The sequence below is a fragment of the Bacillus paramobilis genome, assembly GCF_038096195.1.
In the GTDB taxonomy this organism is placed as follows: Bacteria; Bacillota; Bacilli; order Bacillales; family Bacillaceae_G; genus Bacillus_A; species Bacillus_A mobilis.
Window position 1 is genome coordinate 3,940,175 of the sequence record NZ_CP151108.1, and the last position, 230,686, is coordinate 4,170,860.

229 protein-coding genes, 1 tRNA gene, 9 pseudogenes, 1 riboswitch and 3 other annotated features (1 of these 243 only partly in view) are annotated in these 230,686 nt (G+C 36.0%); of the genes and pseudogenes, 80 read left to right on the plus strand and 159 right to left on the minus strand.

Features of this window, described 5'->3' with window-relative positions; all coding sequences use genetic code 11:
- The first annotated feature begins 65 nt into the window (after nucleotides 1–65).
- The gene (kinB, locus tag AABL52_RS20175) at nucleotides 66–1,274 is read left to right on the plus strand and encodes a sporulation sensor histidine kinase KinB (protein WP_002070958.1); all 1,209 of its coding nucleotides are present in this window, start codon (nucleotides 66–68) and stop codon (nucleotides 1,272–1,274) included.
- A gap of 11 nt (nucleotides 1,275–1,285) precedes the next feature.
- Here kinB and AABL52_RS20180 read toward each other — a convergent pair whose 3' ends face one another.
- The 4 genes from AABL52_RS20180 to AABL52_RS20195 form a co-directional block, all read right to left on the minus strand.
- A complete protein-coding gene (locus AABL52_RS20180) occupies nucleotides 1,286–1,402 on the minus strand; it encodes a DUF6254 family protein (protein ID WP_000066280.1) in 117 nt (38 codons plus the stop codon).
- A gap of 100 nt (nucleotides 1,403–1,502) precedes the next feature.
- Entirely contained in the window at nucleotides 1,503–2,036 is a 534-nt protein-coding gene (locus AABL52_RS20185; RefSeq protein WP_000941963.1) for a DinB family protein, read from the minus strand.
- Nucleotides 2,037–2,174: 138 nt separating this feature from the next.
- On the minus strand, nucleotides 2,175–3,869 hold the full coding sequence (locus AABL52_RS20190; RefSeq protein WP_341518269.1) for a M3 family oligoendopeptidase: 1,695 nt from the start codon (nucleotides 3,867–3,869) through the stop codon (nucleotides 2,175–2,177).
- Nucleotides 3,870–4,029: 160 nt separating this feature from the next.
- Nucleotides 4,030–4,476 carry a MarR family winged helix-turn-helix transcriptional regulator gene (locus AABL52_RS20195; protein ID WP_341518270.1) on the minus strand — a complete coding sequence of 149 codons (447 nt, stop codon included), beginning with the start codon at nucleotides 4,474–4,476 and terminating at the stop codon, nucleotides 4,030–4,032.
- Between the two features lie 194 nt (nucleotides 4,477–4,670).
- On the opposite strand from AABL52_RS20195, the gene AABL52_RS20200 reads away from it, so the two are divergent.
- The gene (locus AABL52_RS20200) at nucleotides 4,671–6,167 is read left to right on the plus strand and encodes a DUF3149 domain-containing protein (protein ID WP_341518271.1); all 1,497 of its coding nucleotides are present in this window, start codon (nucleotides 4,671–4,673) and stop codon (nucleotides 6,165–6,167) included.
- Nucleotides 6,168–6,196: 29 nt separating this feature from the next.
- Here AABL52_RS20200 and AABL52_RS20205 read toward each other — a convergent pair whose 3' ends face one another.
- Complete coding sequence (locus AABL52_RS20205) at nucleotides 6,197–6,478, minus strand: aspartyl-phosphate phosphatase Spo0E family protein (RefSeq protein WP_000495532.1); 282 nt, start codon at nucleotides 6,476–6,478, stop codon at nucleotides 6,197–6,199.
- A gap of 397 nt (nucleotides 6,479–6,875) precedes the next feature.
- Here AABL52_RS20205 and AABL52_RS20210 point away from each other — a divergent pair, with 397 nt between their 5' ends.
- Nucleotides 6,876–7,646 carry a divergent polysaccharide deacetylase family protein gene (locus AABL52_RS20210; RefSeq protein WP_001234115.1) on the plus strand — a complete coding sequence of 257 codons (771 nt, stop codon included), beginning with the start codon at nucleotides 6,876–6,878 and terminating at the stop codon, nucleotides 7,644–7,646.
- Between the two features lie 67 nt (nucleotides 7,647–7,713).
- On the opposite strand, the gene cbpA is transcribed toward AABL52_RS20210, so the two are convergent.
- The 11 genes from cbpA to AABL52_RS20265 all read right to left on the minus strand — a co-directional run bounded on the left by cbpA (nucleotide 7,714) and on the right by AABL52_RS20265 (nucleotide 20,223).
- The gene (gene cbpA / locus AABL52_RS20215) at nucleotides 7,714–8,337 is read right to left on the minus strand and encodes a cyclic di-AMP binding protein CbpA (RefSeq protein WP_341518272.1); all 624 of its coding nucleotides are present in this window, start codon (nucleotides 8,335–8,337) and stop codon (nucleotides 7,714–7,716) included.
- A 125-nt stretch (nucleotides 8,338–8,462) separates the two neighbouring features.
- A complete protein-coding gene (locus tag AABL52_RS20220) occupies nucleotides 8,463–9,092 on the minus strand; it encodes a class II aldolase/adducin family protein (protein WP_097845404.1) in 630 nt (209 codons plus the stop codon).
- A gap of 248 nt (nucleotides 9,093–9,340) precedes the next feature.
- Nucleotides 9,341–11,623, minus strand: coding sequence for an NEAT domain-containing leucine-rich repeat protein (locus tag AABL52_RS20225; RefSeq protein WP_341518273.1), 2,283 nt, complete (start codon nucleotides 11,621–11,623; stop codon nucleotides 9,341–9,343).
- Nucleotides 11,624–12,052: 429 nt separating this feature from the next.
- Nucleotides 12,053–12,835, minus strand: a complete 783-nt coding sequence (locus AABL52_RS20230; protein WP_341518274.1) for a DeoR/GlpR family DNA-binding transcription regulator — start codon at nucleotides 12,833–12,835, stop codon at nucleotides 12,053–12,055.
- 40 nt (nucleotides 12,836–12,875) lie between these two features.
- The gene (locus AABL52_RS20235) at nucleotides 12,876–14,060 is read right to left on the minus strand and encodes a saccharopine dehydrogenase family protein (RefSeq protein ID WP_000862147.1); all 1,185 of its coding nucleotides are present in this window, start codon (nucleotides 14,058–14,060) and stop codon (nucleotides 12,876–12,878) included.
- Nucleotides 14,057–15,154 carry a 2-aminoethylphosphonate--pyruvate transaminase gene (gene phnW / locus AABL52_RS20240; protein ID WP_098258837.1) on the minus strand — a complete coding sequence of 366 codons (1,098 nt, stop codon included), beginning with the start codon at nucleotides 15,152–15,154 and terminating at the stop codon, nucleotides 14,057–14,059. Before phnW ends, AABL52_RS20235 begins: the two co-directional genes overlap by 4 nt.
- 15 nt (nucleotides 15,155–15,169) lie before the next feature.
- Nucleotides 15,170–15,964 (minus strand): phosphonoacetaldehyde hydrolase, encoded by a 795-nt coding sequence (gene phnX, locus AABL52_RS20245; RefSeq protein ID WP_341518275.1) that lies wholly within the window; start codon nucleotides 15,962–15,964, stop codon nucleotides 15,170–15,172.
- 21 nt (nucleotides 15,965–15,985) lie between these two features.
- On the minus strand, nucleotides 15,986–17,743 hold the full coding sequence (locus tag AABL52_RS20250; protein WP_341518276.1) for a putative 2-aminoethylphosphonate ABC transporter permease subunit: 1,758 nt from the start codon (nucleotides 17,741–17,743) through the stop codon (nucleotides 15,986–15,988).
- Nucleotides 17,744–18,745 (minus strand): putative 2-aminoethylphosphonate ABC transporter ATP-binding protein, encoded by a 1,002-nt coding sequence (locus AABL52_RS20255; protein ID WP_000006173.1) that lies wholly within the window; start codon nucleotides 18,743–18,745, stop codon nucleotides 17,744–17,746. It lies immediately after the preceding gene.
- Nucleotides 18,746–18,765: 20 nt separating this feature from the next.
- Nucleotides 18,766–19,842: a putative 2-aminoethylphosphonate ABC transporter substrate-binding protein gene (locus AABL52_RS20260; RefSeq protein ID WP_000750910.1), complete on the minus strand. Its 1,077-nt coding sequence runs from the start codon at nucleotides 19,840–19,842 to the stop codon at nucleotides 18,766–18,768.
- A 228-nt stretch (nucleotides 19,843–20,070) separates the two neighbouring features.
- Nucleotides 20,071–20,223 carry a hypothetical protein gene (locus tag AABL52_RS20265; RefSeq protein WP_000240799.1) on the minus strand — a complete coding sequence of 51 codons (153 nt, stop codon included), beginning with the start codon at nucleotides 20,221–20,223 and terminating at the stop codon, nucleotides 20,071–20,073.
- A gap of 147 nt (nucleotides 20,224–20,370) precedes the next feature.
- Here AABL52_RS20265 and AABL52_RS20270 point away from each other — a divergent pair, with 147 nt between their 5' ends.
- Nucleotides 20,371–20,706 carry a DUF3905 domain-containing protein gene (locus AABL52_RS20270; protein ID WP_002070938.1) on the plus strand — a complete coding sequence of 112 codons (336 nt, stop codon included), beginning with the start codon at nucleotides 20,371–20,373 and terminating at the stop codon, nucleotides 20,704–20,706.
- A gap of 38 nt (nucleotides 20,707–20,744) precedes the next feature.
- Here AABL52_RS20270 and AABL52_RS20275 read toward each other — a convergent pair whose 3' ends face one another.
- From AABL52_RS20275 to phaR, 5 genes are all read right to left on the minus strand, one after another.
- Nucleotides 20,745–22,094, minus strand: coding sequence for a TrkH family potassium uptake protein (locus tag AABL52_RS20275; RefSeq protein WP_001204690.1), 1,350 nt, complete (start codon nucleotides 22,092–22,094; stop codon nucleotides 20,745–20,747).
- 23 nt (nucleotides 22,095–22,117) lie between these two features.
- Nucleotides 22,118–23,311 (minus strand): NAD(P)/FAD-dependent oxidoreductase, encoded by a 1,194-nt coding sequence (locus tag AABL52_RS20280; protein WP_341518277.1) that lies wholly within the window; start codon nucleotides 23,309–23,311, stop codon nucleotides 22,118–22,120.
- Between the two features lie 94 nt (nucleotides 23,312–23,405).
- Nucleotides 23,406–24,491: a class III poly(R)-hydroxyalkanoic acid synthase subunit PhaC gene (phaC, locus tag AABL52_RS20285; RefSeq protein WP_000206842.1), complete on the minus strand. Its 1,086-nt coding sequence runs from the start codon at nucleotides 24,489–24,491 to the stop codon at nucleotides 23,406–23,408.
- A gap of 83 nt (nucleotides 24,492–24,574) precedes the next feature.
- A complete protein-coding gene (locus tag AABL52_RS20290; protein WP_000250414.1) occupies nucleotides 24,575–25,318 on the minus strand; it encodes an acetoacetyl-CoA reductase in 744 nt (247 codons plus the stop codon).
- Between the two features lie 152 nt (nucleotides 25,319–25,470).
- Entirely contained in the window at nucleotides 25,471–25,953 is a 483-nt protein-coding gene (gene phaR, locus AABL52_RS20295; RefSeq protein ID WP_000566960.1) for a polyhydroxyalkanoic acid synthase subunit PhaR, read from the minus strand.
- A gap of 198 nt (nucleotides 25,954–26,151) precedes the next feature.
- Between phaR and phaQ the strand changes: the two genes are divergently transcribed.
- From phaQ to AABL52_RS20330, 7 genes are all read left to right on the plus strand, one after another.
- Complete coding sequence (phaQ, locus tag AABL52_RS20300; RefSeq protein WP_000903018.1) at nucleotides 26,152–26,604, plus strand: poly-beta-hydroxybutyrate-responsive repressor; 453 nt, start codon at nucleotides 26,152–26,154, stop codon at nucleotides 26,602–26,604.
- Nucleotides 26,605–26,646: 42 nt separating this feature from the next.
- Nucleotides 26,647–27,171 (plus strand): polyhydroxyalkanoic acid inclusion protein PhaP, encoded by a 525-nt coding sequence (gene phaP, locus AABL52_RS20305; RefSeq protein WP_000448585.1) that lies wholly within the window; start codon nucleotides 26,647–26,649, stop codon nucleotides 27,169–27,171.
- Nucleotides 27,172–27,272: 101 nt separating this feature from the next.
- Nucleotides 27,273–27,716: a MaoC family dehydratase gene (locus AABL52_RS20310; RefSeq protein WP_001067917.1), complete on the plus strand. Its 444-nt coding sequence runs from the start codon at nucleotides 27,273–27,275 to the stop codon at nucleotides 27,714–27,716.
- A 147-nt stretch (nucleotides 27,717–27,863) separates the two neighbouring features.
- Nucleotides 27,864–28,049, plus strand: coding sequence for an alpha/beta-type small acid-soluble spore protein (locus tag AABL52_RS20315; protein ID WP_000241212.1), 186 nt, complete (start codon nucleotides 27,864–27,866; stop codon nucleotides 28,047–28,049).
- Nucleotides 28,050–28,163: 114 nt separating this feature from the next.
- The gene (locus tag AABL52_RS20320) at nucleotides 28,164–29,483 is read left to right on the plus strand and encodes a TrkH family potassium uptake protein (RefSeq protein WP_000822324.1); all 1,320 of its coding nucleotides are present in this window, start codon (nucleotides 28,164–28,166) and stop codon (nucleotides 29,481–29,483) included.
- 38 nt (nucleotides 29,484–29,521) lie between these two features.
- A riboswitch (yybP-ykoY riboswitch) is annotated at nucleotides 29,522–29,687 on the plus strand.
- A gap of 90 nt (nucleotides 29,688–29,777) precedes the next feature.
- Nucleotides 29,778–30,572 (plus strand): TerC family protein, encoded by a 795-nt coding sequence (locus AABL52_RS20325; protein ID WP_000383310.1) that lies wholly within the window; start codon nucleotides 29,778–29,780, stop codon nucleotides 30,570–30,572.
- Nucleotides 30,573–30,775: 203 nt separating this feature from the next.
- Complete coding sequence (locus AABL52_RS20330) at nucleotides 30,776–31,627, plus strand: formate/nitrite transporter family protein (protein ID WP_341518278.1); 852 nt, start codon at nucleotides 30,776–30,778, stop codon at nucleotides 31,625–31,627.
- Nucleotides 31,628–31,654: 27 nt separating this feature from the next.
- On the opposite strand, the gene AABL52_RS20335 is transcribed toward AABL52_RS20330, so the two are convergent.
- The 9 genes from AABL52_RS20335 to AABL52_RS20375 form a co-directional block, all read right to left on the minus strand.
- The gene (locus AABL52_RS20335; protein ID WP_341518279.1) at nucleotides 31,655–31,966 is read right to left on the minus strand and encodes a cyclic-phosphate processing receiver domain-containing protein; all 312 of its coding nucleotides are present in this window, start codon (nucleotides 31,964–31,966) and stop codon (nucleotides 31,655–31,657) included.
- Between the two features lie 14 nt (nucleotides 31,967–31,980).
- Nucleotides 31,981–32,703 carry a prepilin peptidase gene (locus AABL52_RS20340; protein ID WP_098258833.1) on the minus strand — a complete coding sequence of 241 codons (723 nt, stop codon included), beginning with the start codon at nucleotides 32,701–32,703 and terminating at the stop codon, nucleotides 31,981–31,983.
- A 112-nt stretch (nucleotides 32,704–32,815) separates the two neighbouring features.
- The gene (locus tag AABL52_RS20345) at nucleotides 32,816–33,526 is read right to left on the minus strand and encodes a LutC/YkgG family protein (protein WP_000147206.1); all 711 of its coding nucleotides are present in this window, start codon (nucleotides 33,524–33,526) and stop codon (nucleotides 32,816–32,818) included.
- Complete coding sequence (locus tag AABL52_RS20350; RefSeq protein WP_000061923.1) at nucleotides 33,526–34,947, minus strand: LutB/LldF family L-lactate oxidation iron-sulfur protein; 1,422 nt, start codon at nucleotides 34,945–34,947, stop codon at nucleotides 33,526–33,528. The genes AABL52_RS20345 and AABL52_RS20350 overlap by 1 nt, the downstream gene beginning before the upstream one ends.
- 16 nt (nucleotides 34,948–34,963) lie before the next feature.
- Nucleotides 34,964–35,683: a (Fe-S)-binding protein gene (locus AABL52_RS20355; RefSeq protein WP_000869141.1), complete on the minus strand. Its 720-nt coding sequence runs from the start codon at nucleotides 35,681–35,683 to the stop codon at nucleotides 34,964–34,966.
- Between the two features lie 168 nt (nucleotides 35,684–35,851).
- Nucleotides 35,852–36,508 (minus strand): FadR/GntR family transcriptional regulator, encoded by a 657-nt coding sequence (locus tag AABL52_RS20360; protein WP_000594432.1) that lies wholly within the window; start codon nucleotides 36,506–36,508, stop codon nucleotides 35,852–35,854.
- A 261-nt stretch (nucleotides 36,509–36,769) separates the two neighbouring features.
- Nucleotides 36,770–38,170, minus strand: a complete 1,401-nt coding sequence (locus AABL52_RS20365) for a sensor histidine kinase (RefSeq protein WP_000494824.1) — start codon at nucleotides 38,168–38,170, stop codon at nucleotides 36,770–36,772.
- Between the two features lie 3 nt (nucleotides 38,171–38,173).
- Complete coding sequence (locus tag AABL52_RS20370; RefSeq protein ID WP_000049884.1) at nucleotides 38,174–38,845, minus strand: response regulator transcription factor; 672 nt, start codon at nucleotides 38,843–38,845, stop codon at nucleotides 38,174–38,176.
- The gene (locus tag AABL52_RS20375; protein WP_097845392.1) at nucleotides 38,838–39,812 is read right to left on the minus strand and encodes a YncE family protein; all 975 of its coding nucleotides are present in this window, start codon (nucleotides 39,810–39,812) and stop codon (nucleotides 38,838–38,840) included. The genes AABL52_RS20370 and AABL52_RS20375 overlap by 8 nt, the downstream gene beginning before the upstream one ends.
- 136 nt (nucleotides 39,813–39,948) lie before the next feature.
- Between AABL52_RS20375 and AABL52_RS20380 the strand changes: the two genes are divergently transcribed.
- From AABL52_RS20380 to AABL52_RS20395, 4 genes are all read left to right on the plus strand, one after another.
- Nucleotides 39,949–41,064 carry a CdaR family transcriptional regulator gene (locus tag AABL52_RS20380; protein ID WP_097845391.1) on the plus strand — a complete coding sequence of 372 codons (1,116 nt, stop codon included), beginning with the start codon at nucleotides 39,949–39,951 and terminating at the stop codon, nucleotides 41,062–41,064.
- 117 nt (nucleotides 41,065–41,181) lie between these two features.
- Nucleotides 41,182–42,594 carry a glycolate oxidase subunit GlcD gene (gene glcD / locus AABL52_RS20385; protein WP_341518280.1) on the plus strand — a complete coding sequence of 471 codons (1,413 nt, stop codon included), beginning with the start codon at nucleotides 41,182–41,184 and terminating at the stop codon, nucleotides 42,592–42,594.
- On the plus strand, nucleotides 42,591–43,919 hold the full coding sequence (locus AABL52_RS20390; RefSeq protein WP_097845389.1) for a (Fe-S)-binding protein: 1,329 nt from the start codon (nucleotides 42,591–42,593) through the stop codon (nucleotides 43,917–43,919). The genes glcD and AABL52_RS20390 overlap by 4 nt, the downstream gene beginning before the upstream one ends.
- Before the next feature lie 465 nt (nucleotides 43,920–44,384).
- Nucleotides 44,385–45,212: a CAP domain-containing protein gene (locus tag AABL52_RS20395; RefSeq protein WP_341518281.1), complete on the plus strand. Its 828-nt coding sequence runs from the start codon at nucleotides 44,385–44,387 to the stop codon at nucleotides 45,210–45,212.
- A gap of 41 nt (nucleotides 45,213–45,253) precedes the next feature.
- Here the strand turns inward: AABL52_RS20395 and AABL52_RS20400 are convergent, their stop codons facing one another.
- From AABL52_RS20400 to inhA1, 11 genes are all read right to left on the minus strand, one after another.
- The gene (locus AABL52_RS20400; RefSeq protein ID WP_000598991.1) at nucleotides 45,254–45,859 is read right to left on the minus strand and encodes a DUF1648 domain-containing protein; all 606 of its coding nucleotides are present in this window, start codon (nucleotides 45,857–45,859) and stop codon (nucleotides 45,254–45,256) included.
- A 91-nt stretch (nucleotides 45,860–45,950) separates the two neighbouring features.
- On the minus strand, nucleotides 45,951–46,874 hold the full coding sequence (locus AABL52_RS20405) for an RluA family pseudouridine synthase (RefSeq protein ID WP_000449647.1): 924 nt from the start codon (nucleotides 46,872–46,874) through the stop codon (nucleotides 45,951–45,953).
- A 98-nt stretch (nucleotides 46,875–46,972) separates the two neighbouring features.
- Nucleotides 46,973–47,389, minus strand: coding sequence for a hypothetical protein (locus AABL52_RS20410; RefSeq protein WP_000490295.1), 417 nt, complete (start codon nucleotides 47,387–47,389; stop codon nucleotides 46,973–46,975).
- A gap of 101 nt (nucleotides 47,390–47,490) precedes the next feature.
- On the minus strand, nucleotides 47,491–49,683 hold the full coding sequence (locus AABL52_RS20415) for an MMPL family transporter (RefSeq protein ID WP_341518282.1): 2,193 nt from the start codon (nucleotides 49,681–49,683) through the stop codon (nucleotides 47,491–47,493).
- Between the two features lie 110 nt (nucleotides 49,684–49,793).
- Nucleotides 49,794–50,441: a phosphatase PAP2 family protein gene (locus tag AABL52_RS20420; protein WP_097845385.1), complete on the minus strand. Its 648-nt coding sequence runs from the start codon at nucleotides 50,439–50,441 to the stop codon at nucleotides 49,794–49,796.
- 59 nt (nucleotides 50,442–50,500) lie between these two features.
- Complete coding sequence (gene potD, locus AABL52_RS20425; protein WP_000772504.1) at nucleotides 50,501–51,550, minus strand: spermidine/putrescine ABC transporter substrate-binding protein PotD; 1,050 nt, start codon at nucleotides 51,548–51,550, stop codon at nucleotides 50,501–50,503.
- Nucleotides 51,551–51,588: 38 nt separating this feature from the next.
- Nucleotides 51,589–52,389, minus strand: coding sequence for a spermidine/putrescine ABC transporter permease PotC (gene potC / locus AABL52_RS20430; protein WP_000714201.1), 801 nt, complete (start codon nucleotides 52,387–52,389; stop codon nucleotides 51,589–51,591).
- Nucleotides 52,390–52,395: 6 nt separating this feature from the next.
- The gene (gene potB / locus AABL52_RS20435) at nucleotides 52,396–53,244 is read right to left on the minus strand and encodes a spermidine/putrescine ABC transporter permease PotB (RefSeq protein ID WP_000715496.1); all 849 of its coding nucleotides are present in this window, start codon (nucleotides 53,242–53,244) and stop codon (nucleotides 52,396–52,398) included.
- The gene (potA, locus tag AABL52_RS20440; protein WP_000720323.1) at nucleotides 53,241–54,224 is read right to left on the minus strand and encodes a spermidine/putrescine ABC transporter ATP-binding protein PotA; all 984 of its coding nucleotides are present in this window, start codon (nucleotides 54,222–54,224) and stop codon (nucleotides 53,241–53,243) included. The genes potB and potA overlap by 4 nt, the downstream gene beginning before the upstream one ends.
- A 236-nt stretch (nucleotides 54,225–54,460) precedes the next feature.
- Nucleotides 54,461–55,828, minus strand: coding sequence for an aldehyde dehydrogenase (locus AABL52_RS20445; protein WP_341518283.1), 1,368 nt, complete (start codon nucleotides 55,826–55,828; stop codon nucleotides 54,461–54,463).
- A 171-nt stretch (nucleotides 55,829–55,999) separates the two neighbouring features.
- Nucleotides 56,000–58,387: a M6 family metalloprotease immune inhibitor InhA1 gene (gene inhA1, locus AABL52_RS20450; RefSeq protein WP_341518284.1), complete on the minus strand. Its 2,388-nt coding sequence runs from the start codon at nucleotides 58,385–58,387 to the stop codon at nucleotides 56,000–56,002.
- A gap of 342 nt (nucleotides 58,388–58,729) precedes the next feature.
- Here inhA1 and AABL52_RS20455 point away from each other — a divergent pair, with 342 nt between their 5' ends.
- Nucleotides 58,730–58,864 (plus strand): anti-repressor SinI family protein, encoded by a 135-nt coding sequence (locus tag AABL52_RS20455; protein WP_000276217.1) that lies wholly within the window; start codon nucleotides 58,730–58,732, stop codon nucleotides 58,862–58,864.
- 79 nt (nucleotides 58,865–58,943) lie between these two features.
- Nucleotides 58,944–59,267, plus strand: a complete 324-nt coding sequence (locus AABL52_RS20460) for a helix-turn-helix domain-containing protein (RefSeq protein WP_000578881.1) — start codon at nucleotides 58,944–58,946, stop codon at nucleotides 59,265–59,267.
- A gap of 76 nt (nucleotides 59,268–59,343) precedes the next feature.
- Here the strand turns inward: AABL52_RS20460 and calY are convergent, their stop codons facing one another.
- The 6 genes from calY to AABL52_RS20490 form a co-directional block, all read right to left on the minus strand.
- The gene (gene calY / locus AABL52_RS20465) at nucleotides 59,344–59,937 is read right to left on the minus strand and encodes a biofilm matrix protein CalY (protein WP_000053727.1); all 594 of its coding nucleotides are present in this window, start codon (nucleotides 59,935–59,937) and stop codon (nucleotides 59,344–59,346) included.
- 407 nt (nucleotides 59,938–60,344) lie between these two features.
- Nucleotides 60,345–61,085, minus strand: a complete 741-nt coding sequence (locus tag AABL52_RS20470) for a DUF4047 domain-containing protein (protein ID WP_341518285.1) — start codon at nucleotides 61,083–61,085, stop codon at nucleotides 60,345–60,347.
- A 156-nt stretch (nucleotides 61,086–61,241) separates the two neighbouring features.
- Nucleotides 61,242–61,832, minus strand: a complete 591-nt coding sequence (locus AABL52_RS20475; protein ID WP_340420985.1) for a TasA family protein — start codon at nucleotides 61,830–61,832, stop codon at nucleotides 61,242–61,244.
- 62 nt (nucleotides 61,833–61,894) lie between these two features.
- Nucleotides 61,895–62,464: a signal peptidase I SipW gene (gene sipW, locus AABL52_RS20480; RefSeq protein WP_341518286.1), complete on the minus strand. Its 570-nt coding sequence runs from the start codon at nucleotides 62,462–62,464 to the stop codon at nucleotides 61,895–61,897.
- Nucleotides 62,465–62,656: 192 nt separating this feature from the next.
- Nucleotides 62,657–63,943, minus strand: a complete 1,287-nt coding sequence (locus AABL52_RS20485; protein ID WP_341518287.1) for a D-alanyl-D-alanine carboxypeptidase family protein — start codon at nucleotides 63,941–63,943, stop codon at nucleotides 62,657–62,659.
- A gap of 155 nt (nucleotides 63,944–64,098) precedes the next feature.
- Nucleotides 64,099–64,326 (minus strand): hypothetical protein, encoded by a 228-nt coding sequence (locus AABL52_RS20490; protein ID WP_000251865.1) that lies wholly within the window; start codon nucleotides 64,324–64,326, stop codon nucleotides 64,099–64,101.
- A 285-nt stretch (nucleotides 64,327–64,611) separates the two neighbouring features.
- Between AABL52_RS20490 and AABL52_RS20495 the strand changes: the two genes are divergently transcribed.
- Both AABL52_RS20495 and AABL52_RS20500 read left to right on the plus strand, forming a co-directional pair.
- Nucleotides 64,612–64,836, plus strand: coding sequence for a hypothetical protein (locus AABL52_RS20495; protein ID WP_000090219.1), 225 nt, complete (start codon nucleotides 64,612–64,614; stop codon nucleotides 64,834–64,836).
- Nucleotides 64,837–65,025: 189 nt separating this feature from the next.
- A tRNA-Val gene (locus tag AABL52_RS20500) sits at nucleotides 65,026–65,098 on the plus strand.
- A gap of 98 nt (nucleotides 65,099–65,196) precedes the next feature.
- Here AABL52_RS20500 and AABL52_RS20505 read toward each other — a convergent pair.
- The 4 genes and pseudogenes from AABL52_RS20505 to AABL52_RS20520 form a co-directional block, all read right to left on the minus strand.
- Nucleotides 65,197–65,478: pseudogene (locus tag AABL52_RS20505) on the minus strand (site-specific integrase); the annotation flags it as partial.
- 823 nt (nucleotides 65,479–66,301) lie between these two features.
- Complete coding sequence (locus tag AABL52_RS20510; RefSeq protein ID WP_341518288.1) at nucleotides 66,302–68,377, minus strand: cold shock domain-containing protein; 2,076 nt, start codon at nucleotides 68,375–68,377, stop codon at nucleotides 66,302–66,304.
- Between the two features lie 181 nt (nucleotides 68,378–68,558).
- Nucleotides 68,559–71,045, minus strand: a complete 2,487-nt coding sequence (locus tag AABL52_RS20515) for a UvrD-helicase domain-containing protein (protein WP_341518289.1) — start codon at nucleotides 71,043–71,045, stop codon at nucleotides 68,559–68,561.
- Nucleotides 71,046–71,047: 2 nt separating this feature from the next.
- On the minus strand, nucleotides 71,048–71,494 hold the full coding sequence (locus tag AABL52_RS20520) for a tetratricopeptide repeat protein (protein ID WP_341518290.1): 447 nt from the start codon (nucleotides 71,492–71,494) through the stop codon (nucleotides 71,048–71,050).
- Between the two features lie 424 nt (nucleotides 71,495–71,918).
- Here AABL52_RS20520 and AABL52_RS20525 point away from each other — a divergent pair, with 424 nt between their 5' ends.
- Entirely contained in the window at nucleotides 71,919–72,065 is a 147-nt protein-coding gene (locus tag AABL52_RS20525) for a hypothetical protein (RefSeq protein ID WP_341518291.1), read from the plus strand.
- 203 nt (nucleotides 72,066–72,268) lie between these two features.
- On the opposite strand, the gene AABL52_RS20530 is transcribed toward AABL52_RS20525, so the two are convergent.
- From AABL52_RS20530 to AABL52_RS20555, 6 genes and pseudogenes are all read right to left on the minus strand, one after another.
- The gene (locus AABL52_RS20530) at nucleotides 72,269–72,814 is read right to left on the minus strand and encodes a hypothetical protein (protein WP_341518292.1); all 546 of its coding nucleotides are present in this window, start codon (nucleotides 72,812–72,814) and stop codon (nucleotides 72,269–72,271) included.
- Between the two features lie 81 nt (nucleotides 72,815–72,895).
- Nucleotides 72,896–73,166: pseudogene (locus AABL52_RS20535) on the minus strand (hypothetical protein).
- A gap of 18 nt (nucleotides 73,167–73,184) precedes the next feature.
- Complete coding sequence (locus AABL52_RS20540) at nucleotides 73,185–73,544, minus strand: hypothetical protein (protein WP_341518293.1); 360 nt, start codon at nucleotides 73,542–73,544, stop codon at nucleotides 73,185–73,187.
- Between the two features lie 122 nt (nucleotides 73,545–73,666).
- Nucleotides 73,667–73,849 (minus strand): DUF3976 domain-containing protein, encoded by a 183-nt coding sequence (locus AABL52_RS20545; protein ID WP_001178300.1) that lies wholly within the window; start codon nucleotides 73,847–73,849, stop codon nucleotides 73,667–73,669.
- A 28-nt stretch (nucleotides 73,850–73,877) separates the two neighbouring features.
- Entirely contained in the window at nucleotides 73,878–74,255 is a 378-nt protein-coding gene (locus AABL52_RS20550; RefSeq protein ID WP_097845375.1) for a permease, read from the minus strand.
- Between the two features lie 2 nt (nucleotides 74,256–74,257).
- Nucleotides 74,258–74,467: a helix-turn-helix transcriptional regulator gene (locus tag AABL52_RS20555; RefSeq protein ID WP_000428510.1), complete on the minus strand. Its 210-nt coding sequence runs from the start codon at nucleotides 74,465–74,467 to the stop codon at nucleotides 74,258–74,260.
- Nucleotides 74,468–75,292: 825 nt separating this feature from the next.
- On the opposite strand from AABL52_RS20555, the gene odhA reads away from it, so the two are divergent.
- The 6 genes from odhA (at nucleotide 75,293) to AABL52_RS20585 (ending at nucleotide 85,784) form a co-directional block, all read left to right on the plus strand.
- Nucleotides 75,293–78,160, plus strand: a complete 2,868-nt coding sequence (gene odhA, locus AABL52_RS20560) for a 2-oxoglutarate dehydrogenase E1 component (RefSeq protein ID WP_000197139.1) — start codon at nucleotides 75,293–75,295, stop codon at nucleotides 78,158–78,160.
- 134 nt (nucleotides 78,161–78,294) lie between these two features.
- Nucleotides 78,295–79,554, plus strand: a complete 1,260-nt coding sequence (gene odhB / locus AABL52_RS20565; RefSeq protein WP_000569904.1) for a 2-oxoglutarate dehydrogenase complex dihydrolipoyllysine-residue succinyltransferase — start codon at nucleotides 78,295–78,297, stop codon at nucleotides 79,552–79,554.
- A gap of 124 nt (nucleotides 79,555–79,678) precedes the next feature.
- On the plus strand, nucleotides 79,679–81,598 hold the full coding sequence (locus tag AABL52_RS20570) for a putative thiazole-containing bacteriocin maturation protein (RefSeq protein WP_341518294.1): 1,920 nt from the start codon (nucleotides 79,679–79,681) through the stop codon (nucleotides 81,596–81,598).
- Entirely contained in the window at nucleotides 81,595–83,544 is a 1,950-nt protein-coding gene (locus AABL52_RS20575; RefSeq protein ID WP_341518295.1) for a TOMM precursor leader peptide-binding protein, read from the plus strand. The genes AABL52_RS20570 and AABL52_RS20575 overlap by 4 nt, the downstream gene beginning before the upstream one ends.
- Before the next feature lie 16 nt (nucleotides 83,545–83,560).
- Nucleotides 83,561–85,102, plus strand: a complete 1,542-nt coding sequence (locus AABL52_RS20580) for a SagB family peptide dehydrogenase (protein WP_341518296.1) — start codon at nucleotides 83,561–83,563, stop codon at nucleotides 85,100–85,102.
- Between the two features lie 91 nt (nucleotides 85,103–85,193).
- Entirely contained in the window at nucleotides 85,194–85,784 is a 591-nt protein-coding gene (locus AABL52_RS20585; protein ID WP_098258232.1) for a class I SAM-dependent methyltransferase, read from the plus strand.
- Nucleotides 85,785–85,815: 31 nt separating this feature from the next.
- On the opposite strand, the gene AABL52_RS20590 is transcribed toward AABL52_RS20585, so the two are convergent.
- From AABL52_RS20590 to AABL52_RS20600, 3 genes are all read right to left on the minus strand, one after another.
- Nucleotides 85,816–86,226: a DUF3908 family protein gene (locus AABL52_RS20590; protein WP_000996801.1), complete on the minus strand. Its 411-nt coding sequence runs from the start codon at nucleotides 86,224–86,226 to the stop codon at nucleotides 85,816–85,818.
- A gap of 247 nt (nucleotides 86,227–86,473) precedes the next feature.
- Nucleotides 86,474–86,962: a GNAT family N-acetyltransferase gene (locus AABL52_RS20595; RefSeq protein ID WP_000498308.1), complete on the minus strand. Its 489-nt coding sequence runs from the start codon at nucleotides 86,960–86,962 to the stop codon at nucleotides 86,474–86,476.
- 100 nt (nucleotides 86,963–87,062) lie between these two features.
- Complete coding sequence (locus tag AABL52_RS20600) at nucleotides 87,063–88,397, minus strand: CoA-disulfide reductase (RefSeq protein WP_341518297.1); 1,335 nt, start codon at nucleotides 88,395–88,397, stop codon at nucleotides 87,063–87,065.
- A 199-nt stretch (nucleotides 88,398–88,596) separates the two neighbouring features.
- Between AABL52_RS20600 and AABL52_RS20605 the strand changes: the two genes are divergently transcribed.
- Entirely contained in the window at nucleotides 88,597–89,025 is a 429-nt protein-coding gene (locus tag AABL52_RS20605) for a hypothetical protein (RefSeq protein ID WP_063260280.1), read from the plus strand.
- 128 nt (nucleotides 89,026–89,153) lie between these two features.
- Here the strand turns inward: AABL52_RS20605 and AABL52_RS20610 are convergent, their stop codons facing one another.
- Nucleotides 89,154–89,939, minus strand: a complete 786-nt coding sequence (locus AABL52_RS20610) for a zinc ribbon domain-containing protein (protein WP_341518298.1) — start codon at nucleotides 89,937–89,939, stop codon at nucleotides 89,154–89,156.
- A gap of 196 nt (nucleotides 89,940–90,135) precedes the next feature.
- Between AABL52_RS20610 and AABL52_RS20615 the strand changes: the two genes are divergently transcribed.
- On the plus strand, nucleotides 90,136–90,969 hold the full coding sequence (locus AABL52_RS20615) for a hypothetical protein (protein ID WP_046958289.1): 834 nt from the start codon (nucleotides 90,136–90,138) through the stop codon (nucleotides 90,967–90,969).
- Between the two features lie 14 nt (nucleotides 90,970–90,983).
- Here AABL52_RS20615 and AABL52_RS20620 read toward each other — a convergent pair whose 3' ends face one another.
- From AABL52_RS20620 to trpE, 10 genes are all read right to left on the minus strand, one after another.
- Nucleotides 90,984–91,667: a YukJ family protein gene (locus AABL52_RS20620; protein ID WP_341518299.1), complete on the minus strand. Its 684-nt coding sequence runs from the start codon at nucleotides 91,665–91,667 to the stop codon at nucleotides 90,984–90,986.
- Between the two features lie 90 nt (nucleotides 91,668–91,757).
- Nucleotides 91,758–93,257 (minus strand): L-lactate permease, encoded by a 1,500-nt coding sequence (locus tag AABL52_RS20625; protein ID WP_341518300.1) that lies wholly within the window; start codon nucleotides 93,255–93,257, stop codon nucleotides 91,758–91,760.
- Between the two features lie 109 nt (nucleotides 93,258–93,366).
- Nucleotides 93,367–93,726 carry a DUF4029 domain-containing protein gene (locus AABL52_RS20630; protein ID WP_341518301.1) on the minus strand — a complete coding sequence of 120 codons (360 nt, stop codon included), beginning with the start codon at nucleotides 93,724–93,726 and terminating at the stop codon, nucleotides 93,367–93,369.
- A gap of 74 nt (nucleotides 93,727–93,800) precedes the next feature.
- Complete coding sequence (gene trpA, locus AABL52_RS20635) at nucleotides 93,801–94,577, minus strand: tryptophan synthase subunit alpha (protein ID WP_000537829.1); 777 nt, start codon at nucleotides 94,575–94,577, stop codon at nucleotides 93,801–93,803.
- Between the two features lie 3 nt (nucleotides 94,578–94,580).
- Nucleotides 94,581–95,774 carry a tryptophan synthase subunit beta gene (gene trpB, locus AABL52_RS20640; protein WP_048561488.1) on the minus strand — a complete coding sequence of 398 codons (1,194 nt, stop codon included), beginning with the start codon at nucleotides 95,772–95,774 and terminating at the stop codon, nucleotides 94,581–94,583.
- Entirely contained in the window at nucleotides 95,771–96,385 is a 615-nt protein-coding gene (locus tag AABL52_RS20645; RefSeq protein ID WP_341518302.1) for a phosphoribosylanthranilate isomerase, read from the minus strand. Before AABL52_RS20645 ends, trpB begins: the two co-directional genes overlap by 4 nt.
- Nucleotides 96,382–97,143 (minus strand): indole-3-glycerol phosphate synthase TrpC, encoded by a 762-nt coding sequence (gene trpC / locus AABL52_RS20650; RefSeq protein ID WP_000536682.1) that lies wholly within the window; start codon nucleotides 97,141–97,143, stop codon nucleotides 96,382–96,384. Before trpC ends, AABL52_RS20645 begins: the two co-directional genes overlap by 4 nt.
- Nucleotide 97,144: 1 nt before the next feature.
- Nucleotides 97,145–98,170, minus strand: a complete 1,026-nt coding sequence (gene trpD, locus AABL52_RS20655; protein WP_001067379.1) for an anthranilate phosphoribosyltransferase — start codon at nucleotides 98,168–98,170, stop codon at nucleotides 97,145–97,147.
- Nucleotides 98,167–98,754 carry an aminodeoxychorismate/anthranilate synthase component II gene (locus tag AABL52_RS20660; RefSeq protein ID WP_341518303.1) on the minus strand — a complete coding sequence of 196 codons (588 nt, stop codon included), beginning with the start codon at nucleotides 98,752–98,754 and terminating at the stop codon, nucleotides 98,167–98,169. The genes trpD and AABL52_RS20660 overlap by 4 nt, the downstream gene beginning before the upstream one ends.
- Complete coding sequence (trpE, locus tag AABL52_RS20665; protein ID WP_341518304.1) at nucleotides 98,751–100,169, minus strand: anthranilate synthase component I; 1,419 nt, start codon at nucleotides 100,167–100,169, stop codon at nucleotides 98,751–98,753. Before trpE ends, AABL52_RS20660 begins: the two co-directional genes overlap by 4 nt.
- A 52-nt stretch (nucleotides 100,170–100,221) precedes the next feature.
- Nucleotides 100,222–100,466: a binding site (T-box leader), on the minus strand.
- Nucleotides 100,467–100,508: 42 nt separating this feature from the next.
- Nucleotides 100,509–100,746, minus strand: a binding site (T-box leader).
- Nucleotides 100,747–101,052: 306 nt separating this feature from the next.
- Here trpE and putP point away from each other — a divergent pair.
- Together putP and AABL52_RS20675 are read left to right on the plus strand one after the other, a co-directional pair.
- Nucleotides 101,053–102,531: a sodium/proline symporter PutP gene (gene putP / locus AABL52_RS20670; protein WP_340421004.1), complete on the plus strand. Its 1,479-nt coding sequence runs from the start codon at nucleotides 101,053–101,055 to the stop codon at nucleotides 102,529–102,531.
- A gap of 163 nt (nucleotides 102,532–102,694) precedes the next feature.
- Entirely contained in the window at nucleotides 102,695–103,093 is a 399-nt protein-coding gene (locus AABL52_RS20675) for an Ig-like domain-containing protein (protein WP_097845361.1), read from the plus strand.
- Between the two features lie 24 nt (nucleotides 103,094–103,117).
- Here AABL52_RS20675 and AABL52_RS20680 read toward each other — a convergent pair.
- Both AABL52_RS20680 and AABL52_RS20685 read right to left on the minus strand, forming a co-directional pair.
- A pseudogene (locus tag AABL52_RS20680) lies at nucleotides 103,118–103,297 on the minus strand (PH domain-containing protein); the annotation flags it as partial.
- Between the two features lie 151 nt (nucleotides 103,298–103,448).
- Nucleotides 103,449–103,664: pseudogene (locus tag AABL52_RS20685) on the minus strand (PH domain-containing protein); the annotation flags it as partial.
- 87 nt (nucleotides 103,665–103,751) lie between these two features.
- Between AABL52_RS20685 and AABL52_RS20690 the strand changes: the two are divergent.
- Nucleotides 103,752–104,423 carry a DUF4386 domain-containing protein gene (locus AABL52_RS20690; protein ID WP_341518305.1) on the plus strand — a complete coding sequence of 224 codons (672 nt, stop codon included), beginning with the start codon at nucleotides 103,752–103,754 and terminating at the stop codon, nucleotides 104,421–104,423.
- On the opposite strand, the gene AABL52_RS20695 is transcribed toward AABL52_RS20690, so the two are convergent.
- Complete coding sequence (locus AABL52_RS20695; protein WP_341518306.1) at nucleotides 104,413–104,988, minus strand: Crp/Fnr family transcriptional regulator; 576 nt, start codon at nucleotides 104,986–104,988, stop codon at nucleotides 104,413–104,415. The two genes, AABL52_RS20690 and AABL52_RS20695, sit on opposite strands and share 11 nt — an antisense overlap.
- A 77-nt stretch (nucleotides 104,989–105,065) precedes the next feature.
- Nucleotides 105,066–105,977 (minus strand): DMT family transporter, encoded by a 912-nt coding sequence (locus AABL52_RS20700; RefSeq protein WP_097845358.1) that lies wholly within the window; start codon nucleotides 105,975–105,977, stop codon nucleotides 105,066–105,068.
- A gap of 202 nt (nucleotides 105,978–106,179) precedes the next feature.
- On the opposite strand from AABL52_RS20700, the gene AABL52_RS20705 reads away from it, so the two are divergent.
- The 6 genes from AABL52_RS20705 to exsF all read left to right on the plus strand — a co-directional run bounded on the left by AABL52_RS20705 (nucleotide 106,180) and on the right by exsF (nucleotide 111,398).
- Nucleotides 106,180–106,911: an alpha/beta hydrolase gene (locus AABL52_RS20705; RefSeq protein ID WP_098237566.1), complete on the plus strand. Its 732-nt coding sequence runs from the start codon at nucleotides 106,180–106,182 to the stop codon at nucleotides 106,909–106,911.
- Between the two features lie 93 nt (nucleotides 106,912–107,004).
- Nucleotides 107,005–107,523 carry a YjcG family protein gene (locus AABL52_RS20710; protein WP_000765867.1) on the plus strand — a complete coding sequence of 173 codons (519 nt, stop codon included), beginning with the start codon at nucleotides 107,005–107,007 and terminating at the stop codon, nucleotides 107,521–107,523.
- 1 nt (nucleotide 107,524) lies between these two features.
- Nucleotides 107,525–107,947, plus strand: coding sequence for a GNAT family N-acetyltransferase (locus AABL52_RS20715; protein ID WP_341518307.1), 423 nt, complete (start codon nucleotides 107,525–107,527; stop codon nucleotides 107,945–107,947).
- A gap of 99 nt (nucleotides 107,948–108,046) precedes the next feature.
- On the plus strand, nucleotides 108,047–110,113 hold the full coding sequence (locus AABL52_RS20720; RefSeq protein WP_000191180.1) for an ATP-dependent helicase: 2,067 nt from the start codon (nucleotides 108,047–108,049) through the stop codon (nucleotides 110,111–110,113).
- A 143-nt stretch (nucleotides 110,114–110,256) separates the two neighbouring features.
- Entirely contained in the window at nucleotides 110,257–110,727 is a 471-nt protein-coding gene (gene cotY, locus AABL52_RS20725) for a spore coat protein CotY (protein ID WP_001277702.1), read from the plus strand.
- A gap of 167 nt (nucleotides 110,728–110,894) precedes the next feature.
- Nucleotides 110,895–111,398, plus strand: coding sequence for an exosporium protein ExsF (gene exsF, locus AABL52_RS20730; protein WP_000492946.1), 504 nt, complete (start codon nucleotides 110,895–110,897; stop codon nucleotides 111,396–111,398).
- A gap of 76 nt (nucleotides 111,399–111,474) precedes the next feature.
- On the opposite strand, the gene AABL52_RS20735 is transcribed toward exsF, so the two are convergent.
- Nucleotides 111,475–111,660 (minus strand): hypothetical protein, encoded by a 186-nt coding sequence (locus AABL52_RS20735; RefSeq protein ID WP_033656000.1) that lies wholly within the window; start codon nucleotides 111,658–111,660, stop codon nucleotides 111,475–111,477.
- A 101-nt stretch (nucleotides 111,661–111,761) separates the two neighbouring features.
- Entirely contained in the window at nucleotides 111,762–112,121 is a 360-nt protein-coding gene (locus AABL52_RS20740) for a DUF1360 domain-containing protein (RefSeq protein WP_000899662.1), read from the minus strand.
- Nucleotides 112,122–112,246: 125 nt separating this feature from the next.
- On the opposite strand from AABL52_RS20740, the gene exsY reads away from it, so the two are divergent.
- A complete protein-coding gene (gene exsY / locus AABL52_RS20745) occupies nucleotides 112,247–112,705 on the plus strand; it encodes an exosporium assembly protein ExsY (protein WP_001277729.1) in 459 nt (152 codons plus the stop codon).
- 60 nt (nucleotides 112,706–112,765) lie between these two features.
- Here exsY and AABL52_RS20750 read toward each other — a convergent pair whose 3' ends face one another.
- From AABL52_RS20750 to AABL52_RS20795, 10 genes are all read right to left on the minus strand, one after another.
- Nucleotides 112,766–113,311 (minus strand): CotO family spore coat protein, encoded by a 546-nt coding sequence (locus tag AABL52_RS20750; RefSeq protein WP_341518308.1) that lies wholly within the window; start codon nucleotides 113,309–113,311, stop codon nucleotides 112,766–112,768.
- Nucleotides 113,312–113,452: 141 nt separating this feature from the next.
- Nucleotides 113,453–114,223 carry an enoyl-ACP reductase FabI gene (fabI, locus tag AABL52_RS20755; protein WP_000421885.1) on the minus strand — a complete coding sequence of 257 codons (771 nt, stop codon included), beginning with the start codon at nucleotides 114,221–114,223 and terminating at the stop codon, nucleotides 113,453–113,455.
- A gap of 109 nt (nucleotides 114,224–114,332) precedes the next feature.
- Entirely contained in the window at nucleotides 114,333–115,187 is an 855-nt protein-coding gene (gene rfbD / locus AABL52_RS20760; RefSeq protein ID WP_341518309.1) for a dTDP-4-dehydrorhamnose reductase, read from the minus strand.
- A gap of 11 nt (nucleotides 115,188–115,198) precedes the next feature.
- On the minus strand, nucleotides 115,199–116,167 hold the full coding sequence (rfbB, locus tag AABL52_RS20765; protein WP_097845353.1) for a dTDP-glucose 4,6-dehydratase: 969 nt from the start codon (nucleotides 116,165–116,167) through the stop codon (nucleotides 115,199–115,201).
- A gap of 15 nt (nucleotides 116,168–116,182) precedes the next feature.
- Complete coding sequence (gene rfbC / locus AABL52_RS20770) at nucleotides 116,183–116,728, minus strand: dTDP-4-dehydrorhamnose 3,5-epimerase (protein WP_000864169.1); 546 nt, start codon at nucleotides 116,726–116,728, stop codon at nucleotides 116,183–116,185.
- 8 nt (nucleotides 116,729–116,736) lie between these two features.
- A complete protein-coding gene (locus AABL52_RS20775) occupies nucleotides 116,737–117,474 on the minus strand; it encodes a sugar phosphate nucleotidyltransferase (protein WP_000676163.1) in 738 nt (245 codons plus the stop codon).
- 14 nt (nucleotides 117,475–117,488) lie between these two features.
- Nucleotides 117,489–118,169 (minus strand): glycosyltransferase family protein, encoded by a 681-nt coding sequence (locus tag AABL52_RS20780; RefSeq protein ID WP_341518310.1) that lies wholly within the window; start codon nucleotides 118,167–118,169, stop codon nucleotides 117,489–117,491.
- A 12-nt stretch (nucleotides 118,170–118,181) separates the two neighbouring features.
- Nucleotides 118,182–118,868 (minus strand): glycosyltransferase family protein, encoded by a 687-nt coding sequence (locus AABL52_RS20785; protein ID WP_341518311.1) that lies wholly within the window; start codon nucleotides 118,866–118,868, stop codon nucleotides 118,182–118,184.
- On the minus strand, nucleotides 118,865–119,554 hold the full coding sequence (locus AABL52_RS20790) for a class I SAM-dependent methyltransferase (protein ID WP_341518312.1): 690 nt from the start codon (nucleotides 119,552–119,554) through the stop codon (nucleotides 118,865–118,867). The genes AABL52_RS20785 and AABL52_RS20790 overlap by 4 nt, the downstream gene beginning before the upstream one ends.
- 133 nt (nucleotides 119,555–119,687) lie before the next feature.
- Nucleotides 119,688–120,788: a glycosyltransferase family 2 protein gene (locus AABL52_RS20795; RefSeq protein WP_341518313.1), complete on the minus strand. Its 1,101-nt coding sequence runs from the start codon at nucleotides 120,786–120,788 to the stop codon at nucleotides 119,688–119,690.
- Nucleotides 120,789–120,953: 165 nt separating this feature from the next.
- On the opposite strand from AABL52_RS20795, the gene AABL52_RS20800 reads away from it, so the two are divergent.
- The 7 genes from AABL52_RS20800 (at nucleotide 120,954) to AABL52_RS20830 (ending at nucleotide 128,257) form a co-directional block, all read left to right on the plus strand.
- Nucleotides 120,954–121,823: a BclA C-terminal domain-containing protein gene (locus tag AABL52_RS20800; protein ID WP_341518314.1), complete on the plus strand. Its 870-nt coding sequence runs from the start codon at nucleotides 120,954–120,956 to the stop codon at nucleotides 121,821–121,823.
- A 122-nt stretch (nucleotides 121,824–121,945) separates the two neighbouring features.
- Nucleotides 121,946–122,791: a TylF/MycF family methyltransferase gene (locus AABL52_RS20805; RefSeq protein WP_341518315.1), complete on the plus strand. Its 846-nt coding sequence runs from the start codon at nucleotides 121,946–121,948 to the stop codon at nucleotides 122,789–122,791.
- A gap of 127 nt (nucleotides 122,792–122,918) precedes the next feature.
- Nucleotides 122,919–123,677: a class I SAM-dependent methyltransferase gene (locus AABL52_RS20810; RefSeq protein WP_341518316.1), complete on the plus strand. Its 759-nt coding sequence runs from the start codon at nucleotides 122,919–122,921 to the stop codon at nucleotides 123,675–123,677.
- Between the two features lie 6 nt (nucleotides 123,678–123,683).
- Nucleotides 123,684–124,619 (plus strand): glycosyltransferase family 2 protein, encoded by a 936-nt coding sequence (locus tag AABL52_RS20815; protein ID WP_341518317.1) that lies wholly within the window; start codon nucleotides 123,684–123,686, stop codon nucleotides 124,617–124,619.
- A gap of 146 nt (nucleotides 124,620–124,765) precedes the next feature.
- A complete protein-coding gene (locus AABL52_RS20820) occupies nucleotides 124,766–125,926 on the plus strand; it encodes an FtsW/RodA/SpoVE family cell cycle protein (protein WP_000654716.1) in 1,161 nt (386 codons plus the stop codon).
- Nucleotides 125,927–125,999: 73 nt separating this feature from the next.
- Nucleotides 126,000–126,740: a bis(5'-nucleosyl)-tetraphosphatase PrpE gene (prpE, locus tag AABL52_RS20825; RefSeq protein WP_000872689.1), complete on the plus strand. Its 741-nt coding sequence runs from the start codon at nucleotides 126,000–126,002 to the stop codon at nucleotides 126,738–126,740.
- 128 nt (nucleotides 126,741–126,868) lie between these two features.
- Nucleotides 126,869–128,257, plus strand: coding sequence for a peptidase G2 autoproteolytic cleavage domain-containing protein (locus AABL52_RS20830; RefSeq protein ID WP_340421015.1), 1,389 nt, complete (start codon nucleotides 126,869–126,871; stop codon nucleotides 128,255–128,257).
- Between the two features lie 48 nt (nucleotides 128,258–128,305).
- On the opposite strand, the gene AABL52_RS20835 is transcribed toward AABL52_RS20830, so the two are convergent.
- Genes AABL52_RS20835 through AABL52_RS20850 form a run of 4 tightly spaced genes read right to left on the minus strand, consistent with a single transcriptional unit; the run spans nucleotide 128,306 to nucleotide 131,071 of the window.
- Nucleotides 128,306–129,199 (minus strand): RluA family pseudouridine synthase, encoded by an 894-nt coding sequence (locus AABL52_RS20835; RefSeq protein ID WP_341518318.1) that lies wholly within the window; start codon nucleotides 129,197–129,199, stop codon nucleotides 128,306–128,308.
- A gap of 15 nt (nucleotides 129,200–129,214) precedes the next feature.
- Complete coding sequence (locus AABL52_RS20840; protein WP_000673186.1) at nucleotides 129,215–130,012, minus strand: NAD kinase; 798 nt, start codon at nucleotides 130,010–130,012, stop codon at nucleotides 129,215–129,217.
- An 18-nt stretch (nucleotides 130,013–130,030) separates the two neighbouring features.
- Complete coding sequence (locus tag AABL52_RS20845) at nucleotides 130,031–130,669, minus strand: GTP pyrophosphokinase (protein WP_001081480.1); 639 nt, start codon at nucleotides 130,667–130,669, stop codon at nucleotides 130,031–130,033.
- Between the two features lie 30 nt (nucleotides 130,670–130,699).
- Nucleotides 130,700–131,071 (minus strand): hypothetical protein, encoded by a 372-nt coding sequence (locus AABL52_RS20850; protein WP_001179996.1) that lies wholly within the window; start codon nucleotides 131,069–131,071, stop codon nucleotides 130,700–130,702.
- A gap of 146 nt (nucleotides 131,072–131,217) precedes the next feature.
- Between AABL52_RS20850 and AABL52_RS20855 the strand changes: the two genes are divergently transcribed.
- The 4 genes from AABL52_RS20855 (at nucleotide 131,218) to AABL52_RS20870 (ending at nucleotide 133,671) form a co-directional block, all read left to right on the plus strand.
- A complete protein-coding gene (locus AABL52_RS20855; RefSeq protein ID WP_341518319.1) occupies nucleotides 131,218–131,796 on the plus strand; it encodes a CYTH domain-containing protein in 579 nt (192 codons plus the stop codon).
- Between the two features lie 180 nt (nucleotides 131,797–131,976).
- Entirely contained in the window at nucleotides 131,977–132,375 is a 399-nt protein-coding gene (locus tag AABL52_RS20860; RefSeq protein WP_000043382.1) for a hypothetical protein, read from the plus strand.
- On the plus strand, nucleotides 132,375–133,268 hold the full coding sequence (locus AABL52_RS20865) for a ClpXP adapter SpxH family protein (protein WP_000360655.1): 894 nt from the start codon (nucleotides 132,375–132,377) through the stop codon (nucleotides 133,266–133,268). The genes AABL52_RS20860 and AABL52_RS20865 overlap by 1 nt, the downstream gene beginning before the upstream one ends.
- A 229-nt stretch (nucleotides 133,269–133,497) precedes the next feature.
- The gene (locus tag AABL52_RS20870; protein ID WP_341518320.1) at nucleotides 133,498–133,671 is read left to right on the plus strand and encodes a hypothetical protein; all 174 of its coding nucleotides are present in this window, start codon (nucleotides 133,498–133,500) and stop codon (nucleotides 133,669–133,671) included.
- A gap of 126 nt (nucleotides 133,672–133,797) precedes the next feature.
- Here the strand turns inward: AABL52_RS20870 and pepF are convergent, their stop codons facing one another.
- The 4 genes from pepF to mecA form a co-directional block, all read right to left on the minus strand.
- Entirely contained in the window at nucleotides 133,798–135,624 is a 1,827-nt protein-coding gene (gene pepF, locus AABL52_RS20875; RefSeq protein WP_061678734.1) for an oligoendopeptidase F, read from the minus strand.
- A 50-nt stretch (nucleotides 135,625–135,674) separates the two neighbouring features.
- On the minus strand, nucleotides 135,675–136,919 hold the full coding sequence (locus tag AABL52_RS20880) for a competence protein CoiA (protein ID WP_097845340.1): 1,245 nt from the start codon (nucleotides 136,917–136,919) through the stop codon (nucleotides 135,675–135,677).
- An 80-nt stretch (nucleotides 136,920–136,999) separates the two neighbouring features.
- On the minus strand, nucleotides 137,000–138,544 hold the full coding sequence (locus tag AABL52_RS20885; RefSeq protein WP_000799208.1) for a cardiolipin synthase: 1,545 nt from the start codon (nucleotides 138,542–138,544) through the stop codon (nucleotides 137,000–137,002).
- Nucleotides 138,545–138,616: 72 nt separating this feature from the next.
- Nucleotides 138,617–139,300 carry an adaptor protein MecA gene (gene mecA, locus AABL52_RS20890; protein WP_000350718.1) on the minus strand — a complete coding sequence of 228 codons (684 nt, stop codon included), beginning with the start codon at nucleotides 139,298–139,300 and terminating at the stop codon, nucleotides 138,617–138,619.
- A gap of 340 nt (nucleotides 139,301–139,640) precedes the next feature.
- Between mecA and AABL52_RS20895 the strand changes: the two genes are divergently transcribed.
- Nucleotides 139,641–140,315 carry a TerC family protein gene (locus AABL52_RS20895; protein ID WP_341518321.1) on the plus strand — a complete coding sequence of 225 codons (675 nt, stop codon included), beginning with the start codon at nucleotides 139,641–139,643 and terminating at the stop codon, nucleotides 140,313–140,315.
- Nucleotides 140,316–140,364: 49 nt separating this feature from the next.
- Here AABL52_RS20895 and spx read toward each other — a convergent pair whose 3' ends face one another.
- Nucleotides 140,365–140,760: a transcriptional regulator Spx gene (gene spx, locus AABL52_RS20900; RefSeq protein WP_000258267.1), complete on the minus strand. Its 396-nt coding sequence runs from the start codon at nucleotides 140,758–140,760 to the stop codon at nucleotides 140,365–140,367.
- A gap of 592 nt (nucleotides 140,761–141,352) precedes the next feature.
- Here spx and AABL52_RS20905 point away from each other — a divergent pair.
- The gene (locus tag AABL52_RS20905; RefSeq protein WP_000559978.1) at nucleotides 141,353–141,556 is read left to right on the plus strand and encodes a hypothetical protein; all 204 of its coding nucleotides are present in this window, start codon (nucleotides 141,353–141,355) and stop codon (nucleotides 141,554–141,556) included.
- A 28-nt stretch (nucleotides 141,557–141,584) separates the two neighbouring features.
- On the opposite strand, the gene AABL52_RS20910 is transcribed toward AABL52_RS20905, so the two are convergent.
- On the minus strand, nucleotides 141,585–143,231 hold the full coding sequence (locus AABL52_RS20910) for a peptide ABC transporter substrate-binding protein (RefSeq protein WP_341518322.1): 1,647 nt from the start codon (nucleotides 143,229–143,231) through the stop codon (nucleotides 141,585–141,587).
- 352 nt (nucleotides 143,232–143,583) lie between these two features.
- On the opposite strand from AABL52_RS20910, the gene AABL52_RS20915 reads away from it, so the two are divergent.
- Nucleotides 143,584–145,029 (plus strand): MATE family efflux transporter, encoded by a 1,446-nt coding sequence (locus AABL52_RS20915; protein ID WP_341518323.1) that lies wholly within the window; start codon nucleotides 143,584–143,586, stop codon nucleotides 145,027–145,029.
- A 131-nt stretch (nucleotides 145,030–145,160) separates the two neighbouring features.
- Here AABL52_RS20915 and AABL52_RS20920 read toward each other — a convergent pair whose 3' ends face one another.
- From AABL52_RS20920 to AABL52_RS20940, 5 genes are all read right to left on the minus strand, one after another.
- On the minus strand, nucleotides 145,161–146,096 hold the full coding sequence (locus AABL52_RS20920; protein ID WP_000166353.1) for an ABC transporter ATP-binding protein: 936 nt from the start codon (nucleotides 146,094–146,096) through the stop codon (nucleotides 145,161–145,163).
- Nucleotides 146,089–147,132, minus strand: coding sequence for an ABC transporter ATP-binding protein (locus tag AABL52_RS20925; protein WP_000854346.1), 1,044 nt, complete (start codon nucleotides 147,130–147,132; stop codon nucleotides 146,089–146,091). The genes AABL52_RS20920 and AABL52_RS20925 overlap by 8 nt, the downstream gene beginning before the upstream one ends.
- An 18-nt stretch (nucleotides 147,133–147,150) precedes the next feature.
- Nucleotides 147,151–148,167, minus strand: a complete 1,017-nt coding sequence (gene opp3C / locus AABL52_RS20930; protein WP_000974095.1) for an oligopeptide ABC transporter permease — start codon at nucleotides 148,165–148,167, stop codon at nucleotides 147,151–147,153.
- A complete protein-coding gene (gene opp3b, locus AABL52_RS20935) occupies nucleotides 148,164–149,093 on the minus strand; it encodes an oligopeptide ABC transporter permease (protein WP_000534165.1) in 930 nt (309 codons plus the stop codon). The genes opp3C and opp3b overlap by 4 nt, the downstream gene beginning before the upstream one ends.
- Before the next feature lie 127 nt (nucleotides 149,094–149,220).
- Nucleotides 149,221–150,852, minus strand: coding sequence for a peptide ABC transporter substrate-binding protein (locus tag AABL52_RS20940; RefSeq protein ID WP_341518324.1), 1,632 nt, complete (start codon nucleotides 150,850–150,852; stop codon nucleotides 149,221–149,223).
- A 319-nt stretch (nucleotides 150,853–151,171) separates the two neighbouring features.
- Here AABL52_RS20940 and AABL52_RS20945 point away from each other — a divergent pair, with 319 nt between their 5' ends.
- On the plus strand, nucleotides 151,172–151,552 hold the full coding sequence (locus tag AABL52_RS20945; RefSeq protein ID WP_341518325.1) for a DUF3899 domain-containing protein: 381 nt from the start codon (nucleotides 151,172–151,174) through the stop codon (nucleotides 151,550–151,552).
- 104 nt (nucleotides 151,553–151,656) lie between these two features.
- Nucleotides 151,657–151,873, plus strand: a binding site (T-box leader).
- A 75-nt stretch (nucleotides 151,874–151,948) separates the two neighbouring features.
- Nucleotides 151,949–152,938 carry a tryptophan--tRNA ligase gene (trpS, locus tag AABL52_RS20950; protein WP_061678727.1) on the plus strand — a complete coding sequence of 330 codons (990 nt, stop codon included), beginning with the start codon at nucleotides 151,949–151,951 and terminating at the stop codon, nucleotides 152,936–152,938.
- 305 nt (nucleotides 152,939–153,243) lie between these two features.
- Here the strand turns inward: trpS and AABL52_RS20955 are convergent, their stop codons facing one another.
- The 7 genes from AABL52_RS20955 to AABL52_RS20985 all read right to left on the minus strand — a co-directional run bounded on the left by AABL52_RS20955 (nucleotide 153,244) and on the right by AABL52_RS20985 (nucleotide 159,457).
- Entirely contained in the window at nucleotides 153,244–153,990 is a 747-nt protein-coding gene (locus tag AABL52_RS20955; protein ID WP_000966126.1) for a YjbA family protein, read from the minus strand.
- Nucleotides 153,991–154,134: 144 nt separating this feature from the next.
- Entirely contained in the window at nucleotides 154,135–154,923 is a 789-nt protein-coding gene (locus tag AABL52_RS20960) for a DUF2268 domain-containing protein (RefSeq protein WP_097845337.1), read from the minus strand.
- A gap of 106 nt (nucleotides 154,924–155,029) precedes the next feature.
- Nucleotides 155,030–156,268 (minus strand): beta-ketoacyl-ACP synthase II, encoded by a 1,239-nt coding sequence (gene fabF / locus AABL52_RS20965; protein WP_000412643.1) that lies wholly within the window; start codon nucleotides 156,266–156,268, stop codon nucleotides 155,030–155,032.
- A 31-nt stretch (nucleotides 156,269–156,299) separates the two neighbouring features.
- Nucleotides 156,300–157,232, minus strand: coding sequence for a beta-ketoacyl-ACP synthase III (gene fabH, locus AABL52_RS20970; RefSeq protein WP_001100534.1), 933 nt, complete (start codon nucleotides 157,230–157,232; stop codon nucleotides 156,300–156,302).
- 358 nt (nucleotides 157,233–157,590) lie between these two features.
- Nucleotides 157,591–157,767 (minus strand): ComZ family protein, encoded by a 177-nt coding sequence (locus tag AABL52_RS20975; RefSeq protein WP_009879752.1) that lies wholly within the window; start codon nucleotides 157,765–157,767, stop codon nucleotides 157,591–157,593.
- A gap of 53 nt (nucleotides 157,768–157,820) precedes the next feature.
- Entirely contained in the window at nucleotides 157,821–158,693 is an 873-nt protein-coding gene (locus tag AABL52_RS20980; protein ID WP_144564422.1) for an NAD-dependent epimerase/dehydratase family protein, read from the minus strand.
- Between the two features lie 29 nt (nucleotides 158,694–158,722).
- Nucleotides 158,723–159,457, minus strand: a complete 735-nt coding sequence (locus AABL52_RS20985) for a hydrolase (protein WP_048545174.1) — start codon at nucleotides 159,455–159,457, stop codon at nucleotides 158,723–158,725.
- Between the two features lie 156 nt (nucleotides 159,458–159,613).
- Between AABL52_RS20985 and AABL52_RS20990 the strand changes: the two genes are divergently transcribed.
- A complete protein-coding gene (locus AABL52_RS20990; protein WP_001211113.1) occupies nucleotides 159,614–159,796 on the plus strand; it encodes a YjzD family protein in 183 nt (60 codons plus the stop codon).
- Between the two features lie 38 nt (nucleotides 159,797–159,834).
- On the opposite strand, the gene clpB is transcribed toward AABL52_RS20990, so the two are convergent.
- Both clpB and AABL52_RS21000 read right to left on the minus strand, forming a co-directional pair.
- Nucleotides 159,835–162,435: an ATP-dependent chaperone ClpB gene (clpB, locus tag AABL52_RS20995; protein ID WP_097845336.1), complete on the minus strand. Its 2,601-nt coding sequence runs from the start codon at nucleotides 162,433–162,435 to the stop codon at nucleotides 159,835–159,837.
- Between the two features lie 211 nt (nucleotides 162,436–162,646).
- A complete protein-coding gene (locus tag AABL52_RS21000; protein WP_000531421.1) occupies nucleotides 162,647–162,826 on the minus strand; it encodes a YjzC family protein in 180 nt (59 codons plus the stop codon).
- 492 nt (nucleotides 162,827–163,318) lie between these two features.
- Here AABL52_RS21000 and AABL52_RS21005 point away from each other — a divergent pair, with 492 nt between their 5' ends.
- From AABL52_RS21005 to AABL52_RS21015, 3 genes are all read left to right on the plus strand, one after another.
- Entirely contained in the window at nucleotides 163,319–164,128 is an 810-nt protein-coding gene (locus tag AABL52_RS21005) for a Cof-type HAD-IIB family hydrolase (protein ID WP_001041228.1), read from the plus strand.
- 104 nt (nucleotides 164,129–164,232) lie between these two features.
- Entirely contained in the window at nucleotides 164,233–164,373 is a 141-nt protein-coding gene (locus tag AABL52_RS21010) for a hypothetical protein (protein ID WP_000516816.1), read from the plus strand.
- Nucleotides 164,374–164,571: a DUF3813 domain-containing protein gene (locus AABL52_RS21015; protein ID WP_000527404.1), complete on the plus strand. Its 198-nt coding sequence runs from the start codon at nucleotides 164,374–164,376 to the stop codon at nucleotides 164,569–164,571.
- A 25-nt stretch (nucleotides 164,572–164,596) separates the two neighbouring features.
- On the opposite strand, the gene AABL52_RS21020 is transcribed toward AABL52_RS21015, so the two are convergent.
- Nucleotides 164,597–165,454 carry a YitT family protein gene (locus AABL52_RS21020; RefSeq protein ID WP_270342851.1) on the minus strand — a complete coding sequence of 286 codons (858 nt, stop codon included), beginning with the start codon at nucleotides 165,452–165,454 and terminating at the stop codon, nucleotides 164,597–164,599.
- A 100-nt stretch (nucleotides 165,455–165,554) separates the two neighbouring features.
- Here AABL52_RS21020 and AABL52_RS21025 point away from each other — a divergent pair, with 100 nt between their 5' ends.
- Nucleotides 165,555–165,686 carry a DUF3941 domain-containing protein gene (locus tag AABL52_RS21025; protein ID WP_001120851.1) on the plus strand — a complete coding sequence of 44 codons (132 nt, stop codon included), beginning with the start codon at nucleotides 165,555–165,557 and terminating at the stop codon, nucleotides 165,684–165,686.
- A gap of 131 nt (nucleotides 165,687–165,817) precedes the next feature.
- Nucleotides 165,818–166,675, plus strand: a complete 858-nt coding sequence (gene prsA / locus AABL52_RS21030) for a peptidylprolyl isomerase PrsA (protein WP_341518326.1) — start codon at nucleotides 165,818–165,820, stop codon at nucleotides 166,673–166,675.
- Between the two features lie 53 nt (nucleotides 166,676–166,728).
- Here the strand turns inward: prsA and AABL52_RS21035 are convergent, their stop codons facing one another.
- Nucleotides 166,729–167,583, minus strand: coding sequence for a CvfB family protein (locus AABL52_RS21035; RefSeq protein WP_000281274.1), 855 nt, complete (start codon nucleotides 167,581–167,583; stop codon nucleotides 166,729–166,731).
- 359 nt (nucleotides 167,584–167,942) lie between these two features.
- Here AABL52_RS21035 and AABL52_RS21040 point away from each other — a divergent pair, with 359 nt between their 5' ends.
- Nucleotides 167,943–168,434, plus strand: coding sequence for a YajQ family cyclic di-GMP-binding protein (locus AABL52_RS21040; protein WP_001040146.1), 492 nt, complete (start codon nucleotides 167,943–167,945; stop codon nucleotides 168,432–168,434).
- 550 nt (nucleotides 168,435–168,984) lie between these two features.
- Here the strand turns inward: AABL52_RS21040 and AABL52_RS21045 are convergent.
- From AABL52_RS21045 to AABL52_RS21055, 3 genes are all read right to left on the minus strand, one after another.
- On the minus strand, nucleotides 168,985–169,887 hold the full coding sequence (locus AABL52_RS21045; protein ID WP_341518327.1) for a helix-turn-helix domain-containing protein: 903 nt from the start codon (nucleotides 169,885–169,887) through the stop codon (nucleotides 168,985–168,987).
- A 319-nt stretch (nucleotides 169,888–170,206) separates the two neighbouring features.
- Nucleotides 170,207–170,434 (minus strand): hypothetical protein, encoded by a 228-nt coding sequence (locus AABL52_RS21050; RefSeq protein WP_341518328.1) that lies wholly within the window; start codon nucleotides 170,432–170,434, stop codon nucleotides 170,207–170,209.
- A 51-nt stretch (nucleotides 170,435–170,485) separates the two neighbouring features.
- On the minus strand, nucleotides 170,486–171,787 hold the full coding sequence (locus tag AABL52_RS21055; protein ID WP_341518329.1) for an alpha-amylase family glycosyl hydrolase: 1,302 nt from the start codon (nucleotides 171,785–171,787) through the stop codon (nucleotides 170,486–170,488).
- 213 nt (nucleotides 171,788–172,000) lie between these two features.
- On the opposite strand from AABL52_RS21055, the gene AABL52_RS21060 reads away from it, so the two are divergent.
- Nucleotides 172,001–173,233 carry an ammonium transporter gene (locus tag AABL52_RS21060; RefSeq protein WP_341518330.1) on the plus strand — a complete coding sequence of 411 codons (1,233 nt, stop codon included), beginning with the start codon at nucleotides 172,001–172,003 and terminating at the stop codon, nucleotides 173,231–173,233.
- Nucleotides 173,234–173,395: 162 nt separating this feature from the next.
- On the opposite strand, the gene AABL52_RS21065 is transcribed toward AABL52_RS21060, so the two are convergent.
- The 4 genes and pseudogenes from AABL52_RS21065 to asnB all read right to left on the minus strand — a co-directional run bounded on the left by AABL52_RS21065 (nucleotide 173,396) and on the right by asnB (nucleotide 178,491).
- Entirely contained in the window at nucleotides 173,396–173,701 is a 306-nt protein-coding gene (locus AABL52_RS21065) for a hypothetical protein (RefSeq protein WP_000382767.1), read from the minus strand.
- 118 nt (nucleotides 173,702–173,819) lie between these two features.
- Complete coding sequence (gene katB, locus AABL52_RS21070) at nucleotides 173,820–175,286, minus strand: catalase KatB (RefSeq protein WP_001069175.1); 1,467 nt, start codon at nucleotides 175,284–175,286, stop codon at nucleotides 173,820–173,822.
- Between the two features lie 59 nt (nucleotides 175,287–175,345).
- Nucleotides 175,346–176,304: pseudogene (gene hemH, locus AABL52_RS21075) on the minus strand (ferrochelatase).
- Nucleotides 176,305–176,643: 339 nt separating this feature from the next.
- A complete protein-coding gene (gene asnB / locus AABL52_RS21080) occupies nucleotides 176,644–178,491 on the minus strand; it encodes an asparagine synthase (glutamine-hydrolyzing) (RefSeq protein ID WP_097845330.1) in 1,848 nt (615 codons plus the stop codon).
- A 239-nt stretch (nucleotides 178,492–178,730) separates the two neighbouring features.
- Between asnB and AABL52_RS21085 the strand changes: the two genes are divergently transcribed.
- Nucleotides 178,731–179,285, plus strand: coding sequence for a DUF2777 domain-containing protein (locus AABL52_RS21085; protein WP_000616067.1), 555 nt, complete (start codon nucleotides 178,731–178,733; stop codon nucleotides 179,283–179,285).
- Nucleotides 179,286–179,339: 54 nt separating this feature from the next.
- On the opposite strand, the gene AABL52_RS21090 is transcribed toward AABL52_RS21085, so the two are convergent.
- Complete coding sequence (locus AABL52_RS21090) at nucleotides 179,340–179,708, minus strand: YisL family protein (protein ID WP_341518331.1); 369 nt, start codon at nucleotides 179,706–179,708, stop codon at nucleotides 179,340–179,342.
- A gap of 150 nt (nucleotides 179,709–179,858) precedes the next feature.
- Here AABL52_RS21090 and rocD point away from each other — a divergent pair, with 150 nt between their 5' ends.
- Together rocD and AABL52_RS21100 are read left to right on the plus strand one after the other, a co-directional pair.
- Complete coding sequence (rocD, locus tag AABL52_RS21095; protein ID WP_000616654.1) at nucleotides 179,859–181,049, plus strand: ornithine aminotransferase; 1,191 nt, start codon at nucleotides 179,859–179,861, stop codon at nucleotides 181,047–181,049.
- A 109-nt stretch (nucleotides 181,050–181,158) separates the two neighbouring features.
- Nucleotides 181,159–181,443 carry a hypothetical protein gene (locus AABL52_RS21100; protein WP_076535967.1) on the plus strand — a complete coding sequence of 95 codons (285 nt, stop codon included), beginning with the start codon at nucleotides 181,159–181,161 and terminating at the stop codon, nucleotides 181,441–181,443.
- A gap of 33 nt (nucleotides 181,444–181,476) precedes the next feature.
- On the opposite strand, the gene AABL52_RS21105 is transcribed toward AABL52_RS21100, so the two are convergent.
- The gene (locus AABL52_RS21105; protein ID WP_176546283.1) at nucleotides 181,477–182,376 is read right to left on the minus strand and encodes a fumarylacetoacetate hydrolase family protein; all 900 of its coding nucleotides are present in this window, start codon (nucleotides 182,374–182,376) and stop codon (nucleotides 181,477–181,479) included.
- 246 nt (nucleotides 182,377–182,622) lie between these two features.
- Here AABL52_RS21105 and AABL52_RS21110 point away from each other — a divergent pair, with 246 nt between their 5' ends.
- The 7 genes from AABL52_RS21110 (at nucleotide 182,623) to gerPF (ending at nucleotide 184,885) form a co-directional block, all read left to right on the plus strand.
- A complete protein-coding gene (locus AABL52_RS21110) occupies nucleotides 182,623–182,802 on the plus strand; it encodes an aspartyl-phosphate phosphatase Spo0E family protein (protein WP_000462840.1) in 180 nt (59 codons plus the stop codon).
- A 96-nt stretch (nucleotides 182,803–182,898) separates the two neighbouring features.
- Nucleotides 182,899–183,120: a spore germination protein GerPA gene (gene gerPA, locus AABL52_RS21115; protein ID WP_001111187.1), complete on the plus strand. Its 222-nt coding sequence runs from the start codon at nucleotides 182,899–182,901 to the stop codon at nucleotides 183,118–183,120.
- A gap of 14 nt (nucleotides 183,121–183,134) precedes the next feature.
- Nucleotides 183,135–183,341: a spore germination protein GerPB gene (gene gerPB, locus AABL52_RS21120; RefSeq protein ID WP_001012513.1), complete on the plus strand. Its 207-nt coding sequence runs from the start codon at nucleotides 183,135–183,137 to the stop codon at nucleotides 183,339–183,341.
- A 68-nt stretch (nucleotides 183,342–183,409) separates the two neighbouring features.
- Nucleotides 183,410–184,024 (plus strand): spore germination protein GerPC, encoded by a 615-nt coding sequence (gene gerPC / locus AABL52_RS21125; protein WP_071721606.1) that lies wholly within the window; start codon nucleotides 183,410–183,412, stop codon nucleotides 184,022–184,024.
- Nucleotides 184,025–184,030: 6 nt separating this feature from the next.
- Complete coding sequence (gerPD, locus tag AABL52_RS21130) at nucleotides 184,031–184,225, plus strand: spore germination protein GerPD (RefSeq protein WP_001052807.1); 195 nt, start codon at nucleotides 184,031–184,033, stop codon at nucleotides 184,223–184,225.
- A gap of 15 nt (nucleotides 184,226–184,240) precedes the next feature.
- Nucleotides 184,241–184,627 (plus strand): spore germination protein GerPE, encoded by a 387-nt coding sequence (locus tag AABL52_RS21135; protein WP_088095504.1) that lies wholly within the window; start codon nucleotides 184,241–184,243, stop codon nucleotides 184,625–184,627.
- 42 nt (nucleotides 184,628–184,669) lie between these two features.
- A complete protein-coding gene (gerPF, locus tag AABL52_RS21140) occupies nucleotides 184,670–184,885 on the plus strand; it encodes a spore germination protein GerPF (protein ID WP_001141566.1) in 216 nt (71 codons plus the stop codon).
- Nucleotides 184,886–184,933: 48 nt separating this feature from the next.
- On the opposite strand, the gene AABL52_RS21145 is transcribed toward gerPF, so the two are convergent.
- The 6 genes from AABL52_RS21145 to AABL52_RS21170 all read right to left on the minus strand — a co-directional run bounded on the left by AABL52_RS21145 (nucleotide 184,934) and on the right by AABL52_RS21170 (nucleotide 194,771).
- Nucleotides 184,934–185,221, minus strand: coding sequence for an RNA polymerase alpha subunit C-terminal domain-containing protein (locus tag AABL52_RS21145; RefSeq protein ID WP_341518332.1), 288 nt, complete (start codon nucleotides 185,219–185,221; stop codon nucleotides 184,934–184,936).
- Nucleotides 185,222–185,233: 12 nt separating this feature from the next.
- Nucleotides 185,234–188,959 (minus strand): helicase-exonuclease AddAB subunit AddA, encoded by a 3,726-nt coding sequence (addA, locus tag AABL52_RS21150; RefSeq protein ID WP_341518333.1) that lies wholly within the window; start codon nucleotides 188,957–188,959, stop codon nucleotides 185,234–185,236.
- Nucleotides 188,956–192,471 (minus strand): helicase-exonuclease AddAB subunit AddB, encoded by a 3,516-nt coding sequence (gene addB, locus AABL52_RS21155; RefSeq protein WP_341518334.1) that lies wholly within the window; start codon nucleotides 192,469–192,471, stop codon nucleotides 188,956–188,958. The genes addA and addB overlap by 4 nt, the downstream gene beginning before the upstream one ends.
- 116 nt (nucleotides 192,472–192,587) lie before the next feature.
- Nucleotides 192,588–193,151, minus strand: coding sequence for a signal peptidase I (gene lepB / locus AABL52_RS21160; protein ID WP_048545235.1), 564 nt, complete (start codon nucleotides 193,149–193,151; stop codon nucleotides 192,588–192,590).
- Between the two features lie 56 nt (nucleotides 193,152–193,207).
- Nucleotides 193,208–193,801: a TVP38/TMEM64 family protein gene (locus AABL52_RS21165; protein ID WP_000347517.1), complete on the minus strand. Its 594-nt coding sequence runs from the start codon at nucleotides 193,799–193,801 to the stop codon at nucleotides 193,208–193,210.
- Nucleotides 193,802–194,189: 388 nt separating this feature from the next.
- On the minus strand, nucleotides 194,190–194,771 hold the full coding sequence (locus AABL52_RS21170) for a competence protein ComK (RefSeq protein WP_097845323.1): 582 nt from the start codon (nucleotides 194,769–194,771) through the stop codon (nucleotides 194,190–194,192).
- Between the two features lie 283 nt (nucleotides 194,772–195,054).
- On the opposite strand from AABL52_RS21170, the gene AABL52_RS21175 reads away from it, so the two are divergent.
- Nucleotides 195,055–195,240 (plus strand): hypothetical protein, encoded by a 186-nt coding sequence (locus AABL52_RS21175; RefSeq protein WP_000391436.1) that lies wholly within the window; start codon nucleotides 195,055–195,057, stop codon nucleotides 195,238–195,240.
- 231 nt (nucleotides 195,241–195,471) lie between these two features.
- Here AABL52_RS21175 and cspA read toward each other — a convergent pair whose 3' ends face one another.
- Nucleotides 195,472–195,675 carry an RNA chaperone/antiterminator CspA gene (gene cspA, locus AABL52_RS21180; RefSeq protein WP_000301521.1) on the minus strand — a complete coding sequence of 68 codons (204 nt, stop codon included), beginning with the start codon at nucleotides 195,673–195,675 and terminating at the stop codon, nucleotides 195,472–195,474.
- A gap of 370 nt (nucleotides 195,676–196,045) precedes the next feature.
- Here cspA and AABL52_RS21185 point away from each other — a divergent pair, with 370 nt between their 5' ends.
- Nucleotides 196,046–196,837 (plus strand): phosphotransferase, encoded by a 792-nt coding sequence (locus tag AABL52_RS21185; protein ID WP_341518335.1) that lies wholly within the window; start codon nucleotides 196,046–196,048, stop codon nucleotides 196,835–196,837.
- A gap of 91 nt (nucleotides 196,838–196,928) precedes the next feature.
- Here the strand turns inward: AABL52_RS21185 and aceA are convergent, their stop codons facing one another.
- From aceA to AABL52_RS21245, 13 genes and pseudogenes are all read right to left on the minus strand, one after another.
- Nucleotides 196,929–198,206: an isocitrate lyase gene (aceA, locus tag AABL52_RS21190; RefSeq protein WP_098237588.1), complete on the minus strand. Its 1,278-nt coding sequence runs from the start codon at nucleotides 198,204–198,206 to the stop codon at nucleotides 196,929–196,931.
- Between the two features lie 22 nt (nucleotides 198,207–198,228).
- On the minus strand, nucleotides 198,229–199,818 hold the full coding sequence (aceB, locus tag AABL52_RS21195; RefSeq protein WP_341518336.1) for a malate synthase A: 1,590 nt from the start codon (nucleotides 199,816–199,818) through the stop codon (nucleotides 198,229–198,231).
- Between the two features lie 189 nt (nucleotides 199,819–200,007).
- A complete protein-coding gene (locus AABL52_RS21200; protein ID WP_000731026.1) occupies nucleotides 200,008–200,664 on the minus strand; it encodes an S-layer homology domain-containing protein in 657 nt (218 codons plus the stop codon).
- Nucleotides 200,665–201,003: 339 nt separating this feature from the next.
- A complete protein-coding gene (locus tag AABL52_RS21205) occupies nucleotides 201,004–201,663 on the minus strand; it encodes an S-layer homology domain-containing protein (protein WP_341518337.1) in 660 nt (219 codons plus the stop codon).
- Between the two features lie 452 nt (nucleotides 201,664–202,115).
- Nucleotides 202,116–202,772 carry an S-layer homology domain-containing protein gene (locus tag AABL52_RS21210; RefSeq protein ID WP_341518338.1) on the minus strand — a complete coding sequence of 219 codons (657 nt, stop codon included), beginning with the start codon at nucleotides 202,770–202,772 and terminating at the stop codon, nucleotides 202,116–202,118.
- A gap of 88 nt (nucleotides 202,773–202,860) precedes the next feature.
- On the minus strand, nucleotides 202,861–203,769 hold the full coding sequence (locus AABL52_RS21215; RefSeq protein WP_097845316.1) for a DMT family transporter: 909 nt from the start codon (nucleotides 203,767–203,769) through the stop codon (nucleotides 202,861–202,863).
- A gap of 212 nt (nucleotides 203,770–203,981) precedes the next feature.
- Entirely contained in the window at nucleotides 203,982–204,935 is a 954-nt protein-coding gene (locus AABL52_RS27155) for a methyl-accepting chemotaxis protein (RefSeq protein ID WP_423250483.1), read from the minus strand.
- 42 nt (nucleotides 204,936–204,977) lie between these two features.
- A pseudogene (locus AABL52_RS27160) lies at nucleotides 204,978–205,709 on the minus strand (MCP four helix bundle domain-containing protein); the annotation flags it as partial.
- A gap of 133 nt (nucleotides 205,710–205,842) precedes the next feature.
- Complete coding sequence (locus AABL52_RS21225; protein ID WP_341518340.1) at nucleotides 205,843–207,111, minus strand: M48 family metallopeptidase; 1,269 nt, start codon at nucleotides 207,109–207,111, stop codon at nucleotides 205,843–205,845.
- Between the two features lie 133 nt (nucleotides 207,112–207,244).
- Nucleotides 207,245–207,433, minus strand: coding sequence for a hypothetical protein (locus AABL52_RS21230; protein ID WP_341518341.1), 189 nt, complete (start codon nucleotides 207,431–207,433; stop codon nucleotides 207,245–207,247).
- Nucleotides 207,434–207,444: 11 nt separating this feature from the next.
- On the minus strand, nucleotides 207,445–207,744 hold the full coding sequence (locus AABL52_RS21235) for a hypothetical protein (protein WP_001006046.1): 300 nt from the start codon (nucleotides 207,742–207,744) through the stop codon (nucleotides 207,445–207,447).
- Between the two features lie 31 nt (nucleotides 207,745–207,775).
- The gene (locus AABL52_RS21240; RefSeq protein WP_000750874.1) at nucleotides 207,776–208,132 is read right to left on the minus strand and encodes a hypothetical protein; all 357 of its coding nucleotides are present in this window, start codon (nucleotides 208,130–208,132) and stop codon (nucleotides 207,776–207,778) included.
- Nucleotide 208,133: 1 nt separating this feature from the next.
- Nucleotides 208,134–208,988 carry a CPBP family intramembrane glutamic endopeptidase gene (locus AABL52_RS21245; protein WP_002070792.1) on the minus strand — a complete coding sequence of 285 codons (855 nt, stop codon included), beginning with the start codon at nucleotides 208,986–208,988 and terminating at the stop codon, nucleotides 208,134–208,136.
- Nucleotides 208,989–209,123: 135 nt separating this feature from the next.
- Between AABL52_RS21245 and AABL52_RS21250 the strand changes: the two genes are divergently transcribed.
- Together AABL52_RS21250 and AABL52_RS21255 are read left to right on the plus strand one after the other, a co-directional pair.
- Nucleotides 209,124–209,828 carry a response regulator transcription factor gene (locus AABL52_RS21250; RefSeq protein WP_000272682.1) on the plus strand — a complete coding sequence of 235 codons (705 nt, stop codon included), beginning with the start codon at nucleotides 209,124–209,126 and terminating at the stop codon, nucleotides 209,826–209,828.
- Between the two features lie 9 nt (nucleotides 209,829–209,837).
- Nucleotides 209,838–211,580 carry a sensor histidine kinase gene (locus AABL52_RS21255; RefSeq protein ID WP_341518342.1) on the plus strand — a complete coding sequence of 581 codons (1,743 nt, stop codon included), beginning with the start codon at nucleotides 209,838–209,840 and terminating at the stop codon, nucleotides 211,578–211,580.
- Between the two features lie 177 nt (nucleotides 211,581–211,757).
- Here the strand turns inward: AABL52_RS21255 and AABL52_RS21260 are convergent, their stop codons facing one another.
- Nucleotides 211,758–212,660, minus strand: a complete 903-nt coding sequence (locus AABL52_RS21260) for an AraC family transcriptional regulator (RefSeq protein ID WP_000446834.1) — start codon at nucleotides 212,658–212,660, stop codon at nucleotides 211,758–211,760.
- Nucleotides 212,661–212,797: 137 nt separating this feature from the next.
- Here AABL52_RS21260 and AABL52_RS21265 point away from each other — a divergent pair, with 137 nt between their 5' ends.
- Nucleotides 212,798–213,283: an RNA polymerase sigma factor gene (locus AABL52_RS21265; RefSeq protein WP_098258465.1), complete on the plus strand. Its 486-nt coding sequence runs from the start codon at nucleotides 212,798–212,800 to the stop codon at nucleotides 213,281–213,283.
- 5 nt (nucleotides 213,284–213,288) lie between these two features.
- Complete coding sequence (locus tag AABL52_RS21270) at nucleotides 213,289–214,407, plus strand: anti-sigma factor (RefSeq protein ID WP_341518343.1); 1,119 nt, start codon at nucleotides 213,289–213,291, stop codon at nucleotides 214,405–214,407.
- A 40-nt stretch (nucleotides 214,408–214,447) separates the two neighbouring features.
- Here the strand turns inward: AABL52_RS21270 and AABL52_RS21275 are convergent, their stop codons facing one another.
- Nucleotides 214,448–215,827, minus strand: a complete 1,380-nt coding sequence (locus AABL52_RS21275; RefSeq protein ID WP_341518344.1) for an MFS transporter — start codon at nucleotides 215,825–215,827, stop codon at nucleotides 214,448–214,450.
- Nucleotides 215,828–215,962: 135 nt separating this feature from the next.
- On the opposite strand from AABL52_RS21275, the gene AABL52_RS21280 reads away from it, so the two are divergent.
- Nucleotides 215,963–216,295, plus strand: coding sequence for a winged helix-turn-helix transcriptional regulator (locus tag AABL52_RS21280; RefSeq protein ID WP_341518345.1), 333 nt, complete (start codon nucleotides 215,963–215,965; stop codon nucleotides 216,293–216,295).
- Between the two features lie 39 nt (nucleotides 216,296–216,334).
- On the opposite strand, the gene AABL52_RS21285 is transcribed toward AABL52_RS21280, so the two are convergent.
- Nucleotides 216,335–217,312, minus strand: coding sequence for an HD domain-containing protein (locus AABL52_RS21285; RefSeq protein WP_341518346.1), 978 nt, complete (start codon nucleotides 217,310–217,312; stop codon nucleotides 216,335–216,337).
- Between the two features lie 334 nt (nucleotides 217,313–217,646).
- Between AABL52_RS21285 and AABL52_RS21290 the strand changes: the two genes are divergently transcribed.
- The gene (locus AABL52_RS21290; protein WP_341518347.1) at nucleotides 217,647–218,000 is read left to right on the plus strand and encodes a DUF5412 family protein; all 354 of its coding nucleotides are present in this window, start codon (nucleotides 217,647–217,649) and stop codon (nucleotides 217,998–218,000) included.
- 48 nt (nucleotides 218,001–218,048) lie between these two features.
- Here the strand turns inward: AABL52_RS21290 and AABL52_RS21295 are convergent, their stop codons facing one another.
- The 14 genes and pseudogenes from AABL52_RS21295 to AABL52_RS21360 form a co-directional block, all read right to left on the minus strand.
- Complete coding sequence (locus AABL52_RS21295; RefSeq protein ID WP_341518348.1) at nucleotides 218,049–219,155, minus strand: metallophosphoesterase; 1,107 nt, start codon at nucleotides 219,153–219,155, stop codon at nucleotides 218,049–218,051.
- A gap of 380 nt (nucleotides 219,156–219,535) precedes the next feature.
- On the minus strand, nucleotides 219,536–220,387 hold the full coding sequence (locus tag AABL52_RS21300) for a hypothetical protein (protein WP_341518349.1): 852 nt from the start codon (nucleotides 220,385–220,387) through the stop codon (nucleotides 219,536–219,538).
- Between the two features lie 95 nt (nucleotides 220,388–220,482).
- Nucleotides 220,483–220,932: pseudogene (locus AABL52_RS21305) on the minus strand (SMI1/KNR4 family protein); the annotation flags it as partial.
- A gap of 64 nt (nucleotides 220,933–220,996) precedes the next feature.
- A pseudogene (locus AABL52_RS21310) lies at nucleotides 220,997–221,851 on the minus strand (hypothetical protein).
- Between the two features lie 180 nt (nucleotides 221,852–222,031).
- A pseudogene (locus AABL52_RS21315) lies at nucleotides 222,032–222,412 on the minus strand (hypothetical protein); the annotation flags it as partial.
- A gap of 41 nt (nucleotides 222,413–222,453) precedes the next feature.
- Nucleotides 222,454–222,699, minus strand: coding sequence for a hypothetical protein (locus tag AABL52_RS21320; RefSeq protein WP_341518350.1), 246 nt, complete (start codon nucleotides 222,697–222,699; stop codon nucleotides 222,454–222,456).
- Between the two features lie 386 nt (nucleotides 222,700–223,085).
- A complete protein-coding gene (locus AABL52_RS21325; RefSeq protein ID WP_341518351.1) occupies nucleotides 223,086–224,159 on the minus strand; it encodes a sulfate/molybdate ABC transporter ATP-binding protein in 1,074 nt (357 codons plus the stop codon).
- 14 nt (nucleotides 224,160–224,173) lie between these two features.
- Nucleotides 224,174–225,028, minus strand: coding sequence for a sulfate ABC transporter permease subunit CysW (gene cysW / locus AABL52_RS21330; protein ID WP_097845306.1), 855 nt, complete (start codon nucleotides 225,026–225,028; stop codon nucleotides 224,174–224,176).
- Nucleotides 225,029–225,039: 11 nt separating this feature from the next.
- On the minus strand, nucleotides 225,040–225,867 hold the full coding sequence (cysT, locus tag AABL52_RS21335; protein WP_341518352.1) for a sulfate ABC transporter permease subunit CysT: 828 nt from the start codon (nucleotides 225,865–225,867) through the stop codon (nucleotides 225,040–225,042).
- A gap of 34 nt (nucleotides 225,868–225,901) precedes the next feature.
- Nucleotides 225,902–226,957 carry a sulfate ABC transporter substrate-binding protein gene (locus AABL52_RS21340; protein ID WP_341518353.1) on the minus strand — a complete coding sequence of 352 codons (1,056 nt, stop codon included), beginning with the start codon at nucleotides 226,955–226,957 and terminating at the stop codon, nucleotides 225,902–225,904.
- A gap of 222 nt (nucleotides 226,958–227,179) precedes the next feature.
- The gene (locus AABL52_RS21345; RefSeq protein ID WP_341518354.1) at nucleotides 227,180–228,205 is read right to left on the minus strand and encodes an S-layer homology domain-containing protein; all 1,026 of its coding nucleotides are present in this window, start codon (nucleotides 228,203–228,205) and stop codon (nucleotides 227,180–227,182) included.
- Nucleotides 228,206–228,289: 84 nt separating this feature from the next.
- Nucleotides 228,290–228,541, minus strand: coding sequence for a hypothetical protein (locus AABL52_RS21350; RefSeq protein WP_000435468.1), 252 nt, complete (start codon nucleotides 228,539–228,541; stop codon nucleotides 228,290–228,292).
- Nucleotides 228,542–228,653: 112 nt separating this feature from the next.
- A complete protein-coding gene (locus AABL52_RS21355; RefSeq protein ID WP_001055155.1) occupies nucleotides 228,654–230,186 on the minus strand; it encodes a fatty acid--CoA ligase family protein in 1,533 nt (510 codons plus the stop codon).
- Between the two features lie 146 nt (nucleotides 230,187–230,332).
- Nucleotides 230,333–230,686: the 3' portion of a hypothetical protein gene (locus AABL52_RS21360; protein WP_341518355.1), read on the minus strand. The gene runs 90 nt beyond the window's last position; the window shows 354 of its 444 coding nt (coding positions 91–444); its start codon lies off the right edge, out of view; it ends in the stop codon at nucleotides 230,333–230,335.

Genomic DNA, 230,686 nt, shown 5'->3' on the forward strand with positions numbered 1-230,686 from the left:
GAGGCACCCCACTGAAACCCTTTATTATTTATCTCTTTTTAAATATATTATTCATCCTTGTTACCATGCTCGTATACCATTTATTTTGGAATCAAAAAGGGAAACGTTCTCCTAAATTAAATTCAGCTATATTTATTGCATTATGTTGCCTCGCTACCATACTATGTATTACTTTCGGAGCAAAAACAAATTATGGATTTCAATTTGATATGCGCCATATCGTATTAATTGTCGGTACATTAACAGGAGGTCCTATTGCCGGTGGATCTATATTAATTGTATTAAATATATACCGCTTCTTATTAGGAGGAATAGGTGTTTTTCCATCGCTTATCGGTTCTATCCTTCTATTTATTGTCCTACTATTTACATACAAAGTTTTCAATCGAACTTCTAATCGTATAAAAATAACACTTGCTATTATCTACAGTCTCACATACGGCTTTAGTTGGATACCATTCTTTCTTTCAAAAGTTACAAATAAGTCTGATTATATACCACATATTATTGTGTATGAGTTATGTACGATACTTGGTACAATCCTTATTTTATATTTACTACATATATTACAAACTCAAGTTCGTCTACAAAACGAACTTATGAATGCTGAAAAATTTCATTTAATTGGTGAAATGGCAGCTTCTATCTCTCATGAAATTCGCAATCCATTAACTTCAACGAAAGGGTTTTTGCAACTTTTACAATCAGATACATGCACTGAACAGGAGAGAAAATTATATATCGATATAGCCATCAACGGAATCGAACAAGCAAATCACGTTCTTACAGATTATTTAACCTTTGCAAAACCAAGTATTGAAAAAGAACAAACATTACAGTTAGAAGAAGAACTACTACACGCATTAGCGTTAATTACACCGCTTGCTAATTTAGCAAATGTGCGTACTCATTATATAAAGCAAAGCACTTCTTTTTTTATCGCGGGAGAAAAACAAAAACTAAATCAATGCTTGTTAAATATTTTAAAAAACTGCATTGAGGCCATGCCAAAAGGCGGTGATCTTTATTTCACATTAGTTCCTGATCATAAGCGTATTCAGTTATATATAAAAGATACAGGAGTTGGTATGGATCAAGAACAAGTAAAACGCCTTGGATCCCCTTTCTACTCAACGAAAGAAAAAGGGACTGGTCTTGGAATGATGGTCGTATTCAGTGTTGTGCAAGCTATGAATGGAAAAATTGATATTATAAGCGAAAAAGGGACTGGTACAACCTTCTTATTAACTTTTCCACTCATACAAAAAACGTGATGAAATAATCATCACGTTTTTTCTGTTCCTTCAACTAATTCAGCAAAGGCTTTCACTTTTCCATGTGGTTTTTGATTTTCTTTACGTGCTTTCCAAGCGCGCTCTTCTTCTTTCTTTTTGTTGGACATACTTTTCAACTCCTTCTTTTCTTTCTCCATGTAGTATTCCAAAATAAGAAAGAAAACTATGCACGTATCAAAAAAGAAGTGGTCTCCCACTTCCTTCTAATTACCGCTGTAAAATTGCGTGTTTCGCCTCTTTTAACTGCGTAAGATGTCTTTGTTCATGCAAATCAAGAAATTGAACCCACTGATACAAATTCAGATCATTAAAAACCGGATGCTTTAATCCATTTTCAAATAGATCTTTTTCATCTATCACACTATGAAGCGCATGTAATAGTTCTTGTCGTGAATGTTCTAGTAATTGAATTCCTTGCTGTTTTTTCATTAACGTTTCTGTTGGTTGCATTTGCTGAGGAGCTTCTCGTTTATGTGTGCGATCAAGCGTAAGTTGGAGATCTTTAAATGGAGTCGTATTTCTTTCATTTTTTTGTAAAGCATATACAAGGGCAGACGTAACTGATTGTTCAATTAAGTGCAAGTGATGCAAAATTTGAATAATACTCCATTTATCACGGCGTGGCTTTACATTCACTTCTGTATCATTTAACATTTCAATTTCTGATAATAGCGTGCTTCGAGTAGACTGTAATGAGTTCACCAAACTTTCTAAACTCACATCCATATTAGATTGAAGCATACTTCTTTCCCCCCTTTTTGTTGGTGAAAAAAGGTGCTCCTTATTAGAAACACCTTTTAGTATTCTGAATTTTCTTTTATTATCTCATCATTTTCTCGTTATGTCGATGTTAAACATGTGAAAAAAAGCGCATGTTTTTTACAATTTTGTGTCGTCAATCGCATGTAGCCATGCTTCTATTTCTGTAATGACACTTTTCACACAACCTTCAGCAAATGGTGATGTTAAATTTGCAACTTCTACTAATTCCAAGAATGATTTACTTCCACCTTGTTGGCACAGATTTACATAATCTTCCCACGCCTCTTGTCTATTATCTCTTGCACGTTTCCAAAATTGCAACGCACAAATTTGTGCTAACGTGTAGTCGATATAGTAGAACGGCGAGCTATAAATATGCCCTTGACGTTGCCAGAATCCACCACGCTCTAAATAATCATTATCTTCATAATCACGATGCGGCAAATACTTTTTCTCTATATTACGCCATGCTGTCTTGCGCTCTTCTGGTGATGCTTCTGGATTTTCATATACATAATGTTGATATTCATCAACAGATACACCATACGGTAAAAACAGAAGCGCTGAACTTAAGTGAGAGAAATAATATTTATCTGCATCTTCTTCAAAGAATGACTTCATCCATGGCCATGTAAAGAATTCCATACTCATAGAATGAATTTCACATGCTTCATACGTTGGCCAATTGTATTCTGGAATTTCAAACTTACGGCTTTCATATACTTGGAAAGCATGACCAGCTTCATGTGTTAATACATCAATGTCGCCAGATGTTCCGTTGAAGTTTGAGAAAATAAATGGAGCTTTATAATTCTCAATATATGTACAATATCCGCCACCAGCTTTTCCTTTTTTCGCAACTAAATCTAATAAATCATTATCTAGCATGAAATTGAAAAATTCATCCGTTTCAGCCGATAACTCTTTATACATCGTTTTCCCATGATTAACAATCCAATCCGCATCTCCTTTTGGAGTTGGATTACCAGTAGCAAACTCAAAGTTTTCGTCGTAATACGCTAACTTCTCTACACCGATACGTGCTTGTTGTCGTTTTCTTAATTCCGTTGTAACTGGAACGATATAATCAAGTACTTGCTGACGATAATTGGCCACCATTTCCGCATTATAATCTGTACGGTACATTCTTGCATATCCAAGTTCAACAAAGTTTTTGAAACCTAAAGATTTGGCGATTTTCGTTCTCACTTTAACAAGCTCGTCATAAATACGATCTAACTCTTCCTCATTCTCAGCTAAAAATCCGTAATATGCTTCACTTGCTACTTTACGTTCACTTCTTTCTTTCCCTTGCATAAATGGAATAAGCTGTGATAACGTTCTTTCTTCTCCTGCAAAGTCAATTTTTGCAGATGCTAATAACTGTGTATATTGTGAAGACAATTTATTCTCTAATTGTAAATCTTTCACGACTTCATCAGAATATGTTCTCAAATCACACTCCGCTAAAGCAAATAATTGCTTTCCATAATACGCTTCTAATTCTTCACGGAATGGAGAATGTATTAACGCATTATAATACTTTGTACCATATCCTTGTACAACTGGAGAGAATTCATCAAAGAAATCCTGCTCTTCCTTATAAAAAACATCTGTCGTATCAACAGAATGACGAATGTAACAAAGATTCCCCATTGTACCGAAGTCGTTGCGAATTTCGTTAATTGAATTGATGACTTGTTTTTGTTCTTCTACAGTTTTGGCGTTATCAAACTTCTCTAAAGCAACAGTAAACTTCTCTTTTAATTCTTCAATATTTGGCCGTTTATATTCATAGTCTTTAAATGACATGAACGAGCCTCCTCTCCATTATATGTATCCTTACTATAATTCAATGCTTACTTACAAATCTCCTCTTATTCTTCAACAAAATACGGCAGCTATTGTCATAATTACATGTAAACAAAAAAGCCTTGGATTTCGTTATCCAAAGCTCCTTTGGAACATACTATTACTTTTCATACTTTCCAATCTTTTTTAATAGATCAAGTAATTCATCCTTTTCCTCTTTCGTTAACATTTCAAAAGACTGATGTATAACTTGTTCATGCCCTGGAAAAATAGAAGCAATAAAGTTATCTCCAGACTCAGTTAATTGTGCATAAATAACACGTCTGTCATTCGGGCACGGAATTCTTTTTACTAGTCCCTTTTTCTCTAGCTTATCTACAACATATGTAATGCTGCCACTAGCTATTAAAATACGCTCACCAATTTGCTGAAGTGGTTGACCACCTTTATGATATAGCAGTTCTAATACAGCAAATTCAGTTGGATTTAACCCGTTACTTTGTATAGATTTATTTGTAATATCCATAACAGAACGATGTACACGAGATAATGCAATAAATACTTTTAGAGATTGAGAAATATCTTCTCGTTCATTATTTGATGTCATACAACTTTCAACCCTTCACTTAAATTCTCAGTAATAAAAAGAAAAAACAGCTTAGTGCTTCATGTAAATTCCGAATGAGTATTCACTCATTCATTTCCTCTCCCCAAATATATTATGAATGATTCTTGAATAAAAACATGACAATTTTAACATAGTTTATATATAATGATAATAAAAAAGAAGGAGTACCAAATTTGAAATTCAAATTCCACAGCATAGTTTTATATATATTGCTTGTTATCCTACCAACGATAGGGATTGGTGCTACATTTTATTCATATCATTCATATAAAATGAAGCAGGAAAATAAACTATCTGCTCACACGGTTCTCTTTTTATATAGAGACTATTTAGATCATCACCTTGGTGAAGCGATTTCCGCATTAGAAATGCTCTCAAAGGTCGTAGGAACCGAGACTGGAAATATAAATGGTGTGAAACAAATTGTACATGATACAGATGGAAACGATGCACGTTTTTCTGGTCTATATTACGCTACACCAGAAGGCATCATTACAATCGCATCCGAAGGCGACCGACCACCTGTTGATGTCTCAGATCGTAAATATATTCAAGACGCGTTACAGACGAAGAAAACAACTGTATCATCAGTCATTACAGATCGTGTTCTTGGACATCAAGCTATTATGATTGCTTCTCCCATTTTCAATAAACAGAAGGAGCTATCAGGCTTATTGTTAGCAAGTTTACGCTTTGACTACATTTCAGCATCTTTAAATGCCATTAAGCCACAATACCACTTTGAAGTAACTGATAAATATGATGTAGTTTTTCTAACCGATGACAATAACGAAACAAGTGATGCACATTCTAATATGCTTACTACCCCACTCCAAAGATTAAATTGGAAGGTCTCTGTTTCTCCATTGCCTATCCATCAAAAAACCTTATACCAGTGGGTTGCAATAGAGTGTATAGCTACTTTATTTTTAATGTCTATTTTATTTTTACTTGCTCAATATATGTTGTTAAAACGGCAAACAAAACTGGAAAGACAACAAAATGAACTACAAAAAATTGAATTGGTTGGCACTTTTGCAGCTAGTACAGCCCACGAAATCCGTAATCCCCTTACCGGAATTAAAGGACTTGTCGCTCTATTAAAAGAGAAATATAAAGATGAACAAGACCAGTTCTATTTTTCCGTCATCGAACAAGAAATAGAACGGATTAATGAAATTGTAAGCGAATTTCTTATTCTTGGAAAGCCAACTGCAATCATTGAACAAACATATGATGTGAGAAACATTCTAAATGAGGTAGCATTAATTATTCAATCTGAGGCGAATCTACATAACATTGTATTCCATTTACATTTACCAGACCATCCTGTTCATATCCGTTGCTCAAAAGACCATATGAAACAAGTGGTTTTAAACATTACAAAAAATGCAATTGAAGCCATGACTTCTGGTGACACACTAACTATTTCTGTAACAAACAATGAAACACACGCACAATTGCAAATTATAGATACTGGAAAAGGGATTCCAAAACATATTCAAAAACACCTCTTTCATCCGTTCTTTACTAATAAAGATACTGGAACAGGTCTTGGACTTGTCATATGTAAACGAATTGTAGAGATGTACAATGGGCATATTTTTATCGACAGTATAGAACACGAAGGAACGACAGTTCATATCGAAATTCCGTTACACCTAGTATAATTATCCTTCTCTCAAAAGGGTAATTATACTTATTTCATAAAACCCGCCACAAGCATTCGCCAAAAATTACTCGATTTCCCTTCATACCCAATTTGAAAAATAGGTACCTTTATAATTGATAACCATTTTGGTGTTTGTTTTTCTTTATAACACTGGTACTGTAAAATCAGCTTGTCCAATTCTTGACTCACTTGAATCGTCTCCATACTATTTAACCCACTCGTTAAACCTAATTGAATCATTTCTTCACGTTTCATATGAATATCACGTGAAAGCTTTTCTAGTGTGTACTTCCTTTTTACAGTAAACATTCATATCCCCCTTATTATACTTCCATGCTCTCAGCTTCACTTCTCCATCGGCCTTTTAACTACTTAATCATATTTGAATTTGAAGAATCAGAAATTTTAACATTTTCTCCCTGTAATTTACAAATCTTTACCCTCACTTTGAGAATTATTACAAATTATTCTATCTTTGTAAATACATTCGCAATAATAGACATTTTTTTCATCTTCTTTTTTTACAAATACCAATTAAATAGCGTGTTCTCTATTTTCCATATACTTTTCTTCGACATTTTTTGTTTAATTTATATAAAAACGCAAAACATAATGATGATTGATAAAGTCAAATTTAATCATTGAGGATCTTGTTCATTCCTCACTGCTCGCAAATAGCGGGATAAAATAGAAAGGAACTATTTATATGCGCAAATATACGATTGCATTGCTTATATTTACTATGTTCTTACCATCCTTCTTGTTTCCTGTTCAAGCAAAGGCACATACAAACAAAGTCGCTATTGTCATTGATGACTTTGGCAATAATATGAAGGGGACTGATAAAATGTTATCACTTCCTATTCCACTGACTGTTGCCGTTATGCCTTTTCTCCCTTCCACAAAGGAAGATGCGATAGCGGCTCATAAGAAAGGGCACGAAGTTATTATACATATGCCAATGGAACCTATTAAAGGTAAAAAAGAATGGCTTGGACCAAAAGCAATTACAACTGATTTAAGCGACGAAGAAATAAATAACCGACTCGAACAAGCGATTCAAGAAGTACCACATGCAATTGGGATGAACAATCATATGGGATCAAAAGTGACCGCGGACGAAAGAATTGTAAGGCTTATACTTGCAGCTTGTAAAAAACACGGTTTATTTTATTTAGATAGCAAAACAAATCCTAAGAGTGTCGTTCCAAAAATCGGGAAAGAATTAGGAGTGCCTATTATTGAAAACCAATTATTTTTTGATGATGTGTATACAGCCGCACATATTTCAAAACAAGCTCAATTACTCATTAAAAAAATTCAAGAAAAACCGATTATGGTAGCTATCGGACACGTTGGGCCTCCAGGTGAAATTACATCACGTGTTATAGAAACTTCGATTCCTAACATTCGCGAACATGCAGATTTTATTTTTTTATCTGATTTAGCACTATCTCCACCTCCTGTTTCAAAATAAGATTCATTACTCACACTAAAAAAGGTACCAATCTGCATATAGCAAATTGGTACCTTTCCTTTCCACCTTAAATATAATCTACATGGCTCACCCTGAATCCTTTTTTCTCTATTTTTTCAATTAATTGCTTCAATCTTTTTTCATTTAACTCATCTGCTATATTTACGATAACGCGGCGAATATATTGATCACCGTTATCTAGCGTAAATAGTCCACCGATATTAAAAGATTTCAACAATGTCCCAAGTTCTTTAATCGTTCCTTTACAATCTTGTGTCGCAATTGTTAATATATAACCACCCGTCCGCATACCAAATGAATCTTCAATAACATCAAATATATTGGAATGCGTTAAGATACCGACAAATTCATTATAGTCATTTAGCACAGCTAAAAATGGAAGTCGACGAATAACATAAAATGCTCTAAAAAAAGAATCCTTTTCAAAAATAAATGCAGAGGAATCTTCCAGCATATGTTCCGTGCTTACTTTCTCTAATCCACTATTACACTTTTTTTCTAAAAGATCTACTTTATAAATAATCCCCATGAATTTCTTTTCATCTTCTGCTAACACAGGGATTGCTCGAAATCCCGTTTCATTCATAATGTGTAAAGCCTCTTCACCTGAATGGTTCATTTTGCAAAATGTTACTTGCTGTTTTGGCAGAAAATGATATTTAACTCGCAAAATATGTTCCTCCTTACATGTCAACATGTAATCTATATATAATAAGGAGACCTATATTTTATGAGTAAAATTATTTTTAAAACGCTTTCATTTTTTTATTGACTTGTAACGACATCACAAACATTTTATATAACAGAGCTCTTTGCACCTTTTATCATTAACAACTTTACATGGTAATTCATTAAATATTCTATACCCTCTAACCATTTTTTCGCTTCTTCTGGAGTTTTCCCCCACACGATCATGCCATAATTATGAACAAGAACTACTCCTCCACCTTCAATAAAATTCGGTACATTATTTTCTAATAAATCAGCGAATTTTTTCTCATCTTCTACAATCGGAATTGACATTTCTGTTATACCTTCTTTTCCAAAAACACGTTCCACGCTACGTTTATCGAATGTTACTTCCCCTTCTTCTCCATATAACTCTGATATTAAATGGCTATCTACAGTCTGCACTTGTAAAATACATTCTGCACTACTTTTTTTATAAATATCTGCATGCATAAACGATTCTGCAGCTGGTTTTTCTTCATTTTCAAATACTGGCTCACACATACAATTAACAACAATAAAGTCTTCTTCTGAAAATAACCCTTTATCTCTTCCCTCAACGTTTACCAAAAAAGTTAACGGCTCTTTTGACGTACAGAGTGATAAACTAATTTTTGTACCATAAAACCAATCACGAAGTGCCAATTCAGATTTCACATCTTTTAATTCATTCCATTTTTTTAGAAAAAATAACATTTCGTCACCCCCGGCATAATATTTATATAATGTTCGAATCCTTTCTATGTAAAAGGAATATTTTTTGATTATTCTAAAAATTTAATTGAATTATCACATGAGAACGCCTTTTTGTCAATATAGTTTCATACCTCTTCTTTAAAATGGGCTATTCATATGTCTATACTCCTATCTATTCTCTATTTCATTTTATACATAAAAAATACGTTATTCTTTTTCAATCAAAGAATAACGTATTTTCTCATCTTTTATTTCGTTATTGCGTTATATAAAAACTGTGCATATTGTTCACGTGTTACGAGATCATCACCTAAAAAGTTTCCGTTTCCATCACCTTTTGATATATTATTATCCGCTAACGTTTTCACATAACCTTCTGCCCAATGACCAGTTGGTACATCTTTAAAGTTCACTTTATTATTTCCATCTTCTTTTAACTGAAATAATTTATGCAATACTACAGACATTTCATATCGAGTTAATACTCCATCTGGACGAAACTCCCCAGTACCATCGCCTTGCATAATGCCAGCTTGCGCAACTGTAGCAATATCTTGCTCAAACATATGCCCTTTCGTATCTGTAAATCTCTCTTTCTGCTCTCCTTTATGTTCTAATTTCAAGTACCTTTGTACTAAAGACGCAACTTGTCCACGAGTAATACTATCCCCAAATCCAAATTGTCCATTTCCATATCCCTTGAAAATATTTTCTTTCGCTAAATAATTAATTGCTTCTTCTGACCAATGTCCTTTTGGTACATCTTTAAATTCCACTACTTCTACTTTTTCATCTTCTTTAGAAGTGTTATCCCCTTTACTTTCTACCACATTTTGAATGACAGATCCCGTAAAGAAGATTCCTGTATCCGCAAATGGATCTTTCACACCAAATTCATATACTTTCTCACCTGGTGTGCTCCACTTAACTGCATCGTTACTATACGTACCACCTTCGCTCTTCAAACGAATTTTTGTAGAGATTTTACCATCTTTTTCGTATACAGGTACTTTTACTTCTTTATTTACTTCTGTACCCTCTAAAAATACTTTTTGGTTTTGAACATTGATATAAGCTGTTTTACTTAGTTCTATAACTGGTCGAACATCACGGATTTCATTTGCAACAAAACTTAGAAAGACTAACTTTTTCAAATTGCTAACTGGTGTTAAGTCTGAAATATAATTTGCTTCTAAATCAAGCTTTTGTAAGTTTACTAGACTAGATAATGGCGTAATATCTTTTAACTCATTGTTAGGTAAATCTAATTCTGTAAGCTGAGTCATTTTAACAAGTGGTGTCACATCTTCAATTTGATTTTTCCCGATAAATAATTTATTTAATTGATTCATTTGATCAATACCCGATAAATCTTTAACCTTATTACGCGTTAATACTAAGTCTTTTAAAGGTAATGAATATAACGGTTTAATATCTTCAATTTGATTACCTGCTAAAGTTAAGTATGTTACATTTTTCAACGCGCTTAATGGAGCAACATTCGTAATTTTATTATTTGCTAAATTCAAGTAACCTAGTTGTTCCATTTTCGCTAATGCTGTTACATCTTCTATTTGGTTTCCTGATAGATATAAACTTTTTACATTTTTCATTTCAACTAATGGTGCAACGTTTGTAATTTTATTATTACTTAAATCAAGAGATTCTAAATTATCCATCTTAACAAGTGGCGTTACATCTGAAAATTCATTACCTCGCAAAGCTAAATGATTTAATTGCTTTAAGTTCGCAAAGAACGACGGATCTGTTATCTTCGCATTCGCAACTGTTAAAGATTTTAAATTGGGCATATATTTTAATGCACTATAATCAAGAATCTCATTCGTATTTAAAAACAAGTCCTTTACTTGTAATAACTCTTCTTTCGTAATCGGTGTATTTAAATCTTTTCTATTAAATACTTTTTTATTAACAAGCTCTCTTAATTTATTATCTGTTATCATATTTTGACTATCAACTGGATAATCCGTTTCCGTATTGCCTGAATTGGAGTTATCATCTGGTTTCTCTGTTTCTTTGTCACCTACAGTTGGATCTTTAATTTCAAATTGAACTTGATATTTGTGATCATATCCGATGGCCGGAATAAGTATATGCATTTGCATATTATGCTTCTTCTCAAATTCGCCAATTTCAAATTGGACTACTTTCGTTCCATTTTTCCTCTTATCTTCTGATAAAACTTTCACATCTTGAAATACACCAGGTTGGTTTTTATCCTCTATTCTAAGATATTGAAAATAATCGCTATCTTGTATTGTTACAGTAACAATTTTTTTCCCATCTTCAATTGCTACTTTAGGATTTTTTATATACTGAGAAACCATAGATGGCTCATCTTTTTGATCCTTATATATTTTAATCTCAGTATCGTATGTACGTTCACTAGCTGCTGCCACCGACTGGTTTGCTTCAGCTTTTAGTGCTGCTAACGCTGGAGTAGAGTATGTAGCAAATGGAATTGCTAATGTTGTGGCTACTACTAGCGCCTTAATATAACTTTTTTTCAAAATAATATCCCCTATCATATATAATTTTTACAATTGATAATGTTTATCAATTACCTACAAATAAATGATAATGAATCTCATTATCATTGTCAATGATAATATTACATTAAGTTTATATTTTCATAGATAAAAAATAAAAAGCCCTTTATTCAAAGGGCCTTTTTTCCTATCGTATGAAGAATTTCACTTTTTTCTTTTTCATTAATAAAACCAATTTTTTGTAAAATATTTGCATACAATACAAGTTTATTATATATCCGTTCTGACATGCTTCTCCCTTCTTTCCTTCGACCAACTTTTTTTGTATTGGTAAATTATATGAAAGAGATGAGAAAATGTGTCCACTTTTTGCATAAATCCAAATCTTTTATCCCGCTATTTGCGGACAGTAAAACTCCCACCTCATAATCAGGTGGGAGTTCAATTTAGTTAGCAAATTGTCCATTGAATATTATGCCTTTTGACTTCCTCTTCAAAACTATAAGGCATTTGCTTATCACAAATTACATGTTGAATACGCGAAAATGCTGCTATTCGGTAATTTCCTTTTACCCCTATTTTTGTATGATCACATAAAATATATGTTTTCTCCGCTAATTTCATCATCGCTTCTGACAGTTTTGCCTTTTCTAATTCAAAACTAGAAACCCCAAAACCGGGTAACAATCCATCAATCGAAACGAATGCTTTATGAAAATGAAATTGCTGGATTACTTGCTGTGAAATAGATCCTGACACACGTGAGTGCTTTGGAGATACTTTTCCGCCAATAAATAAAACTTCACCGTGAAACATCTTTTTATTAATAGAAGAAATTAATTGTGTCGCTACTGGAAATGAACTTGTTACAATCGTTAAATTTTTACGATGGACAAGATATGGAACCATTTGAAGTGGTGTACTTCCGTCATCAATCGCAATCACATCTCCATCTTCCACAAACGTTGCTGCTTTATACCCAATTCTCTTCTTCTCTTCTATATGTAGCATCTCTCGTTCTAACATCGGTGCCTCTATTCCAGCTCCTGGAAGCTGGACGGCACCACCATACACTTTCTTCAACTTCTTTTCACGATCCAATTCTTCTAAATAACGGCGAATCGTCTCTGTTGATACAGCAAATTCTCTCGCTAACTCTGAAACTTTTACTTTCCCTTTAAACTCTACCTTCTCAAGAATGGTTCGCTTTCTTTCTTCACCTACTACAGACATAGCCTCACCCCATTGATTTCTACCTCATAAACTACCTTACTTATACAAAGTTATAACTTTCTTTTTCAGTAAAAACTTCTTCATGAATATGAATACCACGCTTTACTAGTTCATCAAAAATAATTTGTGGCTTTACAAAAGCTTCCTCAGGTGTCACAACCCCGACTTTATTTACATTCCCATTTGCGATTAACTCTGTAGCAATCCCAAATGGAATACCGACGTTTCTTGTATAAGCTCTTAATTTTTCCCATCCTACAACAGATCCATCAGATAACGGGTGTGTATGATATAATATGTGCCTTTGTTTCTCATTATTTTTCATACCTATTACTTCTACATGAAGTGCATAACCGTAAATTTCTGTTTCTTGTCCCTCTTTCGATTGCAATAAATACTTCGAAATACAATCCATAATGCCTATTTCTTCCCCATTTATTTCAACTTGATCATTACGCAATATACCGTAATCATATAACGCACGTACGAGTTGCATATTTTGCTTTGGCCAAGTCCCTCTCGTCTCTATCAGTTTGACGCCTTTATTTTTCAGTGCTTTTGCTAACGTAATCGTTTCAGAATGCGGGATTATATACTGCGTTGCCTTACCATAAGGCGCCGGTAATTCAATTTCTCTCGGACGCGCAAACGGAGGTACTTGCTTAAACTCACCATCTTCATACACTGTACGTGATGGTAAATGTGGATCATATTCATATGTCGTTGTTTCTGTAATTGATGCAGAAAAAGCAATCGGACGATACGAACCGTGACTGACACGAACTGATTCTACAGTATCTAGCTGATTTGCTGCATGCATTGCCATCATTTGCGTTACACCTGGCGTCATACCAAAACCAGGTAAACATGTTTTTCCGTTTTGAACAAATATAGAATGCGAGTCATTTTCTTCACCAAATCCATTCAAATTCACACCGTGACAGCCTGCTTCTGCAATACATCGAGTTGACAAACCATTTAGCTTTATCGTCGTGCCATCCATTACAATGTCATAGCCCTTCATTTTTGCAACCGTATCCTCATGATTTGTTACATCTACTTTCACAAAATCAACACGAGGATCGTTGAGCCATTCTACTACTTTCAGGCCCTCTTCTTCATTAAAATCAGCTACTGTAATCGTCTCAAAAGATGAAAATTGCACTAAATCTAAAATTGCTTCACGACAAATTTTACCTGCACCACCTAAGCAGAATACTTTCAACCTATAACAACTCCTTTAGCAATACTATCAACTAAGCGATTGATATCTGCCTCATGTACATCACCGATATTTCCAATACGGAATGTATCTACTTTTGAAATTTTACCTGGGTAAATAACAAAGCCATCACGCTTTAATTCATTGTATAATTGCCCAAAATCAAACCACTCTTCTGGATAAATGAAGGATGTAATAATAGGCGACTGATATTTTTCATCTACTAGTGACTTAAATCCGATTTCTCTCATTCTATTCACTAATAGTTTTTGATTGTTATAATATCGATTGTAACGAGCTTTTACTCCGCCCTCTTTTTCTAATTCAAGTAGTGCTTGATAAAAAGCGTGTACAACATGTGTAGGTGACGTAAAACGCCATTTACCATTTTGATTTTCCATCGTCTCCCACTGATCATATAAATCTAATGATAATGAACGTGCCTGCCCTTTGCATTTTAACAATTCATCGCGCTTTGCAATAACAAAGCCAAACCCAGGAACCCCTTGAATACATTTATTCGCACTACTAACTAGAAAGTCAATTTGCAACTCAGCGATATCTATTTCAATACCACCAAAACTACTCATTGCATCAACTAGTGTTACTTTTCCATATTGCTTCCCTAATTTACATACATCTACAATTGGATTGATAATACCTGTTGTTGTTTCACAATGAACAACTGCAATATGTGTAATCCCTTTATCTTGTTGTAATATCTTTTCTACTTCTGCAATATTAGTAGGCTCCCATTCTTCCGTTTGACTAACCACCACATCTATATGTAACATCTCTGCCATTTGTACAATTCGCTTACCGTACGCACCATTTGTACAAACAAGTAACTTTCCATTTTTAGGAATAACGGAACCAATTACTGCTTCAACTGAAAACGTACCGCTTCCTTGCATGAGAACCGTCGTATATTTCTCTTCTTCCTTCGTTGCTAACGATACAAGTTTAGCTCTTACATCTTGCACCATCGTGTTATATTCAGCATCCCACGTACACCAATCGTATAACATAACTTCTTTTACCGTTTTTGTTGTCGTTAATGGTCCTGGTGTTAATAATAAGTAGTGATTTTCAGTCATGATCCTATTCCCCTTTTATGAAATAATAAGTTCTTGTTTCTCAATATGTTCCATTACGCTTTCGAGTTCCTGCATCGTTTCTATCGTAAAGTGCGCCCCATTTTCAACGAAACAATTGCGAACTACTTCTATTTTTTCACGAAGTTCTACCGAATCCATATTCTCCACTTCCTCTTCCGTTAAACCGAGCTCGCTACTGCCCAGAATTACACCAACTGTCCACATTCCAGCATTTCTTCCCTCTTTCATATCCGATACCGTGTCTCCAACTTTTATCATATGATTCATTGGATATACATCAAGTTCCATCGCATTTTTATAACACATCCACGGATATGGACGACCCGCTGGAACATCATCTGGCGTTACAAGAAAATCAGGTTTATACCCTTGTAGCGCTGCTTCTCTTGCTACAATATCCATCATTTCACTCGTATAACCAGTCGTTGAACCAATTTTAATTCCTCTTTCACGTAAAGAAGCAATCACTTCTTTTACTCCATTAATCGGCGACGCATAGCGCGGTAAAATAGCGAAGAGAATCTCTTCAAATTCTTCATACATCTCCTGAATATCTGCTTCTTTTGGTAATTGTCCGAAAACACGATTCCACTCATTCGCAATACGAGGCATCTCTGTTAATGCCCTAACATGATCAATTTTCAATAACCCCATTGGCTTACGAGCTTCTTCTGCAGTAATTTCAACACCGCGTTTATGGAAAATCTCCATAAATACTTCCAGTGGTGCAAAACATCCATAATCAACTGTCGTACCCGCCCAATCAAAAATAACTGCTTCTATTTTCATTCAATCCATCACCCTTCTTATTTATCTTTTTTGCCATTGTGAAGTTCGGTTACGAAGTGCTTTCGTTCCCCATTCATATACAACTCTTACTACAATATTTGTAACAACAATAAGTACACTCATTGCAGCTGCTGGTGCTACATTTCCTGCATCATCCATATTTACAATTGATACGGCAGCTAGTTTAAAATCAGCTGCGTATAGGAATACGACTGCCGAAACAGTTACCATTGAATTTACGAAGTAGTACATTACCATTTCTAAAATCGCCGGTAAACACATCGGTACTGTTACTCGAAAGAATGTTTTATAAAACGGAATTCCCATCGACTGTGAAACAAGTTCAAACTCTCGATCTAATTTCTTTAAAGCTGTCGTTGCCGTAACAAATGTTACAGAATAAAAATGAATGATATTGACTAGTACTAGCACAACGATTGTTCCGTATAGAGAATGAAACGGATTCGTTACGGAAAGTCCAAAGATTTGTATGGTTGGTTGACTAAAGAAGAAGACATACCCTAATCCAAGTACTAAACCTGGTATCGCTAAAGGGACGATAGAGAAAAAGTAACCTGCTTTTCGGAAAAATTGTAGCTGATCTATTTTCTCAATTGCATAAGCGAACATAAATGTTAAAACAGCCCCAATAACCGCTGTGATTGCTGAAACAATTACGCTATTTTTAAACGCTTCAAGTCCATCTCCTGTTAAACTAGAAAAGTTAAAATGCTCAAATGTAAAGCTCATATTATATGGCCATACTTTCACACTTGCCGCAATACCAACTGCCACAAATAATAGAATGATCATAAGCGTTACTAAACTACAATATACGAATGAAATAACATCTCGTTTCTTATTATTTATTATTCTGTAAGGTACTGATTTGGAAGATAAGAGATTCGCCTGCTTTCTTTGCGTAATGCGATCAATTGCAAATGCAAATATAGCAGGGATTAATAAAATCATTCCGACAGTTGCACCCATCGGCATATTTTGTTGTCCAATTACTTGCTTATATACATCAGTAGCAAGTACATTATATTGTCCACCAACAATTTTTGGTGCCCCAAAATCAGTGAAACTAAGTGTAAACACAACGAACATCGCACTAATTAATCCGTACTTTACACTAGGTAAAGTAACAGTGAAAAATTGCTTTGTTTTACTCGCTCCTAACATATTAGAAGCTTCATATAAACGATAATCAGAGCCTTGAAAAGCAATTAATAATATAAGAAATGCTTGCGGAAATGTATACATGACCTCAGCCATCACAATTCCTACTGGTCCATATAAAGGGATTTGTATCCCTTCAAACAAGCCAAACATTCCTTTCGTTACTAACCCTTGATTACCAAATAAATATGTCAGTGCGATACCGTGCATCATCGTTGGTGCGAATAGTGGTAACAACGCGACATATTGAAATACACGCTTACCAAACACATTCGTACGAGCAATCGCATAAGCGTAAGCGAAAGCGAGTGTCACTGCAATAATTGTTGTCGCGCCCGAAATCCATATCGTATTTTGTAATGATTGAACTAGCGTTGGTGTTGTGAAATATTTACTGAAATTCGCAACACCAACGAAAGCTCCATCTTTATCGTAAAAAGCTTGTGTAAACAATTGTAATAGGGGTAATACAAGCATGATCAAAAAAGCAAGAAGCATACCAATAATTAATAGTCTTTGTATCCACTCTTCTTTACCAATACGTCTCTTAATCTTTTTTTTCGTACTTTCTACCCTGAAATTTTCTAACATCTCCATCTATACAATGACCTTCTTTCCATATGACAACATATGATTTTCTGAGAAAGAGATTTGAATCGGCTTTCCTTTTCTAATAGCGGTTTTTTCAACCTCTGATGCCAATATATCCACTACAATTTTCTCATTATAAAGATGTGTTTTCTCTTCTACGACTCGCACTTCTGTCCGATATACAGATCCACGAAATTCCATACTTTCCACAACCGTTTTAATACCATCATTTTGTACAATTGTTACATGTTCAGGACGAATTGCATGTTCTTCATTATTTTTCGAAAAGAAATTAATAGAACCAATAAAATCTGCCACAAACGGATTGGCTGGTCTTTGATAAATCTCCTCTGGTGTTCCAATCTGCATAATTTCCGCATGATTCATTACAACAATTTTATCAGCCATCGTTAATGCCTCTTCTTGATCATGCGTGACCATAATAGTTGTTACTCCTACTTTTTCTTGCAAATCACGCATTTCTCTACGTAACTTTTCACGTACTTTTGCATCTAAAGCAGATAACGGCTCATCCAGTAACAAAATATCCGGAGATAGAGCGAGCGCACGTGCAAGTGCCACTCGCTGCTGTTGTCCACCAGACATTTGAGCAGGATATTTATCTTTTACATTCAGTAAATCAACTAGTTCTAACGCCTCTAGCGCTTTCTCTTTTACTTCTGCTTTTCCATATTTTTTTGTCTTTAAGCCGTATTCAATATTTTCAAGTGCTGTTAAATTCGGAAATAATGCATACGATTGAAACACCATTCCGAAGTTCCTCTTTCCAGGAGGTAATGCTGTAATATCTCTTCCATCCACAGCTATACTACCTGTTGTTGCCTCTTCTAACCCTGCTAAAATTCGAAGCAATGTCGTTTTCCCACAGCCACTTGGGCCTAATAAACATACAAACTCATTTTTTTTCACAGTAAAAGAAATATCTTTTAACGCTGTAAATGCATCAAACTGTTTTTGAATGTGTTGAATTGATAAATATTCGCTCATTTTTTCTCTCTCCCACTCACTTACTTTTTCGGTTCTGCTTTTTGGCCAAACTCTTTTTCCCATTTTTCTAAAATTTTGTCGCGATTTTCTGCTGCCCACTTAAAGTCATTCTTTTTGTATAACTTTTCTGTTACATCTTTAGGGAATCCATCTGGAAGTTTATAATCATTTTTAATTGTCGCAAATCCATTTTTCTCGAAGTATAACTTCATTACATCATCAGTAATCGCCCAATCTAAAAATGCTTGCGCTAATTTTTCATTTTTTGCATTATCTTTTTTAATAAGTGCGTTCGCTTCTACTTCCCATCCTAATCCTTCTTTCGGCAATACAACTTCAACTGGTGCACCTTTTTGTTTCTCTTTCAAAGCACTATAAACCATTGATACGCCCACTGGATATTCACCTGCGCCTGCTAATTTCGCTGGTTTTGATCCTGAATGAGTATAAGTTGCCATATTATCATGAAGTTTCTTCATGTAATCCCAGCCTTTATCTTCACCCATAATTTGTAACCATGCAGAAACTGTTAAAAATCCTGTCCCAGAAGAAGCCGGATGTGGCATAACAAGCGTTCCTTTATATTCTGGTTTCGTTAAGTCTTCATATGATTCTGGCATCGGTAAATTTTTCTTCTTTAATTCTTCTTTATTTATAGCAATCCCCGTCATAAATGCCGTATTACCTACCCATTTTTCTGGTTGCTTATCATCTTTAAATTGTGGAAGAACACGATCTGCTCCTTTTGGAGAGTATCCTTTTAACATATCTTTTTTATCTAAAGCTAATAGACTAGACGCTGCTGTTCCCCATACAACATCTGCTTGTGTATTTTTTCCTTCAGCTAGCAATTTCGCTGTAATAACTCCAGTTGAATCACGAACAATATTCAGTTTTACATCTGGATACTTCTGTTTAAAAGAATCAAGATAAATTGGTACAAGTTCTTCTTCAATCGCTGTGTAAACTGTTAATGATCCAGATAACTTATCATCTTTCACTTTTGCCCCAGCACTTTCTTCTTTCTTTGCACCACACCCCATTAATAACGAAAATACCATTCCAGTTGCTACAGCTTTAAAGATTGTTTTTTTCACTGTCTCTCTCTCCTTTTACAAATCTTATGTACAATTCAAATATAAACAACTAGTGTAAAAGCAGTATTAAACCAACATTAATCTTTTGTTTGTTGTTTGTTTTTGTGTAATACGTTGCTACTTCTATGTTTTTTCGCATTTTTCTGCTAATAATGAACTCTAAATTTACAAATAATTAAAAAAACCTTTATAATCCCACAAAAAAATGAGGCGTTTGTAAAAAACGCCTCATTTTTGTTTACCTTTTTTTGAATTACGATTTGCATACTTCGCGCTATTTTCTCCTTCATACTCTAATGCAAATTCTGCATCTGGTAAGCTTTCTTTCGGAGTTTTATTATTGTTGATTGCCGCATTTTGTTTTACTTTTCTTTTTACCAATACATTCACCTGCTCTCAAAGATTCACTTTCTACTCTAGTTTGAAGCAAGCTGAAATAATTATTACTGGCAAGTGTTAACAAGTACATAAGAGCCGCTAGATGGAAATACTACCTATGAAGAAAGCATTATAAAAGGAGCGATTATTTTGAAGAAAAAAGATAAAATTCAGTCACCAATTTTAGATGAAACGCTCCCGCATCAAATGAATTTTCCATCTTTTAAAGGAACAGGAAAGAAGATGCAACAACCTTTCATAAATCAATATGACGTCGTAATCGGAGACAGTAAATATGATTCCGAGAATAGTCCACTTCACAATTGGACTGATGAAGTAGACCCTGCCATTATGGCTGGAGAAGAATGGATTCATCCTACAAATGATATTGGGTGGATTTCAGAAGAAAATCAAGAGTTGCTAAAAAAAGAAGTGGATAATAAGAATGACGCTTTTATGCATCCGCAATTTGGCATTAACGACTAAAAAACCATTCTACCTAACATAGGTAGAATGGTTTCATATTATCCAATAATAATTCGCTCTTTCGGGTATTTATAGCGAGGTGGCTGTTCTCTTCCACCACTAGCTAATATGAATGTTAAAATACCGACACGCCCGATAAACATAAGTACAATGAGCACAAGTTTACCAACCGTTGTTAAATCTGGCGTAATACCTGTCGATAGTCCTGTCGTTCCGAAAGCAGAACACACTTCAACAATCAAACTCATAAGCGGTACATTTTCCGTAATAGATAAAATAAAGAGTGCCGTGGCACATAATAAAATCCCCATCGTCATAACGACAGATGCTTTTAGCACGTCTTCTTCATGTAACTGACGTTTGAAGACTCTGACCGTTCTCCCGCCTCTTGCAAAAGTGTATAACGATAATATACTAACAGCAAATGTTGTTGTACGTATTCCGCCCCCAACCGAACTTGGAGATGCCCCTATAAACATTAATATACTCATAAATAAAAGCGTCGGTTGTGACAATTCACGTATATCCATTGTAGCCAGTCCACCACTTCGCGTCGTCACAGATTGGAATAATGTATAGAAAACTGTTTCATGCCATGACTTTCCTGCTAAAAAATGATTTCGTTCTAGTAAAAAAATCATAATTGTTCCAACGATAACGAGCGCAAAAAATGTTGTTGTCGTCAATTTTGTAAATAACGAAAAACGAAATAGTTGCTGTCTCCTTTTACTAAGGAATTGCTTTACTTCCATTAACACTGGGAAACCGATTGCTCCTAAAATAATAAGTAACATATGAATCATTTGCACAATGTAATCTTTTTTATACGGAATTAGCGATTGTCCTGTTAAATCAAATCCGCCGTTCGTAGTTGCACTAACAGCCGCAAAGAAACCATGAAAATAAGCTTCTTGCCAAGTTGGAAAGTAAAGTAAGAATCTTGTACCTAATAATATTGCTCCAATAAGTTCTATCGAAATAATTACAATTAAAATAGAACGCATCAATTCTACAAGGCCTGATAAATTCCCTTGATTATGGTCTGCCATAATGAGTCTTCTTCTCTGCAAACCGATCTTTTTCCCCGTTATAATCCAAACGAATGTACCAAGCGCCATAATTCCTAAGCCGCCTAATTGTAAAATAAGGGCTAACATAATAATTCCTGCTGTAGTAAATGTATCTGAAATCGTAACAACAGACAATCCCGTAACACTTACCGCACTAACAGATGTAAAGAGGGCATCGATAAATGTCCATTTCACACCAGCCTTCGTAACAAACGGGAAACTAAGCAATATCACCGATACAACTACTGCTAATAAATAAAACAAAACAATGAGTTGTACAGGACGTAATTTTTGTAAAAACTTTTTTATATCTCTCATTCCATCACTTCGCTACCTTTTTTCTATCGATTAAATAAAGAAAAATCTTCACTTTCTTTATTTGTAAATAACTGCTCAAATAATTTGGCAAATACCATTCCATACACAGTTCCATTACCTCCATATGGTAATGCGTAAAACAAATTATGTATCTTTTTGTCTTCTTTTAAAATAGGGAGACCATCATGACTACCACCAAATGCTGCCGCCCAATAGTACTCTGCCTGTATATTCTTATACTGAGGGAACATCTCTTTTACAATGTTAATAAGGATGTCACGCTTATGCAATAATTTCGTATCACCAATTGTTTGAATTTGCATCGCTTCATCTAATCCGCCTACAATAATGCGATTTTGATATGTTCGAAAATATAGGTAAGGCCGGGCTGTTTCCCAAATTAATGATCGTTCGTGCCAGCCTTCAAATGAATCTACCTTATTTGTCACAACTGCATAAGATGTTTCCACTGTTGTATTTTTTTCTTTCTTTCCGAAAAGTGATTCATAACCTGTCGCCATAATAATATTATTTGCTATAATTTGATTTCCTGTTTTCGTGTAACAAATTAAATCATTTTGGCGTTTTTTTATATGTATGGCCTCTGTATGCTCAAGTATAGTAGCTCCCATTTGATTTGCTTTATGCAAAAGGCTATGCGCTAATAAATACGGATTCACCTCGGCATCACCATGCGTATATAACGCTGCTTGTTTTGTGAATGAATACTTCTTCTTCATATGTGAATCGGTAAAATATTCAACCGGGAATCCATAATGGCGTAACGTATTATATTCTTCTTGTAAAAACGATACATCCTCATTTCTACTTGCATAATACAAACTACTTCGCGGAATAAACTGGGGATCAATATCGAGAGTCGGTACAACTTGTTCCATTGTTCGTAACGCTTCGTAACAAAGCTTATATGCTCGTACCCCTTTTTTTTCACCAAATGTATGGATCAGTGAGGTTAACGATTTATCATGAAGAAATTGGAGTAAACCTGTATTAGCAGCTGTGCTACCACATGCGATTGCTCGTTTTTCAATGAGCGTAACACGCATTCCAATTTTCGCTAACGAATACGCTATATGAGCACCTGCTTCTCCGCTTCCGACTATAAGCACATCACATATCATATCATTTTCTAATGATGGATAACAAGGTATAGAAACGCCTGTATTCCAAAACAACTTACCAGTCATAAGGTTCATAATTATACTCCTAAAATATAAATTTCTCCTTTCTATGTTTTGTTATTTCCCATAAAAAAATCCAACTAACATACGCTAGTTGGATTTTTTATTTTTAATTAGAGCGCTCCTCCAGCCAATTTCCAACTGTCGGATATGTTTGTTTTACCGCTGTTCCACCGTAAACGATCGACATATGTCCCGTTGGTAAACATACATATTGTTTATCTGTGCTAGAAATATGATCTAGCAACGCTTCTACTTGGCATGGCAGTGCGATATGATCACGTTTCGCAGAAATATTTAAGACATTCGCCTTAATATTTGCAAGGTCTACCTTTTGTCCGCGAATAACGAGTTCACCTTTCACTAATTTATTATTTTGATAAAAATCGCGAATCCATTGTCTATACGATTCACCTGGGAATGGTATACCGTCACCAACCCACTTTTGAACTAATTTCCAGCTTTCGACGAAGCGCTCATTTTCAGAACGATCGAGTAAAGCGACATATGGACCTACAAAGTTTGTGATTGGTTTTAACATCTTATTTCCGAAATCAATCATTTCTGGTGGAATATTTCCGAATGTATCAACCGCTTTATCTAAATTGAAATATTTCTCATCTAATAAAGGACCGTATAATCCTGTTTCAGAGAAATCAAAAGGACTTGTCATAAAGATTAAGTTGCGAATTGGCATGTGTGGATGAAGTGCTGCATAAATAGAAGTTAGCGTTCCACCCATGCAGTAACCAAGTAAAGAAATCTCGTCCGATTTCGCAGTACGCATTACTTTTTTCACTGCTTTTGCAATATAGTCGAACACGAAATCATCAAATTTCAAATGACTATCTTCTAAACCAAATGTGCCCCAATCAAGCATATACACATCAAAACCACGATCTACTAAATATTCCACTAAACTATTTCCTGGAGTTAAATCCATAATATACGGTTTATTAATAAGCGCGTATATTAATAAGATTGGAACTCTCTGTGTTTTTTCTTGTTTTGGAATGTAACGATACAGCTTCGTTTTATTCTTCGTCCAAATAACTTCTTTTGGTGTTAAACCAACTTGTGGTTCTGGTTCGCGTAATAAAACTTCGCTCGCTCTTTTCACACGGCGATATGCTTTACGATATTCTTCTGGGTACAACTCCAATTGCTTTTCCCATTCCGTTACGAATGTAGTCATTTTTCTATCTCCTTTTTGGTCGATTTCTTTCTAAAAAAAAGAAGTGCATTCCTGCTATGGATATGCACTTTTTTCTTACTTCATTACATGTATAATCCGCCGTTAATGTTTAATTGCTGACCTGTGATATATGCACCGTCACGACATAGGTATACTACACCTTTTGCAATTTCATCAGCTTGACCAAAACGTTTTTTCGGGATTTTCGCAACGATTTTTTGACGTACTTCTTCTGGTACTTCTGCTACCATTTCAGTATCAATAAATCCTGGGCAAATTGCGTTTACAGTTACGTTTGTTTTTGCAAGTTCTAACGCTAATGATTTTGTAAATCCTAACATACCTGCTTTTGCTGCAGAGTAGTTTGTTTGTCCAAATCCACCAGCTTGACCAATAATAGAAGAAATACTAATGATTCTTCCTTCTTCAGCTTCTGTTATGTATGGAAGTACAGCACTAGTCGTATTAAATACGCTGCTTAAGTTCACGTCAATTACGCGCTCCCAATCTTCACGATTTAACTTTTTGAATGTACGATCTCTTGTAATACCAGCATTATTAACAAGAATATCAACTTTACCAAAATGATTCACAGTTTCTTCTACAAGTCGGTTTGCATCTTCTACTTTCGAAACATCCGCTTGAACTGCATAAACGTCATGTCCTTCTTTTCCTAATTCATTTACTAAGTTTTCAGCTGCTTCTTTACTGCTGTTATAGTTAATAACTACTTTCGCTCCCTCTTGTGCTAATGCTACTGTAATTGCTTTTCCAATTCCTTTTGCCCCACCTGTTACGATTGCTACTTTGCCATTTAATTGAACCATTTCTTTTCCCCCTTAAATGAATTTGTGAACGATTGTTATGAATCATTTTGGTACTCATATGAATAGAGTCCATATATTAATTATGTTTCGTTGTTTATACATGAAAAAGAGATTCTCCCTTCCCTTTTACACGTTATAAACAAACGCTATTATCATTTTTTATTTTCTGGCTTATTCGCAGGCTTTACTTCTTCTTTTACAGGTACTTGTAGTTTCGCTAGAACTGCATTTTGCTTTTCTAGCAATTCCAAAATTTGATCAACTTTCGTTTCTAATGTGCGAATATCTTGCTTTACTTTCGTAACATCACGCTTTAATGTAGGGGCTTGTCCTAATGAATCCACTTTCTCTTCTAGAACTTCCTCAATGTTATCAACTTTATTTTCTAAGTTAATAACAAGCGTAGCTACTCTAGCGATATCCTCTTTTGTAGGCACATTCACCTGTTCTAAATAACTTTTTGTTGTATCATTTAACGCTTTTTGATAAAACAAATTCAAGTCTAGAACGCTACCCATCCAAGCAGAATATTCTTCTGTTTTAATTGTTTCATTGAGCGCTTTTCCCCAAAATGTTTCGGTTTGTTCATAAGCATTTTTCCATGCTTGCAATGGATCGAATTTTTGATCAATCACTTCGCCTACACTCCCTTTTTTGTTTTTGAAACAATTCAACCTATTCACTATTTTCTAATATTCTGAATAAAACTTCAAGTCTATATTTTATTTTTCTTTATTTTCCAATAAATGTGTTGACATTAAAAACAGATAGGTGTAAATTGCACTTATAAGCAAAAAATTCCATCTAACTGATTCATGAGGTGATGCACAATCATGCTACATAATGAACCAGAACACCCAGAAAGTTTGGAAAAAAACCAAGCGAAACAACCAAACTCCATGCCAAAAAACTTCTTAGTTCCTTTCTTACTTCTCTGTCTAAAAGACTGGAGTCTTCATGGTTACAAACTCATTCAAATGCTAATGGACATCGGCTTTTCTTCTGTTGACCAAGGTAATGTGTATAGAACATTGCGCAAGTTAGAAAAAGAAAACCTTATTTCTTCTACTTGGGATACAAGCGAAGGCGGGCCAGCGAAACGAATTTATTCTTTAACAGAATATGGAGAGCAATATTTAACAACATGTGCGACTTCTTTTGAACATTATCAAAATATGTTGCGGACGTTTTTTACGTTATACACCAATGCATTCTTTCCATTTTCTACTTCTCCAGAAAAGGATGAAAAGGATTCTTCATCTTCACCTGGTGGTACAGCAGAGTAATCTGCGTTCACAATATGCAAAAAAACATTTGGAGGTCAAACAATGGAAACTAAGCCATACGAATTAGTCGATGCATTTTGGAAAAACTGGTCTCAATCTCTTTCCCTCTTCTCTTCAGCTGGGAAACAATTAGAGCAACTTACTTTAGAAACTTTAAAACAACAACAAGACGCTTTGCATAAATTAACATCAGGAGTAGATGAACTAGAAAAAGAACTACAACAATTCACTGCTCAGTTCAATAACCAATATACAGATTACGTGAAGCAATTAACTGGAAATTCCTTAAATGATCAAATTAACGAGTGGCAAGGCAAATGGAATGAACTTTCTACTCAAATGCACCAACTTACTGTTTCTCCTACGAAAACATCTTTGTCTATTCTTACTCAAACTAGCGGTCAATTTGAAGAAACAACAAAACAATTTATCGAACAACAACAAGTACAACGTGAAGAGGTTCAAAAACAGTTAGAAGTTTTTTTGGGAGAGTTCAAGTCCAAACAACTAGAACTCGCAAAGCAGTTCGAGGAAAACTCAAAAAATTTATTTACTTCCATCAAGTAAGGAAAATGTGGGAGCTAACTGCAGCACAAACAAAACTCTTTCTTCCTCCTACTACATCAAGATGGCTGGCATTTTTCGATATGGAAAAGAAGGAGGCCCAAATGAATCCATTTCAAGAAGCACAAACTGTTCCGGAGCTTCGTTATGATGAGATTCAAGTCGGTGATCAAGCATCCCTTACAAAAACGATTACGGATGAAGACGTTATCAATTTTGCAAAATTAACTGGAGATGTGAACCCTATTCATATTTTAGATTCTTTTGCAAAAACGACAATGTTTAAAGAACGTATTGCTCATGGCATGCTCGTTTCCAGTTTCATTTCGACGATCCTTGGAACGAAACTCCCTGGCAAAAACACGATTTATTTATCTCAAAACGTTTCATTCCGTGCTCCTGTCAAAATTGGCGATACACTTCGCGTTGTGGCAGAAGTCATCAAAAAACGTGACGATAAAAAAATCATTACGTTGCAAACAAACATATATAATCAATCAGGTGATATTGTCGTGGAAGGTACAGCGACAATACTGAAAAAAGAGTAGCAAATTTGCTACTCTTTTTTCTATCCAATAACTTCTAATCACACCGATTACTTCCGCGTATGAGTACGTCGTTTCCACATAAAATAATGTTACCAGTTCAGATAAGTACTTAGCTGAACTGGACTACTCATAAGGATGTGTATCAACATGGTAAAAACAAACAAATTACTAGTTCCAGGTGCAGAACAAGCACTTGAACAATTTAAATATGAAATTGCACAAGAATTCGGTGTTAGCTTAGGTTCTAATACAGCATCTCGTTCTAACGGTTCAGTTGGCGGTGAAGTAACAAAACGACTTGTTGCTTTAGCTCAACAACAATTACGTGGATAATACTATAACATATGGCTTAGAGGCAGATATTCTCTGCCTCTTTCTATTTTTAACATACATAATCGTGTTTTTTCACATACTAGTAAGAGCAAACTGAAAGGAACGATATGTGACATGAAACGGATTAACATTCGCATGAGTCCTCCCCGTGTTCTTACTTTTTCTTTTATTATGTTATCAATTATCGGTACATGCTTATTAAAGCTACCAATTGCTACAACAACGTCTATTTCATGGCTCGATGCTTTATTTACAACTGTTTCTGCTTGCACAGTTACAGGGCTTGGTGTTGTGGACACGGGGAAAGTATTTACCTTATTTGGCCAATGTGTCATTTTAACTCTTATACAAGTGGGCGGACTTGGAATTATGAGTTTTGCCGTTTTAATTGCGATTATGCTTGGCAGGAAAATTGGTCTTCAAAACCGAATTTTACTGCAACAAGCGTTAAATCAAACGAACATTGGTGGCGTCATTCGTCTTGCCAAAGCATTATTTTTATTCTCTTTTACAGTCGAATGTATCGCTACTTTGATTCTTTCTTTTGAATGGGTACCAAAATACGGTATTGCTAAAGGGATCTATTATAGCTTTTTTCATTCAATCTCTGCTTTTAACAATGCTGGTTTTTCTGTGTGGAGCGATAATTTAATGTCCCATTCTCATAGCATTCTGGTCAATCTCGTTATTTCTTCCCTCATTATTTTAGGGGGGATTGGTTTTACAGTAATTATAGATATAAAAAGAAAGAAAAATTTTAAAAACCTTACATTACACTCAAAACTTATGCTCTCTTCTACTCTAATCGTCAATATTATTGCGACTATTTTTATTTTCATATTCGAGTTCCACAATTCTCTTTCTATGAGAGGATTTACCCCATTTGAAGAAGGAATGGCCGCTTATTTCCAAGCGGTTTCAACGCGTACCGCCGGGTTTAATACCGTTGATATTTCTGCATTATCAAAACCTTCTCTACTATTAATGATGCTCCTTATGTTTATTGGCGCTGGTAGTGCTTCAACCGGTGGTGGAATTAAGTTAACAACCTTTTTAATCATGTTTTTTGGGGTATTTAAATTTTTACAAGAGCAAGATGATATTGTCGTGTTTAAAAAATCTATTAAAGATACCCTCATTGTCAAATCATTGACCATCACTATTATTTCCATTTCATTTATCTTTTTTGCTATTTTAATTTTAAGCATTACTGAGCAAGTTCCTCTATTGATGAGTGCTTTCGAAGTATTTTCAGCATTCGGGACTGTCGGTCTTAGTATGAATTTCACACCACACTTAACTATGATTGGAAAAGCTATTATTATCTTTATGATGTTTTTCGGGAAGATGGGACCTTTAACATTGGCTTTTTCATTTGCACGTAAAAAGAACCGAAAAATAAAATATCCGAATGAAGATATTTTAACAGGTTGACAACCGTATAAATTATCCATATAATGAGAGTACAATAGCATATCTCCAAAGGGGAGTAGCGTCCAAGAATATTTCTTGGAAACAAAGTCGTCATTACGTAGAACTTAGTTCTTCCGGCTTTGTTGGCATTTTCATTACATATGTCTAGCAAGACCTTTGCCTATTAACGGCAGAGGTCTTTTTTGTATTCATTACCAAATTCTTCCAAAGTTAATAGGCAGGAGTATGGGGAAACTAAATAGTGGGGAAATTCTTCACTTATTTAGTACTTATAGAAATGAGAGGAGAATGTACATGGATGTATCATTATTATTGGAGTATGGTTGGGTATTACTCATCCTAATTGCACTAGAGGGGATTTTAGCAGCTGATAACGCTCTTGTTCTTGCAATTATGGTAAAACATTTACCAGAAGAAAAACGAAAGAAAGCACTATTTTACGGATTGGCGGGGGCATTTGTTTTCCGTTTCGGATCATTATTTATGATTTCGTTCCTAGTCGACGTATGGCAAGTGCAAGCAATCGGTGCCATTTACCTTATGTTTATCGCTGGTAATCACTTATTTAAAACGTATGTTAAAAAGAATACGGATGAAGACACAGAAGAAAAAGAAGCAAAGAAAAAACAAGAGAACTTTTGGTGGACTGTATTTAAAGTTGAGGTTGCTGATATCGCCTTCGCAGTTGATTCAATTTTAGCTGCTGTTGCATTAGCAATGACTTTACCGAAAACAGGATTAGGTACAATTGGTAGTCTTGATACTGGGCAATTCGTTGTTATCTTTGTAGGTGGACTTATCGGATTAATCATTATGCGATTTGCAGCAACTGCTTTCGTACAAATCTTAAAACGTAAGCCAGGACTTGAAACTGCAGCATTCTTAATTGTAGGTTGGGTTGGTGTGAAACTAGCAGTCTATACATTAGCACACCCTGCATTAAATGTAATTCCGCATTCATTCCCAGAATCTACGCCATGGAAGCTTACATTCTGGATTGTATTAGTTGGAATCGCAGTTGGCGGTTGGTTCTTCTCAAAAGAAGTAGAAGTAAAAGCAGAAAAGAATTTAGACGAAAAAGCGCTGTAATTACAGCGCTTTTTCCTTTTTCCCTTTCCCCTCTCAATGTCCAGAAAAAATTCCATTATACTACCTTTTGTAAGCGTTTTCTCAATGCATGTATGTCCTTTTTGTGAAACATTGCACAAACTTATTGAAACTAAGACCGAATCCATGTAGTTTATTCATATAAGGAGTATTTATAGATGATGTACTAAAGGAGCGTATTACTCATGCTAGAACAAGGATTAGATTATGTTGTCAAACTGGCTAAGAGCAAAAAACAAATGCTAGATACAAACCCGATGCAATATTTCATTCGTGCCGCACTTGCGGGTATTTATATCGGTTTTATTATTGTACTATGTTTTAAATTAGGTAACTTTTTTCACATTGCAGATTCACCAGCAACTTATTTAGCTGCTTCTATGTTTTTCGGAATTGCCCTCGTACTAATTATATATGGCGGCGCTGAATTGTTTACTGGAAACACAATGTACTTCACAGTAGCAACTTTAAGAAAAGAAACAACAATTTCTGATACACTTCGTAACTGGGTCGCTTGTTATGCAGGGAATTTAGCTGGAGCTTTATTCTTTGCCTTACTATTTTATGCAACTGGAATTTTCGAAGCAATTGATCACAGTCATTTCATGAATAAAGTAGTAGAAGGAAAAATGAATACACCTACAATGCAATTATTCTTTAAAGCAATTTTATGTAACTGGCTTGTATGTCTTGCGTGTTTCTTACCTTCTCAAGTGAAAGGTGATACAGCAAAAATTATGATGATGATGCTACTCGTTTTCACATTCTTCTTATCTGGTTACGAGCATAGTATTGCAAACTTATCACTGTTTGCTTTATCTTTAGTTTCACCGCATCCGGAGACAATTTCTTTTGCAGGTGCTATTCATAACTTAATTCCAGTTACAATCGGTAACATTATTGGCGGGTCTGTATTTGTCGGTATGGTATACCATTACTTAACAAAGAAAGTGCCCGACGTGAAACAAGAAGAAACTGAATTAGTATCAGCTCAACAAGAAGAAATCATTCCGTTACAAGCACATATGAAACATTAAAAACTCCAAAGTTTTACTTTGGAGTTTTTAGCTCCCCACATATTTAACAACAAGGTGAGGATTAATTTCCCCTTCTTTCTTCCCCTTATTAATCCTCTGTTTCATCTTGTGCATACCGATGACATCATTCGTATGAAGGTGCATTTCATTTACATATAAACCCTCTTTACAAAAAGCCTCTACAAAATCTAATCCATTTCTTTCTCCCCATCCCATATTAAAATCAAGGGAAAGAATATTTACCTCATAATCCCGAACCATTTGCAAAGCACATTCTACTGTAGTAGCGGGTACATACCCGTACGGACAACTCCTTTGATCATCCATATATACATCCATGTTCTATCCCCTCTCTATTTTGTATACGTGACCAACATGTAACATATTGCTCCAAGGCTAATAAAAGGACCAAACGGAATTTGGCTCCTCATTTTCATACGTTTTAATACTATACCCACTCCAAAGAAACAAAGACTAAAGCAAGATGCTAAAAATAAAATCATAAAAATCCCTTTCAGTCCCGCTATAAATCCAAGCAGCGAAAGTAATTTTATATCCCCTCCACCAAGCCCTTCTGGATATATCTTCTGCATGCAATGTAACAAAATGAATATAACGCCACTACCAACTATACTATCTGTCCAAGTGACTAACGGTACAAAAATACATTCTAAAATGAGTAAACAGGCAAACCAAGCTAAAATACGATTCGGGATTAACATATATATGTAATCTGTAACTGAAATAATAAGAAGTAATGAAAATAGCGATAAAATGATGATAATCTCTCGTTCCATCCCAATCATATATACAGTAAGAAGAAATATCATTCCTGTTACAAGTTCAAATACTACGTACAAAATTGAAATCGTCCTCTTACAATTCTTACAACGTCCCCTCTGTATACAAAATGAAATGATTGGGATCAATTCTTTTGGCTTTAGCACATACTTACAATAATGACAATGTGAACGCGGGGTAATGATAGACTCACCTAGTGGGACTCTCATCGCAATTACCATAAAAAAAGAACCAAACACCATCCCCACTAACAATGCATATAAATAAGTGAACATCCCTTCCTCTCCTTTCCAGAAGAACATAGCAAAAAAAGGAGAGAAATTCTACTTCATATTATCTCTATTCTATTAAAAAAGCAGGCCATTTTCTGGCCTGCTTTCCCCTCTTTTATACGATGAAATATACTGCTTTTAATGGTCCATGTACTCCGACAACAAGATTCATTTCAATATCTGCCGAGTTACTAGGCCCTGTAATAAAGTTAATACAAGATGCCACTGTCTCGCCATTTTCTACACGTGTGTTCATATCCTGAACTGCTTGTGTAATACGAGGCACAAGTGTTTCACGTGGAATAATAGCAAAGTATACAGTCGGTAAAAAGTGTAAAGAACGACCTTGACCTTTATGACTTTGTACAACAATCGTACCAGATTCAGCTAAAGTATAATCACTAAATGCGATTCCAATATTCGCTCTTTCTGCGATACGCATATTCTCTTCTTTTTTCTCCGGATCCCATACATTCACTTCAACATTTTGCTTTGGAAGCTCTTCTTTAAATAAAGAAGTCAATCCATAAGAATCAAAACGTTCATCTGCCGATAACATAATAGGTCCCCCGCCGTTTTCCACGATTACTTTTTGAATATCTTCGCGTAAACGGTCGTTTGTCGTTTCCACTACAGTTGTATGAATGTTTGTACATTGATTTTTAAATACTTCTAACAATTCTTCTTGTGAATAATCTTTTAGCGTTTCTACATTCACATTACTTTTCCATGCTGGACGCTTTACGCCTTCCGTTTTCCGCTCACGTCCAAGTTCTTTTGCAATATTATCTAGAAAGGACTCACGGTTTTGAATTAATCCTGTCATTATTTGTCCCCGCCTTTCTTATGATCTTTATACCAATCACGGAATCGTTCTTTACTTGGAGCTGGGAATTCACGAATATCTGTCCAGTTTTTAAGTGGCCCAACACCTTTTGATACACGGTTACCAGATGTAAATGGACTCATTGCTGCTGGTGCCATTTTTGATCCCATTTTATATAAAGCAGCTGAAGAAGCACCCATACTAAACATTTTCATTGCTAATTTTTCTGCAAGTGGAGCACGTCCTTCTTGCTCAACAATTACTTGACGATGTTTTAATAACAAATCATGTAGTGGTATTTTTACTGGACAAGCTTCTGTACATGCTCCGCATAAACTAGATGCATAAGGAAGCTCTTTGTAATCGTCATATCCGCCTAAAAGTGGAGTTAATACCGCACCGATTGGTCCTGAATATATAGAGCCATATGAATGTCCACCAACGTGACGATATACAGGACATACGTTAACACAAGCAGCACAACGAATACATTGCAATACTGATCGGAATTCCGATCCAAGAATTTGAGATCGACCATTATCAACAACAACTAAGTGGAATTCTTCAGGTCCATCTACTTCCTCTTCTTGAATTGGTCCCGCTACAGTTACATAACTTGTTAATTTTTGCCCGACTGCACTACGACATAGTAAACCAACTAAAACATCTAATTCTTCCATTGTCGGAACCATACGTTCCATACCCATTACTGCAATTTGAGTTTTCGGAATCGACATAACAAGATCGGCATTACCTTCGTTCGTTACTAAACAAAGAGAGCCAGTATTTGCAACAGCGAAGTTACAACCTGTCACACCAATTTCCGCATCCATAAATTTCTCACGAAGTTGTTTACGAACAAACTTTGTCATTTCGTATGGATCATCAGAATTTTCATAGCCAAGTTTTTCTTTAAATACATCACGAATTTGTGCTCTATTTTTATGAAGTGCAGGCGCAATAATATGTGAAGGTGGATCGTTATCTACTTGCAAGATATACTCTCCTAAGTCACTTTCTAACACTTCACAGCCAATCTCTTCAAGGGCATGATTCATACTAATTTCTTCAGTTACCATTGATTTTGATTTTACAACTTTCTTCGCTTGTTTCTTTTTTGCAACGTCTTGAATATACTTTGCTGCTTCCTCTTTCGTTTTCGCAAAGTACACATGTCCGCCTCTTTTTGATACATTTTCACTTAACTGCATTAAGTAATAATCAAGATTTTCTAACGTATGTTGGCGAATTTGTTCACCTAGTTCACGCCACTCTTCCCAATTTCCTAATTCGTCCGCTGCTTTTAAGCGATTCGTATATAAGCGCGTTTGTGCAGAAGATACTGCTCCACGCATAAACGAATCTTGAATTCCATCGCCAACGCGATCATTAAATTTTTTCTCACTGATTTTCATAGACATAGCTTATGTTCCCCCTTCATGAGCGACTATTCAGTACCTCAGCAATATGCATTACTTTTATTTCTTTTCCTAAACGCTCAATACGTCCGCCAATGTTTAACAAACACCCACAATCTGCACCGATTAAATAATCAGCACCTGTTTCCATTGCACTATCTACCTTTTCATCTACCATTTGCTCAGAAATTGGCGTCATCTTCACTGAAAACGTTCCCCCAAATCCACAACAATTTTGCGCGTTTGGCAGTTCTCTCACAGTTAATCCTTTGACGTTTGATAATAAAATTCCTGGCGCCTCTTTTACTCCAAGCAGGCGTGTCATATGACAAGATTTATGAATAGTAGCGATCCCTGGTAAACTTGCACCAACATCTGTCACTTTTAAAACATCTACAATAAATTGTGTAAATTCATATGTTTTATCAGCAATCTTTTGTGCACGTTTAGCCCACTTCGGATCATCTTTAAAAACATGCGGATACTCATGAAACATTGTCGCACAAGAACCAGATGGTGTAACGATATATTCTGCATCTTCGAAAGTTTCAATCATATGTTTCATCGCTTCTTTTGCTGCTTCTACATGGCCGCTATTATAAGCAGGCTGCCCACAACAAACTTGTGCTTCTGGAAATTCAATTTCACAACCTAAACGCTCCAACACTTCAACTGTTGCTTTGCCGACGTTTGTTTCAAACATATCGACTAAACAAGTAACAAATAAAGTAACTTTCATAACTATTACTCCCCCTTTTTACAACTCCACCAACAAACATATGGTCATCAGATGACTAAGAAAAGAAGAAGTAGGCTCAACCATGGCCTATCCTCTCCCTCTTCTAAAGAAAACGCTTACTTAATCTCTCTCTATTTTATCAAAAAATTTGATTTTTAAAAGATTAAATTACGAATTTATATCGTTTTTACCTGTGACAATATGTTCTACATTTGTTAAATGATCTAGCATTGCTTGTTGCGCTAATTCTACATCTTGCTTTAACACTGCATCATATATAACTTGATGCTCTTCTATAAGTCGTTCTGATGTTGTTTGTTCACCATATAAAATAATGCGTCTTGATTCACCAATTGTTTCAGCAATCATCTCTGAAACGTGATTCATGAGTTCAAGCAAAATGTTATTATGCGAAGACTCCGCAATTCCCATATGGAACTGAAAATCTGCTTTTTCGCCAGCCTTTTCATCTCCAATGTTCTTTGCCATTTCATCTAACCAATGTTTCATATTTTGCAAATTAGCTTCCGTACGCTTTGCCGCAGCTGCTCGAACTGCCCCCACTTCAAGCACCTTTCGTACTTCTAATAAATTCAAAATATCTTCTTTCTTCATTAATAATTTATTGTTTAATGATTTTGTTAATGAAGAAGAATCGAAATTCTTCACATATGTACCTTCTCCTTGTTTCATCTCAATTAAGCCCATTGCTCTTAGCGCACTTAACGCTTCACGAACAGCAGATCTACCAACTTGAAACTGCTCAGCTAATTGATGTACAGGAAGTAGTTTGTCACCAGGTTTTAACGTACCATTTTTAATCATTGTTAAAATAGCTTCAGATACTTCTTCGTAAATTTTTTTCGGTTTAATAGATTTGTACTCCAGTTAAATCACCTCAGTATCTTCCAAACAACAATTGAAACGATTTATAAGAACTTTGCATCATAACTATTTTAGAACGAATTGGTAAGAAGTACAAATGTTTTGTTCATAAAATCGTCAAATTTTTAATATTTGTTTAATATTAACTTATATGTATTCCTATATTTATTTGCGTTCATGAAGAAAAGCATGCCCTTCACGTTAGAACATGCTTTCTTCAACTTGTATTTTCAATTTAATACTAACCGTCGTTCCATTCCCTTTTTCACTTTCAATTCGCCACTGTCCATCATGTATATGAACAATTTGTCTTACAATAGCAAGGCCTAAACCTGTTCCACCATGTTGACGACTTCTCGCTTTATCAACGCGGTAAAAACGTTCGCCAAGATTTTCTAAATGCTCTGTATCAATTCCGATTCCTGTATCTTTTATGTTCAATTCACAGTAATCATCTATCTGCCTGAGCGTTATCATAATATCCCCGTTTTGATTTGTATACCGTATCGCATTATCTAACACGTTATGAAGCACTTGTTGCATACGATCCTCATCAATCATTACAATGATTTCTGGATTTAAATTTGTTGAAATACGAATTTTCTTTTCTATAAACTTAATCTCATACGTATCTAACACATCTTCAATGAGTTGTGAAAAAACGATAGGTTGTTTCTTTAACGGAAAATGTTCTCCTTCTAATTGCGCTAAATCTAATAAATCATGAACGAGGCGCTGCATTCGATCTGCTTCTTTATGAATCAGCTGTGTTACTTTTTCCTGCTGCGGTCCCTTCGCTACACCATCTAAAATAGCCTCGCTATATCCTTTTATATAACTAAGCGGTGTTCTTAATTCATGCGAAACGTTAGCTAAAAATTCCTTACGCTTTACGTCTTCTGTCTCTAAAGAATTTGCCATTTTATTAAATGCTTTTCCTAACCGTCCAATTTCATCTTCGGAAGAAATTGTAATTCGTTCTGAGAAATCTCCCGTAGCCAAATGATTAGCCACTCGTTCCATTTGCGAAAGCGGTCTCGTAATAGCGATAATAATCTTTCTACCAATCCATATTGTTAGTAAAGTCATAGCCAGTGCTAACGGTGCTAAAATAAGGCCCATATCATATATTAAGTCTTTTATACTTTTTAAAGGAATATAAGAATATACAATGCCAACTAACTTTTTATTTTCTAAAACAGGGATGACAACCCCCATAATATTACGTTCAAAATGTTCCTCATACCCTATCTTTGTCACCGTTTTTCCATCTAATAATGTTTGTCTGTCCCCTTCACTTATAAGAGAATGATGATGCACATCAAAAGGTAAACATGCGCTTAAATCACGTGGATTTGATACGAAAAGAACGTCTGAACTAGATATTTGATCAAATGCTCTTACTTTCTCTTCAAAAGTTGCTATTCCTTCATGCTTATCATATTGCGCAGCAAGACCCTTCCCTTCCATTACTAATGAATCTTTTAAATTATCAACGTATAGTTTTTCATACGAATATAAAGATACAAAATAAAGAAAGGAAACTGTTACAAATACTGCACATACTACTGTCAGCCAAAGCTTCTGTACCATCGTAAACATACGTTACACCTCAAATTTATAGCCTACACCCCAAACAGTTTGAATGTAATTTCCACTTTCTCCAAGCTTCAAACGCATCGTTTTCACATGCGTATCTACTGTTCTTGTACTTCCTGCATAATCATATCCCCATACCTTTTCCAGCAATTGTTCCCGGCTAAATACTTGTCCCGTATGTTGGCAAAGAAAATAGAGTAAATCAAACTCTTTTACAGTAAGAGAAATCGGCTCACCATCAGCCTCAATCTTCCTACTTTTTTCATTAATAAGGATCGGTCCAAACTGAATCTCCTCTTGTTGCTCTTGCTTTGTATAACGTCTTAGCACAGCTTCCATACGAGCAATTAGTTCTCCAGGACTAAATGGCTTTACAATATAATCATCTGCTCCCATACGTAAGCCGTTCACCCTATTCCATTCTTCACCTTTTGCTGTTAAAAATATAATTGGTACATCCGATGTTTTTCTAATTTCTTTACAAACTGAAAGTCCATCCATCTCTGGCATCATAATATCTAATACAACGAAATCATAATGATCCGTCTCTAATTTTTTGAGCGCCTCTTTCCCATTTCCAGCTTCTCCCCACTCGTATCCGAAATTATCTAAGTACATTCCAACAAGCTGCCTCATATCACTTTCATCATCTACAACTAGCACCCTATATTTACTCATTGTCCTTCCCTTCCCTCTCTATGAGTTGAAACGGCCCTTTTCCGACTTTAATTGTTTGTTTTATTTTCAAATTCTTCATATCCATGACACACACTTCATCACTATCATAGCTTGCTACGTATCCTTCTGCTCCGCTCTTCAAAAATGCAAATGGGTTCGACCCTACTTCTACAGAAGCTACCTCTTTATACGTGCTAACATCAAACTGTCTAAGCGTATTCGAACCGTGACTTAATGCATATACATACTTATTATCCTTCGTTATATTCACAGGCATAAACGGAGCATGTAAAGAACGTACCATTTCTCCGCTCTGCAATGAATATACTAATACTTTTTCATTGACTTGATTTCCATCACCATGTCCACCAATCCATATTTCTTTCCCATCTGGGCTAATTGTCGCTCCCGTTGATGCTGGGGGAATTATAAAGGATTGTATCACTTCTTTTTTCTTTGTATCAATTGTCGTTAGCTTCGTATCATAAAAGTTTAATACAGATAACTGGTTATGGTACTCTACCATCGTTATTGGTCCTTTTCCGGTTGACACACTCCCTGTCTCTTTCCCCTTTATTGTAAAGAACCTTACCTTTTGAGCAGTTTGATCGGCAGCAAATAATTGCTTTTTATCTTCGGATACGATCACATTTACAATGCCTTTTCCAGTTTTATATTTGGCCACTTGTCTTCCTTCAGCTAGTGAATATACATACATATACTCTAACTGCTTACCATATACAAGTATGTCCTCGCCGTTTGGAAGTAGTGCAACTCCTGCCATTGGTTCATTAAGTTCCCATGTCGTAATTAACTTTTTAGTTTGTTTATCAACAAAACTGATACTACCTTCTTTTATATTCGTTGTTATCATAACACTTTTATCTTTAGCAATCGGTGTATATGTACTTCCTTGACACCCTACTAATAGAAATAAAAAACAGAGAAGAAAAACATACTTTCTCAAAAGGTTCCCTCCATCTTCGGATGATTTCGTTATAATTGTAAAATAACAAATAAATGTGTGGAAAGTGTGAAATTTTCCTTTCTTACTTCATTTACATATATAATGTACAACAAATAGAATTTGAGGTGTGCAAATTATGCTTTTTCCTGATTTAGCGAATAAAATTGTACGAGAAGTACGCAGATTAATTAAAGAAAATATTATTATCATTAATATACAAGGCGTTATTATCGCAAGTACAGATGTAGAAAGAATCGGTCAATTTCATGAAGGCGCACTCCGCTGTGCAAAACAAAAGAAAACTGTCATTATTACAAAAGAAGATGAACGACGTTTGCAAGGCGTAAAGGCGGGGATGAACCTTCCCTTACTATTTCATGACGAAGTAATTGGTGTCATTGGAATTACAGGCGAACCTGAAAATATTTCACAATACGGAGAAATATTACGTAAAATGACCGAACTACTCATTCATGAAAACTACTTTTTAGAACAACTAGAACTTGAACACCGTTCTTATGAAGCATTTGTCTTTGATTGGCTTCAAAATACAGACTGGTCTCCAAGCTTTCTCGATCGCGCAAAAACACTTGGTATTGATTTATATAAGAAGAAACAACTTATTTTGTTCTCTATCGATCAAAATGACACGATGCTTCAGCGTAAAATTTGGCAACACGTACGCAATCTATTAACAAAGGAGCATCTATTTATTCGCTGGGGAAATGATCGATTTATTTTATTTACAGCCACGAGCTCCAAAGAACAAACGTATCAATTTTTAACACGATTAAAACACGATTGTGAAAATTTGTTTTCTATTCCTTTATATATTGGGATTGGACAATCCGTTACGCCAAGCAATATGAACTTATCGTATGAACAAGCATTACAAGCTCTTTCCGTATCACTTGAAACGAAACAAATTGTATTTAATGAAGATTTACGTTTAGAAATGTGCTTACAAGATATTTCCGCAGAAACGCGGGAACAGTTTCTAAGACGCACGATCGAAAACTTACTATCATCTCCTGAGCTTATGCACACTTTACGCTTATTTATCGATTATAACCAATCCTATAAACAAACAGCTGAACAATTACATATACACATTAACACATTGCATTACCGACTTAAAAAGATTGAAGAGCATACGGGACTTGACCCGAAACAATTCAAAGACTTACATATTTTATACTTCTCGCTACTCTTATTAGATAATCATACAAAAAAGAATGATAAAACGGATTAATCTTTAGATGATTATACATAGAAAGAATCCCCCAACTTTTTTATCATTATAATGAAAGCACTGTGACAACGTTTTTTATAATGACTAATTACGTTAACAGTTTGAGGGGGATTTCCAATGTTAGAAAAGCAAATTATTCATTCATTCGTATCCATTGTTGGCAACGATAATGTAGATACATCCAATATGGGGCGTTTAACATATAGTTATGATGCCACTCCAAACTTCCAAGCAATGCCTGATGCAGTCATTGCTCCTCGTAATACAACTGAAGTAGCGGAAGTGTTAAAAGTATGTAACACTCACAACATTCCTGTATATGTTCGTGGTTCTGGAACAAACCTTTGCGCAGGAACATGTCCACTTGAAGGCGGTATCGTCCTTATCTTCCGTCATATGAATAATATTTTAGAAATTGATGAAGAGAATTTAACAATCACAGTACAAGCTGGTGTGATTACGCTTGATATTATTAAAGCTGTAGAAGAAAAAGGTTTATTTTATCCACCAGATCCAAGCTCGATGAAAATTTCTACAATTGGCGGTAACATTAATGAAAATTCAGGTGGGTTACGCGGATTAAAATATGGCGTAACACGTGATTATGTGATGGGTCTTGAACTTGTCTTACCAAATGGCGATATTATTCGCACTGGTGGTAAATTAGCAAAAGATGTAGCTGGTTACGATTTAACTCGGTTATTTATCGGTTCTGAAGGAACACTTGGCGTCGTAACAGAAGCGATATTAAAACTTGTTCCTATGCCTGAAACGAAGAAAACGATGCTTGCGCTCTATGAAGATATTAATGAAGCTGCACGTGCTGTTTCTTCTATTATTGCAAATAAAATCATTCCAGCGACACTTGAGTTTTTAGACCAACCGACAATTGAAGTAGTAGAAGAGTTTGCTCAAATTGGTTTACCAACCGACGTAAAAGCAATTTTATTAATTGAGCAAGATGGTCCGCCTGAAGTTGTCAATCGAGATATTGAAAAAATGGCTAACGTTTGCCGCTCTATGAATGCAGTTGATGTTCGCGTTGCAAAAGATGAAGCAGAAGCAGATGCACTTCGGACAGCTCGCCGTAGTGCGCTATCAGCACTTGCAAGATTAAAGCCTACTACAATACTAGAAGATGCAACGGTACCACGTTCACAAATCGCTCCAATGGTTGAAGCGATTAATGCCATTGCAAAAAAATATAATATTCCTATTTGTACATTTGGACATGCTGGTGATGGTAACTTACATCCAACTTGTATGACAGATGCTCGTAATGAAGAAGAAATGCACCGGGCTGAACAAGCTTTTGCTGAAATATTTGCAAAAGCAATTGAACTTGGTGGCACGATTACTGGTGAACATGGTGTTGGTGCGATGAAAGCTCCGTATTTAGAAATGAAATTAGGTAAAGAAGGTATTACTGCTATGCAAGGGATTAAACAAGCCTTCGATCCAAATAACATTATGAATCCAGGAAAGATGTTCGCGAAGGACACTCGTAAAAGAGTAGTGGTTGAAAGATGACAACATTAAATAAAGAAAACATTCAAAAAGAATTTAAAGAAAGATTAAGTGAAGATGAACTACTAAACTGTATGCGATGCGGTTTCTGCTTACCAACTTGTCCTACTTATATTCAATCTGGATATAAAGAATCACATTCACCACGTGGACGTATCGCAATAATGAAAGCGGTCGTTGACGGTTTAATTGAGCCAGATGAAGATGTTGAAAATACATTAAATGTTTGCCTCGGCTGCCGTGCTTGTGAACCTGTTTGTCCATCTGGTGTGAATTACGGACATTTATTAGAAGAAGCTCGTGATATTATAAATCAAAACAAAAAGTTCTCGGTGCCAGTGAAAGCTGTTCGTAAAGTCGTTTTTGAAGGACTATTCCCGCATCAAAATCGAATGAGAACATTAACAGGACTAATCGGATTTTATCAGCGTTCTGGATTACAAACGCTAACACATAAAACAGGGATTATGAAGTTATTCCCTGAAACACTTGCAACGATGGATCTCGTTTTACCAAAAGTCCCTAAAATGAAAGCAATGAAAGATCGTCCTGAATTTTTACCTGCTGAAAGTACAAAAAAGAAACAAGTTGCATTCTTCACAGGCTGTTTAATGGATACGATGTTTTTAGAAACAAATAACGCAACGATGAAACTTCTTCAGTTAGCTGGTTGTGATATCGTTATTCCGAAAACACAAAGTTGCTGCGGGGCATTACATGGACATGCTGGTGAGAAAAGTGGAGCAAAAGAACTAGCGAAACGTAATATAAAAGCCTTCGAAGATTTAAACATCGACTATATCATTACGAATGCTGGTGGTTGTGGAGCTTACCTCGTAGACTACGATTATCTTTTAAAAGACGATCCACAGTGGGCTGAACGTGCAAAGCAGTTTGTTTCTAAAATTAAAGATATTACCGCTATTCTAGTAGAACTAGATTTCCATAAACGTAATGACTTACGACTCAAGCCGCAAATTATTACGTATCAAGACTCTTGTCATTTACGCAATGTTATGCGAACATCTTCAGAACCTCGTATGTTACTAGAAGCAATTCAAGGCGCAACATACCGTGAAATGAAAGATGCGGATCGCTGCTGTGGTTCTGCTGGTATTTACAATATTGTCCATTCAGAGTTATCCATGGAATTTCTAGATTATAAAATGGATCGTGTGCATGAAACAGAAGCAGCAACTATTGTTACTGCAAATCCAGGTTGTCTACTACAAATGAAATTAGGCATTGAACGAGAAGGACTTTCTCATAAAATGAGAGGAATTCACATTGTAGATTTATTATTAGAAGCAATTGAAACCAACTCGTAATAACTCGTAACATACGTAATAATAAGAAAACGGCTATCTCCTTCGTCTACGTAAAGAGATAGCCGCTTTTTTGTCCTCTACAACATTAAAAATATGTTACTTTATTATAAAAAAGAACGACAGAAATATTACATTTTTGTAAAAATCAATCCAGTATATTCCTCAAAAAAATGCTCAAACCATTGATACAATAGGATTCTTCATTTTCAATACAGGTACATTTATCCAAAAACCCCCTCTTAAAACCAAGTATAAAAATGCTGAAAATTCCTTTTATACTCTATGTTTCTCTTATTTTGGCTCTTTTCACCCCTTAGGATAAATTAGGTAAATTTTAAGTCTATGAATTTTTTTCCATCTTTTTTCTCGCAAAATCTATGCTACGATGAATTTGTCAGTCAGACAGGCTGTCAAAAACAAATCGTGTGAAAACAAATTAAAACTTTATATAGGGGGACACACATCATGAAAAAGCGTGTTTTATTATCTGTAGCTGCTGCAACGGCTCTTACTTTAGGAGTATCTTCTCTAGATGCACAAGCTGCAACAGTACAACCATCTAATATAAAGGTTCAAAATATTCAGCATTCAAAAGTGATGATGAAGCAAATGAGCCAACAAGAATTACAAGCATTCTTACAATCTATGGGCGTGGAATCATTAGCACAATGGCAACAAGGAAACTTCCAACCAAATTGCATTATTCCTGGTCAACAACCTACTGAAAATATTGTAACTGAGCAACCAACAGCTAAGCCAGAAACTCAAAAGCCTGTTGAGCAAAAACCAGTTGAGCAAAAGCCTGCTGAAGAAGTTCAAAAACCAGAAGCTCAAAAACCTGCTGAAAACAACAATACTCAAAAGCCTGCTGAACAAAAACCTGCTGAGCAAAAGCCTGCTGAAGAAGCAAAATCTTTAAGCGAGTTCGAACAACGTGTTGTTGAATTAACAAACGCTGAGCGTGCAAAACAAGGCTTACCAGCTTTAAAAATCGATACTGAATTAAGCAAAGTAGCACGCATTAAATCTGAAGATATGCAAAAAAACAACTACTTTGATCATAACAGCCCTACATACGGGTCTCCATTTGACATGATGAAGAAATTTGGTATTTCTTATACATCTGCCGGTGAAAACATCGCTCAAGGCCAACGTACACCTGAAGAAGTAGTACAAGCTTGGATGAACAGTGCTGGACACCGTGCAAACATCTTAAATAACGGCTTCACTCACATCGGTGTTGGCTATGTAGAAAGCGGCAACTACTGGACACAACAATTTATTACGAAGTAAATAGATTAAAAGAGTCTTCTCATAATGAGAAGACTCTTTTTTTACGTTTCATAACTTTCTATTATGTATGAGTACATTATGTAGAACATAAACAAAATAGAGCCACAGCTTATTACACTAAGTAACACATAAAACCCCCACTTCAAGTTCAAAAACAATGAAAACAATATACTACATGCCATCACTTGAAAAATCCGCCTACTCACTAAACGAATTTTTTGTAATTTGATTGGGTCTTTTTCCGTACTCTTAACTGTTTTAAAGCCTTTACTAAGCATAAAAAGAAACATACTAATTCCAATTGTTAGTCCTGTCTGGAAGGATATCATGCTTCCACAATTAATAAAGAGAATGAGCATATGGATAAACAACATAAATAATGTAATCGTCTTTAGAAATCCACTTATAATGATATGCTCGCCTTCATTAACCTTATATATATTATGTGAAATAATATACACGAATCCATGTAAAAAAATAATAAGACAAGGAATAAATGCTATAACAACTTGTTTACTCATAAACTCGTTCGGCCCACCATTTTCATTCCAATGTACTGCCATAAAGTTTGGTAAATATGGATAAAGACATAGAGTAACTAAAAGACAAGCGAAAAATATTCCTAATATATATTTATATTTGATCAAGTGATTCTCACCTCTCTTTTCTCTTAACGGCTTCGCTTCTTTTAGAGAAATCCCTGCAAAAATCTACTTTTCTCAAACTTAAACTTACACTTTACGCATTCATTCTTTGAAATTCTTTCATTGTATTATTTAATTTTGTAGGAAATGGTACATCCACTTCGATCTCTTCTTTCGTAATTGGATGTAAGAAATGAATCTTCATCGCATGTAATGCTTGCCCTGTCATATGTTTCGTTTGTCCACCATATAATACATCTCCAACTAATGGATTACCATGATAGCTCATATGAACACGAATCTGATGAGTTCTACCAGTTTCTAATTGTAACGTCACAAACGTAACATTTTGTTTTTTAAAATACTTCTCTACTTTATAATATGTGATCGCTTGATCTCCCTTTGGAGAAACACGTCGTCTCGTCGCATGATGACGATCTCTTCCAATAGCTGCGTCAACGGTTCCTTGCTTACCTTTTACTTTTCCTTCAACAAGCGCCGCATATGTTCTTTTAATTTTTCGTTCCATTAATAAACGATCCATAATTGCACCAGCAATTCTATGCTTAGCAAACACAACACCACCTGTCGTATCTTTATCTAACCGATGAATATGACGAACCTTCGTCTCTAAACCTTGCATTTGAAAATGAAAGGCAACCAGGTTTGCAAGTGTTCCCGTTCCACCTTTTTCAGCAGGATGTGTGTCCATCTTCTCAGGCTTATTTACGATAAGTACGTGATCGTCTTCATATACTACATGTAATTCACCATATTCAGGCTCTACATCGTATTCTTCCTCCACAAACATATGAACTTGCAACTTATCGCCTTCTTTTAAAAGCTCATTCCATCTTCTTTGTTCTCCGTTAACGGTAACACCTTTTTCCATACGAAGCTGATGTAACAACTTTTTCGGTATTTCCCATTCTATTTTTAATAACGAATCAATACTTATGCCATTCCATTTCGCTGGAACAGTAATCTCGCACCATTCGCCCTTTTTATTCGTTTCCATACTGTATCACCTTATTTCTATTGATTCTCTCATTGTAACGGAAAATACTCTTTGATGCACCGTCAAAAATAGAGGACAGTCTTATAATAGACTGCCCCTCACGCTCTACGCCTTTTCATTTCTTGCAATACTTCTTCCGCTTTTTGTTCATACGATAAATCTTTAAAGAAATCCGCCAATCTTTTATAATCATTATACGTATCTAATAAGTCATCAATTTTTTCTACTTTCATCACTTGTTGTTTTTGCTTCATTTTTACTGGATAACGATAGCCCGATACCTCTTGTATTTTGTAATACTCATCCTCTACTTGAATGACCTTTACAAGTTCCTCCTCTTCCGCATCCATCGTATACCCATCAAAATCTCTCAGCAATTCATAAATAATATGAGTCCATTCATCTTTTGGATAAAATCCTTTTTCTAACCGATAACCGACAATGCGATACATATGCCCATCGTTTTCTGCAAACTGTACTGTATCATTTAGCTTAAACTTAAAATAACGAAACATTGCCTTCACCTACTTATATGTAATGTTCTTATCACATACTATTTGCAAAATGTAGGTCTTGCTATTCATAAAAAAATACTCATCTATAAGATGAGTATTTTTTACGATGATTTTTCTCTTTTCTTTCGAAATGGTAACCACCAGTTCCAGTCTCCAAACAATTTCATTAAACTTGGTACGAGCATAAGACGAATAATTGTTGCATCAAGGAATATCGCTAATGCAACGCCCAGCCCCATTTGCCGTACTGGTAAAATATCAGTAAAGGCAAACGCACCAGTTACAACAATCATAATTAACGCAGCTGATGTAATGATCCTACTTGTTGACACAAGTCCTTCTAACGTAGCTTGATCGTTATCTCCTGTTTCTTCATACAGTTCATGAATACGTGAAATAAGAAAGACTTCATAATCCATACTAAGCCCAAATACGAGACCGAAAATGAAGATTGGTAAGACAAATAGAACAGGACTCGCTTCTAAACCAAAATGTCCACCTTCAAATAACCAAACAACAATTCCGATTGTTGCACTTAAACTAAGTATATTCATAATAATCGCCTTAATTGGAATGAGTATAGATCGGAATGCAAATAATAATATAACAAAGGTCGATCCAAATATAACAGACATACCAATTGCAACTTTATCTTTAATTTCATCTTCTAATTCTTGTTGGAACGTCGTCATCCCGCCTAAATAATACGTAACATCTGTTTCTTTATAATTTTGTTTAAAATCACGAATCCATTGTTTAGCAGTTTCAGTACGTGGTTTCGTTTTCAAAAAGATTTCTATCGTCGTCTTATTCTCTTTCGTATATGCTTCAAATATAGGAGCTAGTTTCGCTGCTTCTGATGACTCTAACACTCCAGCAACTTGATCTGCTTTCATACCAGTTAATCCGTCGTATAAGCTTCTTACCTCATATACTTTCTTATCATCTTTTAACTTTTGAACGACTTTTTCTACCTTTTGTAAACTTTCTTTTTCTTTCATATCTTTTTTCGTCTCTACCACTAACGTAACATCAGCATGTGTTTTTGCAGTTTCATTAAATGCCTCTTCGTACTTCTCATATGCAAGTCTTGTATCACTTTGTTTAGGTAGAGCTTCTACGTCAGGGAACTGCAAATTCGCAGTACGTAATGGTAATAAGCAAATAACAATAAATGTTGTAACGACAATAATCATCGCAATTGGATGTTTCATTACAAATTGTGCAAATTTACGCCACGCCTTTGCTGGTGTATGTGCTACTTGATTCTTTTTTAATATTCGTTTACCAATTAAGGATAATAGCGCTGGAAGGAGTGTGAGTGAAAATAAAATACTCATAATCACAACAATCATTCCGCTAATTGCGACAGATTGAATATAATCGATTTTAAAGAAAAACAAGCCGGATAATCCAACAAATACACATAATCCTGAAAATACGATTGCACGCCCTGCTGTTTGATATGTAATTGCTATCGCTTCTTTTACCGTTCGCTTTGCAACTTCCTCTCGAAAGCGATTTACAAATAATAGCGCAAAATCAATAGATAAGGCAAGTCCAATCATCGGTGCAACATTTAACACAAAGATAGATAGTTCCTTATCGACACCTATAAAGTATAATATTCCCATCGTACTAATAACACTAAGTGCCCCATTTACAATTGGTAAAATAGATGCTAAAAGGCTACCAAATGAAAATAGTAATACGAGAAATGCAATCGGTAACCCAATCATCTCTGCTACTTTTAAATCATTTTGCGTTCTTTCATTAATCTCTTGATTAATTTTTGGAAATCCTGTTGGCGTTACTTTTAACGCTGCATTACTTTCCTTTTCGACTTTATCAGCAAATTGTAATGTCTTTTCCATTCGTTCCTTATTTGTTTTCCCGGAAAATAAAATTGTCGCATAGCCGATATCATCTTGTAACATTTCTTTATTTTGCACTGGGTGATGGAAAGATTCATAAGTCTCTTTCTCTTGTACATTTTTTACAATTCCCTCTACTTGCTTTTGAAATTCTTCATGTGAAACACCTTTATTTTTTTCAAAAACGAGTAAAAGTGTATCTTGAGACCTCTTAAAATCTTTATCTAAAATTTCTTTCGTCTTTTGATAGTCCCCTTCTGTTTGGAAACCGTCACCACCTAATACTCCTGGTAGCTTTGGGGCAAAAATACCAAGCGCTATCGCAAGCAATAGTAATGCTACAATTACTGTATAACGAAACTGATACAAAAAAGTGCCTAACTTCCCCCACTTATCCACTTTATGTACATTTGTCTTCACGCACTTTCACCTACTTTAAATAATTCAATTGTTATTTATACTGTATCACATCTTCGTACAAACAAAAAACGTCTAGAAACACTATAATAATAGTTTTTCTAGACGTTTTTTCATCTCTCTTTATTAAGCCCCAATCTCTCGGTAAGTAAACGATGGTAGTAAATCGCCATAATTAACAAAATACCACCTACGCAATAACCAGCTAAAATATCAGTTGGGTAATGCACATTTAAAATAACTCTGCTTAATCCAATCGATACAATTAAGATTCCCATCAAGATCGTTATAACATATTTCCCCGTTACACTCTTCAAATTTGCCGCAATGATATAAGCAAGAAAGCCGAATGTCATAATAGATAACATTGCATGCCCACTAGGGAAACTATATCCAAGCGCATCCAACGCTTCATTTAATGAAGGACGCTCCCTTTTCACAATTTCTTTTATCCCTTTATTAACAAGATGTGTTATTAAAATACCCATTGGATACACGATCATCGCCGCATAATAACGTTTTCTCCAAAAAACAAGTAAACTTATAGCTAACGTAGTTACGATCCCGATAGCAGAACCTAATTTTGTATAGTGTGAAAAAAATGTAAGCGAACCTTCTGTTTGTAATCCTTTTACTAATGCTCGGACATATGTATCCATCACTGTAACGCCACCCGCATGTACGCGCCAAGCAACAATGCCAAATACAGCAAGTAATAAAACAATACATACTACCTCATATTGATGTAGCTTCTTCTTCAAGCGATTTCCTCCTACTATGAAAAAATGCGATTTCTGTTTTAGAAACCGCATTTCCTTACTTATTTACCTTTTGTTTTTAACTCTGTCCAGTAACGATCATAGTCTTTTAGCTTATCGTCTACATCAACAAGCCATTCTGTACGATCTAATTCTTCTTTCGTTAAGAAGATCATATGATTATCACGATATTCTTTACTATGAAGAGGATGAGCTTTTTCATTAGGATTACTGTATCCAATTGACTCGTAGTTTTTCACACTTACTTTTTCATCTAATAAGTAGTTCATAAACTTCTCTGCAAGCTCTTTGTTTTTTGCACCTTTTGGAATTGCTAACGTATCAGCCCAAATTGTGCCGCCTTCTTTTGGTACAACGTACTCTACATCTTTATTATCTTTTGCGATAAATGCTGCATCTCCAGACCAAACTGTTCCGATCCAAGCATCTTCTGTAATGAATTTTTGTTTAATATTATCTGTATCAAATGCTAATAAGTTTGGAAGTAGCTTCTGTAAATCCGTTGCAGCTGTCTTTAACTGTGCATCGTCTTTCGTGCTGTTTGAGAATCCATGCTTCTTAAGACCCATTCCTAACACTTCACGAGAATCATTTAATAATGTTACATGCCCTTTATATTTCTCATTCCATAGGTCAGCCCAGCTTGTAGGAGCTTCTTTCACATACTTTTTATTGTACGCAATACCTGTTACGCCCCAAGTATATACTAGAGAATATTTATTCTCTGGATCAAACGCAGGTGTTTTGAAATTAGAAACCATATTTTCGATATTTGGGATATTCTTTTTATCTAACGGCGCTAATAAATCCATTTTTGCCATTGTTTTAACCATGTAATCAGATGGCTGAATTAAATCATACTTTGCGCCACCAGCTTGTAATTTCGCGAGCATTTCTTCGTTACTTGCGTACTTATCATAGTTAACTTTCACGTTATATTTCTTTTCAAAATCTCTTAGCACTTGCTCATCAAAATTGTCAGCCCAGCTATAAATGTTTAACTCTTCTTTCTTTTCACCACAACCAGCAAGTACACCAGCTACAAGACTAAAGCTAATTGCTGCGCCGGCTAATCTTTTCATTAATTTCATCGGTTTATTACCCCCTCGTACTTTCTATATCGTTCGTATTATAAAGGAAGGTGTCCTCCAGAGTTTTCTTCACCATCTGCACCTTTGTTACGGAAGATTTCAGATAGAACCATTAATCCTACGATAGCTACAATTAAAATTGTAGAAAGTGCATTAATTTCTGGTGATACTCCGCGCTTAACCATACTGTAAATGTATAATGGCAATGTTGTTGATCCTGGTCCTGATACGAAGAAACTAATTACAAAATCATCAATTGATAATGTGAATGTTAATAATGCGGCTGAAATAACTCCTGGTGCAATTGCTGGGAACGTTACATAACGAAACGTTTGCCACGGCGTTGCACCTAAATCATTCGCAGCCTCTTCTAAATCACGTCCCATACCAGAAAGACGTGCTGCTAAAATAACGACAACAAATGAAATACTAAATGTAATGTGCGCAATAATAATTGTTGTTTTGCCAAGTTCCATACCTAATTGACTAAATAAGATAAGTAAAGATAATCCCATTAAAATATCAGGAATTAAAATTGGTAAATAAACAAGACCGTTAATAGCCCCTTCATAACGATATTTATAACGATGTAATGCAATCGCGAAAATCACACCAAGAACTGTCGTTACAACCGTCGTTACAATCGCAATCGTCATACTATTTACAAACGCATCAATAACATCTTGCTTTTGAAATAAATCTGTATACCAATGGAATGTAAAACCTTCCCATTCCGCATTAATGCGAGAATCATTGAAGGAATATACCATTAAAACCATCATTGGAAAATACAAGAACAATAAAATTAACCAAGAATAAGAAACTAAAAACTTCTTCATCTTTGCCTATTCCCCTCCGTTCCCATCATATTTATATACTTTCGTTGCACGATAATATAAGTAAATTAACAGAACAGAGAATAGAACAACAATCATAGATAACGCAGATCCAAACGGCCAGTCACGCGCTCCTAAGAATTGATTTTGAATTACGTTTCCGATTAATGCTACTTTCGATCCACCCATAACGTCTGATACAACAAACATTCCGATAGAAGAAACAAACACTAAAATAGAACCAGTAGCAATCCCTGACATCGTCATTGGTACTGTAACATTCCAAAATGCCTTTACTGGTGTTGCTCCTAAATCATAAGCTGCTTCTAGCTTACGCTTATCCAGCTGCTCAATCGCTGCATACACTGGTAAAATCATAAATGGCAATAAAGAATATACCATTCCGAGTATTACAGAAGGGGTATTATATAGTAAATTTAACGGTTCACTAATAATACCTAGTTTCAATAGCAATGTGTTTACAAGACCTTGTGAACGTAAAATAACAATCCATGCGTATGAACGAACAAGGAAGTTAATCCAAAACGGGATCGTTGCCAATAATAAAAGAATGGAACGGTATTTACGATCAACAATTGTAATTGTATAAGCAAATGGATAACCAATTACTAAACAGATTACTGTTGTAATAACTGCAATCTTAACAGTTTCCCATAACGTTCCCATGTATAGTGGATCAAACACACGAGCTATATTCTCTAACGTAAATTGCATTTCCACTGTCCCATATGCCCCGCGCTGCATAAAGGCAAATGCCAATACAAACAGAAGGGGAATTAGGAAGAAGATTAACAGCCACGCGACTGTCGGTAGTGCGAGTAATTTCCCTTTTTTCAATTTAAGGTCACCTCGTCCTCTTGCTCCCAGCCTACGTATACATTATCTCCAATGCTCCACTGCGCTGCTTCTTCAGCAGTTTGATATGCCATTAGTAATTCTGATGTTTTCTCGTCACGTACATAAAGCTTTTCCATATTTCCAACAAATTCAACGTCTTCAATATGTCCAAGATGGTATTCTTTTAAAATCGGTTCTTCAACCGAACGTACCTTTACGTTTTCAGGGCGAATTGCTACATAGCCTTCCCCGTTTTTCACAATATTATTTTCACCGATAAATGTCGCAACGAACATCGTTTTCGGCTTATTGTAAATTTCTTTCGGCGTTCCAATTTGTTCAATATGTCCTTTATTCATAACGACAATACGATCACTCATGCTCATCGCTTCTTCTTGATCGTGCGTTACGTATATGAACGTAATTCCTAAATTACGTTGTAAGTTTTTCAATTCACGTTGCAAATCTTTTCTTAACTTAAAGTCTAACGCCCCAAGTGGCTCATCTAGTAATAATACACGCGGGTTATTTACAATCGCTCTCGCAATTGCTACACGCTGCTGCTGTCCACCAGAAAGCTTTGCAGGTTTACGATTACGGAACTCAAGTAACTGCGTTAAACGCATTGCCTCTTCAGCACGCTCTTTCTGCTCTGCTGCCGGTACCTTCTGCATCTTCATACCGAAACAAATATTTTTCTCCACATTCATATGTGGGAATAGCGCATAATGTTGGAACACTAAGTTCATATGGCGCTTATATGGTGGCAAATCGTTAATCTTTTCATCATCTAATAAAAGATTCCCTTTAGTTGGCGTTTCAAAACCTGCGATCATGCGCAGTAACGTTGTTTTCCCACAACCACTCGGCCCTAAAATCGTTAAAAATTCCCCTTCTTTAATGTCTAAAGAAAGAGGTGGGATAATCACTTGATTTCCAAAATGTTTTTCTACTGCTTCAACTTTAATAATCTTTTTCATTTTCCCGTCCTATCTACCTTAAATTTTAATTTTTATATTCATGAATAAATATTTATGTTCTATAGACTATTTTTTGTTTCGATCCAAACAAAAATGGTTGTTTAGCTGCGTTCTCTTCTATTCTTTATGTAGTATGTTTGATTCATTTTCCCACGATACATGTGTCGAACAGAAAAACCCCTTCCATTGCGAAGGGGCTATTATCATACGGCTACGCCTACTGATAAACACCATCATCATTTTAACAACTTTCGTATGAATTTTAAAGCACTTTTTGTAGAAGAGTAACGAATTTTCATATCGAATGCCGTAGATTGGGCTAAAATGCTTTTATAATGTGAAAAAGTCCGAAAACTTTCTTCCCCATGATAACTACCTAATCCACTACTTCCAACGCCACCAAAAGGTAAATATGGCGTTGCAAGATGATAGACAACATCATTAATACAGCCTCCGCCATATGAAATATTACTCGTCACTTTCTTTTGTACTTCTTTATCTTCAGAAAATACATATAACGCTAACGGCTTTGGATGTTGCTGAATTGTGCCAATTACCTCTTCTATGTTGTCGTACTCTATAATTGGTAAAATCGGACCAAAAATTTCATCTTCCATAACAGTACTTTGCCATGTAACATTCGTTAACACTGTTGGTTCTATATGTAAAGTTTCTTTTTTATAGTTCCCGCCGATTACCGTTTTACCATCTTTCAAAAATGTACATAAACGTTCAAAATGACGTTCAGTCACAATTCGTACATAATTGTCATTTTGCAAAGGTTCTTTCCCATACTGCTCCGCAATCTCGTGTCGTAATGCCTCGATTAACTGTCCTTTCACCGAAGTATGCACATACATATAATCAGGCGCTACACACGTTTGCCCTGCATTTAAAAATTTCCCCCACACAATTCTTCTTGCTGCTACATCTATTTTTGCATCTTTATGTACAATACACGGGCTTTTTCCACCAAGTTCTAACGTGAGTGGCGTCAACCGTTTCGCTGCTGCTTCCATCACAACTTTTCCAACACCAACACTACCTGTAAAGAAAATATAATCAAACGGTTCCCGTAGCAATTCCGTACTCTCTTCTACACCACCTTCTACTACCGCTACAAGCTCTTCTTGGAATATTTCCTCTAACATTCTCATAAGCACTTTGGAAACGTTTGGCGTTAGCTCTGACGGCTTTAAAACGATTGTATTTCCAGCCGCCAACGCTCCTACAAGAGGTGCAATTGCTAATTGAAACGGATAGTTCCACGGTGCAATAATAAGTGTCACACCGTACGGTTCAGGCACTACTTTCCCCTTTGATCCAAAATGAGTGAGTGCTGTTCGAACACGCTTCGGTTTACTCCACGATGAAATATGCTTCAATTGAAAGGAAATTTCTTTTAATACATATCCAACTTCCGTTGTAAACGACTCATGAACTGACTTATTTAAATCTAATTTCAATGCCTGAAATATTTCTTCTTCAAAGCGCTGAATGCCTTCATAAAGCTTCTTCAAATTATTCTTTCTCACTTCTATACTTCTCGTATGACCATTATAAAAATATGCCTTTTGTTTATTTACAATAGAAGAAACACTCATTCATTCACCTTCTCCCACTATTTTTATCCAATTCTTTCATTATTTATATAGACTTCATATTTAATAAATTTCTATTCATAAAGTTACATTATATATAATTTCTTCTTTTATATAAAATTCATTGCTCACAAAAAAACTACCGAAAGAAAATCTTTCGGTAGTTTTACTGTATTAACGATATAAACGAACAGCACCTGCAGAATTATCATCGGCTTGTCCTACTACTTCAAACTTCAGGCCAAGATTCGGTAAAATACGTCCTGCATCTGGAATCTGTTTATTAATATACGTTTTCGAATCATCAAACTTCGGTACGCCTGCTAAGCCATTATACGTATACGTTCCGCGCGTTGGAGATACAACTTTCCAAGCCGGCGTTTTATCGAATGAGAACGCCGCATCAGCGATTTGGAATCGTGTACTACTTGCTACTGTTGGTTTACCGTTTAAAGTTCCAACAATTGCTTCTGGATGAGAATCAACTACGCCAAGGAAACCATGTCCTGGATGTAAACCAACCCAGTTATCTGTATAAGCTGAGTCTGCATACCATACAACCATACCTGTGTTGTATTCTGGACCACGAGCATATTTCAATGCGTTATCTGAACCAGCATAGTTTCTCCACTCTACATAATAGTTATGTTTCTTCTTCTCTGTTCCATTAGATACAGCGAACCCATCTAATTTGAACTGCGGTGTACCTTCTGCATCATCAGAGAATACTACTTTACCGTCTACATTTAGTGATGCATTATCAAGTAGGAAACCGTTTAATGCTAAACCACCATCTGTAATGTACTCAAATGTTAATTTTACTTTCTTACCTTTGAATTGGCTTAAATCGTATGATTTGTCAATCCATTTTCCATTTGTTGAATGTGCATTGCCACTATTTGCTTTCTCACCAAGTTTTTCGATTAATGTTTTTTGGCCATCCTCTGTTACAGCATGCACTTCAAGGAAATCATACTCTGCTTCAATTTCATACAATGACTTGAAATCAAATTTCGCAGTCGTTGCATTTGTCAAATCGAACAGTGGCGTCTCCATTTTTGTGTGAAGATTGTCACCTTTTGTGCTGTAGTAATACTGCTTTCCAAATGCTGGAGCAATTGTTTTTATATCTTTATCTGGCAAGTTAACACGAATCATACCTGGGCGGTTAGATTTCGTAACACTTTGATCTAAATATGTTGCTAGACCGATACCTTTATTTAATTTCTCGTAATCTACTTCTACGATATTTGCCCAGTTACCACCGATTGTTTTTTGGAAAAACTCTTTATTTTGCGGCGAGAAACTTGTTGGCGTTGTTCCTGCAATGTTACCCGCCCAACTTCCACCACTCATAACAGACCAAGCTTGAATTGGTTCACCATCACCAGTATAATCTGTATCATACTCATCTGGAAGACCTAAATCATGACCATATTCATGTGCGAATACACCAACTGCGCCATCTTCTGGTTCAATTGTGTAGTCGAATGCTGCAATCTTTCCGCCCCAATATGGAACTTTCGCTTGTGTGCCTTCAATTGGGAATGGTTTTGGTCCAACAGTCCAGCGATGTGACCAAATTGCATCGTCACCTAATTTACCACCGCCTGCTTCTTGTCCAACACCCGCATGGATAATCATTAAGTGATCGATTAAACCGTCCGGTTGTTTTTGATTTCCATCGCCATTTACATCATATTGATCGAATTGGTCAAACTCTGATAAATCAATACCGCTATCTACAGCTGCTTTTAATGCATCTTTTACTAAATCACGTGGTCCTTTTGGTCCTTTATTATCATGACCTGTCGCACCATCTGCACCGTAATCAGCAGCTTTACCAGGAACTGTTAACCATTTTGTAACTGTTCCGTCTACTGTATAACTACCGCCAGATTGCTCTTCGTAATATTGTTTAAACGTTTCGATTTTGCTGCCATCCTCTAATGCGAATGGCTCATTACCGAATAACATTTTTTCATAATGTTCTTTGTTAAAATCGTCAGTATACATATAACCAGGTTCTTTATCAATATTGTTATGTTTAAAGTCAGCGTACTCTACAAGTAACACGAGTACTTTATCTTTACGAACTTCACCGTTATATTCTTTTCCCTTTGCTGGAGAAGTTGGTACTTTACCATTTAGACCACCTCTGACCGGTCCAGTCGCAGCAGGTGTTCCTGTTGCTGGTTTGTCTAACTTTTCTTTCGTATCTGCTTTCGCATCTTTCACTTTCTTTATAAAGTCAGATGCTTCTTTCGTAAGTGGGTCCCCATTTGATACTTCTTTCCCAGGATTTTCACCCTTTTTGTTCTCTACATATTTTTCGACAGCTTTCTTTGTTTCTGTCTCTGAAGCTTTCGAATCAATTACCCCACGGTTTTTTAGCGCATTTGCTAAACGTTCTTCTGGAATTAAATGATCATCAACTGGGCTCGTAGCTGTCTTATTCACAGGTGTTTCAGCATATACAGACTGGCCACCCGCTCCGAATGAAAGACCTAATACAGCTGTCAAAGCGATTGATGACAAAACTTTGAACGGTTTCTTGTTCATCCCTTATTTCCTCCCCTAATAAATAATATGTATTACATATTGAATTTTATTAAAAATTCAATATTTTTTCAATATTTAGTTATATTATGTAATTTTTTTAATATATTTGTAAAAATTTCATAGTTAGTATACGAATATATCACAATTCAACAATGTTTTCTGAAAATATTGAAAATATTTGTCAGAAACTTTATAATCGCCATAGAGGGAATTTAATGGGGATTTTATCTTTGTTTTATCTACAAAATATTTGATAATTCACTATATAAAACACAAAATGCGATTGTATTATCATATATTCTGTAGCAGCAGTTATGACCGATAATTAGGGAGGAATTACATTTGTACAAAGATAAGACTGACGCACTGGACCAAGAATGGATTGATTTAATACTTGAAGCTCTAGACGCTGGTATCGCCCTGCAAGATATCGAACATTTTTTCCAACGTATGAAGCCATCCAGTCAGGCTCAATAGGCTTGTTCTTTTTAACGAAGTTTATGTTATAATAATGACATCATAAGACGACTACATATTGATAGAAAGGTGCGCAAATATGATTGGAGAACGTATAAAACGCCTTCGCTTACAAAAAGGTATTTCATTAACTGAACTTGCCGAAAAAGCTGGTGTTGCTAAATCTTACATTAGTTCTATAGAACGAAATTTACAAAAAAACCCTTCCATTCAGTTTCTTGAAAAAATCGCAGCAGTTCTACAAATTCCAGTTGATACTCTACTTCATGATGAAACAACAAAGGAAAATCATTTAGACTCCGAATGGACACAACTCGTTAAAGATGCGATGAGCTCAGGTGTCTCCAAAGAACAATTTCGTGAATTTCTTGAGTTTACAAAGTGGAAGCACGATCAAAAATAATAAATAGAAAGAAGTGCTTACAACCGGCACTTCTTTTTTCTTTATAAAAAAAAGCGGGGATTCCCCGCTTTTTGATTTATTCTCTTGATTCGCCTTCTCCTTGGTGAGCATTGAATGTCCATTCTAAGCTCAATGAATCACCTTGGAATTTATTTTGATCACCTTTATCTTCGAATTCAAATTCTACCCATAAGTAATCGTCAGTACCAGCTGCTAAACCACCACTTTCTCCCCATTCAGGAGCAAAGATTGCTTTAGCTAAAACATCTGGATTTTCTTTTTGTAACTCAGCTAATGTTGTTGAGTATACAGGCTCACTTTGTTTATCCCAATTCCAAATGAAGTTCACCTTAATGTGCTGACCAAAGTCTTCACCGGCGTTATCTTTTTTCAAGTCATTCACAGTATACTTTGTCGCTAATTGTACATCTTTAATTGCTAACGAACCGCTATTCTTTAATAAGAACTCTTTCTTTACTTTATCCCCTGGTTTTAAATCTTTAATATCTACAAGCGTTTTAGGGTCTAATGTAAGATCTAACGTCCCAGCTGCAAATGTATTATTTGATACTTCTTTATCGCTAAAGTATGCAAATGTTCCTCCACCAATTAAAGATAACCCCAGTGCCGCTGATGCAACTCCCATACCTAATTTCTTTTTCAGACTCACAATCAATTCCCCCTAGCCGTTTTTTATATTTTTACCCCTTATTTTTCAATAAGGAACATAAAGAAAACTATATTAGCTTAGCTAATATTCGTTCTCTTTTAAAAACCTTAAGTTCATTATAACGAACAACACTATATAAATACAACATTTTTTTATTAGTATTTTCAGTTATTTTTATTTCTCAATATTATTTTAAATTTTCGAAAAAAAGTTGAGAAATAAAGAAAATCGTCAATTAATTTTCACTATCCATACCAATTAGTATCTTTCACCATCATGCGGCCAACTAGTTTTCTCGTATCCGCTAGATTTTGACGTGTATTGTTAAAATTAAGAGAACACGCCGAATAGGTGAGTCGCAATGCTCTCTCACCTATTCGCTCTGTAATATTGCTGTATTTTACTTACTATTCATGTTTCTTACTCTCTTCTTGCTTCTTACTCTCCTCTAGCTTTTTCGCTTCTTCTTTCTTCTTACTCTCCTCTAGCTTTTTCGCTTCTTCTTTCTTCTTACTCTCCTCTAGCTTTTTCGCTTCTTCTTTCTTCTTACTCTCCTCTAGCTTTTTCGCTTCTTCTTGCTTAGTAGCCTCACTCACTTGTTTTGCTGTTTCCTCTACTAGTAATTTCTCAAAACCTTGAATTTGTTTATCAATCACTTGTAAATTAACCTCTTTATCAACATACTCACAGTTTTCTTTCACTATATGAAAACCAGTATTCACATACGAGAATACTTGCTTATTCGATCCGCTTTTATTTCCTTTTAGCTCTTCTTGCACTTGATTGTAAGGACCTTCTATTGATACATATATTTTTTGTAACAATTCTCTCTCAGCAACTATTTTCTCACGCCCTTGCTTCCACGTAACAAGCGCATGTTCTAACTCTTGAGTGGAGGTGACAGTTACTTTTGACTTCATCCCTTCATACTCATGCAAAATAACTTCCTTATGTTGCTTAGCCTGTTCTGTTAATTGATCCACTGTTTTTGGAAAAATACTTGCTGTCGAAATTGTAGCCGTTACTTTCGTTTCATGAATGAAAGCTGCTTCTGTATAAGTCATCATTTGAGAGCCTAAATAAAAAGTAATAGAACACAAACATGGCAATATAAGCATCTTTTTGAATTTGCGAGGTGGCTTCAGCATTTTAATCTCTCCTATCGAACAACTCGTTCTTTATCAAGAACTATACCTTTATTATAATAAAGTGAATTATAAAATGATATAAGAAATTACCTTTCTTTTTACATTTCCCTTTTAGCAGAAAAGGAGACTATCATTTTTGATAGTCTCTTTTTCTGCTTATTTTTTCTCCACTCCATCGCCTTGTTGTGCTTCAAATGTCCATTTTAATTGAAGTTTGTCACCTTGGAATTCATTTTGAGGCTCATTTTTATTAATAAAGTGGAATTTCACTTTAAATGAATCATTAGTTCCTGCTTTAATACCTTTCTCAGGCCATAACCAACTTACTAAATCATTTTCTGCAGCAGTCACTGTTTTACTCTTCAAATCCTTCAATGTCGTTCTCTTAATTACTTCATCTTTTTTATCAATATTTTTCAAGAAAACTACTTCAATATCTTCACCAAAGTCTTTCTTATTATCATTCTTCACATCTTCTACATCATACTCTGTAGTTAATATTACTTTTTTAATATCAAGTGTGCCTTTATTCTCTAATTTAAATTCTTTTTCAATAGTATCACCTGGTTTTAAATTATCCACTTTCACAATTGTTGATGGGTTCAGCGCTAAATCAAGTGTCCCAGATGCAAATGTATTGTTTGACACTTCTTTATCGCTAAAGTACGCAAATGTTCCTCCACCAACTAATGCTGCTCCTAATACTGCTGATGCGATACCCATTCCTAATTTTTTCTTTAAAGTCATGTCCATATCCCCTTGATTTATATATTTGCCAACTTCCTAAATGGAAAGTATAACCAAACGACCTAGACGGATTGTTCTACTTTTTTCTCTTTCTTTTCTCCGTCAATGCTACGAATAGCACCAAAAATAGAAATCGCTGAATAGCCTAGTAAAAAGATTCCTGGAATAATAAGAAGCAAAGCAGCTCCAGCTTTTGAATTCGCATAATTTAATGCATACCCTGCATAAGGAACTGTAATATCCGCATATTTCCCAATGACATTCTCCGCAAGTACTGGTTCTAAATCAGCACCGTTGTTGTTATCCCCTTTTGTTTCATACATTACTTTTCCATTTGTATCTTTCACACCGATAATACGGTGAGTGATAATTTTTTCATCTTTCTCTTTAAAAGTAATAACATCGCCTTTTTGATATTTAGAACCATCTTTCGTCGGCTCTATCGCAATGATTGAACCTGTTAAAAATGTTGGTTCCATCGACCCTGATAACACTGATTTAAATTGATATCCCATCACCGTTGGATCCCCACCGCTCGCTTTTGAAGAAATAACTACAAAGGCTAAGCAAATCATCAATGCAAATAAAACAAATGAGATAACGTTGCTAATCACCTTCCAAATTAATTTCATCGTTTCTCTCCCTCTCCGTTGTTTTATATTATTTGAAGTATATAATATTCGCTTTTGTTCTTTAACAAGAACACAACTAAATAATATAACGAACAATAAATAAATGCAATAAGAAAATTTACAATTATTAGTTATTTTAAATATATAAAAAAGACTGTGACAAAGTCTCTTCACAGCCTTTTAACTAGTGCTTTATTTTTCTTCTGATTTCATTCCTGTTGTATTTCGGCGTAACACTACAAATAAAATGGCTCCGAATAGTATAGCGGCACCTATCCCAATGCTTATTATTTTCACATTTGATTCATTTACTTCAGGCTCAGCCGTATCTTTTTTAGGCATCGCAAAAGTAACATCTTCTTTAGAAAGAACATTTACCGTCGCAATTGTTTGATTATTTTTCGTAATATCAACTGCACCAACTACTTCACCACGATGAATTCCTTTATGGTACAAAGAATCTTTATCTAATGAAGCCGCACGGAAAATCGTCCTCACATTTTTCCCTTCATCTTTCTTAAGCATAAGCTCTGCACTTTTTTCAAGCTCGCTATCGATATCTTTATTTAAGTATGTTGCCTTTTGATGCCAGCTATGTTTATCTAGTACAGTTTGCTTCACAAATTGACCGAAAGAATAGTCCGCCATCTGCTTCAAATCTTCATAAATTTCAGGTCTTTGAGAAGCCATTACTACATTTATAATACGATTTCCATCCTTCTCATTTAATAAAACGAGTGTATTACGCGCTTCATTTGTAAAACCCGTCTTACCACCAATGCTATATGGATTTTCAAAATAAGTAGACTTGTTAAAAATAGACACCGTCTGCCTAGATGTCGTAACTGTCGTTCTTTTCGTATTCATCGCTTGTAAAATCTCAGGATATTTTTGCACACCTCTCGTTATCATTGCCATATCAAATGGCGTTGTATAATGGTTCGGATCATGCAATCCATTTGGCGTGACAAAGTGACTATCTGTAGCACCTAATTGCTTCGCTCTCTCATTCATCATATGAGCGAAATTCTCAACACTTCCCCCAATGCGCTCCGCAATCGCATACGACACATCATTCGCACTCAGCACCATTAAAATCATAAGCGCAGTATTACGATTAATCGTCTCACCAGGTTGAAACTCAATTTGATAATTACTCTTCTCTTGATCTAATGCTAATTGTGAAAACGTAAATTGATCCTCTGGCTTCGTATGCTCCATAAGTAAAATTGCTGTTAACACTTTCGTCATACTCGCCGGAAATGCGCGATGATGTGCATTTTTGTCATACAAAACATCTCCTGTTTTCGCATCAATCGCAGTTGCAAACTGGCTAAAAACATTTGGCCCTTCCGCAGGTGGTGGTGCCACTTGCTCTGGATTCACTCCAACATTCGTCTCAGCACGTAACGTCATAGGTGTCAAAAAAAATAAACAAATAACGGTAATAAAAGCCAAAATTTTCTTAAAATTTACCATATGACTCTCCCTTTTCACTATACTCTCACAGCTTAAAAACTGAGTCTACCAATCCATATGTAATTTGTATTAAATTGGAAGAATATTCACTGTTTTTTACTATATCATACTTTTACGATAAAGAACATAAATATACAATAAAAAATAAGAAGGAATTATTCTTTCTTATCCTTCTCATCAATCAATGAATCTATTAAATTTTGACTAGCTTCCTCAGGTGTAATCTCATCTGTCATCCCCATAAATGACCAACCTTTAGAATCGACCCACTCAACAAACTCTTGTAAAAACTCATCATGTGTAACATCCACATCAAGAATCGAGCCATTAATCGAAATCGTTCTATTTCTAGATACACGCATCTTGAACGTTTTCCTTACCATTACAATAATTCTCCCTCTACTCTTGAATAATTATAAAATAATCTTGTATCTCTGTTATACATGATTTTAAGTAAATTGTAAAAAGGATATATTGGCCAATTTGCATATTAAAACTGAAAACCTATCACCATGCAAAAATATCAAACGGTATGTAAATGATCATAAATGACTAAATAGATCCACATAAAAATAAAACAACTTACATTTTATCACACCAAATACAAATGACTTTCGTACAATAGAATGGAATATACTAGAAGAAACCTTAACATGAGGAGGCACTCTATGGCGCGTTGTACGTATTGTAAAACGAAGTGGAAAGTAAAAGATGTATGGTCGATACTCGTGACATTTGAAAAAGATTGTCCGTATTGTTTTGGAAGGCAGTATCTATCAAAGAAAACATTGAACGCTATGCCAGAACTTATTAGCTTACCTTTACACTTCTTATTCCCTTTTCTTGTTGATTTAAGTGATGAAGGTCCTTTAGATTGGTATAGGAAAAAATAATATAACTGCTTTATTCGAACTCACTTTTCATTACATTCTCTACTTATATATTCTTTAATACTCTACTAGCATGATTCCAACTACTTTCCCATCAAAACATTAATATAAAAATATTGTAAAATTTCAGTTAATTATATATAATTACTTTAGCATAAAGATTAAAGATGCTGTTACATACGCATTTTTGAAGATCCCGTAGCTCAGCAGGGAGAGCGCCACCTTGACAGGGTGGAGGTCGTGAGTTCGAACCTCTCCGGGGTCATATTTGTAGAAACCGTGTCAAATCAACATTTGATGCGGTTTTTATTTGTTTACTTTCATACTCTATAGAGCCAGTGGTCACAGAATTGGTCACATTCCCTACAAAATCTCTTCTATTTTATTTACCGCATCTTCTTGCATTGTAGGCAGCACATGTGAGTATGTGTCTAATGTGATTTTGATGTTACTATGTCCTAACCTCTCAGAAATCACCTTCACATTTACACCTTTAGCTAATAGTAAAGTCGCATGGGTATGACGTAAATCATGGAATCGAATCTTTGGTACGACTGCTTTCTTAATCAAAGTGTTTAAACTTCGTCTAACATTAGCCGGATTGATTGGTGTTCCAGAAGGAGTACACATTAATAAGACATTGTCTTATTATCCTTCACCTTGACTCATTTTGTTAAAGCATTCTCTGCTTCTTTCTTAGTACTGAATACCACCCTTTTGAACCTCATAAATATTACATAACTAGTAATATGAGGATAATAGTGTTTTTTATTGCAGTTTCTCAAATATACTAAGGGGAATGTATAGAAAATATCATTCCATCTTCACCTCTTATCATATTTATAAAACCCAATATAAAAAATACAAGGTCTTTCGTTATGAAACATCACATTTTTTTCGCAAAAAAAGTCTCATTCCTTCAAAGTTCAGCTTAAAATGCATTACAAAAAATATTCTTCTCATATTCCACATAACCTTCATTTCTTATGTTAATTATATTTTCTCTCTTGTATATAACCTTAAAACTTGAATATATAATTATTTATACTTGTAAAAAACTTTTTCTAAAAGAATTAATTTATTTCCTAGTAGGTCCTGTATAATATACTACTGATAGGTAACCCTTTATATTGAAAATAAACAATTATATATAGACAACTTAGAATATCAACTTATGGTCATAAACGATCACAGAACTTACAATAACCATTTCTCTTTAATAACATTTCATTTATACAAACTCTTAAAAATGTCTTTAAATCCACGTTTCTCCGAAAATCACCAGGGTAAGCACCACTTTGACAGAATGGAAATCAACGGTTCAAATCCATTCGTGAGCGTATCCCCCTTTGATAACCAAAGGGGAATGTTCTCTATATTCTTGAATGAGGGTATCAGTAAATTTTTCAGCATAATAATCAATTCACATTATTATGCAATCATCCATTTTAGATTGTATAACTCTCTTTTAATTTTTCGGAGCAATATTATTAGATCGATGTGATGCCTTAATCGTATGGTTACAAGCACTACATATAAATTTACGAACACCTTTGTGAATCATGTGATGCTTACCACATTTCGGACATATATCTCCAGGCGTATAATCTATGCCTTGTGGACCGCTTCCACATTTATGACAAAGATAATAATGTCCTACCCGAATAGGGCTTTCCCTACTATCAATGATTGATTCGCACCCCCAGCAGTGACTCAAATACACATTATGATCGTGTGGTATACCTTCTCTGCATGTCGCAATTGTTGTCCTGTAAACAGCTGTGAAGATTTTTGAGTACTCAAAGTTGTTTTGCATAATCTGTCTGCATTTTGAACACTTTAATCGCTCGCGAATTTCATTCAAACGGTTAATCCAGCCAGCCAACTTGTTAATGTACTCTCCGGAGTCTTCCAGACCTGCAACAAATGGTGTAACCTCGCAATAAGCGAGGAATTCATATAATGACCATTCTTCCCAAGTAAGCCCTGTATCGGAGTATAGTTGTGCCCATTCCCCTCGTTCAACAGATAGGTCCCCTGTCCAGCTGTTCTCATATCCATTATGCCGCTCCCAGAAATAAGAAGAGTCTTTTTGTTCACTGGTACTACAAGGGGCAACCTCACAGGCACCTCTTTTCCTTGAACAATATGCTCGCTCCGTTCTCCACTTTCCTTCTTGTATTTCTTCCACTGTATGCCATGGCCTTCCTTCACAATATGAAACAAGTCCCTCATAACAATCAGGCAACAATCTTAATGTCCTGATCATACCCGTCGAGTTCATTGCCTGTTTAATAATATCTTCCTGAATGTATTGGTGCGCTCTATTAAACACACTTTTTTTCCGTTCAACTGTTTGGTTTTTGCCCCATAGCAGTAATAATAGCGCTTTTATTTGTAGTTCGTGCTCGACCTCGCCTAGTCTTACAATAACATCTCTTTCTAAATTTATCCCTTCCTTTGCAATCCGGTACAGAGAAAGAACCTTTGAGGTTTTGGTAAACATCCTCCAAACTCTCTCTGGCGAACTTAAGAAAGAATCCCATAGTAGCTTCATTTGAGTTTGTGGAGAAAGATATGAAATAAACGGTCGTTTTTTTTGAAAATGAGCAGGGATAGATTCTACAAATTCTCTTTTGTCAGAAAAATCTTTCTCTTCATTCAACCATCTTGTCAGTTGTTCTTCATTCCCTTTTATATAATTATCCAAATCCATAAGTGGGAGTTTAATATTCTTTGGTGCAATTGACCAAAGTAGCTCACTTTTAACAAGATGTACAGGAATCAACCGCCATAGTGACTCGCTTAAAAAGCCTGCATTTCCCATTGCTGAATACAACTTAGAAATCCAGTCTTCTTTACATTCTGGATAAGCCTCAATTAATTTCACGAGACATTTGACATACTGGACATTGCGCTTCGATAAAGCCTGTAGTATATCCGAATTGTCCCTATATACTTGTAATGGCAATGACTCCCACTCATTCAGACCTGTCCGGATGAGTGCGTGGGTAAAAATTTTCTTTAACTCAGGAGAAACCACTTCTTTATTTGACTGATAAAGACGTATACACCATGACTTGATTTGGTCATCCCCGGCATACTTTGCAATGTGAACATGGTTTATAAGAAATTGTTCTTCATCCACAAATTTTAGCACAAAGTCTCGTTCCTTTTGATCCGTTAAATCCTGAAGCTTTTTCAACATGAATGGATACATATCATTTCTCTCAAGTTTGCTTATATAATGTGGAAATACGGATTTCCATATCCATGTTTCCGTATGCATGGACAGTTCTCTGAGCGTATCCATATCTTCCTCTAAGCTGAGTAATGTTACTTTTCTTGCTTCTTCTTTGTTTCTATAGCTACCAATCTCAAAAGTGACAATCACATTTTCCCTGAGCTTTTCCTCGTTGCACAGCAGTTGATTCTTATGGACATAGATATCCGAATCCTGGTGACGTAAAATAAAACCATATAGCTGTTTTTTCCCTAGGGAAGTTTCACCACCAAACCACTTTACTTTCCCAATTTGTCTCATAGTAACATTCCTTTGTTATTTGATAGCTGTTTTATTAAGTGACAGCTCCTATAGAATTTATGCGCCCCTACATTTATCCCTATAAGAATGACCGATTCAGATAATACTATCACACTGTCTGCTAGATAGAATCCACTATTTATCTACTACTATATCCATTGATTTTACAATTAAATACCTGCTACAACTTACCTCCGCGAAGAAAGTCTAACATCCCTTGTGATGTACTTTCTTCATATTTTTTTCTCGTTTGAACTTCTTTTAACATGGAAGATGTTTCTGTCATATTTGATAGTTGTTTTATTATTTGTCTTTCTACGTCCTTCGCATCATCTAGCTCTTTAAGAAATTTTTCTTTAAAGACCCTGCAATCAAATTGATTACGTTCGAATGTAAAGCTTAAATCTTTTCCCTCACCATTTTTGATTCTATCTGATAGATTTATAATTTCATTTTCTTGGCGAAAGTGAACTCTTAATGCAAGGTAGTTTTGTCGAACATAACCCCGACTATAAGATTTCATAATAAGCTGTGCCACCTGATCTAATGTATAATCTGGACTTATGTATTCAATATCAATACGATATTGCAGCGGATGCAAATACATTACATAAATTTGCAAATAACCACCAATCATAACATTATAGGTCTCTTTCAAATGACGTAAGACACGTATGATTTGTTTTTGGGTAATTATATTACTCTGAATTGTAATATAACTTGTTTGTTCACACCCATAATTGTAATTCAATTGTAAATCGAAGGCTTGTAAACAATCCTTCGCCTGCTCGAAATCTCCAGCTTTTTCAAACGCTTTGGCTGCTTGCTCATATTTCTCTAATTTTTGTAGTTTTAACGCTTCTACTAACCATTCACTTGCCTCGTGCTCCTTTTCATCAAATGGGAATATCAGATTTTCATCATAATTAAAATAAGAAGACAATAATTCCTCTACTACTGTCGATTCATTTTCCAAAAAGTAAATATTACTCTTAGCTCTAGTCACAACAATATAAAGCATATTATAATACACACGGTAAAGTTCTTCTGCCTTACCTCTGATTTTTAAAGTCTTTTCCCAAATATCCTTATAGTGCGTCATGATATTATAAGTGTATACGTTTCGATATTCTAATCCTCTGACTTCACTAATTGTAAATACACGTCCTACCGCTAAACCAGATTGTTGCAAGACTTCTTTTTCATGCTCATCTGCAACAATGATAATGCTATTGATATCATGGTCAACTTTTTCAAAAAATTGTTTTACATTATCTAAATTATGTACTACATATGGCCTACTCCCGAAACTTATCGCTATCTGGTCTAGCATGAACTTCGAATCGTAACTTTTAAACTTGGTGCTCGCTAATTCTTTTAACTTATTAATCCACTCAACAATTTCAAATGGATTTCTATAGTTCTTATCTATAAAGTGCTCTGATAACCGATGACGTTTCTCGAATAATTCTTTTTTAAGAAAATCCATATTAAAATGATATGTATAAATACATTGATGTACATCACCTAAGAGCATCATATTATTAATTTGTATACAATGCATTAATGATTTTAATTGCCTTTTAGAAAGTTCCTGTACTTCATCATAAATAAAGTAATCAAACAAAAATTTTATATTTTTATTTAATAACATCGTGGCCACATCATTATCATCATAGTATCCGTTACTATTCAGCCATTGCTGGTATTGTTCTGCTATTTTATACACTTTTTGTTTCATATCAACTGAAACGAGCGAAGTATTATTGAAATAATCCTCCTTTTTTAAAAAAGGATCTCTATAAACCTCGCCTTTAATTAGAGTATTTATTTCAATCCAAATTTCTAAAACAGATATGGAGAATGCTTTATCAATGATAGCATTATGTTCAATCCATTTATAAAACTCTTTAAATTGAATTATGTTTTCTAGTCGAATATTTAATTTTAATGCACATAATTCCCTAAAAGTTATAAACTCAATATTTGCAGATGTATCGCTATACTGTTCAAACATAGACTTCGTTTTATTAATAATAGCATTCGAATTTGTCATGTAAACGGTATGTAGGCCAAGCTCTTTATTTAACAAACATTTTTGAATTGCAATCATTGTTTTCCCACTACCAGCGCAACCAAATACTACAACCGGTTTCTGTAATTCCATCAAGCAACCATACTGCTCCGAACTCAAATAATACATTTTCTGTAAATCATTTTCTTCAACAAATAAAGCTATATATTCGTCTTCTATAACAATTTCCTGTTGCATATTTGCTAAAAATATCTGTGCCTCCTGAGCAATATATAAATCTGTTTTCTCATCTTGCTCATCTACTTGTTCATACTGTTGTTCATCTATTTGTAAATTAATAATTTGGTGTAATTGCTCTTTGTACGCTTTTGCAGCACGAATTTGCGTATCATGCTTTTGAAAAGAAATAAACAATATGGTATCGTCTATATATTTGAACAAAATACGATCCCCTGTATTAATACGAAACTTATAAATTTCAGTACCATATACTTTTCGTATCCAAAATCCACCTGGGATATCGGCAAGAGAACGGCTTTCTAATAATCTAGACTCGAATTCTTTAATTTTACGTAAAACAAGCTTTTTTTTCTCAATTGGAATATCTTGTATAAATGTACGTGTAACTTTCACTGCTAAACCTCAAAAGTATCTATAAATTTTTTAGCTGCTGCTAAACACTTTTTATTATACTTACTCAATTTACCAGCAGAAGGAGATAATACTTTCCTTCCATTGATTTTACTGTAAGGATCAATACTTTGTCGGTAATATGCAACAATTTCTCTATATTCCCATTCTCGTTCATTTTTTTCATCTAGTAAAGTATGACCTAAATGTATTAAAAGAACTGTTTCATCATTATATTTAAGATCATAAGCGACTTTATAAGCACGTGCACTTGCTTCATAGTCCTTTAATATATTGAATAACTTCCCTAAATTAAAATAGGCAATTGGATTTGTATGATCTATATGAATAGCTTCTTCATATAATTTTTGGGCCTCCTCATAATTTCCTACGCGTTTATACATAGCCCCTGTATCTAAAAGATCTACATATTTTCTTCCACTCTGTTGCATAAAATCTTCTCATCTCCATTCAAATTTTCCACTATTATTAAATATCATTCCATACATATAATTATTCGTTCTAATTCGGATAATTTTTTAAAAATTCCAATCTATTATATCTTATTTCTATCTAACTAATCCAACATAACGAAATAACAAATATCTAATATCAATTTTTTATTTTTCCACCTTACTAATTTCTCATAAAAAATATAGACTATCCTATATTTCTTGTTACAATTAGCTCTCCTCATCTAGAAATCCTATTTGGTTAAAGTACACCATTAAAACCTATCAGAAGTAATCATACATGTTAATTATACAAGAATATAAAAATTCCAATTAATATCCAAATTACTTTTCTAATAAAGAATTTAAATTAATCGGTGCATCTATCAATAATTTAAAATCTTCTCTAGAGAAGCAACTTAAAATGATGAAGCAATTTGACGGAAATACTGAGAACAGTGAACTAGATTATGAATACCTCTTAAAATCAGCTACAGAAGATTATAAAAAAGCTGAAACAAACATCGAAAAGCTTGAATCTTCTTGGAACGTAGTATATACAAGCAAATAAAGTGAAACTTCAATTACTTGTTATAACCACATTTTTATAAATTGCATAAAAAAAGATGCCAGCAAATGCTGACATCTTTTTAACTACTTTGAAATTCTCATTTTAATATTTTTGTGAACATCTCTCTTTTACAAGAACTAAATTACTTCCCACCAAACATCTTCCCCAAGGACTCCGCATTGGCAAAAAACTTCTCCCTTCTATCAATCCGTATCCGTAGCACAAACTAACCACATTTTATGCTCCTTACTATCTAGCACCATCCAAGTAACATCCCACGCAACATCGTAAAACCAATCTGTCCAAGGGCGATAGCTTTCGAACACTTTTATATCTTCGTATCGATCTTGAAACATATATTGACATACATTGACTGCTAATTGCTTTGCGATAACTGGTCGTTCCTTAAATCCTTCATATGCTCCGCCCCACAAAATTTGAGCGGCAATACTTCCATCAAGCATGACTGCCAGCCGCTCTTTAAAACGAAACTTATATTTGTCTGATGTATGTATTTTTAACTCTTCTAAGTTATTGATTATGTCTAAAGAGTTGAAGATTCTTCTAAAGAAGTGCTCGTGTCCATCTTTCGAATGTGGTATTTCTTTGAAAAAATTTTCGTTATGCACTTTGAAACAGCTTATTATTGCTCCACCAATTATGTTTTGTTCCTTAAACGTGTTTATAAGTTGCTCAATAGATGAGTCATTCGTGTCTATTTTTTCAAACGTTCCCTCTTTCCATCTCATAACGCCCACTACTCTCTATTAAAAATTTGTTTCTTCATTATAAATAGCAAAATAAAAGCCAGCAACTTTAAGGTTGCTGGCCTATCTTTTATTCATATTCGAAAAAACAATTATAATTGCTCCAAGCACATAATGCCCCGCTACCATCCACATACTCCGATCAAAGATCATAAGCGATAACCAAAGCAATAGATTAATAGCAGCAAATAATACATATAAAATGAAGTCTCTCTTTTGGAGTGCTTCTCTATTCATCAAAATATAAATCGCACCGATTGGCGGAAGGACGAAGCAAAGGAAAAAAAACAAACATTTTTCTTAACGACCATGGGTATGAAGTTACTGTCTGCATATGAGTCTCCTTTTCACTTTATAGTACATGTAATATCGGTCTTACTACTCTATATTCATCACTATAAGGCTCCTTGATGATTAAAGGTGAGTGAGGACCTTTTTCTTCTTCTATCATTGTGAATACTTCTGTTTTTTCTTGTAATGTGTTGGATTCACTGTTTTTAGTAGGTTTTTTACTTGTTTCGATTTTCTTCGTTACTTCTCCGAGCCTTTGTCCAACTTTTTCAGCTTCGGCAGGTTCATTCGTAACGGCGTATTCCTGACCCTCCCATACTAACATAGGTGGCACTTGTTCTCGTTTGTTACATATTATATAAGTAATACTAGCTATAAGTAGTAGGCATGTTAATAAAAAGAAGATAGTCTTTTTATTCATATACTATGCCCCCTATCTATCATTTTATTAAATTATATAATATCGATTATATGTAGTAAATGGATTTGGGGATTTTATACCAAAAGAAAAACCTTACTACAGTAAGGTTCCATTTTTAAATTCTATAGTGATTGATTTATTAAAACGATCATTACAATGATCGCTATAAACATAACAACTAAACAGCCGATCATTTTATAAAAGCCTCGTTTCGTTAACGTCCCACCTTGAACGTCTTTCCGAATAAATAAGAATACGGCTAAAAATAATACAAGCCCAATGCCAAAAGCATACATCATTTGCATATGTTAATCTTCCTTTCTCTCTTCCATCTTAATATCTTTTCGATAAAACAACAAATGAGATAAAAACTGTACTCATCGTAAGTGCCATTAGGATGTTCAATAATTCAGTAGCAGATAATGTAAGTATTTTTAAGTTTAAGCCGAAAGAGAAAAGAAGGTAATATGCCGTTAGCGCAAAAAAGCTGAAGAACATTCCTTTATAACGAATAAGTTTCATCCGTTCATCTTTTTCTTTAAATTGTGGGTGTAAATAACTTAAGCAAAAACACATAATCATCATACCAAGTAATGGATAAGTTGCTGGTGGTGGTGCGGAATGCGTCATTATACCTGTTAATATCATAAATCCACTCATGAATAGAAAAATAATTCCCATGATAACGAAGTACTTTTGTGAATAGTTCATCTTTATTCCTCCCCTTCTTTTCCTTCATAAATAAATACATGTTCTATCGTTGTCTGAAATGTTTTCGCGATTTCAAATGCTAACGGAAGTGATGGATCATATTTTCCTTTTTCAATTGAAATGATGGTTTGTCTGGAAACTCCAAGTTTCTCAGCCAATTTTTCTTGAGATAGCCCAAATTTTTTTCGGTATTCGACCATTTTATTTTCCAAGGAAACTTCTCCCTCCTCCCTTATACCGAGTATATATGTAAAGCAAACTTTACGTCAAGCTTCCTTTACATTCATTTTGTTTATTTTTCGTTCTATTTATATAGAAGAAACTTTTTCAGTTTCAGCACGTCTATTTTGAAATGAAACGCGGAACACTTTAAATAACCGTTACTATATCTCCTCCTCTCTTTTTTTAAAATTTAATATCTCCCTATTTGTTTTATCCTTTTAAAATATTTCATTGATCTCTTTATTCTACGAAATGCGTTATTGGTTTTACGGTGTTTTTCGTCATATTTATAGAAACTAACTGTTTATGAAGCATTTTTTATGTCTAGCAACTTTTTTTGTAGAAATCCTTCACTTTCCTTTCAATATTTAACACTATCTAAATAAAGTTTACGATAAATTCATAATTTTTTATTTTTTATACTATATTCCGTTATATTGTTGTATAATATCAATGAAAGCGCTTATTATTTCAATATACATAATTCGAACTCATTTTTATCGAAACATTCTAATTATTATACTTATATTTACATGCAACAATTTTAGTTATTCATGTAGGTATACCAAATATATCCACCCTATTTTTCTGTAAAATTACTTTATAACATGAAAGATTAACTTGGGTGATAAGTTATTGTGAATGTTTTTTTACAAAACAGATAAGTAATAGTGTTTGGTATTATGTAAATTATTGTAATAACATAAGAGTAAAGAAAACATTTACATTGATTATTGGTTCATCAATTATTGAAAAGAGCAAAATGCACCTTTTTGTATGGAAAAAGGATTATATGCATTGGGAGGTTTAAACAAATGACGAGGAAGAATACAACGACAAACCCTTGGGCCAAGTTCCACGGTCCGAACCTTGGTTATGTTATTGAGCAGTATGATCTTTACGTAACTGGAGCAGGTTCTGTTGATCCGGAATTACAAGAGCTTTTTGAAATTTTTGGAGCTCCTTCGTTTCAAGATGATGTCGTAACAGGGGACAACACAGCAACACATTTTTCTCCTCAAAACACAGGGAACATTGAAAAAATTCTTAAAGTCGTTCAGCTTGTTGAACAGATTCGTTCTTTCGGGCATACGTTGGCTCACATCAATCCGATGGAAGATGCTGCAAATGGACAATCTCTTCTTGAGAAAGCAATGAACGAACTGAGCGATGCTGACTTGAAAGCGATTCCAGCAAAGACAGTATGGCAAGATGCGCCAGAAGGTATTCACACTGCACTTGATGTAATTCATAGATTAAAAGACGTTTATACAAAATCTTTAGCTTATGAATTTTCTCATATACAAGATAGTGAAGAACGCGCGTGGTTGCATCAAATGGTGGAATCAAATTCATTGCGTCAACCACTATCAAATAAAAAACGAACTGCTCTTTTAAAACGTTTAACAGCTGTTGAAGGTTTCGAGCAATTCTTGCATAAAACATTCGTTGGGCAAAAGCGTTTCTCTATCGAGGGCGTTGATATGCTTGTACCTGTTCTAGATGAAATTGTTCTAGAAGGTGCTAAAAGCGGCGTAGAAGATGTCATGATTGGTATGGCTCACCGCGGTCGTCTAAGCGTACTTGCACACGTATTAGAAAAACCATATAGTCACATGTTTGCTGAGTTCAAACATGCAAAAATAGAAGGCGCAGTGGCTAACTCTGGCTGGACTGGCGACGTAAAATACCATTTAGGTAGAGAACAAGTCGTTAGTAACGAAGAAGTTAGCACTCGCGTTACATTAGCAAATAACCCGAGTCACCTTGAGTTCGTTAACCCTGTTGTGGAAGGTTTCGCACGTGCGGCTCAAGAGAATCGTAAAAAATCTGGTCTTCCAGAACAAGACACTTCAAAATCATTCGTAATTTTAGTTCATGGTGATGCTGCATTCCCTGGTCAAGGTATTGTATCTGAAACATTGAACTTAAGCAGATTGAACGCGTATCAAACAGGCGGAACAATTCATGTTATCGCAAACAATGCAGTTGGTTTTACAACTGATAGCTATGATTCTCGTTCTACGAAATATTCAAGTGACCTTGCAAAAGGTTTCGATATTCCAATTGTTCACGTGAACGCTGATGATCCAGAAGCTTGTCTTGCTGCTGCTAACCTTGCGATTCAATATCGTACATTGTTCAAAAAAGACTTCTTAATCGATTTAATTGGTTACCGCCGCTACGGTCATAACGAAATGGATGACCCAGCAGTTACGCAACCACAAGTATACAAAAAGATTAAAAACCACCCAACTGTAAGAGCGATTTATGCAGACCAATTACAAACTGCTGGTGTTCTAAATGCAGATGAGGTTGAAACAATTACACAGTTTATACAAGAGCAATTAAAATCTGACTATGCACAAGTACCACCAGCTGATACGAGCGATGCAACAATTCATGTTAAAGTACCAGATGTTGTTGCAAAAGGCATTCAGCCAATTGATACTGGTGTTGAGATTGACTCACTTCGCGCAATTAATGAAGGTCTACTATCTTGGCCAGAAGGCTTTAACGTATATCCAAAAGTGAAGAAAATTCTTGAGCGCCGTAAAGATGCTCTTGAAGAGAACGGTAAAATTGAATGGGCACTTGCTGAGTCATTAGCATTCGCTTCTATTTTACAAGAAGGTACGCCAATTCGTTTAACTGGTCAAGATTCACAGCGTGGTACATTCGCGCACCGTCATATCGTATTACACGATACGGATACAAATGAAACATATTCACCATTGCATCGCTTACCAAACATTAATGCATCCTTCTCTGTTCATAACAGTCCGTTATCAGAAGCTGCTGTTGTTGGTTACGAGTATGGTTATAACGTATTCGCTCCAGAAACTCTTGTTATGTGGGAAGCGCAATATGGTGACTTCTCAAATACTGCGCAAGCATTATTTGATCAATATGTTTCAGCTGGAAGAGCAAAATGGGGTCAAAAATCTGGTTTAGTTCTTCTATTACCACACGGTTATGAAGGTCAAGGACCAGAGCACTCTAGTGCACGTCCAGAGCGATTCTTACAGTTAGCTGCTGAGAATAACTGGACAGTTGCAAACTTAACGAGCGCGGCACAATACTTCCATATTTTACGTCGTCAAGCATCTATCTTAGGAACAGAAGCTGTTCGACCGTTAGTATTGATGACGCCGAAGAGTTTATTACGTCACCCACTTACGCTTTCAACTGCTAGTCAGTTAAGCGAAGGACGTTTCCAACCTGCTCTAGAACAAGAAAACCTTGGCACGAAACCAAACAAAGTAAAACGTCTTGTTTTAAGCACAGGTAAAATGGCGATTGACTTAGCTGCAGAAATTGAGTCTGGTAAACATGAATACAACTTAGATGAAGTTCATGTCGTTCGTATTGAACAGCTGTACCCATTCCCTGCTGAGAAAGTTCAATCTATTATTAAACGCTTTAAAAACTTAGAAGAAATTATTTGGGTTCAAGAAGAACCTCGTAATATGGGCGCATGGCATTACATGGCTCCAATTCTGTTCGAACTTGCTGGAGATAAAGTGAAAACAGGTTACATTGGACGTCCAGATCGCTCTAGCCCATCTGGTGGCGATCCATTCGCTCACAAAGCTGAGCAAGAACTAATTGTTGCACACGCTTTAGATGTGAAGTATAACTTCCGTCAAGATAAACAAGAAATTGAAGTTTTCAGCAACTAAAAAGTAACAATGAAGATTTCTAGCTTGCTCCCCGGACGGATACTCTGCCCGGGGAGCGGGCTAACAAATGGAGATTACCGAAGACAAAAGAAGAAAAAACACACCGTTAGGCAAATAAGGGGAGGACATTTAAAATGATCGAAATTAAAGTACCTGAGCTTGCAGAATCTATTACTGAAGGAACTATCTCACAATGGCTTATCAACGTAGGCGACAAAGTTGAGAAAGGTGGCAGCGTTGTTGAGCTTGAAACTGATAAAGTCAATGTAGAAATCATTGCAGAAGATTCAGGTATTGTATCGAAGTTACTAGGCGAACCTGGGGATACAGTTGAAGTTGGCGCAACTATCGCAATTTTAGATGCAAACGGAGCACCAGTTGCAGTAAGTACACCTGCACCAGCGGCTGAGCAACCAAAACAAGAAACAACTGAAGCACCGAAAGCTGCGGCTCCAAATGCTGAGCAAGCTGCAACTTTACAAGGTTTACCAAATACGAACCGTCCGATCGCATCACCAGCTGCTAGAAAAATGGCTCGTGAATTAGGAATCGACTTAAACGACGTACGTAGCACAGATCCACTTGGACGTGTGAGACCACACGATGTACAAGCTCATGCTGCAGCACCAAAAGAAGCACCAGCTGCTCCAAAAAGTCCAGCTCCTGCTCCAGTTGCAAAAACGGAATTCGAAAAACCAGTTGAGCGTGTGAAAATGTCCCGCCGCCGTCAAACAATTGCAAAACGCCTTGTAGAAGTTCAACAAACATCTGCAATGTTAACAACATTTAACGAAGTTGATATGACTGCAATCATGGAATTACGTAAAGAGCGTAAAGATGCTTTCGAGAAAAAACATGATGTACGTCTTGGCTTCATGTCATTCTTCACAAAAGCAGTTGTTGCAGCATTAAAACAATTCCCATTATTAAATGCTGAAATTCAAGGCGACGAGCTTATCATTAAAAAATTCTATGATATCGGTATTGCAGTAGCAGCTCCAGATGGATTGGTTGTACCAGTTGTACGCGATGCTAACCAATTAAACTTCGCTGAAATCGAAAGTGAAATTCGTAATTTAGGTATGAAAGCACGTGACAACAAACTTTCATTAAAAGAACTACAAGGTGGTACATTCACAATTACAAACGGTGGTGTGTTCGGTTCTCTAATGTCAACACCGATCCTAAACAGCCCACAAGTTGGTATTTTAGGAATGCACAAAATCCAAGTACGTCCAGTTGCAATCGATGCAGAACGTATGGAAAACCGTCCAATGATGTACATCGCTTTATCTTACGATCACCGTATTGTTGATGGTAAAGAAGCAGTTAGCTTCCTTGTTGCTGTTAAAGATATGCTTGAAGATCCAAAATCATTATTATTAGAAGGTTGATAGATTAATAATCTATTAAAGGTTGTAGAATGAATCATTCTACAACCTTTTTTTATTGCGTTCATACGGGACAAATTTCATAACATAAGCTAATAATGTATGCCTAAACGTAAGGAGGATTAAAATGAATAACCTTCCAATTCATGCAAAACTTAAAGCTAATAAGGATACTTTCTTCCTCCCCGACTCAAACGGGGGTGTCTATTTTCGAAATAACGCCAGTTCATTTCGTATGGACGGTGATGGAATTTACAACTGGATTGAAAAATTAATGCCAATGTTTAACGGTAATTACTCTTTAGCAGAAATAACCGACGGTCTCCCTCTCCCCTATCAAAATCGTGTATTTGAAATCGGAGAGATTTTATATGAAAATGGTTTCGTTCGGGATGTAAGTCAAGATGCACCTCATGAATTAAATAGCGCATTACTTGATAGATACGCTTCACAAATTGAATTTTTAGAAGCTGATTCTCATTCAGGCGCTCTAAAATTCGAAACATATCGCGCGGCAAACGTCCTTATAATTGGTTCTGGAGATATGCTTACTTCCTTAGTTTCTTCTTTATTAGAATCAGGATTACCTACCTTTCATTACCTTGTTACAGATTATGAGGAAACAAATTACGATCGCATTCATGAGCTAGTAGAACTTGCACATGAAGTTGATGATCATGTCCTTGTTCAGGAAATAGATACGACAATTGATCGTCCCCTGCATGAAGTGTTCGAGCCTTTCGACTGGATTTTGTATGTTTCTCAAAATGGAGATATTGAAGGCCTAAGAGCAGTTCACACGATTTGTAGAGAAGTAGGAAAGAACTTCATACCTTCCGTCTGTTTATCAGCACTTGGTATAGCCGGCCCTATCGTAACAGCTAATCGTGAAGAATGCTGGGAGTCCGCATGGCACCGGCTACATGAAACGACTTTACAAAATGAACATTCATCAGCATCATTTTCACCACTTCCATCTGCAATGTTAGCAAATATAATCGTATTTGAATTACTTAAGCATGTCGCTGATGATTCTTCCCGAGAAAAAGAACCACAATTCTTTTTATTAAATTACGAAACACTCGAAGGGGCATGGCATCCTTTTATAAAACATCCTCTCGCAACTGATGAAAGTTTTACAATTGATACGATAGAAAATCTTTCTGAACAACTTGAGCATCGGTCCAACCAACATACCTCAACTGATTTATTCCGCTTTTTCGACTCATTAACTTCTAAAGAAGCTGGTATATTCCATGTATGGGATGAACAAGATTCATATCAATTACCCTTATCACAATGCCATATTCAAGTAGCTACTCCACTATCAGATGGCCCTGCTTCCCTCCTGCCTCTTATGACTTGCGGAGGTTTAACTCATAATGAAGCACGCCGAGAAGCTGGTTTAACAGGAATTGAAACATATATAGCAGAAATTATGCACCGCCTTATTCCTGAACATAACGATATCGGTATTGGCGCTGGAGAAACAATGACAGAAGGTGTATACCGAGCGCTACAACAACATTTAAATAACAAATTGTATGAGCGGCAGTCACATATGCTAGAAGAAATTACGACGGTCGACTTAACCGAAATTCATGATAAACATTGTAGGTTTTATTACGATGCTCTCGCTACAATTCATGAAACACCTAAAATAGCAGTAAGTGAAGAGATTCTCAGCTTTCCAGTCGTTTGGGTCGGTATAAATAATCGATGGTACGGCGCATCTAATATTAATACAACGTTAGCGTTACGAAACGCACTACAACTATCCCTTCTTCATATTCAAAATGAAGAGACTCCATACAAAGCTAATATCTTGCCGGAATCCTCTATTATTTTATATGATACGGATTCTTTTAGGTTAGAAATACAAGCGGAAGAAGAACTTCCAAGCTCGCAATCTGTACAGCTTGCCTTGCAACATTTAGAAGAACATAATTTTTATCCATTCGTGTTTGATTTAGCTATTGAACCATTTTTGAAAGAAAACTTAGATGGTGTGTACGGGGTATTAATTGCAAAGGAGGACAGTCTATGACTCAAAATATATTGCTTATAGGAGATGGCTTACTTGCAAACTATGTACATGATGGACTATGCAAACAATATTCTATCATTCGCCAACATAGCCTTACAGAAGAACTCCCTGAAAACATTCATCTCGCTCTCGTACTACATGATGGCTCTCCTTCTTCTCTTCATCATGATGCCGAGCTAATGTTTCGATCGAATCATATTCCATGGCTACGTGCATTCACTTCATTTGGTGAAGGTATTATTGGCCCTTACATTCATCCTCTTGCAACTGGCTGTTCCAACTGCTCTGATGGACGCCGGTTTATCGCTGGCTTTGATCAACAGGAAATGTGGGAACTACAGCGGAAATATGCGTTAAAGGCAGATAATGTAACAAGGCGTGATGTACGTGCCACCCAAAATGGTATGTTACAAATGTGCCATCTTATTCGTGCAGAAACAGAGAAAATATTAACCCATAACCATTCTTCTTTAGAAAATGAACTCATTTTACTAAACTTACAAACACTGCAATGTACACGTCATTCTTTTCTTCCCGATCCGCTCTGCCCTGTATGTAGTAATTTGCCTGACGATACGGCAGATGCAGCAGCGATTTCGTTACAACCGAGCTTAAAAACAAGCGAAGCAACTTATCGCTGTCGTTCCATTCATGAACTAAACACATTTTTAACGAGAGATTATTTAGATTATCGGGTCGGTATGTTGAACGGAAAAATGCAGCATTCTTTATTACCATTTGCTGACGTTATTATAAACATGCCATTAATGTTTGGAAATGAAGGTGTTGCAGGCCGAACTCATTCATTTGCAATGAGTGAAGCAACTGCTATTTTAGAAGGTTTAGAACGATATTGTGGTATGTCACCTCGAGGAAAAAAGACAAATGTACACGGCAGTTTTCGTGAGTTAGAGGATCATGCACTTAATCCCCTCTTGCTCGGTGTACATACAAATGAACATTATAATCGTAATAGTTTTCCGTTTAAACCGTTTGATCCTGACTATGAACAAAACTGGGTATGGGGCTACTCTTTATTACAAAACCAGCCAATTTTAGTTCCTGAATCAATTGCTTATTATAGCCTCGGTCATCGAGATGCTTTCGTGTATGAAACATCAAATGGATGTGCAATTGGTGGTAGTTTAGAAGAGGCAATTTTTCATGGCATTTTAGAAATTGTAGAGCGTGACGCCTTTTTGCTCACTTGGTATGCCGAATTACCTCTTCCCCGCCTTGATCTTAGTTCAGCAAATGATACGGAATTACAATTAATGATTCAGCGGCTGTACACGATTACCGGGTATGAATTACATGCTTTTAACGCAACGATGGAACACGGTATCCCAAGCTTATGGGTAATTGCGAAAAATACGCGTGAAAATGGAATGAACGTTGTTTGTGCGGGAGGCTCTCATTTAGACCCTGTCCGCGCTTTAAAGAGTGCCATCCATGAAATAGCAGGCATGTTACTAATAGCAGACGATGAACTCGAACAAAAAAGAGAGCACTATGAAAACTGCTTACAAGACCCTTATCTCGTAAATAAAATGGAAGACCATAGTATGCTGTACGGATTAAAAGAAGCAGAAGAACGTCTTCACTTTCTTTTACGTGACGATGCCCCGGTACAATCATTCCAAGAAATGAATGCATTACAATCAGTTGATCTAGATTTAACATCCGATCTTCATCAACTTTTAAACCGTCTGCAGCAATCTGGACTTGACGTAATCGTTGTAAATCAAACAGTACCTCTTATAGAAAAAAACGGATTACATTGTGTAAAAGTCATTATTCCAGGCATGCTACCGATGACGTTCGGCCACCATCTCACTCGGGTTACAGGACTGGATAGAGTATATACTGTGCCGATGACACTTGGATATACAAACGAACCTTTAACAAATGAACAATTAAATCCACATCCGCATCCGTTTCCATAGTAAAGGAGGGGATTCTATGCAGCTGGATACTTTTTTACATCATCTCCATTTTTCTATAGACGAAATTATGCCGAACCATGAAGTGGACTGGGAAGATGCACCGCTCCCTTATAAATTATATCGAAATGTCCCTATTATTCCACTCTCTTTAGAAATCCCATTATCTTTACCTAACTCTTCTACTACACCTACTTTAAAAGAGATTGGTCATTACCTTTGGTACTCATTTGGTTTAACACAGTTATGTCAGCTAAATAGCGAGAAAATTTTATTCCGAAGATCTATCCCTTCAGGCGGCGCTTTATATCCAAATGAATTGTATATATATTTAAAGATTGATGATTATCCAGACGGTATTTACCATTACGACGCTGCGCATCACCGGCTTATCTTACTTCGTGAAGGAAATTTTGATTCTTATCTTACTGAGGCACTTGGCAATCGTTGTAACATACAGTCTTGTTTTGGCACTGCATTCGTATCCACTATGTTTTGGAAAAACTACTTTAAATACAATAATTTTTCATACCGTCTTCAAGGATTAGATAGTGGTGTTCTCATCGGACAATTACTTGCATGTGCCAAACAATTCGGTTACACAAATGGCGTATACTTTCAGTTTCTAGACCGTGCAATCAATCACTTACTCGGACTATCAGAAGGTGAAGAAAGCGTGTATGCTGTTGTTCCTTTCAGTACAGAACCACATACAAATTGGTTTCACAATGATTACCATGAAAATAAAGCAGTTACTTCTCATGAATTGTTGCAGCAAATTCCGCCGTTAGCACACGAACATTTCGTTCGCTCAAAACATGTAAATGAATATCCAATGATAACAAAAATAAATGAAGCTTCTATGATTGAATCGACAGCACACTTCCAAACACTACATCATGAAGAGCACTATCAACATCATGCGCACGCTGTACAATTGCCGCAAGTAGAACGGTTATCGTATGATTTCTTACAACTTTGTAAAGAACGGTATTCCCCTGATGCTGACTTTACTTTCACGAAATGGGATGCAGCCGAGCTCGCTACATTACTACAAGAAGCGAGTCTCTCCTTCCCTTATTACAACGACCTTGATGGTCAGTATGTAAATGAAAATGCACGGGTCTCATTATATGGATGTTTTTATAACGTAAAAGATATAGAAAACGGCGCTTATTCTTATAACAGTAAAACACATTCCATACAGCCACTTCGATATGGAGACCTTCGTTATCCCCTTCAATCCAGTATGACGATGGATAACGTAAATCTTTTTCAAGTACCGCTTTGCCTACATGTAGTCGGAAAGAAAGATTACTATACAAATGCATTAGGCTATAGAGGATACCGTATTCACCAAATGGAAGCTGGTATACTCGTTCATAAACTCGTTTTCGCCGCAACCGCGATGGGGATGGGCGGGCATCCATTACTAAGTTTTGATACAAATTCATGTGATCAGTTATACGGGATAGATACTGGAAATGAAACGTCTCTCATTCAAATTCCTGTCGGGGCTTATCGAGCGCGAAATTGGTTAAAAGGGGATTTGCGTAATTAGAAGCACGCCGATGAACGGCGTGCTTTTTTAAAGGACTTAATTTATAAAAAGCGAAATGAGTATATATTCTTACATAAAAGGAGAGTTTTACTTGAGTATTTTACAACGATTAATCCAGCAAGCAAAAAATCCTCGCGGGACAATTGGTTCTTCCATGCTTTGTATTATGAACAGTGCACATACGAGACTAACAAATTGGGCATTACAGAAAGTACATATAAAGAAAAATGCAATCATATTAGATATTGGCTGTGGCGGCGGTAAAACGATACACACTCTTTCAAAACGAACTCCACTTGGGAAAATATATGGGATTGATTACTCCGATCAAGCTGTTAAAAATTCTATACAGACGAATATAAAGGATGTTCAAAAACAAAAAGTCATTGTTCAACAAGCAAGCGTTTCTTCTATGCCCTATCATACAAACTTCTTCAATCTCATTACCGCTTTTCAAACACACTACTTTTGGCCTGATGTGGAACAAGATATAAAAGAAGTATTTCGCGTCCTACAACCGAATGGATCCTTTTTATTAGTGGCTGAAACTTTCAAAATTCAATATCATATGGAGAAATATAAAACGAATGAAGAATTAATAAACCTATTTTATAAAACAGGATTTACAAGCGTGAAATGTTACGAAGAAAGAGGATGCCTTTGTGTAATAGGAAACAAATAAAAAAGCAGACCCTTTGAGGTCTGCTTTTTTACTAGATTAATTTAAAGATACTCTTAATTTGTCTTGCAAATAACCAATTTTTCGTACCGTAGTTATCATTTAAACTATCTAAATTGATAGATTGTCCATTAGCAAACTTTAATTCTAACGTTGTATTTTTGTCATTTGTTTTTAAGTTGCTATGTGTAATAGCATCATACTTTAATTTTTCAATTTCAACATATTCATCTTTTTCTTGTCCGATTACGACATGGTCTTGGAAGAAGAACAATACTTCTACTTTCTTACCGAAACAAAATACGTTTTTCGTATAAATTAATGTCGCATTATCAAGTCCGACGCATACTTCTTTCATCTCTTCTACAACGTTTCCAAAGTCTTCTTCTTGTCTTGCGTTTGATTCAGCAATCCATTCTTCGATTGTTTTCATATTAATTGCCATACTGTGCCCCCTGGTTCGTTCATTGCTTTATTTTAAAATAAATACTATATGAAAATATAAGCGATAAGTACTATGTTTTCAAGGGTGAACGGTATATTCGAAATAAAGTGAAACTTTAATCAGCCTTCACCAATCAGGCTTTTACTAGCAGCCCGCCCTCCACCTAACTTCTTTGCTTTCGCTGAATTTTGAGGTGGTGGTCTTACTGACCGTTAATGCGAGATAAATACTAGGAGCATCGATTTCATTATATTTTAAACGTTTGAACGAGACATTCTTCATCATCGATTAACTGTTTTTTCTCATCAAATTCGATGTTTAACTCCCTATATACTTTCTTCCAAAAAGAAACAGCTGGTACATTTTTCACAAGTTCGATAACAAAATACTGTCCTCGTTTCTCTTTTAATAAATTCTCAATAACTCTTTTACCGATTCCTTTTCCCTTATACTGATTCAATATGAAAATGTCATTTATGCCAAAGTCATTTTCCTTCTTCAAAAACGGGCGTTCCAACAATAATAAAAATCCTATGATATCATTATCACTTTTAATAAAATACGGAGTGATTCCATCATTTTCCCAAAACATGTGTAAATCTTCGTATTCAAAAAAGCCATTTGCCTCAATCGTTATATTAGGAGTGAATGCAGAGAGGTCATGAAGATATAGTGCATACAAATTACGCAATATTTCTTTTTCTGATTCTTGAACTATTTGAACTGTTACAAACATTTTTAATGATCCCCTTCCCTATATGTAACTGTTTCTCCTTCTTTATTATTCGCTAAAAAAGTTTACCTACCTTTACAAAAAAAATAGCACTTAAAAAGTGCTATTCCGCTCTCCTTGCCGCTTGCTGAATTGGATCCCAAACGCTGTTATATGGTGGTGCGTAACTTAAGTCGACATCTTCTAAATCGTGAATGCTCATTTTATTGAAAAGTGCCATTGCGATCACATCAATTCGTTTATCTACACCTTCTTCTCCAATTACTTGTCCGCCTAATAATTGTTTCGTGTCAGAACGATATAATAATTTCAAGTAAAGTGGTTTCGCATTTGGATAATAGCCCGCCATATTTGTGGAGTCTACTTTGACTGTTTTATACGGAATATGTAGCCCTTTTGCTTCTTTTTCATTTAAACCTGTTCTTGCGAGCGTCAAATCCATAAATTTAATAATACCTGTACCTAACGTACCTTTAAATGCTCTTCGTTTATCAAGCATATTCAGTCCAGCGAGTCGGCCTTGTTTATTAGCAGTCGTTCCGAGCGGGATATGATCATGAATTTCCTTTATAACGTGGTAATGTGTTGCGCAATCACCAGCTGCATATACGTCCTGCACATTCGTTTGCATATATGCATTTACTTCGATTGCCCCTTTATAATTTGTACGTATATTTGTTCCTTCAAGAAAATCAGTATTTGGCTTCACTCCAACCGATACTAAAACAAGATCTGCTTTATACGTCCCTTTATCCGTTTCAATTTGTTCCACTCTTTCATTTCCTTTAAATGCTTTCACATTTTCATTCGTTAAAATTTCAATATTGTGTTTATCTGCTTCTTTATGTATATATTCAGCCATATCTGCATCATAAATCGTACCGATATGATCATTTCGCTCAATCATTCTTACTTTCTTACCAAGTTCGACGAATGTTTCTGCCATCTCCAGTCCAATCGCACCGCCGCCAATAATCGTTACATCTTCAACTTTACTCGTTTCTAGCGTTTTTAATATGCGCTCAGCATCCGGAATTGTTTTTAAAAGATGAACGCCTTGCAAATCTCGACCTTCCCATTCAGGCATAACAGGACGCACTCCAGTCGCAATTAATAAACGATCGTACGGAAATTCAAAAACTTCTTTCGTCTTCGTATGCTCTGCGTACACCATTTTCTTTTCCGTATCTACTTTCGTTACTTCATGTCGTACTTTCGCATCAATTCCATATTTATCACGAAACGTCTTTACATTACGGGCGATTAATTTTTCCGTTGAAGCGATAGCACCACTAATGACATACGGCAATCCACACTGCGCGTACGAATAAATCTCACCTTTTTCTAACGTTACAACATTTGCATTTTCATCGTTTCTAACAATTTGCATCGCTGCACTCATACCAGCTGCATCTCCGCCAATAATGACATAGTTCACTTTACCACTCCTTCTTTTTTACATACTCTTTACGTTTTCCATATTTTATAGAAATAACACCTACTTCCATTGTAAAGAAAGAGAATTTCATCTTCAAATTTAGTGCACAAACCTATGCCTGAATAGGTAAGTGTCGTGTCTTATAAACAACATATTTAATATGCTATAACAGTAACTATCGAAAGTAGGTGAAACATATATGTGTGCCGGCCTTCTCGCTCAAACTCCGGAGGAACCGCAAGAACCGAAACCCGCCGTATCACTTGACCAAGAATTTTCCATTAACGCAACATTATACAGCGCTCGCGCTTGGTTATCTAATGATGAAACCTTCGCACAAACGATTTGGAAAGGCTCTCACTTCGCTTCAGCATCACACGCTGGCAAGTCTATCTTACCAATCGGTACTGTAAAAATTTTGAACTTATCTGATGATACAATAACAGTTACTGCATCATCAGAATCAGATGATGCCCTCAAAATAGTCGTACCGCCTCATTCTGAAGGTGTGTTAACATCTAGCGCATTATCTGATGTGCAAGCAAGTACATCAGGAGGAGCAAGTAAAGTCACATTCCTCTTTCATATCTTTTTCTCAAGGGATCCTGGTCCAGCTAAAAAACCATAGAAAAGGTACAGTTGTGCACTGTACCTTTTTCATATGTTCTATTCTCTTGATTTGTTCAGTTCAACATTATAAGATTCAATCTACAAACTGAGTCCCACACTTTGTACATACATTCATCCACCTCTTCTTTAGAGGCCAGTTAATCCCTGTGTAAAGGTTTGAATTATCGTGTTTATGTAAGACCAAAACACGATAAACGTTGCAATTCCGATGAAAACATTTGCGATAAGAAGAGTGTAAACAAGATCTAATCCACCATTATCTAGTTTTACTGTAGCTACAATTATACTAATTCCCATATACGTTGTAGCCAGCCCTAATAAGATTGGTAAGAAAAAGATTAATAAAAAACTAAAAAGAAAAGAAAGCACTAATATAGCAATAGCTGGTGTCGCTATCGTTCCCCATATACCGAATACTTCAAGAAACGAAAAAGATGATTTCATCATCTTCCCACTTACAAAAATAATAAATCCGACAAATAAAGTTAAAATTAGTAAAAATAAAAAGACCGTTACAGAGTCCAAAAAGAATGTAGGAGTAGGTATATCTGGTGCAAATGTTTTCGTAACAGCTGCTGCAGCACTCATCATTCTATAAAAAATACATGCCCCTAAAAAACAAATAAGAACAAGACTTACAATTCCATTTCGTACTTCAACCTTGCCGCTTTTCATAATCGCTGTCGGTGCTTTGAAAGCAAGTTTAAAGAACTGAAAATAGCCACTTGCAAACCGCTTCGCTTGCTCTACCGTTTCATTTGGTCGAGTTTCCTTTGCTGGTGCTACGCGTGCTTGTTGCTCACCTTCTTCCTGTGCACCACTCGCTACTGCTTCCTCGGTCAACGAATGTCCACAATTCCCGCAAAACTTTGCCTCTGCTGCATTTTCCGTCTGACACGCCGGACATTTCATTCTCTCATCCCTCCTTGAGCATATACCATATAGGGTGTTACAAATTCAATATATGACTTTGGACATAAAACATGACTACAAGAAAAAGATTATGAAATCCTTCTTTCAAATGAAAATATATATGCTAGCAATCTTGAAAAATAATGCTATTATGAAACAGAACAAATAACATTTTTAACAGATTGGATGACTGGCAATGGAATTGGTAAACTCAATTTTTCAAATACTCCTTACAAGCGTAATCCAATTATTTTCTTTAATTGGCGTTATCATTGTAATTGGATTTCTATTAGGCTATTTAGAATCTCTCACACGCATGTATTGGTCGAGAGCTTTCGGAAGAAAAGGATTCCTTTTAACGGCTTGGATCGGTGTCCCTATTCACGAACTTGGACATGCCATTATGTGTGTACTATTTCGTCATAAAATTGTAGCAACGCAGTTTTTCCCAACAGATACAAGTCAAGGTGCTTTAGGCTACGTACAACATCAATACAATCAAAAAAGTGTATATCAACGAATTGGGAACTTCTTCATTGGAATCGGTCCTATTATTTCTGGTATTACTGCGTTAATCCTTTTAATGCGCTATTTCGTACCAAATTCATATTTCTTATTTAATACAACTCTCGAAAAAACAATTGCTTCTACTTCTATTAATATAGAAATGGTTCAAAACATGCTCTTGTCGACGTTCGTATTATTGAAAAGCTTATTTACAATAAGTAATTTATTGAATCCTTCCTTTTGGCTATTTTTATTTATCGCCATTTGTATTTCTGCACATATCGCTTTAAGTAAACCAGATATTAAAGGATCAATAGACGGTGTTATCGTCATGTTTATCGTATTATTTTTATTCAACATAATCGCAGGACTATTTCAGTACGACAGTAACCAGCTCATTGGCAAAGTGATGAAGTATAATATGTACCTCATTGCGTTTTCTAGTGTAGCACTGCTGTTCTCTTGTATTTCTACACTTGTTAGTTTTGGATTTTATAAAATAAGAGGAGGGCGTTCGTTTTGAACGCCCTCCTCTCCTCAATTATTCCCCTTATAATCACAATGCTCAACCGGAACACGAGCATGTCCCTCGTCATCCGTACACCATGACTGCGACTGGAAGGCTAGAAAGATACCAATCCATTCTTCTTCCTTTTCAAAGTGAATAAGTATGCCTCCGTCTTGCCATATACCATTATCACCTTTCCATTTCTCTACATTCCCTTGATTCATATGAATATCGTGTATCCCGTTTCCTGGTTCAAAATGAAAGTAAGAATCGGGTGTATTTTCTTCTGGTCCCCATCTTTCACCGAACGCATAAATAATCGCTTTTTCTTCTATCGCTCGTTTTATATAACGTTCTATTTTTTCATTTAAGTCATTATCAACACCTGCTTTTTCAGCAGGTAAAGGAATCATTTGCTTGGAATCAAATACATTACCTCTTACGTAGTCTAAAGCTACTTTCGGTTCATTATTTTTTACTTCCGTAAAACCAAATGGTAATGTCGGTAAAATATCAATCGCCTCTGACCTAATATTGTTACTCGCAAAATATAAAACTTCTGACGGATAACTTTGCGATTTTACGTTAATTGCAATACGATACTCTACTTCTACTTCACCTTGTAAATGAACTTGATAATGAGGAGTTTTCCCTTTTCCGATCTTAGATTGTATAACGGTACCTTTTAACACGCCGTATTTTTTTAGGGGCATACATTTCATCTCCTATTCATTTAGTAGAAGCTTTTCATATTTAAAACATTATCCAATCACAAAAAAAATCCTCCTATGTTAGGAGGATTTTTAATTTCTCAACATATACCAAACAATAACCTCTACCACTACTAGCAAAATTGCACCAAAAATCATTAACGTCGTCTTCTTTAATAGTTCATTTTCACGATATGGGATGTTACATAAATACGCACCTAATGTAATACGTGACGGGCAAGCGATTGTCGCTACTGATGATGCGGTGTTTTGCAGTGTTGTGACGTATTGCCACGGGAGTGCTACGTTTTGCGCAGTTTGCATTTGTAGTTTTATGAACATCGCATTTGATCCTGCGTTACTACCTGTTAAAAAGCCACCGATTCCACCGATAAACGGAGCAACGAAAACGAAAAATGTACCGAATGTTTCACCAGCTGTTTTTGCAAGCAATGAATGCATGCCAGATGCACCCATTAGTTCTGAAATAGCGATAAACATCGTCGTCGTAATTGCAAATGGAATCCATTGTTTTATCGTTTGCGAGAGTGATTGTTTAATAATATGAGATGGAATACGGAAGAAAATAATAGTAAATAAACAAGTCATACCGAGCCAAAACCCTGGTGAATACAGCATTTCTAATTTGTAAGAGTATGATTTTAAATCAAGGACTGCATATGATCTGAATACATCATGTAATGCTGGTACGAGGCGAGAAAGCAAAATACAAACGGTTAAAAATATATAAGGGCTAATAATTTTGATAATGGATACTTCTCTCTCCGTTGCTGCCGCATGTTCTGTTATAAGATTTTGCCCACTTTTTCCTTTTAGTTTTATGATAAGAAAGCCAAATGCAATGGTAACGATGGAACTTAATATACCTGCTAGTTCAACACTTACGTATGCGTTAGAAAGGTAGATTCCGAGAGAGAATAATAGAAAGAAACCGAATCCTTCCTTCCACTTTTCCATAACGGCCTGCCAACCACCAACAACGTGTAAAGAAAGAATGACGAAGTAGGCAAACATCGGGATGCTTAATAGTGCCGTATTTGTGCCAAGCGTTGTAAGCGGCATATTTATAAGCTGCGAACCGATAATCGTACCAGTTGCCATTGCCCCCCACGAACTGGCTAGTAAACCGATAAATGAGAGCAGTACAGCTTGAAATGGTTTATAGCCTAACGAAAGAAAGATAGGTGCTGCAACCATGAAGCCGATACCGAATCCACTTACTGATTCGATTAACGGACAAATACCAAAACACATAAGAAGCATTTGTAATAAACGATCGTGCGTCACTTCTTCTAGAAAACGTGCTACTTGATCGATGTACCCCATTTTGTTCATGAGGTGAAATAAAAAAATACCGAAAAACAACACGTACCCGACAATAAAACAAATTAACCAACCTTTAATCGTTGCGTGCACAGTTTCACTTATCCCTAGTTGAAACGTTGGCGAGAGTAAAACGATTCCAACAGACACAACGTAAGCAATTAACGAGGAACGTAATGATGTTTGTTTAAATAAAAATAAACAAATGAAAATCATCATAATTGGGATAAGTGCCAACAATATGGACATGTTATCATCTCTTTTCGTTAAAAATACAATTTTTAACTATTATATAACAGATGTAACATTTTTCAATTGTTTTTACAACAGATAAAAAAAGAAGCCAAATGGCTCCTTTTCACTCCCATTTTCTATTATCCTGAAAAACATTCTGCTTTCCGACTATTTTATCTAACACAACAAACACAAGATAAGCACATATAACTTGCAATACAACATTTCCAAATTTCATTAATTCAAACGAATGGATCCAGCGAAATAATTCATTTAATAATACAATCGAAACGATACTAAATAGTTCTACACTAATCGAAAATATACATATTTCTAAAATAGATTGTTCTTGAATGCGATTTAAGTTAGAAAAGATGAATACATATCCTAAAAATAGAGCCATCAACTCTATTTTCGTCATGCTAATGAGCCAAGCGTATAATGGTACAGTTAAAAGAAGATATAGTAGTTTTCGTCTTAGCATGCTTTCTCACCCTCTAAGTTATATGTATTTTCTGTATATTTTAACATTTATTACGCAAAACAAAAAGAAGAGACTTACGCCTCTTCTTTCTGTTTTGTTGCCTGTATTAATTCACATATTTCTTCTCGCTTTTCATTTTCTAACAGCTCAATGACTTTACTTCCAACGACTACTCCATCACATATTGTAATCATTTCTTCTACATGTTCCTTTGTTGAAATACCGAACCCTGCCACTACCGGTAAATGTGTATGTGATTTTACTTTTTCTAAGTAACTATGAATCTCACCTTTAAAATTTTGGCGTACTCCCGTTACGCCGGCTACTGTAACAGCGTAGACGAATCCTTCTGATTCACTCGTAATTTTTTCGATTCGTTCAACTGGGCTCGTTACTGTAACGAGTGGAATTAACGCAATGTTTGCCTCTCGAAGTAACGGAGCAATAATATTTTGTTCTTCATACGGTAAATCCGGAACGATCATACCGTCTACACCTGCTTCTATACAGTTTTCGATGAATCGTTCTTTTCCAAATGCAAGTACTGGATTTAAATATGTCATGAGTACAAATGGAATTTGTACTTCTTTCCTTACCTCTATTAATGCTTGAAAAATTCCCTTTAATGTTACACCACTATCTAGCGCTCGCTTCCCTGCTCTTTGAATTGTTGGACCGTCTGCGACTGGATCTGAAAACGGAATGCCGATTTCAACGATGCTTGCTCCTGCTTCGTCTAAAAAACGAATTCTTTCTTTTAATTTTTCAAGGCCACCATCTCCGCCCATTACGTACGGAATAAATGCTTTCTTACCATTTTCAAACGCTGCTTTAATTTTTTCTACTCCCATTTGTTACACCTCTTCCATATAACGTTTTATACTCTCTACATCTTTATCGCCGCGGCCAGATAAACAAATGACAAGTCCTTCGTCTTTTTTCATTTGCGGCGCTAATTTTAATGCGTATGCGACAGCATGTGAGCTTTCTAAAGCTGGAATAATTCCTTCTTTTTTCGTTAATAATTGAAATGCTTCTAACGCTTCTTCGTCTGTAATGGAATGATAAGAAACGCGGCCAATATCTTTTAGCAAGCTATGTTCTGGCCCAACACCTGGGTAATCAAGTCCCGCTGAAATAGAATGAGCTTCTTGAATTTGTCCTTCTTCATTTTGCAGAAGGTACATCATCGATCCGTGTAAAACACCAACGCTTCCTTTCGTTAAAGTAGCTGCATGCTTTTCTGTATGAACGCCTTTTCCAGCTGCTTCTACGCCGTAAAGAGCGACTTCTTCATCATGCACGAACGGATAAAACATGCCCATCGCATTACTACCGCCGCCAATACAAGCAACGACTGCTTCTGGTAACTTTCCTTCTAACGCCTCATATTGTTTTTTCGTTTCTTTCCCAATTACACTTTGAAAATCACGAACAATTTGCGGGAATGGATGTGGTCCGAGAACTGATCCCATAATGTAGTGCGTATCATGCACGTGTGAAACCCAGTAGCGAAGCGCTTCGTTCACTGCATCTTTTAATGTGCCGCTACCTGCCGCTACACTTTCTACTTTCGCTCCAAGTAATTCCATTCGGAACACATTTAATTTTTGACGTCTCACATCTTCTTCTCCCATAAAGATGACGCATTCTAATCCGAGTAGGGCACATACAGTAGCTGTTGCCACTCCGTGTTGTCCGGCTCCTGTTTCAGCGACCACCTTTTTCTTGCCCATTCGTACTGCAAGAAGCGCCTGACCGATTGTATTGTTAATTTTATGAGCTCCTGTATGGTTCAAATCTTCACGTTTTAAATAAATCTTTGCACCGCCACAATACTTCGTCATGTTTTCAGCGAAATAAAGCGGTGTTTCTCTTCCGACGTACGTTTTTAAATAATGATTTAATTCCTTTTGAAACGCTTCATCTTGCATCGCTTCTTTATATGCTTCTTCTAGTTCTAATACAGATTGCATTAACGTTTCTGGAACGTATCGTCCCCCGTATATACCGTAGTGACCTTTTTCATCTGGATATGCGTAGTTCATTTGGAACACTCCTTCACTTTTATAATAAATTGTTTTATTTTCTTTAAATCTTTCTTTCCTTCTGTCTCCACTCCGCTACTTACATCGACCATATATGGCTGAATCGTTCGAATCGCTTCTTCTATATTAAGAGCGTTTAATCCACCAGCTAATATCGTTTTCTCTCGCAATTCTTTTGGCATATGTGTGAGTAACTCCCATGAAAATGTCTTTCCATTTCCTCCGTGAAACTTTTCCTTCGGGCTATCAAACAATATATAATCCGTTTCATATGCTTGAGCATTTTCCATATCGTCCTCTGAAGTTACTCCGAGCGATTTTATAGACGGAATATTCAATCTTCTAATTTGATGATTATCTTCATCCCCATGTAGTTGCACATGTGTTAACCCGCACTCATCTGCAATTCTCTGGACCATTTCTACTGATTCATTTACGAAAACACCAACCTTTAACACGTGCGCCGGAATCTCCTGAATGATTTCTTTCGCTAGCCCTGGGGTAATTTTCCGCTTACTTTCTGCAAAAACAAATCCGAGTGCATCAGCTCCGTATTCACAAGCACGTTTTGCCGTTTCAACATCAGTGATGCCGCAAATTTTCACTTTCATATGTTCACCTTACAATCTTCAAAAAAGGTACGAATAGAAGATGATGTCATAAGTGCTTCTCCAACTAATACACCTTTCGCTCCAGCTCGTTTGACGCGAATAATATCTTCTTTTGAATGAATCCCGCTTTCACTAATCCAAAGTAATTGCTCCTCGTCTAATCGTTTTCCAAGCTTTTCTGTTTGGCTTAAATCGACTTCGAATGTTCTTAAATTACGGTTGTTAATACCGATAACGTGCGGATTTAATTGGATCGCAATTTCTAATTCCTGTTCATCATGAACTTCAACAATTGCTTCTAATCCTTTTTCTAGTACGTAGCTATACAACTCTTTTAACTTCTCTTTCGTTAACGCCGCTACGATTAGTAAAATAATATCTGCGCCAGCTTCATACGCTCTATCAATTTGAATCGTGTCGATTATGAAATCTTTGCATAAAAGCGGAATGTTACTTTCTCCTCTTGCCGTTTGTAAATCATGAAACGATCCTTTAAAAAATTGACCGTCTGTTAAAACAGAAACTGCTCCTGCGCCGCATTCTTCATATGTTTTTACTTGTTTTCTTACATCAACGTGTAAATTGATATCTCCTTTTGATGGTGATGCTCGCTTTACTTCTGCAATGACAGTAAACTGCTGTAATGCTTCTACAAGTGAATGTGTCTTTCTACTTTCTTTTAATGGTGTATACGTTTCATATAATGCCGCAACTTCCTTTTTCTTTTGGTCTACAATTTTGTCTAAAATCGTCCCCACTTTAATTCACCCTTTCTAATTTTTCATGGCTTGCTGCAATTAATAAGTTTAGTTTGGCTAATGCTTTTCCTGAGTCAATACTATGTGCCGCGAGTGTAATTCCTTCTTCAATCGTTTCTACTTTTCCATTTGCGAAAAGGGCTAGACCTGCATTGAATAACACTGTATCACGGTAAACACTCTTTTCTCCGCTTAATACCCCGAGCGTAATCTTTGCATTTTCTTTCGAATCTCCGCCTCTAATCTCTTCGTTTTTCACTATTGAGAAACCATATCTCTCAGGTTCAATACTCGTTTCTACTATTTCATTATCTTTTAAAATGACAACATGATTTTCTCCTTGCAATGATGCTTCATCTAAAAAACCACTTCCATTTACGACAAGCGCTTGTTTTCTGCCTAGTTTCTGCAATACTTGCGCAACTGGTAGTAACATATCTCGTTTATAAATGCCGACAAATTGTGTTTCTAAATTCACCGGATTTGTTAAAGGGCCAATTAAGTTAAAGATCGTCGGCACATTTAATTCTTTTCTTATTTTCATAATGCGCCTTAATGCTGGATGCATCGCTGGTGCGAATAAAAATGCAATGCCGACATGCTCTAATAAATAATCAATTTCGTTTGGCGTACTGCTAATATTTACACCGAGTTCTTCTAATAAATCTGCACTTCCTGTTTTACTAGAAACAGCTCGGTTACCGTGTTTTGCAACCTTTACGCCAGCTCCTGCCAGTACAAATGCCGATGTTGTACTAATATTAAATGTTTGGGCACCGTCACCACCCGTCCCGCAATTGTCCATTGCTCCTTGTATATGGTTCGAAAATGGTAATGCCTTTTCACGAAGAGCTCGAACGAGACCGTATATTTCTTCTGCCGTTTCACCTTTCGCTTTCAGTAAGACTAAGAAGGCTGCAATTTCACTTTCCAATATGTTTTCATTTAATAAAAGAAGCCCTGCTCTATACATTTCCTCTTCTGTTAAATGTTGTCCCTCCACTAATTTACGAAGATAGTTATTCATACTCTTTCCTCCTCTTTCACTTCGCCTAAAAAGGCACGTATTAACTTTCCGCCTTCTTCTGTTGCGATTGATTCCGGATGAAACTGTAATCCGAATAGAGGATAATAATTGTGACGAACTGCCATAATTTCTCCGTCATCCATCGCTGTCGCTAGTATGTCAAAACACTCTGGCAAACTCGCTTGTGCTGCAACCAGCGAATGGTAGCGCATCGCTGTTAGCGGCTGTGTAACGTATGAAAAAATTGAGGTTCCGTTATGTTTCACACGGGATGTTTTTCCATGTTTAATATGTTCTGCTCTTACAATGTCTCCTCCAAATGCTGATATAATCGCCTGATGGCCAAGGCAAATACCTAATATGGGAACGTTCTTATAAAAATGACGAATCACTTCGATACAAATACCAGCATCCTCTGGTTTTCCTGGTCCTGGTGAAAGTACAATTTCTTTCGGCTTCATTTCTTCTAATTGTTCTATCGTTATTTGATCATTTCTTACGACAACAATATCTTCTTCGTATTCTCCTAACAGTTGATACAAGTTATATGTGAATGAATCGTAATTATCAATCAGTACAATCATTTCATTACCTCCAAAAGCGCTCTCGCTTTATTTAACGTTTCTTCATATTCAGCTACTGGGTCTGAATCATAAACAATGCCCGCTCCTGCCTGAACGTATGCTTTTTCATCCTTTACAACCATCGTTCGAATCGCAAGCGCCATATCAAGATTCCCTGAAAAACTAACGTATCCAACTGCACCAGCGTATACATTTCTTTTTTCATTCTCTAGCTCATTTATAATTTCCATCGCTCTAATTTTCGGAGCGCCTGACACTGTTCCTGCTGGTAAGCAATACGCTAATGCATCAAATCCACTCATTTGTTTTCGCAATGTTCCGTAAACTTCAGATACAATGTGCATAACGTGAGAGTATTTTTCTACTTTCATATATTTATCTATCGTCACAGATCCAATTTCACTTACTCTGCCAATATCATTCCGCCCAAGGTCCACAAGCATCATATGCTCCGCTCGTTCTTTCTCATTTTCTAACAGTTCTTTTTCAATTTCCGCATCTTCCTGCTTCGTTTTCCCTCTCGGCCTCGTACCCGCAATTGGGTTCGTCATCACTTTATCCTCTCTTACCGATAACAAACTTTCCGGCGAAGAACCGAGTACAACATAATCTTGAAAATCGATATAGAACATATATGGTGACGGATTTGCAATTCGAAGTTTTCGGTATAAAGCGAAAGGATCACCAATACATTCACTTTGCAAACGCTGAGATAATACGACTTGGAATATGTCCCCGGCTCGAATGTATTCTTTCGCCGTTTCTACCATCGCGCAAAATTCTTTTTCCGTTATAGAAGAAGTGAATGATAATGTTGATCTTATTTCAGCTACTTCCACTTCTTCTCCCTTCAGCAATTCCTCTTTGTATGCTTGCAATCTTTCATATACTTCTTCATAAGAAGCTGTATCATCTTCCTTGCATACATATACAAATGATAATTTTTGGCGTAAGTGGTCATACACGATAAACTCACGGTACAGTAAAAGGTGTACTTCTGGAATATTCACTGGATCGTGTAAATCTGCTCCAATGTTTTCATACTGCCGAATGACGTCATAGCCAATATAACCAACTGCTCCTCCGCAAAACGGGAATGGACTGTCTACTTGAGCTGACCCGGTTTCTTTTTCTAACACTTGTAGTACGTTACCTTGCAACTTTTCTGTTTGGCCGTAAATCGTTCGTTCCACTTCTGTACTAACGCTTTTCACTTCGCCATATGGATTACATCCTAAGTAAGAATAGCGTCCTTTATCTTGATGAAGCTGAGAGCTTTCTAATAAAAACTTTTTCTTTCCCTTCATACGTCTATATAAAGAAATTGGCGTAATGCTATCTCCTTCTTCTTCAGCGATTACTAAAAATGTTCTTCCCTTTTCTTTTTGCTTTATAAATTCCTCTTTTGTCATCATGCCTTTCACCTCAATCTGAAAAATAAAAAAGTCCCCTACATATCGAAAATATGTAGAGGACGATAAATTTACCGTGGTACCACCTCATGTTGGACGCAAAAGCATCCCGCTTTGTTCAGGTACAAAATATATACCTTATCCTTATAACGGCGGAACCCGGGTTGCCTACTGAAAATAATTGTTCAGCATACCTCTCGTAAGCCCATTCCGTATATGGCACCGCACCGGGCTCCCACCTATCCCCGGCTCTCTGTAACGTCTCCAATATACGTACTCTTCTTACTTCAACGATTTCATTTATTTAATTTTTTGTACACAAAAAGGGAGTACTCATCCTATAGAAAGGACGGGTACTCCCGTGGTGCCACCTTAATTCGTTACAAATGTAACGCACTTTACCGTATCAAAAACAATACGTGTCTCTTGTATCGATGAGATCATGTCGCCAAAGCCTACTTCTTTCGTTTCGGTTTGGAAGCTCCGAAGCCCATTCCACATCAATCCCATACTGATTCGCACCAACCATCAGCTCTCTGACATGTTCATTATGTGTACTCTTCTTCATCAATGCTTGCATTTTTTTAAGTTGCACTCATTATAGACCTAACTTTTTTCATAAGTCAATACTTTTAAAAAAAAAATATTTTTCTCTCATTTTAATATTATATTGACAAAACAACCTCTTTTTATGTAAATATAATAAATACTCTATTAAAAATAAGGTTTTTTGCATGAATATTATATATTAAAAAAGTAAAATGATGTCAAAAAACGCTTACATTTCTGAAAATTCGTATTTCTGTATGGATTTTTCAGAATAATCATGATAGATTATAAATATGCATAACGCATCAAAAGACATGACAAAAGGAAGGGGAACTACATGAGTACGCAGATGTTAACTTTAACTTCTATCTCTATTTACATGCTCGGGATGTTAGTAATTGGCTATTTCGCCTATAAACGAACGTCTAACTTAACAGATTATATGCTTGGCGGGCGTACACTAGGCCCCGCAGTAACAGCATTAAGTGCTGGAGCATCCGATATGAGTGGTTGGCTTTTAATGGGATTACCCGGTGCAATGTTTAGCGTTGGATTAAGTAGTAGTTGGATTGCGATCGGCCTAACACTAGGCGCATACGCAAACTGGCTTTATGTCGCTCCTCGCTTACGTACCTACTCTGAAATTGCAAACAACTCTATTACTATCCCAGAATTTTTGGAACACCGATTCCAAGACAAATCTCACATGCTACGCTTAGTATCCGGACTTGTTATTATGATTTTCTTTACTTTTTATGTAGCTTCAGGATTAGTTTCAGGCGCCGTATTATTTGAAAATTCATTTGGTATGAACTACCATGTTGGATTATTCATTGTAGCTGGCGTTGTTGTCGCTTACACATTATTTGGTGGTTTCTTAGCAGTAAGTTGGACAGACTTCGTGCAAGGAATCATTATGGTTGTTGCTCTTATTCTTGTTCCTATCGTAACAATTATGAATTCGAACGGACTTGGTCCTGCATTTGATACAATTCGTTCTGTAGATCCAACACGTTTAGATATTTTTAAAGGAGCCTCTACTTTAGGAATGATTTCTCTATTCGCATGGGGCCTTGGTTATGTTGGACAACCTCATATTATCGTACGCTTTATGGCGATTTCTTCTGTAAAAGAGATTAAAAGCGCACGAAGAATTGGTATGAGCTGGATGATTTTCTCTGTTGTCGGAGCTATGTTTACTGGCCTTATCGGTATTGCTTACTACTCACAACAAGAGTTAACATTATCTAACCCAGAAACAATATTCCTTGAACTAGGAAAAATTTTATTCCATCCACTTATTACTGGATTTTTATTAGCAGCGATTTTAGCAGCGATTATGAGTACAATTTCATCTCAGTTGCTCGTTACTTCTAGTGCTATAACAGAAGATTTATATCGTACATTCTTTAAACGTTCTGCTTCTGATAAAGAACTTGTATTTGTCGGTCGTATGGCTGTACTTGTTATTGCATTAGTTGGATGCGCTTTAGCGTTTAAACAAAATGATACGATTTTAGCTCTTGTTGGATACGCTTGGGCTGGTTTTGGTTCTTCATTCGGACCTGCTATTTTATTAAGCTTATATTGGAAACGTATGACGAAGTGGGGCGCACTTGCTGGTATGATTTCTGGTGCCGCTACTGTTATTATATGGACTCAGTTTAAATTCTTAAAAGAATTCTTATATGAAATGATTCCTGGTTTCGCTATTAGTTTACTAGTGATCATAATTGTTAGTTTACTAACGCAAACTTCAAAAGAAGTTGAAGAACAATTTGAGGATTTCGAAAAACAACATAGTCATAATCTATAAAGGGAAAGCTCTGCTGTTATCGTATCAGCAGAGCTTTCTTTTTATCAAAGTTCGACAATCTTCTGCTCGAATTTAACAATTTCTTTATGTTTCGTTAAATTAAACATAACACTACTCCTTTATAGTAGTACTATCAGCACTGATACAGAAAGGGGACTCCAACATGTTAGCAGCTTTCCAGCAACAACAAACACGAAAATTTTCACCTATCACAAATACTTCTGCGTCTTGTTTAAACATACAACCTAATCCACCAAAAATTACAATTGCTCCTTCTGTTATTTCAGTCATTGGTGTTCATATGGAAAAAAATAAGTTGAAAGTAAGAACTGGACAAAGTACTGAGTTATCAGCTTCTGTTTTGCCAGCGCAAGCAACGAATACAGAACTTATTTGGACAAATATGAATGCTGATGTTATCACAATGTATCCAAAAGGTGATACGGTAACGATTACTGGAAAAAGTGCCGGAAGAGCAGTCGTAATTGTCACAACTGCTGAAGGAAAGTTCCGTGACCTATGCATGATTCATGTACAACCTTATATGACTAATCCAAAGTAAAAGAGTGGCTACGAAGCCACTCTTTTACTTTGTTTCAATGTGTGAATTTTTACTTGTAACAAGATTGATGAATTGCTCTTTATCTTTAGGAGAAATAATTTCTGTTTGATGTAATCCATAAATAATTTCAAGTCGATCAAATGATAAGGCATGAGCTACTACTGGATTTTTCGTATTTGAAATTTGTTGTATATCTCGTATAAAGTGAAACTTTAATCAGTGGGGTTTTCTTCATCCCCCACTGATTATTAGTTGAACTAATCGGACTTTTATGGGCCGTTGATCCCCCACCTAACTTCTTTGCTTTCGCTGAATTTTGAGGTGGGGGTCTTACTGCCCATTAAAGCGGGATAAATATGCGCTTTTTAACGAAACCCGATTTAATAGTAATTGTTTCTTCTCCGACGACATATCTTGTCGAAAACCAACTCCAAATAAATAATATGGCTAATGGCATTGTAAAAAATAAAAGAAAATACTCGCTCCCTGCAAATAGAGGAGCAAAACACGCTCCAATGACAACGAAAAAAATCGGATATAACCATGTATCTTTTTTTGATGGAAATTCCATTAAACTTCCCCTCTCTTGATTTAAGTCAATGATTCTGCTCCTCTTCCCTTTTACAATGAAAATAACATTAGAATAGGAGGACTTATTATGCCTGAACGAAAGTATGCCTTATTTGCTGGCTTTTCTCTTCTTATTATGGCATTCGTTGCATTTTTTTCTTACGGTTTTGTTCATGGAAATCTCGTTGTACAAGAAGATGCGAGCACGACATTCCATAATATCCAAACTTCACATTCACTTTTCAAAGCGGAAATCTTCGGTTGGATTATCATTTTCATTACTGATATTGTCGCTGCGTGGGCTCTTTATTTCTTTCTAAAACCAATTCATACTAGCCTCTCATTACTAGCTGCCTTGCTTCGTCTTATGTATACAGCGATACTTGGCATTGCTATATTTAATCTAATATTAGCATTGCTACTTTCAAAAAGTACGATTGCAAATTCAGAAACATATGTGATGTTGTCTCTCAGTGTCTTCGAGTACATTTGGTCTGTAGGATTAATCATTTTCGGCTTACATCTTTTCGTTTTAGGTTATGTAGCTCTCCTATCTAAACATATACCGAAATGGATTAGTATACTACTATTCTTCGCGTCTATCGGTTATATCATAATTCACGTCATGAATACGATGTTTTCACAATACGATACGATGATCTCAATCTTACAAACACTGTTCCAATTGCCAATGATTGCAGGTGAACTCGGATTTAGTATATGGCTATTGATTAGAGGTGGAAAAAACGCTACTGTTTGAGTCTTTTCTTAATTCTGCTTAATGATTCTGGCGTAATACCTAGATAACTTGCCAATTGATATTGAGGAACACGATTGATTAAATGAGGTCGTTTTTGTAATAATGATTTGTAGCGCTCTTCTGGTGTCGATGCAATAAATAATGAAAGTTCTTCTTGTACCTCACCGAAATTGTATTCAATCATTTGGCGTGTCATTTCCTCTAATTGTGAATATTTCTTATACATGTCCTTTTCACTATGCAGGTCGCCAACTACAACTAGACAGTCTTCTAAACACGTTAACGTATGCGGGGATGATTTATCTTGTTTATGATGATTAAACTTGGCGATTGCTTGTTCTTCTGTATAAAAATTTGATGTAACCTCTTTCCCTGTTTCATCTATACAATATTGCCTAATGCATCCCTTTAATACAAAATAACATTTCGAAGGAACATCTCCTTGCCTTAGGAGCACTGTTCCTTTTTTATATTCTTCAATTTGTAATTCACTGAGGATTATGTGCTGCTCCTCTTCACTTAGTGTTGTAAGGTTCTGCATATACTTCTTTAATACTTCTTCCATTTTCCTCCCCCCTTCTTCCTCTGTATTTCTATAAAACAAAAAGAGAAGTATTACAACTTCTCTTTTCTCCTCTAACATTATATTTCCTGTGTATACGCCGGCTCGTTTACTACATTTTTTGCTGTTCGTTTTTGTTGCTGTAGTAAGAAAACAGATACACCAAACAATACGAGCACGCTACCGATAATTTGCATTACATTTAGTCTTTCACCGAGTAAGAAGAACGCTAGTATAGATGCTCCAACAGGTTCTCCCAAAATACTCATTGAAATTGTTGTTGCATTTACGTAGTTTAATAACCAATTATTAATGACGTGTGATACTGTCGGAACAACCGCAAGTAAAAGAAAAACGGTCCAATCCCACTTCGTATAACCTGTAAAAGGCACTTGCAACACTATATTATACATCCCCATAAAAATACCTGCGAATGCAAAAACTGTAAAGCTGTAAATCCAGTGTGATACTTTCTTTACTGTCGTTTGCCCGATAAATAAATAACCGACAACCGCTATTACACTTAAAAAGGATAATATATCTCCATAAATTGCTTGTTCACTTAGCCCTAAATCTCCCCAGCCAATACACATTACGCCTAATATCGCAATTCCCATTGTCGCAATGGCTGAGTATGTAGTTCTTTCTTTAAATAAGAAAAAACCTCCAACTAAAGATACAATTGGTTGAAGCGCTAAAATAATCGTCGAACTAGCAACTGTCGTATGCTTTAAAGATTCAAACCATAAAAGAAAATGAAGTGCTAAAAAGAAACCAGATCCAATTAAAAATCCCCAATCTTTTATTTGAATCTTACTAAATTCCTCCCGTTTTTTCCAAACGATTGGCAGCATAATAAGTACGATAATCCATAATCGGTACATACTTAATATTGAAGATGGTGCTGAGGACATCTTTACAAAAACTGCTGCGAATGAAATGGCTATAATGGAAATGGCTAATGGTAGTGCGATTGATCTTTCTTGCTTCAAATTCCGTCTCCCCTCTCACCTGTCAAAAATCCCACTTCATTATATCCGTTTTCTTTCATAACTTAAATACTAATTTTTTAGATTCTTCGTACCATTATGGTAAAATAGAAACGAAAGCACCTATTAGTGGATATTTCTTTCTTTTTCACTACAAGCGTCGCTCTTACAATCATTACAGTAAATTTTTATTAGGGGGATCTACATGAATCAAACAATCGGGAGAATTGAAGAAATTTCATTTTATAGCGCATCACTTCAAGAAGATATTACACTTCTCGTTTACTTACCGGTAAATTACACACCACTGCACAAGCATACAGTTGTAATTGCACAAGATGGTAGAGATTATTTTCAGCTTGGTAAAGCGCACCGTGTAATTGAGCGCCTTCGTGAAACTGAAGAAATTGACCGTACAATTATTGTCGGTATTCCATATAAAAATGTACACGATCGTAAAGAAAAATATTTCCCAAATGAAGTAAAAAACGCTGCATATATTCGTTTCCTTGCTCATGAACTTGCACCATATATCGATGAAAATTACCCAACGTACCAAATGGGAAAAGGTCGTGTGTTAATTGGTGATTCTCTTGGCGGAACAGTTTCCTTCATGACTGCACTTATGTATCCGCATACATTCGGTAAAGTCGTTATGCAGTCACCATTTGTGGATGAAACAGTGATGAACTTAGCAAAAGACTTCAAAAATCCGGAGGCGCTAGACCTTTATCACGTCATTGGGACAGAAGAAACAGCTGTAAAGCGCACGGATGGACAAGTATCTGATTTCGTACAACCGAACCGTGAGCTCAATACGCTTCTGACAGATAGAAATTTCATCACGCATTACGAGGAGTTTGAAGGTAACCACACGTGGAAATATTGGCAAACTGATTTACCGAAAGCTTTCTCTCATATTCTATCAATGAAATAATAGAGAGCAGTATTCAGAATAATTTGATATAATAGATAGAGAGATTTGTTTTTCTCAAAATCTAACTAGACTTACAAAGGGAGGAATTGGAACATGAAATTAGGCATTGTAATTTTTCCATCTAAAATGATTCAAGATAAAGCGAACGGATTGCGTAAACGTTATGATCCACACTACGCATTAGTTCCGCCACATATTACATTGAAAACACCCTTTGAGACGCAAGATGATCAACTAGAATCGATTGTAAACGAGTTACATACAATCGCAAGTAAAACGAACCCTTTCACCCTTCATGTTGGAAAAGTTGGTTCATTCGCACCTGTTAATAATGTTCTTTATTTTAAAGTAGAAAAAACACCTGAACTCACTTTCTTAAATGAGGAGATGCATAGTGAATTCTTTACGCAAGAACGCGAATACGCTTTCGTACCCCATTTAACAATCGGACAAGGCTTATCAGATGCAGAACATGCTGATGTATTAGGTCGATTACGTATGAAAGATTTCTATTATGAACAACCAATTGATCGCTTCCATCTTCTATATCAATTAGAAAATGGAACATGGACTGTACACGAAACATTCCACCTTGGAAAGGGGCACAACTAATTTGCACGCACAAATCGTACAAACGGACAAACAACTAAGAGACGCATTCTCTGTACGTAAGCAAGTATTTGTGAATGAACAACAAGTTTCTGCTGAAGAAGAGTATGATGAATTTGAAGAAACTTCAACACACGTTGTTATATATGATAATGATGTTCCAGTTGGTGCTGGTCGTTTTCGCATACTGGATGGAATAGGAAAAATGGAACGTATTTGCGTACTAGCTTCCCATCGTAAAAAAGGGATTGGAAAAATTGTTATGGATGCACTTGAAGCGTATGCGAAGGAAAACTCGCTACCAAAATTAAAGCTGCACGCCCAAACACATGCTGAAAATTTCTATAAGAAACTTGGATATGTAACGAATTCTAATGTATTCATGGAAGCAAATATTCCTCACATCGTTATGATAAAAGAATTGTAATTTGAAAACAGGAGGTATCCCCTCCTGTTTTTTACATTGCTATTTTCTTTTTCTTCCGCTAAAGTTAAATGTTGATGCTATAGTTTTGAAGGTGAATATATGACACAAGAAAAATTTTCACAAAAATCATTAACGCACGCTGATATTCCGCGCGCAACATATCATATTCCGAAAACATCTACCCATTTAATTATGGAAGAAGATGCAGATGCAGCGTATTTCCGCGCTCTCGAGCAACAAAATGTATTTTTAAATGAAAAACAATTAGAAGCCGTGCGAACGACAGAAGGTCCTGTCCTTACATTAGCTGGTGCTGGAAGCGGGAAAACGTCTGTTTTAACAACTCGCGTAGGTTATTTAGTAAATGTAAAACAAGTTCATCCGCGCAATATTTTATTGCTTACATTTACACAAAAAGCAGCTGAAGAAATCCGAAACCGTGTAGCAAATTTACCAGGTATGAATCGTGCAGCAAGTAGCTACGTTGTTGCTGGTACATTCCACTCTGTCTTTTTAAAATTGCTTCGTAGTCAAGGATATAATCAGCAAATTTTAGCAAACGAAAAACATAAGCAAATTATGATAAAGAAAATTTTAAAAGAGTTACGCTTAAAAGACGATTATGATGCTGAAACGATGCTCGCTATGATTTCACTTGAGAAAAACAAATTGAATCGTCCGAAAGATGTAAAAGCAAAAACACCCGTTGAACAAGAATTTAAAGAAGTATACGAGCGTTTTGAAGAAGTGAAACAACGATATAATTATATTGATTTCGATGACATCTTATTAGAAACATATTATATGTTAGAAAACAACGCTCCTTTGCTTACCCAATTACAACAACGTTTCCACTATATTGAAGTAGATGAGTTCCAAGATACATCGTATGCACAATATGAAATTGTAAAATTGTTAGCCACGCCAAGAAATAATTTATTTATCGCAGGTGATGACGACCAGGCGATATACGGCTGGCGAGGAGCAAGTCACCAAATTATTTTATCTTTTCCAAAAGAATTTGATAACACTACGATTATCGCACTTAATACGAATTATCGATCCAATCCTTTTATCGTCGGACTTGGAAATGAAGTTATCAAACTAAATCAAGAACGTTTTGATAAAGAGCTATATTCTGTACGCGAAGAAGGTGTACAACCTTTTTATGCAAGACCTGCTACGACTCTTGATGAAGCAAATCAAATTTTGCAGCTCATTCAAGAAAAAGTAGATAGCGGCGAACGTAATTTTAAAGATTTTTGTTTACTGTATCGCACACATTCTGTAAGCCGTTCGTTACTTGATCAGCTTACCATTCACAAAATACCGTTTATTAAGCACGGGGCGAGCCAATCATTTTATGAACATTCTTTAATTAAGCCTGTATTAGATCATTTAAGACTGGTAATTGAACCGTTTCGACTAGAATCACTTTCAAATATATTGCCAACGATGTATATTGGCCGTGATGATTGTATTTCATTTATTGAACGTGAACAATGGAAATATGGTGAGGGCCGTTTCCCTTCTCTTCTTCATTTCTTATTATTAAATCCGAGCTTAAAACCTTTTCAAGTGAAAAAGGTAAATGAGCGTATCGATTTTATTAAATTTATAAAAGAATTAGAACCGAAAAAAGCATTAAAAGAAATTATTCATGGTAAAGGAAAGTATTTAGAGTACTTACAAAGTAATGATCGCTCTTCCTTTACGATGCATAAAGATATACAAGAAGAAATGTTAGAAGAATTAATGGAGTCTGCAACTCGTTTCACCGATATTCCAGCATATTTACAATTTATTGATGAAGCAATTCAAGGTCAAAAAGAAATGGAAGCATTAAAAACAATGCCGGAAAAAAATGCTGTTTCGCTTATGTCTATTCATAACGCAAAAGGTCTTGAATTTCCATGCGTCTTTTTACTTGGAGCAAGCGATGGTATTCTCCCTCATACTTCTTCTTTAAAAGATGCCAATGATCGTGTTACAGAGACTTCTGAAGCTTTAGAAGAAGAACGTCGACTACTTTATGTCGCCATTACACGTGCGAAAGAAGAACTTTACATTTCCTCTCCTCAATTTTTTAGAGGAAAAAAATTAGATATCTCTCGTTTTTTATATACTGCGCGAAAAGATTTACCTGAAAAGACATCCACTAAATAAGGATGTCTTTTTTTTATATTGCATTATGTACATCCCTACTATATAAATTCCATGTTCTTATCATAAGAATTAACGTAATATCAACCATATCCCGTTCATATTGTAATAGTGTATGTCAGAACTCAAGATAAGGAGTGAACATAATGAGCTGCAATTGTAACGAAGACCATCATCATCACGATTGTGATTTCAACTGTGTATCAAATGTCGTTCGTTTTATACATGAATTACAAGAATGTGCAACCACAACATGCGGATCTGGTTGCGAAGTTCCATTTTTAGGAGCACATAATAGTGCATCTGTAGCAAATACACGACCTTTTATTTTATACACAAAAGCTGGAACACCATTTGAAGCATTCGCGCCATCTGCAAGCCTTTCTAGCTGCCAATCTCCAATTTTCCGTGTCGAGAGTATAGATGATGATGATTGTGCTGTATTGCGTGTATTAACGGTAGTATTAGGTGATACTTCTCCTGTACCACCTGGTGACGATCCAATCTGTACGTTTTTAGCTGTACCAAATGCAAGATTAATATCGACCAACACTTGCCTTACTGTTGATTTAAGTTGCTTCTGCGCTATTCAATGCTTACGTGATGTTACGATTTAAAACTAAATAATGAGTTAAGCATGGATTGGGTGGCAGAAAATTCTGCCACCCAATCCATGCTTAAAAGGTATTATTATGTATTTTTCTTAAAATTGGGAACTTGTCTAGAACATAGAACCTGTCCTTTTCATTAACTGAAAGTAGAAACAGATAAAGGAGTGAAAAACATGTTCTCTTCTGATTGCGAATTTACTAAAATCGATTGCGAAGCGAAACCAGCTAGTACACTACCTGCCTTCGGTTTTGCTTTCAACGCTTCCGGCCCTCAGTTCGCTTCATTATTCACACCATTACTATTACCTAGCGTAAGTCCAAACCCAAATATTACTGTTCCTGTAATAAACAATACAGTAAGTGTCGGAGATGGCATTCGAATTCAAGTAGCTGGTATTTATCAAATCAGTTATACATTAACAATTAGTCTTGATAACGTTCCTACCGCACCAGAAGCTGGTCGTTTCTTCTTATCATTAGGTACGCCGGCTAACATTATTCCTGGATCAGGTACAGCGGTTCGATCTAACGTTATTGGTACTGGTGAAGTAGATGTATCCAGTGGTGTTATTCTTATTAACTTAAACCCTGGTGACTTAATTCAAATTGTACCAGTTGAACTGCTTGGAACTGTGGACATCCGTGCTGCAGCATTAACAGTTGCACAAATTAGCTAGTAAAAAGCGGTATTTCTCCTTTGAAATACCGCTTTTTATATGTATAATAAAAAACACTCACAGTAACATGAGTGTTTCATTCTTCATATTGTTTTATTGTGTTCTTCTTTTTCCCGCAATTACATCCCTTTTTCTTCACAAATCCTTGTTGTTGTAATTGTTCTTGATATGCCTGTTGTTGTGCTTGGTGTTGTTGCTGCATGTAATACCATTGCTGCAGGTCATATGAATTTTGCCTTGGATTATTGCTCACAGCAAACATCTCCTCTACTGTCAATTCTGTCTATTTACTATATGAACAACTCTTTATTTCCGTTCCCTCATTCTTTTAAACTCCGCTTTTTCTAGTATTATGAAAATATATTATTCTCCCATAAAATATCCTGTAATCGTTTCAATGATTGCTGCTGCTCCTGCAATAGCTAATAATGCAAGTAACGGCTCTGCAACGATAGGAATCCAATTATATAAAACTAATAAAAAAGCACTAACCCATACACCTGTACACCAATAACAACTTAATAATTCGCCAATCCACTTTCTTAACCCTTTCCCTTTTACTTTTGTAAAAGTTGATACACTTCCATCTGGCTCTGTAATCTCTAATTCATCAATAAACGGTCTTCGCAAAAAAGCTGTAATTTTATCATACACAATTAAACGGGTGAGCCTAAAAGCAGCTAACGCGAAAATAAAGAATAAAAGCCAACTTGTAAACAGCATGATTCCACCTTCCCTTATCTTCTTTCGCCTATTTAAAAAAAAAGGTCTTAAGATTGTGACCAAATCTCCTCGACTCCAATATCTTATTAATGTAAATACAAACAAGAAGATAAGGAGTGACATTAATGAGTTGTAACGAAAATAAACACCATGGCTCTTCTCATTGTGTAGTTGACGTTGTAAAATTCATCAATGAATTACAAGATTGTTCTACAACAACGTGTGGATCTGGTTGTGAAATCCCATTTTTAGGCGCACACAATAGTGCTTCAGTAGCAAATACACGCCCTTTTATTTTATACACAAAAACTGGAGAACCTTTTGAAGCATTTGCACCAACTGCAAGCCTTTCTAGCTGCCGATCTCCAATTTTCCGTGTGGAAAGTGTAGATGACGATAGCTGTGCTGTACTACGTGTATTAACTGTAGTATTAGGTGATACCTCTCCTGTACCACCTGGTGATGATCCAATTTGTACGTTTTTAGCTGTACCAAATGCAAGATTAGTATCGACTAACACTTGTCTTACTGTTGATTTAAGCTGTTTCTGTGCGATTCAATGCTTACGCGACGTTTCTATCTAATAAGTGAAGTAAACTAAAAAACTATTAGGGTGGTAGAAGATTTCTACCACCTTTACATATTTAAAAGCCGGCCATATCAATCGATTTGATGTCTTCTATAGATAACCTAATATCTCTCATACTATTTGGTGGCATAATAGCTACAATTCCATTACGATACGAGATGATCGATCCAATATAAGAAACGGTAGCCGTTTTTATTCTGCACCTTACTTTCGGAATATAATGAGGGCGGTTTAATAAAAAATGAATTTTCTCTTCATTATTCATATCCTTAAATGATTTATTATACGGGACTGTTCTCACTGGCTCTTGCTGTTCTTGCTGCTCTTGTACTTGTTCCTCTTCTTCTATTTCTTCTATTTGCTGCTCTTGTTGTTCTTGCTGTTCTATTACCTCTTCCACAGCACTACTTACAGCATTTTCATTTTCATTTTCATTTCTATTACTTTCTTCTCTGCGATCCTCATTTTCAAAGTTTGTTAAGATAATCCTTTTTATTTTCGGTGCAGCAAGTTCCAAACTTACTTGCGCAATATATAACAACGGTTTTCCAACTGTTGAACTTTTATTTTTATTCTTCACACTCGTCCCTCCCACTTCCATACGTAACTGAATAAATCGTGTACTATTATAGTTATATTCATAACGTGGTAAGAACTTTCGTTAAAAATCGTTCTTTCTAAGAACAAATAAAAAGGACAATCTCAACATATAGAGATTGTCCTTTAAAAATGAATATTATATTTATCCTAGGATATGATATCCTGAATCAACGTGAATGTTTTCTCCTGTTACGCCGCGTGCTAAATCACTGAATAAGAATACTGCTGTATCCCCAACTTCTTCTGGAGTTGTTGTACGACGGAGTGGTGCGCGCTCCTCAATTTCTCTTAAGATTGAGTTAAAGTCGCCTACACCTTTTGCAGATAACGTACGAATTGGTCCTGCAGAAATAGCGTTAACGCGAATGCCGTGTTGGCCTAAATCGTTAGCTAAATATTTCACGCTCGCTTCTAATGAAGCTTTCGCAACACCCATAACGTTATAGTTTTTCACAACGCGCTCGCCGCCAAGGTATGTTAACGTTAAAATATTTCCGCCCTCTGTCATTACTTTCTTCGCTTCTCTTGCTACAGCTGTTAAAGAGAATGCACTAATATTTTGTGCAAGTAAAAATCCATCGCGAGAAGTATCTACAAATTCACCTTTTAAATCATCACGATTTGCAAAAGCAATACAGTGTGCAACGCCGTGAATTGTACCAACCTCTTGCTTGATTGTTTCAAAGCAAGCTGTAAGTTCTTCATCATTTGTTACATCACAAGGTAATACAAGTGATTCTTGTCCTTCTAATGTGTCCGCTAATTCACGAACGTTTCTCTCTAAACGTTCTCCTGCATATGTGAAGATTAATTTTGCACCTGCATTATGCAAAGAGCGAGCGATTCCCCATGCAATACTTCTTTGGTTCGCAACGCCCATAACAACAAATGTTTTCCCTTGTAATAGTTCCATGATATATCCTCCCAGAAATACTTATACTTGTTATTAGTACCTGATACTATAATTATAGTACCATAAAACCTCTTAAAGGCAAACAAAAAAGTCATTAACTTAAATTTTGTTAATGACTTTTTGTTTCTATAAAAAACCGCTCTAATCCTTCTTCCCAAGAAGGCATTTGTGAAAAACCATTTAATCGTAGCATGTTATGTTGAAAAACAGAATATTTCGGTCTCGCTGCCGCTGCTCCAAATTCTTCAGTTGAAACTGGTAATACATTCACTTTCATATTTGCATTCGAAAATATTTTCTTTGCAAATTCAAACCAAGAACACGAGCCTCTATTTGATACATGATACGTACCGTATAAAGAAGTATGAATGAGCTTATTAATCATCACATTTAAATCTGTCACATAAGTAGGAGAACCGATTTGATCCGCTACAACAGATACTTCTTCTCTTTCTTTACCTAATCTCATCATCGTTTTCACAAAATTATTCCCATACTTACCATATAGCCACGATGTACGAACGATAAAGTATTTATTATGTAGCTCTTTGACGAACTGCTCTCCCGCATACTTAGAAGCTCCGTATATATTTATCGGCGCTGGATTATGAAATTCACTGTACCCCTCCGGTCTGTCGCCCTGAAATACATAATCAGTACTAATATAAACTAATTTCGCCCCTACTAATTGTGAAGCAACTGCTACATTTCGAGCTCCTATTGCATTTATTACATAAGCGAGATCTTGTTCTTTCTCAGCATGATCAACCTTCGTATACGCTGCACAATGAATAATTATGTGTGGCCTTATTTCTTGTACCACTTGCTGCATTCGGGATATATTTGTTATATCTAGTAACTTTTTATCAAATGGATATATGTCATATTCTTCAGGATTTAACTCTTCTTGTAGTTGCTTTCCCAATTGACCATTTGCTCCTGTTATGATAATCCGTTCTTTCATTTATATGCCCCTTACTGTTTTAATGGTTTCCACCATTCCTTATTCTTCTCATACCATTGCACTGTTTCTTGTAATCCTTGCTCAAACGTATACTTCGGTTCCCAATCAAATTCATTCTTCATTTTCTCTGCATCAATCGCATAACGACGATCGTGTCCTAAACGGTCTGTCACATATTCAATATCTTTTTTCGTTTTTCCTAAGAGAGAGATGATTTGTTCCACAACATCTATATTTGTTTTTTCATTATTTCCACCTATATTATATACTTCTCCTATACGCCCCTCATGCAGAACGACGTCAATCGCACTACAATGATCCGTTACATGTAACCAATCTCTTACATTTAATCCATCACCATATAACGGTAATTTTTTTCCTTCCAGCGCATTCGTAATCATTAACGGAATTAATTTTTCAGGATATTGATACGGCCCATAGTTATTGGAGCAACGCGTTACTATAACTGGTAATTGATATGTTTTATAATAAGATAAAGCTATCATGTCGGCGCTCGCTTTGCTTGAAGAATATGGACTATTTGGAGCTAACGGGGTTTCCTCGGTAAATCTACCTATCTTACCTAACGAGCCGTACACCTCATCTGTTGATACTTGCACGAGTTTAATATGTGGATATTTTTTTACTAATTCTAATAAGGTGACTGTCCCAATTACATTTGTATCATAAAAAGGAATCGGATTCTCAATACTACGGTCCACATGTGATTCAGCCGCGAAATTTACAATTACTTGCACGTCACGTTCCTTAACAACATATTCCAGCAGCTCTCCATTTTGAATTTCCCCTTTTACAAAATAGTAATTCGGATGATCTTGAATAGACTTTACATTATTTAAGTTTCCACTATATGTTAATGCATCAAAATTAATAATTTTATATGTTTCATAGCTTTGTAACATGTAATGAATAAAATTACTTCCAATAAATCCGGCCCCACCTGTTACTAATATATTCATAAACAACTCTCCTACTCAAAAGCTATCTTCATATTCCTGAAGTAACGGTAATATTCGATCTTTATCAGACAAAATAGGACTTGTTACCGGCCATGGAATTGCTAATTCTTTATCGTCCCAAATTACCCCTGAGTCATGATCGGCACTATAATACTCATCTACTTTATACATAACAATCGTATGCGCGACAAGTGTACAAAAACCATGTGCAAATCCTTTTGGCACTAATAATTGCCGATGATTATCCGCACTTAAAATATATCCTCTCCACTGTTTAAACGTTGGTGAATCTTTTCGTAAATCAACGATAACATCATAGATTGCCCCTTGCATAACTTGAATAAGTTTCGTTTGTGCTTTCGGATTTTTTTGAAAGTGTAATCCGCGAATCGTTCCCGCTTCCGCTGAATACGAAACATTATCCTGTACAAATGAATACGTAACCCCTAATGTTTCTAGCACCTTCTTATTATAACTTTCAGTAAAAAAGCCACGCTCATCTCCAAATAGCCTTGGTTCCAACAATTTTGCGTCGGTAAAATTTGTTTCTATAACTTTCATATTCTCACCTATTCTCCGTTAAACTGTTTACCAAAGTTTATATCCCGCGCTAATGTATTCGCCCTTTGAAGTGAAACATGAGTTCCCGCATCAGTCCACCAACCACTCATTTCATTATAAGTAAGTACCCCTCGCTTTAAATACCAATTATTAATATCTGTAATTTCAAGTTCTCCCCTTGCGGAAGGTTTTAATTCTTTTATATAAGAAAAGACTTTCGGATCATACAAATAAATTCCTGTAACTGCATAGGAACTTTTCGGCTCTTTCGGCTTTTCTTCAATTTCAATTATTTTTCGGTTTTGAATATGCGCCACGCCAAATCTCTCCGGATCATCTACAGATTGCAGCAGTACTTTCGCACCTTCTTTTTGATTTGCAAACTCTTCAACGTACGGACGAATGTCATCTGAAAAAATATTATCTCCTAATATAACTACCATACGATCTTTCCCGACAAAATCCTCACAAAGCCCTAATGCTTGTGCAATTCCCCCTGCCTTATCTTGCACACGATACGTAAAGGACACGCCAAACTCTTGACCGCTTCCTAAGAAACTAACAACATCCCCCATATGCTCTTTCCCTGTAATAATCATAATATCTGTAATATCGCATTGTTTTAGCTTATATACCGCATGATAAATCATTGGGTAACGTCCAACCGGAAGCAAATGTTTATTCGTTACTTTCGTTATTGGATATAATCTCGATCCAGTTCCACCTGCTAAAATAATTCCTTTCATCCTACATCTCTCCCTTATGATGGAGATAGTATATCTTTGTAATGTTCTACAAACACTTTTCGATACTTCTCATATGTATCCGCATCAAACTCATCCCCGTTGTAGTGAATACACCATAAATTTGCTTGATTAGGGATACCAATTAAATAACCCGCCTTTTGAAATTCTAAAGACTGCGACACATCATAAAAGTGGAATCCTTGAAACAAGTCTTCTCGCCACGGAATATCATATTGTGTCGCCATTAATAATCCATCAATTGCCTGAACTGACATAAATGATTGATTCCCATAAAACATCTGATCTAAATTTAACAATTGATAATTTTGTCTTCTGTACTCAATCACTTTCCCTACTAAATTTTTCCCTTCCCACCATATCCCGTTGCTCGGTAAAAACTGAGCACCAGCTACGCCAATTAAACCAAGTTTTTCGTTATCTTGAAAAAGAGAAATGAGTGTATAAAATATCTCCCGATTAATAAGATAAGTATCTTGATGTATATAAACCTTATACTTCGCGGGATATGAAAGTGCTCGGTTATATGCACTTGCCATACTTTTCGCATCTCGTATCGGAAAAATTTGTACGACATAACCAGGGGGAACAAAAAGATTTCTTATTTGTCTCTCGCATTGTTCAAATAAATCTTCATTATTTATACAAACAACGACTAATATTGTATGATCCTTCATCTTGTAGCCTCTCTATTCGTCTTGATTTTCATCTGACATATAGTGCTCCACAAATATCTTTCTATACTTTTCATAGTTGGTCATATTCACATCAAAATGATAATGAATACACCACGCATCACGCTGTACAGGAACCCCAACTGTATAGCCAGCTTTTCTAAATTCAAATGATTGAGATACATCATAAAAGTCAAACCCATCAAACAAGTCTTCTCGCCACGGAATATCGTATTGCGTTGCCATTAATAAACCGTCAATACATTCAACTGGCATAAATGTTTTTGACTCATGGTATGGCTTTTCTTGACTTGCCATATAAAATAAATCATTCATATAACCAATTACTTTCCCAACAATTCCTCTGCCTACATTCCACGTTCCATTTGGAGGAACATATTGAGCTCCAACCATACCAATCATCCCAAGATGTTCATGTTCCTGAAACAATTGAAGTAATCCATATAAAAAGCCTACATTTACAATAAAAACATCTTGATGTATATATATTTTATATTTCGCTGGATGCGAAATTGCTTTATTATATCCACTCGTCATACTTTCTGCATTTCGAATCGGCATAAATTGTATCGTGTATCCTGGAGGAACTGCCAATTGTAATATATGTCGCGCACATTGTGCATACAGTTTCCGATCATTTATACACGTAACAAATAATATTGTTTTCTCTGCCGCACTCATAATTGCGATTTTTCTGCTTCAATAATATATTGAAATACAACCGTCTCAGCCATGAAGCCACTTCCAAGACGATATTTTTTACAAATTCCATATAGTTCTTCAATAAGCGGTTCATATATTTTATGATCAATATATACACGATCTACTTTACTAATCGAATAACCTGCTTTTAAAAACATTCGGAGCATTTCATTAAAAGTAAAGAAACGAATATGTGTTTTATCTAATAAACCATATTCTGTATACGTCCAATTTCCAGCGAGTAAGGGAGCTAATACTGAGATGTGAGAAACGTTCGGTATACTTGCCAAAATTACACCATTTTGCTTTATATATGGTTTTACTTTTTCTATTACAGCCCACGGATCAAATAAATGCTCTAATACGTCTCCAAATATAACGCAATCAAATTGCTCCTCCTCATACGGCATATCCATTGTTTCGATATCGCCTAAAACAACATGATCTAGTTTTTCTTTTGCTTTTTCCGCTGCCTCTGGGAATGCCTCAATTCCTGATACACGTGTGCCATTTTCTTTTATGACCGCTCCCAATGCACCACTCGAACAACCAATATCAAGAACTTCTTTCCATTCCTTTTTTATATGCTTTAATAAATTCGGATTCACTGCATTATAATAATGCCCAGACTTTTCTTCATATAAAGAATTTTTTGGGGAATTCATTTCACACACTCCTTATGCAAATTGAATTTGAAATATAAACCTCATATGAAGTCTATACATGTACCGATACTTTACTATATAGCCAATCTATTATAGTTAGAATCGTGATAAGCTATTTCTAAAAAAAAGCAACCTATAACGATTTATATTGTTTATCAAAAACACTCCGAAAATATTTGCGGTTATATTCAATTGCAGCATTATTCGGAACATAAGAAGCTGCTAATTCATTGTAATAATAAGCTTTATCTTGCTCTCCTAACTTGCTATAACAAATACACATTTGTAAATAAGGGATCCATGTGTAGCTAGCTGGACTGTGAAAAGGACTCTCTGTTGCCACTGGCACTTCTGTTGCAAGTTTAAACCAAAAAATTGCTTCATTATATTTTTGTTGATCCATATATATATATCCTATTCTTGTACAATTCTCTCCTCTAGGAACATCATACCGAAATGATTTTACACAAGATTCAACTGCCTTCTCCCACATTCCAAGCTTTGCATAGCAATCTCCTAATTTACCACATGCATAAATTTTCTCTTCATACCAACCTTCGTCTTGATTAAGAAATGTTTCATATAGCAAAACTGCATCATCATATTTTTGATTATCCATAGATTCATTCGCGTAATAAAACAAATCTCTCGGACTCAATTCTTCTCCAGCTGCTACAGTATCTTGAAAAATTTTCAAATTACGGTTCGTTACTTTCTTTTCTTTTTTATGTGTAATCGCAACATTACTATTAAAAATCTCACCAAAAACAGCTAAATACTCATGCACCTTTCCAAACCATTGAAATTCTTTTTCACGCTTTACAAGTCGATATCTTTTTGTACAATATAAAGGTTTCCCGTTAGAATCCATTACAAGATGATACGGCATCGAAACAGCATCAACATTAGGATCTAACTCTCTTTTTAATACGTTCAATGCCTCTTGAGCATCTTCTAATAACACATCATCAGCATCTAGCCATAATATATATTCTTGCGTTGCTTTCGAAAAAGAAAAATTTCTAGCTGCCGCAAAATCATTAATCCATGAAAAATCATATATGTTAGAGGTATATTGAGCTACAATTTCTTTCGTTCGATCAATGGAACCTGTATCAACTATAATAATTTCATCGACGATTTTTTCTACTGCGTCTAAACATCGACCAATTGTATCTTCCTCATCTCGAACAATCATACATAAACTAATTGTAATTCCTTGCTTGTTCAACATAATCACCCTCTTCCAAATCAATCATATGTTATACATACAATAAACTTTCCACTTTTTTAACTTGCACAAGCAGTTTAAGATTTCTTTTCAATAATTCAAATGTCCGTGTCATTTTCTTCTGGTTTTGCATCTACTATATAATGAACGCTTTATGGAGGTGAATTTATGTCAAATAATAATTATTCAGATGGATTAAATCCCGATGAATCTTTATCAGCTAGTGCATTTGACCCTAATCTTGTAGGACCAACATTACCACCAATACCACCGTTTACCCTTCCTACCGGGCCGACTGGACCGACTGGACCGACTGGGCCGACTGGGCCAACTGTACCAACTGGACCTTCTGGACCAACTGGACCGACTGGACCAACTGGGCCGACTGGACCGACTGGACCGACTGGACCGACTGGACCGACTGGACCGACTGGGCTAACTGGGCTAACTGGACCGACTGGACCGACTGGGCTAACTGGTGCTACTGGTGCTACTGGTGCTACCGGACCGACTGGACCAACTGGGCCGACTGGTGCTACTGGACCGACTGGGCCAACTGGTGCTACTGGTGCTACTGGACCGACTGGCGCTACCGGACCGACTGGACCAACTGGGCCGACTGGACCTTCTGGATTAGGACTTCCAGCAGGGTTGTATGCCTTTAACTCAGCTACAGTTTCTTTAGCTCTTGGAATTAATGATCCAGTACCATTTAATACTGTTGGATCTCAGTTTGGTACAGCTATTTCTCAAATGGATGCCGATACTTTCGTAATTAGTGAAACTGGTTTCTATAAAATTACTGTTATTGCTTATACAGCTGCAGTAAGTTTATTAGGAAGTCTTGGAATTCAAGTTAATGGAGTTAATGTACCAGGTGCGGGCACAAGCTTGATTTCACTTGGAGCTCCTATCGTTATCCAAGCTATTACACAAATTACGACAACACCATCACTCGTTGAAGCAATTGTTACAGGAATTGGATTATCACTAGCTCTTGGTACAAGTGCATCAATTATTATTGAAAAAATCGCTTAATTTTGTACTTAGCAGTAAAACTGATATCAGTTTTACTGCTTTTTCACTATTAAATTCAATCATTAAATCTTTCTTTTCTACATAGTCATAATGTTGTATGACATTCCGCGGGAGGCACTTATATGGAAAATAAATCAGCTGTTCAGCTTTATCTTGAGCTATTAAAGAAAACAATTTTATTTGAAATATGGTTAGAATACGAACCATACTTACCTGCTTCGTTACATATATCTAAAGAGCTATCCTATGAACCAGTTACAGTTCCGCTTCCTTTATTTCTCAAGCAATACGTAGAAAATCACAATTTAAAAATCGTTGATCCTAACGTTTCAAAAAATGCGCGTCAAGGTGGCAATGATTGGCCAAGAGCAGCACACAGTATGGTTGGCCGAAAACGTATGAATCAATTACATGAGGCGATGGAAACTGTTGTCAGGGAAAATATAAAAGGGGATTTTATTGAAACGGGTGTATGGCGCGGAGGATCATGCATTTTTATGAATGGTTTTTTACAAGCAAACAACATTACGGATCGTACTGTGTGGGTTGCCGATTCGTTTGAAGGTCTACCAGCACCTAACTTAGAACAATATCCGAAAGATTACGGTGATTATTTGCACACGTTCGATTACTTACGAGTTTCTTTAGAAACAGTGCAAGAAAACTTTAGAAAATACGATTTATTAAATGATCAGGTGAAGTTTTTAAAGGGGTGGTTTAAAGATACATTGCCTTCAGCACCGGTAGAAAAAATTGCAATTGCTCGCCTTGATGGTGATATGTATGAATCAACGATGGACAGTCTTGTAAACTTATACGATAAAGTTTCAACAGGTGGCTATATTATTATTGATGATTACGGATTGGTAACATGTGCAGAGGCTGTAACAGATTTCAGAAAGGAAAGAAACTTACAAGCTCCTATTACTACAATTGATGATTTCGGTATTTATTGGCGAAAAGAATAGAATATACTTTTATTTTTTGAGGGGTTCTATTACACTACTTATTCACAAGTAACAATCGTGTAAAGTTCCCCTCACTATAAATGGACAATAGAAATCCCCTACTTTACTACAAGGACGGAGTGAATGTATGAACGAAAACGAGAAAAAAATCACATTAATTCCACCCCCGGAACTCGTTCAATATGTAGGTGGTAACTTTGAAGAAGTTGGAGAAGAGTTTATGCAGTATTTTATTGAAATTGGCAACTTAAAATCAAATGAAACAGTGTTAGATGTAGGCTGCGGTATCGGCCGAATGGCGGTTCCATTAATGGATTATTTAAGCGGTGATGGTACTTATTATGGATTTGACTTATTCAATGCGGGAATTACATGGTGCAAAAATAACATTTCTACACGCCGTAACAATTTTCATTTTGAACATGTCGATATATATAATCAATTCTATAACCCCGAAGGAAAAGAAGATGCTTCCCAATATAAGTTTCCATATGAAGATGAATCGTTCGATTTTATTTTTTTAACGTCTGTATTTACCCATCTCCTTCCGAAAGAATTAGAACATTACGTATGTGAAATTTCACGAGTCCTGAAAAAAGATGGGAGATGTTTTATTACTTTCTTTTTAATTAATCCTGACTCTTCCTATTACTTAAATGCAGGATTAAGTACGTTAGGTTTTTATCATCAAATTGACAATTGTTATGTTCTAAATAAAGACATCCCGAATTTCGCAGTCGCCTATCCTGAGGAAGATATTCGTACCCTATTAAATAAGTATGGACTAGAAGTACAGACTCCCCCCCACTATGGTTCATGGTGTAGCAGAACGGAACACACAAGTTATCAAGATATTATTCTTACACAAAAAATTGCTGAAAGGTAGTTGTATATGAATAATATAAAGAATCTGCCTCTCGTTTCCATACTTATTCCCACCTATAATCGACCACATTATTTTAAAATTGCTCTAGAAAGCGCATTAGCACAAACGTATTCAAATATCGAAATTATTATAGGAGACGATAGTACAAATAATGAAACAGAAAAACTAATATACAGACATTATTTACATAAGCATAAACATATAACGTACATTCGAAATAGCTCTACTCTTGGACAATTTAATAACGCCCTTATGCTCTTAGAACGGTCAAATGGAGAGTACATAAATTTCTTAATGGACGATGATATATTTTATAATAATAAAATTGAAAAAATGATGTTTCATTTCCAACAAGACTTAAATAAAAATCTCGCACTTATCACATCCTATCGCACTTGGATTAATGATAATGGAGATATAATTGAACAACATCCCTCCATGAAAAAATTATATGATGAAGATACGCTACTAAATGGGAAAGATTTTGGAAACCGTATGCTTATAACGGGCCAAAATATTATCGGTGAGCCTACAATCGTACTCTTTAGAAAAAGCCTATTAACAGAACCTTTCGGCACTTTACATGGTAGAAAATATGGTTGTAGTGTTGATATGGCCTCTTGGATCAGTTTACTTTCAAAAGGTGATGCGATGTATATCACTGAACCTTTAAGTTCATTCCGCCTTCATACTGGACAGCAAGTACATCATAAATTCCTTGAAGGCTGCGAAGATTTTTCTCAGCTCGTTTTAACCTCGAAAAAGTATGGTTTCTTGCAAGACGCCAAATATTATAAAAAGGGGTTGATACGAGCTTACGGATGGTATAAAAATGCGGTCAAATTTTACAATCTATTTCCAAACCTCATTCCAGATATAAATACACATACACGTCTTTCCTATTGTTTAAATATCATTACAAAAGAGCTCCGTGCAATATAGTCTATCACAAGGGAGGTGCTATTCCTTCCTCGTGATGTATGACTTCCCACAAATAGTGGAATAAATGTATGCATAGTCTGCTTGTATATTATTTTTATCATGACATGATCCATATACTTACTAGGCGATAGAAAGGAATACATACATTGAAAGATCCAAATTCTCAATATCAAATAGACTACGTATTACTATTCATCTTATTTGCCATTGGGACTGTTAGTTGCTTTGCAATTGCAAGTGCACAAGCTTCTTTACCACCATTTTTACAAAGCGTAAATTTTGTATTAAAGCAAATTCAATGGTACTTCATTGGATTTATAGCAATTGGTGTCATTATGATTATTGATTTCGATCGTTATCAAAAAATTGCTTGGTATTTATATAGCTTTGCACTGGTACTACTCATTGGACTAGAACTTCAAGTACCAGGTGCCGTTACAATTAAAGGTGCTACCGCTTGGTACAGGCTCCCAGGCATCGGAAATTTCCAGCCTTCTGAAATTATGAAATTGTTTTTAATTCTCGTCACCGGACGAATTATAGCAAATCACAATGAGAAATATTTTTTTCGAACAATACACGACGATTTTTTATTACTCGGAAAAATCTGTGCAACAAGTTTACCACCCCTGCTATTTATTGCAAAGGAACCTGATTTAGGAAACACGATGGTAATTTCAGCTATGCTCGCAGCAATGATATTAGTTTCTGGTATACGTTGGCGTTTTATTTTCGGATTAGTTTCTGGCATTTTTGCAGCCAGCTTTACATTAACTTATATTTTTTTTACTCATACAAAATTCTTTAAAGCACACATTTTACAAGAATATCAACTAAATCGCTTTTACGGCTGGTTAGCTCCATACAAATATGATGCGCAAGGCTATCAATTAAGACAAGCTTTCTTAGCTACTGGATCAGGAGAAATGCAAGGAAAAGGTTGGGAAAATGGACAAGTATACTTTCCAGAACCACATACAGATTTTATTTTCACTAATGTCGCTGAGCAATTCGGCTTTTTAGGTGCAAGTGTCATTATTGCACTTTTTTTCCTACTTATTTTCCGCATGATTCATATCGCTTTAGAAAGTAATGATCCTTTTGGTAGTTACATCTGCGCTGGTACAATCGGAATGTTTACTTTTCAAGTATTTCAAAATATCGGGATGACCATCGGGTTACTCCCGATTACAGGAATCACACTACCCCTTATGAGCTACGGAGGAAGTTCCTTACTCACATACATGATAGCGATTGGATTTGTTTTAAACGTTCGCTCAAGGACGAAATTCTTTATGTTTAAATGAAGTAAAAAACGATATATTTTTATCTCTATCCTTTTTTAGATATACTAATGGAAAATATGATGGAGGTTTAAATATGAAATATGACATTATAGGGGATATTCATGGATGCTTCCAAGAGTTTCAAGAATTAACGACGAAACTCGGATATAAGTGGAATCGTGACCTGCCGATTCACCCTGATCAACGTAAGCTTGCATTTGTTGGTGATATTACAGATCGCGGCCCTCATTCATTACGTATGATTGAAATTGTATGGGAACTTGTCATAAATAAAAAAGTAGCTTATTACGCTCCGGGAAATCACTGTAATAAACTATACCGATTTTTCCTTGGGCGTAATGTAACAATCGCTCATGGACTCGAAACAACTGTTGCCGAATATGAAGCACTGCCTTCTCATAAACAAAATATTATAAAAGAAAAATTCATCACACTTTATGAACAATCTCCTTTATATCACGTACTCGATGAAAAAAGGTTAATTGTATGTCACGCCGGAATTCGGCAAGATTACATAGGAAGACAAGATAAAAAAGTACAAACCTTTGTATTATATGGCGATATTACAGGAGAGAAACATGCTGACGGCTCCCCTGTCCGTCGCGACTGGGCGAAGGAATATAAAGGAAAAGCTTGGATTATATATGGACATACACCTGTAAAAGAACCTCGCTTTGTAAATCATACAATTAATATTGACACTGGTGCTGTATTTGGTGGGAGTTTAACTGGATTACGTTATCCCGAAATGGAGACTGTTTCCGTCCCTTCCTCCCTACCTTTTGTCCCAGAGAAGTTTCGCCCAATTTCATAACTTACGAGAGATTACCATATCATTTAGGCCGCTCTCATATAAAAACTAGGTAAAGTAATTAAAAAAAGATGCAATAAAGTGCATCTTTTTTTAATTACACGGCATATACTGTCGCAGGAGGTGACAGAATGAAGAAAAAATCTTCTAAACAAAAAAGAAAATGCCCGCCTTTTTATCTGCCCATGTACGGAATTAACAACTGGTGTAGCATCCGAGCTGCAGCTTTAGAAGAACTGAAAGGACAAGAGGCATCCCCAAAAAACAAAGCCAGACCAAAATATGTCTCTTTAGAAAATGCTGTAATGAGCCGCATAATTGATAATAGAAAAACAAAGATGCAGCAAAAAAATAAACCTCTCTCTACTCATAATGAACAGATCGTGCCCTCTGAGCAAACAGAGAAAAATATAGAAGAAAATATACCTGTAGCAATAAATAAAAAAGCGGAAGCAGAAATTCCAGCTGCTATTATCAATCAAGTGAAGAAAATAAAAGAAGCATTAGCACCATCCAATGATATACAAACGGAAAAAACAATCATAATTCAAACCCCTACCCCTGAAAATACAAAAGTAAAAAAAGGTGGGCGGTATGCATATGCAGAGGGGCTTCACTCTCATGCAGAAGGTACAGCTTCACATGCAGAAGGGCTTCTTACACACGCAAAAGCTTCTTTCTCTCATGCAGAAGGATCAAAAACGAAAGCAACTGGACATAGTTCCCATAGTGAAGGAAGTGAAACGACAGCAGGCGGATCTTATTCTCATGCGGAAGGTAAACATACAATCGCTTTAGGCGAAGCAGCACATGCAGAAGGAACTGCGACTATCGCTAACGGATTCTCTTCTCATGCGGAAGGTAATCATACATCAACAGCTCATTTTGCAGGTAGCCATATTATGGGGCGCTTCGGCACAGCAGAAGAATCTTATTCTTGGTTTATTGCAAATGGCACAAATGAAACTGATCATCATATCGGTGCAAAGTGGCTTGCTCATAATGGGGAAATGTATATTGATGGCGCTTCTTACAATGCAAGTGGAACTGATTTTGCACAAATGTTTGAAACAGCAGACAATAATCTTATTGATGTAGGTTATTTCGTTACATTTAGTAGCGAAGAAAAAATTCGGGTCGCTACTTCAAACGATTCATTCATTTTAGGAATATCTAGTGCAACCCCCGCCCTTATAGGAAATAGTGGTGCTTTAAGTTGGCAGAAACGCTATAAAACAGATAGCTTTGGAAAACGTCAATATGTATGTACAGAATCACAAGACATACAACCTCTTTTAAATACAGAATGGGATCCAGCTTGCAAATATATAGCAAGAAAAGATCGTACCGAGTGGCTTCCTGTCGGATTAATTGGACAAATGTTCGTACGCGATGACGGCACTTGCGAACCGCATGGATATTGTCGTCCAAATAACGATGGCATTGCTACAAAATCCGAAAGTGGATTTTTCGTTATAAAGCGCACAGGTGAAAACCAAATTTTAATATTATTCCGCTAAGAAAAAAGGGAACAAAATTCTTCATTACATAAGAATTTTGTTCCCTTTTTAAGTATGCCTTACTACCTCTTGCATATCGCTTGGAATCGTTGTAGTGAAAGACATTTCCTTCTCTAAAACAGGATGATAAAACGTCAATGATGTACTGTGAAGTGCTTGTCGTTTCATTTCATCCCTTTTCCCACCATATAAAGTATCGCCAAGTAACGGATGTCCTATATGAGCCATATGTACACGAATTTGATGCGTTCTTCCTGTCTCAAGCTCCAGTGATACATGCGTCTTATGATTAGCGCTATCCATCACTCTAAAATGAGTAACTGCTCTTTGCCCATCTTCACACACTATTCGCTCGATAATGCTATCCGGTTTTCTTCCAATCGGTGCGTCAATTGTTCCTTCTCGTTCGATCATCTCACCATGAACGATTGCTTCATATGTTCTTTTCACAGCTTTTTGTTGATGCTGTTTCGATAAAAGATGATGCACAAAACGATTTTTTGCAATAAGCATAAGCCCCGAAGTATCACGATCTAACCTTGTTACGATGTGCACTGTACTTGCAAGATGCTGCTTATCATAATGAGATAAGAGCGCATTCGCAACACTCCCTGCCGGATGTTCTCTAGACGGAATCGTTGACATGTTCGCCTCTTTGTTTATGACAAGAACCGCATCATCTTCATATACAATACATAAAGGGATATCTTCCGCAATCATCCCTTCACTTCTTTCCTCCACTGGAAAAAAGACACGTAATTCATCACCAGCTTGCAACTGATGACGAACGCTCGCATGTTGATTATTTACTTGAATAGCTCCGCCGTGAAATTTTATATCCGTTAATGCGGCTTTAGAAATCCCTTTTATTTTTAAAAATTCTCTAACTAAAGTTCCCTCTTCAGGTGATTCTATATCCCATTTCAATGTAAATCTGTTCAAATATATAAACCCTTTCTATTTATCTGCAACAAACGAGTCACGAACTCGTTTCCAGAACGGGAATGGACGGAAACGAACAAATCGTACTTTCTCGTTTGCAACGCGATACTGGATTGATTTCACATCTTGATGCACCATCGTTAAATGGTCCACCGTAATTTGTAAGTTCATTCCTGCAGCCGGCTTCAACACACATGTATGATGCTTCGGCAGTACGAGCGGCGAGCCTACAGTACGAAACACACGGTTATTAATAGATGCCATTTCTGCAATTTGAATCGCTTCAATAGAAGGGTGAATAATCGCTCCGCCAAGCGCCTTATTATACGCAGTACTTCCAGAAGGAGTAGAAATACAAAGGCCATCCCCGCGGAACGTTTCAAAGTACTCTCCGCGTATTTCCACTTCTGTTACTAATGTACCTTCCGCACTTTTAACAGTTGCTTCATTCATCGCCAAATACTGTGACTCTTTACTCCCATTCACATAGCGAATAATCACTTCTAAAAGCGGATATTCCACCACTTGGAATGGTGTTTTAGCAATTGCAATTACTAATTTCTCTACTTCTGTTGGTAACCAATCTGCATAGAAACCTAAATGCCCTGTATGTACACCAACAAATGCTGTTTCATCCAATCGATTATAATAACGATGAAACGCATATAAAAGTGTTCCATCTCCCCCAACAGAAATTACAATATCGGGTTCCTTTTCATCCATTATAAATCCAAAATCTAGCAAGTACTCTTTCATCGTGCCTGCCAATGTATCTGATGATTGATCTCCCTTTGACATAATTGTAAATTTCATCGCCCAACACCCTTTAGTTTATGATTCGGAATCTTTCGTTTCTTGTTTTCTTGAAAAAGCTTTCTGCGCTTCTTGAATCTCAAGACGAATAGAAGACATTTCTTCATCTAATAAAAACGCCGCTTCCGCTGCGCGTTGCAAGCGTATTTTAATATCTTCAGGAAAACGTCCACTATATTTATAATTTAAAGAATGCTCAATTGTTGCCCAAAAATTCATTGCTAACGTGCGTATTTGGATTTCTACCAATACTTTTTTTTCTCCCTGAATCGTTTGAACGGGGTAACTAATGACAACGTGATAAGAACGATAACCGCTATCTTTCTTTTGCGTGACATAATCACGTTCTTCCACGATTTCAAAGTCATTTCGTTTTCGAAGATATTCTACAACAGGCTTAATTTCATCAACAAATTGACACATCATTCGAAGGCCCGCGATGTCTTGCATATCTTCTCTTAGCCGATCTAGCGGTACATTTCTCTTCTCCGCTTTATCAATAATACTTGCAACCGACTTTACCCTTCCTGTTACAAACTCAATTGGAGAATGCTCTGTTAACATTGCAAATTGAGTACGCATTCCTTTTAGTTTCACTTTCAGCTCTGCCACCGCTTGATGGTAAGGTGCTAAAAATTCTTCCCAATTTCGATTCATTTCAACCACCACCAAAATCAATCCATTTGCTTATAGAAATACTTTTTCTACAGCAGTTACTAGTTCTTCTCCGTAATTTGCATTACCTTCAATATTTTCAACTAAATATTCTACTTCTTCTTTTAAATTTTCTAATTCCATTTCAACGTCATTCACACGAACGAACATTACTATATCGTTATTCATCGCTTCATGCATTGCTTCCCAACATGTGTGCGGAATACTTACATAAATGAAAGATGATTCGTTTTCTAAAATATATAAAAATGATAAATTGTCTGAGTCTACAAGTACGTGATTACGCGCACTTAACTCCTTTACCTCTATTTCATTATTTTCCGCACAAAAAATAAGCGCATTCTCTCTCTTTTCTACGCTCTTAACTTGAATTTTATTTTGCATGCTCTAACTCCTCCATCTCAACTTCCTGTCTTACTTAACAGTATTATTGTATCATAACATGGACGCAAACAAATAAAACATTGAACCAAATTTATGAAAAAGCGATAATGTGTAAAGAATTATTTTTTAAAAGGAGCGCGCATACAATGACACAAGAAATTGAAATTGAATTTAAAAATATTGTTACAGAAGCAGAATTCGATACATTATGTAAATCATTCTCTATTGAGGTATTTACGAAACAGGTGAATCACTACTTTGAAACACCAGGCTTCTCATTAAAAGAAGCTGGCTCTGCACTTCGTATTCGTCATAAAGGAGAAACTTATACATTAACATTAAAACAACCTGCAGAAGTCGGCTTGCTGGAAACGCATCAAGTCGTAACAGAAGACGAAGCAAGAATGATGATGGAAACAAACGTAATCATTCCAGGGGCTGTAATGGATCAACTACACAAATTACAAATTCCTGTTTCCGCTTTAACTTATATGGGTAGTTTAACAACTGAAAGAGCCGAAACGCTATTTGAAGGCGGAACACTTGTCTTTGATCATAGTTTCTATTACAATCACGATGATTATGAAATTGAATTTGAAGTGCAAGATGAAGAAACAGGCAAAGCTGCATTTATTCATTTATTAAAGCAGCACGACATACCAATCCGTCATACAGATAATAAAGTAAAACGCTTTTTCCTTGCCAAACAAAACAAAGCACGCTAAAGTGAAAATTCCACTAGTGAATACGTTCTACTAGTGGATATGTCTCACTTTTTAACAGTAAAAGATTCTTTTACATCTGTAGAATAAGCAAAGAACGTTATGAAGGCTATTTATTTGCCCTCTGGAACATTCCATTGCTACAATAGATATACATTTCATGGAAAAAGGAGTTTATAAAGGATGAGCAAGCAACCGATGACACCATTTGAAGCAATTGGCGGTGAACAATGCATTGCAATATTAGTAGATACATTTTATTCCTATGTCAGTAAACACCCTGACCTCTCTCCCATCTTCCCGGATGATTTAACAGAAACCGCTAGGAAGCAGAAACAATTTTTAACGCAATATTTAGGTGGTCCCAATTTGTACACTGAAGAACATGGTCATCCTATGTTAAGAGCACGCCATCTTCCGTTTGAGATTACTCCAAAACGAGCAGAGGCTTGGCTATCATGTATGGAGCAAGCAATGGATGACACAGGAGTGCACGGTCATATAAGAGAGTTCGTTTTTGAACGTTTAGCATTAACTGCTCAGCATATGGTTAATACTCCAAACGAAACAGGTGAAGTGTAATGGATAAGCAGGAAGCAAAGCATATAAATATGCCATCTCCTTCCGCATGTGAGCATAAGTCTGTAGAAGCATATTTATTTATTGATCCACTTTGTAAAGATTGCTGGGAAATTGAGCCCTTTATTATTAAACTATGGCTTGAATATGGGAAATACTTCTCTATTCGTCATATCGTAACAGGAAAAGTGGACGGAACGAACGCTTCCTCACACAAATGGAATAAACCTGCTAATATTCGATTTGTGTGGGAAAAGACAACAAGTTTACAAGGTTTTTCATGTGATGGAAAGGTACATATGCAAGAGGCATCGTCAACACCATATTTAGTTTCGATGGCAATTAAGGCAGCGGAGTTGCAGGGCCGAAAAGCAGGTTCGAAATTTTTACGAAAACTCCAAGAATACATTTTCCTTGAAAATGTATCAAACCCTGACTGCGAATTATTACTTGCATGTGCAAGAGATAGCGGTATTGATGTAGAAGAATTTAAAAAAGACCTACATTCCACTAGCGCAAAAAAAGCTTTCCAATGTGACTTAAAATTCACAAATGAGATGCATATTACAGAAATACCTTCTCTCGTATTTTTTCATGCGAATTCAGATGAAGAAGGTATTAAAATCGCTGGAACTTATTCCTACGACGTATACGTACAATTATTGAAAGAACTTGTAAAATGTGAAATTGAGCCAGAACCATTACCACCTTTAGAAGTGTTATTAGAAGCAACGCAATTTATATCTTCAAAAGAAGTAGCATTTATATATGACTGCTCGCAACAAGAAATCGAGCGCGAACTGAAAAAATTACAACTGAAACGAAAAGTACAAATGATTGACGTAAAATGTGAGCGTTATTGGAAATGGATAGCAAAAGAAAAAGACCTGGTGTAAACACCAGGTCTTCTTCTTTACGGCTTATAAAAATATTAAAGGGGATGGGAGAAATTTTCACGTTCAAACAAAGGGGTATATGTTTGTATGTGAATTCGTTCACGCTTATTATATTACAAGATTCGACGTCAGATGACAACCCCTTTTGTCGAATTTCACACTTTTGTCACATTCTAAACGTTTTCATTTCTGAATAAGCTATAAAAAAGCTATTTTGGAGGTGTTCTGTATGAAAAAAACGTATATTTTACTTATCATTCTAGCTGTCACCGTTTCTTTTTTCTTGTACATCCTCTCTCTACTACAAGCTTTTCCTAAAATTATTGCCTTCCCTCTTTTATTTGGAGTCATCGTCATCGCTCTCTCTTATTTCAACCATAAAAAACGATTTAAAGGGTTCTAATTACAAAAAAATCGCAAAATTGCCTTCTAATTTAGAAAAAACAAGGAAATTCACTTTATTTTTCCGACAAAAATCGACAAAAATATTTAAAACAAAAAAGACGAGGTAAATTCCTCGTCTTTACTATTACTTCTCTTCAAATAATAATGCTTCTAATTCATTTAATTTCTCTTCAAATACTTGCAATGCTTCTTTTACCGGCTCTGGAGATGCCATATCTACTCCAGCTTTTTTCAGCACTTCAATTGGATAATCTGAGCTTCCTGCTTTTAAGAACTCATTAATGTAACGTTCTACTGCTGGTTGCCCCTCTTCTAAAATTTGTTTAGATAGAGCTGTTGCTGCACTAAATCCTGTTGCGTATTGATATACGTAATAGTTGTAGTAGAAGTGCGGAATACGAGACCACTCTAAACCAATTTCTTCATCGATTACTAAAGAATCACCGAAATATTTCTTATTTAAATCATAGTAAATCTCTGTTAACATGTCTGGCGTAACCGCATGTCCCTCTTGTACTTTCTTATGAATAATATGCTCAAACTCCGCGAACATCGTTTGACGGAATACAGTACCACGGAATCCTTCTAAATAATGATTTAATAAGTATAGACGCTCTTTCTTATCTTCTGTCGTTTTTAATAAATAATCGTTTAGAAGCGCTTCATTACAAGTTGATGCTACTTCTGCAACGAAGATTGAATAATCACCATATACGTGCGGCTGCGTTTTTCTTGTGTAGTAACTATGCACAGAATGACCGAACTCATGAGCAAGTGTATATAAGTTATTTACATTATCATGCCAGTTCATTAAAATATACGGATTTGTTCCATATGCACCAGATGAATATGCTCCGCTTCGCTTCCCTTTATTCTCATACACATCTACCCAGCGATTTTCATATGCTTCTTTTAAAATGTCAACATACTCATCACCAAGTACGTTTAAAGATTTTAACAACATGTCTTGTGCTTCTTCATACTTCACGTTCATTTTCACTTCTGGTACAAGTGGTGTATATAAATCATACATATGAAGCTCATCAAGCCCTAGTGCACGCTTACGAATATCAATGTAACGATGTAGCAAGTGTAAATTATCATTTACAGATTCAACAAGTTGATCATACACAGCTTCAGGAATATTATTATTACTTAATGCCGCTTGACGTGCAGAATCGTATTTACGAACACGTGCATTGAAATTATTACGTTTCACAGCTCCGCTTAACGTACTTGCAAATGTATTCTTATATTTTCCGTATGTTTCATATACAGCTTTGAATGCATCTTCGCGCACACGACGATCATCGCTTTCTAAAAACTGAATGTAACGACCATGTGTAATTTCTACTTCTTCTCCATCCTCACCTTTAATAGATGGGAATTTCAAATCCGCATTATTCAACATACCAAATGTATTACTTGATGCACTCATTACTTCAGATGCTTCTGCTAATAGAGCCTCTTCCGCTTCAGATAATACGTGCGGGCGTTGACGCGTAATTTCTTCTAATGCATGTTCATATACACTTAAGTCTCTATTTTCTTTCAAGAATGTTTGCAATGTATCTTCTGAAATCGATAAAATTTCAGGCACAATATATGCTGTGCTACTAGATACTTGTGAATATAAATTTGTCGCGCGGTCATTTAACGCTTGATACACAGAGTTTGTTGTATCTTGATCGTAACGCATATGTGCATATGTATATAGCTTACCTAATCGCATTGAAATTTCATCTTCATATTGTAATGCTTCAAGTAAATTGTTCGCAGAGTCACCAAGTTTCCCTTTAAATTCAGTTAACTTCGGTAATAGCTCTTTAATGGCTTGGAATTCTTTTTCCCATTCTGCATCTGTTTGGAAAATATCTTCTAATCGCCACGTACTTGATTCTTCAATTTCTTTGCGATCTGGTAATGTTTTTGCTGTGTTTTGTTCAGACATCCTTTAAGCCCTCCTTTAAATATCTCTACTTACATACAATTCGATTTTTCTTATGTAATTCCTTCACGATCAGTCTTTATTATATCCCCTTTTCCTTCTCTCATGTTGTACTTTGCCTCAAATAAAGATAAGGCATACGCTAAGCAAATTTCATCATATTTTATAACTTCCTCCTCTGTTTTTAACATAACTAGCTCTCTTTTTTTCTGGTACTTATAAGTCCCTACGTTCTGCAATACACCTGCATAACATAAAAATGTCATATATTCAGCAACTGCTAATTTCCATATATGCCGTGAAAAGTACGGAAGCATGCGCCTTTTCGTATACGTTTTCACATAACTACATACATATTGAAGGGAAATACAATCCCCTACCGCAAGCTCACCTATACACTTCATATATAGAAAAGCTTGCCATATAAATGGATTTGTTTGAAAAGCAAATGAGGACGGGAGTGGTACGCCGATTTCAGAAGGAAAATTTGCTGGGGTACATTTACATTGATATAAGAGGCGTAATAGTGACTTATGATTGTAATTCCAAATTGGTAAAGCATTTTGCCGAAAGTAGCTCTTTCGCTTTTTCCATTCCTCACCTAATGTTTCTTTTCGGAAAAAGACGGGAGAAAAGAGCATTTCAAAAGTAGTTGTTTCAGTTGGTAAATATATAATATGTGAGAAAGAGATGCTTGTAGAAAATGAAGTGATAAACGCGCATTTCAGAAATGATTTTTGTTTCGGACAGAAAAAAATTAGAAATGGCTGAGGATAAGATTGTAAGGAGAAAGCCATAAGTGAGGAGAATTTCATCCAATATGCTGATTGCTTTTTCAATTGATTTCCACCAATGATCCAAATGACCTGTATACCAGCTCGCCAATACGTATAGGTTCGTTTGTACAGCTGCTCTATAGAGAGATTAGCGCATTGGTATTCAATCGCGATTGTTCTCCCTGCTCTCTCTATAAAAATATCTGGTCGTTGCTGAATCTCTGGAAGATAATGCTCTATATATACAGGGAAGTTTTGACGTTTGAACCATCTATATAACAATTCTTTACCGTGCCTATGATACATAGATTCTGCTTCATAAAAGGCAAGACATGCGTCCATTTTTTTATGAGCAAAATGCCAACTCTTTTGTTTCCCTAATTTCATTTGCACTTCTTTCCCGCAAGCTATGCAAAAGAAGCTTTCTATTTTACGCATACGATGTAAAAGCTCTTCATCATGATGATAGAGTAGATGAATTTTTTCTCCGTTTTCTCTTTTAGCGATAAACATCAGAATCACACCCTTTCAGCTCCTTATATTCTACAATTTATTACAAATTCCTTTTAAAAAAGAGATGTCCCAATTTCGGACATCTCTTTTTATAATAAAGGTGATAATAATCGATACGTCGATTCAACAATTCGTCTATGAAGACGCCTTTTATGAAAACGATCCACATGAATTTCACTTGATTCTTCTATATCCTCTTTAAAATCTTGAACGAGTTTTCGAATGCTGTCTGTATCATATAAAAAGGCATTTACTTCAAAGTTCAAATGAAAACTTCTCATATCCATATTAGCGGTTCCAATTGAAGCTAAATCGGAATCGACAATGACAACTTTACTATGAAGAAAACCTTTTTCGTATTCATATATCTTTACCCCTGCATCTAAAAGCTCTGGGAAGTACGATCTCGATGCGTAAAAGACGGTGCGCTTATCGGGCTTACTCGGCATTAATAAACGAACATCAATACCAGCAAGTGCAGCTACCTTTAATGCGGATAAAATATCATCGTCTGGAATGAAATACGGCGTGGCAATCCAAATGGATTTCCGTGCAGAAGAAATCATGGCAAAATATAAATGTTTAATTGTTTCCCATTTATTATCCGGTCCACCTGCAACGAGCTGCACGCCTCCCCAATGATCTCCCTCAACTGCTTTCGCTTGTAAATATTCAGGAGCTAGCACAGCCTCACCAGTCATATAAAACCAATCTTGAAGGAAAATAAGTTGCAAGCTTTGAACAGCTTCACCACGCAAATATAAATGCGTGTCTCGCCAAAAACCGAAGTACTTATCCTTCCCTAAATATTCATCACCAATATTTAATCCACCTACAAATCCTTCATTCCCATCGATAATAACGATTTTTCGGTGGTTTCGATAATTAATCTTATCGTTTAAAATCGGAAAGCGTACAGGGAAAAACGGAATCATTTCAACACCTGCGTCGTTTAATTCTTCAATATACGAATTCGATAATCTAAAACTTCCAACCGCATCATATAAAAAACGAACAACTACGCCTTCTTTTGATTTTTGTATTAAAATATCTTTAATTTCTGTTCCAAGCTTATCATCACGCACAATGTAATATTCCATATGAATGTGATGTTTCGCTCGTTTTAATCCATCTAAAATGGCCTGAAACGTTTCATCTCCATTTGTTAATGTTCTCGTTTCAGTTTGAAATGAAATATTTAAAGCGCCTAAGCGATCCGCTAAACGAAATAACAGCTCTTGATGCTTATGATTGCGCAAAATCCGTTCTTCATAATCTTCATGTCCCTTATATTGTAAAAACGCTTGTTCATCGAGCAACGCCTTCTTTTGGAACATTCTCTTCCTCCGAAAGTTCTGTCCGAATAATAAATAAGCGAAGAATCCAAACACCGGAAAAATACCTAACACAATAAGCCATGTAAGTGTTTTTGACGGATGACGGTTCTCTAAGAAAATAACACAGCCAATTAAAAATGCAGATACTGTAAATAAAATACTAATAATACCTAGGATCGACACATCTTTTATCCCAATTACATCCGAATAAAATGCTACATCAATAAACATACGTAACGAAACAAATAATGCGAACAATAGTAAAACAAAGAAAATCAACTTTAACGTATTTTTCATCTCTTACCTCCTTACTAAGAAAGCTTTCCTATTCTTCATATAAAAAGCCGATTTCATACTACAGAAATCGGCCTACGTTTTAGCAGGAAAATTATTGCGAATTGTTTCAAGCGCATGCTCTTTCACAATTTGTTTCCCATACTCACTTACACGATGAATTGTTAAAGTTGATTCTTCTCCGTACTCTAAAACAATACTTAAAATACGATCAATTTCTTCTTCATCATGTAGCACTTCATCGAATTCCACATATACATAATAGCGGTTCTCAAATGAATACAGCTCATCTTTTATATCTTCAAAGATAAGACGGTGGCTTAATGAAATGACATCTTCAAAATCATTAAACTTAATTAAAAAGCCAAACGTACCATCTTCGTTAAAGTTTGTTCCTGTTTGTTCCTCTACCTCTTCCACTAATTCTTGCTGGAATAATGATTCAATGCCTTCATCTAGAGGAATGTCTATAATTTTATCTACACCTATTGGTAGTTCTAACTTTTGTCCATCCTTTGAAAGCTCTGCTTTCGTTACAAGTACTTCAATCCCTTTATCGACTGCTTGCACTTGAATCCATAACGGTCCATCAATAAAGAAATCATCATGATCACGAGCTTCGTCCATCATCTCCCAAAAGAGCTCTTCACTTCGTTCGCGGTCGTACCAAATTTCTTCACGATTAAATCCTCTGTCCTCTATGTCAATGTACGTAATAAAAAATTTCATCGTATGGTCATTAATTCTTTCAATATCCAAAATACAACTCTCCCTTCCTGCTTAGAATTGTTATGAAGGGATTCCCCACTCATATGACAAATCAATAGATTCTTGTACTCTCATTTTATGATAAGATTCTCCAGAATGGAAATAAAATCGATTTATTTTACAAAAATAGTTATATGCCTATCTTTATTCGCTCATCTACACAAATATATCATTATAGCGATTTCTTACTCACAAAAAATTTGGACATACATTTCCACCTTCCCCCGTACACTGTAATAAAGTGAAACTTTTATTAGAGAAAATGATTTAATCTCTCTTCACCACATACATATAGTTCGCTTATTAAAACATCATAAATGGAGGCAGACGAATGGACTTAGAGTTTTTAACATCTGTACTAATGATTGTCGGTATCGATGTTGTATTAGGTGGTGACAATGCAATCGTTATCGCACTAGCTAGTCGAAATTTACCTGAATCGAAACGAAATAAAGCCATTTTGATTGGTACTCTTTTAGCAGTCGTACTAAGAATTATCCTTACTATACTAGCTGTCTATTTACTCGACATTCCATTTCTGCAACTTATCGGAGGCGTTTTACTTACATTAATTGCAGTAAATTTACTAACTGATAATAGCAACGATCTATCTGCTATTCAGGGGAAAACAACTTTATTTCAAGCTGTGCGTACAATTGTATTCGCGGATCTCGTTATGGGGTTTGACAACGTTATTGCCATTGCAGGTGCAGCTCATGGAAGATTTTCACTCGTAATAATTGGCTTACTCATTTCTATCCCGATTATTATTTGGGGCAGCAAACTTATTTTAATACTTATGGAACGCTTTCCATTCCTCATTTATTGCGGGGCAGCGATTCTCGCCTATACAGCCGGAAAAATGGTCACACATGAAGACCGACTTGCAACCTTTTTTCATAACAACCCAAGTTTCACCGCAAGCATTCCTTACTTATTTATTTTCACCATTTTATGCATCGGCATTATCGTGCAACAAGTTCGATTACGAAATGTGAAACATTAAAAAAAACCTTCTACTATATAATAAGTAGAAGGTTTTCATATTATTATAATTAATTTACAAGACGCTGTGCTTCACGTAATTGGAACGTTCTTACTGTACGTGGTAAGAAACGGCGGATTTCGTCTTCATTGTAACCTACTTGAAGGCGTTTCTCGTCAATCATAATTGGACGACGTAAAATCCCTGGATAGTCACGAATCATCTTATATAAATCTTGAAGTGGTAAAGACTCTAAGTTTACATTTAATTCTTGGAAAACTTTCGAACGAGTAGAAATAATCTCATCCGTTCCGCTTTCTGTCATACGTAAAATCTCTTTAATTTCCTCAATCGTTAATGGATCTGAGAAAATATTACGTTCTGTATAAGGAATATGATTTTCCTCTAGCCATAATTTCGCCTTTCTACAAGACGTACAGCTTGGAGAACTATATAATGTTACCATACAAAGCTCACTCTCCTTAAAGAGTACAAATTCTGTACTAATTACAGTTTAAATTTCTAAATTCAGCAATTTTTTGCGATACCTTGTCTTAAAACAAAGTGCAAAAATCGCATTTCATGTAAGCAACAACTTTTAGCAAACAACAATTACTTTTAATAAGTAACTTCTATAATCATTATACAATAGATTTTGCAAGAAATATACAGTTAATTTCCTTCTAATTGAGAAAACTCTTCCGTGTATTCCACTGCTATGTAACATAATCACACTCGCTTTATCTGTACTTTAACAATACCTCCAACCCTCTTAACACTTGCTTTTCATAGATTATTCATATGATATATAGTTATTTTTCCAGAATCTTTCCTATAAAAAAGAGAACGTTTTCTTACCTTTTCTTGATAAATCAATTAAGAAATGTAAGACTATACAAGTGAGAACTAAAAGGAACATTTGTTCTTATTTTAACAAACATTCTCCTTCATGTCTATACGATTTCTAAAATAAATCAATAATTTTTCTGACATTTCTTTCTTTTTTACCTTTTATCTCATACAATAAACATACAGACAGGCAAAGGGGGAATTTGCAAATGATTGCTTTTTTTATTGATTTTGTCACGGTTGCTGCCCTCATCATCGGAATAACAGCATTGATTGGTGTCATTACAAATAGCATTGGTGAAAAACTCTTTGGCGGAAAAGAAAAGATGAAGTTTGTTAATAAAAGTTTGGATGTGCAATCCGGCTGGAATCAAGTTGGTGGGAAAGGTATTTATAAGAAACGTACGTATTAAAAAAAGCAGGCAATCACCTGCTTTTTTCTTATTTCTCTACTGACGCCCATTTAAAGCTTAAATCGCCGCCATATTTATGGTTGTACATATTTTTAATTGATTCTCTTTGTATATATGCTCTACCGCGTTGATATACTGGAACAATCGCAGCGTCATCAAGTAACATTTTCTCTGCTTCTAGTAAGTTTTTCCAACGTGCATTTACATCGCTTCCATCTTTCTTCGCTTTCATGATAATTTCATCGTATTTCGGATTAGAGTATTTCATTTTATTTTGCGATCCGTCCGTCACAAACATATCAAGGTATGTAACTGGATCTGGGAAGTCTGCACTCCATCCAGAGAATGACATCACATAATCGCCCGCATCTTCTAGTTTTAGTTTTTGCGCGAATGGCTGTTGTTTAATTTTCACTGTTAAACCTGGTAAATTCTTTTCTAATTCACCTTTTAAATATTCACCTGTTTTCTTCGATAATTCAACATCTTCATTTAATAACTCTAATTCGATTTCATTTTTACCAAGCTCTTTTTTACCAGCTTCCCAATATTTCTTCGCTTCTTTCACATTTGGTTTTACAATATCTCCATTTACAGCACGGAAGTCTTTCTTATCTGGCCCTTTAATGAAGTTATCAGGAATTAATCCTGTTGCTGGCTTAGAACCGTTATTTAATAATGTATCAACGAACGGCTTACGTTCAAAAGCAAGTGAAATTGCTTTACGAATATTTTTATTTGCTAAAGCTGGGTCTTTTTGATTTAAACGAAGGAAGAATACAGATGTATCTTCTACTGTTTGAAAATCTGGTTTTCCTTTATATTTATCGATGAACTCTGCTAATAACGTCGCTCGATCGACTGCGTTTGTTTCATATAAATTAATTGGCGTAGACGTATCTTTTACAATATTAAAGTTTACTTCCTCAATCTTCACTTCTTTATTGTCCCAATATGACGCGCTCTTTGTCATTTTAAAGCTACGTTCATGTTGCCAATCACTTAATGTAAATGGTCCGTTATAAAGTGTTGTATTCGCTTCCAAACCAAACTTCGTACCTTGCTCTTTCACAAACTTTTCATTCACAGGATAGAAGATTGGATATACCATTAAATCTACAAGGTATGGAATTGAATTGTCTAATTCCACTTCTAATGTATGATCATCAATCGCTTTCACGCCTAATTGATCTGGACTCATCTCTTTTTTATTAATTTTCTCTGCATTTTTTATATCATACATAATGTACGCTGATTTCGCAGCTGTATCTGGGTTAATCGCTCTTTGCCATGCGTATACAAAATCCTTCGCCGTCACAGGCTCACCATTTGACCATTTTGCGTCTTCACGTAATTTAAATGTATATTTTTTACCGTCTTCTGACTTTTGGAATTCCTTCGCTACACCAGGAACTAGCTTATCATCTTTCCCTAAACTGTATAAGCCTTCCATCGTATTAGTCATTACTCTTGAAGAAACTGCCTCAGCGGATAACGCTGGATCCATCGTTGGAATCTCTTGTGTTTCAATTAAGTTAATAACTTGCTTCGCACCGCTTTTCCCGCTATCCCCTTTTGCGTTCGCTTGCGGTTCATCTTTTTGGTAGCTACATGCCCCTAACATCATGCTCATCGCTACTGTTGATACTACAAAAACTGGCATCTTTTTTTTCATACTTCCACCCTCCACAAAAATGTTAGCCCTTTCATTTTCAAACAAATAGAAATATATATATGTTCTAATAATTCATATTATACACACGAATATATTTTTTGTATATTTATATTTCTATTTTATTAAAATTTTCTGTTAAAAAATATACCTTTGTAAACGTTTTATATTGCTGATTATCCTTACTAAAGTGTTAAAAATAAATATTTTTATATTTTTCTAAATTATCAGAGAAAAATAAATTTTATATCTCATAATACTTTTTGCATAATTATCCTTCTCTTTTTATCATAAAATAGCGCCCCCTTCATAATAAAGATATGTAGGTTAAAATGAGTGCAAAGGATAAGAAAGTATGTTACGATACACTTTGCTAAAAATAGATATCGGTAAAGAGGGGACGGACATGACAGCAATTCAGGCAAAAAACGGGCCGACAGAGAAATTAAGTTTATTCTTATTAACATGGCCTATTTTTCTAGAAGTTTTTCTATTTATGTTAATGGGGATCGCTGATACTTTCATGTTAAGTGCATTATCAGACGATGCTGTATCTGGGGTTGGTGCAGCGAATCAATACCTCCATATCGCTATTTTGGTACTAGAAGTCATCGGGAACGGCGCAGCTATCGTCGTATCTCAATACCTCGGTTCCAAACGTTTTATGGAAGCATCTAAAATATCAGCTTTAGCCGTCACATTAAATTTAGTGGTCGGACTCATTATAAGCGCTGGTTTTCTTTTATTTTCAAAACATATGATGATGGCAATGAACTTACAAGGCGATGTACTCATGTATGCGCAAGGCTATTTATCCATCGTCGGAGGCGCTATTTTCCTTCAAGCTATTATTAATTCATTAGCCGCAATTATCCGCGTACACGGCTTCACAAAGCAAGCGATGTATATTTCTCTTGGAATGAATATTATTCATATCGCTGGAAACTACGTACTCATTTTCGGGAAATTTGGTTTCCCAGAACTCGGTGTACAAGGGGCTGCTATTTCTTCTGCTGTCAGCCGACTTATCGCACTTATCGTTTTCTTCTGGTTACTGTACCGCGTTATGGAATACCGTGTGAAATTACAATATTACTTCACCTTATCAAAAGAATACATCGGGAAAATTTTAAAAATCGGGATTCCATCTGCATTTGAGCAGGTTATGTATCAAGCTTGTCAAATTGTCTTCTTATACTATGCAACATACTTAGGAACGGAATCATTAGCGGCTAGACAATACGCTACGAACATTTCTATGTTCACTTATTTATTCGCGATTGCGATCGGTATGGGAACAGCTATTATTATCGGACGCCTCGTTGGCGGTGGTGAAAAAGATGAAGCGTATGAACGCGTATGGAAAAGTGTAAAATGGGCAATTGGCGTCACTTTATGTATGGTCGCTCTCGTCGTTACATTCCGCACACAATTAATGGGACTATTTACAGATAATCCGCACATTATTACGTTAGGTGCATCGGTTCTTTTACTAAGTGTACTACTTGAAACAGGGCGTACGATGAACATCGTCATCATCAATTCACTTCGCGCAGCTGGTGATGCAAAGTACCCCGTTTTAATCGGAGCATTCTCTATGGTGTTAATGAGCTTACCACTCGGTTACTTTTTCGCCTTCTATTTAGATATGGGGCTCGTTGGTATTTGGCTAGCGATTGCTATTGATGAATGGACACGTGCCATCATTATGTTCTTCCGCTGGAAAAGTAGAGCGTGGGAACGTTATGCACTCGTTAAACCTGAAGAACAAGAGGAGAGTGTTTCTGTTCAGGCACAGTAATACTCGTTTAATTAAAATGCATTAATTGGAAAATAACATTTATATTCACTTACCGACAAATGTTAACAATACAACTGTTTATAGAATAGAAAAAGAGCCATCCTTCCGCAATGGAAGGATGGCTCTTTTTCTTATTGATAAATCTCTTTATATTTCTTATACTCTGCTTCAGAACATAATACGAAATGTCCTGGGCGAATTTCACGCATCGTTGGTGCTTCACTAGCATAATCATGCTGAGATGGATCGTATACGATACGCTTACGATTGCGCTCATAATCTGGATCTGGAAGCGGAATTGCTGATAATAGTGATTTCGTATATGGATGAATTGGATTCGCATATAACTCTTCACTTGTTGTTAGCTCAACGATTTGACCACGGTACATTACGCCGATGCGGTCACTAATGTATTTTACCATTGATAAATCATGGGCAATGAATAAGTATGTTAAACCTTTTTCTTTTTGTAACTTTTTCAGTAAGTTTACAACTTGCGCCTGGATTGAAACATCAAGTGCTGAGATTGGCTCATCGGCAATGATAAATTCAGGTTCTACAGCAAGTGCACGAGCGATACCGATACGTTGACGTTGTCCACCCGAGAATTCATGAGGGAAACGGTTTGCATGCTCTTTATTTAAACCAACTGTGTTTAATAATTCATGAACACGGTCCATACGCTCTTTTTTGCCTTTTGCTAGTCCGTGAATATCAATACCTTCTGCAATAATATCCCCTACTGTCATACGAGGATTTAATGATGCATATGGATCCTGGAAAATCATTTGCATTTTACGGTTGAACTTCTTCAGTTGTGCGCGTGATTTTTTACCATGTACATTTTCACCATCGAACAATACTTCACCAGCAGTTGCATCATATAAACGAATAATCGTTCTTCCAGTTGTCGATTTACCACACCCTGATTCTCCTACAAGACCAAATGTTTCTCCGCGGTAAATATCAAATGAAATATCATTAACCGCTTTGACAACACCACCACTCACGTCAAAGTGCTGCTTTACATTTTTTACTTCAATTAATTTCTCACGTTGTTTAGTCATGTTGTTCACCTGCTTTCATTTGAAGAATGCGTTTTTCAACAACAGCCGGCGGTTTTACTTCTGGAGCTTGCTCGTGAAGTAACCAAGTTGCCGCATAGTGTGTATCACTTACTTTAAATAAAGGTGGGTCCATTTCAAAATCAATTTTCAGTGCCTGTGGGTTACGTGGTGCAAAAGCATCTCCCTTTGGCGGCTTTAATAAATCTGGAGGCGTTCCAGGGATTGCATATAACTCTTCTTCTGAACCATCTAAACTTGGCATAGATGCGATTAAGCCCCAAGTGTACGGATGTTTTGGATTGTAGAAAATTTCATCAACCGTTCCAATTTCAACAACTTTACCAGCGTACATAACTGCTACGCGGTCCGCAACGTTTGCCACTACGCCTAAGTCATGCGTAATGAAAATGATTGCCGCTTCTGTTTTTTGCTGAATGTCTTTCATAAGCTCTAAAATTTGCGCCTGAATTGTAACGTCTAGCGCTGTTGTCGGCTCATCGGCAATTAATAGTTTCGGGTTACAAGCTAACGCCATCGCAATAACTACACGCTGTCTCATACCACCTGAGAATTGGTGAGGATATTGTTTTAAGCGCGCTTCTGGATTTGGAATACCTACAAGGTCGATTAATTCTAACGCAACTTTACGTGCATCTGCTTTACTCATCCCTTGGTGTTTAATAAGGCCTTCCATAATTTGATTTCCAATTGTCATCGTTGGGTTTAATGATGTCATTGGATCTTGGAAAATCATCGCGATATCTTTACCGCGCACTTGTTGCATTTCTTTTTCTGTTAATTTCGTTAAGTCACGACCTTCAAATACGATTTCACCGTTTTTAATACGTCCTGGAGGATTCGGAATTAATCCCATTAACGCTTTAGAAGTAACTGATTTACCAGAACCAGATTCTCCTACAATCGCTAATGTTTCTCCTTTTTTCAAATCAAAAGTAACACCGCGTACAGCTTGTACTTCACCTGCATGTGTATCAAAGGAGACTTGCAAATCTTTTACCTCTAGCAATGTTTTCATTTTTACTTCTCCCCTCTTTTACTTACGCATTTTTGGATCTAACGCGTCGCGTAATCCGTCTGCCATTAAGTTGAATGCTAAGATTAACATACTGATGACAACCGCTGGGATGAACATCATATGTGGATACGTTTGAATTGATTTATAACCATCGTTTACAAGAGAACCAAGTGATGCGAATGGTGGCTGAATACCTAAACCGATGAAGCTTAAGAACGCCTCACCAAACACTGCTGTTGGAATTGTAAACATTGTCATTACGATAATTGGTCCCATTACGTTCGGGATTAAGTGTTTTACAATTAACTGTGTATTTGTTGCACCTAATGTACGAGATGCTAATACATATTCTTGATTTTTTAATTTCAGGATTTGTCCACGAACGATACGCGACATCCCTATCCAACCTGTAATCGCCATTGCGAGTGTAATTGACCATATACCAGATCCCATAATGATTACCATTAAAATAACGATGATTAAGTATGGAATACCGTTAATAATCTCCATAATACGCTGCATAATATTATCTACTCTACCGCCATAGAACGCTGAAATACCTCCATATGCAACCCCAATTACTAAGTCAATTGCTGCTGCTAAAAGAGCGATATATAATGATACACGCGTACCTTCCCATGTTCTTGTCCATAAATCGCGTCCAAGATCATCTGTACCAAACCAGAAATACTCTTTAATATCACGTTTTTCATATTGGTCAACACCATATTGATCTGTACCGTCAAATGGTAGCCAATGGACATTTTCAATAACAGGAATTTTCGGTGGTAATTTCGCACGACCTAAATCTTGCTCTTTATAAGAATGCTTACTTACCATCGGTCCTAAAACTGCTAGTAATATAATAAGCGCTAATAAAATGAAACCGAACATTGCCCCTTTATGTTGGAACAAACGTCTTCTTACATCTTGCCAAAACGTTAAGCTTGGACGGGCAATGACTTCATTATCAACATTATTTTGATTGGCTTGTTGAAATAAATCTGGAGATAATTTTTGTACATCTTTCATCATTTTTTCCCTCCCGCTAAACGAATACGAGGATCAATAATTCCGTATAAAATATCAACAATGAAAATAACTAAGATGAAAATCGCACTATAGAAAATTGTAGTTCCCATAATAACTGTATAGTCATTCACTGTAATAGATTTAACGAACTGTTCCCCCAGTCCTGGTACAGCATAAATTTGCTCAATAACTAATGTCCCTGTAATTAATCCTGCAACCATTGGTCCTAAAATTGTTACAACTGGAATTAACGCGTTACGAAGTGCGTGTTTGATAATGATAACGCCTTGGCTAATTCCTTTCGCTTTTGCTGTTAAAATGTAGTCAGCTTGCATAACTTCAATCAACTCTGCACGAGCAAAACGTGCGATTGTTGCGATAACTGCCATCGATAAAGCGATTGTAGGCATTACGGTAAACTCTGGTCCTTTCCAGAATGCTACTGGGAACCACCCAAGTTTTACCCCTACGAAATATTGTAGTAATGCGGCGAATACGAACGATGGTACCGACATCCCGAGTACGGAAATAATTGTCGCCCCATAATCGACCCACGTATTGTTACGAAGTGCCGCAACGATTCCTAAAATTAAACCGATAAATGTACCTAATATAATCGCTTGTAAACCAAGTTGTGCTGATGGTCCAATGCGATCCACAATCATATCTGTTACTGGACGGTTATCATATTGGAATGATACCCCTAAATCACCTTTTGCTAAGTTACCTAAGTAACGTGCATATTGAACTGGTACTGGATCATTTAAGCCATATTTTTCAAGAATGATTTCTTTTTGTGCCGGTGATAGTTTCTCCTGGTTTTTAAGCGGAGAACCCGGAAGTAATTTCATCAAAAAGAAAGTCAGTGTAGTAATTAAAAATAATGTCAAAGCCATGTACACGAAACGTTTTAATACATAACGTCCCATAGTCAAGCACCTCCCCGTTTTTCTCAAAAGCAATAAGATAGTTTAAAATATTCTTACTTTTATTTTTTTAAAATAAGAGCATATGCCCATCATAGGCATATACCCTTATTCATGATGGAAACCATTTTTAGTTTTTAAGTTCAACCCACTTATAGCTAAATTCTCCGCCATATTTATGTTCTAATAGGCCAGTAATTGAGCCACGTTGTAAATATGCTTTACCAGGTTGATATACTGGAGCAATCGCTGCATCTTCAAGCAATTGTTTTTCTGCTTTTAATAGAGCATCCCAGCGAGCTTGTACATCAACTTCTGTTTTCGCTTTTTTAATTAAATCATCATACGCTGTATTTGCGTAATTCACTTTATTTTGTGCATTACCTGTTGTATACATTTCAAGGAATGACATTGGATCCATATAATCTGGACTCCATCCCGCATACGACATTGCATAATCTCCACTTGCTTCAAGTTTTAGTTTTTGTGCAAATGGCTGCATTTTTGTTGAAACTGTTAAACCTGGTAAGTTCTTTTCAAATTGGCCTTTTAAATACTCTCCGATTTTTTTCGCATCATCAGTATCAAAGTTTAATAGCTCTAACTCTACTTTGTCTACACCAAGTTCTTTTTTACCAGCTTCCCAGTATTTTTGAGCTTCTTTCATATCCTCTTTTATAAGCTTTCCGTTTTCTTCACGGAAGTCTTTTCCATTCGGACCTTTTGCTAAGCCTTTCGGAACAAAACCATATATTCCTTCTGAACCATCGTTTAAGATCACTTTTCCAATGTTTTCACGTTCAAAGGACATTGCAATTGCTTTTCGGATATTTTTATTTGCTAAAAATTTATTCTTTTCATTTAAGCGAATAAATTGTGTAGATGGTCTCTTAATCGTTTTAAAGTCAGCATCTGATTTGTATTTATCTACAAATTCTGATGTTAACACTACACGATCAATTGCTTTCGTTTCATATAAATTTATAGCAGTTGAACGATCCTTAACAATATTGAAGTTTATTTCCTCAAGTTTTACTTCTTTATTTTCCCAATACGTTGGATTCTTCTTAAGTTGGAAACTTTGTTCATGCTTCCATTCATTTAATACGAATGGACCATTATAAAGTGTCGTATTGGATTCTAATCCAAATTTTGCTCCTTGTTCTGTTACAAACTTTTCATTCAAAGGATACAATGTTGGATAGACTGTTAAACTTACAAAATAAGGAACAGGGTTATCTAATTCCACTTCAAGTGTATGATCATCAATTGCCTTTACACCAAGCTCTTCAACTGGCAATTCTTTTTTGTTAACTTTCTCCGCATTTTTCACATCAAATAGTATGTAAGCAAACTTGGCACCCGTGTTTGAATCTACAGCTCTTCGCCAAGAATAAACGAAGTCTTTCGCTGTTACAGGTTCACCATTAGACCATTTCGCATCTTCACGTAACTTAAACACATACTTTTTGCCATCTTCTGATTTCTCATAAGATTTAGCGACACCTGGAACAAGTTTATCGTCTTTCCCCAGACGATATAATCCCTCCATCGTATTATTCATGATGTTAGAAGATGTTGCATCCGTTGATAACGTCGTATCCATAGTTGGAATTTCAGCTGTCTCAGTTAGATTTAAAACTTGCTTGTTTGAGGATTTTTCTTTTGCGCCTGCTTTATTATCCTCTTTTTGGTAACTACAAGCTCCTAACATACTGACTGTCAGCGTCGATGCAAGTAATAACGGTATCTTTTTCTTCATGTTGTGTTGCCTCCCCTAATTGCACTTCCTGTACCCTCACTTGTAAAAAAGTAGAATTGAAAGAATAATCTCCAAGTTTCTACAATTTTCATTATACATATAATATAACAATTGTGAATATAGTTTTTTGTTTTTTTGTTAAAATTTTTAATAAAATGTTTATTTTTTTATTTTTTTGTAAAGGGATACGTTAACATTGCTACCATCATCTTGAAATCAGACCTTTAATTGCGTATAATTTTCAAAAAATTAATTCTAGTACATATTATAGCTTTTATAGTATAATAATTCTAGTAATATTTTGACGGAGGGGAACATTTTGAATAAAGTTTTTTTTCATACTTGTATACTAATTTTCATAGCGATAATCGCTTCTAGTATTGGCGCATTCCTCGTTTCATCGCAATTTTTGTTGAATTTTGTCAATATATCGTTTTATGTCGCACTATTTTTTATTCTTGTTGGCGGTTTTTTATTCATATTTCAAAATGGATTTTTCAATGTAACAATTTACGCCTTCCAAAGAGTATTTGGTACGAACAAAAAAATTGAGTCTTTAATTGAAGAAGTAGAGGAACCTGTCGATAAGAAAGAACGTATTTATAAAACATATTCATTCAAATGGACGTATCCAATTTGTATTACAGGTATCATTCTTGGGTTGTTCTCGACCCTCATTAGCTTTACTATTTTGATGTAGTTTGCAAACACTATCCCATATGATATAATAATCAGCAAAACATTTTGTTATAAAACTTTAGTTCTTTCATATTAAAGAGCTCAGGTAACAATAAATAAATTTATATGTATGCGATGATAAAGAAGAGTACATATTGAGGCAATTTCAGAGAGCTTGTGGCTGGTGTGAACAAGTAATTGTACAGTATGGAATGGGCTTTTGAGCACCAAACCGAACCGAAAGTAGTAGGCTTTGGCGTTATATCCAAACGTTATTATGGATTAGAGAGATTTCACAGTAGTGAAATAATTAGGGTGGTACCGCGGTCCATTCGTCCCTATAGTTTTTTGGGATGAATGGGCTTTTTTGTTTGTCTTCTCTTTCCTATCACGCATTCAAATTTAGGAGGAATTACTTATGTCAGTTATCTTTTCTGGTATTCAGCCGAGTGGAACGATTACACTTGGAAACTATTTAGGAGCTATGAAGCAATTTACAGAGCTTCAAAATGAGCACGACTGTTATTTCTGTATTGTAAACCAACATGCAATTACAGTACCTCAAGATCCCGTACAACTTCGTAAAAACATCCGCAGTCTTGCTGCGCTTTATGTAGCATGCGGCATCGATCCTGAAAAAGCTACTTTATTTGTACAGTCAGAAGTACCAGCACACGCTCAACTAGGATGGATTATGCAATCAGTTGCTTACGTTGGAGAATTAGAGCGCATGACGCAATATAAAGATAAAGCATCAGGTAGAGATTCAGTACCAGCTGGATTACTAACGTATCCACCATTAATGGCTGCTGATATTTTACTTTACAACACTGAAATCGTACCGGTTGGTGATGACCAAAAACAACATATGGAATTAACACGTGACCTAGCAGAGCGTTTCAACAAGCGCTTCCGTGAAGTGTTCACTGTTCCTGAAATTCGCATTCCAAAAGTAGGAGCTCGCGTTATGTCATTAACAGAACCTACGAAAAAAATGAGTAAATCTGATCCGAATCCAAAATCAATGATCAGCATGCTTGATGAACCAAAAACAATTGAAAAGAAAATTAAGAGTGCTGTAACTGATTCTGAAGGTATTGTGAAATTCGATAAAGAAAACAAACCTGGCATCTCTAACTTATTAACTATCTACTCTTCATTCTCAGGAAAAACAGTAGAAGAAATCGAAGCAATGTACGAAGGAAAAGGATACGGAGACTTCAAAGGCGACCTAGCACAAGTAGTCGTAGATGCAATTCGTCCAATCCAAGACAAATATAACGAACTAATCAGCTCACCAGAACTAGACGAAATTCTAGACAAAGGTGCCGAAAAAGCAAACCGCGTTGCATTCAAACAACTACGCAAAGTAGAAAACGCAATGGGGTTAAGTAGAAAACGTAGGTAACTTATAAAGCGGAGGCGACTGTTTAGCCCTGACGGCTAAGGTTCTTTCCCACAGAAGGTGCTTTTTACCTTCTCGTGGGGAAGGTTCTTAGACGCGAAGGGCTAGGAGCCCGAGCTGGATTTCTTATAAAGCGGAGGCGGCTCGCTTAGAATGTGAGGGGGATGGAGCTCCTGACGTAGAGGCGCTTTTTGCCTCGCAGGAAGGCGCGAAGCCACCGAACATTCTTGCCGCCGGAGCTGGATTTCTTATAATGCTCGCTGAAGCAAAGTTACAACAAATTAAAAAAACCGCCAATCGGCGGTTTTTTAATTTACCTTTTGCTCGTTTTCCATTTCCCATAACTTTTCAAAAAATGGCTGTCCTTTTACGAGACGCTCACATAATTGTTCGTGCTTCTCAGACCAGCCTGTTTTCGCTTCATCGTACAGTTTAGCCCAAATATCTTCAAATTCCATATGTTGAACCATTCCGTATGCTGATGGATCCCACTCTGTGAACCAATAGCGAATTTCTGCTGTGTTTTTCGTTGTATGTAATTGATCTAACGCCATAAATAATAATTGTTTAAGCTGTCTTTCTTTACGAGTTAAGCCATTCATAATGAAAGGTGATGGTGATAAAATATGATGTTCTTTTTCCATTTCTTCTACTTGGAACTCATACTTTTCTGCTTGTACGTTTTCTACCATCTCATATACCATCTGCTCTTGGCGCGGTATAAGTCTGCTCTTTCGAATTGGCACATTGTAACCAATTGTGTCGATCGCAATAATTCCTTTTCCATCTGTAACTACAAAGCAATACTCTTGCTGCAAACGTTCATGATTTTTACGAATATAAGCCTTATGATGTACGTCTTCCAACATTTTTTGCGGAAGCTCTAACAATTCGTTCTCGATGTAATGATATAATGTGGCATCTACTTTTAATAATGGCACTTGATCTAATAGCTCAATCGTATCATCTTTCCGCCATTCGTAAAAATGACAAACGTTATACCCATTCTCTTCACCTTCAAACCAATTTACCCATACATCATGTAGATATAACATTCACTACCCCTCACTTCACTACTGTTTGTATCAATCATTATGTTCAATTTTTCTTAACTTTATTCCACCTAAGGAAATATATTCTAATTATTATTTTTTCTTCTATTAATACTAAAAAAAACAGGAAATAGGGTTCCTGTTTTTTTATATATGAAATGTATTTGCTTTATTCAATATTTCTTTTGCATCTATAGATAATAAAGAAAGCGTATCTTCTCCTTCCAAAGTTACACAATCTTTGACAATATGAAATCCAAGTGCATAGCCAAGCATTTTCGGATAAGAATGAAATCCATTTAATAAGATGTCGTGTTCCCTTGTTCCTCGTTTTATACTTATTCTTTCATGTACAACGTTTTCCCAATAATAAATAGCCTCTTCTTTTGAAAGATACGTCGTCCACGGTGCATTGTTCTTTTCTGAATATCTTTCCGTTACTGCTTGCTCAGCTAGCCCTTCCATAATCATCGTATCAAGTAGTGTATATTCTGTTTCTTTCGTCTCAATTCGATGTAACCTGCATATGTGATGATATTCATGCGCCAATAACACTTTTAATTCTTCCACCGAATTCCGTCCGCATACGAATAAGAAAATAACGTGACGCATAGATAATCCAGCCCTGCCGTTATACTCTTCTTGCACAGTTCGATTATAGGAATCTGATAATAAAATAAAGACAGGGACATCCGGACCTTTTAACCAAGTTTTCAGCTTCTCATACTCCGTACGTAATTCTTTCCAAACTTCCTTTTTCTCTAACTCTTTAATTTCTTGTTCTCCTCGCATAATCGGGCGATACATACCTTTAGAAATTAAAAAGCGGTACAACCTTTCTTTTGGCAGCGGGATATACTTCGTAAACTTCTCACACAGCTTTTCTGGCCGTCCATAATATAAATGTAACCACTCAGCAGTTTCAACAATCCCCATCTTTATCCCTCCTTTTTCTTATGTATATGCAAAAGGAGAAAAAGACGTAAAAATAAATAAGGAGTTTTTTCGCAATATGCTACGAAAAAACTCCTTATTTTATCTATTATTTATACGATTTAAATACTAATACTGCGTTATGACCACCGAATCCTAGTGAGTTACTTAATACTGCATTTACTTCTTGTTGTCTCGCTTTATTCGGCACGTAATCTAAGTCACATTCTGGATCTGGTGTTTCATAGTTAATTGTTGGAGGGATTACTCCGTCTGTAATTGATTTAATTGAGAAGATCGCTTCAACAGCACCAGCTGCTCCTAATAAGTGACCTGTCATTGATTTCGTTGAGCTAATTGCTACTTTATACGCGTGCTCACCGAACGTTTCTTTAATTGCCATCGTTTCATACTTTTCATTCGCATCCGTACTTGTACCGTGCGCATTAATGTAATCAATATCTTCTGGCTGTAGGCCTGCATCTGCTAAAGCTTGACGCATTGCACGCACGCCGCCTTCACCGCCAGGAGCCGGCATTGTAATATGGAATGCATCACCAGTTGCACCGTAACCAGCGATTTCCGCATAAATGTGAGCACCACGAGCTAATGCGTGCTCTAATTCTTCAAGAATTAAAATACCTGAACCTTCACCCATTACGAAACCGCTACGGTTTTTATCAAATGGACGGCAAGCTGTTGCTGGATCTTCATTAAATGTTAATGCTTTCGCTGAACTAAATCCTGCAAATGCCATACTTGTTAACGGTGCTTCTGCTCCGCCTGTTATCATTGCATCAGCATCACCGCGCTGAATCGCTTTAAATGCATCACCAATTGAGTTTGCACCAGATGCACAAGCCGTTACAGAACAAGTGTTAATTCCTTTTGCTCCTGTTGCGATTGATACTTGACCTGCTGCCATATCTGGGATCATCATTGGTACGAAGAATGGGCTCACGCGGCGCGGGCCTTTCTCAGTAAAAATCTTAAATTGTTCTTCGTATGTTTCCATACCGCCAATACCAGAACCAATCCACACACCAATTCGAGGTCCGTTTTCTTCTGTAATTTCAAGCTTTGCATCCGCAACTGCCATTTTCGCTGCTGCTACTGCATATTGTGTAAAGCGATCCATACGGCGCGCTTCTTTTTTATCAATATATTTCTCGACTTCAAAGTCGTTAATTTCTGCTGCTACTTTTGCTGGAAATAGTTCCGGATCAATTCTTGTAAGTCGTCCGATTCCAGATACACCCTTTTTAATGTTTTCCCACGCTGTTTCAACATCTGTTCCGATCGGTGTAACAGCTCCTAGTCCTGTAATTACGACCCTCTTTTTTTCCATACAAAATACACTCCTTTTTTTCTCTCAGTCCTTATTTACCCCAACGAAGAGCAACTGCTCCCCATGTTAATCCACCGCCAAAACCAACAAGTATAATTAAATCACCATCTTGAATACGTCCGTTTTGCAATTCCTCTACCATTGCAATTGGAATTGAAGAAGCTGATGTATTACCGAACTTCTCAATTGTCATACTCATTTTTTCTTGTGGTAAATTTAATCTTTCTCTTGCAGATTCCATAATACGAATATTCGCTTGATGCGGTACTAAGAAATCCACATCCTCTTTCGTAAGACCAGCCTTATCCAGCACGCGAAGACAAGATTCACCAAGTTGACGAACGGCAAATTTAAAGACTTCTCTGCCATTCATCATAACATACTCGTCTTGATATAGATGCTTACCGCCACTTCCGTCTGCTCCTAATTCGAAAGATAGAACGCCTCTTCCTTCTGAAACAGCCCCCATTACGATAGCACCGGCTCCGTCTCCAAATAGTACTGCTGTATTGCGATCATTCCAGTCTACAATTTTAGAAAGTTTATCACTACCAACTACTAATACATTTTTATAAGTTCCCGTTTGAATAAATTGCTGTGCTGTAATCATTCCGTACATAAAACCAGCACACGCTGCACCTACATCCATTGCAGCTGCATGTTTCGCTCCAATCGCTTCTTGAATGACACAAGCTACCGCTGGAAACGCACGATCTGGTGTTACTGTCGCCACTAAAATAAGATCGATTTCCTCTCCACTAACCCCTGCATCTTCAAGTGCTTTTTTAGCAGCCTCTACGGCCATATATGAAGTATCTATTGTATCATCGGCAATGCGTCTTTCTGCAATTCCCGTTCTCGTACGAATCCATTCATCGGATGTATCCATTATTTTCTCTAAATCGTGATTTGTGACTACTTTTTCCGGCACATATCTTCCGATCCCTAAAATGCCCACGTTCACATCGCAGCCCTCCGTTTTATATCAATTATTATGACTTGGTACTAATTTTAAAACATAAATGTATTTTTGTCTAGAATATATTTCAGCTAAAACATAAAGCTAGGCATTATTCACCTTATTGTTTATGAAAAGAAACAGAAACATACCTTTCCTGTTTCTTTTGAAATATAAAAAGGCCCGAGCCCCCCTTCCATCTAAAAAGATGCCTTTTCTGCTTTCCTTCTAAACTAGAGAGTTCTCCTCACTACTTTTCCTTTATCCTCTTCATATCTCTCGTTTTCCCCCAGGCGAGAATAAAAAAGGCCCTGACCGCTTCTATCCACGGTTCGGGCCTCTCTTCCATCTAAAAAGATGCTTTTTATTCTTGATCTGCTTTCCCAAGCTCATATGCTTCGTTCATAACTTTCATCAATAACTCTAATACTGGTTGTGCTTTCTCCATATCAAGAGCAATTCCATTATCATCTAAAATGGCCTTTGCTTCTGGTAAATGCTTCATTGCGATTTGTAAAAATTGCATGCTTTTCTCATTCATATTATGTTCTTCCTCTCCATTAAAACTTTCACATACATAGTGTAACACGCTCGCTATCCTTCGTATAACTCTTTATATTTTTTCATATGTGCCAATTGTTTATTTAAACCGTATTCTAATGGGGTATTTCTTTTTATCAAAATAACCTCTATAGCTGAATCTCTTTCTCCCTCATTCTCTTTATTCACTTTATCCTCTGCACGTAAAAGGTTCATACCTTTTTTCCATAATGATTTTTTACCACTAAGTAAATTGTATATACCGAGATGCCCCTCGTTCATTCCATTTTCCCATAAGTATTCACATACATCTTCCACGTACAGTAGATCACTTCCGTTTTCCTCACTCGCATAATGGCACTCTTTCTCATCCAGTTCTGATAAAATGAGCTGATGATACATCATAAAAGATGGTTGCCAGGGTCCATATAATGTAGGAACTCGAAATACACTATATTGTACCTCTCCTTTTTTCAATCCTTCTTCCACTTTCGAAAATAAACGTTTATTTTCGGATTCATCTACGTTTCCTACTTCAATAGAAGAAATTAGATTTAACTTCACTTTATGTTCTGCACACAATCTTATAATCCGCTTTAAATACTGTAATATGACCCGTTCATTCCGAAAGCTACTTTGTTGATTTGGCTCATACAGGCAAAAGTAAACCGTATCGAACTTCTCTTCTTCTACTGATCTCCATCCATCTTCATCTCTTATCGAATAATACGTAAATAACGCATTTCGCCCAATTAACAATAACTTCTCTTCATTAATTTTTGTCATATTCTCGAATTCATCAAAATCAAGACCGTACACTTCTACTTCTTCTGCAATCATTTTATTCACAAGGTGATAACCTACAAACGTAAGTGCACCTATAATTAACACGCGCTCCATACCACCAACCCTTTCTCCTTGAAACAAATAGCTCCTCATTTATGTATATGGGAGCTTCACAATTCTTCTTCATATTTTTTAAAGAAATCAGTCGTTTGCCTAACCATTTTATATTTCACATCTTGCAGATGGAATAAGACAGAAGTATCGCATTGATTGAATTGCCTCATTTTCTCATATTTACGTAACAACTGTTTTCTTCCTCTTTTTTCTTGTGTTGATACGAAAACTTTAACAGGTACACAAGACGGAAGAAGCGTAAATGATTTCTTATTTATTTTGGACTCCAATTCTTCTTCTTTAGAATCATACGCCAAACTTAATTCCTTCACTAATCTTTTGTAAAAAAACTTATGCTCTTTCTCAAACTCCACATATTCTGGTAAATCTAAACACGGATTTAACATAATGACTGAGCGTATACATTCAGGGTATTTGTTCATCATTTCAAGTGCTACAAGTGCCCCCATACCATCTGCCATAATGTGCATTTTCGCATTTAATGTCTCTTTTCTCAAAACAACGTCATATAAGCGTTTTGCTAGACGAACAGATTGGTCGTTTCCCCAATGTCTTCCGTATAAATTAGAAGAAAAGACCGTGTAGCCTTCCTCAATAAGACCATGTAAAAAATAAGATCGACCTGCATGCTGTGTCCATAAACTTGTACCATTCTCAATAAAGTAGTTATAATCACCAAGAAGCATTACAGAAAATCCATTTGGCTTCTCCGGTAAATAAATGACACATGGTTCTTTTTCTAAATAAAAAAAACGTTCCGTAATACTCATTTTTCCCCCGCCTTATTTTCTAAACGTATAAAAGTACTCTTCTATAATGTATGAACGGAATGCAAATTTGCGTTGAAAAATCTACAAATATTTTTCTATATTCTTTTTTCAATTGTGTTACAATAAGGACAGATTGAACGAATAGAGGTGTAAAATATGCGTTTCATTTGGGCATTAATTTGGTCGTTCGCGCTTGTACATATGATGAGCTACGTAATCGGCTCTATGACTGGCGGTACATACGATTTTAACCAAGCGTCTATTTTCTCAGTTGTTCTTGCGGTATTAGTACTAGCAATTTCAGCTACAATTCCAAACGAGCCAGTAGAACAACACTAAAAAAAGAGTCCGGATTTTATCCGAACTCTTTTTTTATTTTACTTTACATGAACGACTAATTCATTATTTTCTACATCAACCACTACATGACTATTGTCAGTAATTGTTCCTGCAATTAATTCTCTCGCTAATTTCGTTTCCACTTGACGCTGTACATATCGTTTTAATGGACGAGCTCCGTACATCGGATCAAAGCCAGCTTCTACAACAAATTCTTTTGCTGCATTTGTTAATTCAACTGTAATATGACGGTCAGCTAAACGACCTTGTAATTCTTTTACAATTTTATCAACAATACCTTTAATTTCATTCGTTGTAAGAGGTTTGAATAAAATAATTTCATCGACACGGTTTAAGAACTCTGGTCGGAAATGTCCTCTTAATTGCCCCATTACAAGTTCTCTTGATTCTTCTTTAATGGAGCCATCTTCTTCTAATCCATCTAATAAATGAGCAGATCCAATATTTGAAGTCATAATAATAACCGTGTTTTTAAAGTCTACTGTTCTTCCTTGCGAATCTGTAATGCGTCCATCATCTAACATTTGTAATAAAATGTTGAATACTTCTGGATGTGCTTTTTCGATTTCGTCTAACAAAATAACTGAATACGGTTTACGTCTTACCGCTTCTGTTAATTGACCGCCCTCTTCATATCCTACATATCCAGGAGGCGCACCAATTAAGCGTGACACAGCGTGTTTCTCCATATACTCAGACATGTCGATACGAATCATTTGCTCTTCACTATCAAATAAAGACTGTGCTAACGTTTTTGCAAGTTCTGTTTTACCAACACCTGTCGGTCCTAAGAAGATGAAGGAACCAATTGGACGGTTCGGGTCTTTAATACCAGCGCGTGCACGAAGAACTGCGTCTGATACTAAACTTACCGCTTCCTCTTGTCCGATGACACGTTCTGATAAAATTTGCTCTAAACGTAGTAATTTCTCGCGTTCACCCTCGACGAGTTTTGCGACAGGAATACCAGTCCAGCGTGAAACAATATCAGCAATCTCTTCTTCACTTACTTCCTCACGTAACAAACGATTTTCTTGTTTATTATGTGCGCCCATTTCTTCTGCTTCTTTTAACTCTTTTTCAATTGCAGGAATTTTCCCATGGCGAAGTTCCGCTGCTTTATTTAAATCGTAATTACCTTCCGCTTCTTCTAATTCACGGCGCAGACGCTCTAAATGTTCACGTAAATCACGAACTTTGTGAATATCTTCTTTTTCTTTCTCCCATTTCGCTCTCATACCACTTGCAACTTCTTTTAAATCTGATAATTCACGTTGCAACGTTTTTAGACGTTCTTGGCTACCAAAGTCCTTCTCTTTTCCAAGAGCTGCTTCTTCAATTTCCAGCTGCATAATGCGGCGCGTTACTTCATCTAATTCTGTTGGCATAGAATCAATCTCTGTTCGAATCGTTGCACACGCTTCATCAACAAGATCAATTGCTTTATCTGGTAAGAAACGATCCGAAATATATCGATCTGATAAAACAGATGCTGCTACAATCGCACGGTCATGAATATTTACACCGTGATAAATTTCAAAGCGCTCTTTTAAACCACGTAAAATGGAAATTGTATCTTCAACAGTTGGTTCTTCTGCTAATACTTGTTGGAAACGTCTTTCTAGCGCTGGATCTTTCTCAATATATTTACGATATTCATCTAATGTTGTCGCCCCGATACAATGTAGTTCACCACGCGCAAGCATCGGTTTTAACATATTTCCTGCGTCCATCGCACCTTCTGTTTTACCAGCGCCGACGATTGTATGAAGTTCATCAATGAATAATAAAATGCGGCCTTCACTCTTTTTAATTTCATTTAATACAGCTTGCAGGCGCTCTTCAAACTCACCACGGAATTTCGCTCCAGCTACAAGCGCACTCATATCTAATGCAAAGATGGTTCTATCTTTTAACCCTTCTGGTACATCCTTTTTCACAATACGCTGCGCTAATCCTTCAACGATTGCTGTTTTACCAACACCTGGCTCACCAATTAAAACTGGGTTATTTTTCGTTTTACGTGAAAGAATGCGAATTACGCGGCGAATTTCACTATCGCGGCCGATAACAGGATCAATTTTCCCTGCTCTTACTTCCGCCACTAAATCACGTCCATATTTTTCTAACGCTTCATAAGTTGCTTCTGGATTTTGACTAGTCACTCTTTGATTCCCCCGAACTGTCATTAACGACTGTAATAAGTTATCTTTCGTAATATGAAATCTTGTAAGTAATTGATTTATATCGCCTTTTTCTTCTGAAAAAGCAAGCAATACATGTTCAACTGAAATGTAGTCATCTTGCAATTTCTCTGCTTCTTTTCCTGCTCTTACAAGTAGTTGTTGCAGAGCACCTGTTATATATAATTTGCCTGCTTCTGCACCACTTCCCGTTACAGAAGGCTTTTTCTTAATTAAACTTTCAGCACCTTGTTTTAACGCTTCTATATCGACATTCATTTTTTGAAAAATACGCACTGCTAACCCATCTTGCTCTTCTAATAATGTAAACAAGAGATGAGCAGTATCTACTTCTTGATGATGATGAGATACCGCTAAAGATTGGGCACTCATAATCGCCTCTTGTGTTTTTGTTGTCATTTGATTTAAGTCCATCTTTACAGTCCTCCAAATGTTTGACTTTCTTTGACCTTTGATTTGATTATACGCCAACTGACTTTTTTATACAATAATTTTGCTTATGTATTTTCAAACTTATTATTGGAAAAAGAAAAAGGGAACATTCATCATACAATTGAAAAATATACGGTAAATGAAATTATAATGTGTAACGACAAAAAAGCCGCAATAATGATTGCGGCTTCTGTTACGGTTTTCTTTTATATGTCCACTGACGGTTATGATTCGTGTTATCCGGAAACTTTTCACCGGCAGTTAATTTCACCATTTGCGGATCTTTTACCATACTTCCTGTTTCACCAATTTCTACGTAAATGCCATCATTTGGCGCTTTTTGTCCAGAACGAAACCTGCGATTTTGTCCCATTTCCATTCTCCTTCCATGACGTCTTTGCCTCATTAGTATAACCATTTTAATAGAAAGCTTTTCTGTCATGTTTAGGAAACAAGTACTACATTTCGTTCTTGTACATATACATGAATGACACAAGCTTAGGAAGGGATTTCTTTCCTATTTGTAGAAAAAAAAGAAACCAACCTACTATAGGCCAGTTTCAAAGGAGAGTCAAACATATACGAGAAGATTACATGTTCATTATAAACTTCCTCACACGAGCAATGTAACCCTTTTCACAATTTGTACATAATGAAAGAAACATTGTTTGAACTTTCTAAAAAGACGTTGACTTTTCTTAATTTCCAGCGAGAAATAGTAGACACCGTAGCGCTTTGCGACGTAAGATGGATATATAGTGAAGTTTCCATCTTTGGTGGTCTCACCCAGCTTAACCTCTTATTTCTGCATATTAAAAACGGAAATACAGATAGAAACAAAAAAATTATTATAAGAGGTGAAATTATGAATAAACAGCATTTAATCGCATTAGACTTAGACGGTACTTTATTGACAGACAACAAAATAATTTCCACTCGAACAAAACATACAATTGCAAAAGCAAAGGAACAAGGACATATTGTCGTTATTTCAACAGGGCGTCCATTCCGTGCTAGTTTTGATTACTATAAAGAACTTAGTCTGAATACACCGATCGTAAACTTTAACGGCGCTTACGTACATCATCCTCTTGATTCAAAGTGGGGAACACATCACTCTCCTCTTGAGCTAGCAACAGCACAAGAAATTGTCCGAGCTTGCTTTGATTTTGGCGTAAAAAATATATACGCTGAAGTAATGGACGATGTGTATGTTCGTGAAATTGATGAAGATAAAAAACATATTTTCGAATTCGGTTCTCCAAAGATTTTTACAGGAGACTTATTAAATACTTTAAACGATCATCCAACTTGCTTATTAATTGACGCACATGACGAGCATTCCAGTGCAATTCGTCAACATTTAACTGATATGCATGCTGAAGTAATCGACCATAGAAAATGGGGCGCACCTTGGCCGATTATTGAAATTGTAAAAAGCGGGTTAAATAAAGCTGTCGGATTACAAAAAATTTCTAGTCATTATAACATTCCACAAGAGCGAATTATCGCTTTCGGTGATGAAGATAACGACTTTGAAATGATTGAATTTGCTGGTCACGGCATCGCAATGGGAAATGCTATTCCTGAATTAAAATCACTCGCAAACCACACGACGTTAACGAATGAAGAAGATGGTATTGCACTATATTTAGAAGAGGTTCTTGGGTTGTAATCTAAAAATTCCCTGCTTATAGTTTCTCGCCAAACGCTCATACTATAATTAGACGCCGGATTATCGCGTCGAGTGTTTTCAGCTAAATAAAGGGGGTTTTTCGAATGGGTAAAAAGAACAAATCAAAACGTTTTATCCAACAAGGAGCCGATGCTGTAATGAAGCATGATGCAAGATTCCCGTACCGTGGTACATTAGCTGAGGCAGAAAAAGCGAGAAGTAACTCTTCTTTTGGAGGGGTTTAAATGGGGAACTTACTATTCCAACAAGCTAGAGATGCCGTTGCAAATGCCGTAACTTGTTCAAGCGGTGCTGAGCAACAAGATCTCGTATATAGAGCAAAAAACGCTTTGCACTCTGCTTATGCAAACTCTTCAACAGCTGAAAAAGTTCAGCTACGTGAAATGCAGGAGCAATTGCAAAACATTACGAATTTGCATTAAAAAAGAGGACCAGCTTTGGTCCTCTTTAATCTTTTCGAAACAATCCAAACACCCCGACCGTTTGCAGTACGTTTGTAAATGCACTTGGGTCCACTTGTTTAATAACCCTCTCTAATTCATACAGTTCATAACGAGTAATAACAATCATTAACATTTCTTTATTTTCATTTGTATAAGCACCTGTTGCTGGGATAGTTGTAATCCCTCTCACTAAACGGGAATGAATCGCCTTTCGTACATCTGCCCCATTCTTCGTAACGATTAATGCTGTAATCTTCACATGCCGCGTATGAATCGCATCGATAATTCGCGTCGAGACATACAAAGTCACCAAAGTATATAATGCTTTTTCCCAGCCATACACATAGCCAGCGGCGATAATAATCAGTGCATTAAAAAAGAAAAAATATGTACCAACGGGCTTGTCTTTTATTTTAGATAAAATCATGGCGATAATATCTAAACCACCTGTAGAAGCCCCCCACTTCAACGCCATCCCTACCCCGATTGCTGAAATAATCCCGCCAAAAATCGCATTCAATATGATGTCGTTTGAAACCGCTCTAACTGGGATAATTTCTAAAAACAAAGTCATAAATATAACGCAAAGAAAACTAAAGAAAGTAAAGGCCTTTCCAACCTTCTTCCACGCTAAAATAACGACGGGAATATTAAACAAACTAAACAATACCCCCGTTGATATGTGAATAGATAAAAAGTCACCTAATATTTGCGATAACAATTGAGACAACCCAGCAAATCCACTCGCGTACACTTTCGCCGGCGTCAAAAATAAATTCATTCCAATCGCATTTAACAAACCTGCGACGATTACAACGATTAACTTCTTTATAAGTTCGGTATAATTCAACTTCAAATCCATTTCTAATCCACCCTTATTATTCATGAATGCACTGCTATACATAGTCTTTACGAAAAAGGAAATGATAAACGTACAACGTTTAGAAATGGAGTTGATACATATGCCACATACGAGCGATAACGACAAAAAAGCACGCGATAATAATGCAAAGCGTACGCAAAAAAATGAGCAAGAACAAAAAAATATTCAGCAAGGTAAGCGTGCCTATTCTAAAAAGACCGATCACCTTTGATTCCATCGTACATCAACAGTATTGTTGATGTACTTTTTTTTACATTTTACAGGAAAAAAACATTGAAAATTCACTTCATGTTCACTTCTATATTCTACAATAGCGATAACATATTCGGATGAGGTGTTGGCATGAGAGGGAAACACATTTTCATTATTACTGCACTAATAAGTATATTAATGCTAGCTGCTTGTGGACAAAAAAACAGCTCAGCTACAGTCGCTACGGCAACAGACTCAACCATTACGAAGAGCGACTTCGAAAAGCAGTTGAAAGATCGTTATGGAAAAGACATGTTATACGAAATGATGGCACAAGACGTTATCACGAAAAAATATAAAGTATCTGACGATGATGTAAATAAAGAAGTACAAAAAGCGAAAAAGCAATATGGCGATCAATTCACAACTGTACTAGAAAACAATCGTTTAAAAGATGAAGCTGATTTCAAAAATCAAATCAAGTTCAAACTTTCTATGAATGAAGCGATTAAGAAAAGTGTTACAGAAAAAGACGTGAAAGATCACTATAAGCCAGAAATTAAAGCGAGTCACATTTTAGTAAGTGACGAAAATGAAGCGAAAGAAATAAAGAAAAAATTAGATGCTGGTGCTTCATTTGAAGAACTAGCAAAACAAGAATCGCAAGATCTACTATCAAAAGATAAAGGCGGAGACCTTGGATACTTCAATTCCGGTACAATGGCTCCTGAATTCGAAACCGCTGCCTATAAACTAAAAATCGACCAAATTAGTGAACCCGTCAAATCACCAAATGGCTATCACATTATTAAGCTAACTGGTAAAAAAGATTTACAACCTTACGATGAAGTAAAAGACTCCATCCGCAAAAACTTAGAAGCAGAACGTATTGCTGATCCTACATTCAGTCATAAATTACTACAAAAAGAATTAAAAAAGGCAAATATTAAAATAAACGATAGTGACTTGGAAGATACGTTTACTCTTGCGCATGAGCAAGGAAATTAAAAAAGCACCGCCTTATTTTTTATAACAAAATAAGGCGGTGCTTTTTATTTCATTTACTTCTTAAAATACGTCCAACCTTCTTCTTGATAAATCTTTTCTTCTTTCATCAACTTACCAAGCGCGCGCTTAAATGCAGCTTTACTCATGTTGAAGCGTTCTTTAATGTCTTCTGGGTGGCTCTTATCCCAAAACGGCATTGCTCCGCCTCGTTCTTCCATATATGCATAAATTACAGCCGCATCGTCTTCCATTCCTTCTTCTTTACGAGGAAGAAGTGAAATGTTAATTGTACCATCATCTTTTACGTCAATAATACGGCCCGTTACACGTTCACCGATACGTACTTGTTCTTTTCTTTCAGTATGGTGTAAGAAAGCACGGAAATGCTCATCAGTTAGTATGAATGAACCAACTTGAAGTGAACGATACACACGTCCATTTACGTTTTTATTACGCATAGATGGCGTCGCATCTACGATAATTTCTTGCATATCACTATCTCTTGCCGGAAGAGCAATAAGTCGATCACGATTCGTTAATTTTAACGTACAATATAATTCGTCTCCAACCTCTGGCCATACTGGCATGTAAATCGGGAACTCATCAGCTGGGATTAGTATATCTTTTGATACACCAATATCAACAAACACACCTAAACTAGGGATAACTTCTACAACTTTTACCCAGTTCCAATCAAAAGTTGTAATAAGTGGCTCCTTCATTGTTGCTGAAACACGATTTTGATGATCAAGGTATAAGAATACATCAATCTTATCGCCTTCTTCAATTTCTCCAACTAATTCGTTTTTATGTAGGAAAATTTCTTCTTCTTCATTCCCAACCATATATCCGATTTCCGTTTCGCGTAAAACAGTTACCTGTTCAATCGCTCCTAATTGTAAATACATATTTTTTAATTCCCTTCTCTATATAAAGTGAAACTTTAATCAGTGGGGGTTTTGTTCCTTCCCACTGATTATCAACCCTCACCAATCGGGCGTTTACGGCAGTGGATCTCCCACTTAACTTCTTTGCTCTAACTGAATGCCCGTTAATGCGGGATAAAATTATCTTTTTTATCATTCCAAACAAAAGTTAATTATAACACGATTTCCCCTTTATTTGTCCAACTGCCCAAAATTCACTATAATAAAATGAGGTTACATGATTATAAGTATGAAAACACTTAAGTCTAAGCTCGTTTTCAGCTATACTTTAGTATGTACAGTACATAAAAAGATTAGAAATTTATTTGGAGGTGCTAACTATGGCAAAAGATAGTTCTTTTGACATCGTTTCGAAAGTAGAATTACCTGAAGTAACAAACGCAATTAACATCGCATTAAAGGAAATCCAAAACCGATATGACTTTAAAGGAAGTAAAAGTGATATTAAATTAGAAAAAGAAGTACTAGTTTTAACTTCTGACGATGAGTTCAAATTAGACCAAGTAAAAGACGTTCTAATTTCTAAACTTGTAAAACGTAACGTTCCAATTAAAAACTTGGATTACGGAAAAGTTGAAGCTGCGACTGGTAACACTGTTCGCCAACGCGCAACACTTCAACAAGGTATCGATAAAGATAACGCGAAAAAAATTAACAACATCATCAAAGAAATGAAATTAAAAGTAAAAACACAAGTACAAGATGACCAAGTACGTGTTACAGCGAAAAGCCGTGATGACTTACAAGCAGTCATCGCAGCAGTTCGCAGTGCTGACTTACCGATTGACGTACAATTTATTAACTATCGCTAAAAAGAAAACTCCTCTTAATTAGAGGAGTTTTCTTTTTAGCGATAGGGCAAGTTCTAAGCTTACAGGTAATCGGATAGTTAAAATAGGGATTGGATTATTGTAGATTTTCTTTTACACATTAGATATAGTAGTGAAATTATTTTTATAAATAAATTAAGCAAATCCTTTTTGAAAATCGGCGCAAAAACCTCCCTCCCCACTCAAATGTAACAATTTATGAGTATAAGAATATTTCCCACCCTTACATGTAATGTAAAATTAATAAGGAATTTATTTTATAAAAAAATGTTAATTAAAAAAGAGTTAGAAGTGGTAATTTGAAGAAATTAATATTATGTTTGTTATTAACTACATTCTGTCTAAATATTGCAGGATGTTCTAATCATATAACTACACCCGGGGATACACCTAAAACTCCAACACCTAAGAAGTGTAAATCCATCAACAAAGCTTGGTACAAGAAACATATGGAATGTAATAATTGATGATATAAGTCATAAAAAAAGACACCATAAGGTACCTTTTTTTATAGAAAATAATAAGAGATTCATCAGAAATTATGCGTGATTTTTTTATTTTGTTTTTCAAAATAATTTTCTTTAACTATTTTTATCAGATTTTCTTTTTCTGTTAGTTCAAATATAAATAATGCTTTTTTCATGTTATCAGCTACATCTTCTTCATCATATTGTTCCAGCCTTAGCAAGTTCCACCCTTTTCCATAGTATAATTCACCTAATAAATATAAAGTGTTTAGATTAATAGCTAATTTGATACCCATATCATTGTATTTTATTGCCTCTTCATGTTGGTTTGCATGACCTAAAATTTTTGCTAAATTAAAAATGATTTTTAATTTAATCTCTTTATCTCTAGGAAAATCTAACTTATTAAAATTCGTTAAACATCTTCTTAATATAGTAATACTCTTTTCATATTCTTTATTTGCCCCATGAAATATAGCCATCGACTGCATAATATCTATTTCTCTTTCTGATAAAAAATCAACATTCGTTACAGTTAGTTTTAGTGCACTATTTAAAAGATTTAAAGCAGTTTTTATTGATTTATTCACATGAAATATAGCAATAGCTTCATGCCATATTAGAAATTGTTTATCCTCTTTTAACTTGAAATTATTTTCGTTTTTCTCTTGTTTCACTATTTCGTAAAGTTCATTATATTGTTTTTGTTTTGTACAATCTCTCATTACATATTTTACATTTTCTACATATTTTAGTTTTTTGTTTTGAGTTAGTGCGAAAATATGATTTGGATCAATACCAAGTCTTTCAGATAACTGATATAACAATATACTAGATGGATAAATCATACCTTTTTCTATTTTGCTAATTTGACTTTGTGAACATATTTCATGACACAATTCAGATTGTGATATATTCTTTTTCATTCTAAGTTCTTTAATGGTAATACCCAAATCGTAAAATTCCATTTTTCCTCCTCAAATATAGCCCTCAATGAGTATAAGAATATTTTTCACCCTTTAATGTAATGTAAAATCAGTATAGTTGCAATTATTGTTTCTTCTAAAGGTCATTTCACTTCTTTTCTCAGCTGTATTTCGAAGCGATAGTCTCACTGTCTCACTCCACACAAATAGTAGAATCAAATGAAAATGATCTAGCGGAACTAATCCTTCTATAGAGACTAATACATATCCATCATATAGATTTTTTATCGATTCCCATACAAAAACAGGCTAGGGAGAAAATTCTTCTCCTTAGCCTGTCTACCTCTAGCTTTCGCACTAATTACGAACAACACCATATCGCTTTATTAAATGATTTTTCCGGAATATATACTTTATCATTTTTGATTTTGTATTTTATATCGTTTCTCTTCAGAACTGCCGTATCAACAGAATGAACACTATCGCCCCACTGAACAAATTCCCCATCATCACGGTTGTCCCAAAAATAAAAACTTACGAATACGATAAAAACACATAAGCATAGAGCGAACCACTTCTTTTCCCGCAAATATCTCACCTCAACTTGAACTGTAAACAAACAACTAAAAGAAAGAGTTATTCATTTCCGTTTCCTGTTAACCGCAATTAAAAACGCAATAAACAATACATTCACACCGACTATTAAGGAGATAAATAACCAATTCACACCTGTTTCTCCGCTAACTTTATACACATTTGATTCTTCACGCTTTAAAACGAGATAAAACTTTCCGTTTTCTTCTCTTATAATTTCATCTTCTAACAATCCTCGTAACTCTTGTTTTTCACCAATCGCACTTACTGGTAAAGCAACTTTTTGCGTTTCTTTCGTATTATTAATCGTTACTAATGTGACTTCATCTTTATACTTTCGTTTTAGTATACTCATTCCATTTTTATCATACAAAAGTTCAAACGTACCGCGTCGTAAAGATGGTCTCGTTTGTCTAAGCTCACCGAGTTTCGTTATGTGCTGCATAAATTTTTCATCTGATTTAAAATCCATTAATCGTCTATTATCTGGCGTATCCCCTCCATCTAATGCAATTTCAGTCCCGTAATAAAAATTTGGAATACCTGGTGTTGTTAATAAATATGTAAGGGCTAGTTTCAAGCGAGATGGCGGATAGTTCATATTCTCTTTTGCAATACGAGCAAATCTTTTCGTATCTTGATTATCTAAAAATGTAACGGATTCTCCGTCTTTTTTACTCACATCATATAAAGGTTTCACCGATACGTCCGCTTTTGAAAACGATTCTACTATTTTTTCATTGTATTCACTATCTTCCTTTGTCATAATACGAAAGTCTTTCTTTATCACTTGCATATCTTTTTGCACGTCATCCCAGAAAGAACGCGACATTTTTTCACTATGCATCACATAACTTCCATCCAAATCAACTTCTTTGATCCACCATTTCATCGCTTCGATGACTTGCTGTTCGTTTTCTCCAAGCGGAAATTGAAGTACAACTTTCATTCCTTTTGCGTGCGCTTCTTGTACAAGTTCTTTCACATCATTTTCTGTTCCGAAATGTTCATTTACTTTTTGAAAATTACGCACGTCTAACCCATCGTACTTTCCACTTTCAAAAAGTGGAGAAAGCATAACAGTCGTAAAACTCATTTCTTTTATGTAATCCAGCCTTTTTATAATCCCTCTTATATCTCCACCCTGATATCCTTCCAAATTACCAACTTCTAACTGTTTGTCATTTTTCGGTTCTCCATTATTGAAGCGATCAATCATAATGGAATATATAACTTCGTCTCGCCATTCTCTTTTTTCATCCGCAAACGTATATATTGGTACAAACAAAACGACAGCTAAACAAAAACAAATGAATAGTTTCCTAGTCCGTATTTTTCCCACATGCATCCCCCATGTCTTTTAATTGTAAGAATATTATACCAATTATCAGAACAAATCGCATACGTTGATTTCTTTCTCCCCAAAATCCTTTATGTTAGATTTTCTAACATGAATTAAAAAGTTTTCTGAATTTTTAGTTGATTTTTCATTTTATTTCGAATATGATATGAAACATAACAATTTGATGTTATTTTTTCTAACATTATAGGAGGAGAGACAATGAATACAGGAGATACGGTTTTTATGTTTGTAACGACAGTAATGGTCATGTTAATGACACCAGGATTGGCACTTTTTTATGGGGGCATGGTTCGCAGTAAAAACGTACTCAGTACGACAATGCATAGTTATAGCGCAATGGCTATCGTTTCGATTCAGTGGATTGTGATCGGCTATTCTTTATCATTCGGACCAGACTGGCACGGACTTATCGGTACACTAGATTGGTTCGGTTTAAACGGCGTTACCTACGCACCAAATCCAGACTACTCATCTACTATTCCTCACAATTTATTTATGATGTTCCAACTCATGTTCGCCATTTTAACTCCCGCTTTAATTTCAGGTGCATTCGCCGAAAGAATGCGATTTTCTGCTTTCCTTATTTTCATCCTTCTATGGACAACAATCGTTTACAATCCTGTCGCTCATTGGGTATGGGGCGTCGGCGGATGGCTAAGAGAACTCGGCGCGTTAGACTTCGCTGGTGGTAATGTCGTTCATATTACATCTGGCGTGGCCGGCCTTGTATTAGCTATTTTTCTCGGAAAACGAAAAAACATAAACGGTACTTCTCCTCACCATTTACCATTCACAATGTTAGGCGCGGGTCTACTATGGTTCGGCTGGTTCGGTTTTAACGTCGGAAGTACATTATCTTTAAATGACATAGCTTTAACCGCATTTATTAATACAAATATAGCTGCAGCTGCATCCGCATTAACTTGGATGCTTTCAGAATGGTTCTTCCAATCAAAACCGACTGCGATGGGAGCTGCTTGTGGAGTTGTTTCCGGCCTAGTCGCTATTACACCAGCTTGCGGATTCGTTACACCTTTCTCCGCTCTTCTTATCGGAGCAATTGGCGGCGTATTATGCTTCGGAGCAGTCTTCTTCTTAAAAACGAAATTCGGATATGATGATACACTTGATGCATTCGGATGCCACGGTATCGGCGGCACTTGGGGTGGTATTGCGACAGGACTATTTGCAACTACTACGGTAAATACCGATGGCGCTAATGGAGTATTTTACGGAAACGCCGCTTTACTGCTTAAACAACTTGTAGCAATCGGAGCAACATACGCATTCACAATTATAATGACATATGCCATTATTAAAGCCATTAACTTCTTCCTCCCTGTTCGGGTAGATGAGCACGAAGAACATATGGGACTTGATATTTCGATGCATGGGGAGAAAGCTTATGAGTATACAGAGCGAGTAAACTAAAAAAGAGATGCAATCTATTCGTAGTAGATTGCATCTCTTTTATTGTGCTCGTCGGTGGTATACCCCACCTAGTATTCTAGTGAATATATCGGCGATTCTCCAGATATATCGTTTTATCAATAATTCCAAACATAACGAACCCGAAGAATACCCCGGTATGACTTACGAATCACCATACTTACTTTTATTCAAACTTAATATAATAAGAAACGCAATCGCTATTACAGCTAAAAAACGAACCGGATTAAACGGTGTTCCTACCGTTTCATTAAAACGATGATAAATAAAGGGAATCATCTCAAGTACCATTAGCCCCATCGCTATTTTAAATGTCTCAGCCATCGCTTTATTTTTTATAAATGTAGCACGCTCATCACCTTGTTTTCCAATTGCTATAAACATTTTTATAATAGCAAACACTACAAATAAAAAGACACTTAACGCAATAATGAAAATCAAAACATCCATCAAAACACACCTCTTTTATGTAAAACTTATTTGACAAGAGTATAGCATCTTTCACCTCGTATGTAAAACATCTTTTACATATAAAAAAGACGACCGTTTAACAGTCGTCTTTTCCTATTTATTTCGGAGCATTCCCTACATATTGCGTAATATCAACATTTAAAGACTGCGCTAAACGCATTCCGTACTCTTGATCTGCACGGAAGAAGTTACAAACAGCTAGTAATTTCGTGCGCTCATTTACGTCTTTTAAGTCATTTGTTAAGTTTGCAATTAAGTTGGCTTGCTCTTCTTTAGAGAATGAACGGTAACGCTCACCTGCTTGTTTGAAGTCGTTTGGTTTGTCAATTTTTTCACGAGATACATAGCCTTCTACTTTCATAGTTGAATCGCGGTAAGCTTTGTCTTCAACTGGATTTTCAGCATGACGGCTCGGTTCGTAGTTGATTGTAGATGGGTTTTGATTGATTTGCATCGCACCATCACGTTGTTGGTTATGAACAGCTGCGTACGGGCAGTTTACAGGAATTTGTAAGTAGTTCGCACCAAGACGGTAACGCTGTGTATCTGGATAAGAGAATAAACGACCTTGTAATAATTTATCTTCAGATGGTTCAATACCATTTACAGTTGCACTTGGAGAGAACGCCACTTGCTCTACTTCTGCGAAGAAGTTTTTCGGGTTACGATTTAACGTCATCGTCCCTACTTCAATTAATGGGAAGCGATCTTCCGGCCATACTTTCGTCGGATCTAGTGGATCAAAGTCTAAAGAATCCGTTTCATCTAGTTGCATCACTTGTACGTGTAAATCCCACTTCGGATAATTTCCTTTTTCGATTGCATCGAACAAGTCACGAGTTGCATGATTGAAGTCTTTTCCTTGTACTTCTTGCACTTCTTTTGCGCTTAAGTTACGTACACTTTGCTGTGGTTTCCAGTGATATTTAATGTAGACGATTTTACCTTCTGCATTAATCCATTTAAATGAATGGACACCGAAACCTTCCATTTCGCGATAGCTTGCTGGTGTACCGTAATCAGAGAACACCCATGTCATCATATGTGTAGATTCTGGACTTAACGTCATGAAATCCCAGTAACGATCTGGCGTTTGAATATTTGTATCAGGTGCTGGTTTTAAAGAATGCACCATATCAGGGAATTTAATTGCATCACGAATGAAGAAGACCGGTAAATGGTTACCTACGATATCGTAATTTCCTTCTTCTGTATAAAATTTAACAGCGAACCCGCGTGGGTCACGAGCTGTTTCTGGAGAACCTTGGCCATGAATAACCGTTGAGAAACGAACAAATACAGGCGTTTCAGTTCCTTCATTTTGTAAAAATGCTGCTTTCGTATATTGCTTCATGCTGTTTTTCGTTACGAATACACCGTGAGCACCTGCACCACGTGCATGCACAACACGCTCTGGAATACGTTCACGATCAAAGTGCGCAAGTTTTTCTACTAAATGATAGTCTTCTAATAATACCGGTCCACGGCGACCAGCTGTACGAGAATTTTGGTTGTCTCCAACTGGAGCACCTTGGTTTGTTGTTAAGCGATTATTTGGATTCATCTAGAGGGATCCTCCTCTTTCTTTTGTAGTAATTATTATTTATTTAAAATTATTATAAACTAATTATTATTCAAAACTAAATTCTTGTCAACCATTTCCTTCATTTTTTGGAAACAATTTCAGCTAAGCAATCGATGAATACAGATCGTGAATTCGGCATATTTGGTCTAAAATATGCGACATTTAATTCATCAGTTACAACTTTACACTCATAATCGTTGTCATATAAAACTTCTAAATGCTCTGCCACAAAGCCAACTGGGCAATATATGAAAGATTCATATCTATGTTCTTCAAATAAATCTCTCGTTAAATCTTGCACATCCGGACCAATCCATGGGTCAGGCGTATTTCCAGCACTTTGCCAACCAATTGTATAGTTTTGAATATTGGCAGCCTCCGCAATTAAATCTGCTGTATGCTGCAATTGCTCCACATAAGGGTCCCCTGCTGCAATAATTTTTTCTGATAAACTATGTGCTGAAAAAATTACGACTGCTTTCTCTTTATCTTCAATCTTTGTAAATGTTTCTTTTATTTGATCTACCCAATACGAAATAAACTTCGGTTCATCGTACCATTGTTCAATCGGTTCAATAACAGGACCACCGATTTCTTTCGAAAGACGAATAGCACGGTCATTATATGCTTTAATGCTAAATGTAGAATAATGCGGTGCTAATACGATACTAATCGCTTGCTCAATTCCATCGCGCTTCATCTCTTCTACTGCATCTTCTATAAATGGGGCTATATGTTTTAATCCTAAGTAACAAGTAAATTCATACTCTGTAAATATATTATTCATAGAATCTGTTAATTTATGCGCTTGCTCTTTCGTAATTTTTGCAAGTGGTGAAATTCCGCCAATTGCTTTATAGCGCCCGATTAAGTCTTGGAGTGCTTCTTCTGAAGGTTTATGCCCGTGGCGAATATGTGTATAGTACGCTTCTACATCATCTAATGATTCTGGCGTTCCATACGCCATTACGAGTAAACCTATTTTTTTCTTCGTCATCTATATAACACCTCAATTTTATAAAGTGAAACTTTAATCAGTGGGGGGTTCTTCATCCCCCACTGATTATTAGCCCTCACCAATCGGACTTTTATGGGCAGTTGATCCCCCACCTAAATTCTTTGCTTTCGCTGAATTTTGAGGTGGGGATCTTACTGCCCATTAAAGCGGGATAAATGAGAATCTTTTTCAAGAACATTTGTTTCCAATTATAACAACTAATAATAAGTACGTCAAAATAATTATTCTAAATAAGTATCTTTTCTAATATGATTTTAAATTTTATATGACAATTTATTTAATAAAAAGCGACTTACATAAAAGTAAGTCGCTTTTCTTCTATTCTTTAATATTTACCCCATATTCTTTAAACCAAACGTGAATTTGCGCTAAGTGAGCTAAAAGTTGCGGCCCAGTCATTAATTGACCGAACCAAGGCGATTGAAATGCACTACCGCCTGACTCAATTAATCCGCTCAGCTGTTCTTTATCAAATAGTTCGTGCAAAATTGAGCCTTTATCCGTTAATAAATTTTGTAGCCATACTGTTACTGCTTTCGTATAGTGCGGATTATGCGTTTTCGGATATGGGCTCTTCTTTCTATATAAGATGTCATTTGGAAGTAACCCTTCTAACGCTTTGCGCAATAGACCTTTTTCGCGGTTTTTATACATTTTCATTTCCCAAGGAATATTCCACGCATATTCGACAAGTCGGTGATCCGCAAATGGAACACGTACTTCTAAACTTGCCCCCATACTCATACGGTCTTTTCTGTCTAATAATGTTGTCATAAACCATACCATATTCAAGTAAAATAATTGTCGTCTCTTTGCTTCAATTGGGCTTTCTCCCTCTAAAACAGGAACTTCTTGAATAGATTCTTCATAACGCTGCTGTACATATTGTTGTAAATTTAATTTATTTCTCCATTCTTTCTTTAGCAGTTGTTCACGTGCTTCTGTAGAGCGCATCCACGGAAATGCACTCGATTGCAAATCATCTTCTCTATAAAACCACGGATAACCACCAAATATTTCGTCTGCACATTCCCCAGATAAACCGACGACAAAATCTTGTTTAATTTCACGGCAAAACCATAATAATGACGAATCGATATCTGCCATACCAGGCAAATCACGAACGAGTACCGCTTCTGTTAAATACTGTGCTAATTGTTCATTTGAAATGACGCAGCGATGATGGTTTGTTTGGAACGTCTCAGTCATCAAATGAATAAATGGCGCATCTGAATTCGGCTGAAACGCATTCGCTTTAAAGTATTTGTCATTATCTTCATAATCAACAGAGTATGTGTGTAATTGCCCTTTTCCTGACCTTGCGTATTCTTTCGCAGCAATTGCTGTAATCGCACTCGAATCTACACCTCCTGATAGAAAAGTACATAGTGGTACATCAGAAACGAGCTGCCTTGTAATCGCATCTTGTAATAAAAAGCGTGTTTTCTCTACTGTTTCTTCAAAAGAGTCTTCATGTTTTTTGCTTTCCACATTCCAATATCTCCATATACATAAACCGTTCTTTGAAAATGTCATCGCATGCCCTGGACGTAATTCTTTTATACCAGCATAAATGCCATGACCAGGTGTTCTAGACGGCCCAAGACCGAATATTTCGGATAATCCTTCTAACGTTACTTCCGCCTTCACATCTGGATGCGCTAATATCGCTTTTAACTCTGAACCAAATAGTAATCGCCCACTATCATATTTATAAAATAGCGGTTTTACACCTAGTCGATCTCGCGCAATAAATACTTGTTCTTTCTGTTCATCCCATACGGCAAACGCATATATACCGTTTAAATGATCGACACATTCTTCTTTCCATTCAATATAAGACGCTAATAGTACTTCCGTATCAGAATGACCTTTGAACGTATATCCTCTTCTTAATAGTTCCTTTCGAATATCTTCCGTGTTATACAGTTCACCGTTATAGCAAATTGCATAATTCGTTTCATCTTTTAAACAAGTCATCGGTTGTTTCCCGCCCTCAGGGTCAACAACGATTAACCGTTTGTGCCCAAATGCGACATTGCCTTTAATCCAAACTTTATTATCATCTGGGCCACGCTTCGCTAACGTCTCAGCCATCTTCGTAACGACGTCCCGTTCTCCTTCTAATGAGCGTTTATAATCCACCCATCCTGTAATCCCGCACATATAAATCATCCTTCCATCTTATTTCTTTTCTTGAACGTGCAGTAATCCCCACCCTAAGGGGTGCGGATCAAAAAATGAAAAACTTGACGATAACCTACTATCCACATACTGAATAGCATTTTCACTCAGTAAAACGTGTTTTATTGTATGCCCACCTATGTCTAGATGTGTCTAGTTATAAAGAATGCACGAACTGTCTATAACAGAAATAACTACTTTTCATAAAGGAGAAATCGTGTATGATACAACGTAACCATATTTTATATAACCAGCCTCGCGCTCATACAGTCGGTAATGTAGAATATATAAACAATGAATGGGTATTCTTTGATGATGAAAATGATGAAGCATTTTTATTAGAAGATATTGCCGAAGATGGCTTTGAGATTTTATATAACAACAACTGGCTACCAGCTCGTTTCTATGAACAAGATGTATTACAAATCGCCAACGAACAGCACCATTTGCAAAACGGGGAAATGATACGAATTCGAAAGAAATTACTTCTCAGCTATACGGAATGGCTCGAAGAATTACCTGACTCTGTCTTTACGTTATTAAGCGAATCATTGCAATCCCTTCATTACTCTTTATATGATTGCATGTATTGTCATAATTATTTATCTTTCTTACCGAAAGAGGAAGCATGCGAAGGAGTAAATATTCTTTTGTTTGATAACGAAGAAATGATTTGTACACTACAGCACCATTTCGTTCGTCACGCTACGTCAAATAAAAACATGTTCCGTTTTACGAAAGTAAACGGAGAAGAGTTGCATATCGATGCAACATAAAAATAAAAACCACCTTATCTCCCAAACATTTGAGATTATAAGGTGGTTTTATTTTTATTTGAATACGTACCAGCCAAGTGGTAATTTTAGTCCTAAGTATACTACCGCTACTAACGCAACAATAAATAAGCCCCAAACCGCCCCTGTTGGTTTGTTTTTGCTCATTTTTACAAGAACCATTTCCATTCCGCCGATAACCAAAATACCAGCTAACATTTTCATGCCGTACCACATGTGCATGCTACCTGTTGCTGTCTTCACAATACTCATGTACAACATGAATCCTGTCACAATAATGATGATATACATTAGGCGAAGCCCCATATGTACACCTTTACCTTTTCTTCCTGCTGAATAAAGTGAATACGCAACGAAGAATAAAATTAAACCTAACGCCCATGCTGTAATATGCATATGTACCATCGTATCCCCTACCTCCTCTTTTCACACTTTTTCACTCTATATGATAACATGTTCATTTATTTTCAGGAAATGTTTCGCTTTTTTACATTTAAATGCTATAATATTTAGAGTATTTACAAACTTCTTGTAATAACAAAAGGGGGAACAATCATGATTCAAACTAAGGATATTATCGAACTTACAGACACATACGGGGCAAATAACTATCACCCACTTCCAATCGTTATTTCTAAAGCAGAAGGCGTTTGGGTAGAAGATCCTGAAGGAAACCGCTATATGGACTTATTAAGTGCATATTCTGCAGTAAACCAAGGTCATCGTCACCCAAAAATTATTAACGCTTTAATTGACCAAGCTAATCGTGTTACGCTAACTTCTCGTGCTTTCCATAGCGATCAATTAGGTCCTTGGTACGAAAAAGTTGCGAAACTAACTAATAAAGAAATGGTACTTCCAATGAATACAGGTGCAGAAGCTGTTGAAACTGCAATTAAAACAGCTCGCCGCTGGGCTTATGATGTGAAGAAAGTAGAAGCAAACCGTGCTGAAATTATCGTTTGTGAAGATAACTTCCACGGCCGTACGATGGGTGCTGTTTCTATGTCTTCAAACGAAGAGTACAAGCGTGGATTCGGTCCGATGCTTCCTGGTATTATCGTAATTCCTTACGGTGATTTAGAAGCGTTAAAAGCTGCTATTACACCAAATACAGCTGCATTCATTTTAGAGCCAATCCAAGGTGAAGCAGGAATTAACATCCCACCAGCTGGTTACTTAAAAGAAGCTCTTGAAGTATGTAAAAAAGAAAACGTTTTATTTGTAGCAGATGAAATCCAAACTGGTTTAGGCCGTACTGGTAAAGTATTTGCTTGTGACTGGGACAATGTAACTCCTGACATGTACATACTTGGTAAAGCACTTGGCGGCGGCGTATTCCCAATCTCTTGCGTAGCAGCAAACCGCGACATTTTAGGCGTATTCGAGCCAGGTTCTCACGGTTCTACATTCGGTGGCAACCCACTTGCATGTGCTGTTTCTATCGCAGCTCTTGAAGTGTTAGAAGAAGAAAAATTAACAGAGCGTTCTCTTCAATTAGGTGAAAAATTAGTTGGGCAATTAAAAGAAATTGATAACCCAATGATCACTGAAGTTCGCGGTAAAGGCTTATTCATCGGTATCGAATTAAACGAGCCAGCGCGTCCTTACTGTGAACAACTAAAAGCAGCTGGGCTATTATGTAAAGAAACACATGAAAATGTAATTCGTATCGCACCACCTCTAGTAATCTCTGAAGAAGATTTAGAGTGGGCATTCCAAAAAATTAAAGCGGTATTATCGTAATAATAGAGAGGTTGTCCTACATGTTGGGACAACCTCTTTCTTTTTATATTGATTTATACTAAAATAAAATTGTAATTTTCTGTATTTTATTTTAGAAAGCAGGTGCGATATGTTATTAAGGTATGGTAAACATATTAACTATTTGGCTACATCTTTTATTTTAGTTACATTCTTTGGCTTCCTCTTTTCCGTAACATTGCTTAGTCACTACTCAACTTCTACTACATTCACACTACTGAAAGCATCATTTTGGACTGCTGTTATTCTTACTATCATTGGTTTTGGACGAGAAAAAAGTGCACTTACGGTTATACTATTTGGCATTTGTACACTTGCATTCATTGGTCTTTACACTTTTTCGGTTATCGATTACCTCTATCACCCAAGGCCATAAAAAAGAGCTATCTTCGATAAGATAGCTCTTTTTTCATTTCACTACATTTCGCAAAGTACCAATTCCTTCTACTGTGATGACAACTTCATCACCAGCATGCAAAAACTTCGGTGGTGTGAAACCTTTTCCGACACCAGCCGGCGTTCCTGTTGCGATTATATCTCCTGGTTCTAGCGTCATACCTTTACTTATCGTTGAAATAATTTCTTCTATTGAAAAAATCATTTTATTTGTATTTGAAGTTTGCCTTACTTCCCCGTTTACTACCGTTTCAATGTGTAACGCATTTGGCGCACTAACCATTGATTTATGAATTAGATACGGTCCCATCGGACAAAATGTATCGAAACTTTTTCCAAGGAAAAATTGTTTATGCTTCCTTTGAATGTCGCGAGCAGTTATATCATTTATAATGGTGTAACCAAAAACATGCTCAAGCGCTTTTTCCTTTTTTATTTGTTTCCCTCGCTTACCGATGATGATAGCTAGTTCTCCTTCATAGTCTAGTTCATTCGTTGCGTGGGGATGACTATTAATTTTTTCATCCATTCCAATAACTGTCGTTGGCGCTTTCGTAAAGATCATTATATTTTCCGGAATGGATTCTACTCCGCCCATTTCTATCGCATGCTCACGATAGTTTTTTCCAACGCAAAGAATATTCTTCCTTGGCCTTGGAATTGGTGCTAATATTTTCACCTCAGTTAACGGATAATACGCCGCCCCTTCATTTTCCTTCGCCCAATTTACAATATCACATATTTTTTCAAAGCATTCGGTTCCTCTTTCAATACACTCTAACATCGTAATCGGAATCGTAACCTTTTCCCCTTTTTGTCTTTGCGCTTCTCTTAAGTGCAATACCTTTTCTTCCTCTTCATCCACAATACCTACAAATACCTTTTCATCTTTCTTCGCCGTTACCAAACGCAATATTTCCACTCTCCATCCTAAAACTCATACCCTTTAATTGTATTCGCATCCGTAAGAAAAAAACCTTCTCATGCACGCTAATTTTTACAATATTCTTCTCATATTCTATTCGTTACTCCTATACATTTGGCATAAAATGTAGAAATTTTACTTTTTTTAGCGAAGGTATTTCTTTTTTATGGGTTTTTTGTATAATATGTACTACATATATACTAAAAATTTCATTTAGAGATGGAGCCGATTTCAATGTTTGAGCAAGCGATTGAAAAAAAACGTGAAAAAATGATTTATTTTGCTGAACGCTACGGAATGACTTCTCAAAAAACAGTGGATTGTAGCCAAGAACTGGACAGGCTCTTAAATGCAATTTGGCATGTACATACGGATTTTCACCCTAATCAAACACTCGATACACACACGCAATAACGCGTGTGTTTCTTTTATTTCAAAAAAACACACATTTTATTGAAAACGCCCATACAATAGTAGAAAAGAAAATTTTAAAAACGAAAGGTGTTTTGTATGCCAGCTATGGTCGGACATATTCGTATCGTTAATATTGGATCAAGTGGTATTTTTCATATTGGAGATGTATTTGCGATTAGGCCTATTAGTTATTCACGTGCTTTTGCGGGGGCCGGCTCTTTTAATGTTGGAGATAACGTTTCTGTCTACAATTATCAAAGCGCAACGACTGTTAATGACTCCGATGTAATTGATCAAGCGATAATCGGTTCAACTTAGAGGAGGCGATTGTATTGAATTTTTACGTAAACCAAAGCATCATCATTAACAGCATTAGAATTGATAGCATTACAACCTCTTCTGTATTCCAAATTGGTACTGCTGGAAGTATTAAAGCCCTATCTAAATTCTCAAATAGTGGTGGATTTACAGAACCCCTTCGCCCATTACAAGCGAAAGGACAAATTATTTCTATCAAACCATCAACTAGTTCTTCTTAAGACATCCTTGTCATAAATATATAGCAGGAATATATTTACCCTCCCTATTGAAAAGGAGGTTTCACAAAATGAATCAAGATATATATACTTACTTACACCAACTTCAACAAGCTCTTCAAATACAACAAGCATCCATCCTGAATTTAGAGGATCAAGTGCGCCAATTACAAGAAGAGCTTAACGAATTAAAAAATCGCCCCTCCTCTTCTGTAGGAAAAGTGGAATACAAATTCGATCAATTAAAAGTAGAGAATTTAAATGGTACTTTAAATATTGGTTTAAATCCGTTTTCAGCAAAAGGACAGCAAATTGAAGATTTCCAAGTGGATACAGAAACATTAAAAGTAAATCCTGAAACAGATACAAATCCAGACTTTTACCAAGGTATCCTTCAAGAAATGCATCGTTACTTAGATGAAGAAGCATATAATCGAATTCTCCATTTTGAACAAGAAGAGAGAACACCGCTCGATGAAATGTATCGACAAATGATGGTGGATGACATAAAAAAACAGATGGAGCATAGACTTCCTTATTATTTAACACAAGCGCAATCATATGAAGGGATTTCAACAGATCCAGATTATTTACGAGATATCATTATTCAAGCAATGAAACATGATATTGACAAAGCCTTCCTCTCTTTTATTCAACACATACCGGGCAATTTCCGAAAGGAGTAAGTATGTATGAATCTTAACGTTGTAAATCGTGAATTAAAAGTCGGACAGATTAAAATGAACGGTGTATCGTCGTCCGCACTCTTTTTAATCGGGGATGCGAATCTCCTCATTCTATCTTCTATTCTTGATACACCATTTGAAACTGTTACAGAGGGTCCATTTGTACCATTAGTCACAGATGTCCCTCCTACTCCAGGTTAAGGAGACTGAGAAATTATGTTACATCATGTGTCTGTTGTCCAAAATGTTTCTATTATTTCTTTAGGGATTACTGCCGTATTTCAAGTTGGGGACGCAAATCAAATGGAGTTAAAAAGTAGAGCTCTTGCCGTCCATAGGGAAATTCCTTGTTATATAAAAGGCGAAGGTCGCTTAGATGCATTTGAAATATTTACAGATGAACATGTCACAATCCCCAAACGAACGACAGATGTAAAATTAAACATTGTAAATGAATGTCCTTTTATTGAAGTGAATGACGTTGAATTACGAACCCTTTTAAATTCTGGTTGCTTTCAAATCGGAAATGTTGATTATGCTTTCAATAACTCTCGTATTATGCAAATTCGCCAATATATTACGGATGAACCTTCTGCTCAATAATTCATATAGTAATTAAAAAACTTAGTAAAGTAGGTGGATGGTATGCCTTCCGTTGTTGGAAATCTCGTCGTTCAAAACAGTAATGGTTCTTTTAATTTAGGGGATTTTTATAATGTGTCTCCGAAAGAAAATACGAAAGCTTATAACGGATCCGGAGCTTCCAATGTTGGATTTGTCGTGAATACTTTTAACGGTGTTAGTGCAACAAATACGTTTGATTCTGATGTGGCCGATCAAGATCAAATTGGAACAGCGTAAAAAAAAGTAGGAGAATATCTCCTACTTTTTTCTTATTACAATTTCATTTTATTTAAACGATAACCCAGCTTCCTCCAAAGCCTTTCTAAGCTTCGGCATAGACGCAGGTCCCATACCATGCAGTTTTAAAATTTCTTTTTCACTATACTTTGATAGTTCTTCTATCGTGTGAATTCCATGATGTTGCAGCGCATTTCGTGCTGGTGATGAAAGAAGTGAAAGAAATTCTGTTTTAGGTTTCTTTTCTTTCTCGCAAGTCGGGCAAGTTGGACAATCACTACTTTTATAGTATTCATGGCCTTTTTCACACGTTCTTAACGTTTTTTCTGTTGCCATTTTCAAGTCCCTCTATTCTTCAATTTTCACAACATGATTGCCATCAAAGAAGTATAAGCATTTCTCTTTCACAGGATGTTGCAAGCTTTTTTCAAGTGCCTTTGCATACAACGAAAGCTGCACTTTGTATCGATCTTCTAAAATCGGTTTCGCTTGATCGAATCCGCCTGGGAACTTCCCTTCAATCGTATCTGTTTTAAAGTCGATTAAAGTGATACCGTCTTCCTCTTCAATCATGCAGTCGATAACCCCTTGGACAAGAATTGATTCCCCACTCTGTCCTTGCCAATCTTGATATGCTTCTTCTGCTGCAAGCATCATCGTAAATGGTACTTCACGCTCAACGCTTTTCGCCGCTAATACTCTTTTACCTAGATCACTGTCAAAGAATGAAATGACTTTTTCGATTGCTATTTCTTCGGCTTGTTCGAATGTTAATAGTTCTTTATTAACCATGCCACTAATTTGCTCCCGAATCACTTCTTCTGTAATCGGCTTCTTCAAATCAACATGTTGCATGACAGCATGAACTGCCGTACCTCTTTCAGCGTATGTTAATCCTTTTTTCTCCATAAAACGAGGACGTGTTTTAATTGGCGCACGCATTTTTTTAATAAAAGCGTTATCGCTACCTTCTTCAGATTGATAATTTCTCTTTATTTCCGTAACAGATTGTTTCGCGCGGTGAGATGTTGCTTCATCATATCCGTACTTCCACATTAATCTATCGTACACTTCTTCTTTTCGTTCACTTTGCAGGGGAACAGCTTTTTTCTCACGAAGTGCTTCTAGTAATTCTTGTTTCTCTTCTTGAACCGGTTCTGGCGCAAGTAACGTGCTACCGTCTACAACTTCAACTTTCCAGCTCGCACTATATCCATAAATCTCACCTGGAATACTCCCTTGTCCTAATTCAAGAAGCATTTCACTATCACGATGTCTATATAATGAAGGCGCAATCCAGTCTAAATAACAAGACGCTCCGGCACGTATATGGTCTGGTAATAACCATTCACTATGCTCCCTTGCATCAAGCCATTTTTCCATTTCCTTATTTGCATCCTTAACCGTTCCGATTAAAATTAACTTCTCTTTTGCACGTGTTAACGCTACGTATAATACGCGCATTTCTTCGGCGATTAATTCCATTTTCATTTTACGCTTAATTGCTAGTTGCGATAATGTCGTATATTTAATACGTTTACGAGGATCGATAAATTGTGAACCGAAACCGAAGTCTTTATGCAGTAAGAAACGTTTCATTAAATCTTGTGTATTAAAACGGCGACCAAGCCCCGCAACAAACACGACTGGGAACTCTAATCCTTTACTTTTATGAATCGTCATAATACGAACGACATCTTCTTGTTCACCTAAAGCTCTCGCCGTACCCATATCGTCACCGCGTTCTAAAATACGCTCAATAAAGCGTAAGAAGCGGAATAATCCTCTAAACGATGTTGCTTCATATTGTCTTGCGCGGTCATAAAGTACACGCAGGTTTGCTTGCCTTTGCTTTCCGGCTGGTAAACCGCCAACAAAGTCGTAATAACCTGTCTCACCGTACACTTTCCAAATCAAATCAGAAAGAGACTGTTGACGCGCAAATTCACGCCATCCTTGCAGTAAGTTATAGAACCACTCTAATTTATCATGTAGTTCTTGTTCTTCCTCAAGCGGTGCCCCTTTTAAGAATGAGCTCATCACTTCATAAAACGAACCTTTCTTCCCATGAGCACGAAGCGTCGCAAGTTCTTCATCATTTAATCCAACGATTGGTGAACGAAGCACTGCGGCAAGTGGAATATCTTGCATCGGATTATCGATTACGCGGAATACGTTCATCATAATATTTACTTCTATCGCTTCAAAGTAACCAGTCGCAAGATCAGCGTATACTGGAATTCCTTGCAATTTTAACTCTTCCATAATTTGCGGCGCCCACGGCATAGAGCGAAGTAAAATAACGAAGTCGCGGTATTGTACAGGGCGCATACTATCCGTTTTACGATCATACACTTCATAACCTGAATCAACCATCGCTTTAATGCGCTGCGCCATAAGACGAGCTTCAAGTTGCGCTTTTTCTACTTCTGCACCTTCTTCACCGTCTTGCACTTCTTCTTCCGTTTGCTGAATGCATAGTAGTTCTGCCGCTACATCTTCACCTTCTGGATAGCTAGCACCTAACTTTAATTCAGCGTCTGCATCATAGTCGATTTCTCCGACTTCTTCACCCATAATTTGTTTAAAAATAAAGTTCGTACCTGCTAACACTTCATGACGACTACGGAAGTTTTTCGCTAAATCAATTTTCATTCCGCCGCCCAATCCTTCTTGTGTGAAGCGTTTATACTTTCCTAGGAATAAACCTGGTTCTGCTAGTCGGAAACGATAAATCGACTGTTTTACGTCCCCTACCATGAACAAGTTTCCTTCACTCTCAGAATCTTTCGTTACAAATTTAATAATGGATTCCTGTACGAAGTTCGTATCTTGATATTCATCGACTAATACTTCAGCAAATTTATTGCGATATTGGAGCGCTACTGCTGATGGCTTCATCTCACCATTTTCACTTTGTTCACTTAAAATTTGTAAACAGAAATGCTCTAAATCTGTGAAATCGACCATTCCTTTATCTCGTTTCATCGCTTGGAAACGCTCTGTAAATACTTTTACAAGTTGAACAAGCTTTTCTAATACAGGATGCATATCTTGAAAATCTCGTAAGAAACTTTCAGGTTTGCGGCTAAATAACTCTTCTTGTAATTTCTTCACTTCATCTTTCGCTTTATTACGAAGAGAGTCTACTTGTTTTACAACATCTTCGTTGTAATCACTTTTCTTAATACGCTTTAATGTTTGCCACGATACGTTTTGCATCGCTTCGTACACACTTGTCCACGATTTACGAGCAGCTAATGATAACGTTCCAAGTAAAACTGCATCAGCTTGCAAGGTTTCAACGCGAGGCGCCGGGCCGTCAGGAAGCATTGCGAGTTCGGTTGCTTTACGAATATGCTGTTCCGCTGTTTCAAGCTGGAATTTCACATCTTCTAATAAGTAAGAAGCATACACTAAATCTTCAATTGTCTTTCCTTCTACGTCGTATGCTTCTACTAATTTATCGAGCCATTTTTCCGGATTTGGATGCGCTCTTGATTCTGTATGAAGTGCTAAAATCATACGCTGTAAGTCATCATCACTACGATCACTCGTATAACGATCAACGAGTTCAAAGAATATCGTATTATCTTCAATTCCATACTCTGCTTCTAATATGTCATCTAATACTTCTTCTTTTAATAATTCGTTTTCTGTTTGATTCGCAATGCGAAAACGAGGATCAACATCAAGCATGTAGTAGTATCCTCTAATTACTTGTAAACAAAAGGAGTGAATCGTTGAAATAGAAGCTTTATTTAATAAGCTAAGTTGCTTTCTTACATGCTGCGACCCTGGCTCATCAATTAATACTTTTTCTAACGCTTCCCCAATTCTGTTTTTCATCTCTTGCGCCGCTGCATTCGTAAATGTTACAACGAGCAGGCGGTCGACATCGACTGGATTTTCTTCACTTATAATCTTTTTAATAATACGTTCAACTAATACTGCTGTTTTCCCTGATCCAGCTGCTGCTGCGACTAAAATATCACGTCCGTTCGCTACAACCGCTTTCCACTGGTCATCTGTCCACTGACTACCTTCTGGTTTTTTAGGCCAATTTTCAATCATTCTCCGCCAACCTCCTCTCTAATTTTCTCCATCGCTTCGCTATCTTTCATATCTTTTAGCGTACGGAATTGATTATCTTCAAGTGATTCATCGAACTGACAAACAGATTTGAAGTTACAGAACGTACATGCCGCTTTATTCCCCTTTTTGTAAGGAGCAATATCGATAACGCCTTCTGTAATGTCTTTTCCGATATTTTCAAACGTATGGTGTACGTATTTTTGCAATACGTTAAACTCTTGTTCACTTGCAATGCTCGAACGCGCACTAAAGCTACCGTCTTTTTTCAGGCCAGCAGAAATAATATCAGAGCTTCCTGTTGAAAGTTTATTATCCATTAAACGAACAACATCAGCATCGCCTAGCACGAGTCCTTTCATTTTAAATTTCTTTAAAATTTCTTTTTCGATTTCTGCTTCAGATGCGTCACCTTTCATCTCAACGATTGGGTTATGAATATGGAAGTACAGTACACCAGCCGGTGATGCAGTGCCGCCTTTTTTCATCCACGTATGTGCATTTGAAGTAACAACATCTAAATACGTTAACATTTGAAGTGCTAATCCGTAATACACTTCCGTTAAGTCTAACGCTTTTGAGCTTGATTTATAGTCAATAATACGTAGGAACGTACCACTTTCATCTTCTGCCTTATCAACACGGTCAATACGGCCAACTACTTCCATCTTCACACCATTTGGTAATGAGAATTCCATCGGTGGAAGAGATCCTGTACCACCCATACCGAATGGCACTTCTAAATCAACTGGTACGAAACCACTTGATTTCGCGTGCTCACGAAGAATGATTGACGTACGGAAAATGATTTGTTGTAGTTTTTGTTTTAAATAGAAATGACGGTTTGAACTTAATAAAATTTGTCTTTGTAATAACGGTGCAATCTCTTCTATTACTAAAACAGAAAGATGCTCACATTCTTTTATTGATAAATCCGCCCAAGTACGATTTTCACGTAATAGCCTGTCTGCAATTCTCTTCAGCGCTGCATGGAATAATTCCCCGATATCTGGCGCATCCAGTTTGAAAATATCACGCTCTCTTAATGATAAACCGTGCTGCGCGAAATGAGCATATGCGCAACGGTTAAATAGTTCCATACGAGAGACGCTTCCTTTTATTGTGTCTCCGTATAAATCTCTACTTACAACTGAACTTAGCTTTTTCGCACGATTTCGGTAGAATAAGCTTGATAATACGCGGCTACTTTTTTGCTTCCATTCATCTGAAGTAACGTAGAAATTATATACGTCCCACCAAAAGTCTAAATTCCCTTCAAATCCGTATCGCTTCCACGTTTGAAGTTGCTGCATTACATATGACAGCGTTACTTCTGGCGTTGCTACGTATGAAATTTGTTCCGAACGTGATAAATCATTTACGTCATTCGTAATAAATGTATCTTTCACATCAGGGAACATTCTTTTTATTTTCTTAATAAAGCTAGACGCAAGTAACGTCTTTCCTTCCTCATCTGCAAGCGGACAAGAAATATATAATTTCTCTGTCGCTCTCGTTACCATTTGGTACATAACGAACTGTTCTTCTAATAAAGTTTGTCTCGTCGTTGGTGCTAATTCGATACCTGCAGCACTAAGAACATCTCTTTCTTCATCAGAAAGCATACCTTCATCCATAGGTGCTGCTGGAATTACACCTTCATTCACGCCAATGACAAATGTTGCTTTCACATTTGATAATCTAGAACGATCAATATTCGCAATTAACACTTGGTCTAATGACGGCGGAATGTTTGCGAATTGAAGCGCCTCAAGCCCTGTCGACATAACGTCTGTGAACATAGAAAGTGACATTTTCTCCTCGCCAAGCATTTCAACGAACGTATCAAGAAGACTCATTACTTCTTCCCATACTTGCTCATGATCTGTCGCAAATAAGAAATCTCCGCTCTCTTCTGCACGAACACGTAATGCTTCTAGTTTTTTCGGAACATCAAGCTCTTCTAAAAATAAGTAAACAGCTTCGCACATTTGCATAACTGTTCCCGCACGTTTCAGCCTTTTTTGCATACGAATAACAGGCGTTCTTACAACGTCGCGCAGTCGATTTATTTTCTCTTCCATTTCACGTTCACTGTCTGTAATCATCCCGTCTGTATCGTCAAGAGAACGATAGCGGCGATACATCCATGGATCTTCAGACGTCCATCTCTTCCCTTGTACACCGTACGCTAAACAGTAGTTTTCAAACTCATCCATCTCTTCGCGCATCGTTTCTTTTCTTACGTCTAATGGATATAAAAGCTCTGTTTTCACGCAGCGAAACACTGCATCATAACGCCAATTCCCACTAATAATCTCTAGTGCAGAACGAATACATTCTACTAGCGGATGATGTGACATCGGGCGTTTTTCATCGATGAAGTGCGGGATATTATAATCTGTAAATAACGTTCGCATCACATCGTAATAACTTTCCCCATTACGAAGAAGAACCGCAATATCTCGGTAACGATAGTCTTCGTCCGCCACAAGTCTACGAATTTCACGAGCAACACCTTCTACTTCAGCTCGTAAATTCGCTGCTGTATGAATCGTTACACTTGCTTCCCCGTGAAACTTTTCATTTGGTCGTGCTTCATAATGAGTTTCTAAATGCGCTAATGCTTGCGAATGAAAACGTGGTTGTTCCATAAGCGGAATTGTTTTTTCAATTTCTATCTTCTCTTCACGTGCTACTTGTTTTATTTTTTCATACGTTAACGTCGTTTCATAAAATAAATCTAGTTCATTTACTGGCTGCGCTAACGTTTTTTCATCTATCGTTAACGTGATCGTAACTCTCGCTCCGCAAATCATAAGCTGTCTTACAATTTCTAGCTCTTGCGGTGAGAACGAATGAAATCCATCTATATAAATTTCAGCCCCATTTACATATTCAGATTGCGGAAGCTTTTCGACTAGCAATTGCAGGTAGTCTTCTGAATCTAAATATTTTCCGATTAAAGCACGTTCGAAATCATCATATAATAGTTGTAGATCATACACTTTATTCGCTAATAGCTTTTGTTCGGCACTGCTACTATGCGCATCTAATTGTTGCCACATTTCATATACGTTAGATGGCGTCACGTTGTAACGTTTAAACTCCGCAATCATACTACCAAGATGTTCAAAGAAACCGTTTTGCTCCGCTGCTTTTTGGAACACTGATAATCCATCTTTACGAGACTCTACAATTTTACGAAGTAGCATATGTACGCCTGCTTCATCAATGTGAAGACGACTCGCTCCGCCAACTTCTTGCAGCACCTTCCACGCTAACCGTGAAAAACTAAAAACTTGTGCCCGAATAGAACCTCTAACATCCTCACTACCAATTAACGCCTGCTGTGTTTGGAATGTCATCTGTTCTGGCACAAGATATAATATTGTTTCCCCTCTTGGGCGCTGCTTTAACTCTTCTTGCACTTCGTGTAAACAAAGTGTACTTTTTCCACTTCCCGCTCTACCAATCACAAATCGAAGTGACATGTAACCCCACCTTTCACTTACATAACGAACGTTAGTTTGCTACTATAATTGTATTATAGGACACGAAAAAAGACAAACGGAGTAGTTTGTCTTTTACTATACTTCTACCTATTATATCAACCTTTTGAAAAATTCGTTTGCACCTCTTGAATTGGCCAATATCGTAAATCAACTTTACCGACAACTGTATCAGCTTTTACAAATCCAAAGTGTCTACTATCCCAGCTTCCGAGTCGGTTATCGCCTACTACAAAAATATATCCAGGTGGTACCGACTTTTCTTTCGTTAACTCTTCTAGTTTAAAATCACCTGTTAGTTGTCGTCCATTTGTCTCTTTCTTATACGTCTCTAAATAAGGTTCATCCACGAATTGTCCGTTTATATACAGTTTATCATGCTTATATTCAATTTGATCCCCAGGTAAACCGATAATTCGTTTTACATAGTCCTCTTTTTTATTCGCATGAAACACAACAACATCAAACCTGTTCAAGTCCCCTACTTGATAACTCACCTTATTTACAACGAGCATATTGCCATCTTGCAATGTCGGCATCATTGACTTCCCCTCTACAACGTACGTTGAAAAGAAAAACGTTCGAAAAAATACAGCTAATAATACACCAATTAAAATTGTTCGTATCCACTCTATGCCTTCTTTTTTCAAAGTTTTCTTCATCCGCTTCTCCCCTTACCCTTTAATAATGAAGCTTTCCTTTACAAAGAAGACTATTCTTAATGTAGTTCTAACTTTACTTCGATTTTCTTGCCGACATACCATAAAATAAAAATACCAATTGCTACAATGACTGATTTCACCGGATTATGAATAAATGACATTAAATCATGACCGATATACGTTAAAATAAAAATCATCACAAGTTTTCCGAACGCGAGCGCAAGACCAAACTGTTTTACACTAATGCGAGATAAACCAGCAACAACATTTATAAGCGCAGACGGTGTAAACGGAAAACAAAATATAACGAAAATCGGCGCGAACCCTTTCCTTTCAATCCACCCCATTGCCTTTCGTACTCTCTCATGCTTATTTACAAAAGAAAAGAAACGACTTCGGCCAAAATGGCGGATAATGAAAAAGACAAGTAAAGCACCCATTACTGATCCAAGCCACGAATAAAGAAAACCGAGCCAAAATCCAAATGCAACAGCATTCGCCAATACAAATACGATGAGTGGCAATGCCGGAATCAACGCTTCTATCATCGGTAAACCAATACCAAGAAGTGGTCCGAACGCTTTATAACTTTCAACAATATGATCCATATTTTCTGGTGAAAAATACTCTTTGATTGTCTGAAAATCCATTCTACACTTTACCCCTTTACTCTAAGTACTACCTCTACTGTATCATCGCTTATATGAAAGAGGAAATGGTAGATACGACATATGGAGATGTAATTATTAAGTTTCCATATCTTTCATTAGAATTCCTTCATTATTATGCTATGATAATCTATCAATATTCGACAGGACTTGTCGCGATTTTAGAAGTGGTCCTTTTGTTTTGGTAGCAAATTCCTCGGTAACTGAAATTATATCGGCGATTTTCTGAATATATCGACCATAACTCGCTTTTTATCAGCGATTTCTCGAATATATCAACCACAACTCGCTTTTTATCGGCGATTTCTCGAATATATCGACTTACCGACAAAAACTGACAAATAAAAGGATGGGGGGTTCCCCCATCCTCTTACACTTCGCCTTCTTTCACAAAATATACTTTCTCGTATGCTGGTTTTAATCTAGATTGTTCAGTTTTATCAATCTCTTTAAAACAAGGGCTCCCTTGTTTTTTCCTACGATCTTCATATTCAGTACGCAATTTCGCTGTACGATTTTGTTGATTTTCAAAACTACTTTTTGATATTTCTAATTTCACAGCAAAGCCATTTATAAATCTAACAATAACATTTCCGTCCTTTGACTCTTTATTACTTTCAATATAAAAATGAGACAACCAAGCACACTCTTTTCTAGAGTATGAATAAGTGGGAAAAAAATAAAGTTGATCTGTCGGACTAATCGCAATCGGTGCTTTATGTGTAATATGAGTTAACTCTTTCGTTCCTTCTTTTCTGCCTAAGAAACTAGAACCATGCTTGCGGCAACTTCTTTCTATAATATCTAGAGGCTTTTGAAATACGAAAAAGGAATCTTCCCTCTCAACAACTCGTGTAACAATTTTCTTTTCACTTAGAATAACAGGAAGTAAGGCCATTGTATTTTTATTTACCACATAGTTTTCAACATAACGTTCTACTTTACTTTCCATATTCTACTGTCTCCTTTTTTCCATTTATATTAGCAGCTGCATATATAATTTTAGCATCTACGAAAAGGAATTGGTTTACAGATTCCGCTTTTTTACAATACTTTATCATTTATCAAACATCTTTCAAATTATAAAATAATGATATAGTGATTCCATAATTTAAAACCTATACAAATGCATATATACTACCTATAAATATTTACAACTGCTTCTTCATTTTTCATCATCACGACAATTAACTTTGCTATAATTAAAAGGAAAATCCAATAAATGGAGGTCCACTATGGAAGAAAAAGAAATGCAACCAACGATTCAAATGAAAAACAGTAGCATTGTGATCGTGAAAAACTCAGCTAGCATTATATTCGGCTTATTTTTCATTCTACTATTTTTTGCAAAGCCTTTTCGTAAATCGAAATGCCCTGAATGTAAGAAACGCGCGAAGAAAAAGGTTGAAAAAGAAGAGTAAAAGGCCTTCCATTTTGGAAAGCCTTTTACTCTTCTTCATCTTCAAAAAAAACGACTATTTTTTCTTCATCTAAAACGAGCGAATGAGATTTCTTCAATCGTATTGTGTAGGTCTACTTTATTCCCACTACGAACATCGAGTATTACTTCATTTGTATACTTTTCCATCGTATATTACAACAAAAAAAGGGATGGCAGCAGCCATCCCTTTTTTCCATAATAAACTATAAAATTATAGTTTGATTACGTTTTTAGCTTGAGGTCCACGGTTACCATCTTCGATTTCGAAGCTAACTTTTTGACCTTCTTCTAGAGATTTGAAACCTTCAGTTTCGATTGCAGAGAAATGTACGAATACATCGTTTTCGCCTGGAACTTCGATGAAACCGAAGCCTTTTTCGTTGTTAAACCATTTTACTTGTCCTGTTACTGCCATAATTATTTCCTCCTAAAGAAAACACAATTTATTTTAGTCTTCCTGTATAAAAAAAGAATCCACACATTATCAAACACGAAACATAAACTAGTTCTCACATACTTTTTCTCGTTCGTTTTCGGCACTTGATAATATATGGATTGCTTAATTTAACTATTCAACTGACTTCATCATAGCATACTTAAAATAAAATGTACAATCTTTTTTGAAAATAACTGACAAATTAAATTGATTGTACATTCGTAAATAATTGATTGTAGTATGTGCGGATTTCACTTTAAAATGAACACACACCATTTGAATGCGATTACATCCCTTATTCTGAAGTGTTACAATATAATCATACAATCGTTATATTGGAGGGGATTATATGTCAAACTACGCCAACGAAGAAAAGCTTACAGGGGGAAATGTATCAAATGTGTATCGTTCTGAAAATACTGTTCGGCGAGAATTAAAGTCAGGTAATGCAAAAATTCATACATTATTACAACACTTAGAAAACAAAGGGTTTCATCATGCTCCAAAGTTTTTAGGTGTAGATGAAAAAAATAGAGAGATTTTATCCTTTATTGAAGGAGAAACTGGGAATTATCCGTTAAAAGAATATATGCGGTCTAATGATGTTTTAAAAGAAATAGCAAAGATGCTCCGCCTTTATCATGATGCGGTAAGTGATTTCCCCTTATCAGATGAATGGCAACCGATGGATTGTACTCCTAATGACATTGAGGTTGTATGCCACAATGATTTTGCTATATATAACATTATTTTTAATCAAGAAAAACCAGTAGGCATTATTGATTTCGATGTTGCTGCTCCTGGTCCAAGAATTTGGGATATCGCTTATACGCTTTATACTTGTGTGCCTTTAAGTAGAACATATTATACAGAATCGGGTGAGGCAGTTCACTATGACTCATCACAACATGCTGGTCGTATGAAAGAAAGAGTGAAATTATTTGTCCAGTCCTACGGTAAAAGTATGGACGAAGATTACTTAGGAATGGTTTTACTACGATTAGAAGCTTTATGTACATATATGAAAAGAAAAGCACAAGAAGGCGATGTGAATTTCCAAAGAATGATTGATGAGGGACATTTAGAGCATTATGAAAAAGATATGGAGTTTATTCGCGATCATAGAGCTGAGTGGATTTGATAATATCTTCTTGTTTGTCGATAAGTCGATATATGTGAAAAATCGTTCCGAAAATAACAAGGGGCACCCTTCAAAAAGGGGCCCCTTCCTTTTATTTTGTAAATTGTGCTTCTTCTGTAGATCCTTTTAGCGCTGTCGTTGATGACGTACCGCCTGTAATAACTTGTGCTACTTCATCAAAGTAACCTGTTCCTACTTCGCGTTGATGACGAGTTGCAGAGTAGCCGTGTTTTTCTGCTGCGAATTCTGCTTGTTGTAGTTCAGAGTACGCTGCCATGCCTCTCTCTTTATAGCCACGTGCTAGTTCAAACATGCCGTAGTTTAATGAGTGGAAGCCAGCTAGTGTTACGAACTGGAACTTATAACCGTAAGATGCGATTTCTTTTTGGAAGCTCGCAATTGTTTTCTCATCTAGTTTTTGTTTCCAGTTGAATGAAGGTGAACAGTTGTATGCAAGCAATTTCCCTGGATGCTCTTTATGAATTGCTTCTGCAAATCTTTTTGCATCTTCTAAATTTGGTTCAGACGTTTCGCACCAAACGAGATCTGCATAAGGAGCGTATGCTAAACCACGTGCGATCGCTTGATCAAGACCTGCTTTCGTACGGTAAAATCCTTCTGGAGTTCTTTCTCCTGTAATAAATGCTTTATCAACCGGATCAATATCGCTCGTAATTAAATCTGCTGCATCCGCATCTGTTCTTGCAACGATAATTGTCGGCACTCCCATTACATCTGCCGCAAGGCGTGCCGAGATTAAATTACGTACCGCTGTTTGCGTCGGTAGTAATACTTTTCCGCCTAAATGACCGCATTTTTTCTCTGAAGATAATTGATCTTCAAAGTGCACACCTGATGCACCTGCTTCAATCATACCTTTCATCAGTTCAAATACGTTTAATTGTCCGCCAAATCCAGCTTCTGCATCTGCTACAATCGGTACGAAATAATCTGTATCACCGCTTCCTTCCATATGCTGAATTTGATCCGCACGTTGCAGTGTTTGATTAATTCGTTTTACTACAGCAGGTACGCTGTTCGCTGGATATAAACTTTGGTCTGGATACATATGTCCAGAAAGGTTCGCATCAGCTGCTACTTGCCATCCACTTAAATAAATTGCTTTTAGCCCAGCTTTTACTTGCTGCATCGCTTGGTTCCCTGTTAATGCTCCAAGTGCATTAATGTAATCTTCCGTATGAAGCGATGACCAAAGCTTTTCAGCACCGCGGCGCGCTAATGTATGTTCAATATCAATTGATCCGCGCAGACGAATTACATCTTGTGCCGAATATGGACGTGTGATCCCTTTCCAGCGCGTATCTAATTCCCAACTCTCTTGTAATTTCTCAATTCTTTCGTTTTTCATTTGTTCCATCCCCTTTTCGTTTTTATAAAATTTCATAACCCGGTAATGTTAAAAATGGTACGAATTCATCATTCCGAACGAGATTTGTAAACAACGTTGTCGCCTCTTGGAATCTCCCTTTCTTAAAGGCTTCTTTACCAATCTCTCTTTCTATTTTTGCTAGCTCTTCTTCTTTTAACTCTTCCATCAGTTCAAGCGTAATATTACGACCGTCATGTAGCTTTCCACCTTCATGACGAATCCATTGCCATACTTGTGCCCTAGAAATTTCCGCTGTTGCCGCATCTTCCATTAAATTATAAATTGGTGCCGCTCCCCGTCCGCTTAACCAAGATGCGATATATTGAATGCCTACGCTAATATTCAGGCGAAGTCCTTCTTCTGTAATCGTTCCCACTGGTACTTCTAATAAATCCTTTTCTGTAACATGTATTTCTTCACGTTTTCTAAAAATTTGATTCGGGGTTTTCATAATGTGATTAAATACTTCCATCGCGACTGGTACGAGTCCCGGGTGGGCAACCCAAGTCCCGTCATGGCCGTCTAAAGCTTCGCGCTCCTTATCTGCACGCACTTTTTCAAAAGCTGCTTCATTCGCTTCTGGATTGTTTTTAATCGGAATTTGTGCTGCCATTCCTCCAATAGCTGGTGCATTACGGCGGTGACACGTTTGAATGACTTTCAAAGAATACGCGCGCATAAACGGCGCTGTCATCGTGACTTGCGCTCTATCTGGAAGTAAAAATTTATTATGATTACGGAAACTCTTTAAAAAGCTGAAAATATAATCCCATCTTCCGCAATTTAATCCAGCAGAATGATCTTTAAGCTCATACAAAATTTCATCCATTTCAAACGAAGCGTGAATCGTTTCCAGTAACACCGTTGCTTTGATCGTTCCGTTTGGAATACCAATATATTTTTGAGCAAATACGAAAACATCATTCCATAACCTTGCTTCTAAATGGCTTTCCATTTTAGGTAAGTAAAAATATGGACCGCTTCCTTTTGCTAGAAGAGCTTTCGCATTATGGAAAAAATAAAGTCCGAAATCTACTAAGCTACCAGATATATTTTTCCCATCAACTTGCATATGTTTTTCTTCTAAATGCCATCCTCTTGGACGCACAATTAATACTGCTGTTTTACTATTTAAACGATATTCTTTTCCGTTTTCATTTTTATGTGAAATCGTTCCCTGCACAGCATCTCGTAAGTTTATTTGTCCTTCAATCGCATTCTGCCAAGTTGGTGAATTTGAATCTTCAAAATCTGCCATAAAAAGATGTGCTCCTGAATTTAAAGCATTAATAACCATCTTTCTATCCACTGGTCCAGTAATCTCTACGCGGCGATCCTCTAAATCTTTTGGCAATTTGGCAATTGTCCAATCCGCTTCACGTATGTGCTTTGTTTCTTCTAAAAACTTTGGAAACTCTCCTGTATCAATTCTCTTTTGTTTCTCCGCACGCTTTTGTAAAAGTTCTATGCGGCGCTCATTGAAATTTTCATGTAGTTCCTTCAAAAAACTAAGCGCCTCAGGTGTCAATATTTCGTTGTACGCTGGTAACATTTCTCCGGGCAATGTAACCCGTGAAGTTTGCGTCGACATATTAGCATCCCCTTCTTAAACTGTTTTATAACAGATTTGATTTTATGTTTTATATTATATAACAAATCTTCAGAAAAGGAAGTTTTTTTCGAAAATTTAATTGATTTTTTTACAAAACTGTATTCTTCCACCCGTATTACACATAAAAAAGAAGCTGGTGTTATACAACACCAGCTTCTTTTTTATTATTTATTCAAAAATTGTTTTAAATAAGAACTGCGCATATTGTTCACGTGTTACTTTCATGTTCGGAGCGAAGTTACCCTTCCCGTCTCCTACTGAAATACCATTTGAACCTACTGCATTAATCGCTTTTTCTGCCCAATGTCCCTTTGGTACATCTTTAAATCCTTTTGTTTCTTTCACTTCTAATTCATATGCTTCTGTAAGTACTTGAGCCATTTCTGCGCGTGTTAATGTATCTTTCGGTCTAAAGTTTCCAGTTCCATCACCATTAAAGATACCTAACTCTGTTAATACTAAAATTTCTTCTAAGAACATTGTTGACTTTTCATTAATATCTTTATATGGATTTTCAAGAATATCGCCTTCCTCGAATGCTTCACTGAAATCGATTGTGCGATAAATTAAAGCAGCTACTTGTTCACGTGTTACGTTATGTCCAAAACCAAACACACCATTTCCATAACCAAGCATAATTTCTTGTTCTGCTAAAATTTGAATTGCTTCATAAGACCAATGTCCTGCTGGTACATCTTTAAAGATTGCCGGGCTTGTTTGTTGTGACTTCGGAGCTGCTGCAGCATTTACTGTACCTTCAGCACTAAATGCTACTCCACCCATAATTGTTAAAGCTGTTGCTACTTTTAAAACTTTTTTCTTCAAAGTATTCGCTCCCTAAAAACATATTTTTTTCTAATATAAAGAATTAATGGAAGCGTAACAATACAATTCCCATGTGATTTTTGTCCAATTCATGAACTATATTTCATATAATTTTATTTACACTCTATTAACAATAAAGTTACTAAACCATATATTTAAACAGAAAAAAGTTACTTTATTCAATTCCTTCTTATCCAATAAATTCTAAAAACTAAATTATGAATAGAAAATCGATATAATTATAAATAATTTAAAATAAAAAAAAAGCGTGGAATTCCCGCGCTTTTTTCTCGATAAATATTATATTAATATAATTTAAACATCCTTATATTTTAACTTTTATTCATAATCCTCATCTTTTACTGGAAAATAAAAAACAGCTTTATTTAAAAACGTTGCATATTGCTCACGTGTTACAGCTTTATTCGGTTCAAATTTCCCATTTCCTGTTCCTACTATGACATGATTAGACTGCAGTGCACTAATTGCATTTTTTGCCCAATGATTATTTGGTACATCTTTAAATGTATGGTTCTTCTTCACCTCAAATGTAAATGCATTCGTAAGAATTTGCGCCATTTCTGCACGTGTTACTGGTGCAGCTGGTCTAAAGTTTCCTTTTTCATCGCCTTTAAAAATACCATGCTCTGTTAATACTAAAATTTCATCTAAAAACATTGTTGCCCTCTCAGAAATATCTTTGTATGGATTTTTTAAGGGTCCTTCTTTTTTCAAATTCAATGTACGATAAAGTACTGCTGCTACTTGTTCTCGTGTTACATTATCTCCTACACCAAACTTACCATTTCCATAGCCTAACATTACTTTATTGTATACTACGTCCATTATATCGTCATATGCCCAGTAATTTACTGGAACATCATCAAACACAATCATTTTTGGATATTCTTCTGCTTTTACGTTTGGAACATTTGTACTTACAAACAAGCCGCCCATAATAGTTACCGTTGCCATTATACGTAACATGTTCTTTTTCATTGCCCTCTCCCCTTTATCTCCATTTAAAAAAACGGAAAATAATAGACTGAAATCCTTTCCAATATTACATATGTTGCCTCCACACCCATTATGCAATATATTACATTTAAAAAATCTATTATTGTGAAAATCACTACTAAAGGAGAGCCAATTCGCTCTCAATTTCAATTTTTATACCGAATTGTACGCAAATCATATCCCTTTCCTATGGTCATTTAAAAGTGTTTCTATACATTAAATATTCTACTTTTTTAAAAAGAAATCCTTCACATTTTTAAAGTTCATTTTCTAGACAAAAACCGCCAATATATGTTGTTACTCCGTGTATATCGACATTTCGACAAAGGATATCAACTGGACTACAACATACGAAAATAATAACCTACCTAATTAATAAAAGCTCACAATGAGCGGAGGATGTCTCCTCTACAAATTATGAGCTTTCTCTTTCTCTATTCCATTTTCCCTGGAGAATTATCAATGGATCGTTTTAAAAATTTCGCAAATTGCCCGCGTGTTACGAGCATTTCAGGATCGAACTTGCCATCTCCCGTTCCAACCACCACTTTATTAGACTGTAATGCGCTAATTGCGTCTCTTGCCCAATAGTTTTCTGGGATGTCTGTAAATGTATGCGGACGCTTTGTTTTCAACTCATATGCTTTCGTTAAAATTTGTGATAACTCTGCACGAGTCAGTGTTGCTTTCGGACGGAAATCTCCATTTTCGTCTCCTTTAAAAATACCAAGCTGTGTTAAGCGTAAAATTTCGTAAGGGAACATGGTTGATTTCACACTAATATCTCTATATGGATTCCCAATATCCGCAGTTCCTTTTACATGAAGTGCGCGGTATAATACTGCCGCCGCTTGCTCACGTGTTATATGGTCTTCTACACCAAACTTACCATTTCCATATCCAAACATAATTCGATGATATACTAAATATTTAATATCATCACACGCCCAATGATCTGTTGTTACATCATCAAACTCTATCATCGGACCAGATTTTTGGATAATATCTGCATTTGCAGACACACCATTTACACTTACAAATATTCCTCCCATTAAAGTTAATGATGTCATTATCTTTACTAGTTTTTTCATCTCTCCCACCCACTTTTTCCTTTATTTTCCTACAAATTTTATTGTACAAAAAATTAGGAGATTATCAATAGAATGTGGGTGAGAATATTTAAAATTCAGAATGCAAATTTTCTTTTATCGCTATTTTTTCTTCCTTCGTTTTTCGAAAAGTAAATGCCATTCCTACAAATATAAGAATAATCCCTACTACTTGCATACTAGTCGGTCTAAAGCCGGTAAAGACTGTATCTAATAGTATTGCAACCGCAGGATCTAAAAACACTAATACCGAAATTAATCTCGTCGATAAATCTCTTAAACTGTCAAAAAATAAGTAATATACAAATCCCGTATGTATAAGACCTGTCGCTGTGATCATCATCCAGTTCATCTCTGTTAACCCTTGAAACTTGCCAAAATCTACGAATGGTAGCAATAAAAATATACCTAAAAATGTTTGTAAAAATGTCATCGCATATGCGCTCGTATGCTGAATCCCTTTTCCTAATAAGGTGGTAAAAGCATAAAATACAGCTGCAAGAAGTGCCCATACCATTCCAGATGACATCAGTTTTTCGAGCGATAGACTTCCATCTACTCCAGCTACTAGAACGGTTCCGATAAAACAAATGACAATGGACATAACCGCAAATACTGTAAGTCTCTCTTTAAATACAATGCTACCAATCATTAATACGATAATAGGTGCAAGGTGGTAAACTGAAATCGCAATTGTAATCGACATAACTTCAAACGCTTTAAATAGAAATACCCAGTTAAAAACGAGAAATACACCGCATGCTAATATTTGCATTACTTCTTTTTTATTCCATTTCTCACTTTTATACTGTCCTGTTACGAGCCAACATAATGCTAAAAATATAGTCGCACAAATGCAACGAACGAATACTAATTCAAAAGACGGTAAACCTGTTTGAACAGAAAAAAATCCAATTGATCCGAAAATAGACATCGAAAGGATCATCTTTATAGCCGGCATTGATTTTTTATTGAACACCCTTTCTCTCCTCCTATAAACTATCTTTTACAAATGAAAAATCTCCAAAACATTACGTATTATTATATATTACAATCGGAAAATTGTAAAAAATCAGAATATATTAAGTGATATCTGCACAAAATTCCCATAAAAAAATCACCCTTTGTTATATAGGATGATTTTTTTATTTATTGAATGGAATTTTTCTATATTAAAACTTAAATATACTACTACTTTTGAAGAGTAAATTGGGCAACTATTTGTTTTAATCCTCCTGCTGCATTATGCATATGTTCAATTGAAACCGAGATCTCTTGAACAGATTTTTCTTGCTGTTGAATAGACTCTTTTACCCTATCAGTTCGGTCAGATGATCTTTGGGAAATTTGAGCCATGTCTTCTGCAGAAGCCGAAATCTCTTCACTACTCGCTGCAATTTCATCTGTAGACATAGATACCGTTTGAATTTGCTCAGATACTTGCTGTACTTTTTCTGTAATTTTTCCAAATACTTTTTCTGTATGCATTACTACTTGTGTACCTGCCTGTACCTCATTATCTACTTTCCCCATCATATGTACCGTATGGTTCGTTGTTCCCATAACTTGAGTAATAAGCTTCTCAATTTGTTTTGCAGAATCACTGGATTGTTCTGCTAATTTTCTTACTTCATCTGCCACAATTGCAAATCCTCTACCACTTTCCCCAGCACGTGCAGCCTCAATTGCGGCGTTTAATGCTAATAAGTTAATTTGAGAGGTAATACCTTGCATAACATCAATGATTTTAACAATTTCTTCTGATTGTTCTTTCATAGTCTCTACTTGTTTCACACCGTTATGTACTGAATTTTGGATTGTATCCATCTGTTGAATCATTTGTTTCATTAATTTGTTACCACTCTCTGCATCTAATGCTGATTGAGCAGACAATTCATTTACAGAGGATGCTGTATTCACTATACTCTGCATTCCTTGTGTCAACTCTTCCATCGCACCCGCAGTTTGCTCCATTGCTTGCATTTGACTCTCTGCGCCATTTGCAACTTCTTCAATATCTATAGTGATTTTCTTCGCTGCACCACTAGATACTTCCGATGCAGATACTACTCCGTCTGCATGTTGGAATAAAAGCTGAATATTATTCTCTACTTCTTGCATATTTGTTCTTAGCCCTGCAATCATTTCGTTAAAATCACTTACTAATACACCTAATTCATCCTTAGCATTATACTCACCATGTACAGCTAAATCCCCATCTTTTGCTCTTTCCATCATAAGACTAACCGTTTGTAAAGGGGCAACTATAAGCTTGCTAATAATATAACTTACTATACATATAATGACTGTAGTAACTACTACAAGAATGATAAAAGTAATAACAGACCGCTCTATCATTTTTTGAGAATCTTTAAATACTTGGTCAGCTAAATTTGAAACATACGCTTCTAGATCTACAGCATAACTAGCTAACTCTACTCCCTTCGGTTTTAATTCCTTATGAAATTCGTTTACCATTTGAGATTCATTTGTTAGCTTCGCTTTATCAAACAACTTCTTATATGTATCCATATAACTTGGCAAAGATTTCTCCATCTTCTGAAACAGTTCATCCTCTTGCTTACTTAAATTGAAGCCATCATCATATTCTTTTAATAAAGAATCATATTTTTCAAGATCCTTTTCAATATTACCAATAATCCCCTCTTTATTTGTCGCCTCATTTGGTGACGCTGTAATTAATTCTAGTAAGTTATACTCTAGTGAATTTTGTGTACGAAGCATTCCTTCTAATAAAACTACAGAATGTTGATAATCATCTACTACAACCTCTGTATCATGCTTAATCTTGTTAATAGAATTAATTGCTACGCAGCTCATAATTACCATGCTAAATACTGCTAATGAAATAAGCGATAATAATTTATATTTCACTTTTAAATTTTTTAAAAAATACATTTTTCCACCTTTATTCCTTTATATATAGATTTTTAGAATTTTATAGCTTATTATTTACAAAATCGCAATAAAAAGCAATGATAAATATTCCCAATATAAAACTTATATCTCTAAAAAAGAAGTAGCATAATCGCTACTTCTTTTTGCTTTGTTTATCATATTGTTCAAACGCATGGATTCTTTCGAAAATTGGTGGATGTGTGTATAAGAAAAACTTCACTAACGCAGGCGGATTTACTTGGCTTAAACTCGTTTTTGATAAATATTGAAACGTTTTTACACCAGATTTCCCGTCCTTCGTCATATCTAAAGCATATTGATCTGCCGCTCGTTCTTCTATACGAGAAACATAGTTTGTTGCTGGCTGCGATGCAAAAGATAGTACAGAAGAAATTAAGAAAAATAAAGGTAAAATTGAGAAACATGCTACTTTTGAAATTTTTAGCGTATCCCCCCATTTTCGAATACACATATTTATAATACGGCTAATAAGATACATCCCTACAAACGATAGCAATACATAACTCGCAACGCCCCAATATATATGTTTCATAACATAATGTCCCATTTCATGGGCCATTATAAATAAAATCTCTTTATCTTTTAATTGCTTAAGCGTTGTATCCCACATTACAATACGAGCGTTAGGGCCAATTCCTGTTACATATGCATTTAACGCATTCGTTTTTTCTGACATATTTACTTCATACACGTGTTTAGCAGGAATGTCCGCTTTGTCTGCTATCGCTAAAATTTTCGTTTCTAATTCTTTATTTTGTAGCGTCGAAAAATCATTATAAAGTGGATCAATAACGACAGGCTGTATAAATGTTAAAAAGATTGTAAATGGAACAGAGAGTGCCCACCCTGCTAGCCACCATCTCTTCGGGAATTTACGGATAAGCCATAGAAGTACGGTAACTACGATTAACATCGTCGCATAACTTTCCCAAAAACCGATAACGTGATCTTTTATCCAGCTTTGTGTACTTTGCGTTGAAATGCCGTAATCAACGGACACTTTTCGGCTAATCCATTGCATTGGCAGAGCAAGAACTGTTGTGAGTAGTGATAAATAAAAGAAATAAATCGCAACTTGCAGGACACTTATTTTCGTCGTTTCCTTCGACCATTTCTCAAACTTTCTTGAAACACCGAGCACAAGTACAAATAATAAAATAATCCATTCCAGAGGCGTCGCTAAAAAGTACAGTAAATTTTTCACGCGCGAATAATCTTGGCTTAGCGTAAGCTCCCTTGCATTCATAAACGTTTCTGGATCTGCCTTTGTTCCTTTATACATGTCCGGAATCAGTTCATGATTCCATCCAAATAAATACCAATATATAAGCAACGCAAACCCAACGTACAAAAAAAGCGACCACCCAATAACCTTCCTCACGCTATTCCCTCCTCTATGCTGCCTGTCTATTATTATTGTAAGTTCGTACATGCTAAATTAGAACAAGCTTATTATGCGAATTGCTCGCGAGCCTTCTGCTTACAAAAAAAACTCTTCTACAAAAAGAAGAGTTTTACCTATCTTTAGACACTTTCTTCGGTTCATACTCTGGGATAAGAAATATACTTACAACCCAACATATGAAACCAGCGCCTTTTATATAGCGTATATATTCATAGTCTTGAAAAAATAACGTCGTTACAATAAGCGTAAAAAAACCAATTAAAACTAGTACGTATCCTATTTGCTTCTTAGATAACATAACGTTCCTCCTTAAGGAAGTACATCCACTAATAAACTAAAATCTTGTAAAGAAAAAGAACTATATTTCATAATACCTTGCACTGCTAAAAGTAAAATAAGACCGGTCACACACATATAATTAACGCTTTCTTCACTCTTTTTTTCAGCAACTATTCCGCCGCTTATACATAATATTCCTAACAAATGGAGTGCTAAATACATAAAGAAATAAGCTTCCTCCCAGCGAAGAATAACATTGACTGTCGTGATCAGCACAATGCTAAGTAAAATCAAATAAAAAAACTTATTTGATGATATTGTTTCATTCATATAATTTTATACATCCCTTTCAAATTTAGAATTAATGATGTTTCAAAGCTATAAAGTAAATGATTGTTTTCATACTATAAAACAAAAGGAAAGCCACCATTACTTTCTCGAATACTTTATGAACCCACGTATACTTCTCTTCATTTTTTTTGAAGATGCGCTTCATCATTTCTTCTACAATTAAACCAAATAGTAGTAAAACCCCTAACACAATAAGAAGAGAAATAATATTTTCTTTTACATGAGTATTAGAAAATAAGTAATACTCTGGAAACACAATCGTATCTACTACAGGTTGCACCCAATGACAAACGCTTTTATCACACATATCTGTAAGAGACGTAGCATCTATAATGTCTTTCAATATTTTTTCAATCGTCTTCTTCATCTCATTTATCCCCCACTACGTCTGAAAAGCTCTTTTCCTGCTCTACATATATAGCTGGCATTTCTTTATTCCAATATTTGCGGTTAACAAATAGAAAGATGAGTACTAAGTTTAATCCCGTCATAAAAATAATAAGTCCTGGAAAGAACGTCGTATAATTTGAGAAATCTGCAAAACTCATTATCTCTTCTTTATTTATTAGAAAAGAAGCACCGATTACAAATGCATTGTTTAACATGTGAATAGCAATTGGCATGAGTAAGCTATTTGTACGAATATATACGATTGATAGTACAACACTAAATACTACTGCGCCTAGGAAATCAACATGTAGCAACGCAAACAACATCGCTACTACAATGATTGCTATACTCGTTCCCCATTTTGCTGCAAAGCGTTGCAGTAAAAATCCCCGAAAAACAAATTCACCAATAATTGGTGCGATGAATACGACCATAATAACTTGATATACATATCCCCCTGTACTATCTATAATCGGTTCACGTAACGCGCTCATAATAAATTCCGGTGTAATCCATGCAAAGCTATACATGTACAAAATAAGATATCCATAACTAAACACGCATAACATAATCGCAATGTATAAAACTTGCACCAGGTTAAATGTTTCATTTTTATTAACAAATAATGAAAATGAAACGCGGTGTTTTCTATATTCATAAAAAATCCACGTAATCGGAAGGATATAGAATATAAGAATATTTATAAAAGTAGAATTTTGTATATGAAATGTACTTTCTATCAATTCATTACTGCCTCTTGCAACTAAAGTTAATAGTGCAAATACAATTAAAAAATATCTAGCTCGCATCGTTTGAAACGGATTCACACTCATCTCCTCCCCTATGTTACTTTTATCATATCATTTGATTCTTAATTTTTTGAGAAAGAAAACCTTAAAATTTCCTTAAAAATTCCATAAGTTACCGAAAGATGATATGATATTCGAGGAAATTAGGAGGGATTTTTTATGTATGAAGCAAATATTTTGCTCGTTGATGATGAAACAGCAATTTTACAATTACTAACTACCATTCTTGAAAAAGAAGGTTTTTCTCATATTACAACTGCAACATCCGCTGAAATAGCTTTATCTCTCACCGAAAAAAACGATTACGATTTAATTATTTTAGATGTCATGCTTCCTGGTCAGTCTGGTTTTGATATTTGTCCCATCATTCGCAAAAAAACAGATTGCCCTATTTTCTTCCTCACAGCTAAAACATCTGATTTAGATAAAATATCTGGATTTTCACAAGGTGCAGATGATTATATTACGAAGCCATTTAATCCACTTGAAGTAGTAGCTCGTATGAAAGCACAACTCCGTAGACATATGAAACAAGCAGTACCAAATGAACAAAAAGCACACTCCAGTTCGTTTGGCAGATTTGAAATTGATCGATATTCCGCAGAGCTTACAGTAAATGGACATGTTGTCGAATGTTCCGCCCAGCTATTTCAGCTACTACTCTTCTTTTGCGAGAATCCGAACTACGTATTTTCGAAAGAAGAAATATATGAAAAAGTTTGGGGAGCACCTGCCTATAATGGCGATGACAATACTGTTATGGTCCACATTCGAAAACTACGTGAAAAAATTGAACAAGACCCAAGTAAACCAGAATATATAAAAACCGTTCGCGGACTTGGCTATAAGTTCATTACAAAGTAGGGTGACGATATGAACTTTAATAAACGACTCATTATCCAGTTTATCATGCAACACGTATTTGTTTTAGTTACATTACTAATTGCTGTAGTAGCTGCATTCACTTATTTAATTTTTCTTGTTACTAGTACTTCATACGAACCGAACATTCCAGATGCGGAGAATTTTATGATTGCAAGATATATCTCTTCAGAAGATGGCGATATTTCGTTGAAAGCTGAAGTAAAAGACTTAATTAAAGAGAAAAATGATTGGATTCAAGTTGTAGAGGAAGACGGAAAAGTTCTCTATCACTTTAATACGCCAAGTGACGTACCGACATCTTATACGAAAACATCTCTATTCTCGTATATACAGAATCATGTAGAAAGCCCTTATACATTTACATATTGGGAAATTGAATTAGAAGAAAAGAACGTACTTGTTATATACGGCGGTATGTTAAAAAGCAATGTATTACTGAAAACAATCAAGAAAGAGCACCCGTCTGTATCTATGGATTCTTTCACATTAACAGATCAAGAAAAACAGTTACTTTCTAAAGAAAAAGCAACACTTCAAATCTTTAATAGTAGTGGCGAAGAAGTATTCTCCTATCCAGATGGAAAGAAAAAAACGTTTTCTGTCATACAAGCTGCTCTTAGCGAAAAAGAACCGTGGAATCATAAAGAAAACACGTCTAGCTTTTACGACACAAATAGCAATCATCTTCTTGTTGTAACTGCTAAAAATGAGTACTACTACCCAGATGATGAAATAGACGATGTATTTACTAAAAAGTTTCTAATCGGATGCGGATTAATCCTTCTTATCGTATTTGTTTATTTAGTCATTCTTTCTATTTGGTACGGTAATAAATTTGGAAAACCGTTATTACATGCGATGCGCTGGCTTAAAAATATAGCTGGTGGAAAGTACGAAGAGCCTGTTAGTAAAAAAGGGAAACCTGTCAGATTCCGGCGATCTGGTAAAGAAAAATGGTCATTCCGTTTATTTAGTGATGTGACAAATTCACTAGAGCATCTTTCTATTACACTCAAAAAAAATGATGCAATGAGGCAAGTACTGCAGCAGACACGTGAAGAATGGATTACCGGTCTAACACATGATTTAAAAACGCCACTTAGCTCTATATATGGCTACGCATTATTACTAGAATCACAGCAGTACAACTGGACTGATCGTGACATTCAACAATTCGGCAGCGTTATGAAAGAGAAATCTCAATATATGACGACATTAATTGATGACTTAAGCTTAACGTATCAATTAAAAAATAACAGTCTTCCTGCGCAGCATGTGAACATTGAAATGAATCAATTCGTCCAAAAAGTATTATTACAATTCATTAATAATCCGACACTTCAAAATCAAAATATTGAATTCGTACCAAGCTCAAACAAAATTCAATATTTCATTGAAGAAAAATGGTTCCAGCGTATTATCGAAAACTTACTCGTAAACGCTGTAAAACATAATAATGAAACGACAAATGTCAGCGTAAAACTTTCCCAAAACGCTACTTCATTTACACTCTCTATTGCAGATAACGGAAAAGGAATGGATGATAAAACGAAAGAACTTCTCTTTGAGCGATATTACAGAGGAACCAATACAGAAGAAAGCAACATCGGAACTGGACTTGGCCTCGCCATTACGAAACAGCTCGTTCATGCTCATAACGGAACAATTTCTATTGATAGCGAACTTGGAAAAGGAACGACGATTATACTTGTGTTCCCGTTTCATTCGTAGGAATGGCGCTATGTGGTGTCTTTTCTTTTGGCGAAGTTCAACAGTCTATGAAATTATATCGGGCAACTCAAAATATATCAGCGATTTTCAAGATATACCGACTTATCGACAAAAATCGGCAAATATAACAACCTATATGAAAAAAGCGAACCACTCAATGGTTCGCTTTTCCTTCTATTACTTCTTCTTCACCGGTATCCAAAGTTCAATTTGAGCAAACTCACTTTTATCTGCATGGGAACGCTCATCGTATAGTTCAAATTCATTAACGCCGCAATGTTCGTACCCAGAATGCGGGAACCATTCTGAGAATACAGCATTCCACGTTTGGTGAATAGACGATACCATTTCTTCATGAGGAACTTTCGGCGTTGTAAATACAGCATATGTCGCTGCTGGGAAAGTACGCTTCGCAACTTCATTTGGTACATTTTCAAATCCTGTAACTTCCATTCCAATTATATAAGTGAAGTCCCCTGTTTCTAAATTAAAATCAGTACATAATCCAAGCTCTACCCATTGGCTCGTATCTTTACGATTCGGAATTGTCGTTCCAAGATCTTTCTGTAAATATTCTTGCCAAAATGCTGGGATGTCTTGATGGTTTTTCCCTTCTTTACTTGTCGTCTTCAGTTCATAACCCGCCATTAAAAATTCTGGTTTATTTACAATACGATATTCCATTTGTATGCCTCCTAAATACGGATTTAATTTTCTTTGCTTTACATTCACGCTGTAATACATCGGTGTTTCAATTTCTTGTTTTCGATATTCACTCGGTGTCATTTGAAATAATTTTTTAAAGGCTCTCGTGAACGTTTCGTGAGATTGAAAGCCGTGCTCAAACGCGATATCAATAATTTTTTCATCCGTATGAGAAAGTTGATAAGCTGCCCGGGCTAACCTCCTCTTTCGAACATACTCCATTACTGTATCACCTACTAACGCCTGAAATACACGATGAAAATGCGACTCAGAAAAACCTGCAATACGTGCTAAATTACGCAGCGTCTGTTTTTCCATGACATCTTCTTCAATATAATCAATTGACCTTTGAATTTGTGTTTCATAGCTTTCCATCTCTGTTCACCCGCCTTATATGTATTATGATAAAAGAGAATCCTATCCAATTCTTGACGTTTTTTACTATAATTCCATAAAAAATTGTAACTTTTTTATATGTATTTCGTTGTTATGTATGAAGGGAGGGAAATGTAGTGAAAAGCAAACACTCATTAGAAGAAATTTACTCCGAACATATGCAAGATTTATTTCGCTATCTTCTCTCCCTAACCGGAGATCCCCACTACGCGGAAGATCTCATGCAAGAAACATTTTATCGAATGCTCGTCCATATTGACTATTATAAAGGAGAAGAAATTAGGCCGTGGTTATTTACGATTGCCTACAACGCCTTTATCGATTGGTATCGAAAAGAAAAAAGATATAAAACAACGACAGTTGAAGAATTCCATTTACCAAACGTACCAAGTACAGAGCACTCTTATTTCGTAAAACATGAGATTGCTAGTTGGTTAGACAGCTTATCTTCGCTTCCCCTTGAAAGACGAAATGTCCTGCTACTACGAGATTACTACGGATTCTCATATAAGGAAATAGCAGAAATGACCGGTCTCTCACTAGCGAAAGTGAAAATTGAATTACACAGGGGACGAAAAGAAACGAAAAGCATAAAGGAGTGATACGGATGGGGTGTACAGAGTTTAAAAAACTATGGGAGAAGTACGAAAACGGAACGCTCACGCATGATGAACAAGAGCAGTTAGAAAGTCATATTGAGACATGTGAAGAATGTGAAGTTTACTTAGATGAGTTGCTTTCGAAGAGTGAACCGATAAAGAAAAGACTACCGCCACAAAATCTGAAAGTCCCGTTTTGGAAAATAAAATGGAAACAGCGTTGGCAAACCGTTAGTTTTGTCCTTGCCGTTTGTATAGTAATCTATTTTGTTGGTCATTTTTCATCATCTTTTTACTTCTATAATATGAAAAAATTAGTTGAAGTAAATGAGATTCCAGCACTCGCACTAGAAGCAACAATTCCAAATAGTCGTTCCACTGGAGGCAGTACAAAAATAAAACCCTTTTTTCGTACAGAAAATGAAATGAATTTAGTTAAAACTGTTGGCAAAAAAGAAGTTCCCATTGGGACAGTAACAACGCGTAGTTTCTTATCATCTGTAGCTATCACAAATCAACCTTGGGAAAACAGAGCCTATCCAAAAAAGCTTTCCTTTGTTCATCCAAAAATCAAGGAAGAAGCTTCTTTGAAAGAATCATCTAAAAAAGTTTGGGATACACTTGGAAAGATACATGAGGGAACCGTTGCAGAAGTAGCGCTATCTTTTGACAAACCTTATACGTTGCAAGAAGTCGAATCAATTCTATATAGCGCATTTGAAGCACAAGAAATGCCGCCAACTCCTTTATGGTACGCTTTAGACACAGGACAAGAAAGAATAAATGAAGACGATTTCATCTTGCATAGCGGAGAGATTATCGGATTTCGAGAACATATAGAACTTCCTGATAGTGAAGCAGAACAACCGAAAACAAAAGAAGGTGCAGTAATCGAAATGATGCGCATTCTTTCTGAACATAAAAAAATTGTGCGTGAAGCTACTCGGACTCCTGAAAAAGAGCTGAATTTAGATAAGCGCTATCAGTATGTAAAAGATAACGGCGTTAAAGTATACGGCATGGTCATTACTGGCCCGTCGAAAGAATTATTAAAATTACAAAACTCGCCGCATGTTCGTTATGCGACGCTTGGAGATATTGAGGTTTGGAATTGGTTTGATCAGTGATGTGAAAAAGTAGAGCATCTAGGAGTGATGCTCTACTTTTTTATTTCCTCTCCACAAACTTCCAAACTAACATTGTTGCACATAAATAGGCGATCCCCATTACTAAAAAACTATAGCTTGCCCCTCTGTACCAATTCGATGATTCATTTAAAATGATTCCCATAATTGCTATACCGACTAATGCACCAATTTGACGATTTACATTTAAAGTTGCCCCAGCCATATTTCCATTTTCACGACCGGCAGATTTCATTACGATGGTAGTCATGGCAGGCACTGCTATACCGATTCCAAGATTAACAATACTGTATATGAATGCAATTCCTATGTAACTCACATTATTTACTATAAACATTAATAATAAAGACCCTATACTAGCTATAAATAACGCTATAAATAATAGCAATTTTGAACCAAACTTAGTCACCATTTTGGCGAATAATAAATTTCCAATAACAAATACACTCATCATTGGCAATAGTTGTAGTCCTGCTACAAACGGGCTTGCTCCATATGCTTTTTGCAAAAAGAGCCCAAACATAAATATGCCGCCAAATACAGCAAAGTTTAATAGAAATCCAACTATATTTGCTGAGGAAAACGTCTCGTTCTGGAACAATACTCTTGGTACAACCGAGTTTTTTGATTTTCGTTCTGCATAAACAAAGAGAATAGCAGTCAATACCGTTCCCACTACCCCTCCTAAAATTTGAAACGAGGACCATCCATAACTTGGACCTTCAATTAGAGTAAAAGCCAATAATGTTATTGTAGTTATACCGATTAAATGATTTAATACGTTTATTTTCTCCTTTTTCGGTAAAACGTTTGGAATAATTACAAAGGCCATTAGAACACCGATAACCCCAATTGGAAGGTTTATAATAAAAATGCTCCGCCAACCAAATGTATTTACTAAAAGACCACCAATAAAAGGACCTGTACCAGAGGCGATAGAGACAATTGCCGACCATATACCAAACATTTTAGCTCTCTTCTTTTCATCCGGAAATGATACTACTAATAAACTAAGTGAACTTGGCATAAATAAAGCCGCTCCAACGCCTTGAAGTACTCGGCCGATAATGAGGGTGTTCCCATTTGTGGCCATCGCACATAAAAGAGATGCAAATACAAAAATGATTAAACCAACCATATACATATTTTTTGCTCCATATTGGTTAGCCAATGCCCCTCCAGCGAGTAATAATGCCGCAAAAGATAAAATATATCCGTCGACAATCCATGTTGAACTATATAATGTCAGTCCTAATGTTTCTTGAATATTCACCACTGCAACATTTACTACTGTTACGTCTAATGTTGCCATAATAAAACCCATTGCCAAAGTTATTAAAATGAAGATACCTGATTTCTCTTTTGTTTGAACATCTAAATTTCTACTAGCCACTCCATTCACTTGCTAACTCCCCTCTCAAAAATTAGTAATTTACCTATATATTCCTTTAGAACTATAATAAAGAAAGTACTTTAATTATAAAAGTACTGATTTTTTATATAGTACCTATACTTTTATATAGTAAGGAGCGTTTATATGGAAAATGGAAATGAAGAGATTTTATTAAAATGCCCCATTGAAAAAACAATGTCTGTAATAGGTGGAAAGTGGACTTTCTTAATTTTAAGAGATTTATTTTATGGTCCTAAACGTTTTGCTGAGCTTGAAAGACGTCTAAGTGGCATTAGCCCACGCACACTCTCTCTTCGCTTAAAAGAACTTGAACAAGAAAATATTATAAAGAGAACAATCTATTCAACTATGCCACCTCACGTGGAATATTCACTTACAAAAAAAGGGGAAACACTCCGTCCTATTTTTGACGCGATGAAGGACTGGGGAAATGAGTGGAAAATATTAGATGAATAAAAAGAAGGTATCATCTTATGTGATGATACCTTCTTTCTGTTAATTCGAAATCAATTTCACATACATCCCTCTCACCGCTTTTTCATAAGCGACCTTACTCATCTGTTTTATTTTTTCCGACACCACAGACGATGGAACAACTTCACCTTCACGAAATAATGGAGGATCAATGAGACGGACTTTATTTTTCTGATACAAATCATAATCGTTTCTATCTTCTTTTACGTTTACATTCGGATGAACTTTGCTTAATAAAGCATGTACTTCTGGATCACTACATTGCTGCAATTTCGAAATAAGCGCATCATCTTCAAGAAGAAAGTCATCTGCATGAATAATCCTTTTATGAAGAGCTAACTTTAGCGTTTTCGCTAACATGTCGTTTCCGTAAATATTCATTGGCTTCATAAAGAAATCAATTACTTCTTTGTAATACGTTTCTGTAAACCATTCTGCCATTTCGACACTTTGAAGAACCATTTTCCCATCTACAGCAATGACATCCTCTAAAAAACTGTGAACTTCTTTTAAAGAAACATACCCATATGTATACATATCTCGTAACGTATAATCCACTCTGTCTGCGCATAATTCTGGTGCTGACCTTTCGAGTAACGTCCATTTCGAATCATCTAACAAAATATCTTCATAGTTATAACCATACTTCGCAAGGATCGCTGGAATTTCTGAGTTTTTCACAACAGAACTAAATATCTCTTCATGATAACTTTCATTTCTATTATCAAAAACGTAATCAATCACATGGGAAAAAGCAGTATGTGATACGTCATGCAGTAAACCTGCAATTTGTTCTTCTACTGAACCACCAAGTTTTTTAACCAACAACATAACACCAACTGAATGATCAAAGCGTGTTACATTCCAGTTCTCATTTAGTAAGTAGCTTGCGCCATTTTGATGAATACCTTTTAGTCTTTGCACAGGATTGCTTACAATTAATTCTTCTACTACTTGATCCACTTTAAACTCACCGTAAATAACATCTGATATAACCACTTATAATCCCCCTTCATTTCAGCAGCGTCTTCTAATCGTACCTTTTTTATAAAATCGATATCAATATAAATTATAAATCTAAATATATTTATACAAAATTATAAATGTTGTATATTATACATGTCTGTTATTTCTTTTAATTCATTTATTTTTATTGAGCGCTCCTTATGTGGAGCCTTTTTTTATTGAAAAATGTGGGGACTTTCATTCCAAATCGTGAACAGAACGCTAGAAATAGAAACGTACATATTCCGGCAAGAAAAAGGATAACATTGCCAGTTTTATTCTATTTTGATTTAATACAGGTATAGCTATTAAGAGAAAGAGGGGGAACATGAAAAAGATTTTCTTCACCATTCTATTCATCATTATTGTATTCATTAGTTTAGGATATTGGAAATTCTTCACTTTATCTGGGGTTTCAGGCGGTGAAAAGATTCAATCCATACACTCCCCAGATAAAACGTATACTTTACATATATACAGGCATAATGGCGGCGCAACGACTAGCTTTGCTATAAGAGGAGAGCTTGTAGCAAATAATAAAAAATTTATGAACAAGAAAAATATATACTGGAATTATCGTGAAGAAGATGCAACTGTACAATGGTTAGACGATCATACAGTAATGATTAATAAGCATAAATTACATGTAGAGACGGACACGTATGATTTTAGAAAAAAATAAAGAGAAGAGGACTGACTTTTATTAGTCAACCCTTTTCTCTTTATTCCGCTATTCAAACGTAACTTCCACCTGCACAATCTCTGATCTACTTCCAAGTCGAAGCGGTGGTCCCCAGAATCCGAAACCAGAAGAAACAATCGCGTGGAATGTGCCTTTTTGTACGTATCCCCAGTCTAATTCGTACATTCTTCTCGTTACAATATGATTCGGTGCCATTTGTCCGCGGTGCGTGTGGCCGGATAAGAGTAAATCGACGCCAGCATCCGCTGCTTGTTTCAACTCAAATGGTTGGTGATCCATTGCGATAACTGGCATGGATTTATTTACCGTACTCATTAAACTTTCAAAGCTTTGACGATCTCGCTCTGTTTTATCTCTTCTTCCAACGAGATAAAAATGATCTTCAATTGTAATCACTTCATCTAACAGAATACGAATATCAATCTTATCCATCTCTTGTAAAAATTCAGGAACCGCTCGGCCGTAATATTCGTGGTTTCCTAACACACCATATACGCCTAATGGAGCCTTCATTTGCTTCATAATTGGTCCCATATTTTTTTGAATGAACACACCTGGATGATCATCGATAATATCACCTGGCAGTAAAATAATATCAGGCTCCATCTCATTTACATGACGGACAAGTCTTTTTAAATGCGAAACGCCAGATAATTTACCGAAATGCATATCAGAAGCCATCGCAATGCGTAAGCTTTTACGTCCCTCTACTTTTTTCGGTATGTACACCTCGTACTTTCTAACTACTGGGCTATATGCGTTGAATACCCCATATGCAAAAATAAAGATAAACGCAAGTAACACGGCCGTCCCTGTCCAAATAATTGCTGCTTCTTTCTCCACTGAAAACTGTAAAAGAAAGACCGTAATATTTGCTAACGGCAACAACATAAGCGCATATTGTATGACCGCAAACCAAATCGAACCTATCGTTCGTAGAAATGGCAAAAACTTAAACACTTGCACGAGAATGTACGCATATGAAATAAAACCGACTACGAAAGCGTAATATCCCCAAGATTCCCAGCCAAACAACGCGTGAAGCCAAACCCAACCGTTCCAGCCGATGTAAAACATGAGTAGTGTGTATACAATTAAAATAGTGAATATATTGAAATAACGAAGATTTTTCACAGCCAGCCTCCTTCTTGATTTCTTCTATTATATCTTGTTATGCACTTATAGCGTAAATATTAAGCACTTCGCTCTTCACACTAAAAACCTCTAACTTTTTAGTGATGTTGCGTTTGTTGCGACGCAGATTAGGGAGTTGATAAGGAGGACTATATACAGGTTGTAAAAAAGTGCATCCGAACTAACAGATGCACTTTTTTATATTTTGTGTTTGATTGCTTTTATTTCACCCCATAATACTCCTCGATATCATAGTCAAAACCATCCCATGCTATAGATATAATTAAATATGTATTACTCGATGCAACTTCTATGTTTATATAAAATAGATACGTTCTTTTGGATAACCGTTTTCCCTCCTGAAACATCACATTCTTTTTTTACAGACCCTTAAATTCCTTATTTTTATGAGAGTAATGCTTCTTATCTGTAAAGCTAACAAATTCTATCCCCTCACAGAAACTAACATCACCATCGATAACAGTACTACCTACAAAAGAAAAACAATTTAGTTCTTTTAAATTTTTTATAAAATCTATTGTTGGTATATCTCCGCAGTCTAATAAACGTAATATTTCTAGAGACTCTAAATATTGAATACTGCAAAATCCCCCTATATTTTTACACATCTCGATTTCCAAACTAGTCAATTTTTCACTTGTATATTTTAGAGATTCTAGTGATTTTAATGTACGAAGATAATATAATTGTAAAGATTTTAAGTTTCTAAAACTTTCAATGCCACTAAGTGAATCAATTTTTGATTGAGTAATTTTAAAGTATTCTAGACCTCGTAATTTTTCTAATTCCTTCAAGTCTCTATTTTTAGGATTGTATTTCCATAAAGAAAGTGATTTTAAAGTACACATTTCCTGTAAACCTGTTATCTTTTTATCACAGTACATACTTAAATTTTCTAAGTTTTTTACTCTATCCAACTCTAATACGTAATTAGACTCAACTATTGCTAAGTCTTTAAGATTTTTTAAATTGTATACACTAGATACATCTTTTAAAAACATGTTATCTAACATTAAATGTGTAATATTTTCACACTCACCTAAAAAATTAATATCTTCCAATTCATAGTACATATCAGATATTTGCACTCCAGAAATATTAAACCTATTAATATATTCTATACATTCACCTAAGTTTTTTTGAGATACTAATACAGTTTCCCCGTGTATATCTTCTCTTACATAAAAACCATTTCTATATTTTAAGTTCATAAACTACTCCCCGGCCATTACATTTACTTATAATCTATACGCACCGCTTCTTCTAATAATAAATCCAACCATTCTTCCATAGTTCCTAAATCTCATAAAACTTTCTTATTTCTTAAATGTAATTCTAATACTCTACTCTCTTCATTAATAGCATATATTGTGCCCAAATCCATTGAATCTGCAAAGACAAAATATGATTCAGGAATTTTTTTAGAAGCATATAGTTGCTGAAAACTCTGTAATTCAAACGGCTGAAAATATTCTTCCTCATCAGAAAGACCACCAATTTTCGGCCGCCCTGCTATACGAACTAAATTTGCCAAAAAGCTTCCGTTCATAAGAGATAGTAGATATTTATATGGTTCCGGAAATACAGTTTCCATCTCATCTTCAAATACTTGAATTTCTTCTTTACTAAGCGGCGGATTCACTACATTCATCCAATTAACTTTATCTATATTTCCAAATACCTTAGTTCCAGTTCTTACCGTTTTCGTATCTTTTCCATATACTGGTTCCAGTTTTTTTATAATAATATTGTGCATAATTCCAGCTCTTTTCATACAAATTTAACACTCTAATACATTTTGCTTTCTTTCCATTATCACCTCACATATTAAGTGCATCAACATAATACAGCGTATCATCCGTCTGAAAATACATAACAGATCCGCGGCTATAATAAGTAACAAATGGAATCGGTTCTCCAAATTCATTACGAAGATTTATATCATGCACATGATTATTATTTAAATCATAAACAACCAACTTTTTATCTTGCGTAATGAATACTACTTTATCTTGAGCAACCGCAAAACTTTCTGACCGTATTTCCTTAATTACATTTATTTCATTCCATGACATATGAATTTCTTTATCTTTCATTTGAACTAAAGGAAATTCTGAATAATAATAGAACCAAACGTCTCCATCTATAACGTTCATTGCATAACAATCATCTACAGGAGGAACATTAAACCTTTCTACATATTGATCCTAACTATCAAAAATCAATTGACCTTTAGAATCAAAAGCAACTATACCATTTACTCCAATTGGACACTCTCCGAAAACCCCTTCATCACAATAACCAACCCATATATCTTCATTCACATCAACCTGACAATCTTGAATCCCTTCTCCGGCATAAAACTTACAATATTCACTTCCGTCTGCATTATAAATAACTGCATTATCACCTTCATAATTAAATATAAGCAACCATCTCTCTCCGATTCGTTGCATACATTGAACAGATTCAACATCAACATCAATATCCACATTTAAATTGAAACTCTTTATATTTAAATTAGTTTTATCCAAATAAATTATACAAGGCTGATCCGTATTCTTTTGTACGAGTAACATTACATTTTGTTTATAATCCAAACTCATTTTTTTAAACTGATACGCTTCAACCATAGACTTAAAACTTTTTAACTCTTTACAGACGATATCTTTCATATAGATGAAAATCCTCTCATTGCTTCTAAATATAAAAAATAAGCGTCAAACTTCCTTAATCTTAATAAGTTTGACGCTTATTCTCAATTATAATTTATTTAACTACAAACAATATCTCTTACTCTCTCAAAACCTATATATAACCATAACCCTAAAGGTTTTTTATATTTCCTTTATAAATTATGAACACTTCAAAATTAACCACGGATACCACAATATCTCTTCCGCCTCTATCTTTTGATTATCAATTAAATGAATAACATATTGTGCATCGTCATAATTAGCGATAAGCGATAGTTCATTTAAATTCTTACCATACTTTCTAAAATCAGTCTGTACATTATTATGAATAAACGAATAAAAATTATTGTTACTATAGCCACATATATCAACGCCTAATATTTCATCTTTATTGATACAGAATGGCAATGCATCTTCCATAAAATTATATATAGAACAGTCAAAATCATTTTCTTCCCTCTCATTCAATAAAAAATCCGTCCGATACTCTTCTGAAAGATTTAAACTAACAATTTCTAAATCTTCTATCCCCTTTAGATTCGGCCCCAATAACTTAGAACTGTGCAATAAGGCACGAAATATTATGCTAACAAATCCCCAAACATATCAATCAATCCCTCTAAATCCCTACCAAAATCATTAATATTATCCTGTTCATCAAAGCCTTTTTCAATTAATTCATCTGCTAAAATGTCTCTTAGCTCATGTATTGTTTCAATTTCTAATACACGAAAATCCTTACAATCTATAACCCATAATAATTCAGGGGCATTTTCCCGTAATATCTGTTGTAATAATTCTTTTGTATCCTGCTTAAAATTATACAAGTTGATTTTTCCTTTCTATTCTTATATGATTTCGGTAATCCAAAGACATCTACTTTCTTCTCACCTAAAAATTTAATGAATTTTAGAAAGAAACTCAATTAAAAAAATGTAAGACTTTAAGGAAAGATAGTAATTCTGACTCTTTATCGACAATTTCCCGTTTTCTATTTCATAATTCATTATAATGAATTATGATATTTTTATATAAAAATAATCATTAAATTAGGTGTAATATCTATCTTGTTTACGATGAATAAATAGTGGAAACAAAAGAAATTAAATCCATTCAATTTCTTTTCTTTATTACCTATTCCCCCTAAACATCCATACCTCAAAACAAAAAATACGGTCCCTATACACACTCATACAGGAACCGCACCTTATCATTAAATCACAAAATCCTCTGGAATAAACACCTTCACTTCTTTCGGCTGTACGTATACAACATCACCCGTTTGAATGCTGAGCTGTTTGAACTGTTCTTTACTAATTTCTGCTTCTAAGTACTCATCTGTACCGTCTCGTTTTAATTCTACATATACGACAGGTCCAACTGCGTGAGAGTATGATACTTTTGCAGGGATTGCATCTACGCTTTGTTTCGTACGAGAGATGGATAAGTGATGCGGCCTTACGTAAGCTACTCCGTCTACGTTTGAAACGTGCTTATGCTCTGGTGCTTCTAGTTCCACTGAGCCTACATTCAGCTTACCTTTATGGACGCGGCCGTGAAATAAATTTACATTTCCTAAAAAGTCATACACGAACGGGCTTGCTGGGTTTTCATATACTTCTTCCGGTGTTCCCATTTGTTCAATGCGGCCTTCATTCATTACAACGATGCGGTCCGCAACGTCTAGTGCTTCTTCTTGATCATGCGTTACGAATACGCTCGTAATTTGAAATTCGTCATGTAATTTCCTAAGCCATCTTCTTAATTCTTTTCTCACTTTTGCATCAAGTGCACCGAACGGTTCATCGAGTAATAAAATTTTCGGTTCAACTGCAAGTGCCCGTGCTAGTGCGATACGCTGTCGTTGTCCGCCAGATAGTTGCGCTGGGTAACGTTTGGCGAAACCATCCATTTTTACTAGTTTCAATAGTTCTGTTACTTTTTCTTCTATCACTTCTGCTGACGGTCTTAAGCTTTTCTTTCTTACCTTTAAGCCGAAAGCGACATTTTCAAATACATTCATATGTTTAAAGAGCGCATAATGCTGGAAGACGAAGCCGACTTGCCGATTTTTCACATGAATGCTCGTTAAGTCTTCTCCATCAAATGATATAGAGCCGCCATCCGCTTCTTCTAATCCTGCAATAATTCGTAATAACGTCGTTTTCCCAGAACCTGACGGGCCTAATAAGGCGACAAGTTCGCCTTTTGGAATATCCAAATGAATGTCTGTTAGCGCCTGAAATGTACCATATTGTTTGGATACATTTTGAATTTGAATACTCACCATAATCCCCCTTATTATCGTTTTTCCATTCTCCATTCAATCCAGTTTTTTATAACGAGCGTAAAAACAGCGATAAGTGACATTAAAGTCGCCACAGCGAACGCTGCTGAAAATTGATATTCATTGTACAAAATTTCAATGTGCAGCGGCATCGTATTCGTAACGCCGCGCACGTGACCTGATACAACGGAAACTGCTCCGAACTCACCGATAGCACGGGCATTACATAGGATCATACCGTATAAAAGACCCCATTTTATATTTGGAAGTGTAACGCGCCAAAACATTTTCCAGCCGCTTGCGCCAAGTGATAGAGCTGCCTCTTCTTCACTTTTTCCTTGCGCTTGCATAATCGGGATTAGTTCACGTGCAACGAACGGAAACGTTACAAAAATCGTTGCGATAATAATGCCTGGGACAGAGAAAATGAGTTTGATCCCATGTTCGAGTAACCATCCGCCAAGAGCCGCCCTCGGTGTGAACAGTAAAACGAATACTAATCCTGCGATAACTGGTGACACAGCAAATGGCAATTCAATAAGAGAAAGCAATATCTGTTTTCCTTTAAACTGAAATTTGGTAATAAGCCACGCAGCCGCTATCCCGAATATCGTATTAAGCGGTACGACGATACATGCAACGAGAAGCGTTAACCGAATTGCCGAAAATGCTTCTTGATCTGTTACGGCTGCAACGTATACATCAATCCCTCGTTCAAAAGCCTTTAGAAAAATCGTTATGAGCGGCAATAATAGAAAGAGAGATAAAAATAAAACTGTAATCGTAATGAATACAATTGGTACAAACCTAGATTCATTTTTAGTTGATTTGCTTTTTACTATTTTCTTTTCTAGTAATGTTGGTTCCATTTTCTCCCCTCCTATTCGCTTTTCAGTTCATGCCTTCTGCTCCAGCTTTGAATCATATTGATAAGAAGAAGGAAAAGGAGAGAAACAATAAGCATTACAGTCGCTACAGCTGTTGCGCCCGCATAATCATATTGTTCTAGTTTTGTCATGATCATCAGTGGTGCAATTTCTGTTTTCATCGGCATATTCCCCGCGATGAAAACGACAGATCCGTATTCTCCTAATGCCCGTGCAAATGCGAGTGAAAAACCCGCCAGAAGAGCGGGAAAGATTTCTGGTAAAATGATTTTCATAAATATTTGAAAGCGTGATGCCCCTAAACTCGAGGCCGCTTCTTCTATTTCTTTATCAATATTTTGAAGCACTGGTTGCACCATCCGAACGACAAATGGTAAACCGATAAAAGTAAGCGCAACGATTATTCCAAGTTGTGTGAATGCTACTTTTATATGAAACACGCTTAATAATTTTCCAATCCAGCCATTTTCCGCATATAAAGTGGTAAGTGTAATACCAGCTACAGCTGTAGGGAGGGCAAACGGCAAATCAATGAGTCCATCTAATAGTCGTTTCCCTGGAAATGTGTATCGAACGAGTACCCAAGCAATTAATAAGCCGAAAATGGCATTTACAACGGCCGCTGCAAATGAAGTTGTCAAGCTAACTTGATAGGAATGTAACACACGCTCGTTCGTTATAACTTCTGCAAACTTCTTCCAACCTAACTGTGAAGTTTGAATAAATACGATAGAAAGTGGTATAAGTACAAATAAACTCATATACAGCATTGTAAATCCAAGAGATAATCCAAACCCTGGTAAAACACGTTTCTTTCTCATCTTCTTTCACCTCATCCCCCTTTAGCAGCGCTCATTATTTTTGATACATTTTATCGAATACGCCGCCGTCATTAAAGTGTTTTTCCTGTGCTTTTTTCCAGCCACCAAATAACTCATCTACTGTAAATAATTGAACCTTTGGGAATTGAGATGCATATTTTTCTGCTACTTTTTCATTACGAGGACGATAAAAGTTTTTCGCCGCAATCTCCTGACCTTTTTCTGAGTACAAATATTCCAGATATCCTTCTGCTACTTTTTTCGTTCCTTTTTTATCAACGACTTTATCTACAACCGCTACTGGTGGTTCCGCAAGTACACTAATAGACGGTGTTACAATTTCAAATTTATCTTTTCCAAGTTCTTTTTGTGATAACAACGCTTCATTTTCCCACGCGATTAATACGTCTCCAATTCCTTTTTCAACAAATGTTGTCGTTGCTCCGCGTGCTCCTGAATCAAGTACTTCCACGTTTTTATAAATTTGGCCAACAAATTCTTTCGCCTTATCTTCACTATTATTATATTTTTTCAGTGCGTATCCCCACGCCGCTAAATAGTTCCAACGTGCTCCGCCTGATGTTTTCGGATTTGGCGTAATGACAGACACACCTTTTTTCGTTAAATCATCCCAGTCTTTAATTCCTTTCGGGTTTCCTTTTCGCACAAGAAATACAATTGTTGATGTGTACGGAGTCGAATTATCCGCAAATCGCTTCTGCCAGTCTTCTGCTAACTGTTTCTTTTTGCTAATCGCATCAATATCATAAGCAAGTGCTAACGTAACAACATCGGCTTCTAAACCATCAATAACAGAACGCGCCTGACTTCCAGATCCTCCGTGTGATTGTTTTACATTTACTGTTTGCCCATTCTTCTCTTTCCAATACTTCGCAAATTCTTTATTGAAGTCTTGATATAATTCCCTAGTTGGATCATACGAAACATTTAAAAGCTCAACTGTTTTTTTATCTCCACTTCCTTCAGAATTACTAGTGGATGTTGCCGAACCACACCCTGATAAAAGCACAACTGCTGATAATAAAACACCTGTACTTTTCATAAACGCTGTCTTACCCCACTTTTTCATTGTTAAGCCCCCTTAGTTTATACAATAGAAAAAGGCACACAATCTATTCACAAAAGTGAACATTGTGCGCCTTCAGTTTATCTGATTAGCTTCTAATGTATTTTATTCTATTCGATTTCTTTTCATTTTAATTCCGTAATTCATATGTGTCAACTTGGATTTTGTTTTTTCTTCCTAAATAAAAATCAGTGAGGATCGTCCCTCACTGATTACAGTTTCAATTTATTTCTTCAACTTATCCGTCTTCGCAATAAATTGCGCTGCTTCCGCGCGGCTTACCGCTTTATCTGGAGCCCAGCCATTATCTGTTCCAACTGAAATGTTTTCTTGAATTAAAATATTGGCATACTTCGCACCCCAATGATTTTTTAAGTCCGCAAATTCTTTTGGTAGTTTCATATTTTCATTTCTTTCTAATTTATATGCATTTACTAGCATCGTAGCCATTGATGCACGGTTAATGATTCCGTTCGGATTAAAGTTACCGCTCTCATCACCTTTTACAATACCTGCTTTTTCAACTGCTGCGATGTACGGTGTAGCCCAGTGATTTTGTGCATCAGGGAATGATGGCTTTGCATCTTTATTAATTTCTAACCCTAACACAGTTGCTAATATTTTTGCAGCTGAACTACGATCGATATTTTCAGCCGGAGCAAATGTACCGTCTGGCTTACCGTGCACTGCTTCTTTATCTACTAAATATTGAACTGATTCTTGTGCCCAAGCTGGTACATCAGAGAATTTAGGCTTCTGTTCAATTGCACTTGCATCGATTTCAAACTGTAGTTGATATTTATGATCATATTTAATTGCTGGAATTAATATATGCATTTGCATATTATATTTTTTCGAGAACTCACCGATTTCAAATTGAACAACTTTCGTGCCATTATTCGCTTTATCTTCGGAGATTACTTTTACATCATGGAATGTCCCTATTTTATTTGGATCTTCTACTCTAAGATACTGAAAATAGCTACTATCTTGAACTTTTAATGTAACGATTTTTTTATCACCTTGAATCGTTACTTTTGGATTTTTTAAATATGTAGATGCAACTGATGTATCATTCGTTTGATCTTTATAAGTCTTTAAAATAACGTCATATGTGCCATCTGCTAGTTTGCTAGCTGCTTTCATTTCTACTGCCGCTTCTGCTTTCGCAATCGGTGCCATAATACCACTGAATGGAACTGCTAAAGTTGCTGCTATAACGAACGCATTAACATATTTTTTCTTAATCATTATCAACATGACCTCTCTCTTTATATGATTATACCCAACATAACCATCATATTGATAATGATTATCAATGTCAAATAAAAAATATCATTTCCTGCACAAATATGCCTTTCGTTCATTTTTAAATAGTAAGTAATGTGCCGTATGAACTTTCCTTTCTAAATAATCGATAGAATACGAGCTTGATGGATCAACTAAATCACCTATCGCACCTGAAAGATGATCGATTACTTGCTGCAAAATTTCTAAGTTTTTCTTCTCACTTTCCGCGTTCATTTCATCCATAATGTCACAAATCAGGTATTGAACTCTCCGTAAACGTAATTCCTTTTGCTCCACGTATATCTCCTCCTTATTAGTTATATTACGGTTTAAATATATGGGGTTATAGCTTAGTCAATGCTAAAAAATACAAAGGCAACCACCTTCATAAAGATGGTTGCCCCTATTTTTATACTTGCATCGCTTTCTCTTTTAACGCTCTTCTTAACAACTTACCTGTCGTATTCTTCGGCAATTCTGTTAAAAATTCGATACTCATTGGCACTTTATATTTTGCTAAATGTAACGTGCAATAGTGCATCAGTTCTTCTTCTGTTACGTGAGCTTGTTTCAGAACGACGTAAGCTCGTACTGCTTCCCCTAAGTTTTCATCAGGAACGCCAATTACGACAACCTCTGCTACAGATTCGTGTGTATATAATACTTCCTCTACTTCACGAGGGTATACGTTATAACCACCAACTAAGACGATATCCTTTTTACGATCAACGATATAGAAGTAACCTTCTTCATCCCTTTTCGCTAAGTCTCCTGTATACAGCCAGCCGTCTTTCAATGTCGCTGCTGTATCTTCTGGTGCGTTATAGTATCCTTTCATAACGTTAGGCCCGCGAACAATTAATTCGCCAACTGCACCGACAGGTACTTCTTCCCCAAGTTCATTCACAATTTTGTTTTCTACATGCCAAATATTTGTACCGATCGACCCAGGTTTACGCGGACGATCTAGCGGGTTAAAACAAGTTACTGGTGATGCTTCTGATAAACCGTATCCTTCTGAAACGATAACGTCAAAACGTTTTTCAAAGTTTTGCAGAAGAGCAACAGGCATTGATGCACCACCTGAAATACAAAGACGAAGCGTCTTCACATCTTCTGCGCTTGCTTCTTCGAATAAATATAAATAATTGTACATCGTCGGTACACCAGCAAAAATCGTTGGTTCGTACGTGCGACAAATACGGAATACTTCTTTCGGACTAAATTTCGGTAACATTAAAATAGTCGCCCCGTTCACAATCGGCGCATTGACCGCCACTGTTAAACAAAATACATGGAACATAGGCAGTGCCGCAACGACGCGGTCATCAGCCGTATATTGTAAATACGACGCCACATCGCTCGCATTACTATATAAATTTTTATGTGTTAACATAGCGCCTTTCGGTTTTCCAGTCGTGCCTGAAGTGTATAGAATAACCGCTACATCTTCTTCATCTAGCTCTGGGCCTTCGTAAGTTAAATCTCCAGCCCCTATCATTGTCGTAAACGTTTTCATTTTTTCAGTTTCTGTATGGTTAAAATCTGATGAGGTTTCGCATATGATGATGTTTTCAAGTGAAGGAAGTCTTGTTGTAAGAGATTGTATAACAGGTAGAAGGACGTCGAGTACGATGATTGTTTTTACATCTCCATTTTGTAAAATGTAATGCATTTCGTCTGCTGTATAAATTGGATTAACTGGAATAACTGTCGCTCCAGCTTTCATTGTTCCATATAAACCGACCAAAAAATGTGGTGAGTTTCCAACAACTAATGCGACATTGTCCCCTTTTCCAATGCCCATTGCTGCTAAATTGCTAGAAAACCTTGTGACCATTTTGTTTAATTGGTCATACGAGACCGACTGATCCATAAATATATAAGCCGGTTTATCCCCCTTCTTTTTTGCCGTTTCAGCCAAAGATTGAACGAGATTCACACAAACCCCACCTTTATAAAATTTAGAATATTTAAAAATTCTAAATTAATTATATTAAAAGAAAATTAAAGTAGCAAGTGATATTCCATTAACTGCATATACAACGATCACCTCCTATCGACTTCCTTTGGAAAGATAAGGGAATTTCATTTATTAGCAAATGATGAAACGAATGCTAAAATCATTTCAGGATAATATGCACTCATCTTTTCGCTAAGTTTTTCTAGTTCCTCTTTATTCAAGCTCGTATGCTCCCCATACAAGTTGAATGCATCCGCTCCATTTTCATGAAAAAACAATGTAACATATAATGTCGGTAACCCATTATTGGCCTCATCTATCAACAAGACAAGATCTGGTGTTTTATTCACCGTACTAAACGTTTCATTTCTTTTCCATTCCTTATTTTGAAACATTGTTTGTATATCATCTATCTTTCGTTTGTTATCTGTATGCGTAAAATATATAACATTATCCTTCGCTGGCTTTCCAATAGATAA

Coding starts and splice junctions, on each gene's coding strand:
- kinB (WP_002070958.1), top strand. CDS start 66: ATGCTCGTATACCATTTATTTTGGAATCAAAAAGGGAAACGTTCTCCT.
- AABL52_RS20180 (WP_000066280.1), bottom strand. CDS start 1,402: ATGTCCAACAAAAAGAAAGAAGAAGAGCGCGCTTGGAAAGCACGTAAA.
- AABL52_RS20185 (WP_000941963.1), bottom strand. CDS start 2,036: ATGCTTCAATCTAATATGGATGTGAGTTTAGAAAGTTTGGTGAACTCA.
- AABL52_RS20190 (WP_341518269.1), bottom strand. CDS start 3,869: ATGTCATTTAAAGACTATGAATATAAACGGCCAAATATTGAAGAATTA.
- AABL52_RS20195 (WP_341518270.1), bottom strand. CDS start 4,476: ATGACATCAAATAATGAACGAGAAGATATTTCTCAATCTCTAAAAGTA.
- AABL52_RS20205 (WP_000495532.1), bottom strand. CDS start 6,478: ATGTTTACTGTAAAAAGGAAGTACACACTAGAAAAGCTTTCACGTGAT.
- AABL52_RS20210 (WP_001234115.1), top strand. CDS start 6,876: ATGCGCAAATATACGATTGCATTGCTTATATTTACTATGTTCTTACCA.
- AABL52_RS20220 (WP_097845404.1), bottom strand. CDS start 9,092: ATGTTATTTTTTCTAAAAAAATGGAATGAATTAAAAGATGTGAAATCT.
- AABL52_RS20230 (WP_341518274.1), bottom strand. CDS start 12,835: ATGTCTGTAGTAGGTGAAGAAAGAAAGCGAACCATTCTTGAGAAGGTA.
- phnW (WP_098258837.1), bottom strand. CDS start 15,154: ATGACTGAAAATCACTACTTATTATTAACACCAGGACCATTAACGACA.
- phnX (WP_341518275.1), bottom strand. CDS start 15,964: ATGAAAATAGAAGCAGTTATTTTTGATTGGGCGGGTACGACAGTTGAT.
- AABL52_RS20250 (WP_341518276.1), bottom strand. CDS start 17,743: ATGGAGATGTTAGAAAATTTCAGGGTAGAAAGTACGAAAAAAAAGATT.
- AABL52_RS20255 (WP_000006173.1), bottom strand. CDS start 18,745: ATGAGCGAATATTTATCAATTCAACACATTCAAAAACAGTTTGATGCA.
- AABL52_RS20275 (WP_001204690.1), bottom strand. CDS start 22,094: ATGAGAGATATAAAAAAGTTTTTACAAAAATTACGTCCTGTACAACTC.
- AABL52_RS20280 (WP_341518277.1), bottom strand. CDS start 23,311: ATGAACCTTATGACTGGTAAGTTGTTTTGGAATACAGGCGTTTCTATA.
- phaC (WP_000206842.1), bottom strand. CDS start 24,491: ATGACTACATTCGTAACGGAATGGGAAAAGCAATTGGAGTTGTACCCA.
- AABL52_RS20290 (WP_000250414.1), bottom strand. CDS start 25,318: ATGGTTCAATTAAATGGCAAAGTAGCAATCGTAACAGGTGGGGCAAAA.
- phaQ (WP_000903018.1), top strand. CDS start 26,152: ATGCTACATAATGAACCAGAACACCCAGAAAGTTTGGAAAAAAACCAA.
- phaP (WP_000448585.1), top strand. CDS start 26,647: ATGGAAACTAAGCCATACGAATTAGTCGATGCATTTTGGAAAAACTGG.
- AABL52_RS20310 (WP_001067917.1), top strand. CDS start 27,273: ATGAATCCATTTCAAGAAGCACAAACTGTTCCGGAGCTTCGTTATGAT.
- AABL52_RS20315 (WP_000241212.1), top strand. CDS start 27,864: ATGGTAAAAACAAACAAATTACTAGTTCCAGGTGCAGAACAAGCACTT.
- AABL52_RS20320 (WP_000822324.1), top strand. CDS start 28,164: ATGAAACGGATTAACATTCGCATGAGTCCTCCCCGTGTTCTTACTTTT.
- AABL52_RS20325 (WP_000383310.1), top strand. CDS start 29,778: ATGGATGTATCATTATTATTGGAGTATGGTTGGGTATTACTCATCCTA.
- AABL52_RS20330 (WP_341518278.1), top strand. CDS start 30,776: ATGCTAGAACAAGGATTAGATTATGTTGTCAAACTGGCTAAGAGCAAA.
- AABL52_RS20335 (WP_341518279.1), bottom strand. CDS start 31,966: ATGGATGTATATATGGATGATCAAAGGAGTTGTCCGTACGGGTATGTA.
- AABL52_RS20340 (WP_098258833.1), bottom strand. CDS start 32,703: ATGTTCACTTATTTATATGCATTGTTAGTGGGGATGGTGTTTGGTTCT.
- AABL52_RS20345 (WP_000147206.1), bottom strand. CDS start 33,526: ATGACAGGATTAATTCAAAACCGTGAGTCCTTTCTAGATAATATTGCA.
- AABL52_RS20350 (WP_000061923.1), bottom strand. CDS start 34,947: ATGTCTATGAAAATCAGTGAGAAAAAATTTAATGATCGCGTTGGCGAT.
- AABL52_RS20355 (WP_000869141.1), bottom strand. CDS start 35,683: ATGAAAGTTACTTTATTTGTTACTTGTTTAGTCGATATGTTTGAAACA.
- AABL52_RS20360 (WP_000594432.1), bottom strand. CDS start 36,508: ATGATTAAAAATGGTACGTTAAAACCTGGTGACAAACTACTTCCTGTA.
- AABL52_RS20365 (WP_000494824.1), bottom strand. CDS start 38,170: ATGTTTACGATGGTACAGAAGCTTTGGCTGACAGTAGTATGTGCAGTA.
- AABL52_RS20370 (WP_000049884.1), bottom strand. CDS start 38,845: ATGAGTAAATATAGGGTGCTAGTTGTAGATGATGAAAGTGATATGAGG.
- AABL52_RS20380 (WP_097845391.1), top strand. CDS start 39,949: ATGCTTTTTCCTGATTTAGCGAATAAAATTGTACGAGAAGTACGCAGA.
- glcD (WP_341518280.1), top strand. CDS start 41,182: ATGTTAGAAAAGCAAATTATTCATTCATTCGTATCCATTGTTGGCAAC.
- AABL52_RS20390 (WP_097845389.1), top strand. CDS start 42,591: ATGACAACATTAAATAAAGAAAACATTCAAAAAGAATTTAAAGAAAGA.
- AABL52_RS20395 (WP_341518281.1), top strand. CDS start 44,385: ATGAAAAAGCGTGTTTTATTATCTGTAGCTGCTGCAACGGCTCTTACT.
- AABL52_RS20405 (WP_000449647.1), bottom strand. CDS start 46,874: ATGGAAACGAATAAAAAGGGCGAATGGTGCGAGATTACTGTTCCAGCG.
- AABL52_RS20410 (WP_000490295.1), bottom strand. CDS start 47,389: ATGTTTCGTTATTTTAAGTTTAAGCTAAATGATACAGTACAGTTTGCA.
- potD (WP_000772504.1), bottom strand. CDS start 51,550: ATGAAATTAATGAAAAGATTAGCCGGCGCAGCAATTAGCTTTAGTCTT.
- potC (WP_000714201.1), bottom strand. CDS start 52,389: ATGAAGAAGTTTTTAGTTTCTTATTCTTGGTTAATTTTATTGTTCTTG.
- potA (WP_000720323.1), bottom strand. CDS start 54,224: ATGAAAAAGATTATTAAAGTTGAAGCAGTAGAAAAACATTTTGGAAAT.
- AABL52_RS20445 (WP_341518283.1), bottom strand. CDS start 55,828: ATGAGTGTTTCTTCTATTGTAAATAAACAAAAGGCATATTTTTATAAT.
- inhA1 (WP_341518284.1), bottom strand. CDS start 58,387: ATGAACAAGAAACCGTTCAAAGTTTTGTCATCAATCGCTTTGACAGCT.
- AABL52_RS20460 (WP_000578881.1), top strand. CDS start 58,944: ATGATTGGAGAACGTATAAAACGCCTTCGCTTACAAAAAGGTATTTCA.
- AABL52_RS20470 (WP_341518285.1), bottom strand. CDS start 61,085: ATGCTGAAGCCACCTCGCAAATTCAAAAAGATGCTTATATTGCCATGT.
- AABL52_RS20475 (WP_340420985.1), bottom strand. CDS start 61,832: ATGACTTTAAAGAAAAAATTAGGAATGGGTATCGCATCAGCAGTATTA.
- sipW (WP_341518286.1), bottom strand. CDS start 62,464: ATGAAATTAATTTGGAAGGTGATTAGCAACGTTATCTCATTTGTTTTA.
- AABL52_RS20485 (WP_341518287.1), bottom strand. CDS start 63,943: ATGGTAAATTTTAAGAAAATTTTGGCTTTTATTACCGTTATTTGTTTA.
- AABL52_RS20490 (WP_000251865.1), bottom strand. CDS start 64,326: ATGGTAAGGAAAACGTTCAAGATGCGTGTATCTAGAAATAGAACGATT.
- AABL52_RS20495 (WP_000090219.1), top strand. CDS start 64,612: ATGGCGCGTTGTACGTATTGTAAAACGAAGTGGAAAGTAAAAGATGTA.
- AABL52_RS20510 (WP_341518288.1), bottom strand. CDS start 68,377: ATGAGACAAATTGGGAAAGTAAAGTGGTTTGGTGGTGAAACTTCCCTA.
- AABL52_RS20520 (WP_341518290.1), bottom strand. CDS start 71,494: ATGCAACAGAGTGGAAGAAAATATGTAGATCTTTTAGATACAGGGGCT.
- AABL52_RS20525 (WP_341518291.1), top strand. CDS start 71,919: ATGATGAAGCAATTTGACGGAAATACTGAGAACAGTGAACTAGATTAT.
- AABL52_RS20530 (WP_341518292.1), bottom strand. CDS start 72,814: ATGAGATGGAAAGAGGGAACGTTTGAAAAAATAGACACGAATGACTCA.
- AABL52_RS20540 (WP_341518293.1), bottom strand. CDS start 73,544: ATGAATAAAAAGACTATCTTCTTTTTATTAACATGCCTACTACTTATA.
- AABL52_RS20545 (WP_001178300.1), bottom strand. CDS start 73,849: ATGCAAATGATGTATGCTTTTGGCATTGGGCTTGTATTATTTTTAGCC.
- AABL52_RS20550 (WP_097845375.1), bottom strand. CDS start 74,255: ATGAACTATTCACAAAAGTACTTCGTTATCATGGGAATTATTTTTCTA.
- odhA (WP_000197139.1), top strand. CDS start 75,293: ATGACGAGGAAGAATACAACGACAAACCCTTGGGCCAAGTTCCACGGT.
- odhB (WP_000569904.1), top strand. CDS start 78,295: ATGATCGAAATTAAAGTACCTGAGCTTGCAGAATCTATTACTGAAGGA.
- AABL52_RS20570 (WP_341518294.1), top strand. CDS start 79,679: ATGAATAACCTTCCAATTCATGCAAAACTTAAAGCTAATAAGGATACT.
- AABL52_RS20575 (WP_341518295.1), top strand. CDS start 81,595: ATGACTCAAAATATATTGCTTATAGGAGATGGCTTACTTGCAAACTAT.
- AABL52_RS20580 (WP_341518296.1), top strand. CDS start 83,561: ATGCAGCTGGATACTTTTTTACATCATCTCCATTTTTCTATAGACGAA.
- AABL52_RS20590 (WP_000996801.1), bottom strand. CDS start 86,226: ATGGCAATTAATATGAAAACAATCGAAGAATGGATTGCTGAATCAAAC.
- AABL52_RS20595 (WP_000498308.1), bottom strand. CDS start 86,962: ATGTTTGTAACAGTTCAAATAGTTCAAGAATCAGAAAAAGAAATATTG.
- AABL52_RS20605 (WP_063260280.1), top strand. CDS start 88,597: ATGTGTGCCGGCCTTCTCGCTCAAACTCCGGAGGAACCGCAAGAACCG.
- AABL52_RS20610 (WP_341518298.1), bottom strand. CDS start 89,939: ATGAAATGTCCGGCGTGTCAGACGGAAAATGCAGCAGAGGCAAAGTTT.
- AABL52_RS20615 (WP_046958289.1), top strand. CDS start 90,136: ATGGAATTGGTAAACTCAATTTTTCAAATACTCCTTACAAGCGTAATC.
- AABL52_RS20620 (WP_341518299.1), bottom strand. CDS start 91,667: ATGCCCCTAAAAAAATACGGCGTGTTAAAAGGTACCGTTATACAATCT.
- AABL52_RS20625 (WP_341518300.1), bottom strand. CDS start 93,257: ATGTCCATATTGTTGGCACTTATCCCAATTATGATGATTTTCATTTGT.
- AABL52_RS20630 (WP_341518301.1), bottom strand. CDS start 93,726: ATGCTAAGACGAAAACTACTATATCTTCTTTTAACTGTACCATTATAC.
- trpA (WP_000537829.1), bottom strand. CDS start 94,577: ATGGGAGTAGAAAAAATTAAAGCAGCGTTTGAAAATGGTAAGAAAGCA.
- trpB (WP_048561488.1), bottom strand. CDS start 95,774: ATGAACTACGCATATCCAGATGAAAAAGGTCACTACGGTATATACGGG.
- AABL52_RS20645 (WP_341518302.1), bottom strand. CDS start 96,385: ATGAAAGTGAAAATTTGCGGCATCACTGATGTTGAAACGGCAAAACGT.
- trpD (WP_001067379.1), bottom strand. CDS start 98,170: ATGAATAACTATCTTCGTAAATTAGTGGAGGGACAACATTTAACAGAA.
- AABL52_RS20660 (WP_341518303.1), bottom strand. CDS start 98,754: ATGATTGTACTGATTGATAATTACGATTCATTCACATATAACTTGTAT.
- trpE (WP_341518304.1), bottom strand. CDS start 100,169: ATGATGACAAAAGAGGAATTTATAAAGCAAAAAGAAAAGGGAAGAACA.
- putP (WP_340421004.1), top strand. CDS start 101,053: ATGAGTACGCAGATGTTAACTTTAACTTCTATCTCTATTTACATGCTC.
- AABL52_RS20675 (WP_097845361.1), top strand. CDS start 102,695: ATGTTAGCAGCTTTCCAGCAACAACAAACACGAAAATTTTCACCTATC.
- AABL52_RS20690 (WP_341518305.1), top strand. CDS start 103,752: ATGCCTGAACGAAAGTATGCCTTATTTGCTGGCTTTTCTCTTCTTATT.
- AABL52_RS20695 (WP_341518306.1), bottom strand. CDS start 104,988: ATGGAAGAAGTATTAAAGAAGTATATGCAGAACCTTACAACACTAAGT.
- AABL52_RS20705 (WP_098237566.1), top strand. CDS start 106,180: ATGAATCAAACAATCGGGAGAATTGAAGAAATTTCATTTTATAGCGCA.
- AABL52_RS20710 (WP_000765867.1), top strand. CDS start 107,005: ATGAAATTAGGCATTGTAATTTTTCCATCTAAAATGATTCAAGATAAA.
- AABL52_RS20720 (WP_000191180.1), top strand. CDS start 108,047: ATGACACAAGAAAAATTTTCACAAAAATCATTAACGCACGCTGATATT.
- cotY (WP_001277702.1), top strand. CDS start 110,257: ATGAGCTGCAATTGTAACGAAGACCATCATCATCACGATTGTGATTTC.
- exsF (WP_000492946.1), top strand. CDS start 110,895: ATGTTCTCTTCTGATTGCGAATTTACTAAAATCGATTGCGAAGCGAAA.
- AABL52_RS20735 (WP_033656000.1), bottom strand. CDS start 111,660: ATGTTTGCTGTGAGCAATAATCCAAGGCAAAATTCATATGACCTGCAG.
- AABL52_RS20740 (WP_000899662.1), bottom strand. CDS start 112,121: ATGCTGTTTACAAGTTGGCTTTTATTCTTTATTTTCGCGTTAGCTGCT.
- exsY (WP_001277729.1), top strand. CDS start 112,247: ATGAGTTGTAACGAAAATAAACACCATGGCTCTTCTCATTGTGTAGTT.
- AABL52_RS20750 (WP_341518308.1), bottom strand. CDS start 113,311: ATGGAAGTGGGAGGGACGAGTGTGAAGAATAAAAATAAAAGTTCAACA.
- fabI (WP_000421885.1), bottom strand. CDS start 114,223: ATGGAACTATTACAAGGGAAAACATTTGTTGTTATGGGCGTTGCGAAC.
- rfbD (WP_341518309.1), bottom strand. CDS start 115,187: ATGAAAGAACGGATTATCATAACAGGAGCAAATGGTCAATTGGGAAAG.
- rfbB (WP_097845353.1), bottom strand. CDS start 116,167: ATGAATATATTAGTAACAGGTGGGGCCGGATTTATTGGAAGTAATTTT.
- rfbC (WP_000864169.1), bottom strand. CDS start 116,728: ATGAAAGTTATAGAAACAAATTTTACCGACGCAAAATTGTTGGAACCA.
- AABL52_RS20775 (WP_000676163.1), bottom strand. CDS start 117,474: ATGAAAGGAATTATTTTAGCAGGTGGAACTGGATCGAGATTATATCCA.
- AABL52_RS20780 (WP_341518310.1), bottom strand. CDS start 118,169: ATGAAGGATCATACAATATTAGTCGTTGTTTGTATAAATAATGAAGAT.
- AABL52_RS20785 (WP_341518311.1), bottom strand. CDS start 118,868: ATGAGTGCGGCAGAGAAAACAATATTATTTGTTACGTGTATAAATGAT.
- AABL52_RS20790 (WP_341518312.1), bottom strand. CDS start 119,554: ATGAATTCCCCAAAAAATTCTTTATATGAAGAAAAGTCTGGGCATTAT.
- AABL52_RS20795 (WP_341518313.1), bottom strand. CDS start 120,788: ATGTTGAACAAGCAAGGAATTACAATTAGTTTATGTATGATTGTTCGA.
- AABL52_RS20800 (WP_341518314.1), top strand. CDS start 120,954: ATGTCAAATAATAATTATTCAGATGGATTAAATCCCGATGAATCTTTA.
- AABL52_RS20805 (WP_341518315.1), top strand. CDS start 121,946: ATGGAAAATAAATCAGCTGTTCAGCTTTATCTTGAGCTATTAAAGAAA.
- AABL52_RS20810 (WP_341518316.1), top strand. CDS start 122,919: ATGAACGAAAACGAGAAAAAAATCACATTAATTCCACCCCCGGAACTC.
- AABL52_RS20815 (WP_341518317.1), top strand. CDS start 123,684: ATGAATAATATAAAGAATCTGCCTCTCGTTTCCATACTTATTCCCACC.
- prpE (WP_000872689.1), top strand. CDS start 126,000: ATGAAATATGACATTATAGGGGATATTCATGGATGCTTCCAAGAGTTT.
- AABL52_RS20830 (WP_340421015.1), top strand. CDS start 126,869: ATGAAGAAAAAATCTTCTAAACAAAAAAGAAAATGCCCGCCTTTTTAT.
- AABL52_RS20840 (WP_000673186.1), bottom strand. CDS start 130,012: ATGAAATTTACAATTATGTCAAAGGGAGATCAATCATCAGATACATTG.
- AABL52_RS20845 (WP_001081480.1), bottom strand. CDS start 130,669: ATGAATCGAAATTGGGAAGAATTTTTAGCACCTTACCATCAAGCGGTG.
- AABL52_RS20850 (WP_001179996.1), bottom strand. CDS start 131,071: ATGCAAAATAAAATTCAAGTTAAGAGCGTAGAAAAGAGAGAGAATGCG.
- AABL52_RS20855 (WP_341518319.1), top strand. CDS start 131,218: ATGACACAAGAAATTGAAATTGAATTTAAAAATATTGTTACAGAAGCA.
- AABL52_RS20860 (WP_000043382.1), top strand. CDS start 131,977: ATGAGCAAGCAACCGATGACACCATTTGAAGCAATTGGCGGTGAACAA.
- AABL52_RS20865 (WP_000360655.1), top strand. CDS start 132,375: ATGGATAAGCAGGAAGCAAAGCATATAAATATGCCATCTCCTTCCGCA.
- AABL52_RS20870 (WP_341518320.1), top strand. CDS start 133,498: ATGAAAAAAACGTATATTTTACTTATCATTCTAGCTGTCACCGTTTCT.
- pepF (WP_061678734.1), bottom strand. CDS start 135,624: ATGTCTGAACAAAACACAGCAAAAACATTACCAGATCGCAAAGAAATT.
- AABL52_RS20885 (WP_000799208.1), bottom strand. CDS start 138,544: ATGAAAAATACGTTAAAGTTGATTTTCTTTGTTTTACTATTGTTCGCA.
- AABL52_RS20895 (WP_341518321.1), top strand. CDS start 139,641: ATGGACTTAGAGTTTTTAACATCTGTACTAATGATTGTCGGTATCGAT.
- spx (WP_000258267.1), bottom strand. CDS start 140,760: ATGGTAACATTATATAGTTCTCCAAGCTGTACGTCTTGTAGAAAGGCG.
- AABL52_RS20905 (WP_000559978.1), top strand. CDS start 141,353: ATGATTGCTTTTTTTATTGATTTTGTCACGGTTGCTGCCCTCATCATC.
- AABL52_RS20910 (WP_341518322.1), bottom strand. CDS start 143,231: ATGAAAAAAAAGATGCCAGTTTTTGTAGTATCAACAGTAGCGATGAGC.
- AABL52_RS20915 (WP_341518323.1), top strand. CDS start 143,584: ATGTTACGATACACTTTGCTAAAAATAGATATCGGTAAAGAGGGGACG.
- AABL52_RS20920 (WP_000166353.1), bottom strand. CDS start 146,096: ATGACTAAACAACGTGAGAAATTAATTGAAGTAAAAAATGTAAAGCAG.
- AABL52_RS20925 (WP_000854346.1), bottom strand. CDS start 147,132: ATGAAAACATTGCTAGAGGTAAAAGATTTGCAAGTCTCCTTTGATACA.
- opp3C (WP_000974095.1), bottom strand. CDS start 148,167: ATGATGAAAGATGTACAAAAATTATCTCCAGATTTATTTCAACAAGCC.
- opp3b (WP_000534165.1), bottom strand. CDS start 149,093: ATGGGACGTTATGTATTAAAACGTTTCGTGTACATGGCTTTGACATTA.
- AABL52_RS20940 (WP_341518324.1), bottom strand. CDS start 150,852: ATGAAGAAAAAGATACCGTTATTACTTGCATCGACGCTGACAGTCAGT.
- trpS (WP_061678727.1), top strand. CDS start 151,949: ATGTCAGTTATCTTTTCTGGTATTCAGCCGAGTGGAACGATTACACTT.
- AABL52_RS20955 (WP_000966126.1), bottom strand. CDS start 153,990: ATGTTATATCTACATGATGTATGGGTAAATTGGTTTGAAGGTGAAGAG.
- AABL52_RS20960 (WP_097845337.1), bottom strand. CDS start 154,923: ATGGGGATTGTTGAAACTGCTGAGTGGTTACATTTATATTATGGACGG.
- fabF (WP_000412643.1), bottom strand. CDS start 156,268: ATGGAAAAAAAGAGGGTCGTAATTACAGGACTAGGAGCTGTTACACCG.
- AABL52_RS20975 (WP_009879752.1), bottom strand. CDS start 157,767: ATGAATGAGAAAAGCATGCAATTTTTACAAATCGCAATGAAGCATTTA.
- AABL52_RS20985 (WP_048545174.1), bottom strand. CDS start 159,457: ATGAGTATTACGGAACGTTTTTTTTATTTAGAAAAAGAACCATGTGTC.
- AABL52_RS20990 (WP_001211113.1), top strand. CDS start 159,614: ATGCGTTTCATTTGGGCATTAATTTGGTCGTTCGCGCTTGTACATATG.
- clpB (WP_097845336.1), bottom strand. CDS start 162,435: ATGGACTTAAATCAAATGACAACAAAAACACAAGAGGCGATTATGAGT.
- AABL52_RS21000 (WP_000531421.1), bottom strand. CDS start 162,826: ATGGGACAAAATCGCAGGTTTCGTTCTGGACAAAAAGCGCCAAATGAT.
- AABL52_RS21005 (WP_001041228.1), top strand. CDS start 163,319: ATGAATAAACAGCATTTAATCGCATTAGACTTAGACGGTACTTTATTG.
- AABL52_RS21010 (WP_000516816.1), top strand. CDS start 164,233: ATGGGTAAAAAGAACAAATCAAAACGTTTTATCCAACAAGGAGCCGAT.
- AABL52_RS21015 (WP_000527404.1), top strand. CDS start 164,374: ATGGGGAACTTACTATTCCAACAAGCTAGAGATGCCGTTGCAAATGCC.
- AABL52_RS21020 (WP_270342851.1), bottom strand. CDS start 165,454: ATGGATTTGAAGTTGAATTATACCGAACTTATAAAGAAGTTAATCGTT.
- AABL52_RS21025 (WP_001120851.1), top strand. CDS start 165,555: ATGCCACATACGAGCGATAACGACAAAAAAGCACGCGATAATAATGCA.
- prsA (WP_341518326.1), top strand. CDS start 165,818: ATGAGAGGGAAACACATTTTCATTATTACTGCACTAATAAGTATATTA.
- AABL52_RS21035 (WP_000281274.1), bottom strand. CDS start 167,583: ATGTATTTACAATTAGGAGCGATTGAACAGGTAACTGTTTTACGCGAA.
- AABL52_RS21040 (WP_001040146.1), top strand. CDS start 167,943: ATGGCAAAAGATAGTTCTTTTGACATCGTTTCGAAAGTAGAATTACCT.
- AABL52_RS21045 (WP_341518327.1), bottom strand. CDS start 169,887: ATGGAATTTTACGATTTGGGTATTACCATTAAAGAACTTAGAATGAAA.
- AABL52_RS21055 (WP_341518329.1), bottom strand. CDS start 171,787: ATGCATGTGGGAAAAATACGGACTAGGAAACTATTCATTTGTTTTTGT.
- AABL52_RS21060 (WP_341518330.1), top strand. CDS start 172,001: ATGAATACAGGAGATACGGTTTTTATGTTTGTAACGACAGTAATGGTC.
- AABL52_RS21065 (WP_000382767.1), bottom strand. CDS start 173,701: ATGGATGTTTTGATTTTCATTATTGCGTTAAGTGTCTTTTTATTTGTA.
- katB (WP_001069175.1), bottom strand. CDS start 175,286: ATGAATCCAAATAATCGCTTAACAACAAACCAAGGTGCTCCAGTTGGA.
- asnB (WP_097845330.1), bottom strand. CDS start 178,491: ATGTGCGGGATTACAGGATGGGTGGATTATAAACGCTCATTAGAAGGA.
- AABL52_RS21085 (WP_000616067.1), top strand. CDS start 178,731: ATGATACAACGTAACCATATTTTATATAACCAGCCTCGCGCTCATACA.
- AABL52_RS21090 (WP_341518331.1), bottom strand. CDS start 179,708: ATGGTACATATGCATATTACAGCATGGGCGTTAGGTTTAATTTTATTC.
- rocD (WP_000616654.1), top strand. CDS start 179,859: ATGATTCAAACTAAGGATATTATCGAACTTACAGACACATACGGGGCA.
- AABL52_RS21100 (WP_076535967.1), top strand. CDS start 181,159: ATGTTATTAAGGTATGGTAAACATATTAACTATTTGGCTACATCTTTT.
- AABL52_RS21110 (WP_000462840.1), top strand. CDS start 182,623: ATGTTTGAGCAAGCGATTGAAAAAAAACGTGAAAAAATGATTTATTTT.
- gerPA (WP_001111187.1), top strand. CDS start 182,899: ATGCCAGCTATGGTCGGACATATTCGTATCGTTAATATTGGATCAAGT.
- gerPC (WP_071721606.1), top strand. CDS start 183,410: ATGAATCAAGATATATATACTTACTTACACCAACTTCAACAAGCTCTT.
- gerPD (WP_001052807.1), top strand. CDS start 184,031: ATGAATCTTAACGTTGTAAATCGTGAATTAAAAGTCGGACAGATTAAA.
- AABL52_RS21135 (WP_088095504.1), top strand. CDS start 184,241: ATGTTACATCATGTGTCTGTTGTCCAAAATGTTTCTATTATTTCTTTA.
- gerPF (WP_001141566.1), top strand. CDS start 184,670: ATGCCTTCCGTTGTTGGAAATCTCGTCGTTCAAAACAGTAATGGTTCT.
- AABL52_RS21145 (WP_341518332.1), bottom strand. CDS start 185,221: ATGGCAACAGAAAAAACGTTAAGAACGTGTGAAAAAGGCCATGAATAC.
- addA (WP_341518333.1), bottom strand. CDS start 188,959: ATGATTGAAAATTGGCCTAAAAAACCAGAAGGTAGTCAGTGGACAGAT.
- addB (WP_341518334.1), bottom strand. CDS start 192,471: ATGTCACTTCGATTTGTGATTGGTAGAGCGGGAAGTGGAAAAAGTACA.
- lepB (WP_048545235.1), bottom strand. CDS start 193,151: ATGAAGAAAACTTTGAAAAAAGAAGGCATAGAGTGGATACGAACAATT.
- AABL52_RS21165 (WP_000347517.1), bottom strand. CDS start 193,801: ATGGATTTTCAGACAATCAAAGAGTATTTTTCACCAGAAAATATGGAT.
- AABL52_RS21170 (WP_097845323.1), bottom strand. CDS start 194,771: ATGGAAAGTAAAGTAGAACGTTATGTTGAAAACTATGTGGTAAATAAA.
- AABL52_RS21175 (WP_000391436.1), top strand. CDS start 195,055: ATGGAAGAAAAAGAAATGCAACCAACGATTCAAATGAAAAACAGTAGC.
- cspA (WP_000301521.1), bottom strand. CDS start 195,675: ATGGCAGTAACAGGACAAGTAAAATGGTTTAACAACGAAAAAGGCTTC.
- AABL52_RS21185 (WP_341518335.1), top strand. CDS start 196,046: ATGTCAAACTACGCCAACGAAGAAAAGCTTACAGGGGGAAATGTATCA.
- aceA (WP_098237588.1), bottom strand. CDS start 198,206: ATGAAAAACGAAAGAATTGAGAAATTACAAGAGAGTTGGGAATTAGAT.
- aceB (WP_341518336.1), bottom strand. CDS start 199,818: ATGTCGACGCAAACTTCACGGGTTACATTGCCCGGAGAAATGTTACCA.
- AABL52_RS21205 (WP_341518337.1), bottom strand. CDS start 201,663: ATGAAAAAGAACATGTTACGTATAATGGCAACGGTAACTATTATGGGC.
- AABL52_RS21210 (WP_341518338.1), bottom strand. CDS start 202,772: ATGAAAAAACTAGTAAAGATAATGACATCATTAACTTTAATGGGAGGA.
- AABL52_RS27155 (WP_423250483.1), bottom strand. CDS start 204,935: ATGATTGCAGGGCTAAGAACAAATATGCAAGAAGTAGAGAATAATATT.
- AABL52_RS21230 (WP_341518341.1), bottom strand. CDS start 207,433: ATGTTATCTAAGAAGCAAATAGGATACGTACTAGTTTTAATTGGTTTT.
- AABL52_RS21235 (WP_001006046.1), bottom strand. CDS start 207,744: ATGAATGAAACAATATCATCAAATAAGTTTTTTTATTTGATTTTACTT.
- AABL52_RS21240 (WP_000750874.1), bottom strand. CDS start 208,132: ATGAAGAAGACGATTGAAAAAATATTGAAAGACATTATAGATGCTACG.
- AABL52_RS21245 (WP_002070792.1), bottom strand. CDS start 208,988: ATGAGTGTGAATCCGTTTCAAACGATGCGAGCTAGATATTTTTTAATT.
- AABL52_RS21250 (WP_000272682.1), top strand. CDS start 209,124: ATGTATGAAGCAAATATTTTGCTCGTTGATGATGAAACAGCAATTTTA.
- AABL52_RS21255 (WP_341518342.1), top strand. CDS start 209,838: ATGAACTTTAATAAACGACTCATTATCCAGTTTATCATGCAACACGTA.
- AABL52_RS21260 (WP_000446834.1), bottom strand. CDS start 212,660: ATGGAAAGCTATGAAACACAAATTCAAAGGTCAATTGATTATATTGAA.
- AABL52_RS21270 (WP_341518343.1), top strand. CDS start 213,289: ATGGGGTGTACAGAGTTTAAAAAACTATGGGAGAAGTACGAAAACGGA.
- AABL52_RS21280 (WP_341518345.1), top strand. CDS start 215,963: ATGGAAAATGGAAATGAAGAGATTTTATTAAAATGCCCCATTGAAAAA.
- AABL52_RS21290 (WP_341518347.1), top strand. CDS start 217,647: ATGAAAAAGATTTTCTTCACCATTCTATTCATCATTATTGTATTCATT.
- AABL52_RS21300 (WP_341518349.1), bottom strand. CDS start 220,387: ATGAACTTAAAATATAGAAATGGTTTTTATGTAAGAGAAGATATACAC.
- cysW (WP_097845306.1), bottom strand. CDS start 225,028: ATGGAACCAACATTACTAGAAAAGAAAATAGTAAAAAGCAAATCAACT.
- cysT (WP_341518352.1), bottom strand. CDS start 225,867: ATGAGAAAGAAACGTGTTTTACCAGGGTTTGGATTATCTCTTGGATTT.
- AABL52_RS21340 (WP_341518353.1), bottom strand. CDS start 226,957: ATGAAAAAGTGGGGTAAGACAGCGTTTATGAAAAGTACAGGTGTTTTA.
- AABL52_RS21345 (WP_341518354.1), bottom strand. CDS start 228,205: ATGATTAAGAAAAAATATGTTAATGCGTTCGTTATAGCAGCAACTTTA.